This is a genomic window from Pseudarthrobacter sp. fls2-241-R2A-168 (assembly GCF_030209335.1).
Taxonomy (GTDB): domain Bacteria; phylum Actinomycetota; class Actinomycetes; order Actinomycetales; family Micrococcaceae; genus Arthrobacter.
Window position 1 is genome coordinate 1 of record NZ_JARVSG010000007.1, and the last position, 196,545, is coordinate 196,545.

201 protein-coding genes and 1 riboswitch are annotated in these 196,545 nt (G+C 64.1%); of the genes, 137 read left to right on the forward strand and 64 right to left on the reverse strand.

Annotated features, from left to right (window positions below; all coding sequences use genetic code 11):
* On the reverse strand, positions 1–1,282 hold a 1,282-nt coding region (locus QRN11_RS05195; protein WP_285250157.1), incomplete at its 3' end, for a DUF222 domain-containing protein.
* A gap of 188 nt (positions 1,283–1,470) precedes the next feature.
* Here QRN11_RS05195 and QRN11_RS05200 point away from each other — a divergent pair.
* Positions 1,471–2,736, forward strand: coding sequence for a hypothetical protein (locus QRN11_RS05200; RefSeq protein ID WP_142062404.1), 1,266 nt, complete (start codon positions 1,471–1,473; stop codon positions 2,734–2,736).
* Here QRN11_RS05200 and QRN11_RS05205 read toward each other — a convergent pair.
* A complete protein-coding gene (locus QRN11_RS05205) occupies positions 2,733–4,598 on the reverse strand; it encodes a vWA domain-containing protein (protein WP_285250158.1) in 1,866 nt (621 codons plus the stop codon). The genes QRN11_RS05200 and QRN11_RS05205 overlap by 4 nt on opposite strands.
* Positions 4,599–4,897: 299 nt before the next feature.
* Between QRN11_RS05205 and QRN11_RS05210 the strand changes: the two genes are divergently transcribed.
* Together QRN11_RS05210 and QRN11_RS05215 are read left to right on the forward strand one after the other, a co-directional pair.
* On the forward strand, positions 4,898–5,170 hold the full coding sequence (locus QRN11_RS05210) for a hypothetical protein (protein ID WP_091419761.1): 273 nt from the start codon (positions 4,898–4,900) through the stop codon (positions 5,168–5,170).
* 110 nt (positions 5,171–5,280) lie between these two features.
* The gene (locus QRN11_RS05215) at positions 5,281–6,039 is read left to right on the forward strand and encodes a PKD domain-containing protein (protein ID WP_285250159.1); all 759 of its coding nucleotides are present in this window, start codon (positions 5,281–5,283) and stop codon (positions 6,037–6,039) included.
* A gap of 68 nt (positions 6,040–6,107) precedes the next feature.
* On the opposite strand, the gene QRN11_RS05220 is transcribed toward QRN11_RS05215, so the two are convergent.
* The 8 genes from QRN11_RS05220 to QRN11_RS05255 form a co-directional block, all read right to left on the reverse strand.
* Positions 6,108–7,655 carry a glycoside hydrolase family 32 protein gene (locus QRN11_RS05220; protein ID WP_285250160.1) on the reverse strand — a complete coding sequence of 516 codons (1,548 nt, stop codon included), beginning with the start codon at positions 7,653–7,655 and terminating at the stop codon, positions 6,108–6,110.
* 2 nt (positions 7,656–7,657) lie between these two features.
* On the reverse strand, positions 7,658–8,536 hold the full coding sequence (locus QRN11_RS05225) for a carbohydrate ABC transporter permease (RefSeq protein ID WP_091419766.1): 879 nt from the start codon (positions 8,534–8,536) through the stop codon (positions 7,658–7,660).
* 1 nt (position 8,537) lies between these two features.
* Positions 8,538–9,506 carry a carbohydrate ABC transporter permease gene (locus tag QRN11_RS05230; RefSeq protein WP_285250161.1) on the reverse strand — a complete coding sequence of 323 codons (969 nt, stop codon included), beginning with the start codon at positions 9,504–9,506 and terminating at the stop codon, positions 8,538–8,540.
* Positions 9,507–9,583: 77 nt separating this feature from the next.
* Entirely contained in the window at positions 9,584–10,879 is a 1,296-nt protein-coding gene (locus QRN11_RS05235) for an extracellular solute-binding protein (protein ID WP_142058294.1), read from the reverse strand.
* Positions 10,880–11,007: 128 nt separating this feature from the next.
* On the reverse strand, positions 11,008–12,030 hold the full coding sequence (locus tag QRN11_RS05240) for a LacI family DNA-binding transcriptional regulator (RefSeq protein ID WP_285250162.1): 1,023 nt from the start codon (positions 12,028–12,030) through the stop codon (positions 11,008–11,010).
* A 120-nt stretch (positions 12,031–12,150) separates the two neighbouring features.
* Positions 12,151–12,684, reverse strand: coding sequence for a DUF2087 domain-containing protein (locus QRN11_RS05245; RefSeq protein WP_285250163.1), 534 nt, complete (start codon positions 12,682–12,684; stop codon positions 12,151–12,153).
* A gap of 10 nt (positions 12,685–12,694) precedes the next feature.
* Positions 12,695–13,579, reverse strand: a complete 885-nt coding sequence (locus tag QRN11_RS05250) for an HNH endonuclease (protein WP_285250164.1) — start codon at positions 13,577–13,579, stop codon at positions 12,695–12,697.
* An 80-nt stretch (positions 13,580–13,659) separates the two neighbouring features.
* The gene (locus QRN11_RS05255; protein WP_350223970.1) at positions 13,660–14,592 is read right to left on the reverse strand and encodes a universal stress protein; all 933 of its coding nucleotides are present in this window, start codon (positions 14,590–14,592) and stop codon (positions 13,660–13,662) included.
* Positions 14,593–14,816: 224 nt separating this feature from the next.
* Here QRN11_RS05255 and QRN11_RS05260 point away from each other — a divergent pair, with 224 nt between their 5' ends.
* A complete protein-coding gene (locus QRN11_RS05260; RefSeq protein WP_142058286.1) occupies positions 14,817–16,019 on the forward strand; it encodes a sensor histidine kinase in 1,203 nt (400 codons plus the stop codon).
* Between the two features lie 46 nt (positions 16,020–16,065).
* Here the strand turns inward: QRN11_RS05260 and QRN11_RS05265 are convergent, their stop codons facing one another.
* The gene (locus QRN11_RS05265) at positions 16,066–16,746 is read right to left on the reverse strand and encodes a response regulator (RefSeq protein WP_091419777.1); all 681 of its coding nucleotides are present in this window, start codon (positions 16,744–16,746) and stop codon (positions 16,066–16,068) included.
* Between the two features lie 73 nt (positions 16,747–16,819).
* On the reverse strand, positions 16,820–18,409 hold the full coding sequence (locus tag QRN11_RS05270) for a DUF4389 domain-containing protein (RefSeq protein WP_285250165.1): 1,590 nt from the start codon (positions 18,407–18,409) through the stop codon (positions 16,820–16,822).
* Positions 18,410–18,674: 265 nt separating this feature from the next.
* Between QRN11_RS05270 and QRN11_RS05275 the strand changes: the two genes are divergently transcribed.
* From QRN11_RS05275 to QRN11_RS05295, 5 genes are all read left to right on the forward strand, one after another.
* The gene (locus QRN11_RS05275; protein WP_255470712.1) at positions 18,675–18,893 is read left to right on the forward strand and encodes a hypothetical protein; all 219 of its coding nucleotides are present in this window, start codon (positions 18,675–18,677) and stop codon (positions 18,891–18,893) included.
* 92 nt (positions 18,894–18,985) lie between these two features.
* A complete protein-coding gene (locus tag QRN11_RS05280; protein ID WP_285250166.1) occupies positions 18,986–19,417 on the forward strand; it encodes a hypothetical protein in 432 nt (143 codons plus the stop codon).
* 129 nt (positions 19,418–19,546) lie between these two features.
* Positions 19,547–19,729 carry a hypothetical protein gene (locus tag QRN11_RS05285; RefSeq protein ID WP_285250167.1) on the forward strand — a complete coding sequence of 61 codons (183 nt, stop codon included), beginning with the start codon at positions 19,547–19,549 and terminating at the stop codon, positions 19,727–19,729.
* Positions 19,730–19,811: 82 nt separating this feature from the next.
* Entirely contained in the window at positions 19,812–20,762 is a 951-nt protein-coding gene (locus QRN11_RS05290) for a ribonuclease Z (protein ID WP_285250168.1), read from the forward strand.
* A gap of 72 nt (positions 20,763–20,834) precedes the next feature.
* Positions 20,835–22,310, forward strand: a complete 1,476-nt coding sequence (locus tag QRN11_RS05295) for a protein adenylyltransferase SelO (RefSeq protein WP_285250169.1) — start codon at positions 20,835–20,837, stop codon at positions 22,308–22,310.
* A gap of 77 nt (positions 22,311–22,387) precedes the next feature.
* On the opposite strand, the gene QRN11_RS05300 is transcribed toward QRN11_RS05295, so the two are convergent.
* Positions 22,388–23,227 (reverse strand): C40 family peptidase, encoded by an 840-nt coding sequence (locus QRN11_RS05300; protein WP_285250170.1) that lies wholly within the window; start codon positions 23,225–23,227, stop codon positions 22,388–22,390.
* Between the two features lie 3 nt (positions 23,228–23,230).
* Positions 23,231–23,395, reverse strand: a riboswitch (cyclic di-AMP (ydaO/yuaA leader).
* A gap of 401 nt (positions 23,396–23,796) precedes the next feature.
* On the opposite strand from QRN11_RS05300, the gene QRN11_RS05305 reads away from it, so the two are divergent.
* From QRN11_RS05305 to QRN11_RS05320, 4 genes are read left to right on the forward strand one after another with little or no spacing between them, the layout of a single operon-like run.
* Positions 23,797–25,161, forward strand: a complete 1,365-nt coding sequence (locus QRN11_RS05305) for a coiled-coil domain-containing protein (RefSeq protein WP_285250171.1) — start codon at positions 23,797–23,799, stop codon at positions 25,159–25,161.
* Between the two features lie 21 nt (positions 25,162–25,182).
* Complete coding sequence (locus tag QRN11_RS05310; RefSeq protein WP_285250172.1) at positions 25,183–25,542, forward strand: TraR/DksA family transcriptional regulator; 360 nt, start codon at positions 25,183–25,185, stop codon at positions 25,540–25,542.
* On the forward strand, positions 25,539–26,105 hold the full coding sequence (locus tag QRN11_RS05315; protein ID WP_285250173.1) for a DNA alkylation repair protein: 567 nt from the start codon (positions 25,539–25,541) through the stop codon (positions 26,103–26,105). The genes QRN11_RS05310 and QRN11_RS05315 overlap by 4 nt, the downstream gene beginning before the upstream one ends.
* Positions 26,089–26,532 (forward strand): DUF1810 domain-containing protein, encoded by a 444-nt coding sequence (locus tag QRN11_RS05320; RefSeq protein WP_285250174.1) that lies wholly within the window; start codon positions 26,089–26,091, stop codon positions 26,530–26,532. Before QRN11_RS05315 ends, QRN11_RS05320 begins: the two co-directional genes overlap by 17 nt.
* A gap of 64 nt (positions 26,533–26,596) precedes the next feature.
* Here QRN11_RS05320 and QRN11_RS05325 read toward each other — a convergent pair whose 3' ends face one another.
* Positions 26,597–27,490 (reverse strand): glucose 1-dehydrogenase, encoded by an 894-nt coding sequence (locus QRN11_RS05325; protein WP_285250175.1) that lies wholly within the window; start codon positions 27,488–27,490, stop codon positions 26,597–26,599.
* 97 nt (positions 27,491–27,587) lie between these two features.
* On the reverse strand, positions 27,588–28,100 hold the full coding sequence (locus QRN11_RS05330) for a metallophosphoesterase family protein (RefSeq protein ID WP_091419796.1): 513 nt from the start codon (positions 28,098–28,100) through the stop codon (positions 27,588–27,590).
* 83 nt (positions 28,101–28,183) lie between these two features.
* On the opposite strand from QRN11_RS05330, the gene QRN11_RS05335 reads away from it, so the two are divergent.
* Positions 28,184–28,375, forward strand: a complete 192-nt coding sequence (locus QRN11_RS05335) for a DUF1918 domain-containing protein (protein ID WP_091419798.1) — start codon at positions 28,184–28,186, stop codon at positions 28,373–28,375.
* 50 nt (positions 28,376–28,425) lie between these two features.
* Positions 28,426–28,935, forward strand: coding sequence for an NUDIX domain-containing protein (locus QRN11_RS05340; RefSeq protein WP_285250176.1), 510 nt, complete (start codon positions 28,426–28,428; stop codon positions 28,933–28,935).
* Between the two features lie 51 nt (positions 28,936–28,986).
* Here QRN11_RS05340 and QRN11_RS05345 read toward each other — a convergent pair whose 3' ends face one another.
* Positions 28,987–29,664, reverse strand: coding sequence for an endonuclease/exonuclease/phosphatase family protein (locus QRN11_RS05345; protein WP_142064524.1), 678 nt, complete (start codon positions 29,662–29,664; stop codon positions 28,987–28,989).
* A gap of 167 nt (positions 29,665–29,831) precedes the next feature.
* Here QRN11_RS05345 and QRN11_RS05350 point away from each other — a divergent pair, with 167 nt between their 5' ends.
* The 4 genes from QRN11_RS05350 to QRN11_RS05365 all read left to right on the forward strand — a co-directional run bounded on the left by QRN11_RS05350 (position 29,832) and on the right by QRN11_RS05365 (position 33,905).
* Positions 29,832–30,635, forward strand: a complete 804-nt coding sequence (locus QRN11_RS05350) for a thioesterase family protein (protein WP_285250177.1) — start codon at positions 29,832–29,834, stop codon at positions 30,633–30,635.
* Positions 30,636–30,705: 70 nt separating this feature from the next.
* Complete coding sequence (locus QRN11_RS05355; RefSeq protein ID WP_285250178.1) at positions 30,706–31,242, forward strand: PadR family transcriptional regulator; 537 nt, start codon at positions 30,706–30,708, stop codon at positions 31,240–31,242.
* Between the two features lie 5 nt (positions 31,243–31,247).
* On the forward strand, positions 31,248–32,978 hold the full coding sequence (locus tag QRN11_RS05360) for an ABC1 kinase family protein (RefSeq protein ID WP_285250179.1): 1,731 nt from the start codon (positions 31,248–31,250) through the stop codon (positions 32,976–32,978).
* A 180-nt stretch (positions 32,979–33,158) separates the two neighbouring features.
* Positions 33,159–33,905 (forward strand): lipoate--protein ligase family protein, encoded by a 747-nt coding sequence (locus tag QRN11_RS05365; RefSeq protein WP_285250278.1) that lies wholly within the window; start codon positions 33,159–33,161, stop codon positions 33,903–33,905.
* A 94-nt stretch (positions 33,906–33,999) separates the two neighbouring features.
* On the opposite strand, the gene QRN11_RS05370 is transcribed toward QRN11_RS05365, so the two are convergent.
* On the reverse strand, positions 34,000–34,257 hold the full coding sequence (locus tag QRN11_RS05370) for a mycoredoxin (RefSeq protein ID WP_050054887.1): 258 nt from the start codon (positions 34,255–34,257) through the stop codon (positions 34,000–34,002).
* Positions 34,258–34,376: 119 nt separating this feature from the next.
* On the opposite strand from QRN11_RS05370, the gene QRN11_RS05375 reads away from it, so the two are divergent.
* Positions 34,377–35,138: an SOS response-associated peptidase gene (locus tag QRN11_RS05375; protein WP_285250180.1), complete on the forward strand. Its 762-nt coding sequence runs from the start codon at positions 34,377–34,379 to the stop codon at positions 35,136–35,138.
* Between the two features lie 25 nt (positions 35,139–35,163).
* Here the strand turns inward: QRN11_RS05375 and QRN11_RS05380 are convergent, their stop codons facing one another.
* Complete coding sequence (locus tag QRN11_RS05380; protein WP_285250181.1) at positions 35,164–35,586, reverse strand: VOC family protein; 423 nt, start codon at positions 35,584–35,586, stop codon at positions 35,164–35,166.
* Positions 35,587–35,605: 19 nt separating this feature from the next.
* Here QRN11_RS05380 and QRN11_RS05385 point away from each other — a divergent pair, with 19 nt between their 5' ends.
* Entirely contained in the window at positions 35,606–35,926 is a 321-nt protein-coding gene (locus QRN11_RS05385; RefSeq protein ID WP_091419810.1) for a chorismate mutase, read from the forward strand.
* 17 nt (positions 35,927–35,943) lie between these two features.
* Here QRN11_RS05385 and QRN11_RS05390 read toward each other — a convergent pair whose 3' ends face one another.
* Positions 35,944–36,333: a hypothetical protein gene (locus QRN11_RS05390; protein WP_285250182.1), complete on the reverse strand. Its 390-nt coding sequence runs from the start codon at positions 36,331–36,333 to the stop codon at positions 35,944–35,946.
* A gap of 208 nt (positions 36,334–36,541) precedes the next feature.
* On the opposite strand from QRN11_RS05390, the gene QRN11_RS05395 reads away from it, so the two are divergent.
* The 6 genes from QRN11_RS05395 (at position 36,542) to pdxS (ending at position 44,778) form a co-directional block, all read left to right on the forward strand.
* On the forward strand, positions 36,542–36,877 hold the full coding sequence (locus QRN11_RS05395; protein ID WP_285250183.1) for a DUF6504 family protein: 336 nt from the start codon (positions 36,542–36,544) through the stop codon (positions 36,875–36,877).
* Complete coding sequence (locus QRN11_RS05400; protein ID WP_285250184.1) at positions 36,874–40,362, forward strand: DNA polymerase III subunit alpha; 3,489 nt, start codon at positions 36,874–36,876, stop codon at positions 40,360–40,362. Before QRN11_RS05395 ends, QRN11_RS05400 begins: the two co-directional genes overlap by 4 nt.
* 116 nt (positions 40,363–40,478) lie before the next feature.
* Positions 40,479–42,488 (forward strand): threonine--tRNA ligase, encoded by a 2,010-nt coding sequence (thrS, locus tag QRN11_RS05405; protein ID WP_285250185.1) that lies wholly within the window; start codon positions 40,479–40,481, stop codon positions 42,486–42,488.
* 17 nt (positions 42,489–42,505) lie between these two features.
* Entirely contained in the window at positions 42,506–43,093 is a 588-nt protein-coding gene (locus QRN11_RS05410) for an HIT family protein (RefSeq protein WP_091419818.1), read from the forward strand.
* Positions 43,083–43,706, forward strand: coding sequence for a phosphatidylinositol phosphate synthase (gene pgsA / locus QRN11_RS05415; protein ID WP_091419820.1), 624 nt, complete (start codon positions 43,083–43,085; stop codon positions 43,704–43,706). Before QRN11_RS05410 ends, pgsA begins: the two co-directional genes overlap by 11 nt.
* Positions 43,707–43,851: 145 nt before the next feature.
* Positions 43,852–44,778 (forward strand): pyridoxal 5'-phosphate synthase lyase subunit PdxS, encoded by a 927-nt coding sequence (gene pdxS, locus QRN11_RS05420; RefSeq protein WP_091419821.1) that lies wholly within the window; start codon positions 43,852–43,854, stop codon positions 44,776–44,778.
* 239 nt (positions 44,779–45,017) lie between these two features.
* On the opposite strand, the gene QRN11_RS05425 is transcribed toward pdxS, so the two are convergent.
* Entirely contained in the window at positions 45,018–47,030 is a 2,013-nt protein-coding gene (locus QRN11_RS05425) for a M3 family metallopeptidase (protein ID WP_285250186.1), read from the reverse strand.
* An 85-nt stretch (positions 47,031–47,115) separates the two neighbouring features.
* Between QRN11_RS05425 and QRN11_RS05430 the strand changes: the two genes are divergently transcribed.
* Positions 47,116–48,381 (forward strand): CapA family protein, encoded by a 1,266-nt coding sequence (locus QRN11_RS05430; RefSeq protein ID WP_502935013.1) that lies wholly within the window; start codon positions 47,116–47,118, stop codon positions 48,379–48,381.
* Between the two features lie 50 nt (positions 48,382–48,431).
* Here the strand turns inward: QRN11_RS05430 and QRN11_RS05435 are convergent, their stop codons facing one another.
* Both QRN11_RS05435 and QRN11_RS05440 read right to left on the reverse strand, forming a co-directional pair.
* Complete coding sequence (locus QRN11_RS05435) at positions 48,432–49,184, reverse strand: type 1 glutamine amidotransferase (protein ID WP_285250188.1); 753 nt, start codon at positions 49,182–49,184, stop codon at positions 48,432–48,434.
* Positions 49,181–50,473, reverse strand: a complete 1,293-nt coding sequence (locus tag QRN11_RS05440) for a Mur ligase family protein (RefSeq protein WP_285250189.1) — start codon at positions 50,471–50,473, stop codon at positions 49,181–49,183. The genes QRN11_RS05435 and QRN11_RS05440 overlap by 4 nt, the downstream gene beginning before the upstream one ends.
* Positions 50,474–50,563: 90 nt before the next feature.
* Between QRN11_RS05440 and pdxT the strand changes: the two genes are divergently transcribed.
* The 9 genes from pdxT (at position 50,564) to QRN11_RS05485 (ending at position 60,495) form a co-directional block, all read left to right on the forward strand.
* Positions 50,564–51,274, forward strand: a complete 711-nt coding sequence (pdxT, locus tag QRN11_RS05445; RefSeq protein WP_285250190.1) for a pyridoxal 5'-phosphate synthase glutaminase subunit PdxT — start codon at positions 50,564–50,566, stop codon at positions 51,272–51,274.
* A 3-nt stretch (positions 51,275–51,277) separates the two neighbouring features.
* A complete protein-coding gene (locus QRN11_RS05450; protein ID WP_091419830.1) occupies positions 51,278–52,033 on the forward strand; it encodes a YebC/PmpR family DNA-binding transcriptional regulator in 756 nt (251 codons plus the stop codon).
* A gap of 32 nt (positions 52,034–52,065) precedes the next feature.
* A complete protein-coding gene (gene ruvC, locus QRN11_RS05455; protein ID WP_091419831.1) occupies positions 52,066–52,644 on the forward strand; it encodes a crossover junction endodeoxyribonuclease RuvC in 579 nt (192 codons plus the stop codon).
* 99 nt (positions 52,645–52,743) lie between these two features.
* On the forward strand, positions 52,744–53,388 hold the full coding sequence (gene ruvA, locus QRN11_RS05460) for a Holliday junction branch migration protein RuvA (protein ID WP_285250191.1): 645 nt from the start codon (positions 52,744–52,746) through the stop codon (positions 53,386–53,388).
* On the forward strand, positions 53,381–54,472 hold the full coding sequence (gene ruvB / locus QRN11_RS05465) for a Holliday junction branch migration DNA helicase RuvB (protein ID WP_091419835.1): 1,092 nt from the start codon (positions 53,381–53,383) through the stop codon (positions 54,470–54,472). Before ruvA ends, ruvB begins: the two co-directional genes overlap by 8 nt.
* Positions 54,473–54,681: 209 nt before the next feature.
* A complete protein-coding gene (yajC, locus tag QRN11_RS05470) occupies positions 54,682–55,092 on the forward strand; it encodes a preprotein translocase subunit YajC (RefSeq protein ID WP_091419836.1) in 411 nt (136 codons plus the stop codon).
* A gap of 104 nt (positions 55,093–55,196) precedes the next feature.
* Positions 55,197–56,957, forward strand: a complete 1,761-nt coding sequence (gene secD / locus QRN11_RS05475) for a protein translocase subunit SecD (protein ID WP_091419838.1) — start codon at positions 55,197–55,199, stop codon at positions 56,955–56,957.
* The gene (gene secF / locus QRN11_RS05480; protein ID WP_091419839.1) at positions 56,957–57,973 is read left to right on the forward strand and encodes a protein translocase subunit SecF; all 1,017 of its coding nucleotides are present in this window, start codon (positions 56,957–56,959) and stop codon (positions 57,971–57,973) included. The genes secD and secF overlap by 1 nt, the downstream gene beginning before the upstream one ends.
* Positions 57,974–58,104: 131 nt before the next feature.
* On the forward strand, positions 58,105–60,495 hold the full coding sequence (locus tag QRN11_RS05485; protein WP_142059349.1) for a RelA/SpoT family protein: 2,391 nt from the start codon (positions 58,105–58,107) through the stop codon (positions 60,493–60,495).
* On the opposite strand, the gene QRN11_RS05490 is transcribed toward QRN11_RS05485, so the two are convergent.
* The 3 genes from QRN11_RS05490 to QRN11_RS05500 all read right to left on the reverse strand — a co-directional run bounded on the left by QRN11_RS05490 (position 60,376) and on the right by QRN11_RS05500 (position 63,632).
* Complete coding sequence (locus QRN11_RS05490) at positions 60,376–61,113, reverse strand: type IV toxin-antitoxin system AbiEi family antitoxin (protein WP_181762576.1); 738 nt, start codon at positions 61,111–61,113, stop codon at positions 60,376–60,378. The two genes, QRN11_RS05485 and QRN11_RS05490, sit on opposite strands and share 120 nt — an antisense overlap.
* 103 nt (positions 61,114–61,216) lie before the next feature.
* Positions 61,217–62,758, reverse strand: coding sequence for a DUF349 domain-containing protein (locus QRN11_RS05495; RefSeq protein ID WP_142059347.1), 1,542 nt, complete (start codon positions 62,756–62,758; stop codon positions 61,217–61,219).
* A 67-nt stretch (positions 62,759–62,825) separates the two neighbouring features.
* Positions 62,826–63,632 (reverse strand): peptidylprolyl isomerase, encoded by an 807-nt coding sequence (locus QRN11_RS05500; RefSeq protein ID WP_142059345.1) that lies wholly within the window; start codon positions 63,630–63,632, stop codon positions 62,826–62,828.
* A 225-nt stretch (positions 63,633–63,857) separates the two neighbouring features.
* On the opposite strand from QRN11_RS05500, the gene hisS reads away from it, so the two are divergent.
* Entirely contained in the window at positions 63,858–65,228 is a 1,371-nt protein-coding gene (gene hisS, locus QRN11_RS05505) for a histidine--tRNA ligase (protein ID WP_142059343.1), read from the forward strand.
* A gap of 45 nt (positions 65,229–65,273) precedes the next feature.
* Here hisS and QRN11_RS05510 read toward each other — a convergent pair whose 3' ends face one another.
* A complete protein-coding gene (locus QRN11_RS05510; RefSeq protein WP_502935014.1) occupies positions 65,274–66,866 on the reverse strand; it encodes an HNH endonuclease in 1,593 nt (530 codons plus the stop codon).
* Positions 66,867–67,014: 148 nt separating this feature from the next.
* Positions 67,015–68,256, reverse strand: a complete 1,242-nt coding sequence (locus QRN11_RS05515; protein ID WP_142059339.1) for an APC family permease — start codon at positions 68,254–68,256, stop codon at positions 67,015–67,017.
* A gap of 109 nt (positions 68,257–68,365) precedes the next feature.
* Here QRN11_RS05515 and aspS point away from each other — a divergent pair, with 109 nt between their 5' ends.
* Complete coding sequence (gene aspS, locus QRN11_RS05520; protein WP_142059337.1) at positions 68,366–70,144, forward strand: aspartate--tRNA ligase; 1,779 nt, start codon at positions 68,366–68,368, stop codon at positions 70,142–70,144.
* A gap of 73 nt (positions 70,145–70,217) precedes the next feature.
* The gene (locus QRN11_RS05525; RefSeq protein ID WP_285250192.1) at positions 70,218–70,997 is read left to right on the forward strand and encodes a GNAT family N-acetyltransferase; all 780 of its coding nucleotides are present in this window, start codon (positions 70,218–70,220) and stop codon (positions 70,995–70,997) included.
* 8 nt (positions 70,998–71,005) lie between these two features.
* Here QRN11_RS05525 and QRN11_RS05530 read toward each other — a convergent pair whose 3' ends face one another.
* A complete protein-coding gene (locus QRN11_RS05530) occupies positions 71,006–71,683 on the reverse strand; it encodes an acVLRF1 family peptidyl-tRNA hydrolase (protein ID WP_142059333.1) in 678 nt (225 codons plus the stop codon).
* 66 nt (positions 71,684–71,749) lie between these two features.
* Between QRN11_RS05530 and QRN11_RS05535 the strand changes: the two genes are divergently transcribed.
* From QRN11_RS05535 to QRN11_RS05640, 22 genes are all read left to right on the forward strand, one after another.
* A complete protein-coding gene (locus tag QRN11_RS05535; RefSeq protein WP_142059331.1) occupies positions 71,750–73,171 on the forward strand; it encodes a replication-associated recombination protein A in 1,422 nt (473 codons plus the stop codon).
* A gap of 169 nt (positions 73,172–73,340) precedes the next feature.
* The gene (gene rpsD, locus QRN11_RS05540; protein WP_015937210.1) at positions 73,341–73,967 is read left to right on the forward strand and encodes a 30S ribosomal protein S4; all 627 of its coding nucleotides are present in this window, start codon (positions 73,341–73,343) and stop codon (positions 73,965–73,967) included.
* A 146-nt stretch (positions 73,968–74,113) separates the two neighbouring features.
* Positions 74,114–74,488 (forward strand): DUF948 domain-containing protein, encoded by a 375-nt coding sequence (locus QRN11_RS05545; protein ID WP_050054932.1) that lies wholly within the window; start codon positions 74,114–74,116, stop codon positions 74,486–74,488.
* A gap of 18 nt (positions 74,489–74,506) precedes the next feature.
* Positions 74,507–74,749 carry a hypothetical protein gene (locus QRN11_RS05550; protein WP_181762575.1) on the forward strand — a complete coding sequence of 81 codons (243 nt, stop codon included), beginning with the start codon at positions 74,507–74,509 and terminating at the stop codon, positions 74,747–74,749.
* Between the two features lie 134 nt (positions 74,750–74,883).
* Positions 74,884–77,562 carry an alanine--tRNA ligase gene (alaS, locus tag QRN11_RS05555; protein ID WP_285250193.1) on the forward strand — a complete coding sequence of 893 codons (2,679 nt, stop codon included), beginning with the start codon at positions 74,884–74,886 and terminating at the stop codon, positions 77,560–77,562.
* Positions 77,563–77,569: 7 nt separating this feature from the next.
* Positions 77,570–78,169, forward strand: coding sequence for a Holliday junction resolvase RuvX (gene ruvX, locus QRN11_RS05560; protein WP_091419860.1), 600 nt, complete (start codon positions 77,570–77,572; stop codon positions 78,167–78,169).
* Complete coding sequence (gene mltG / locus QRN11_RS05565; protein ID WP_091419862.1) at positions 78,166–79,884, forward strand: endolytic transglycosylase MltG; 1,719 nt, start codon at positions 78,166–78,168, stop codon at positions 79,882–79,884. The genes ruvX and mltG overlap by 4 nt, the downstream gene beginning before the upstream one ends.
* Positions 79,881–80,741: a shikimate dehydrogenase gene (locus QRN11_RS05570; RefSeq protein ID WP_091420021.1), complete on the forward strand. Its 861-nt coding sequence runs from the start codon at positions 79,881–79,883 to the stop codon at positions 80,739–80,741. The genes mltG and QRN11_RS05570 overlap by 4 nt, the downstream gene beginning before the upstream one ends.
* Positions 80,742–80,767: 26 nt before the next feature.
* Complete coding sequence (aroC, locus tag QRN11_RS05575; RefSeq protein ID WP_142059327.1) at positions 80,768–81,967, forward strand: chorismate synthase; 1,200 nt, start codon at positions 80,768–80,770, stop codon at positions 81,965–81,967.
* 57 nt (positions 81,968–82,024) lie between these two features.
* Positions 82,025–82,534: a shikimate kinase gene (locus QRN11_RS05580; RefSeq protein WP_370455834.1), complete on the forward strand. Its 510-nt coding sequence runs from the start codon at positions 82,025–82,027 to the stop codon at positions 82,532–82,534.
* Positions 82,531–83,622, forward strand: a complete 1,092-nt coding sequence (aroB, locus tag QRN11_RS05585) for a 3-dehydroquinate synthase (protein ID WP_285250194.1) — start codon at positions 82,531–82,533, stop codon at positions 83,620–83,622. Before QRN11_RS05580 ends, aroB begins: the two co-directional genes overlap by 4 nt.
* Positions 83,622–84,140 (forward strand): tetratricopeptide repeat protein, encoded by a 519-nt coding sequence (locus QRN11_RS05590; RefSeq protein WP_142059323.1) that lies wholly within the window; start codon positions 83,622–83,624, stop codon positions 84,138–84,140. The genes aroB and QRN11_RS05590 overlap by 1 nt, the downstream gene beginning before the upstream one ends.
* 182 nt (positions 84,141–84,322) lie before the next feature.
* A complete protein-coding gene (gene efp / locus QRN11_RS05595) occupies positions 84,323–84,886 on the forward strand; it encodes an elongation factor P (RefSeq protein ID WP_050054941.1) in 564 nt (187 codons plus the stop codon).
* A complete protein-coding gene (gene nusB / locus QRN11_RS05600; RefSeq protein WP_142059321.1) occupies positions 84,886–85,296 on the forward strand; it encodes a transcription antitermination factor NusB in 411 nt (136 codons plus the stop codon). The genes efp and nusB overlap by 1 nt, the downstream gene beginning before the upstream one ends.
* A 107-nt stretch (positions 85,297–85,403) precedes the next feature.
* Positions 85,404–86,120, forward strand: a complete 717-nt coding sequence (locus QRN11_RS05605; RefSeq protein WP_142059319.1) for a GntR family transcriptional regulator — start codon at positions 85,404–85,406, stop codon at positions 86,118–86,120.
* 128 nt (positions 86,121–86,248) lie between these two features.
* Positions 86,249–87,253, forward strand: coding sequence for a sugar phosphate isomerase/epimerase family protein (locus tag QRN11_RS05610; RefSeq protein WP_142059317.1), 1,005 nt, complete (start codon positions 86,249–86,251; stop codon positions 87,251–87,253).
* 57 nt (positions 87,254–87,310) lie between these two features.
* Positions 87,311–89,077, forward strand: a complete 1,767-nt coding sequence (locus QRN11_RS05615) for a dihydroxyacetone kinase family protein (protein ID WP_142059315.1) — start codon at positions 87,311–87,313, stop codon at positions 89,075–89,077.
* On the forward strand, positions 89,074–89,568 hold the full coding sequence (locus tag QRN11_RS05620; RefSeq protein WP_142059313.1) for a ribose-5-phosphate isomerase: 495 nt from the start codon (positions 89,074–89,076) through the stop codon (positions 89,566–89,568). Before QRN11_RS05615 ends, QRN11_RS05620 begins: the two co-directional genes overlap by 4 nt.
* A 2-nt stretch (positions 89,569–89,570) precedes the next feature.
* Positions 89,571–90,563: a 3-hydroxyacyl-CoA dehydrogenase family protein gene (locus QRN11_RS05625; RefSeq protein ID WP_142059311.1), complete on the forward strand. Its 993-nt coding sequence runs from the start codon at positions 89,571–89,573 to the stop codon at positions 90,561–90,563.
* Between the two features lie 27 nt (positions 90,564–90,590).
* Positions 90,591–91,358 carry an SDR family NAD(P)-dependent oxidoreductase gene (locus tag QRN11_RS05630; RefSeq protein ID WP_142059309.1) on the forward strand — a complete coding sequence of 256 codons (768 nt, stop codon included), beginning with the start codon at positions 90,591–90,593 and terminating at the stop codon, positions 91,356–91,358.
* 208 nt (positions 91,359–91,566) lie between these two features.
* On the forward strand, positions 91,567–92,919 hold the full coding sequence (locus QRN11_RS05635) for an MFS transporter (protein WP_285250195.1): 1,353 nt from the start codon (positions 91,567–91,569) through the stop codon (positions 92,917–92,919).
* 9 nt (positions 92,920–92,928) lie between these two features.
* On the forward strand, positions 92,929–93,789 hold the full coding sequence (locus tag QRN11_RS05640) for a triose-phosphate isomerase family protein (protein WP_142059304.1): 861 nt from the start codon (positions 92,929–92,931) through the stop codon (positions 93,787–93,789).
* Here QRN11_RS05640 and QRN11_RS05645 read toward each other — a convergent pair.
* Positions 93,786–95,057 (reverse strand): PrsW family intramembrane metalloprotease, encoded by a 1,272-nt coding sequence (locus QRN11_RS05645; RefSeq protein ID WP_142059302.1) that lies wholly within the window; start codon positions 95,055–95,057, stop codon positions 93,786–93,788. The genes QRN11_RS05640 and QRN11_RS05645 overlap by 4 nt on opposite strands.
* A gap of 179 nt (positions 95,058–95,236) precedes the next feature.
* Here QRN11_RS05645 and pyrR point away from each other — a divergent pair, with 179 nt between their 5' ends.
* The 13 genes from pyrR to QRN11_RS05710 all read left to right on the forward strand — a co-directional run bounded on the left by pyrR (position 95,237) and on the right by QRN11_RS05710 (position 110,370).
* Complete coding sequence (gene pyrR, locus QRN11_RS05650) at positions 95,237–95,824, forward strand: bifunctional pyr operon transcriptional regulator/uracil phosphoribosyltransferase PyrR (protein WP_091419886.1); 588 nt, start codon at positions 95,237–95,239, stop codon at positions 95,822–95,824.
* Positions 95,821–96,843 carry an aspartate carbamoyltransferase catalytic subunit gene (locus tag QRN11_RS05655; RefSeq protein WP_091419888.1) on the forward strand — a complete coding sequence of 341 codons (1,023 nt, stop codon included), beginning with the start codon at positions 95,821–95,823 and terminating at the stop codon, positions 96,841–96,843. Before pyrR ends, QRN11_RS05655 begins: the two co-directional genes overlap by 4 nt.
* Positions 96,843–98,189 carry a dihydroorotase gene (locus QRN11_RS05660; RefSeq protein ID WP_285250196.1) on the forward strand — a complete coding sequence of 449 codons (1,347 nt, stop codon included), beginning with the start codon at positions 96,843–96,845 and terminating at the stop codon, positions 98,187–98,189. Before QRN11_RS05655 ends, QRN11_RS05660 begins: the two co-directional genes overlap by 1 nt.
* Positions 98,189–98,710 (forward strand): PH-like domain-containing protein, encoded by a 522-nt coding sequence (locus QRN11_RS05665; RefSeq protein ID WP_285250197.1) that lies wholly within the window; start codon positions 98,189–98,191, stop codon positions 98,708–98,710. Before QRN11_RS05660 ends, QRN11_RS05665 begins: the two co-directional genes overlap by 1 nt.
* On the forward strand, positions 98,691–99,983 hold the full coding sequence (gene carA / locus QRN11_RS05670) for a glutamine-hydrolyzing carbamoyl-phosphate synthase small subunit (protein ID WP_285250198.1): 1,293 nt from the start codon (positions 98,691–98,693) through the stop codon (positions 99,981–99,983). Before QRN11_RS05665 ends, carA begins: the two co-directional genes overlap by 20 nt.
* The gene (carB, locus tag QRN11_RS05675; protein ID WP_285250199.1) at positions 99,983–103,297 is read left to right on the forward strand and encodes a carbamoyl-phosphate synthase large subunit; all 3,315 of its coding nucleotides are present in this window, start codon (positions 99,983–99,985) and stop codon (positions 103,295–103,297) included. The genes carA and carB overlap by 1 nt, the downstream gene beginning before the upstream one ends.
* Positions 103,290–104,168, forward strand: a complete 879-nt coding sequence (pyrF, locus tag QRN11_RS05680; RefSeq protein WP_142059294.1) for an orotidine-5'-phosphate decarboxylase — start codon at positions 103,290–103,292, stop codon at positions 104,166–104,168. The genes carB and pyrF overlap by 8 nt, the downstream gene beginning before the upstream one ends.
* Before the next feature lie 112 nt (positions 104,169–104,280).
* Positions 104,281–104,598: an integration host factor, actinobacterial type gene (gene mihF / locus QRN11_RS05685; protein WP_170850801.1), complete on the forward strand. Its 318-nt coding sequence runs from the start codon at positions 104,281–104,283 to the stop codon at positions 104,596–104,598.
* Positions 104,599–104,643: 45 nt separating this feature from the next.
* Positions 104,644–105,240, forward strand: coding sequence for a guanylate kinase (gene gmk, locus QRN11_RS05690; protein ID WP_142059293.1), 597 nt, complete (start codon positions 104,644–104,646; stop codon positions 105,238–105,240).
* Between the two features lie 15 nt (positions 105,241–105,255).
* On the forward strand, positions 105,256–105,516 hold the full coding sequence (rpoZ, locus tag QRN11_RS05695; RefSeq protein WP_003800778.1) for a DNA-directed RNA polymerase subunit omega: 261 nt from the start codon (positions 105,256–105,258) through the stop codon (positions 105,514–105,516).
* Positions 105,517–105,550: 34 nt separating this feature from the next.
* Entirely contained in the window at positions 105,551–106,792 is a 1,242-nt protein-coding gene (gene coaBC / locus QRN11_RS05700; RefSeq protein ID WP_142059291.1) for a bifunctional phosphopantothenoylcysteine decarboxylase/phosphopantothenate--cysteine ligase CoaBC, read from the forward strand.
* A gap of 87 nt (positions 106,793–106,879) precedes the next feature.
* Positions 106,880–108,115, forward strand: a complete 1,236-nt coding sequence (metK, locus tag QRN11_RS05705) for a methionine adenosyltransferase (RefSeq protein ID WP_050054961.1) — start codon at positions 106,880–106,882, stop codon at positions 108,113–108,115.
* 107 nt (positions 108,116–108,222) lie between these two features.
* Positions 108,223–110,370, forward strand: coding sequence for a primosomal protein N' (locus tag QRN11_RS05710; RefSeq protein WP_285250200.1), 2,148 nt, complete (start codon positions 108,223–108,225; stop codon positions 110,368–110,370).
* A 95-nt stretch (positions 110,371–110,465) separates the two neighbouring features.
* On the opposite strand, the gene QRN11_RS05715 is transcribed toward QRN11_RS05710, so the two are convergent.
* The 4 genes from QRN11_RS05715 to QRN11_RS05730 are packed head-to-tail and all read right to left on the reverse strand — an operon-like array spanning position 110,466 to position 114,294.
* Positions 110,466–111,548 carry a glycosyltransferase family 4 protein gene (locus QRN11_RS05715; protein WP_285250201.1) on the reverse strand — a complete coding sequence of 361 codons (1,083 nt, stop codon included), beginning with the start codon at positions 111,546–111,548 and terminating at the stop codon, positions 110,466–110,468.
* Positions 111,545–112,474: an alpha/beta fold hydrolase gene (locus QRN11_RS05720; RefSeq protein WP_285250202.1), complete on the reverse strand. Its 930-nt coding sequence runs from the start codon at positions 112,472–112,474 to the stop codon at positions 111,545–111,547. Before QRN11_RS05720 ends, QRN11_RS05715 begins: the two co-directional genes overlap by 4 nt.
* Before the next feature lie 7 nt (positions 112,475–112,481).
* Entirely contained in the window at positions 112,482–113,351 is an 870-nt protein-coding gene (locus QRN11_RS05725) for an aldo/keto reductase (RefSeq protein WP_285250203.1), read from the reverse strand.
* Positions 113,352–113,361: 10 nt separating this feature from the next.
* Positions 113,362–114,294 (reverse strand): sugar-binding transcriptional regulator, encoded by a 933-nt coding sequence (locus QRN11_RS05730; protein ID WP_370455829.1) that lies wholly within the window; start codon positions 114,292–114,294, stop codon positions 113,362–113,364.
* Positions 114,295–114,461: 167 nt separating this feature from the next.
* Here QRN11_RS05730 and QRN11_RS05735 point away from each other — a divergent pair, with 167 nt between their 5' ends.
* The 3 genes from QRN11_RS05735 (at position 114,462) to glpK (ending at position 118,676) form a co-directional block, all read left to right on the forward strand.
* Complete coding sequence (locus tag QRN11_RS05735) at positions 114,462–116,279, forward strand: glycerol-3-phosphate dehydrogenase/oxidase (RefSeq protein ID WP_285250204.1); 1,818 nt, start codon at positions 114,462–114,464, stop codon at positions 116,277–116,279.
* Between the two features lie 91 nt (positions 116,280–116,370).
* The gene (locus QRN11_RS05740) at positions 116,371–117,117 is read left to right on the forward strand and encodes an MIP/aquaporin family protein (RefSeq protein ID WP_285250205.1); all 747 of its coding nucleotides are present in this window, start codon (positions 116,371–116,373) and stop codon (positions 117,115–117,117) included.
* 44 nt (positions 117,118–117,161) lie between these two features.
* Positions 117,162–118,676 (forward strand): glycerol kinase GlpK, encoded by a 1,515-nt coding sequence (gene glpK / locus QRN11_RS05745; protein ID WP_285250206.1) that lies wholly within the window; start codon positions 117,162–117,164, stop codon positions 118,674–118,676.
* A gap of 116 nt (positions 118,677–118,792) precedes the next feature.
* On the opposite strand, the gene QRN11_RS05750 is transcribed toward glpK, so the two are convergent.
* Positions 118,793–120,334 (reverse strand): FAD-dependent oxidoreductase, encoded by a 1,542-nt coding sequence (locus QRN11_RS05750; RefSeq protein WP_285250207.1) that lies wholly within the window; start codon positions 120,332–120,334, stop codon positions 118,793–118,795.
* Positions 120,335–120,621: 287 nt separating this feature from the next.
* On the opposite strand from QRN11_RS05750, the gene leuS reads away from it, so the two are divergent.
* The 13 genes from leuS (at position 120,622) to QRN11_RS05815 (ending at position 131,605) form a co-directional block, all read left to right on the forward strand.
* Entirely contained in the window at positions 120,622–123,147 is a 2,526-nt protein-coding gene (gene leuS, locus QRN11_RS05755; protein ID WP_285250208.1) for a leucine--tRNA ligase, read from the forward strand.
* A 55-nt stretch (positions 123,148–123,202) separates the two neighbouring features.
* Positions 123,203–124,198, forward strand: coding sequence for a DegV family protein (locus QRN11_RS05760; protein WP_285250209.1), 996 nt, complete (start codon positions 123,203–123,205; stop codon positions 124,196–124,198).
* 80 nt (positions 124,199–124,278) lie between these two features.
* Complete coding sequence (locus tag QRN11_RS05765; protein ID WP_285250210.1) at positions 124,279–125,136, forward strand: ComEA family DNA-binding protein; 858 nt, start codon at positions 124,279–124,281, stop codon at positions 125,134–125,136.
* A 385-nt stretch (positions 125,137–125,521) separates the two neighbouring features.
* Positions 125,522–125,836 carry a hypothetical protein gene (locus QRN11_RS05770; RefSeq protein WP_285250211.1) on the forward strand — a complete coding sequence of 105 codons (315 nt, stop codon included), beginning with the start codon at positions 125,522–125,524 and terminating at the stop codon, positions 125,834–125,836.
* Positions 125,837–126,079: 243 nt separating this feature from the next.
* Positions 126,080–126,400, forward strand: a complete 321-nt coding sequence (locus tag QRN11_RS05775; protein ID WP_285250212.1) for a hypothetical protein — start codon at positions 126,080–126,082, stop codon at positions 126,398–126,400.
* Positions 126,400–126,669 carry a hypothetical protein gene (locus QRN11_RS05780; RefSeq protein ID WP_285250213.1) on the forward strand — a complete coding sequence of 90 codons (270 nt, stop codon included), beginning with the start codon at positions 126,400–126,402 and terminating at the stop codon, positions 126,667–126,669. The genes QRN11_RS05775 and QRN11_RS05780 overlap by 1 nt, the downstream gene beginning before the upstream one ends.
* Entirely contained in the window at positions 126,666–126,833 is a 168-nt protein-coding gene (locus tag QRN11_RS05785; RefSeq protein WP_285250214.1) for a hypothetical protein, read from the forward strand. Before QRN11_RS05780 ends, QRN11_RS05785 begins: the two co-directional genes overlap by 4 nt.
* 193 nt (positions 126,834–127,026) lie before the next feature.
* The gene (locus tag QRN11_RS05790; protein WP_285250215.1) at positions 127,027–127,914 is read left to right on the forward strand and encodes a hypothetical protein; all 888 of its coding nucleotides are present in this window, start codon (positions 127,027–127,029) and stop codon (positions 127,912–127,914) included.
* Positions 127,904–128,380, forward strand: a complete 477-nt coding sequence (locus QRN11_RS05795; protein ID WP_285250216.1) for a type IV secretory system conjugative DNA transfer family protein — start codon at positions 127,904–127,906, stop codon at positions 128,378–128,380. Before QRN11_RS05790 ends, QRN11_RS05795 begins: the two co-directional genes overlap by 11 nt.
* Positions 128,381–128,471: 91 nt before the next feature.
* Positions 128,472–129,308 carry a type IV secretory system conjugative DNA transfer family protein gene (locus QRN11_RS05800; protein ID WP_285250217.1) on the forward strand — a complete coding sequence of 279 codons (837 nt, stop codon included), beginning with the start codon at positions 128,472–128,474 and terminating at the stop codon, positions 129,306–129,308.
* A complete protein-coding gene (locus QRN11_RS05805) occupies positions 129,309–130,019 on the forward strand; it encodes a replication-relaxation family protein (protein ID WP_285250218.1) in 711 nt (236 codons plus the stop codon).
* Entirely contained in the window at positions 130,006–130,212 is a 207-nt protein-coding gene (locus tag QRN11_RS05810; protein ID WP_285250219.1) for a hypothetical protein, read from the forward strand. Before QRN11_RS05805 ends, QRN11_RS05810 begins: the two co-directional genes overlap by 14 nt.
* Before the next feature lie 1,168 nt (positions 130,213–131,380).
* Positions 131,381–131,605: a hypothetical protein gene (locus tag QRN11_RS05815; protein WP_285250220.1), complete on the forward strand. Its 225-nt coding sequence runs from the start codon at positions 131,381–131,383 to the stop codon at positions 131,603–131,605.
* Positions 131,606–131,610: 5 nt separating this feature from the next.
* Here the strand turns inward: QRN11_RS05815 and QRN11_RS05820 are convergent, their stop codons facing one another.
* The 5 genes from QRN11_RS05820 to QRN11_RS05840 form a co-directional block, all read right to left on the reverse strand.
* Positions 131,611–132,261 carry a hypothetical protein gene (locus QRN11_RS05820; protein WP_285250221.1) on the reverse strand — a complete coding sequence of 217 codons (651 nt, stop codon included), beginning with the start codon at positions 132,259–132,261 and terminating at the stop codon, positions 131,611–131,613.
* A 9-nt stretch (positions 132,262–132,270) separates the two neighbouring features.
* Positions 132,271–132,741 carry a hypothetical protein gene (locus QRN11_RS05825; RefSeq protein ID WP_285250222.1) on the reverse strand — a complete coding sequence of 157 codons (471 nt, stop codon included), beginning with the start codon at positions 132,739–132,741 and terminating at the stop codon, positions 132,271–132,273.
* A 34-nt stretch (positions 132,742–132,775) separates the two neighbouring features.
* Positions 132,776–133,267, reverse strand: coding sequence for a hypothetical protein (locus tag QRN11_RS05830; protein WP_285250223.1), 492 nt, complete (start codon positions 133,265–133,267; stop codon positions 132,776–132,778).
* 125 nt (positions 133,268–133,392) lie between these two features.
* The gene (locus QRN11_RS05835) at positions 133,393–133,638 is read right to left on the reverse strand and encodes a hypothetical protein (RefSeq protein ID WP_285250224.1); all 246 of its coding nucleotides are present in this window, start codon (positions 133,636–133,638) and stop codon (positions 133,393–133,395) included.
* Complete coding sequence (locus tag QRN11_RS05840; RefSeq protein WP_285250225.1) at positions 133,635–133,868, reverse strand: hypothetical protein; 234 nt, start codon at positions 133,866–133,868, stop codon at positions 133,635–133,637. The genes QRN11_RS05835 and QRN11_RS05840 overlap by 4 nt, the downstream gene beginning before the upstream one ends.
* Positions 133,869–134,269: 401 nt before the next feature.
* Between QRN11_RS05840 and QRN11_RS05845 the strand changes: the two genes are divergently transcribed.
* From QRN11_RS05845 to QRN11_RS05855, 3 genes are all read left to right on the forward strand, one after another.
* Positions 134,270–134,416: a hypothetical protein gene (locus QRN11_RS05845; RefSeq protein ID WP_285250226.1), complete on the forward strand. Its 147-nt coding sequence runs from the start codon at positions 134,270–134,272 to the stop codon at positions 134,414–134,416.
* A complete protein-coding gene (locus tag QRN11_RS05850) occupies positions 134,409–134,744 on the forward strand; it encodes a hypothetical protein (RefSeq protein WP_285250227.1) in 336 nt (111 codons plus the stop codon). The genes QRN11_RS05845 and QRN11_RS05850 overlap by 8 nt, the downstream gene beginning before the upstream one ends.
* Positions 134,745–134,965: 221 nt before the next feature.
* Positions 134,966–135,922 (forward strand): hypothetical protein, encoded by a 957-nt coding sequence (locus tag QRN11_RS05855; protein ID WP_285250228.1) that lies wholly within the window; start codon positions 134,966–134,968, stop codon positions 135,920–135,922.
* Here the strand turns inward: QRN11_RS05855 and QRN11_RS05860 are convergent.
* The 3 genes from QRN11_RS05860 to QRN11_RS05870 are packed head-to-tail and all read right to left on the reverse strand — an operon-like array spanning position 135,915 to position 137,606.
* Positions 135,915–136,382, reverse strand: coding sequence for a hypothetical protein (locus tag QRN11_RS05860; protein WP_285250229.1), 468 nt, complete (start codon positions 136,380–136,382; stop codon positions 135,915–135,917). The two genes, QRN11_RS05855 and QRN11_RS05860, sit on opposite strands and share 8 nt — an antisense overlap.
* A complete protein-coding gene (locus tag QRN11_RS05865) occupies positions 136,382–136,921 on the reverse strand; it encodes a hypothetical protein (RefSeq protein ID WP_285250230.1) in 540 nt (179 codons plus the stop codon). The genes QRN11_RS05860 and QRN11_RS05865 overlap by 1 nt, the downstream gene beginning before the upstream one ends.
* A gap of 13 nt (positions 136,922–136,934) precedes the next feature.
* Positions 136,935–137,606 carry a hypothetical protein gene (locus QRN11_RS05870; RefSeq protein WP_285250231.1) on the reverse strand — a complete coding sequence of 224 codons (672 nt, stop codon included), beginning with the start codon at positions 137,604–137,606 and terminating at the stop codon, positions 136,935–136,937.
* A 504-nt stretch (positions 137,607–138,110) separates the two neighbouring features.
* On the opposite strand from QRN11_RS05870, the gene QRN11_RS05875 reads away from it, so the two are divergent.
* From QRN11_RS05875 to QRN11_RS05885, 3 genes are all read left to right on the forward strand, one after another.
* A complete protein-coding gene (locus tag QRN11_RS05875) occupies positions 138,111–138,266 on the forward strand; it encodes a hypothetical protein (protein WP_285250232.1) in 156 nt (51 codons plus the stop codon).
* A complete protein-coding gene (locus QRN11_RS05880; RefSeq protein WP_285250233.1) occupies positions 138,263–138,637 on the forward strand; it encodes a hypothetical protein in 375 nt (124 codons plus the stop codon). The genes QRN11_RS05875 and QRN11_RS05880 overlap by 4 nt, the downstream gene beginning before the upstream one ends.
* 274 nt (positions 138,638–138,911) lie before the next feature.
* Positions 138,912–139,142, forward strand: a complete 231-nt coding sequence (locus tag QRN11_RS05885; protein WP_285250234.1) for a hypothetical protein — start codon at positions 138,912–138,914, stop codon at positions 139,140–139,142.
* A gap of 472 nt (positions 139,143–139,614) precedes the next feature.
* On the opposite strand, the gene QRN11_RS05890 is transcribed toward QRN11_RS05885, so the two are convergent.
* The 4 genes from QRN11_RS05890 to QRN11_RS05905 form a co-directional block, all read right to left on the reverse strand.
* Entirely contained in the window at positions 139,615–139,977 is a 363-nt protein-coding gene (locus tag QRN11_RS05890) for a hypothetical protein (RefSeq protein ID WP_285250235.1), read from the reverse strand.
* A 121-nt stretch (positions 139,978–140,098) separates the two neighbouring features.
* Complete coding sequence (locus tag QRN11_RS05895) at positions 140,099–140,422, reverse strand: histone-like nucleoid-structuring protein Lsr2 (RefSeq protein ID WP_285250236.1); 324 nt, start codon at positions 140,420–140,422, stop codon at positions 140,099–140,101.
* A 31-nt stretch (positions 140,423–140,453) separates the two neighbouring features.
* Positions 140,454–140,678: a hypothetical protein gene (locus QRN11_RS05900; protein WP_285250237.1), complete on the reverse strand. Its 225-nt coding sequence runs from the start codon at positions 140,676–140,678 to the stop codon at positions 140,454–140,456.
* Between the two features lie 116 nt (positions 140,679–140,794).
* Positions 140,795–141,640 carry a hypothetical protein gene (locus QRN11_RS05905; RefSeq protein ID WP_285250238.1) on the reverse strand — a complete coding sequence of 282 codons (846 nt, stop codon included), beginning with the start codon at positions 141,638–141,640 and terminating at the stop codon, positions 140,795–140,797.
* A 43-nt stretch (positions 141,641–141,683) separates the two neighbouring features.
* Here QRN11_RS05905 and QRN11_RS05910 point away from each other — a divergent pair, with 43 nt between their 5' ends.
* The 9 genes from QRN11_RS05910 (at position 141,684) to QRN11_RS05950 (ending at position 147,183) form a co-directional block, all read left to right on the forward strand.
* Positions 141,684–142,115 (forward strand): hypothetical protein, encoded by a 432-nt coding sequence (locus tag QRN11_RS05910; protein WP_285250239.1) that lies wholly within the window; start codon positions 141,684–141,686, stop codon positions 142,113–142,115.
* 58 nt (positions 142,116–142,173) lie between these two features.
* Positions 142,174–142,596 carry a hypothetical protein gene (locus QRN11_RS05915; RefSeq protein ID WP_285250240.1) on the forward strand — a complete coding sequence of 141 codons (423 nt, stop codon included), beginning with the start codon at positions 142,174–142,176 and terminating at the stop codon, positions 142,594–142,596.
* A complete protein-coding gene (locus tag QRN11_RS05920; RefSeq protein WP_285250241.1) occupies positions 142,580–143,485 on the forward strand; it encodes a hypothetical protein in 906 nt (301 codons plus the stop codon). Before QRN11_RS05915 ends, QRN11_RS05920 begins: the two co-directional genes overlap by 17 nt.
* 36 nt (positions 143,486–143,521) lie before the next feature.
* Positions 143,522–144,244 (forward strand): phage portal protein family protein, encoded by a 723-nt coding sequence (locus QRN11_RS05925; protein WP_285250242.1) that lies wholly within the window; start codon positions 143,522–143,524, stop codon positions 144,242–144,244.
* Between the two features lie 95 nt (positions 144,245–144,339).
* Positions 144,340–144,693, forward strand: a complete 354-nt coding sequence (locus QRN11_RS05930; protein WP_285250243.1) for a hypothetical protein — start codon at positions 144,340–144,342, stop codon at positions 144,691–144,693.
* Between the two features lie 207 nt (positions 144,694–144,900).
* Positions 144,901–145,596: a transposase gene (locus QRN11_RS05935; protein ID WP_285250244.1), complete on the forward strand. Its 696-nt coding sequence runs from the start codon at positions 144,901–144,903 to the stop codon at positions 145,594–145,596.
* A gap of 123 nt (positions 145,597–145,719) precedes the next feature.
* Positions 145,720–146,019 (forward strand): phage portal protein family protein, encoded by a 300-nt coding sequence (locus QRN11_RS05940; protein WP_285250245.1) that lies wholly within the window; start codon positions 145,720–145,722, stop codon positions 146,017–146,019.
* On the forward strand, positions 146,016–146,456 hold the full coding sequence (locus tag QRN11_RS05945) for a hypothetical protein (RefSeq protein WP_285250246.1): 441 nt from the start codon (positions 146,016–146,018) through the stop codon (positions 146,454–146,456). Before QRN11_RS05940 ends, QRN11_RS05945 begins: the two co-directional genes overlap by 4 nt.
* Positions 146,380–147,183: a minor capsid protein gene (locus QRN11_RS05950; protein ID WP_285250247.1), complete on the forward strand. Its 804-nt coding sequence runs from the start codon at positions 146,380–146,382 to the stop codon at positions 147,181–147,183. Before QRN11_RS05945 ends, QRN11_RS05950 begins: the two co-directional genes overlap by 77 nt.
* Here QRN11_RS05950 and QRN11_RS05955 read toward each other — a convergent pair.
* The gene (locus QRN11_RS05955; protein ID WP_285250248.1) at positions 147,180–147,578 is read right to left on the reverse strand and encodes a hypothetical protein; all 399 of its coding nucleotides are present in this window, start codon (positions 147,576–147,578) and stop codon (positions 147,180–147,182) included. The two genes, QRN11_RS05950 and QRN11_RS05955, sit on opposite strands and share 4 nt — an antisense overlap.
* Positions 147,579–147,722: 144 nt before the next feature.
* Here QRN11_RS05955 and QRN11_RS05960 point away from each other — a divergent pair, with 144 nt between their 5' ends.
* From QRN11_RS05960 to QRN11_RS05990, 7 genes are all read left to right on the forward strand, one after another.
* Positions 147,723–148,952 (forward strand): phage protease, encoded by a 1,230-nt coding sequence (locus QRN11_RS05960; protein ID WP_285250249.1) that lies wholly within the window; start codon positions 147,723–147,725, stop codon positions 148,950–148,952.
* On the forward strand, positions 148,952–149,362 hold the full coding sequence (locus QRN11_RS05965) for a hypothetical protein (protein ID WP_285250250.1): 411 nt from the start codon (positions 148,952–148,954) through the stop codon (positions 149,360–149,362). The genes QRN11_RS05960 and QRN11_RS05965 overlap by 1 nt, the downstream gene beginning before the upstream one ends.
* Positions 149,363–149,374: 12 nt before the next feature.
* Positions 149,375–149,842 carry a Mu-like prophage major head subunit gpT family protein gene (locus QRN11_RS05970; RefSeq protein WP_285250251.1) on the forward strand — a complete coding sequence of 156 codons (468 nt, stop codon included), beginning with the start codon at positions 149,375–149,377 and terminating at the stop codon, positions 149,840–149,842.
* 160 nt (positions 149,843–150,002) lie between these two features.
* Positions 150,003–150,920: a ComEA family DNA-binding protein gene (locus QRN11_RS05975; RefSeq protein ID WP_285250252.1), complete on the forward strand. Its 918-nt coding sequence runs from the start codon at positions 150,003–150,005 to the stop codon at positions 150,918–150,920.
* A gap of 198 nt (positions 150,921–151,118) precedes the next feature.
* Positions 151,119–153,068 carry a ComEC/Rec2 family competence protein gene (locus QRN11_RS05980; protein ID WP_285250253.1) on the forward strand — a complete coding sequence of 650 codons (1,950 nt, stop codon included), beginning with the start codon at positions 151,119–151,121 and terminating at the stop codon, positions 153,066–153,068.
* A complete protein-coding gene (holA, locus tag QRN11_RS05985) occupies positions 153,002–154,018 on the forward strand; it encodes a DNA polymerase III subunit delta (protein WP_285250254.1) in 1,017 nt (338 codons plus the stop codon). Before QRN11_RS05980 ends, holA begins: the two co-directional genes overlap by 67 nt.
* Positions 154,019–154,083: 65 nt before the next feature.
* Positions 154,084–154,821, forward strand: coding sequence for a VOC family protein (locus QRN11_RS05990; RefSeq protein WP_285250255.1), 738 nt, complete (start codon positions 154,084–154,086; stop codon positions 154,819–154,821).
* A gap of 107 nt (positions 154,822–154,928) precedes the next feature.
* On the opposite strand, the gene rpsT is transcribed toward QRN11_RS05990, so the two are convergent.
* Together rpsT and QRN11_RS06000 are read right to left on the reverse strand one after the other, a co-directional pair.
* The gene (gene rpsT / locus QRN11_RS05995) at positions 154,929–155,189 is read right to left on the reverse strand and encodes a 30S ribosomal protein S20 (RefSeq protein ID WP_091419918.1); all 261 of its coding nucleotides are present in this window, start codon (positions 155,187–155,189) and stop codon (positions 154,929–154,931) included.
* A 212-nt stretch (positions 155,190–155,401) separates the two neighbouring features.
* Positions 155,402–155,929: a type II toxin-antitoxin system PemK/MazF family toxin gene (locus QRN11_RS06000; protein WP_350223971.1), complete on the reverse strand. Its 528-nt coding sequence runs from the start codon at positions 155,927–155,929 to the stop codon at positions 155,402–155,404.
* Positions 155,930–156,106: 177 nt separating this feature from the next.
* On the opposite strand from QRN11_RS06000, the gene lepA reads away from it, so the two are divergent.
* Positions 156,107–157,960 carry a translation elongation factor 4 gene (gene lepA / locus QRN11_RS06005; RefSeq protein ID WP_170850802.1) on the forward strand — a complete coding sequence of 618 codons (1,854 nt, stop codon included), beginning with the start codon at positions 156,107–156,109 and terminating at the stop codon, positions 157,958–157,960.
* Positions 157,961–157,996: 36 nt separating this feature from the next.
* Positions 157,997–159,226, forward strand: a complete 1,230-nt coding sequence (gene hemW, locus QRN11_RS06010; protein ID WP_285250256.1) for a radical SAM family heme chaperone HemW — start codon at positions 157,997–157,999, stop codon at positions 159,224–159,226.
* Between the two features lie 83 nt (positions 159,227–159,309).
* Here the strand turns inward: hemW and QRN11_RS06015 are convergent, their stop codons facing one another.
* The gene (locus QRN11_RS06015; protein WP_091419925.1) at positions 159,310–159,729 is read right to left on the reverse strand and encodes a DUF4870 domain-containing protein; all 420 of its coding nucleotides are present in this window, start codon (positions 159,727–159,729) and stop codon (positions 159,310–159,312) included.
* 140 nt (positions 159,730–159,869) lie between these two features.
* Positions 159,870–160,724, reverse strand: a complete 855-nt coding sequence (locus tag QRN11_RS06020) for a DUF3097 domain-containing protein (protein WP_285250257.1) — start codon at positions 160,722–160,724, stop codon at positions 159,870–159,872.
* 175 nt (positions 160,725–160,899) lie between these two features.
* On the opposite strand from QRN11_RS06020, the gene hrcA reads away from it, so the two are divergent.
* The 3 genes from hrcA (at position 160,900) to QRN11_RS06035 (ending at position 163,908) form a co-directional block, all read left to right on the forward strand.
* Positions 160,900–161,913, forward strand: coding sequence for a heat-inducible transcriptional repressor HrcA (gene hrcA, locus QRN11_RS06025; protein ID WP_091419928.1), 1,014 nt, complete (start codon positions 160,900–160,902; stop codon positions 161,911–161,913).
* An 82-nt stretch (positions 161,914–161,995) separates the two neighbouring features.
* On the forward strand, positions 161,996–163,123 hold the full coding sequence (gene dnaJ / locus QRN11_RS06030) for a molecular chaperone DnaJ (protein ID WP_285250258.1): 1,128 nt from the start codon (positions 161,996–161,998) through the stop codon (positions 163,121–163,123).
* Positions 163,124–163,125: 2 nt separating this feature from the next.
* Complete coding sequence (locus QRN11_RS06035; RefSeq protein WP_285250259.1) at positions 163,126–163,908, forward strand: 16S rRNA (uracil(1498)-N(3))-methyltransferase; 783 nt, start codon at positions 163,126–163,128, stop codon at positions 163,906–163,908.
* Between the two features lie 11 nt (positions 163,909–163,919).
* On the opposite strand, the gene QRN11_RS06040 is transcribed toward QRN11_RS06035, so the two are convergent.
* Positions 163,920–164,879, reverse strand: a complete 960-nt coding sequence (locus tag QRN11_RS06040) for a GerMN domain-containing protein (RefSeq protein ID WP_285250260.1) — start codon at positions 164,877–164,879, stop codon at positions 163,920–163,922.
* A gap of 376 nt (positions 164,880–165,255) precedes the next feature.
* Between QRN11_RS06040 and QRN11_RS06045 the strand changes: the two genes are divergently transcribed.
* The 5 genes from QRN11_RS06045 to QRN11_RS06065 all read left to right on the forward strand — a co-directional run bounded on the left by QRN11_RS06045 (position 165,256) and on the right by QRN11_RS06065 (position 170,749).
* Entirely contained in the window at positions 165,256–166,344 is a 1,089-nt protein-coding gene (locus QRN11_RS06045; RefSeq protein WP_285250261.1) for a PhoH family protein, read from the forward strand.
* The gene (ybeY, locus tag QRN11_RS06050; RefSeq protein WP_091419937.1) at positions 166,341–166,814 is read left to right on the forward strand and encodes an rRNA maturation RNase YbeY; all 474 of its coding nucleotides are present in this window, start codon (positions 166,341–166,343) and stop codon (positions 166,812–166,814) included. Before QRN11_RS06045 ends, ybeY begins: the two co-directional genes overlap by 4 nt.
* The gene (locus QRN11_RS06055) at positions 166,811–168,142 is read left to right on the forward strand and encodes a hemolysin family protein (protein WP_285250262.1); all 1,332 of its coding nucleotides are present in this window, start codon (positions 166,811–166,813) and stop codon (positions 168,140–168,142) included. The genes ybeY and QRN11_RS06055 overlap by 4 nt, the downstream gene beginning before the upstream one ends.
* Positions 168,126–169,085, forward strand: a complete 960-nt coding sequence (gene era / locus QRN11_RS06060; protein ID WP_091419940.1) for a GTPase Era — start codon at positions 168,126–168,128, stop codon at positions 169,083–169,085. Before QRN11_RS06055 ends, era begins: the two co-directional genes overlap by 17 nt.
* 215 nt (positions 169,086–169,300) lie before the next feature.
* Entirely contained in the window at positions 169,301–170,749 is a 1,449-nt protein-coding gene (locus QRN11_RS06065; protein ID WP_285250280.1) for an LCP family protein, read from the forward strand.
* A gap of 77 nt (positions 170,750–170,826) precedes the next feature.
* Here the strand turns inward: QRN11_RS06065 and QRN11_RS06070 are convergent, their stop codons facing one another.
* Positions 170,827–172,779, reverse strand: a complete 1,953-nt coding sequence (locus tag QRN11_RS06070; protein ID WP_285250263.1) for a M13 family metallopeptidase — start codon at positions 172,777–172,779, stop codon at positions 170,827–170,829.
* 252 nt (positions 172,780–173,031) lie between these two features.
* Between QRN11_RS06070 and leuA the strand changes: the two genes are divergently transcribed.
* The 3 genes from leuA to QRN11_RS06085 all read left to right on the forward strand — a co-directional run bounded on the left by leuA (position 173,032) and on the right by QRN11_RS06085 (position 176,485).
* Complete coding sequence (gene leuA / locus QRN11_RS06075; RefSeq protein ID WP_285250264.1) at positions 173,032–174,771, forward strand: 2-isopropylmalate synthase; 1,740 nt, start codon at positions 173,032–173,034, stop codon at positions 174,769–174,771.
* A 122-nt stretch (positions 174,772–174,893) separates the two neighbouring features.
* Positions 174,894–175,646, forward strand: a complete 753-nt coding sequence (gene recO / locus QRN11_RS06080) for a DNA repair protein RecO (RefSeq protein ID WP_285250265.1) — start codon at positions 174,894–174,896, stop codon at positions 175,644–175,646.
* Positions 175,647–175,648: 2 nt separating this feature from the next.
* Positions 175,649–176,485: an isoprenyl transferase gene (locus QRN11_RS06085; RefSeq protein WP_091419949.1), complete on the forward strand. Its 837-nt coding sequence runs from the start codon at positions 175,649–175,651 to the stop codon at positions 176,483–176,485.
* Between the two features lie 30 nt (positions 176,486–176,515).
* Here the strand turns inward: QRN11_RS06085 and QRN11_RS06090 are convergent, their stop codons facing one another.
* The gene (locus tag QRN11_RS06090; protein ID WP_285250266.1) at positions 176,516–177,514 is read right to left on the reverse strand and encodes an alpha/beta hydrolase; all 999 of its coding nucleotides are present in this window, start codon (positions 177,512–177,514) and stop codon (positions 176,516–176,518) included.
* Between the two features lie 122 nt (positions 177,515–177,636).
* Between QRN11_RS06090 and QRN11_RS06095 the strand changes: the two genes are divergently transcribed.
* Positions 177,637–178,719, forward strand: a complete 1,083-nt coding sequence (locus QRN11_RS06095) for a quinone-dependent dihydroorotate dehydrogenase (protein WP_285250267.1) — start codon at positions 177,637–177,639, stop codon at positions 178,717–178,719.
* A gap of 77 nt (positions 178,720–178,796) precedes the next feature.
* Here the strand turns inward: QRN11_RS06095 and QRN11_RS06100 are convergent, their stop codons facing one another.
* Positions 178,797–179,399 carry a DUF3043 domain-containing protein gene (locus tag QRN11_RS06100; protein WP_091419954.1) on the reverse strand — a complete coding sequence of 201 codons (603 nt, stop codon included), beginning with the start codon at positions 179,397–179,399 and terminating at the stop codon, positions 178,797–178,799.
* Between the two features lie 91 nt (positions 179,400–179,490).
* Here QRN11_RS06100 and QRN11_RS06105 point away from each other — a divergent pair, with 91 nt between their 5' ends.
* The 5 genes from QRN11_RS06105 to QRN11_RS06125 all read left to right on the forward strand — a co-directional run bounded on the left by QRN11_RS06105 (position 179,491) and on the right by QRN11_RS06125 (position 184,695).
* Positions 179,491–180,942, forward strand: a complete 1,452-nt coding sequence (locus QRN11_RS06105) for a dipeptidase (RefSeq protein ID WP_285250268.1) — start codon at positions 179,491–179,493, stop codon at positions 180,940–180,942.
* Between the two features lie 167 nt (positions 180,943–181,109).
* Positions 181,110–181,499, forward strand: coding sequence for a HesB/IscA family protein (locus tag QRN11_RS06110; protein ID WP_050055216.1), 390 nt, complete (start codon positions 181,110–181,112; stop codon positions 181,497–181,499).
* 187 nt (positions 181,500–181,686) lie between these two features.
* Positions 181,687–182,559 carry an aa3-type cytochrome oxidase subunit II gene (gene ctaC / locus QRN11_RS06115; RefSeq protein ID WP_091419957.1) on the forward strand — a complete coding sequence of 291 codons (873 nt, stop codon included), beginning with the start codon at positions 181,687–181,689 and terminating at the stop codon, positions 182,557–182,559.
* A 10-nt stretch (positions 182,560–182,569) separates the two neighbouring features.
* Positions 182,570–184,297: an aa3-type cytochrome oxidase subunit I gene (gene ctaD, locus QRN11_RS06120; protein ID WP_050055218.1), complete on the forward strand. Its 1,728-nt coding sequence runs from the start codon at positions 182,570–182,572 to the stop codon at positions 184,295–184,297.
* Positions 184,294–184,695 carry a cytochrome c oxidase subunit 4 gene (locus tag QRN11_RS06125; protein ID WP_091419959.1) on the forward strand — a complete coding sequence of 134 codons (402 nt, stop codon included), beginning with the start codon at positions 184,294–184,296 and terminating at the stop codon, positions 184,693–184,695. Before ctaD ends, QRN11_RS06125 begins: the two co-directional genes overlap by 4 nt.
* Positions 184,696–184,824: 129 nt before the next feature.
* Here QRN11_RS06125 and QRN11_RS06130 read toward each other — a convergent pair whose 3' ends face one another.
* A complete protein-coding gene (locus QRN11_RS06130) occupies positions 184,825–185,118 on the reverse strand; it encodes an HPr family phosphocarrier protein (protein ID WP_285250269.1) in 294 nt (97 codons plus the stop codon).
* A gap of 166 nt (positions 185,119–185,284) precedes the next feature.
* Here QRN11_RS06130 and QRN11_RS06135 point away from each other — a divergent pair, with 166 nt between their 5' ends.
* Positions 185,285–186,055 carry a GntR family transcriptional regulator gene (locus QRN11_RS06135; RefSeq protein WP_050055221.1) on the forward strand — a complete coding sequence of 257 codons (771 nt, stop codon included), beginning with the start codon at positions 185,285–185,287 and terminating at the stop codon, positions 186,053–186,055.
* A 122-nt stretch (positions 186,056–186,177) separates the two neighbouring features.
* Here QRN11_RS06135 and qcrB read toward each other — a convergent pair whose 3' ends face one another.
* The 4 genes from qcrB to ctaE all read right to left on the reverse strand — a co-directional run bounded on the left by qcrB (position 186,178) and on the right by ctaE (position 190,509).
* Positions 186,178–187,848, reverse strand: coding sequence for a cytochrome bc1 complex cytochrome b subunit (gene qcrB, locus QRN11_RS06140; RefSeq protein WP_285250270.1), 1,671 nt, complete (start codon positions 187,846–187,848; stop codon positions 186,178–186,180).
* Positions 187,826–188,899, reverse strand: coding sequence for a cytochrome bc1 complex Rieske iron-sulfur subunit (gene qcrA / locus QRN11_RS06145; RefSeq protein ID WP_285250271.1), 1,074 nt, complete (start codon positions 188,897–188,899; stop codon positions 187,826–187,828). The genes qcrB and qcrA overlap by 23 nt, the downstream gene beginning before the upstream one ends.
* A 96-nt stretch (positions 188,900–188,995) precedes the next feature.
* Positions 188,996–189,784, reverse strand: coding sequence for a cytochrome bc1 complex diheme cytochrome c subunit (qcrC, locus tag QRN11_RS06150; RefSeq protein ID WP_091419969.1), 789 nt, complete (start codon positions 189,782–189,784; stop codon positions 188,996–188,998).
* Between the two features lie 86 nt (positions 189,785–189,870).
* Complete coding sequence (ctaE, locus tag QRN11_RS06155; RefSeq protein ID WP_181762574.1) at positions 189,871–190,509, reverse strand: aa3-type cytochrome oxidase subunit III; 639 nt, start codon at positions 190,507–190,509, stop codon at positions 189,871–189,873.
* Positions 190,510–190,657: 148 nt separating this feature from the next.
* On the opposite strand from ctaE, the gene trpD reads away from it, so the two are divergent.
* On the forward strand, positions 190,658–191,716 hold the full coding sequence (gene trpD / locus QRN11_RS06160) for an anthranilate phosphoribosyltransferase (protein WP_285250272.1): 1,059 nt from the start codon (positions 190,658–190,660) through the stop codon (positions 191,714–191,716).
* 13 nt (positions 191,717–191,729) lie between these two features.
* On the opposite strand, the gene QRN11_RS06165 is transcribed toward trpD, so the two are convergent.
* A complete protein-coding gene (locus tag QRN11_RS06165) occupies positions 191,730–192,008 on the reverse strand; it encodes an Lrp/AsnC family transcriptional regulator (protein WP_091419975.1) in 279 nt (92 codons plus the stop codon).
* Between the two features lie 109 nt (positions 192,009–192,117).
* On the reverse strand, positions 192,118–192,519 hold the full coding sequence (locus QRN11_RS06170) for a DUF3054 domain-containing protein (protein WP_285250273.1): 402 nt from the start codon (positions 192,517–192,519) through the stop codon (positions 192,118–192,120).
* Positions 192,520–192,543: 24 nt separating this feature from the next.
* Between QRN11_RS06170 and QRN11_RS06175 the strand changes: the two genes are divergently transcribed.
* The 3 genes from QRN11_RS06175 (at position 192,544) to QRN11_RS06185 (ending at position 193,780) form a co-directional block, all read left to right on the forward strand.
* Positions 192,544–193,032 (forward strand): VOC family protein, encoded by a 489-nt coding sequence (locus QRN11_RS06175; protein ID WP_350223972.1) that lies wholly within the window; start codon positions 192,544–192,546, stop codon positions 193,030–193,032.
* A gap of 55 nt (positions 193,033–193,087) precedes the next feature.
* Entirely contained in the window at positions 193,088–193,558 is a 471-nt protein-coding gene (locus QRN11_RS06180) for a VOC family protein (protein WP_285250274.1), read from the forward strand.
* 72 nt (positions 193,559–193,630) lie between these two features.
* Positions 193,631–193,780 carry a hypothetical protein gene (locus tag QRN11_RS06185; protein ID WP_285250275.1) on the forward strand — a complete coding sequence of 50 codons (150 nt, stop codon included), beginning with the start codon at positions 193,631–193,633 and terminating at the stop codon, positions 193,778–193,780.
* Between the two features lie 58 nt (positions 193,781–193,838).
* On the opposite strand, the gene QRN11_RS06190 is transcribed toward QRN11_RS06185, so the two are convergent.
* On the reverse strand, positions 193,839–194,624 hold the full coding sequence (locus tag QRN11_RS06190; protein ID WP_285250276.1) for a hypothetical protein: 786 nt from the start codon (positions 194,622–194,624) through the stop codon (positions 193,839–193,841).
* A gap of 1 nt (position 194,625) precedes the next feature.
* Positions 194,626–196,344 carry a multicopper oxidase family protein gene (locus QRN11_RS06195; protein ID WP_285250277.1) on the reverse strand — a complete coding sequence of 573 codons (1,719 nt, stop codon included), beginning with the start codon at positions 196,342–196,344 and terminating at the stop codon, positions 194,626–194,628.
* Between the last annotated feature and the right edge of the window lie 201 nt (positions 196,345–196,545).

A 196,545-nucleotide genomic window follows, 5' to 3' on the forward strand; every position in this document is an offset into this window, starting at 1 on the left:
AGGCTTGAAGGTGGTCTGCCTCGTTGTCCAGGGAGGGGTTGTTGCAGCCGGGGAAAGTACATCTTCCGTCCCGAAGCTGCAGGGCTTTTTTCATAGCCTTGGTCAGCCGGTAGCTGGTGCGGCCGATTTCCAACGGCGCCCCGTCCCGCGGATCCACCAGCACACGGTAGAACGAGGTGGCACCGTTGGCGACGAGTGTGCGGGCCATCGACGCGGGGATCGGACCATAGCCGTCCAGGTTTGCCGGTTCGTCCGTGATGCCGAACAGGGCGAGTACCGGGACGGTGACTAGAACGTCCGCCCTGGGTACCGGGACGTCGCCCAAGCCGGCACCTGCGTAGGTTTCACCCGGCCTGCCTGCAGCCGGGTCGCTTTCTCCAGCACCGCTTTGTCCCGTGCTGGCCTGTCCCGCGCTGCTTTCTCCCGTGCTGCTTTGTGCTGTGCTGGTTTCCGGGCCGGGGCGAAGTGCGGTTCCGGCGCCGAGCAGGATGCTGGCGGCGATGTCGGGGCGGAGTTGTGTCATGGTCCGGGGTTCGTCGGGGCCCTGGAGGCCGCGGGCGATGGCGGTGGTGCGGTTCCAGATGGCTGAGCCCTGGTCCGCGGGGACGTAAAGGGAAACGCGGGCCATGCCGTCGCGGTCCGGGGTGTATTCCATCCGCCGGTCGGCGGCGCATTTGGCGTGGCGCTTTTCGATGGATTCCGGGTGGTGGCGTTCCCGCCACTTCCGGGCCTTGGCCCGGAACCGGTACGCCGGCAACTCCCCGACCGGGGCGGCCGTAGAGGGCCTGGGCACGTCCGGGTCCAGGAACTGTGCCTCCAACGCTGCAGCGCCGGCGGGGTCAAGGCCGGCTGTTTCCTCCACCACGACCAGGGCGTGCGGCCAGGTGATCGTCCCGGCCTGCAACGCCGAGAACGCCAGCGGCAACTCCTTAACCACGGTGTGGGACGCGGCCAGGAACGCACCCGCGGCCCGGGGACCAAGGGCCAGGAGGGCGCCGATTTCCGCGGCGACAGCCATTTCCAGCGCCTGCACCGGGGCCTCGGGCCCCGCGATGAGCTGGGCAGTGTCCGAGTACGTCACGGCAGCGCGGGCCTTCAAAGCGGCGAACCCGGCCTCCGCGACCCGCGCCCCGGCGAGGATGTCCAGGCACCCATCTCCCAGCCCGGCCAGCGGATCAGCATCCGAGAAGGGCTCCGAACCGCAGCCCTCCGCCTCCGCGTTGAGCACGGCAAGGGCGGCCTTGATGTCCTCAAACGCCTTCGCCACCGCCGCTGTCCCCATAAACCCATCATGACAATGGGGTCTGACATTTTCCCTCGGCCGGACGCCCAACTGGTGGTCGTCCTGAAAGGGGCGCGGGAAAGTGCCTGAATCTTGAACAGCCTCCTGCACAACAATCCAAAGTGGCATGCCGCCGTCGAAATCAGTAGCGTCGTTCGAGCAACATTTCTCCAGCAGTTAGGTACTCCTTGGGCAAGAACAGTAAGAACCGGCGCGCAAGCAAAACTTCGGCGCAGAAACGACACCAAGCGCCGGTCTCCCTCAGTTCTTTCCGTGCCGGGCGGGCCCTTGACGCCTTAACGCCGGCTTATGTCCAGTGGTTCGACGACGGCACTCCCGGAGCAGGCGCTGCAGCCCTGCAATACCTGAAGCTGATGGAACCCACCATCAGCCGCTACATGGAGATGACGGCTGCGCCCGACATGACAAGCCTCGACCCTGCAACCCTGGCCAACGCGGTCGCGGAGGAAGTCTCGGCCGCCGCGGATGCACAGGCACCCGAGGTCGTGGACGCCGAACAGGTTGCCCTCATCGTTGACTCCGTCCACAGCTACGTCGAGTTCCTCTCGGAAACGGGCCGGTGGACGGGGACAGAGGAGCTACTGGCCGAGGTTCTGGATGTCTTCGACAGCCTTGCCGAGGGCGTTGATGGACAGGAGACCATCGAGATTCCGGACATTCCCGAGGATCAGGCACTGTCAGCCTTTACGGAAATGCCGCTGATCCAGAAGGCAACAGCGTTATTGGTATGGATCGGTGAAGGGAAGCCCGTGACCGGAACGGGCGCCCTCCGCCTGCGGGACATTGAGGAGGCGGCCGCCTGCGTGGGCGTGCAGGCCAAGGGCGGATCCAAGAAGGATGCAGCCGATGATGTCCTTACGGTACGGAGCATGTACGAGGTACCTCTGCTTGCCGAAATTTGGGCCGCGCTCCAGGCCGCCGAGCTGATCAAGGTCAAGCCGACGAAGGTGGTGCCGTTCGAGGATCCCGCACACTTCCTGGACGGCAGCGTTGCCGAGCAGGTGGACGAGTTCACCATATTCACCTCGCTCTTCCTCGAGCAGGCCGTGCTCCGGCTCGATCCTGAAGAGCCGTGGGAGCGCACCATCGCCGCAATACAGGTTTCCGTCCTCCTGGCGGCGGCCGCGGCCGAACCGCTGCTGGTGGAACGCGTCCTGGCGGCGCCCGATCACGCTCCCGAAGAAGAACAGAAGGCCGCCGAATTGCTCACCAAGGTGGCCATGGGCCGCTTGGAGGAGCTTGCGGAACTTGGGCTGCTGACCATCGACACCCATTTCCGCGTGCCCCCGGCGATTATCCGCTGTGTTGCCGATGCATTCGACGATCCATCGCTGCTGGCAGTGCTGGGCCTGGGTGAATCGCCGCTCGAAGAAGGATACGACGACGAACTTGCGGAGGCGGCCAAGGTTCTGACCGCGGGCAACCCTTCCTAGAAGCTGGTCACCAATTCGCCGAGCACCTCATCAAGCCTGGTCGGATCGGTGGCGTCGTAGTAGTGCGCGCCGCTGGCCCGGGCAATGTCCCGGAGCGTGGGGACATCAGCGTCCGGTCCGTAGGCGAGGGTAAAGACGAGCACCGGCGTCGAGTGGTACTGATGGCTCAACTGTTCTGAGAGCCCGCCCAGGTCTCCCGGGTGGCGGGTATCGTTCTTGCCGTCGCTCAAAAGCACGATGGTGTTGATGAACGTGTCCTTGTAGTCCTTGGCCAGATCGCCCGCGAAACGGCTCACCGCTTCGAACAGAGGCGTAGCCTCCACGGCCTGGAGTTCATTGAGCTTGGCGGCGATGTCGCCCTTATTGGTCTTGAAAGGGGCCACCGGGCTGACGATGCCCGGCTGTAGCGGACCGTCGCCCTCATGGGAGAACGCGGCCAGCCCAACTTCGTCCTCACCCGTGAAATGGTCCAGAGCCTTGAGAACCGCGTCCTTGGCCCGTTGCAGCTTGGTGACTCCGGGCTCCTGCACCATGGAATCCGAGACATCCAGCAGGAACAAAGCCCTGGCCCGTCTGCGGACCTCGGGGAAGCTCTCCTGAATGGAAATCAGTGCCTCCGCCTTGGGCAGCGGCAGGGGCTGGAGTGTCTCGGCGTAGCGGCCGGTTTTCGCCACCCCGGAATCCAGTTTGCCCTGGACGCTCCGGTACCCGGACGCCTCAACAACACGTTGGCCCTGTTCCGTCGCTGCGAACGCGAGGAAATCCTGTCCCGCCAGGCGCTGCTGGTTCCCCACCCAATCGCCGTCAAGGATGACGGCCGGGTTGTCCGCCACGTGGACTCCGTCGGTGGGGTAGATGGCCCGAAGGGGCTCCTTGGGGGCGGGACCGGACGTCTTCGTTGTTCCGTCCTCGCTGACCACTCCGCGGTTGTAGTCCCAAACAGACTTTTCATCCACGATTACGGCGGAGAGGAATTCCGAAACCTTCCCGGCGTCGTCGGCTTCCCTCGCGTGCCAGAGGAAATGCTCGGGCGTGGCCATGTAGTGGCTGGTGCCCAATTCCACGGCGCGCACCTTCTCCACCAGCGACGATGCTTCCAGATCCATGCCGTCCAAACCGCCAGGGCTGCCGCCGGCGGCACCGTAGGAAGCAGCAAGGGCCATCAAGCCCGACGTCGAGACGAGGGGACTGGCCTTGCCGAACTTGAATTTCCCCCAGTCGCCATGGCCGAGGCGCTCCCAGACGTCCTGCTCGCCGGCCATCTTGAACACCTCAGACCACGACGGCGGTTGCCTGTCCCAGCCGAGGGCAGTCACCATTGTTTCCGGCATCGCCACAACGATGGCACTCCGGGCCACGCTGGTTCCCTCCTGGGGGATGCGGTTTGCGCCGGCACCTTCCCCGGCAATGCGTAACCACGCGGAGGAGTCCGGCAGCCAGACAGTGGGCCTCTCCCCGGCCGGAACGCCGGGAAACTGTGCCGCGGCCCTGCCGGCGGCCACTCCTGATCTTTCCTGGGAGACGGCCGGTGCCACGCATTTGCCGTCAACGTTGCGAGGCTTGGACATGTACTCGGCTGCAAGGGCCCGGACCATCTCCGCGTTTTCCAGCGACGTGAGGATGTTCAGGGGGATACAGGGAGAGGCACCGGCGACGGCGGGAGGAGCGTCCTGCGCCAGGGGTTCGCCTGCAGGGGGTGGATTGCCATTTCCTGCGGCTCCGCCGTCACCTGAATCGGCGGGAAAGATCAGCGTCCGGAGCACCAGTGCGCCGCCCACAATAAGAAGCGCCACGGTAGCCGCCGCGGCGATCCAGATCCAGCGTGGATAGATCGGGTCAGTTGCTGCGCGACGACGGCCCATGTTCGTTTCCTTTGAAATCCGCCCGGGTTTCCCCGGTGTGAATGCAAATGATGAAACTGGCCCGCGGCTGTCACACCGCGGGTGCGCCTAGCCCCCCGCCCGGATGCCCCCGCAACTGGATACGCATTTTGAGGATAACCCGGGCGGGCCGGATGTGAGTGTGGTGATTCAGATCTTTTTCGCGCCCGAATACAGTCCCCAGCAGCTGCAGCTGGCTCTGGATGAAGCGGCGCGCCAGGTCTAGATTGGGTCTTGGCTTATGCAGCGGGCCCACTCACACCAAATCCAGGAGGGGGACCATGAGCCCCACACCGAAACAACCGATCACCGATGACAGCATCCAGGTCCGGCAGGTCAACCATTACCAATTCAGCTGGGTGGCCGGAGACGCCGGAAAGCCGGGCACCTGGACTCTCCAGCTGGTCCTGGACCAAGGGGCCTGGGAAGAAGTGCTCACGCTGGATGCTGAGGATGCCGAGGTTCTCCAAGGCCTCCTGAAACGTTCGGCCACCGTCTTCTACGACGTCCGGCGGCGGACCCTGATGTTCGGGACCACGCCGGCCGGGCAGTAGCTCCGGCAGCAGCCAGAACTTCTTTCCGGAATCTTGCGTCTGCCACAGTATCGGAAACCCCAGGTATCTGCGCATGCTGATGCGTGGGGGCAACGATCGAGGGGGAGATCATGACACGGAGCGCCGCAAAACTGGCCACCGCAGGCTTGGTACTCGTGCTGGCTGCCGGATGTGCCGAAGTGGCGGGCATTCCGTCAGCTCCGCTGAACACAGGGATTCCTTCTCCGTTGGCCACCATCCATCAGCCCGGCCCCACGCCCTCAGGCCAGCAGACCGGATCGCCGGTGCAGGTCACCGTCATCCCGCTCGGCAGGAACAACGGTGTTGAGGCCAGGCTGCCGATCAACGGCTATTTCGCTGCGCCCGGCATGGAGATCCGATTCGATGCCTCATCGTCCATCGGCGCAGTGAACCAGTACGAATGGGACCTCGACGGCGACGGCGACTACGATGTGACCTCCAGCGAACCCGTCCTCAAGCACACCTATGCGCATGAGTTCGAGGGGGAGATGATCCTGCGGGTGTCGAACATGGTTGGAAGCAGCCACGTCCTGAAGACCCCTATCCATGTCAGCACCATCCCGATGCCTCAGCCGTTGGCGGCACCACGAAACGTCCAGGTGGAGGTCCTGTCCACGGTGGACGGGGTCAGCGAGATCCGGGTGACGTGGGAATCGGAGGACCCTGCTGCCTATTCCTGGGCTGTGGCCATCAACGGGTTCCCGGCGGGCCGCGTTGAAAGGTCCGCCCGCTCGGTCAACGTCACCGACATCCGCCGTGAAGCGGACGTCCTGGTGGAGATTCTTGGAGTTACCCAGGACATGGCCCTCGGGCTGCGTGCCGGGACCACGCTGCCGGCGGCGAAGTAGCCGGTTAAAAGGACGCTGAAGAGCCCTGCACGGACCGCCGTGTGCAGGGCTCTTACTGAGTCAGCCCATCAGCACCCGACGACGGCGAGCGCCGCCAAGTGCGCACCCTCACCTTCGGCGAAGACCGCCAGAGCTGTGCTCGCCTCCGAGGGGAACACCAGATCCGTGAGGGTGGCGAGCCCGTCCTGGGCGAAGACCTCCACGGAGCACCGGTCAAGGTAGATCCGGAGCCGGAGGAAGCCGTCCTGCAGCGGTACGGCAACGGCTTCGACGGACGGAAAGGCCCCATGGAAATTCACAAGCCCGGACTCGCGACGGTCCAGGCTGAGCATTCCCTCCGCCACGTCATAGCCGACAACCGTGCGTTCGGCGTCGCCGGCCCTGATCACAAGCCCCACCCTGCTTGCCGTACCCGGCTGAAAGTCAACGTCGATCCGTGTGACTGCAGCGGTGACGGGGAGGTCCAGAACCCCGGATGCCAAGGGCCTGGAGCCCAGCCGGAACTGCGCCGATTCCAGTCCGGAAATGGGATCGATGGCCTCCTGCCGGAGTACCACGCGTCCGTCCACCCGGGTCAGCGACACGTCCCGAGGCAGGGACATTGCACTCCGCCAGCTCCCGGTGGGCGTGGATCCGGCATAGTCCCAGTTGTTCATCCAACCGATCATGATCCGGCGGCCGTCAGGTACGTTGCTGAACGAAACTGCGGCATAGTAGTCGCGCCCCCAGTCCAGCCAGTTGTAGTCCCGCATCCGGCTGTCATCCTGCTGGAGGCCGGCGGTGACGGTCGTTTCAGACCGGAACGTCACGCCGTCGAACTCTCCCAGGAAGTACTGCCCGGCTGAGCCGCCGGCCACCCCTCCGGGGTTGAGGTTCACGATGAGGACCCACTTCGTGTCGTCCTGATCCCCGTCTACGGGCAACTCGAAGAGGTCCGGGCACTCCCACACTCCACCGGTGGCATTGGCGGGCCCGAAAGTGCTCAGGTGCTCCCAGACCAAAAGGTCCGCGGACTTGTACAGCACCACCTGGCGGTGCACTGCTTCTACGGCGACCATTACCCAGTAACTGCCGGCTCCGCCGTCGTACCAAAAAACCTTGGGATCGCGGAAGTCCGCGGACGCCCGGTCCAGGACCGGGTTGCCCTGGTACTTCTTCCACGTCATTCCCTCGTCCAGGCTGTAGGCCAGGGACTGGGCCTGCCGTCCCGAGAGCGCTGAGGCGGCGCTGTACGCGCTGGTGTAGATGGCCACCAGCGGGGGAGTGTCCGCCGTGCCAAGACCGCTGGTGTTGTGCTTATCAAATACTGCGGAGCCGGAGAAAATCGCCTCGGACTCGTCGCAGGGGATGGCCACGGGCTGCTCTTCCCAGTGGCAAAGGTCCCGGGAGGTGGCGTGGCCCCAGGACATGTTGCCCCAGTCCGGGCCGAAAGGGTTGTGCTGGTAGAAGAGGTGGTAGGTGCCGTTGAGGTACACCAGGCCGTTAGGGTCGTTGAGCCAGTTGCGTTCGGAAGTGTAGTGCCACTCCGGGCGGAACGGGTCCGTAACGGGAACGGCCACGGCATCGGGCGCCGGAACCGCGGCGGGCGCGGCAGCCGTCGTCGTCAGGAATGTCATGGTCAGCCTTTCACGCCGCTGGAGGCGATGCTGTTGATGAACGACTTCTGGAAGGCAATGAAGAGGATCACCACGGGGACGGTGATGAGTGAGGCGTAGGCCATCACCTCGCCCCAGGAGACATTGAGCTGGAAGAAGTACTGGATGCCGATCATCACGGGCCGCAGTTCCTCGGACTGGACCACCATGAGCGGCCACAGGTAGGAGTTCCAGGCAGGCAGGAAGGTCAGGATGGCCACTGTGGCTGTGGCCGGGCCTGCCAAGGGCATGACTACCTGCCGGTAGATCTTGAACCAGCCCGCACCGTCGATCCGGGCCGCTTCATCCAGTTCCTTGGGGATGGACTCAAAGTACTGGTGGTACAGGTAGATGGAGAACGCGTTGGCAAGGAACGGAATGATCTGGACCTGGTAGGTGTCCAGCCAGCCCTTTGAGAACTCCAGGCTGAAGCCGTCGAGCTCAAAGTAGGGCAGCTGGTTGACCCACCACACCAGCGGCAGGGCCAGGGTCTGGAACGGGACAATCAGGGTGGCCAGGATGGCGCTGAAGACGATCCGCTTGCCGCGGACCTCCATGCGGGAGAGCGCGAAGGCGCACAAGCTGTTGATGAAGATGCCCAGCACCACCGTCACGGCGGAGACCCCGATGGAGTTGATCATGAACCGGGCGGCGGGGACGCGGTCGAACACTGCCGCGTAGTTATCGAATGAGATGTTCCCGATGGGCAGGAACGCCGCCACGGAGGACATGTCGCCGAAGATCTGCTGGTCCGGCTTGAGGGAGGAAATCAGCATAAAAACGATGGGGAAGGCGGCCACGACGGCGAAGAGGATGCGCACCAGCATGGTGCCGGCGCTCCTCAGGAGCAGTTGGTTGTTCATGTCAGTCTTTCTCCCGGGTGAGGTAGCGCTGCACCGCGGAGACGAGCAGGACGAGGACGAAGAATACGAGCGAGATGGCCGAGGCGTAGGAAGTTTCCTGCTGCTTGAATCCGGACCGGACTGCCTCGTAGATGATGGTGGTGGTGGAATCCAGGGGGCCGCCCTGGGTCATGACGCTGACCTGGTCAAAGAGTCCCAGCGCCTGGATGGTGATGGTGACCAGCACCAGGCTGCGGGTATGCTTCAGGCCGGGCCACGTGACATAGCGGAACTGGTGCCAGCGGCTGGCGCCGTCCAGCTGCGCGGCTTCGTACAGTTCACCGGAAATGCTCTGCAGTCCGGCCAGCCAGATGATCATGTGGAACCCGGCTGCCTGCCAGATGGACAGGGCGATGATGGCCGGCATGGCGGTGGCGGGGTCATTGAGCCAGTCAGCACCCTGGATGAGCCCGAAGCTGAACGTGGAGAGGAGCTCGTTGATGAGGCCTTCGCGGCGGTACATAAACATCCAGAGCAGGGACACCACCACCATGGACGTGACCACGGGCAGGAAGTAGATGGTGCGGAAGAAGTTGACGCCGCGGAACTTCTTGTTGATGAGCAAGGCCATGGCTAGGGCAAGGGCGGACTGCACCGGCACCACGACCACCGCAAAGTACGTCACGTTCAGCAGGGCACGCCAGAACGTGGGATCGGTGAAGAGCCGGGCAAAGTTGTCTGTCCCCACAAACTCCACAGGCCGCGGCGAGATCAGGCGGGCGTTGGTGAAGGCAAGGCCGAAGCCCAGGATCGCTGGCAGGAACACAAACAGCAGCAGCAGAACGGCGGCCGGGGCGATCATGCCCCAACCGCTGATCTGTTCGCGGAGGAAACCGGGGCGGGGGCGGCGGTGCCGGGTGGGGCTGCTGCTTTGCTTTGCTGCGGCCGCGACGGCCTCTGGAGGACGGGTGGGAAGCGGGCTGAGGGTCATGGGAGTCTCCTTGACAGGACCTGGGGTACGACGACGGCGGCACTTGCCGGCCGTCGTCGTACCTCCGGATCTGCCGGCTATTTCTGGTAGCCGCCGTTGGATTTGATGTTGGCATCAATCGCCTTGGCAGCCTTGTCCAGCGCACCCTGCGGGTCGGCTCCGGCAAGGATGTCCTGGGTGGCCTTGCCGAATTCGGTGGCAATGAACGGGTAAGCGGGGGTCTCCGGCCGCATCACGGCGTAGTTGCGGGAGAACTCCATGAAGACCCGGTTTGCGCCGCCTTCGGCGAAAGCGGGAATCAAGGCGGCGGCTTCATCAGTGGCAGGGATGCCTCCCGTTGCCTTGATCACGGAAGCCACGTTTTCCGGCTTCAGGGAATAGGACAGATAGTCCATCGCGGCTTCCGTATTGTTGCAGCCGCTGGTGACGCCCCACTGCCAGGAAGCTCCGCCGATCTTGGGACCCTTGCCCAGGTCCACCGAGGGCATGACCGCCAGGTCATCTCCCAGGGCCTCCCGGGTTTTGTCCCCTGCCCAGGAACCGGTGTAGAGCAGGCCGCTCTTGTTGTTCAGGAAGTCCTGGGTGGAATCTTTCCCGCTCTTGGTCGCCATGAAGCCCTGATCCGCCAGACCGCGGAACCACTTGGCCCATTCCACAGCCTTGTCGCCATTAAGGGCTCCGTCAGCCGACTGGTAATCCTTGCGGTCGATCAGGTCTCCGCCGAAGGACTGCAGGAACGGTGAGTACGCATAGGGCAGCCATTCGCCCGTTCCGGCAGTACCCATGTCCAACGGGTAGTCCCACTTACCCAGCGCCTTGAGTTTGGTCAGGGCGTCCTGGAACTCGTCCTTCGTCCATGGCTTCTCGATGGTGGCCACACGGACGCCTGCCGCGGCGAGGTCAGATTTGCGGGCAAACATGGACAAAGCGACGTCGCCGTACCCAACCGCATAGGTCTCGCCCTGCCACTTGGCAACGGTGCTGGGGAGGTTCTTGGTAAGGTCCGCAGACAGTTTCAGGGGCGTGAGGTATTGCGCCCAGGCCCAGTTGGGAACGTTGGGCCCGTCAATGTCCACGATGCACGGGAGGTTGCCGGCCGACGCGGCCCCAACAACGGAATCGTTGTAGGACTCCTGCGGGAAAGCCTGCACCTTGATCTGCGCCTTGGCGCCGCTGCTCTTGTTATAGGAGTCCACGATCGACTGCGTGGCGGCCAGTTCCGCCGGGTTTCCGGCGGCGTGGGTCCACATGGTGATCTCTGTGGAGCTTTCGGTGGTGGACGAGGAACTGCCCTTGCCGCAGCCGGCGAGGGTGGCAGTGAGGGCGGCTGCGGCTATGCTGGTCGCCAGGATCTTCGTGAACTTCTTGTTCATGGGTCAGTCTTTCTGCTTGGACAGGGTGATTGATGTCGGTCCTGCTGGGAACGCGGCCGCTGCAACGGCTGCGTTCCCGTTTTTTTGGGAAAAGTCCTGGCTGTGCCCGGGTGGGGTACAGCCCTGGCTCAGTTTTTGGGTGGAGCGACCGAATCCCGCTCAACAAGCGGGCAGGCCACCTTTTCGTGCACCCGCGGTGCCTTGGGGTTCTCGAGCTCGTCGAGGAGTTTCAGGACAGCCCACCGGCCCATCTCATAGTGGGGGAGGGCCATGGTGGACAGGCCCGGCCAGAGGCCGTCTGCAATGAGCTCCAGGTTGTCCACGCCCACAATGGAGACGTCGGACGGAATCTTCAGGCCAAGGTGGCCGGCCGCCTGGTAGGCGCCCATGGCCATTTGGTCACTGAAGCAGAACAGGGCGGTGGGCCGGTCTGCAGCGGCCAGCAGCTCCAGTGCCGCTTCCCGCCCACCCGCGGTGCTGGGCCGGCTGCTTACCAGGCAGTCCACGGGCAACTGCATGCCGTGCCGGGCCAGCCCGGCACGGAAACCATCGAGGCGTCCGTGGGCGGCCGGGATATCGTCCTCGTTGTTGATCATGGCGATCCGGCGGTGGCCGGCCGCGACCAGGAGTTCGGCGGCGGATTGGCCGGCGCCGAACTCATCCGGCACCACTGAGGACAGCCCCGGGTTGTCCGAGGTGGCGTCCAACACGATGGCGGGCATTCCCTCCAGCTCCGCGGGAACGGATACCCGCTGGTTGTACATGCGGGCGTAGATGACGCCGTCCACCTGGTGCTGCTGCAGTGCACGGATTTCCTGGCGCTCGAGTTCGTTGTCGAGGCCGGAGTTAACCACCATGAGCAGATGGCCGTGCTCGGAAGCGGCGTCCTGTGCGCCCTGGATCATGGCGCCGGCAAAAGGGGTGGTAGTGATCTCGTCGCTGACCAGGCCCAGGATCTGGGAGCGCTGGTTGCGCAGCCCGCTTGCCAGCCGGTTCGGCGCGTAGCCGAGGTTCCCGGCTACCGCTTTGATGTGCTCCACGGTCTGGGCGTTGACCCTGGAGTTGTGTGTTTCGCTGAGTGCGTGCGACACGGTGGTCACAGAGACGCCTGCTGCCTTCGCTACGTCCCGGATGTTCACCTTCGTCGCCATCGACTTCGCTTCCTTTGCAAAACGTTTTGTATGTTGCTTGTATCACTATATGCAAAACGTTTTGCAGCAGTCAAGAGGCAGCGTTCAAGGAGCAGTTTCACCAGTACGGGGGCGGCCGTTCTACCCGGCCGGTGTATCCTCCGGCCGGAAGTAGGCGGAGCCTGACGCTGTACGTTGCAGCATGCCAAAATCCACCAGATAGCGGCGCAGCAGGACAACATCGTCGGTATAACTGAGGAGCCGCTCGTTGACCTGTTTTTCCGTCAGGTTTTCGCCGGACCGGATGGCATCGCCGGCAATCCATGCCAGGAGTTCCCGCCGCTCGGCCACGTTCGCCGGATACCGCTCGATCCTCCCAAGCCGCAGGAAGCGGTCCACTCCGGTTTTCGCCTGCCGCCGCGGTTGTTGGGCAAGCAGGTCGCGGTAAATCGCTTCCGGTGCCGCCAGTCCGCCGGAGGCTGTTCGTTCCACGAGCCCCGACTCAATCAGTATGGCCAGGGCCCGGTCCCGCCGGTGATCCTTCAATCCGGCAAGAACGTCCGGCCTGCCCGCACCGAGAACTATTTGCGCGTAAGCGGTCCGGGCGTCACTGTTGGCGAGGGCAGCCAGCACCCTCCGCCAGTGCGGACCGCCGTATGCCCTTCCCCTGGTCATGCCGAGCGCCTCAGCCCGAGCCTTTTATGTCGCGGGGCCCCTCAAGGATCCGCCGGGCATCATCCTGTGCTTCGAGGGCAAGCTCGCTGACCACTTCGCCCCGCAGATGCCCGGCGGCGGCGATGATGGTCCGCAATTCCGAAACCGTCCTGGGCGGGGCCACGCCGAGATGCGCCATCGCGTGGCAGTTGGGGCAGAGCGGAACAAGGTCAGCCACCGGGTCCAGTTTGTATCCGCCCCCCAGCATCGCCGGCGGAACTACGTGGTGCACCTCGATAAAGCCTGTGCCGGCGTCGCCATAGAAAGCCTCAAAGGAGAAGCCGCAGGCAGCACAGGAGGCCCCGTGGAATGCCAGGCAGACCCTGCTTGCGTCAGCGTCCCGCTCGTAACGGTTCACGTCGATCGTCGCGACAGCCTCCGGCGGGAAGGTTCCGGGAACCAGTTCGGCGTGGCTGGCGGCCACTGGCCCCTGCTCCCGCCAGAGCCTGCGGAGTTCAGGCTCCGCAGCCTGCGGGACAGGAACCGGCCCCGCGATGCCCTCCCCCCACATCGGGCCCGAAATTCCTGCCTTGAGGACGTCGGGACGTATCTGTTCTCCGATGGGGAGCAGCGCGTCGAACTCAATGCTGGAGTACCCGTCCCCGGCGTCACCTTCCTCACGTCCAACGGGTTCCGCGGAGGCTGACATGGCCATCCCATGGCCGATCAGGCCGCGACCTGCATCGCTGCTGCCCTGCAGCAGCAACCAGACCTCTGTCCCTGGCAGGATGTTCCGGGAGCCGCCAACGTTCCACCGGGCGAGGATCCGCCCGGATTCCGTCACCCGTTCGACGGCGGCGCGGTAGTCCCAGCGGTTCACTCCCTTTGGGTTCCACCCCAGAATTACTGCAGCCACCACTCACCCTGTCCAGCCCATGCTCTGTATTGGTTCAGCCTACGTTCCGGGGATCCGAGGGTGCCATACCGGCAGCAGCCTCATCTGCTGTTGTCGGGGACATGGCGCGAAACCAGGACAGGCCCGCGCGCGTGGTGAAGGACGGCGTGGGCTGTTGAACCGATCGTTTCCTTGACCAGACCACGGCCCTTGCTGCCCAATACCACCATCGCGGCATCCCCGGAAACGTCGAGGATGCCGTGGGCAATGGATGAATCGGTGAGGAGGGTTCCTTCCACCCGGACCCCAGGGGCGTGGATGCGGGCAGAATTGACGGCGGTCCGGAGGACTTCCTCAGCGGCGGCGAGCGCCTCAGGGTTGTCACGGAAGCGGCGGTATCCGGCAGGTGTGTGGCGGACATGGACCACCGCGAGGTCCGCACGGGATGCCGACGCCAGCGTGCAGGCATCCTTCAGCGCAGTTGGTGAGCCACTTTCATCGACTGCCACCACCACTGGTCCATCCGGATGGAGATCAGAACGGATGACGGCTACGGGACAGGAAGCAGCGGCCGCCAGTTCCAGGCTGACGGAGCCCACCACCAGGCCCAGGAATCCGCCCAGCCCCCGGCTCCCGACAACAAGCATCTCCTGCCGGGCCGATATCCCGACGAGGTGCGGGGCAGGCAGGCCGTGCAGCAAGGTTGATTCAACATCCCCTCCTGGCGCCGCAGCCTTCGCGTGGGCAAGTCCCTCTTCAAGGATTGACTCGGCTGACCTCTCCAATCCGCTGTCCGAGACGCCCGGGACAGGGCCAAGGTGCCTGGTCAACAGCGGCCAGATGGAACAATGCACCACATGCACGGCCAGGCCGCGACGGTGCGCGTGGCGTGCCGCCCAGCGGACCGCTTCCGCAGCTTCAGCCGAGCCGTCGTAGCCGGCAACTATGGACCTTGGCTCCTGCATGGCTTCACCGCGCTCCTGGACAGTTCGGCTTTCAGCCCAATAGTGGCTTTCCGCGCCACGATTGTCCATGCTGCTGCCTTGAGCCTGCCCTCGGAAATCAGGTGCCGAAAACCGGAAGTACCTAATCTCGCACCAACCGGTTTCCCGCCTGGGCGAGGGCTCTTAGACTTGTGGCTAACATCCCTTTGTGCTCAGGCGAAGGCGACGGCTGCGGGGTGGAGACCAACGCTCCCTGACACTGGTTAGGCGCTGACGCCCGCAATGACGCGGGCAGTCGTCGCAGGAGGTTGGAGATGGGCACTGAGCCGTGGCGCCCACCCCTGAAACAAAGGGTTGGAAATCTCCTGCGCGAGGTGGTTGCCCGCGCCGACGAGCTCCTGCATACGCAGGAACACGGCACTATGCGCCGCCAGGACTGGCTGGAGGCGGGGATGGCGTTGAGTGACCGCCTCATCCTGCCGGCTCAAACGGAGGATCTGGACAGCTTTGCCCTGGTTGCCGAGACTGCCCTTCGGGTTTCGGAATCGGCGATGGCTCTCATAGCTGTTCCGGCCGGTGATGGCGTTTTCCGCTGCCAGTCATCTGTGGGGGTGCAAGGGCTGCAGGCAGGGCGGGAACTGCCCGCTTCCGAAATGGTTTCCGCGGTTCTTGCAACAGGCGAGTCGCGTTCGGCCCGCAATGCCGGGCAGGTGTTCGACCATGAGGTGGCAGAAAAGCTGGGCTGCGTGCTGGTCTGTGCGCTCGGGCGCGGCGGCAGTGACAGGCCCGTGCTGCTGCTCGCACGGCCACGCGGGTCAACGGCCTACAGCCAGTCCGACCTGGAGTCCAGCTCCCTCTTTGGCCGCTGGATTGGTTTGGCCCTTGACCTGGCCCGTGTCCATGCCCTCCGTGAACAAAATCTTCTGTTCAGGGACCGGGAACGGATCGCACGTGATGTGCATGACCTCGTCATCCAGCGCCTGTTCGCAGCGGGTTTGGGCATTCAGAGCCTGCGCCGCTTCATCCGGGATCCAGTAACCATTGAGCGCATCGATGCAGTGACGGCTGAACTTGACGGTTCCATCAGGACCCTTCGGGACACCATCTATTCGCTCCGGACCGGGGACAACGAACGGGAACCGCTGACCAGCCGCGTCATGAAGGTGGTGCGGGAAAGCTCCCGCAGCTATTCCCTGCTGCCGCAAGTGAACTTTTCCGGGCCGGTGGATGGCACGGTCCCCGATCATGTTGCCGGCCACCTGCTCTCGGTCCTCTCTGAAGGGTTGAGCAACGCGATGCGGCACTCGGGGGCCGACGACATACAGGTCACCTTGTCGGCCGGGCGGAAGCAGGTGGAACTTCGCATAGCCGACAACGGCAGAGGTTTCCATGAACCGCTTGAAGCCAGTGGCCTCGCCAACATGCGGGACCGGGCCGGGCTGCTCGGCGGTACCTGTACCATCCACAGTGCGCCAGGTAAGGGGACCCGGATTGAGTGGTCCGCCTGTTGCCAATGACCGAAGTGGTGAAGCGCGCAGTTGAGGGTACCGGCCGCCGTCGCCCTTACTGGGGGTCCGCACCCTGCCGGATGACAAACACAGCGGCCTGGGTTCGTCTTTCGAAGCCCAGTTTCGCCAGGATGGATGAGACATAGTTCTTGACGGTTTTCTCGGCGAGGAAGAGTTCGGCGCCGATCTGGCGGTTGGTCATTCCTTCTCCGATCAGCGAGAGGACCTTCTTCTCCTGCGCGCTCAGCGCCTCCATCCTCGGGTCAGTGGCCGCTTTGGACAGGCCGGCAATGATCCGTAGCTCAGCTCCGGGCTCGAAGAGTGATTCACCCGCGGCCGCCCTGCGGATGCCCGCGAGGAGGTCATCGTTCCTGATCTGTTTCAAAACGTAACCGGAGGCTCCTGCCAGAACCGCGCCGCGCAGGGCCTGCTCGTCGTCATAACTAGTAAGGATCAGGCACCGCAGGCGGGGGTTGAGCGAGCGGACATCCCGGCACACTTCGATTCCGGTGCCGTCCGGGAGCCGGCCATCCAGGATCGCGACGTCGGGCCGGAGAGCAGGGATCCTTCGTGTCGCTTCGGCTGCCGACCCGCTCTCACCGACCACAAGGAAGCCCTCGCCCTCGAGCAGGTCCTTCAGTCCCTGCCGGACAAGCTCATGATCATCAAGAATAAAGACGCGGACCGGATCCGGAGGATCTGATGCTCCATCCGGTCCGGGCTCCTCCCTTTTCACTCAAGCGCTCCCATTGTCTCCACGACCGGCCCGCGCCGATGGAGGGCAGCCCGTGCCGGCTTGAATCCATTCTTCACTGCGGGCGGCCCGGCTGGAAGGGCGGCCCGGTGGCCGGGGCAGCGGTTTCACGGGGGCCCTGGTCCAGGCGGAACGGCGGGTACTCGTCGCGCATCAGCGCCGTGTAGGCCAACACGCGGTAGATCCAACGGTTGATGCCCAGAATCAGATCGAACAGCGGACGCAGGTACCGGCCAGTAAAGAGCAGGGCCACTGCCGCGATAAAGACCAGCAACCCCAGCAGGGACAGGCCCCTTCCCCTTTCATAGCTCGTCCCGAAATCGCCCGTTCCTGAGCCCCAGGTCCACGTGGCGCCGGCCAGCAAGGCGACAACGATCAGATGCGGGATTGCCAGGAGCCACCACTTGATGAGGACCAGTCCGCGGGAGAGCCGCTCCGGATAGTCCACTTCGAAGTCGGCGGGATAGTTCGTGCGGGCCAGGGTGAAGGGCGGGTACAGGTCGGTGCCCACAGCAGCGTAGGAGTAGAAGGCAACCCGCCAGTTCCACCGCAAAACGCCGACGTTGAAATCGAACAGGGCCCGGGGGTATCGGCCGGTGAACAAAATGGCGAAGCCGGCAACAACCGTGGTGACGGCGAACGCAAACCACAAAAAGAACAGGATGATGAAGTGCGGAATGGCCAGGAACCACTTCACCAGCCACATCCACCGCGAAAGCGCGGGGTCAATCTCGCCGGAGAGCCGGGCAGGGTATGGGGCCCAGTCGGCTTCTGCTGCGGGCACCTCCCGGTACGGAGACTGAACCACGGGAGGCTGACTCCCGGAAGGCGGGCTTCCTGCCGGGGGTGCCCATCCCGCAGGTGCCGCCCCGGCGGCAGGCCCACCCGGGATTGCCGGCGATTCCCGGCCGCCTGGGGGCACCGGGCCGCCCGCTGGTCCGGCCCCGTAAGCGGACCCGGAGGAACGCGGCGCGGCATGCCGCCCCAGGCCGGCAGCGCCGAAAGTCAGCAACGGGATCCCAATCACCAGGGCGATAATTCCGCCCACAAGCAGCCCGGTGGCTGCCGGCCGGATCAGGTCGGACCGGAACCCGGGCTGCACCTGGACGTCAATTCCCGGACTGGCGTCCGCGTTCATCACCACTATGGCCCAACTCCCGGCGGTGATGTTCCAGGTCAGCTCCTGCTCCCCGGGGCCTGACGCCGAAGCCTGCCAGAAGGCCTCGCCAGCCGGAGGCGCAGGCGCAGTGGAGCCGGGAATGTCACGGTACTCGGCACGGAAAGGTGAACGGTCAACGTCGAGCAGCTCGGAGCGATGGACCCCCGAAAGGTACCTGTCGACGTCGGACTGCGGGGCGATGCCGATAAAAACAGCCTTGCCGGGATCGGCGGAAGCTACGCGCAGCCGGAGCGTGCCGACGTCGAACGGCACACGCCCGGGAATATCCTCGCCCATGGCGCCCAACCGGGGTGAGGTCAAGGCGGCGGAAGCCACGGAAAGCCGGGCTGTGCCGGCAGTGAGGTATCCATCACGCTGTGCGGATCCTACGGCCAGGGCCACGATGCCGCCGGCTGCGGCAGCAAGGCCAGCGAGGGACAGGAGGATCCCCAGGATCAGCATTATGACTGCAACGGTCTTTTTCATGGGATTTGGACCTGGATTGAGGAAGTGGACAGGCGTGGGACGAAGCGAATACCTGGCGCGGGGACACCTACAAGACTGACACCCGCACGGCGGGAGCTGTAGGGCCAAAGGTCATGCCCATGGCACTGCGTGGTGCAGCTTCTTCCGGCGGAAGCGGCGGGGGAGTAGGCTTAAACAACCGTTAGGAAGTAAGCGGCCACGTATTTCAACTGGGTGGTATTCAGGCTGGGTGTTGACCTCCCCGGCGATCCCGAAGGGATGCACAGTGGCATTGGACGCTTCGGCGGTTCTGGAGCTTCTTGGCGGCTATATTGCAACCGCAGTGGGAGTTTTTCTCCTTTATTCACCAGTCATTGTCCTGATCATCAGCCTGTTGTTGACCGCAGGCCTGCTGCAGTTGCTGGCCTGGCCCTTTATTGTGCTGATCCGCAAACTGCGCCGGAAGCCCAAACATCCCGATGACAGCTCCTGGCTCCTGCACTGAACCGCATCCGCAGGTGCCGGGTTCCCACCGCACCCCATTCGTCAGTATGCTTACTATTGTTGGCAAAGCCGGTCACGAGAAAGGGCATCATCATGACGGAACAGAACTTGCCTGACGACGAGCTTGAGGTTGTCGAGGAAAACGACGTGCTCCTGGACGAAACTCCCGGTGCGGCCTCTTCCCTGGAGCTTGATCCAGTCACCAGCGGCCAGCCGGACAGCTATCCCGGTGCCGCGGAGAATAACCCGGACCGCTGGCAGGAGGATCCGCTGCTCCAGGAGGAAGTCTCCGGCGAGGAGGAGGATTTCCTGAGTGATCAAACGCTGCGGGACGACATGGCGGCAACCCGCGACGGCGCCGGCAACGAGCAGGTGCCGGCGGCTACTCCCACCCTGGGAGAAGCGGTGGCTGACGTGGATTTCGGCGAAGATCCCACGGGCCGGGAAGCCGACGCCAGCGACGACCAGGAAAACTTCGGCGGGTCGCCACTCAGTGAGTTTGAGCCTGACGACCTTGAACGCTGAGGGAGCCGGTATACCCCCCACCTGATGAATAGGGGCTCCTGCCTCTGGCCCGGGGATAAAACGGGGTTAAACTAATAAGCCCACTGATGAATATCAGTTTCGGCAGGATCAAGACTGAAGGAGTTTCGCATGAACTTGGGAAGCAGGATCAGGAACGCCGCTGAACGATTCGCAGGCAGGAGCGGCACGGGCGGGACGGTCCGGGGCCGCGGGATGAACACCACCGGACGGACGCCCAACTCCGCCGGTGCCATGGGCGCCAGGTCCGGTGGCATGGCCCATCGCATCATGGGAATGTTCAGGCGGCACTGAGCCACCAGCATGAACGCTACGAGCATGAGCCAAAAGCAGGTCCCGGGCCTTCCCGGAACCTGCTTTTGGTTTGTCAAACGCCATGCGTGAACTCGTTGTCCTGGGCACTGCATCGCAGGTTCCCACCCGGACCCGGAACCATAACGGCTACCTGCTGCGCTGGGACGGTGACGGGCTGCTCTTCGATCCCGGCGAGGGAACCCAGCGCCAGATGATTTATGCCGGCGTCCCAGCCTCCTCGATCACCCGCATCTGCCTCACCCACGTCCACGGTGACCATTGCTACGGCCTGCCCGGCGTGCTTTCCCGCATGGCATTGGACGGCGTGGCGCACCCGGTCCATCTCCACTATCCCGCATCCGGCGAGGACGTGGTCCGCGCCCTCGTGTCAGTCAGTTCGCCCGGCATCGACCTGCGCCTCCACCCCCATGCCGGAAGCGCAACTGTGGCCGACGGGCTGGAGATCCAGCCGCTGAAGCACCGCATCGAAACTTATGGCTACCGGCTCACAGAGCCCGACGGCCGCACGCTGCTTCCGGACCGCCTCGCCGCTGCCGGTATCCGGGGCCCGGACGTGGGCCGGCTGCAGCGCAACGGCAGCCTGACCGGCGTCCGCCTCAGCGATGTGAGCGTTCCCCGGCGCGGCCAACGCTTTGCCTTCGTGATGGACACCGCGCCCTGTGAGGGGGCAGAAGACCTGGCCGACGGCGCGGACCTCCTCGTCGCCGAGTCAACCTTCAGCGACGACGACGCCGCGCTCGCCGGCCAATACCGCCACCTCACCGCCGGACAGGCCGGGGAATTGGCCGGCCGCGCCGGGGCCGGCACCCTGGTGCTGACCCACTTTTCGTCACGGTACGACGACGTCACCCTGCTCGCTGCGCAGGCAAACGCACGTGCCGCGCAGGTGAGGGTGGTAGCTGCCCACGACCTGCAGCGGGTACCTCTTCCCGAACGGCGGCGCTGGCCTGACCCGGCGCCGCGGACACGGGAAGGGCCCGGGAGCTCATTGCCAAACAAAACCATGGGGTAGAAAGTGAATTATCGGGTGTTCTTCACGTGATTCGACGCCGCGGAAAACACACCACGAGGGAAGGCTTGAAGAATGACAGCTGCTGCTGAATCAACGATCACTTTTGACGGGCGGTTTGCCCGGGAATTGTCGGAACTGGCTGTTCCCTGGCAGGCAGAGGAAGCGCCGGACCCCAAGCTTCTTGTCCTTAATGAGCAACTGGCCGCTGAACTTGGGCTGGACGCTGAATACCTCCGGTCATCGGAGGGCGTCAAGCTCCTCCTGGGAAACCACATCCCGGACGGGGCCACGCCGGTGGCACAGGCCTACGCCGGCCACCAGTTTGGCGGATACTCACCCCTGCTGGGCGACGGCCGGGCGCTCCTGCTCGGCGAGGTGACGGATGTGCACGGCCGGCTCCGCGATATCCACCTGAAAGGTTCCGGCCGTACGCCCTTCGCCCGGGCAGGCGACGGGCGTGCCGTCGTCGGGCCCATGCTGCGGGAGTACCTGGTGAGCGAGGCGATGTACGCCTTGGGCATCCCCACCACAAGGTCCCTTGCCGTCACGGCCACCGGCCGCCCGGTCCGCCGCGACACCATGCTTCCCGGAGCAGTCCTGGCGAGGGTGGCCAGCAGCCATCTGCGGGTGGGAAGCTTCCAGTACGCGCGGGCCACCGACAATATGGACCTTTTACGCCGCCTCGCCGATCATGCCATCAGCCGGCATTACCCCGCCGCTGCCCGGGCCGACAACCCCTACCTCGCCCTCTTCGAAGGGGTGGTGGCTGCGCAGGCCACACTGCTGGCCCAATGGATGCTGGTGGGCTTCGTCCATGGCGTGATGAATACAGACAACATGACCATTTCCGGGGAAACCATCGACTACGGGCCGTGCGCGTTTATGGATGCCTTCAACCCGGCCGCGGTCTACAGCTCCATCGACGTTGGCGGCCGTTACGCCTACGCCAACCAGCCCGTTATGGCTGAATGGAACCTCGCCCGCCTCGCCGAGGCAATGCTGCCGCTCATCAATGAAGACCAGGAACAGGCCGTAGCCCCCGCAGTGGAGGCATTGGGCGGGTTCCGCCGCCAGTACAGCGACGCCTGGTTCGCCGGTATGAAAACAAAGCTGGGAATCAGGGAAAGTCCTGCGGGGAGCCCTGAGGCGGAAGAAGCCTCGGAGCTCGTGGACGGTGTGATCGCCATCCTCAAGGACGGGCCGGTGGACTACACACGGTTCTTCCGGAACCTCGGGCACGCAGCGCGGGGAAACTCCCGCCCCGCCCGAAGCATGGTCCTGGATCTCGCCGCCTTCGACGCCTGGGCAGAACGGTGGCTGGCCCTGAAACCCGACGCCGGCCTGATGGACCGGGTCAATCCTGTCTACATTCCGCGCAACCACTTAGTTGAAGAAGCGCTCGCCGCGGCAACGGACGGCGATGTTGGTCCCTTCAACCGGCTCGTGGAGGTGGTCCGTGACCCGTACCGGGAACGGTCGGGGCTGGAGCGTTACGCCGAGGGAGCGCCGGAGGACTTCGGCAGCTACCAGACGTTCTGCGGCACCTGAGGACGGCGGACCCGGCAAAAACGAAACAGGGGCGGCAGGTGGGTAACCGCCTGCCGCCCCTGTCCGGGTGGTGTCGCCTAAGCTACGCGGACGAAGGAAGCGCCCGGGAGCCAGCTGATGGAGTGGACCTCGGTCTTGAAACCGTCCACGCCGCCGCTGACAACCTGGCCGTTGCCGGCGTACACACCAACGTGGCCGGCAGTGATCACAAGGTCACCGGCAGCGGGGGAGCCCACCACGGAGCCGTACTGGTAGAACTGGCCGGGAGCCAGGTCGCCAACAGACTTGCCCACGCTGCGCAGGGCCTTCTCCACCATGGCGGTGCAGTCCTGCTGGATGCCAACCTGGCCGTAGGCCGATGCCAGGATCGAAGCGCCGGCGCCCGAACCCGTGGCAGCTGCCGGAGCTGAAGCGTACGAAACATTCACTCCGGTGTTGGCCGGAGCCGCGGCAACGGCAGTCTGGACGGGGGCAGGAGCAGCGGCCGCCTGGACGGGGGCCGGAGCAGCTGCAACATAGCCGGCGCCCGGAATCTGGATCTGGTCGCCGGGGAAGATGATCGTGGAGATCGCCAGGCCGTTGGCGGCCAGTACATCGTTGAGGCTGACGCCGTAGGCGGCGGAGATGCCGCCCAGGGTGTCACCCGAAACCACGGTGTGGACGTTGGCGGCAGCTGCTGCCGGTGCAGCCACGGCAGCTGCGGGTGCCACGGACGCCTGGGTGTTAGTGGTCCCGGTGGTGTCCGGTCCGGTTACGCCTGCGTGGGCCGGGGCGCCCACACCGAAGGCAATGCCGGAAGCTGCTGCTACGGCCAGGGCCGGGCGGCCAAGCGACTTGGCGGATACAGCCAAGCCCTGGAGCGCGATTGAGCGGGCCGGAGTCGCGCGGTGACGGGCGGTGATGGAATTTTTTGACACGTTTGATCGCCTCTCCCATGCCTGCGGGGTGAGCTGTCGGGTTCGGGTTGGAGATACCCGGCCGGTAGCGGCTCCGGACGGAACGGAAGGCGCTATCGACTTAACCCCAAGGCCTCGCATGAGGCCGCGGAAAGGTGGTTCCCCCGTCCCTGCCAGCTGGAAACGATTGAATCCCGGGTCAGCGGCAGGGCTCGGCATGCTGAGGGGAATGTCCCGTCTGGGAGGGACACCTGAAGACCATAACCTGCCAGCCTGCCGATTGTCACATTTGAATAACATACGAGCGGCTTCTCTCGTATTCCGCAAATGACTGGAGGTTCTTTGCATAGCGGGCTGACCACGGAAGATAGGCGCGCCGGCGCGGAGTGCATGAGGTTCGTCACAAAGTAATAAAACGTGCTGCTGGCACCAGCCGAAGCGGCGCTCGTGGGCAGCACACGGCAGAGCTTTGGGCCGGCTGCGCGTGTGTGGCGTTCGATCTCTGGGTAGGGGTTCACCATTCCAGATTGCATAACGATGTCAGCACGCCAGCCTTCAACTGAAGGTTGAGAGCTGTATGCTTCCGAACTATGTCTCGGTTCGTTATCAAAGCCCGCCTGCCCCTGCCTGCGGCGCTGCTGGCCCTTGCCCTTGCGGGTACGGTTTGGCTCGGTCCGGCCGGGGCGGCGGACCAGGATCCGGCGGGTGATTACCCCTCCTGGGAGGACGTCCAGCAGGCAAAGCTGACGGAATCCGGCACCGCAGAGGAAATCAACAGGATCAGTGGCCTGCTGGCTGGCCTGCAGGCCCAATCCGAGTCCCTGGGGACAGCGGCCGTCCAGTCAGCGGCGGAGTATGCCGTCACCGATTCTGCGCTTCAGGCGGCCAGCGCAAAAGTGGAGACCCTCACCGCCCAGGTTTCCCAAGCAAACACCGAGCTGTCCCGGCACCGGAAGGACCTGGGCGCCCTCGCGGCCCAGTCCTATAAAACCGGCGGCACCACCATGGGATTCTTTGTTGCCCTCGATGCGATCCAGACCAACAGCGTCCAGGGTCTGAACGTGGTGCGCATCGTGGGTGACAAGACGGCAGCGCTGGTGGCCAGGGCCGAATCCGCCGGCAGGGTGGCGTCCTCGTTGGCTGCCCAGGAGAGCGCCGCCAAAGCCGAACGTGAGCGGCTGTCCCTGCAAGCCAAAGCGAAGCTGGACGCCGCCCGGTCCGCGCAGGAGGCGATGGCGCGCCAAGTGGCCGAAAGCCAGAAGCGCAGCGAGGAGCTGACAGCGCAACTTGCCTCCCTCAAGGGCACGACGGCGGCAGTTGAGGGCGCGTACCGGCAGGGCCAGGCGGCGCAGGCTGCCTACGAGGCAGCGCAGGCGGCAAAACGCGCCGCAGCCGCTGAACAGGCCCGCCTGCAGGCAGAGGCGGCAGCCAGGGCGGCCGCCGCGGCTGCCGCCCGCCCGCAGGCTCCAGCCGTCCCGGCGCCGGCAAATCCAGCACCCCCGAACCCCGCACCACCCGCAAATCCAGCACCCGCGAACCCCGCACCCGCCAACCCGGCGCCGGCGAATCCTGCTCCCGCACCCCAACTGCCGGTCGCACCCGTCCCGCCGCCCGTCGTCGTGCCGTCAGTTCCAGGCGGTGCCGTCAATGACCCCGCAGGGGCCAAAAGCTACGCCTCGGGGCGGCTGGGCGCGTACGGCTGGGGCCAGGACCAGTTCCTGTGCCTCGCCCAGCTCTGGACCAAGGAATCGAACTGGCTGACAACGGCCACCAACCCCTACTCCGGTGCTTATGGAATAGCCCAGGCGCTGCCGCCCGGCAAATACTCCAGCGCCGGCAGCGACTGGCTCACCAGCTACCGCACCCAGGTCGATTGGGGCCTGGGCTACATCCGCGGCCGGTACGGCTCGCCGTGCGGGGCCCGGAACCATTCGGTGGCCAACAACTGGTACTGACCGGCGCGCTAGGCTTTTCCCATGCCTGACTTCGAACGGTTCCGGATCCTGCTCGAGGAGGAGCGGGCGCGGAAAGTGGCGCTGCTTCCGGCCCTCCGCGCCGACATCGCTTCGGCCAACTCCGCCCGCCAGGATTCCAACGTGGACGACGAACATGATCCCGAAGGCTCCACCATCGCCTTCGAACTCTCCCAGGCGTCGGCGCTTCTCAAGCAGAGCAGCGCCGGGCTGGACCAGGTTGACGCCGCCCTGGCCAGGATCGCCGACGGCACCTACGGGACCTGCGCCGTCTGCGGCGAAGCCATCGCCGAAGGAAGGCTGGAGGCCCGCCCCTGGACGCCGTTCTGCATCAGGCACGCGTCGGCAGGCCGCACCCGATGAGTGCGGGGGATCTGGTGGCTGCTGCTGCCGGGTTTGTTGACCGCACCCTGCAGAATGAGGGTGCCTGGTACCGGGCGGACGACGTCGAGGGCAGGCTGGGCGGGGAGCTCGCCTCGTACGGGTCTTCCGTCGGCGCCGTCCGCGGAACCATCCGGGATGCGCTGCGCAAGTACAAGGACCTCGACCACGACTCCGTGGTGCAGCTGGCGTCCGCGCTGTGGGGCCAGCCAGGGCCCGGCTCCCGCGCAGTCTATGAGCGCAGGCTCGCCGCAGTGGTGCTGCTGCAAACCAAAGCGGCGCTGCTGCGCCATTCCGACCTGACCCGGATCGAGGGCTTTATTCGGTCCGCCGGAACAAGGGAACTGGTTGACCCGCTGCTCGCGGACGTGGTGGCCCCCTTCCTGGCGCGGCTCAACGGCCGTGACCGCCAGCGGGCCGCCGTTGTTCTGGCCCGGTGGCGGACAGACCCGGATCCGCAGTTACGCCACGCGGCCGCATTCCTCGAGCAACAGTCCGCACCCCAAGCCCCACCACAAGGAGACACCCGTGAACGATCCCTATGACCTGGAACGCTTTGTTGCCGCACAAAACAGCGGTGGAACCTACGACCAGGCACTCGCCGAACTGCAGGTGGGCAACAAGACCGGACACTGGATGTGGTTCGTTTTTCCCCAGGTGGCGGGGCTGGGGCACAGCGACACTTCCCGCCGGTACGCCATCAGCTCCCTTGAGGAGGCCCGGGACTACCTTGACCACCCGGTATTGGGCCCGCGGCTGCTCGAATGCGCCCAGGTGCTCAGCACCCATAAAGACCGCGTTGCCGAGGAGATTCTTGGCAGCGTGGACGCCCGGAAACTGCGCTCATCCATGACGCTGTTCCTCCGCGCAGCTCCCGGGGAAACCGTCTTCAAAACCGTCCTCGCGCAGTTCTTCGACGGCCAGCCGGACCCCGCAACCGACGATCTCCTCGCCGCCCGCGACGAAGACTGACGCCGACGGCGGTGCCTTGCCCGTCTTGCGCAAGGCACCGCCGTCGTCCCTGCTGTGTGGGGCGCTACGGCGTGGGGCTGCCGCCGTTGACGTTCAACGTTTCCCCCAGCACGAAACTGGATTCAGGGGAGGCCAGGAAAACGTAGGCCGGTGCGAGTTCGGCGGGCTGGCCGGCGCGGCCGAGGGGCGTGGACTGGCCGAACTCCGGCAGTTCCTCCTTGGGCTGGCCGCTGCTGACCTGCAGCGGCGTCCAGATGGGCCCGGGCGCCACCGCGTTCACGCGGATGCCCTTGGGCGCGAGCTGCTGCGCCAGGCCCTTGGTGAAGTTGTTGATGCTCGCCTTGGTGGTGGCGTAGTCCAGCAGCGTGGGGGACGGGTTGTACGCCTGGATGGACGTGGTGTTGATGATGGTGGACCCGGCCGGCATGTGCGGAACCGCGGCCTTGGTCACCCGGAACATCGCATAGACGTTGGTCTTCTGGGTGTGGTCGAACTGTTCGTCCGTGATCTGGGCGATGTCCTCCTGCGCCACCTGTTTTCCGGCGTTGTTGACCAGGATGTCCACGCCGCCCAGAACGGCCACTGCAGTATCTACCAGCTCCTGGCAGGTGGCGGGGTCCTTCAGGTCACCGGGAACCTTGACGGCCTTCCGTCCTGCGGCTTCGATGATGCCGGCGATGCGGGCCGCGTCCTCTTCCTCCTCGGGCAGGTAGGAAAGGACAACGTCGGCCCCTTCGCGGGCAAAAGCAATGGCCGTGGCCGCGCCGATCCCGGAATCTGCTCCCGTGACGATCGCCTTCCGGCCCTCCAGCCGTCCAGTGCCGCGGTAGGTGTCCTCGCCCAGATCCGCTTTCGGCGCCAGGTCCGCGTCCAGGCCGGGCTCGCGCTGGTGCTGCTCCGGCGGCGAGATCTTTTCGTAGGCGGTGACGGGATTGCGGAAGGTGTACTGGTCAGTCATGGTGGTCCTCCTGGTGCTAAGGCGACACTAAAAGCTAAGTATGCTTACCGTTCAAGCCTAGGCAATGATGCGCGCCGCTGCCAACCCGCTTTCGCCCTCAACTCCGGTCCCGGCGGACTTCCACCAGGCGGACATCCTTGAGGGCGCCGGCGTCCACCACGGCGGTCATGTAGGTGCAGGCGGGCTGGCGGCGCCGGTCGGTAGGGGAGCCCGGGTTGATCAGCCGCAGCCCGCCTTCGGTGGTAGTGTCCCAAGGGATGTGGCTGTGCCCGAAAACCAGTACGTCGGCATCAGGGAACAGCGCACCGCACCGCGCTTCCCGGCCTTTCGCCGGCCCGGTCTCGTGCACCATGGCAAACCGGACGCCGTCCAGCGTGACTGCGGCCGTTTCGGGCAGCCGCGACCGCAGGTCGGGGCCGTCGTTGTTTCCGTAGACCCCCACCAGGGAGCGGCTTCGCTGCTCAAGTTCGTCGAGCAGATCCGCCGTCACCCAGTCGCCGGCGTGGAAGACCACATCGGCGCTTTCGACGGCGGTCCATACCTGCGCAGGGAGCGCGCGGGCACGCTTGGGCACATGGGTGTCGGCGAGCAGGAGGAGGTTCAGGGGCATACCGAAATCCTGCCACGTCCACTTTGCGCCGGCCCTTTCCGCTCCCCGTCCGGAGTCGTAATCTGGGGCTGGAGGTGATTGCCATGGAGGCAACCCAGGGCGACCGGATCATTGTGCACGGCAGGACGGTAGGGTCCACGGACCGGCACGGAGTGATTCTCGAGGTCCGCGGCCAAGGCGGAACGCCGCCCTACCTGGTCCGTTTTGATGACGGACACGAAACCATCATGTATCCCGGCGGTGATTTCGCCGTCGAGCGCGGCAACGGGCACTAGTACCGGCAGGGTGGGTGCGCCCGTCCCCGGGCACCTGTCAGACTGGACCGATGGATCATTCTTTGGCGTCCGCCGCGTCCTCCACCCCGCCTGTCCGTACCGGTCCCCGTGATCCCGGTGATGCCTGGGTCGAGGGTAGCCGCGGCCGCTTCTGGGGCAGGTATGGTGCCGCCGGCGTCCTCGCCTACGATCCTGCCAAGGGTGTGCTCCTGCAGCATCGGGCCGTCTGGAGCCATAACGGCGGAACGTGGGGCCTTCCGGGAGGAGCGCTGCACGAGGGCGAGGACGCCGTGGCGGGAGCGTTGCGCGAAGCCTGGGAGGAGGCCGCCGTGCCCGCCGGGAACGTCGAGGTGCTTTTCACCTCCGTGCTGGAGCTGGACTACTGGTCCTACACCACCGTGGTGGTGCAGGTGAGGGAACCGTTCGATCCCGTCATCAGCGACCCCGAAAGCATTGAGTTGTTGTGGATACCGTTGGCTGAGGTGGACAGCAAGGAACTGCACCCCGGTTTTGCCGCTGCCTGGCCGGACCTGCGGGAACGGATTGACGCCCCGGCATAGGATTCCTCCCTGCCGTATCCCGCTCCAGTCCTGCTCAGCAGACGTGCCTGCTTAATAATCCCTGCCGTATTCCGCGTGGACCAGGATGGGCAGGTGGTCTGAGTTTCCGCGGGGCAGCGTCTCCACGCTCTCGATGTCCAGACCCAGCGACGTGGCGAAGTCGAAGTGGCCCTTGAAGACCTTGTAGCGGGTGTAGGTCCGCCGGTTGCTGAGCGAGAGCGCGTAGCCAGAGTTCTTCATATGGACGTGGAGGTTCTTGGTGAAGAACGGGTAGTTGAAGTCGCCCACCATCAGTGTCATGAGTCCCTGGCCCATGCTGAGCAGTTCGGCGTGGGCGGCGTGGATCTGCTTGCGCCGCAGGGAGTTCGAGGCCGTGAGGGGCGCTGCGTGGAAGGAGCCGATCACGAGTTCATGCTGGGTCTCGTTGTCCACCACCCTGGTTCCGATGAGCCGCTCGTGGGCCGGGGCCAGGACCCTGTCGTGAACCGACTTCTTCAGGGCGAAGGACTGGGTGTCCAGCGCCGTGAAGCGGCTGGTGCGGTAGTAGATGGCCAGCCCGAGCCGGTTTCCCTTGGTGGCGTCAGCGAGGTGCAGCGGGCCCAGGGTCTCGGGGAGGTCGCTGGCGTCCACCTCCTGGAGGCAGAGTGCATCGATGTCATGGTTCCGTGCCAGGGCGAGGAGTTCGCCGCTTGCTTTGTGCTTGCGGAGGTTGTAGCTGATAACGCGCATGGAACACCTCTTCCGAGGGTTGCTGACAGGACCGATCAAGAGTCTAGTCCGCAGACCGCCGTCAGGGTCCAACATTTCACCGAGTCCTCCAACAACCTATGCCGGTTGCCTGCCGCCGCAACGATAGAGTTAGTCCGAATTCACTGAAATCTCCGGGAAGGCCACCGTTGACCACCGATCTGCCTGAACTGGCCGAGGGAAACTACTACTACCAGTCACTGGGCGGGGGACGCTTCCGCTCCACGATCCACGCGCAGGGTGCCTGGAATGTCCACGAGCAGCATATGGCCCCCGCATCAGGCCTCATGGCGGATTCCCTGGAGCGGCACCAGCCGCGGGAGGGGTTGCGGATGGCGCGGCTCAGCTACGAAATCCTGGGGCTGATTCCCGGTGGCGGGTTCCATATCGAGACCACCACGCTCCGCCCGGGAAAAACCATCGAACTGCTGCAGGCCGAATTGATTGCAGGCGGCCGCACCGCCATTCGGGCCACCGCCTGGCGGATGGTCACCAGCGATACCTCAGCCGTGGCGGCCGTGGAGGACACCACCATTCCCGGCCCGGAGGAATGCAAGCCCTATGATGGCGCATCAGTGTGGCCCGGCGGCTACATCCGCTCCCTTGAAATGCGCGTGGCGGAAGGCCACCGGCCGGGGGCCGGCAAGGTGTGGCTGCGCACGGACCATCCCCTGACGGACAAGGCAGACAGCGGCGACCTCGCCCGCCTGATGGGACTGGTGGACACCGCCAACGGGATTGCCGCAAGGGTGCCGCCGGGCAAGGACAGCTACGCCTTCCCCAACGTTGACCTCCAGATCCACATGTACCGGCGCCCCGAAGGGGAGTGGCTGGGCCTGGACAACGCCGTCTCCTTTGGCCGGGACGGGATTGGCCTCACCTCAACAGTTCTGCACGATCTGCAGGGCCCTTTCGGGCGCGCGGAGCAGATTTTGACCCTCCGCAAAAGCTGACCCCGCCAGCGCGCCCGGATGTATCGTTAAGTGTCGTTGTATATCGTTGGCGATTTACAGAGGAGACCCAGTGCGCGATTCGTACCCGGCAGGCGGCTTCGGCGGACACAGTATCGACGGCCTCTGGCAGGCTGTTGAGGAGTTTCGTTCGCGGTTCGAAAGGCGTGGTGGAACCCGCGCCGGCAAGGGCGAGGTGCGGGCAGCCGTGCTTGCCCTGCTCGCGGAGCGCCCCATGCATGGCTACCAGATCATCCGTGAGATCGAGGAGCGCAGCGGCGGCAGCTGGAAACCAAGCGCCGGCTCTGTCTACCCCACCCTTCAACTGTTGGCCGACGAAGGTGTCATCAGCGTCGAGGAATCCAACGGCCGCAAAATCTATTCTTTGACCGAAGCCGGCCGTGAGGAGGCCGCAGGCGTCCATGAGTCAGCGCCGTGGGGCGCCGCAGGACCGGCGGCCGGGTTTGGTTCCCTGCCCAAGGCTGGAATTGAACTGGCGCAGGCCGCGGCGCAGGTTGGCCGCACGGGCACGCCTGACCAGGTGCAGCAGGCCGTGGCCGTGCTAGAAGAGGCCCGCCGCCGGATGTATTCCATCCTCGCCCAGGGCTGACCCGGGTGGCTTCGGTCCGCCGCAACCGTGCAGATCCGGTGGACGATCCTGGCGCCGGAAATATCCGCGCCCGGTACCGCCGCATACTCCGCTTCGCGGCCTGGAACCTGGCAGTGACCTGGTGGTTTGAGCTGCTGCTCCCGCGGATCGGGCTTGGGCTGGTGGCCGAGCGGACGCGGCCGGCCAGGATGCAGCGCTTCGCGCGGCGCTTCCACGTGCTCGCGGTGGACCTCGGGGGCCTGATGATCAAGGTGGGCCAGTTCCTCTCGTCCAGGCTTGACGTGCTTCCCCCGGAAATCACCACCGAACTCGCGGGACTGCAGGACGAGGTGCCGCCGGTCCCGTTTCCAGCCATCCGGGCCCTGGCCGAGAAGGAACTGGGAGTCCCGCTCGAGCGGGCCTTCGCCTGGGTTGAGGAGACCACCATCGCCGCTGCCTCGCTGGGGCAGGCACACCGTGCACGGCTTCTTCCTGCTGATGCTGCCGAGACGGGCCTCAAGGATGTCGTGATCAAAGTGCAGCGCCCGGGCATCGACGCAATTGTCGACGTCGACCTGGCAGCACTGCGGAAGGTGGGCGGATGGCTGAGCCGCTTCCGCGTGGTGTCCAGCCGCGCCGACGTCCCGGCCCTGGTAATGGAATTCGCCCAGACCAGCTTCGAGGAAATCGACTACCTCCATGAAGCCGCCAACTCCGAGCGTTTCGGGGTGGACTTCGCTGACGATGACAGGGTGGCGGTGCCCCGGGTCGCCTGGGAGCGGTGCACCCGCCGCGTGCTGACGCTCGAGGACGTCACGGCCATCAAGATTACGGATGTCGCGGCGCTCAAGGCGGCAGGCATCGATCCCGTCCAGGTGGCGCCGGTGTTCGCGTCCGTGATGTTCGACCAGCTGTTCACCAACGGGTTTTTCCATGCGGACCCGCACCCGGGCAATATTTTCGTCACCCCGGCTCCTGCCGGCGCCGGCGGCCTCCCGTGGAAACTGACCTTTATCGACTTCGGCATGATGGGTGAGGTTCCGGCCTCGACCCGCAGCGGCCTGCGCAAGCTTTTGATCGCCGCCGCCTCGCGCGACGGCAAGGGGCTGGTCGCAGCCATCGGCGATGTAGGCGTCCTGATGCCGTCAGCTGACGTGGCGGGGCTGGAACGCGCCATGACGCAGCTCTTTGGCCGCTTCGGCGGAATGGGATTCGCCGAGTTGCGCGAGGTGGATCCGCGGGAGTTCCGTGACTTCGCAGTGGAATTCGGCGACGTGGTCCGCTCCCTGCCGTTCCAGCTGCCGGAGAACTTCCTGCTCATCATCCGTGCGATGTCGCTGACGTCCGGAGTGTGCAGTTCCCTGGATCCCCGGTTCAACCTGTGGGACTCGGTGGAGCCCTACGCCGCGCAGTTGCTCCGGGACGAGCGAGGCAACCTCCTGCAGGACGCTGCCCAGCAGGCGCTTGAGGCCGCAGGACTCGCGCTCCGCCTGCCCGGGCGGCTCGACGCACTCATCGCCAGGATCGAGGAAGGCAACCTTACCGCTGCCAACCCCCGCCTGGAGCGGCGGGCGGCCCGGCTGGACCGGACGGTGCGGCGCGCGGCGTCGGCCCTGGTATTCGGCGCCGTGTTGATTGCAGGGGCTGTGGTGCGTGCGGACGATCCCGCCCTCGGCAGCGCGCTTATGCTTGCGTCCGCCCTCCCGCTGCTGCACGGCATGTGGGTGGGGCGGCGCGGCCGGAATCCGAGGCTGTGAGCCGGCTGCCGCCGTCGAACGCCGGACGAAGGGCAACAAACACAATCCCGGCGATGTCAATGGCGTAGAAGGCCACGGCGTAACCTAGGTTTGGCCTGTCTGCCCGCACGTCGCGCGAAGCACTGCGACCGCGGCAGCACAACAAGGAATTGCACGATGACCACAGGGGAGCTTAGCAACATGCACCATGCCGATCCGGGGACCCGCACACTGACAGTGGTGCGCCAGGAGGTTTCGCTGGGCGCCGGACGGGACCTGGAATTTGGCCTGGAGCTCCTGGGCAGGGCGAGGACCGGGGACATCGGCCCCACGCTGCGGCTGTACCGGCCGGCCCCCACGGTGGCATTCGGCCAGCGGGACACCCGGTTGCCCGGTTTCGAAGCAGCGGAGCAGGCCTGCCGCGACAACGGTTTTGAGCCGCTGGTCCGCCGCGCCGGGGGCCGGGCGGCGGCCTACCACGAAGGGACGCTGGTGGTGGACCACATCGAACCGGACGCGGATGCCATCGCCGGATCAAAAAGCCGGTTCGGGTACTTCGGTGAGCTGTTTGCGGATGCCCTGCGCAGCCTTGGGGTGCACGCAGCGGTAGGTGAGATTCCCGGCGAGTACTGCCCCGGGGAATTCAGTGTGCACGGCAGCGGCCCCGGTAATCCCGGCCAGGTGAAGCTGGTGGGTACCGCCCAGCGCGTGGTGGCCGGCGGCTGGCTGTTCAGCTCCGTCATCGTGGTGGAAAACTCCGCGCCCATCCGCAAGGTCCTGACCGATACCTATGCTGCCCTGGGGCTGGACTGGGATCCTGCCACGGCCGGGGCAGTGGACGATCTTGTTCCCGGCGTGGACGTCGCAGCGGTGGAGGCGGCGCTGCTGGCAATCTATGCCGGACACACCGCCCTCGAGATGGCACCCTTCAGCGGCCTGGGGGCATAGGACTGCAACAAAAACGGGACCAACAATGGCGTTGGTCCCGTTTCGCCTGTCCGGGGTGCCTGTGGGCTGCCCCGGTGCTGTGGCCTCCTGGCGCTTAGGCTGCGAGTCGGGTCTTGACCTCAGCAGCGGACGGGTTGGTGGCCGCGGTGCCGTCCGGGAAGAGGACGGTGGGCACTGTGCGGTTGCCGCCGTTAAGCTGCTCCACGAGCTCAGCGGTACCTTCCACTTCCTCGATGTTGATCTCGTTATAGCCGATGCCCTGCGCGTCCAGCTGCTTCTTCAGCCGGTTGCAGTAGCCGCACCACGTGGTGGAGAACATGGTGATGGTGCCGGATTCGGGAGTGAAGTCCATAAGTGTCTCCTATGTGTCGATCAGAGGTTCCTTACCTTCAACGGTAGCGTGCAGGCCCATATTCCCCGGTTCCCGGCGCTTCACATGACAGGTCATCAGGCCGGTGGCATGCTGGAGCCATGTGTGGACGTTATGTGATGGCACGTGCTGTAGGGGACCTGCTGGCTGAGTTCGACGCCGAACTTGAGGAGGAAGTGCACCTTCCGCCGTCCTGGAATGTGGCGCCCACCGATGCCGTGCCCATCGTCCTGGAGCGGCTGGTTGACGAGGGGCCTGCGCCGAAGCAGGTGCGCCAGCTCCACGTGGCGCGGTGGGGGCTTGTTCCGTCCTGGGCGAAGGACCCCGGCATCGGTTCCCGGATGATCAATGCCCGGAGCGAATCCGTGCTGGAGAAACCGGCCTTCCGAAAAGCCGTCCGGTCACGCCGGTGCGCTGTCCCCGCGGACGGCTACTACGAATGGAAGCAGGGACCCGGGAAGTCGAAGCAGCCCTACTACGTGCATCCGGGAGAGGGCCGCGGCCTGGTTTTCGCCGGGCTGTACGAGTGGTGGAAGGATCCGGCGTGGCCGGCGGGGGAGCCGGGCGGCTGGGTGTTATCCACGTCCATCCTCACCACTGACACGCCGCCGCCCGGAAGCGAAGAGACGGTGTTCGGCAAGCTGACGGCACTGCACGACCGGGTTCCGCTGCCGATGGACAAATCCACCATGGAAGCGTGGCTGGACCCGCAGGCGGACGATGCAGCCGGGCTGGTGGACCTGGTCCGGTCCGGGGTCAAGGATGTGGCGTCGGATTGGCACGTTGACTCAGTAGGCAAGGACGTGGGGAATGTGCGCAACAACGGGCCGGAGCTGATCCGCCCGGTGGAAGCACTCTTCTAGCAGCCCCACCCGCGGGGGACGGGAGTTAAACGGTGACCGTACCGTCGTCGTCCACTGTCCAAGTGGGGTTGTACGCCACTTCCCAGCGGAAGCCGTCAGGGTCTGCGAAGTAGCCGGTGTACCCGCCCCAAGGCTGGGTAATCGGCTCGGCAATGATTTCGGCGCCCGCCGCCGCGGCTTCTGCCATGACCCGGTCCACGTCCTCAGTGCCGGGAAGGTTGTGGCTCAGTGTGATGCGGGGGACGGGACCGGGGGCACTGACGCCGGCATCGGCCTGCATCTGGCGGACGTCCCAGAGCGACAGCATCAGGCCGCGGTTCACCTGGATGAACACCACTTCCCCCGGAACCTCACGGTGGACCGGCCAGCCCAGGCCGTCAACATAGAACGCGCGGGACGCCGGAACGCTGCGGACCCCCAGGGAAATGAAGTCGACTCTTGGCTGCATGGTTCGATACTGTCAGAGGATGGCGACAATTCAAGGGAACGATAGAGACGCTTTGGCCGACAAGGAACAGCTCGCTGCCGTCCGGATTGCCGTGGACGAAGTGGATGAGCAGATTGTCACCCTGATCGCCCGCCGCGAGCGCCTGATCCGGATCGCCGGAACGCTCAAGGGCGATGACGCAGAGGTGCGCGCTCCGGGGCGGGTGGAACGGATCATTGAACACGTCCGGTCCGCAGCCGAGAAGAAGGACATCGACCCGGACATCGTCGAGTCCACCTACCGGGCCATGATCTCCGGTTTCATCGAACTCGAACTCCGGGTCCACAAAGAAAACAGCTGAGCCGCCCGGCCCAGCTGTTACAGGTTCTCCTCCACGGGAACACCTGACTGGAATTCCCGGCCGTCAGCCTCACTGAAGCCGGTCATCACGTGCCCCTCGCCGAGGCCATTGATCGCTGCCATGGGGAAGTGGCCGGTGATGGTGCTGCCCGAGTGGCTGACGCCTGAGAGATCGTAGTTTTCCTCGCAACTCTGATCATGGTTGAACGAGAAAAAGGAAATTGGTTTCCCGTTCATGAACTCGATGCCCAGGCGCCGCTGGGACGAGTAGTCCGGACTGGCAGCCACAAGCCCCACCACGTAGGCACCGGAACCGGGGATGCTGCCGTCCAGATCGAATGTTGCCACAAGGGTGGAGTCCTGGGCCTTGATGCTGACCTGCTTGAGGAGTGCGTCATGGGTGCTCATGGCACAATCCTGCTCCCTGCCGTTCGGTCCGTCCACCCCTGAAGGCTGACGGAAATGGAAGCCGAAGACGCATCCGGGGCATTCCCCTTCCCCCTGGACCTGCGCCCCGTCCTTTGTCTATGCGGGGGCTTCAGGGAGGCGTAGACTGGTTCTGTTCGAATATATATTCGAAGGGTTTCTGTTCTAACTTTTGCATCCGGGAGGCGCCATGGGCTTGTTCAGCGAATCCGTGGACGTCTCCTGCACCCCTGAGGGCCATCCGGTTGCTGTTGTCTGGGCCGGACGGTCCTATTCGGTCTGTGCCGAGCCTGTGCGCTGGTACGAGCGCAGGCAATGGTGGGCAGAAGAAACCCGTGCACCGCTGGGCAGCGGCCCCGGCCTGGTGGACCACGAAATCTGGCGGGTTCAGGTGCTGCCTTCAGCTCCAGGCTCCGGCTTGGCTGAACAGGGAGAGCCGCTCACCCTTGACCTGACCCGCCATATCCGCAGCGGCCGCTGGCGCATCCTGCGGATCCATGACGCACTCCGACCCAGAACAGCATGAGCTTCACGCACCTTCACGTCTCCACCGCATTCAGCGCCCATTATGGAGTGTCCTGGCCAGAGGAACTGGCGCAAGTGGCTGCCGCTGACGGTGCCCCCGCGCTCGCCTGCACTGACCGGGACGGCCTGTACGGGACCATCAAGCACCTCAAGGCGTGTATGGCCGCCGGCATTGACCCCATCGTGGGGGTGGACCTTGCGGTCTATGACGACGACGGCGATCACCGCACGCAGCTGGCAGGCCGTGTGGTGGTGCTCGCCCGCGGCAACAACAACGGTGCCGGCTACCGCGCGCTGTGCAGGCTGGTATCCGACGCCCATGCCCGCACTTCGGGAAAATCCGGGGGAGTTGTACCGGTTGCCGTGACCCGTGCGGAACTTGCCTCCCGCACCCTGGATCCCCAAACCCTTAAACCCGTGCTGATGGTGCTGATAGGCCCGGATTCCGACGTCGGCCGGGCCATGGGCGGGCGGCGTTACCTGCGCCCGCGCACCCTTTTCAAGCAGTGGCTGGACGCCATGCCCGCTGGAACTGTGGTGGCCGAGATCGTGTCCCAGCTCAGCGCCCCGGGATCCCCCCTGAGCACGGCACACGCCGTCCGGATGCTCAAACTCGCCGAAGAACACAGCATCCCGGCAATCCTCACCAATGCGGTCCGGTATTGCGCGGAGGACGGAGCGGCAACCGCAGACGTCCTGGATTCAGCCCGGACCCTGAAATCCCTTCCGGAACTGGCCCAGGAACCACTGCTGCAACCCAACGGCCAGGCCTGGCTGAAATCCGCGCGGCAAATGCTTCAGCTGGGGAAGGAAATCATCTCCGCTGCAGGCTACGGGGCAGAAGACCTCAACAGGCTCATGGCACAGACAGAGGCGCTCGCCGATGTGTGCAGGATCGATCCCGTCACCGACATGGGATGGAAGCAGCCTGTAGTGCCGGAAGCGGCGGTCATCGGGATCAGCCAGGATCCGCATGTGGAACTGGTGCAGCGCTGCCAGGCCGGGATCGGCAGAAGGTTCCCCGGAATTGCCGGCCCCAGCGAAAAGGAAATGCTCCAACGTCTTGAGCATGAGCTGGGCATCATCCAGAACCTGGGGTTCTCCTCCTACTTCCTCACCGTGGCGGAGGTTTCGAGGATGATCCAGGACATGGGGGTGCGGGCAGCCGCCAGGGGCTCCGGAGCCTCCAGCCTGGTCAACTACCTCATAGACGTCAGCCAGGTAAACCCGCTGCAGCACGATCTCATCTTCGAACGGTTCCTCTCCCAGGACCGGGCCACCTTGCCGGATATTGATATCGACGTCGAGAGCGCCGAACGGCATAACGTGTACCACCGGATTTTCGAGCGCTTTGGCAAAGAACGCGTCACGCTGATGAGCATGCAGAACGGCTACCGGGCACGAGGTGCCGTCCGGGACGCGGGCCTTGCCCTGGGGATGGATGAGGGGGACGTGGGGGACATCGCCAAGCAATTGTGGCGGTTCTCCGCTTCGAAGTTCCGTGAGGCGCTGCAGGAGAAGCCCGAGTTGAGGGAATTTGCCGGCCGGGTGGAACAGCGCGATTCCCATGGCAACCAGCAGCTTGACCTGCTGGTGGACCTGACCGAACGCCTGGACCGGTTGCCCCGGCACATCTCCATGCATCCGTGCGGGGTGATCCTGGGGGATGCCACCCTGCTGGACCGCACCCCTGTCCAGCCCAGCGGGCTTGGACTGCCCATGAGCCAGTTCGACAAGCACGACATGGACCCCATGGGCATGCTCAAGCTCGACGTCCTGGGGGTCAGGATGCAAAGCGCCATGGCCTTTGCCGTTCGGGAAATCATCCGCATCCATCCCTCCAAAAAGGAAGTGGTGGCTGCCGGCGGCCATCCCACCGGAACGGACGGGGCCGGGCCTGATTTCATTGCAGAGAACGGGCACATCGACCTGAACGCCATCCCCTTGGATGATGAGCCAACCTTTGAACTCATCCGAAGCACCCACACCCTGGGCTGCTTCCAGATCGAGTCCCCCGGGCAGCGTGAGCTGATCGGCAAGATGGCGCCACGGGAGTTTAATGACCTCATCATCGATATTTCCCTGTTCCGTCCCGGGCCCATGAAATCGGACATGGTGCGGCCCTTCCTGGAGCACCGGCACGGGTTTGCACCCGAGGTTTATCCGCATCCCCTCCTGAAGCCGGTTCTTCAGGAAACCCACGGCGTGACGGTGTTCCACGAACAAATCCTGCGCACTCTCGATGTCATGACCGGGTGCGGGCTTGCGAAGGCCGATGAATTCCGCCGTGCCCTCAGCAGCGAAGTTGGGGAATTCCGGGTGGAGGAGTACTTCCGGAAGCACGCCAGGGAAAAGAACTTCTCGCCCGACATCGTAGACAAGGTCTGGCAGACCCTGAAGTCCTTTGCCAGCTTCGGTTTCTGCAAAGCCCACGGCGCGGCCTTCGCCGTGCCCACGTACCAGTCAGCCTGGCTGAAGGCGCACCACCCGGAGGCGTTCCTTGCCGGCCTGTGGGAGCACGATCCCGGCATGTACCCCAAGCGGCTTCTCGTGGCGGAGGCAAGAAGGCTCGGCATCCCCATCCTTCCGCTGGACATCAACCGCAGCAAGGGGGAGTACCGGGTGGAGCGCATCCTGCACGGACCTGATGCCGGGAAGCTCGGAATCCGGCTGAGCCTGAACGGGATCTACGGGCTGTCCGGCACCGAACTGAAAAGGATAGTTGCCGGCCAGCCCTACGACTCCCTCGCAGACCTCCGTGCGCGCTCGCGGCTGAGCAAGCCAAGCATCAAACGGCTGGCCCAGCTGGGTGCGTTTGATTCCCTCCACCGGGAGGCAGGCGGAATGGCCAACCGGGCTGACCTGGTCCAGCACCTGCAAAGGCTGCAAAATGCAGGCACCGGGCGGAAGGGCATCGAACTGGTCGAGGGGCAGCTGTCCCTTCCCTTGGGCGATGTGGAGCTGCGGAACGTAAAACCCGGATTGCCCGCACCCACCCTCGTAGAGAATGTCCGGGCAGAACTGGACCTGATGGCCGTTGATGTCAGCAGCCACCTGATGGAAAGCCACCGCCCCACCCTGGAACGGCTGGGCGTCACAACGGCGGACAAGCTCCTTGGCCTGCGCAATGGGACTGAAGTGCTGGTGGCCGGAGTGCGTGTTGCCACCCAGACACCTCCCATGCGGGGCGGCAGGAGGGTGGTTTTCATCAGCATTGACGACGGCACCGGTTGCGTCGATTCGGTCTTCTTCCATGAAGCCCAGGAAAACGCTGGGCTGCTCCTGTTCGGAACAAGGTTGCTGCTTATCCGCGGCACCACCAGGAGGACGGGGCCGAGGGGTATCAGCATCAGTGCAAGCATGGCCTGGGACCTCAGCCGCACGGAGACTTTGCCCTTCCCAACGCAGGCAGACCAGCCTGCCGACGTCCCGCATCCCCTGGACGGGATCAGCAGGACCCTGGCGATTACCGGTTTTAGCGGGTGAGGATGCAGTGTGCCGCTTTGGTCGGCCCTTCGCCGAACCGATAGCATTGACGGTGGCTGGCTGTGGTCCCCGTATGCCACAAGCTATGAAGCCTTAACTTTGAATAGGAGACACCCGTGTCAGATGCCCAGCAGATCACCCTTCTCGTCGATGGCGAAGAGACCAAGGTGACTACCGGGACAACCGGTGCGGAACTCTTCTTTGAGCGCCGTGATGTTGTTGTGGCCCGCGTCAATGGCGAGCTGAAGGACCTGGACCAGGAACTGCCCGAAGGCGCCGAGGTTGAGGGTGTCACCATCGATTCCCCGGACGGGCTTAACGTGCTCCGCCACTCCACCGCCCACGTGATGGCACAGGCAGTCCAGCAGCTGCGCCCAGACGCCAAGCTGGGCATCGGCCCGTACATTACCGACGGCTTCTACTTCGACTTCGACGTCGCTGAGCCCTTCACCCCCGAGGACCTCAAAACCCTCGAGAAGATGATGCTCAAGATCGTCAACCAGAACCAGAAGTTCGTCCGCCGCGTCGTCTCCGAGGAGGAGGCCCGCGAGGCGATGAAGAACGAGCCCTACAAGCTCGAACTCCTGGGCAAGAAAAACGAGGCCGCCGAAGCCGGTGAGGGCGTCAACGTCGAGGTCGGTGCCGGCGACATCACCATCTACGACAACGTTGAGCGCAAGGAAGGCACCACGGTCTGGTGCGACCTCTGCCGCGGCCCGCACCTGCCCAACACCAAGATGATCTCCAACGCCTTCGCCCTCACCCGTTCGTCGTCGGCCTACTGGCTGGGAAACCAGAAGAACCAGCAGCTGCAGCGGATTTACGGCACGGCCTGGCCCACCAAGGACGCCCTCAAGGCGTACCAGGAACGCCTTGCCGAGGCCGAGCGCCGCGACCACCGCAAGCTCGGCTCCGAACTGGACCTGTTCTCCTTCCCCGACGAACTCGGCTCCGGCCTGCCCGTCTTCCACCCCAAGGGCGGCATCATCCGCAAGGAGATGGAGGACTACTCCCGGCAGCGCCACGTCGAGGCCGGCTATGAGTTCGTGTATACCCCGCACATCACCAAGGGCCACCTCTACGAAGTCTCGGGCCACCTTGACTGGTACAAGGAGGGCATGTTCCCGGCAATGCACGTGGACGCCGAGCTCAATGAGGACGGCACCGTGCGCAAGCCCGGCCAGGACTACTACCTGAAGCCGATGAACTGCCCCATGCACAACCTCATCTTCCGGTCCCGCGGGCGCTCCTACCGGGAGCTGCCGCTGCGCCTCTTCGAATTCGGCTCGGTCTACCGCTACGAGAAGTCCGGCGTGGTGCATGGCCTCACCCGTGTGCGCGGCATGACACAGGACGACGCCCACATCTACTGCACCCGCGAACAGATGAAGGACGAACTCACCAAGACCCTGACCTTCGTCCTGGACCTGCTCAAGGACTACGGGCTCAACGACTTTTACCTGGAACTGTCCACCAAGGACCCTGAAAAGTACGTCGGTGAGGACGCCGCCTGGGAGGAAGCCACCAGGACCCTCGCCGAGGTCGCGCAGGAATCCGGACTGGAGCTCGTGCCGGATCCGGGCGGGGCAGCCTTCTACGGCCCCAAGATCTCCGTCCAGGCCAAGGACGCGCTGGGCCGCACCTGGCAGATGTCCACCATCCAGCTGGACTTCAACCTGCCTGAACGCTTCGAGCTGGAATTCCAGGCCGCCGACGGCACCCGCCAGCGTCCCGTGATGATCCACCGTGCGCTTTTCGGTTCAGTGGAGCGGTTCATGGGTGTGCTCACCGAGCACTACGCCGGCGCGTTCCCGGCGTGGCTCGCACCTGTCCAGGTGGTGGGCATTCCGGTGGCGGAGACGTTCAACGAGTACATGTTCGACGTCGTCGACCAGCTGAAGGCCGCGGGTATCCGTGCCGAGGTGGACACCTCCTCGGACCGGTTCCCCAAGAAGATCCGCACCGCCAGCAAGGACAAGATCCCGTTTGTGCTCATCGCCGGCGGTGATGACGCCGAGGCGGGTGCTGTCTCCTTCCGGTTCCGGGATGGCAGCCAGGACAACGGCGTGCCAGTGTCCGAGGCAGTCAAGCGGATCACGGAAGCCGTCCGGAACCGGACGAGCTAGCGGAACGGAAGAGTACGGTGCAGGAGAACACAGGCGCAGGATATCCGGGGGATGCCGGCGTTACCGACGACTTTGACCTCGCCGGTGTCCCGGACGCTTTCCAGCGCCTGTGGACTCCGCACCGCATGGCCTACATCAAAGGCGGCCAGCACCAGTTCAAGAACGAAAACGACTGCCCGTTCTGCGTTGGGCCTGCACGTACCGATGAGGAAGCACTGATCGTCTACCGGGGAAAGACCTGCTACGTGGTGCTGAACCTGTTTCCGTATAACCCCGGGCACCTGTTGGTCTGCCCGTACCGCCACGTCCCGGACTACACGGACCTGACGGTGGAGGAGACAGCCGAGTTCGCCGAGCTGACCCAGACCGCCATGCGGGTGCTGCGGAAGGTTTCGAATCCGGGCGGTTTCAACCTGGGCATGAACCAGGGCGTGGTGGGCGGGGCCGGCATCGCCGCGCACCTGCACCAGCACATTGTTCCCCGGTGGGGCGGCGACGGGAACTTCTTTCCCATCATCGCCCAGACCAAGGCGATCACGCAGACCCTTGATGAGGTCCGCCAGCAGGTTGCCGACGCCTGGCCCGGGGAGACGGATGCTGAATAAGCATGCGCGCGGGTTCTTCACTGCGCTGTTCACCCCGTTTGCCCGCTGGCTCCTGCGCATTGGCGTTTCACCCGACGCCGTCACGATCATCGGCACGGCCGGTGTGGTGGTGGGAGCCCTCGTCTTCTACCCCCTGGGCCAGCTCTGGTGGGGAACGCTGTTCATCACAGCGTTTATCTTCTCCGACGTCCTTGACGGCATCATGGCCAGGATGCAGGCGGTGGGCGGCCGGTGGGGCAACTTCCTCGACTCCACCCTGGACAGGATCGCCGACGGTGCCCTGTTCGCGGGCCTCGCCGTATGGTTCTTCACCGGCGGAGCCAATGTTCCCATCGCGATGATGGCCACCGTCTGCCTTGTCCTGGGCATGGTGGTGTCCTATGCCAGGGCAAAAGCGGAGTCCCTTGGCTTCACCGCGAACGTCGGCATCGCCGAACGGGCGGAGCGCCTGGTTTCGGTTCTGGTGGTCACCGGATTTACCGGTTTGGGGCTTCCGAGTGTGGTGTTGCTGGTGACACTTTCGCTGCTTGCCCTCGCCAGCTTCATCACGGTGGTCCAGCGTGTGGTTTCGGTCCGCCGCCAGGCTCTTGCGGAACCGTCCCCGGCGGATTAACACGAATTGAGCCGGCCGGCCGCGGTGAGACTAGTATTAGGACTGCCCGGTCAATGGATCCGGCAACCCGGTGTGTGTAAACATGGCATCTCCTTGCCGCCCTGCACGCCCGGCGAATGTCATCTATCTACCCATAGGGGTTTTTGTGTCTACACCTGATGTAAGCAACGAGGCCGGTTCGTCCGCGAACAGCGTCACGGGCAGCAGCCGCGTGAAGCGGGGCATGGCTGAGATGCTCAAGGGCGGCGTCATCATGGACGTCGTCAACGTCGAACAGGCCCGCATCGCCGAAGATGCCGGTGCTGTTGCTGTGATGGCGCTGGAACGCGTTCCGGCCGATATCCGCGCCCAGGGCGGCGTGTCCCGCATGTCCGATCCCGACATGATCGACCAGATCATCGACGCCGTGTCCATCCCGGTCATGGCCAAGGCCCGCATCGGCCACTTCGTCGAGGCCCAGATCCTGCAGTCCCTGGGCGTGGACTACATCGACGAGTCCGAGGTCCTGACCCCGGCCGACTACGTCAACCACATCGACAAGTGGAACTTCAAGGTTCCCTTCGTCTGCGGTGCCACCAACCTCGGTGAGGCACTGCGCCGCATCAACGAGGGCGCTGCGATGATCCGCTCCAAGGGCGAGGCCGGCACCGGCGACGTCTCCAACGCCACCGGGCACATGCGCCAGATCCGCTCCGAGATCGCCAAGCTCGCCGCCCTGCCCGAGGACGAACTCTACGTCGCGGCCAAGGAACTGCAGGCCCCGTACGAACTGGTCAAGGAAGTCGCCGCTGCCGGCAAGCTTCCGGTGGTGCTGTTCACCGCCGGCGGCATCGCCACCCCGGCCGACGCCGCTATGATGATGCAGCTCGGCGCTGACGGCGTATTCGTCGGCTCCGGCATCTTCAAGTCCGGCAACCCCGCCCAGCGCGCGGCCGCCGTCGTGAAGGCCACCACCTTCTATGATGACCCCGACGTCATCGCCAAGGCCTCCCGCGGCCTCGGCGAAGCCATGGTGGGCATCAACGTCGACGAGATCCCCCAGCCGCACCGCCTCGCCGAGCGCGGCTGGTAGTCCTCTTCTCTGGCGCCTTTCGGGGCCCCGGGCGGCGTCATCCTCTGCGTGCTATTCCCCGCGCCCTCCTGGCAGCTTTCGTAGCTGGTTGGGGCGCGGGGGCCCTTTTACGCACGCTGCCGGATAACGCCGTCCGTCGCTAAGTGGTCGCCTTGCGTCTTTATGTACGACGCCGGTTCCTCACCTTTTCTTGGTGGGGGACCGGCGTCGTACTTCTTTAAGCGGTGTGGGGAGTGGGGTTACTCGAGGCCGCGGCGCTTTAGGAGGGGGTCCAGCCTTGCTTCGCGGCCTCGGAGGGTTCGGAAGGACTCCAGGGGATCCCTGCTGTTTCCGCGGGACAACAGCTCCTGCCGGAAGCGTTCGCCGTTGGCGCGGGTGAGCCCGCCGTTCTCGGTGAACCAGTCCACCGTTTCGGCGTCCAGCACCTCGCTCCAGATGTAGGAGTAATATCCGGCGGCGTACCCGGCGCCGGCGAAGACGTGCTGGAAGTATCCCGTGCGGTAGCGCGGCGGGATCAGGGCATGGGCGATGCCGGCGGCCGCAAGTGCCTTGTCCTCGAAAGCCACTGCGTCCTCAGGCACATCGTCGGCGCCCAGGACATGCCAGGCCAGGTCGAGCAGGGCCGCCCCCAAGTACTCCGTCGTGGCAAAGCCCTCGCCCCACAGCTGTGATTCCTGAAGTTTGTCCACAATGTCCTGGGCGAGCGGCTCCCCGGATTTGTAGTGTTTGGCGTAGTTCGCCAGCACCTCCGGCCACATGATCCACATCTCGTTGACCTGGGACGGGTACTCGACAAAATCCCGGGGGACAGCGGTGCCGGAGAACCTCGGATAGGTCACGTCCGAGAACAACCCGTGGAGTGCATGGCCGAATTCGTGGAACATGGTCCGCAGTTCGTCGAGGGTCAGCATTGTGGCTTCGCCCGCCGGCGGCTTGGAGATGTTCAGGTTGTTGATGACAACTGGTCTTGTTCCCAGCAGCTCCGACTGTTCCACCAGCGAATTCATCCAGGCACCCCCGCGCTTGGATTCCCGCGTGTAGTAGTCGCCCAGGAACAGGCCCAAAGCGCTGCCGTCCTCGTTCCGGACCTCCCAGACACGGACATCCGGGTGGTAGCCGGCCAGGTCCGTCCGTTCCTGGAAGGCTATGCCGTAAAGGGATGTTGCGGCGAAAAAGACACCGTCAGTGAGGACCCGCTCCAGCTCGAAGTATGGACGAAGTGCCTGCTCGTCCACCTCGTATTTCTCCCGCCGGACCTTTGCAGAGTAGAAGGCCCAATCCCAGGCCTCCAGGGGGTGTCCGGCTGACTCGGCAAGGGCGGCGGCTTCGCGGTCGGCATTGCGGACTGCCGCCGGTGCCATACGGTTCAGCATCGACTGGACCGAGTCAAAATCGGGCGCGGTCTGGCGGTCCACCACCAGTTCTGCGTAGTTGGCGAAGCCCAGCAAAGCCGCCTTTTCGGCACGGAGTCCCGCCATGGACCGGGCCAACTCCAGGACGTCGAGGTTCCCGCCGCTGCTCCCGCGGGCCACCGAGGCCTCAAAGAGCCGACGACGGATGTCCCGGTTCTCAAGGACGGCGAGGGCGGGCTGGTTGGTGGGCTGGATCAGCGTCAGGAGGAACTTCCCAGGGTGCCCCGCAGCACGGGCAGCTTCCGCGGCCCGTGCCACGTCGTCGGCAGGCATCCCGGCCAGGTCCGCGGCGTCTTCAAGCAGGAGGGCTGCCGACTTCATCCCTTCCTTAACCCGCTGGCCGAACTCTGTGCCCAACCGGGAGAGTTCTGCGTTGAGCTCCCTGAGCCGCGCCTGCCCGGCCGCGTCCAGCTGGATGCCGGACTGCCGGAATTCCTTCAGATACTCTTCCACCAGGCGCCCGGACTCGGCATCGAGGCCGGAAGTATCGAGGGCAGCAAAGCGCTCGTACAGCGCCCGGTTCAGGAAAATCTCGTCCTGGTGGGCTGAAAAGCGGGGCGAGAGTTCCGTTTCAAGATCCCGGATGTCATCTGTAGCATCCGCGGACACCAGGGTGAAGAAGGCGGCAGAAGCCCTTTGCAGCAACTGGCCGGACCGCTCCATCGCCACCGCCGTGTTCTCAAAGGTGGCCGGTTCGGGGTTCTCCGCAATGGCCTGGATTTCGGCCAGGTGCCCCGCGAACCCGGCCTCTGCGGCCTCCGCATAATGCGAGGTTTGGAGGTCAGCAAAGGGAGGCAGGCCGAACGGAAGCGGACTGGGATGGAGCAGGGGGTTTGTCATGACGTAAATCTTCCACACGGGCCACGCCTTCTCAACGGCCTCCAAATGCCCGTGGCGGCCGGCCACAATACCTACAATGACGGCTATGGGGATTAGTTGGGGTGGTGCCGCCGCGCGCGCCGGCGCCACCGTCTGCGCATTGTTCGCAGCTGCTGCACTGGCCGGCTGCGGGTTGGTGGCTGAGCAGAACGGGCAGACCCCCAGGCCCGCAGTTTCCAGTTCCGAAGCAGCCGGTTCGGGGACACCAGCCTCAACTCCGGCCCCCAGCCCCACCCCGACGCCTGCTCCCACCCCTGGCAAGGGCCCGGCCTGCCCGCTGCTGCGGTGCACATCGGTCCTGGTCACCGGCGACATGCTGGTCCACACCCAGCTCTGGCAGCAGGCGCAGCAGGATGCGGCCGCAGCGGGGAAGCCCGGCTACGATTTCGGGCCGCTGCTGGAAGGGCAACGCCGGTACATCAACGGCAGCGACCTTGCCATCTGCCACCAGGAAACACCCGTGGCCGGTCCGGAAGGCCCGTTCTCGGCGTACCCGTCCTTCAACGTCCCGCCGCAGATCATCACAGCATCCAAGAATGTGGGGTATCAGGCATGCACCACCGCCAGCAACCACACCATCGACCGTGGCACGGACGGACTGCTGCGCACCCTTGATGCCCTCGATGCCGCCGGCCTTAAACACACTGGTTCCTACCGGACCGAAAATGAGTCCCAAGGGATCCTCATCATGCAGACACCGGCCGCGAAGGTAGCGGTCATCGAGGCCGCCTACGGGCTCAACGGGCTGGTCCCCGACTACCCGTGGCAAGTGGACATGCTGGACGCCCCGGCCATGATTGCCAAGGCCGTGAAGGCGCGGGAACTCGGGGCCGACATCGTCCTGGGAGCGATGCATGCCGGGGAGGAGTATGCCAGCGAACCGAACGCCCAGCAGCAGGAGGTGGCGCATGCGCTGGTGGACAGCGGGCAGTTCAACCTGGTCTACGGGCACCACACCCACTCGGTGCTGCCCATCGAAAACTACAAGGGCACCTGGATTGTGTACGGCCTCGGCAACGGCATCACCGAGCTGTCACCGTGGTACGTGGTCAACAATGAGGGCCTGCTGGTCAGGGTGCAGTTTGGCCAGGACGCCGCCGGGAAGTGGTCAGCCACCGATATGGCCTGGGCTCCATCGGTGATGGTCCGGGACCCCTACCGCTGGTGCCCGGTAGCGGCCGACGCTCCGCAGGGGCCCTGCGCCGGCCCGGAAGCGGACGCCGCGACCAGGCAGCGGACCACCAGCGTGGTGGAATCCCGTGGAGCCGCAGCGGCGGGGGCCCACGAACTCCTGATCACCCGCGAGCCGTAAACCGGCGCCAACGAAAGTGCCGGCGTCCGGCCGTTGAAACAAAAACGGAATCAGCGCGGGCGGCGCGCCGCGTGCTCCCTGGCGAGTTCGGCGAACCGGTCATCGGGCTGGCCCGGCTCGAACGTCCCGAATTTCCGCTCGGCAGCCGTCCGGATCAGGAAATCGGCAATCGCCGGGTTCTTCGGCAACAGCGATCCGTGCAGGTAACTCGCCACAACATTGCGGTACCGGGCGCCCTCATGGCCGTCGCTGCTGTTGTTCCCGGTGCCCTTGGCAACGGAGCCGAGGGGCCGCACCCCACTGCCGAGCCTGGTCTGACCGCTGTGGTTCTCGTAACCCAGGACTTCGCCGAACTCGGGCGTGGACACCTTGACATTCCCGATCAGGCGCTCGTCCGTGCCGTGGGTTTCCACGTCCAGAACACCGATGCCGGGGATGACGGCTCCGGTGCGCGTCTTGAAGAAGTGTCCGAAAAGCTGGTACAGCCCGCAGATGACCAGCATCGGGGCGCCGTCCTCAGCGAGGTCCTTCAGCGTTGCCGCGCGGGCCTGCAGGTCGTCCTGGATGACCAGTTGACCGCTGTCCTGGCCGCCGCCGCCCACGATGATATCCACTGCGTCCGGGAAGGGATCGCCGACGTTGTATTCGAGCAGTTCCGGGGTGTAGCCGTGCCAGCGGAGCCGCTGCTGCATGACCAGGGCGTTACCCCAGTCGCCGTAGATGTTCATGTCCCGCGGATACAGCTGCACCACCCGGATGATGCCCTTGCTTCCGTTGACGGGATCCACGCCTGCCTGGCTCATGAGACAACCTCCACGGTGGTGATTTTGGACAGCTCGCGGCGGATCGCCAGCATGGCGGTGTAGGTGCAGAAAACGCGCTTGGGCTTGCCTTGGGCCTCCCTGATGAAGGCCGCGAGGGCGGGGGCGATCTCGGTGTCCACGGCGCCGATCCGGACGTCGTCGTACTGCAGGCGCAGGGCCATGTCGTAGGCGCGGGACCCGGTCACCTGGTCCACTCCGCCCGCGCGCAGGGAATCGAATTCCACATCCCACAGCCAGGACATGTCCCGGCCGTCGGCGTAGTTGTCATTGATGGCGATCATCGTGGCGTAGCCGCCGGCGGGAAAGGACTTCAGCCCCAGCCGGAAGCCGCTCGGGTTCTTCACGAGGACGAGGTCCAGCGGCTGCCCGTCCACGGTAAGGCTCTCACCCCGGCCAAACGCCGGCTCCACCTTGGACAGCGCCTCCAGCAAGGTGGCATGGTCCGCGGTGGCTGCGCCGCCGCCGCAAATACTGCGCGCAAGCGTCAGCGCCGCCGCGGCATTAAAGATGTTGTACACCCCGCGCAGTTTCATGCCGGTGGTGACAGTGCCGCCGTCGTACTCAAATTCAGCACTGTCCGCGCCTACCTTGCGGAGTACGACGTCGGCTGCGGGCTTCTCCGGCAGGGCCGCCGGGGCGGGACTTCCGGGAGCGGCCCGCATGTCGTCGTCGTTGGGGAAGGTTCCCAGCAGGGAGTCATCGAGGCCGAAGTACTTGACCTCCTGCCCGGTCAGCGTTGCGGCGATCCGGGCAACGCGGGGATCCTCGCGGTTCAGTACCACTGTGCCCGTGGTTTTCGCGGCGATGTGCTGGAGCAGCTGGGCTGTTTTGTCGATCTCGCCGAACCGGTCCAGCTGGTCGCGCAGGACGTTCAGGAGGAGGCAGTAGCGCGGGGGCACGCTGTTGACGAAATGAACGGCGTGGGCCTCGTCCAGTTCCAGGACCGCGACGTCGGCGTCGAGCCGGCCGCGCCAGTCCACTTCGCCGAGCAGGGCCGCAGCCACGCCGCGGGTGAAGTTGCTGCCGGTGCGGTTGGTGAAAACCTTCAGGCCTTGGCTTTCCAGCAGTTCCACCACCATCTTGGTGGTGGTGGTTTTGCCGTTGGTGCCGCTGACGACGGCGACGCCGTGGGGGAGAGTGGTGAGTGTCCGCCGCATAAAGCCGGGATCGATTTTTTCGACCACCAGCCCCGGAAAGGCAGACCCGCCACCCCGGAGCCGGGAGGCGCGACGGACCAGCTTGCCGAGCGGAACACTGAAGGAGAACATAGTTCGAATATATCCCAGCAACGGCATACAGCTGCCGCTGGGGACGGCCCTGCGGACTGCGGGAAAGCGACTGCGCCGTATGCTGGATGGATGACAAATTCCCTTTCAGCGGCTTCCGCACGCGTTGGATCCGGTCTGCGGATCGGCGTGCTGGCGCTCCAAGGTGACTTCCGCGAACACCTCCGGGCCATCGAAGCGACCGGTGCGGAGGCGGTGGGAATCCGCCGCCCCAAGGAACTCGACGGCCTGGACGGCCTGGTTATTCCAGGGGGCGAATCCACCGCCATCGATAAGCTGGCCCGCGCCTTCGACCTGGCCGGGCCGCTCAAGGAACGCATCGCCGACGGCCTGCCGGTGTACGGGTCCTGCGCCGGCATGATCCTGCTGGCCGCTGACATCGCCGATCCGGCCACCGACCTCTCCGGAGCACCGCAGCAGACGTTCGGCGGACTGGACATCACAGTGCGCCGCAACGCGTTCGGCCGGCAGCGCGAGTCATTCGAGACGGACCTCGATTTCAAAGGGCTGGACTTCAGCGCCACGGAATCCGGGGTTCCGCCCGTCCACGCCGTCTTTATCCGCGGACCGTGGGTGGAGCGTGTGGGACCGGACGTCGAAATCCTGGCGCAGGTGGAGCCGGCCGATCCTGAACACGCGTCCCACGCGGTCCCGCTGCCCGGGACGGCTAGAATTGTTGCAGTGCGTTCAGGCCGGCTGCTGGCCACCTCCTTCCACCCGGAAGTGACGGGGGAGAAACGCGTACACGAACTTTTTATCCGCATGATCAGAGGAGAAGCGTAAAGCATGTCAGGCCACTCCAAATGGGCGACGACCAAGCACAAGAAGGCGATCATTGACAGCCGCCGCGCAAAGTCGTTCGCCAAGCTGATCAAGAACATCGAAGTTGCCGCGCGCATGGGCGGCCCGGACCTCGCCGGCAACCCCGGCCTGGAACTGGCCGTGACCAAGGCGAAGAAGACCTCGGTTCCCAACGACAACATCGACCGTGCCATCAAGCGCGGCGCCGGCCTCACCGGTGAAGTGGTGGACTACACCGAAATCATGTACGAAGCCCGCGGCCCGCAGGGCTCCGCACTGCTGGTCGAGTGCCTTACGGACAACAAGAACCGTGCTGCTTCCGAGGTGCGTCTGGCCATTTCGCGCAACGGCGGCACCATCGCTGATCCCGGTTCCGTAAGCTACCTCTTCGCCCGCAAGGGTGTTGTAACGCTGCCGAAGAACGGCCTCAGCGAGGACGACGTCCTGATGGCAGTGCTGGACGCCGGCGCCGAGGAGGTCAAGGACAACGGCGAGACGTTCGAGATCCACTCCGAGCCCGGTGACCTGCAGGCCATCCGCGACGCCCTCAAGGAAGCCGGCATCGAGTACGACACCGACGAAGTGGAGTTCGTCCCCTCCATGCAGGTGGAGCTCGACGTCGACGGTGCGCGCAAGTTCCTCAAGCTTGCCGATGCACTCGAGGACCTCGACGACGTCCAGAACGTTTACAGCAACGCCGACCTCAGCGACGAAGTCCAGGCTGCCCTGGAATCAGAGTGACGTCCCGCGGTGCCTGCTGAACCCCCGCGCCTGTGACGCTGCGTGTACTCGGCGTAGACCCGGGGCTGACCCGCTGCGGCATCGGCGTGGTGGACGTTGAGCGGAACAGGCGGGCCACCATGGTCGCCGTGGGCGTGGTGGGCACCTCGCCCGAGGAGACGCTGGACCAGCGCCTCCTGGTGATCGCCCTGGCCATCGACGAATGGCTGGACCGCTACGAGCCCCAGGTGCTCGCCGTCGAACGCGTCTTTTCCCAGCTCAACGTCAGCACGGTGATGGGCGTGGCCCAGGCGTCCGGCGTGGTGATCGCCGCCGCCGCGCGCCGCGGAATCCCGGTGGCGCTGCATACGCCGTCGGAAGTAAAAGCGGCCGTGACCGGCAGCGGCTCCTCCAACAAGGACGCGGTGACCAAGCTCGTCACCAAGATCCTCCGGCTCGATGCCCCGCCCCGGCCGGCTGACGCAGCAGACGCCCTGGCCCTGGCCATCACCCATGCGTGGCGTGCCGGCAGCGGCGCGGCAATTGCCACTACCGGCCCCGGCAGTTCTTCGCTGACTCCGGCCCAACGCGCATGGGCCGAGGCCGAGGCGAAAGTGCGGCGTGCCCGCTGATTGTCCTGGCTCCTTGCTAGGGTATTCGTAGATATGTTCGGATAGCCGGGCCCGCCTTCTTTCCAGATGGCGGCACGGCGGTACACCAGGAGCCCGGCCTTGATCAGTTTCCTTCGCGGAACCGTAGCGCACGTAGGCCTGTCCACGGCCGTGATCGATCTCAACGGTGCGGGCATGAGCGTTAACGCCACGCCGCAGACCCTCAGTAAGCTCCGCACGGGGGAGGAGGGCCAGCTGTTCACATCCCTCATTGTGCGTGAGGACTCGCTCACGCTTTTTGGCTTCGCGTCCGACGACGAGCGGGAAGTTTTCGACATCCTGCTCAGTGTCAGCGGGGTGGGCCCCCGGCTGGCGCTGGCAGTTCTTGCGGTCCATGATCCGGAGGCGATCCGGGTGGCGGCTCACACCGGCGACAGCAAAACCTTCACCAAAGTGCCAGGCATCGGTCCCAAGGTGGCCGGCAGGATCGTTTTGGAGCTCGCCGGAAAGCTCGTGCCGCACGGCACTGCGGCTGCAGCGGGCGCGCCTACCGCTGCGGAGGCCGCCTGGAAACCCCAGGTGGTGGCTGCGCTGACAAGCCTTGGCTGGTCGGAAAAGGACGCCTCCGCCAGCATCGACAAGGCACTGGCGGACGATCCCGAGGTTTCCTTCCGCGGCAACGTGCCGGAAATCCTGCGGACCACGCTCCGCTGGCTCGGCCAGGACGGGGCGCGTGCCGGCAACCGCGTAACCAGCCGTGGCTGAACCGTCACTGGTGGCCGCGGGGGAGGAGCCGGAAGAGCGGGCCATCGAGGCCGCCCTCCGGCCCAAGAACCTCGATGACTTTGTGGGCCAGCACCGGGTGCGGAAACAGTTGTCGCTGGTGCTGCAGGCCTCACGCATGCGGGGCCGGAGCGCTGACCACGTGCTTTTTTCGGGCCCGCCCGGGCTCGGCAAAACCACACTGGCCATGATTGTGGCATCCGAGATGAACGCGCCGCTGCGGATCAGCAGCGGCCCCGCCATCCAGCACGCAGGAGACCTGGCCGCCATCCTGTCCTCCCTGTCCGAGGGTGAGGTCCTGTTCCTGGACGAAATCCACCGGATGTCCCGGCCGGCCGAAGAAATGCTCTACATGGCCATGGAGGACTTCCGGGTGGACATCGTGGTGGGCAAGGGCGCCGGTGCCACTGCCATTCCGCTCGAACTGCCGCCGTTCACCCTCGTCGGTGCCACCACCCGTGCGGGCCTCCTGCCGGGGCCGCTGCGTGACCGGTTCGGCTTCACCGGGCACCTGGAGTTCTATTCCGTTGCCGAACTTGAGCTTGTCCTGCGGCGTTCCGCCGGGCTGCTGGACCTGAAGGTCAACTCCGCCGGATTCAGCGAGATCGCCGGCCGCTCCCGCGGTACACCGCGTATCGCCAACAGGCTGCTGCGCCGGGTCCGTGACTGGGCTCTGGTGCACGGCATCGAACAGATTGATGCTCGGGCGGCCTCCGCGGCCCTGGATATGTATGAAGTCGATAAGAAGGGGCTCGACCGGCTGGACCGGTCCGTCCTGGAAGCGCTGATTACCAAGTTCGGCGGCGGCCCCGTGGGCCTGTCCACCCTGGCCATCGCCGTCGGCGAAGAAACTGAGACCGTCGAGACGGTGGCCGAGCCCTTCCTGGTGCGCGAGGGGCTGCTGGGCCGTACGCCGCGGGGAAGGATCGCCATGGCCCCCGCCTGGACCCACCTCGGCTATGCCATCCCGTCCGGCGTTTTCGGGCAGGAGCCGCTGGACCTTTTCGATACGGCTGCGCAAGATGAGTCCGACGGCACCGACAACTGGGCCCCGCAAAGCCAGTAGCAGTCTCCCTTCAGCTTTTCCCTTTAGACTGGTATGACGCTCGGCACGTTCGGGTCTTTGTTTCGCAGGCTGCACACGCTGCCTGCGTCGCTGGGGAAGGAACCCGTCAGGCCTCTGCCTGCCTGACTGTTCTGCCCCGGCCGGAGCGAAGCCGATGTTGCTGGAAAATCAGCTAGGCAAATAAAAGGACGGAATTCCCCTTGGATCCAATGTCAATTCTCCTGTTCGTCATGCTCGGCGTGTTCATCTTCATGATGTTCCGCCGCAACAAGAAGACGCAGCAGCAGCAGGCGGAACTCCAGTCGAAGTTCGGCCCGGGCGTCGACGTGATGACCAGCTTCGGCCTCTACGGCCGGATCGTGGACATCGACGAAGCCGAGAACAAGGTCACCCTTGAACTTTCCCCCGGCAATCTCGCCACCGTACACCGCCAGGCCGTCACCAAGATTGTTGAGCCCGCTGCTGTGCCCGAGGCCGCCGCGCCGGCCGTCCCGGATGATGCCTCCTCCATCACAGGGCAGGAAATCCCCGCAGCGGAAACGGGAACCCCGGCCCAGCCGGCCGAGACTCCCGACGAGACCCTGAAGCGCCTCAATGACGAGGGCAAGAAGGACAACTAGTCCCCTGTTAGCGCTTTTCAACACCTCTACGGCTGCGGAATACCGCCAGTGCCGGTAAAACCAGGCACCGGCGGTTCCTGACGTGAATAAGAGAAAGATCAACAATGGCACGAACTGGCCCTAAGAAACCAGGCCTCAGGGTCCTGGTCTGGCTCGGCGTCATCATCGTCGCGCTGACTGCTGTCCTGGCGGGCGGCACCCTGGCCGGGAAGGCAAGCTGGGCGCCCAAGCTGGCCCTGGACCTCGAAGGCGGCACCCAGATGATCCTGGCGCCCAAGGTTGAGGGCGGTTCGGACATCAACGAAGAACAGCTCAACCAGGCTGTGGCGATCATCCGCCAGCGCGTGGACGGCTCCGGTGTTGCCGAAGCCGAGATCAGCACCCAGTCCGGGCGCAATGTTGTGGTCAGCCTTCCGGGCACCCCTTCAAGCCAGACGCGCGACCTCATCCAGGCCTCCGCGGACATGAACTTCCGTCCCGTCCTGCTTAACGGGGCAGGCGCGGCCGTCCCGGAGGAGTCGCGGGCACCGGAAGACCAGCTGCCGAAGCCGACGGCGGAACCCGCCAACAGCAGCGACACGAACTGGATCACGCCGGAAATCTACCGCCAGTTCGAAGCCCTCGACTGCGACAACCCCTCCCAGGACAAGCAGGAACGCTCAGACCCGGCCAAGCCGCTGGTCACCTGTGAGCCTGCATCCGGGAACAACCCCGCGATCAAGTACATCCTGGGTCCGGTAGAGGTCAAGGGCAGCAACATCGTCACCTCCTCCTTCCAGCTCCAGCAGGGTGCGCAGGGTGCCGTTACGAACGAATGGGCAGTCAACATCCAGTTCGACGGCGAAGGCACCAGTAAGTTCAAAGAGGTCACCGAACGCCTGAACCAGTTCTACGTGGCTGCCGGCGGGCAATCGGGCAACGACCCCAAGGCGCAGTTTGCCATCGTGCTCGATGACCAGGTCATTTCCGCTCCCCGTTCGCTTGCCGTCATCACCGACGGCCGCCCCCAGATCACTGGCGGCTTCACCGAACAGACGGCCAAGGCGCTCTCGGACCAGCTCCGGTTCGGTGCCCTCCCCATCAGCTTCGAGATTCAAAGCGAGCAGCAGATTTCCGCCACCCTCGGTGGTGAACAGCTGCGCATGGGCCTCCTCGCGGGCCTGATCGGCCTGCTCCTGGTGGTGGTCTACTCGCTGTTCCAGTACCGGGCCCTTGGTTTCGTGACCATCGCCTCGCTGGTGGTCGCCGGCATCCTGACCTACCTGGCTATCGCCATCCTGGGCTGGACGGAAAACTACCGGCTGTCCCTGGCAGGCGTAGCGGGCATCATCGTTGCCATCGGCCAGACTGCGGACTCGTTCATCGTCTACTTCGAACGCATCCGCGATGAGCTCCGTGAAGGGCGCGGGCTGGTGTCCGCCGTCGAAAACGGCTGGAAGCGTGCCAAGCGGACCGTCCTGGCCTCGAAGGCTGTCAACCTGCTTGCGGCACTGGTCCTGTACTTCGTGGCCGTCGGCAACGTGCGCGGCTTCGCCTTCACCTTGGGCTTGACCGCGATCGCTGACCTCATCGTGGTGTTTATGTTCACCCACCCGACGCTGCAACTGCTGGCCCGCACCCGGTTCTTCGGTGAAGGACACAGGTTCTCCGGCCTCGACCCCAAGCGCCTCGGCGCAGTTCCGCTGTACCGCGGCGCGGGCCGCCTCCGCACACCCGAAGACCGGCCCGCCGTTGCAGTCAGAGCCAAGAATGCAGGCGCCACGGCCGAGGCCGAACGCCGAATGACCATTGCCGAGCGCCGACTGGCGCAGAAGCAGGCGGAGCTGGCCGGCTCCTCGAAGTCTGCTGCGAAGGAGAACAAGTAATGCCAAGCTTCGCGACTTTCGGTAATGAGCTCTACACCGGCAAGCGCTCCTACAACTTCGTAGGGGCCAAGAAGATCTGGTTCATCATCGCGGCCGTGGCCGTTGCCCTGTCCATCCTCATCCCGGTGGCCAAGGGCGGCTTCAACCTCGGTATTGAATTCCGGGGCGGATCCGAGTTCACGGTCTCGAACGTCAAGAGTACGGACGCCACGGTAGGCGAGGAGGCCGTCACCAGTGTGGTGGCCGGCAGCGTGCCACGCGTCGCCAATGTGGCCGGGACCACCATGCGGATCCAGACCGACAAACTCACCGACGATGAAACCCTTCGCATCAAAGAGGGCCTGACCACGGCTTACGGAGTCACGGACAACGAGGTGACCTCGACCTTTGTGGGACCCACCTGGGGTGCTGACGTCACCAAGCAGGCGCTGCTCGGCCTGGTGATTTTTGTGCTCCTTGCCGCGGTGCTGATGGCGTTGTACTTCCGCACCTGGAAGATGTCGCTCTCGGCCATTGCGGGCATGGTGGTGACCATGTTCGTAACAGCCGGAGTGTACGCGCTCAGCGACTTCGAAGTGACCCCGTCAGCGATTATCGGGTTCCTCACCGTCCTGAGCTACTCGCTCTATGACACGGTGGTGGTGTTCGACAAGATCCGTGAGAATACGGCTGAGCTTGACGCATCAACACGGCGCACTTTCGCGGAGGAAGTCAACCTGGCCGTGAACCAGACCCTGGTCCGTTCGATCAACACCATGATGGTGGCCATCCTTCCGGTCGGCGCCATCTTGTTCATCGGTGCCGGACTCCTGGGCGCGGGAACGCTGCGCGACCTCTCGCTTGCCCTGTTCGTTGGCATCCTGATCGGCACTGCGGCCACCATTTTCGTTGCCGCTCCGATGTATGCCTGGCTGCGGCAGAACGAGCCGGACCTCGTCAGGCAGGCCAAGCGAGTCGAGCAGCGCCGTGCTAGTGCTGAGCGTTCCGCGGCTCCGGCGGAGCCCGCCCAGGCCTAGGTTTTTCGCAGGGGCCGGACGGTGTCAGAATCCTGACGCCGTCCGGCCCTGGCTGTTTTAAGAGCCGGTTATAAAACTCCTTCGGGTGAGGAATAGACTGGGGTAATTAAACGGTCATGAGGGGTGCTTCATTGGAAGAACGTTCTGCGTCGCTGCCGACGGCACAAGGAGATCAGGGTCCGGCCGGTGTGCAGACCGGCCAGGCTGCTTCCGCGCGCGCAGGTTCGTTGGTCCCGGTGGACAACTCCGGTTCCCGCCCCACTTTTCCCGGCCGCCGGGAACGCACCAGGTCACGGCTCGCCCGGCTGACAGGCCGGAGTGCCGCAAACTATTCACCCATCCTCGAACCACTGCTGAGGACGGTCCGGGCCAACAATCCCAAAGAGGATTTTGACCTCATCCAGCGCGCGTTCGACGTCGCGGAACGGAGCCATCGCGGGCAGAAACGCAAGAGCGGTGACCCCTACATCACCCACCCGGTGGCTGTGGCCACCATCCTCGCCGAGCTGGGACTCAGTGGAACCACCCTGGCAGCGGCTCTGCTGCATGACACCGTCGAGGACACGCCGTACACACTCGCTGACCTGAAGCGTGACTTCGGTCCGGAAGTGGCGATGCTCGTTGACGGTGTGACCAAGCTGGACAAAGTCAGCTTCGGCGAAGCGGCACAGTCCGAGACAGTCCGCAAGATGGTTGTGGCCATGGCCAAGGACATCCGGGTGCTGATGATCAAACTCGCCGACCGGCTCCACAACGCCCGCACGTGGCGCTTCGTTTCAGCCGAATCTTCGGCACGAAAAGCGCGCGAAACCCTCGAAATCTTTGCCCCGCTGGCGCACCGGCTGGGCATGAACACCATCAAATGGGAACTGGAAGACCTGTCCTTCGCGGCGCTCTACCCCAAGGTGTACGAAGAGATCGTCCGGATGGTGGGGGACCGGACTCCGGAGCGCGAGAAGAGCCTGGGCGTCATCCGGGACCAGATTACTGAAGACCTCCGCACGGCCAAGATCAAGGCAACCATCACCGGCCGGCCCAAGCACTACTACTCGATTTACCAGAAGATGATTGTCCGCGACAAGGACTTCGACGACATCAATGACCTCATGGGTGTCCGTGTCCTGGTGGACTCCGTCCGGGACTGTTACGCAGCCCTCGGCACCATGCACTCGCGCTGGAACCCGCTGCCCGGCAGGTTCAAGGACTACATCGCGATGCCCAAATTCAACATGTACCAGTCCCTGCACACCACGGTGATCGGTCCTGGCGGCAAGCCGGTGGAAATCCAGATCCGGACGCATGAGATGCACCGACGCGCCGAGTACGGTGTCGCCGCGCACTGGAAGTACAAGGACCAGCCCAACCGTACCGCGGTCGGCCCCGGAAGCCCGCGCGACGGCGACATGGGCTGGCTGCGGTCCCTGGTGGACTGGCAGCAGGAAACCTCCGACCCGGGGGAGTTCCTCGATTCCCTGCGGTTCGAGATCAACGCGCGGGAAGTTTTCGTCTTCACCCCCAAGGGCGAAGTCATGGCCCTGCCGGCCGGATCCACCCCTGTGGACTTCGCCTACGCTGTCCATACCGAGGTGGGTCACCGGACCATCGGCGCCCGGGTTAATGGAAAGCTCGTTCCGCTCAACAGCGAGTTGAACCACGGCGACTGGGTGGAGATCTTCACCTCCAAGGCTGAAGGAGCAGGGCCCAGCCAGGACTGGCAGCACTTCGTCAAGAGCGCCCGGGCCCGCAACAAGATCCGGCAGTGGTTCAGCAAGGAACGCCGTGAAGAGGCGATCGACCGCGGCAAGGAACTCCTGACCCGTGCCATGCGGAAACAGAACCTGCCCCTGCAGCGCCTGATGACGCATGAGGCGCTGGCCGCAGTGGCAGAGGACTTCAAGTACGTTGACATCTCCGGGTTGTACGCGGGAGTGGGGGACGGGCATACCTCCGCCCAGGCGGTCATGGAGAAGCTCGTCGAGAGCCTTGGCGGGAACGAAAGTACCGACGACGACATCACCGAAGTCAGCATCCCCACGCAGGTTACGAAGGCAAAGTTCTCCGACTCCGGTGTTGTGGTCCGTGGCGTGGGCGACGTCTGGGTGAAGCTGGCCCGCTGCTGTACGCCTGTTCCTCCGGACCCGATCCTCGGGTTTGTGACGAGAGGCTCGGGCGTGTCCGTGCACCGGACGGACTGCACCAACATCTCCGACCTGAAGGACCAGCCGGACCGGATCGTTGATGTGGATTGGGCGCCCACGCAGTCCAGTGTGTTCCTGGTGGAGATCCAGGTGGAGGCGCTGGACCGCAAATCGCTGCTCTCCGACGTCACACGCGTGCTCTCCGAGAACCACGTCAACATCCTGGCAGCCAGCGTCCATACCTCCAGCGACCGCGTTGCCATTTCAAAGTTCGCCTTCGAGATGGGTGACCCCAAGTACCTGCACCACGTCCTGAGTGCTGTCCGCCGGATTGACGGTGTTTTCGACGTCTACCGCACCACGGGGAACAAGCGCCGGAACTAGCTGCGCCAGCTTTTCCAGTGCCGCCCTTTTGTGGGGGACCCGGGGGCTGGCCTCGATGGCCAGGATCAGCAACCGCAGGCGCACATCGTTCTGCGGGCGCGCCAGCAAACTTTCGAGGGTGGGGATGGCCCGCTCCGCCTCTACATGCAGGGCTACGTCAAGCGCAGTGCGCAGCGGACTGGAGACCATCAAACCGCCCAGGCTGACAACATCGAACGGCCCGAGCTTCACTTCGTGCAGGCTGCAGCCCCGGGTGTTGCGCAGGCTCGAAACACGGCGCTTGGCATCAACCAGCAGTGCCAACCGGTCTGGTTCGGCCGCGCAGCCATAGATCCAGGCCGCCGTCATCCGCCCGGCCACTACCCGTTGGCGCACGGCTGCCGGAACCGCTCCAGCGGCTGCCCGTGCCCGGAGTTGCGGGGTGGCCGTGCTTCCAGGCAGCGCGTAACCGTGCTGATGGAACCGGGTCAGCAGGCCGTCGGCGGCCAGCGCCTGAAGCTCCGGGAAGGCAAACGGCATGCCCGGAGCATAAAGCTCGGGGAAGCGCGGCAGTGGTTCCGGGCTGGAGGAGGAATCCGCGCCGTGGGCGGCGGCGGGAGGTGCCGTGGGTGTCGCCATCCACCCATCCTGCCCCGATGGCGTTAACCGGCACAGGCCCGGTTCCGGTTATGTGGATAACCGGAACCGGGCCTGCATTGACAAACAGCCGGCGCGAAAAGGGCTAGGACAATTCGCTGGCAGACCGCTGGATCTGGTCCAGCCAGGCCTGGCGTGCTTCCAGGGCTTCCTGGGCTGCCTTGATCTTGCGCTGGTCACCGGTCTTTTCGGCCGTCGCGAGGTCTTCCTGGAGCCCCGCGATGGCGGATTCCAGCTGTGACAGGGCGCTGTTGGTGCGTGCCTTCCGCTCCGGGTTGGACCGCTGCCACTGTTCTTCCTCGGCGTGGCGGACTGCGTCCTCCACCTTCCGCAGCCCGGCCTCAACGCGTCCCATGTCCGCGCGCGGGACCTTGCCGGCCTCTTCCCAGCGGTCCCGGATCGACTGCAGGGCCTTCTTGGCAGCAGTCAGGTCCTTCACCGGGAGAATGCCGTTGGCTTCGGTCAGGAGCGCTTCCTTGACCGTGAGGTTGGAGGCATATTCCTGGTCGATCTCATCATTTGCGGCCTGGCGCGCCGTGAAGAAGGCATCCTGGGCGGCGCGGAACCGGGCCCAGAGGGCGTCGTCGTCCTTGCGGCTGGCCCGCGGGGAGGCCTTCCACTGATCCATCAGGCGCCGGTACTCGCCGGCGGCGAATCCCCAGTCGGTGGAGGTGGACAAGGCTTCGGCCTCGGCGATCAGCTTTTCCTTGGCTGACTTGGCAGCAGAGTTGTTACTGTCCAGCTGCGAGAAGTAGGCGCGGCGGTGACGGTCAAAAACAGTGCGGGCGGCACGGAACCGCTTCCACAGGGCGTCCTCGTTGCTTCGGCCCAGGCGGACTCCGCTCTTCTGGGCAGTCTTCCAGCTCTCGAACAGCTCGTTCATCCGGGCGCTGGAGGTCTTCCACTGCGTTTGGGTGGGATCCTGGCCGGAGATTTCCTCGGCTTCGGCAACGATGGCCTCGCGGGCAGCGAGCTCGGAGGCGCGGACGGCGTCATGCTCGGCCTTCTCCGCCTTTTCGAGTTCAGCGATCTGCGTGGACAACGCATCGAGCCGTGCCTCGGCAGACCTAAGGTCTCCCACCATGTTGCGCTCGGCGAGCTGCTCACGCAGGTGCGTGACGGTCTTTTGCATGTCGGTGCTGGGGGCCTTTGAGCTGACGCGCTGTTCGAGCAGCACGATCTGGGCCACCACATCGTCATATTTCCGCGCGAAGTACGCCAGCGCCTCGTCGTCACTGACCCCCGGGTACTGGCCCACGGGGTGTTCCGCGCCGTCGATGGTCAAAAAGACGTGTCCATCGCCCTCTACGCGGCCCCACTTCGACGCTTCTGCCAGCGACGTTGCCGGCGCTGCGGGAACCGCTGCTGCAGCAGGTGCAGCGGCAGGCTTGGGGCGGGACGCGAAGGCGGCCGGAGAAGGTGCCGGGCGGGGTGCCGGTGCCGGGGAAGTGCTTTCCGGGGCATTGCTTTCCTCGGCTGGGCCCTCACTGGCGCCGCTTTCCGGGGCATTCTCCACGGGAGCTTCCGTTACGGGATCGCTGGCTGCAGGTGCAACTTCCTCGGCGGCGGGTGCCGCCGTCCCGGTCAGGTCTGTTGCTGTTTCGTCGGATTTCTGACTGTCTGTCACCGCTAAAAGTCTTTCGCTTGGAGGAAAATACTCAGGTCCTGCACCGCAGCCTCAGGGGCCGGGCTTCCTACTTCAGAGAAAACGAGTCTATCGTGACTGGTTCCACAGGTGCGCCGTCTGTGTCGCTGCTGCCCGGTGTAATCCCGGCTGCAGCTATATTCGACACCACATCAAGCCCGGAAGTCACTCTTCCCACCACGGTGTAGCCCCCTGCGCTGTCCGCCGGGATGACCGTGTCCTTGTACACGATGAAGAACTGTTTCCCGTTTCCGAAGGCGTTGTTTCCGGTGCGTGCCACGGCGATGGTTCCGGCCGGATAGGTATTGTCGGCGGGCGTGTTTTCGAGGGGACCCCAGGTGTAGGTTGGATCCCCCTCCCCGTTGGGTCCGGATGCGCCGCATTGAAGCAGCCCGAAGGTATCGCCGGTGGTGAGGCGGTGGCAGGTTTTGGCATTGAAGTAGCCTTCGTCGCTGAGCGATTTGAAAACAGCGGCAGCCTGCGGTGCTTTCGTCCCGTCCAGCTCCACTGCAAGGGAGCTCCCGTTCAGGACCAGGTCGCCGGTGAAGGTCTTTCCGTCGGCCGTTTCCGCAGCAGGAATGTTGGGACTGTTGGTCGCCGGCGCGGACGGGCTTGTGGAGGCAGACGGGCTGGAGAGCCCTGCCTCGGCGGCGGCGAACTCCTCCTCGGTGGGATTACCGGCGAAAGCGGTCAGCTGAAGGACGACGGCGAGCACCACGGCGGCGGTTCCGGCACCGGCGGCGATCAAGTTGTCGCGCCTGCGCCGCTTCTCCTGTTCCCGGCGCAGCTCGCGCTTGGCTTCCATCTGCTGAATGCGCCGCCTTGCTTCGCGGGCACTGCGTGAACTGGCCGCCAAGGGTCCTCCTTATTGTCGGGCTGCTGCGCCCCGCGGCACGGGCCCCGGGCGCAGGTGTCTGACGGCCAAGCCCTGACGCGTCCGCTGCATTAGAGATGCTGGCGGATGACGCATAAACTGACTGCCGCACATAGTTTATGCATGACTGGCTGGACTGCCGCCGTTCCAGGCCCGTTTCGGGCCGCGCAAGTCCCAGGCACCCTTATCAAGAGGAGAAAATCCACCATGGCACGCACCGCCTCCCTGTCCGGATTCCCCGAGTGGCTTCCCGAGGAGCGGCTGGTGGAGCTGCACGTGCTGGATACGCTGCGCCGGGTTTTCGAGCTGCACGGCTTCGCTTCCATTGAAACGCGGGCGGTTGAAACCGTGGGGCAGTTGCTGCGCAAGGGCGAAATCGATAAGGAAGTGTACGGTCTCAGCCGGCTCCAGGAGGACGAGAGCGAGAACCCCGTTAAAGGCGGCAAAGCCGATCCACAAGCGCTTGCACTCCACTTTGACCTGACCGTTCCGTTCGCCCGCTATGTGGTGGAGAACGCCGGCTACCTCGCCTTCCCGTTCCGCCGTTACCAGATCCAGAAGGTCTGGCGCGGTGAGCGCCCGCAGGAGGGCCGCGCCCGTGAATTCACGCAGGCGGACATCGACGTGGTGGGGGACGGCGACCTGCCGTTCCGCTATGACGTCGAAATCGCGCTGGTCATTGCAGAGGCCCTCAGCGCCCTTCCCATCCCTGACTTCCGGCTCCGGATCAACAACCGCAAACTCGCAGAGGGCTTCTACCGCGGCATCGGCCTGGACGATACGGCCGGCGTGCTGCGCAGCATTGACAAACTCGAGAAGGTCGGTCCCGCAAAGGTCGCCGAACTGCTGAAAGCTGAACTGGGTGCAACCGACGAGCAGGCGCAGAAGGCTCTGGAGCTGGCCGGAATACGTACCGAGGACACGTCCTTCGTGGAACAGGTGCGCGCCTTGGGCGTCAGCAATGAGCTGCTTGAAGAAGGCCTGAATGAGTTGGAGCAGGTCATCGAGGCTGCTGTCCAGCGGGCCCCCGGCAAGGTGCTGGCCGATCTCAGTATCGCCCGTGGCCTGGACTACTACACCGGCACAGTGGTGGAAACGGTGCTGGTGGGCCATGAACAGCTCGGCTCCATCTGCTCGGGCGGCCGCTACGACGCACTGGCCTCCAAGGGCAACCGGAAGTTCCCCGGGGTAGGTCTTTCAATCGGCGTTACACGGTTGGTATCACGCATCCTCAGCCAGGACCTGGCCAAGGCGTCGCGCTCAGTTCCCACCGCCGTGCTCGTCTCCCTGACCAATGACGGGAGCTGGAGTGCCGCGCAGGACGTCGCGGCACAGCTCCGCAGCCGTGGAATTCCCACGGAGGTGGCAGCCAAGGCGGAGAAATTCGGCAAGCAGATCAAGTTCGCCGACCGCCGCGGCATCCCCTTCGTCTGGTTCACCGACGACGACGGCACGCACCAGGTCAAGGACATCCGCACCGGCGAGCAGGTAGTGGCATTCCCCGAGACCTGGACCCCGCCGGCGGAGGATTTGGCTGTCCAGGTTGCGTCGACGGCTGCGGTGGCTTCCGCAGTCTAGGACAGTTCCCAGCCGCTGAAGCTTTCGTCTTAGCAGCCGTTCTCATCACACCGGTGATTCGAGCTGGGCGCGTTTGGGCGCTCTCCCGCGCCCTTGCTCAGCACCGCGTCGTCCTGGCCAAATCCCTGCTGCGGTTGGGAGGCCAACCCCGGCCGTTGAAAGCGGAGGACTTTCGGTGACCCGCGTTCCCGGGAGCGGCGGCGCTGTTGAGGGGTAGGTGTGGCCGGTGGGTGTCCTTGTTTCAACTGAATGCCTTTGACCTGGCCGGGTGATTGTCTTTGCGGCCCAGCCTGGTGTTTCTTTGGTGTGGTTGCAGGTTTCGCAGAGGCCTTGGCCGTTGGTGCTGGTGGTTGGCCCGTCGTGGTGCCAGGGGATGATGTGGTCCAGGTGCCGGATGGGCGCGTCGCAGTAAGGGGCGCGGCAGGTGTCATCCCTGACCTGGATGAACCGGCGTAGTCCCGGCGGGAAGAGCCGGGCTTTGGAGTCCATCCCGACGAGCTCCCCGTGCGTCGGCGCTGTGTAGAGCCGGCGAAGCCAGACATTCAACTCTCTACCTTCCGGAGTGCCGACCGAAGGCGGCCTGCTTGGGCGGCCAAAACCAACGTCTCCGGTGCCCGCGTTAACACCGCCATCTGATCCCTGCCCTGCTGGTGCTGGGCCATCCGGCGCGAGCTCCGCAGATCCTTGGACGGCTGCTCCACCGCCGGTTGATCCCGCGTCTGACATCAGCTCGCCACGGATGGCCTTTCGAGCCCATTCACCCGGGACGATGCCGTAGCCGGTGAGTCGTGCGGGTTCGCTGTCGCCTTGGAAGAGGGTGCGATCGGTCATGACGAGCTGGAGGTCGATGCCTGTGTAGCCGCCCGGGGTGCCGGTGACGCGTTCGACCAATTCGTCGGCCATAATCGCGCCCTTCGGGCGCTCCTCCCCGGAAGACTTAAGCGCGTCGGCGTGGCGGGTCAGCGCCGCGTACATGGCCACGCCCTCGGCCACGGGCAGGAGGGCGGTCAGCCGGGTCATCGTGTCCGGAGCCGGACGCAGCGTGACCGTCCGCTCATTCACAGCCTGGCTGGCCCGCCGGGCAACCGACTGCGGGTCCCGCCGGTACGCAGCAGACCGGACCGCCGCGATGATGGACCGGTCCCCACAGCCGGCCAAGGTCCCGGTGTCGGCGGCGAGTTCCTCGTCTACCGCGGCCCGGTCCTCGACCGCCAGGCAGGCTGTTTCCTTCACCATCAGGGTGGCCCGCCACTCGTTCAACTGGCCCGATTCCAGCGCCGCGAACGTGTGGGGCATCTCAACCAGGGCTTTCCCCAAACCCAGCAACCGGGCGCCACGGGACGGCGACTCCCGACGCGCCAACGCGATTTCCGCGCCCACCCCGGCGCCGAGTTCATGAGCATGGACTCCCGCGGCAGCCTGTTCCTGCCGGGCGGCAAGTTCGTAGGCTACCGCGATCCGTGCCTGCTTCGCGGCAGCAGCGGACTTCACATCCTCCAACTCCCGCAGCTGGTCAATCTTTCCCGGCCCGTCCATAGCGACTGGGACAGCAGCCAGCAATTCAAGGACATCAGCAACAGAAGGAACAGCACGGTTTTGCACTGCGGCCGCCCCTGCCAAACCTCGAATCGCTTCCATAACCAAAGTCTTCCAGCGGCCCCAGCCAACGGCACGAACCCCACCGGCCCTATGTGGATAACCCGGGACATCAGCGTCAGGGCCCTCAGGAAGGCGCGCTTTCCGCTATAAGCGGCCAAGCCGCCGTCGGACACGCCCGCCCGCAGCGCTAACGCCGGAAGCGCAGAACCAGCCAGCGGCCCGCCACACCTAAGGCCAGGACAGCTGTCATGGTCAGCACGGATGCGGCAGGCAGGGTGAAGGCCAGCAGCAGGCAGCCCAGGAAGCCGGCGGCGTTCAACCACTTCGGCGCGTACCCGGGATGGTTCCGCAGGGTGAAGGCGGAGGCGTTGGCCACCGCGTAGTACAGCAGCACGCCGAAACTGGAAAAGCCCACCACCGTCATGACGTCGGCGGTCAGCAGGAGCAGGATTACGACGGCGGCCACTGCCAGTTCTGCAACGTACGGGACGGTGTGTTTGCCGCCGATCCTGGCCAGCGGGCGGGGAAGGTCGCGCTCCCGGGCCATGGCCAGCGTGGTGCGTCCCACTCCGGTGATGAGGGCGAGGAGCGCACCCAGGCAGGCTGCCGCCGCACCCGCCTGCACTGCCGGCGCGCCCGCCGCGAACTGGGACCGCAGGACGGCCTCCAACAGCGGCGTCTTCGTGGCCGCAAGCTGCCCACCGGGCAGGTGGTTGAGGAGCAGCAACGCCAGGGCCAGGTAGATGGCGAAGGCCGAAGCCAGGGCACCAAGGATGGCCCGGGGGATTGAATGGGCCGGGTCCTTCACTTCCTCGCCCAGGGTGGCGATCCTGGCATACCCTGCGAAGGCGAAAAACAGCAGGCCGGCGGCGGGCAGCACGCCAACCAGCCCGCCGGCGGACGCCGTACCCGGGGCCGCCACAGGATGGGGCCCGACCAGCGCGGCTACCGCAACGAACACCAGGGTTGCCAGTACCACGCACAGCAGGATCCGCGTCAGCAGCGCGGTCCGGGTGATTCCCAGCAGGTTCACCACGGTCAGCGCCACCACTGCCGCCACGGCCACCGGCACTGCATAAGCCGGCGCAACATAGCTCCCAAACGTCAGCGCCATGGCAGCACACGAGGCAGTCTTCCCGGTCACAAATCCCCAGCCGGCCAGGAAGCCGGGCCACTCGCCAAGCTGCTTCCGGCCATAGACGTAGGTGCCGCCGCTGGTGGGATATTTTGCTGCCAGTGCTGCGGACGCCACCGCATTGCAGTACGCCACGGCCCCCGCGATGACCACCGACACCGCCAGCAGGTTTCCGGCCAGCGCAGCGGCGGGCGCGAACACCACAAACACGCCCGCGCCCAGCATGGAGCCGAGGCCGATGGTGGTGGCGTCAAAGGTGCCAAGCCTGCGTTGCAGCTGCTGGTGTTCGCTCATGCGGCGGCGGTCCCTGGGTAGCGGGTAAACTCGAACGGGATCGTTCCCGGATCGATCCTATTTAACTTCGCTGTTATCTCCCCGTTGTTACCCCGCAGAAAGGCGTGCTGTGCTGCGCACACATGACCTCGGATCCCTTCGTTCCGAGCACATTGGACAGACCGTAACCCTCGCTGGCTGGGTGGGCCGCCGTCGTGATCACGGTGGCGTGGCCTTCGTTGACCTGCGTGATGCGTCCGGCGTGGCCCAGGTAGTGGTCCGCGAGGAAGAAGTCTTCCACGGCCTGCGCAACGAGTACGTCCTGCAAATCACCGGCACAGTCTCCAAGCGGCCCGAGGGCAACGAGAACCCTGCCCTGGCCACCGGCGAAATTGAGGTCATGGCGGACAAGGTGATCATCCTCAACACCTCCGAGCCGCTCCCGTTCCAGATCGACGAGCACGTTGAGGTGGGCGAGGAAGCACGCCTGAAGCACCGCTACCTGGACCTTCGCCGCCCCGGCCCCGCCCGCAACCTCCGGCTCCGCTCGGAAGCAAACCGCGTGGCCCGCGAGCTGCTGCACCAGGACGGCTTCGTCGAGGTGGAAACCCCCACACTGACGCGTTCGACGCCGGAAGGCGCCCGCGACTTCGTGGTCCCCGCCCGCCTGGCCCCCGGTTCCTGGTACGCCCTGCCGCAGTCCCCGCAGCTGTTCAAGCAGCTCCTGCAGGTGGGCGGCTTCGAGAAGTACTACCAGATCGCCCGCTGCTACCGCGATGAGGACTTCCGCGCCGACCGCCAGCCGGAGTTCACCCAGCTGGACATCGAAGCCAGCTTCGTGGACCAGGACGACATCATTGCCCTGGGCGAGAACATCGTCAAGGCACTATGGAAGCTGATCGACGTCGAGATCCCCACGCCGATCCAGCGCATCACTTACGCGGACGCCATGGCCCGCTACGGCTCGGACAAGCCCGACCTGCGCTTCGGCGTGGAGCTGACCGAGCTGACGGAATTCTTCAAGGACACCAACTTTGGTGTGTTCAAGGCGCCGTATGTGGGCGCCGTGGTGATGCCCGGCGGTGCCTCCCAGCCGCGCCGTACCCTGGACGGCTGGCAGGAATTCGCCAAGCAGCGCGGCCACAAGGGCCTCGCCTATGTCCTGTTCAAGGAGGACGGCGAACTCGCCGGCCCCGTGGCAAAGAACCTGACAGACGCGGAACGCGCCGGCCTGGCTGACGCCGTTGGCGCGAAGCCCGGCGACTGCATCTTCTTCGCTGCCGGCGAGAAGACTGCCGCGCGCGCCCTGCTCGGTGCTGCCCGCGTTGAAATCGGCCACCGCACCGGCCTCATCGACCCCAACGCCTGGGCCTTCTGCTGGGTGGTGGACGCCCCGATGTTCGAGCCCGCAGCAGCGGCCGTTGCCTCAGGCGATGTGGCCGTAGGTGCCGGCAAATGGACCGCTGTCCACCACGCTTTCACCTCGCCCAAGCCCGAGTTCCTCGACACCTTCGATAAGGATCCGGAATCAGCGTTGTCATACGCCTACGACATCGTCTGCAACGGCAACGAAATCGGCGGCGGGTCCATCCGTATCCACGAACGCGACGTCCAGGAACGCGTCTTTGAACTGATGGGCCTCGACCGGGAAGACGCCCAGACCAAGTTCGGCTTCCTGCTGGAAGGCTTCAAGTACGGTGCCCCTCCGCACGGCGGCATCGCCTTCGGCTGGGACCGGGTGGTGGCACTGCTCGCTGGCGTCGAGTCCATCCGCGACGTTATTGCCTTCCCCAAGACCGGCAACGGTTACGACCCCCTGACTGCGGCCCCGGCCCCCATCACACCGCAGCAGCGCAAGGAAGCCGGCGTTGACTTCAAGCCGGAAGCCAAGCCCACCGACGGTAAGTAGAGCATCAACCCGTTTGACCTGAAGGCCCTCCCGCAAAGGAGGGCCTTCAGGCTTATCGCACACAGGAGTCCACATGGGCTACGGCCTCCCGGGTCTGCATGATTTTGAAACGCTGATGGATGCTGCCTGGCCTTCCATAGAGCGGCACGACACGGGGGAGTGGGTCCTCCGCGCCGCGGAAGGTGTCACCCAACGGGCCAATTCTGTGTGGCCGCGGACCAGTGCCCAAGCGCCCGGCGATGCGCTCCGCGAAGCGGCGCAGTGGTACCGGGAACGGCGGCTTCCCCTGATCTTCCAGGTCACGGACGCACCCGCCAACGGCGCGTTGAACGACGTCCTGGACGGACACGGCTTCACACGCCAGTCGGAGACACTCATCATGGTTCGGAGCGCGGCGGCCGCACGCGTGCCCGCACGGGGTGCCGTTCCGGTGGAGATAACTGACCGGCCCGACGACGAATGGCTGGCTCTGTGGTGGAGCGTGGACGGCCGCGGCGGCGGGGCAGAGCTGGAGACAGCGCGTGCCATCCTCACCGGCTGCCCCTCGCTGTATGCCTTGGTGAGGGACGACGACGGCCGGCCCGCCGCCGTCGGGCGCCTCGCCCTGGTGGATGAAACCGGCGGGATTTACTGCATGGCCACCTCCCCGTCGCACCGCCGGCGTGGATACGCTTCCGAAGTGCTGCAGGCACTCCTGTCCGAGGGAAACACGCGTGGGATCAAGAGTTTCTGGTTGCTCGTCACCGCCGCCAACGAGGCTGCACAGCAGTTGTACGCCCGGGCGGGATTTACGGAATCCGGCCGCTACCTCTACCGTCAGCAGCGGCCGCGCCGGGCGCTGACGGGCTGCTGAGCCGGGCCTCAGCCGACCGGGGCGTCGGAAACCTGGACGCGAACTGAGCATACGTCAGCGGCGGCTTTCCGCAGCACTGCTGCTTTGGGATCCGGGACATCCAGGTAGGCCAGCCGGGGGAGCGCGGCATAGTCCTTCAGAGCCGGGTGCTGGAGCACAAGCCCCGCCAACGCCCGGTCACCACCGGGAACCACGTATTCAAACTGCCCGCTGGTGAATATCCGCAACGCCTGTTCTGCAACAGTCTGAACCAGCGCGTCCGCCTGGTTGGACCGGCGCCGTGCGAACCGCTGCTGCGACTGGCCGCCTGCCGCAGTCCGGGACTGCACATACGTCGAACCCACCTTCGAGGCCAACAGTGTTCCTTCACTCACTAGTGCCACACCGTATCCACCCCGGCGCACCAGCAACAGCCCAAGACGGCGCGGCTGCGATGCCAGGGAGGCGAGCCTTTCGAGTTCGTCCGCGCCGCGTCCCGGGCGGCCGTCCGCGGGCCAGGGAGCCTGCAGGAGCGCTTCGGCGCCGTCGGACGCCAGCAGGTGCAGCCCGTCGTCGTCATCCTTTACCTGGAACCCGCCGTGCGCCGCCCCGAACCTCTCCGCCCAGCCAGCCAGCCGGCTGCCGGCGATGAAGGCAGTGCGGACGGAGTGTCCGCGCTGTCCTCCTGCGGCGGTACGTGCGGGCATCAGGGCATCCTTGGCTGGGCGGCGGCTTCGGCGGGAAAGCCGACGGACTGGAAGTAGCCTATCTATGTGGATGATCTCTTCGGGCACGGGCCAGGCAATGATGACGACGACGACGCTCCCGTTGCCGCCGTCGGCCGGACTGCCGGGGGAGGAGGCAATGCCTCCCCGCGCGGTCCGCTCGCCGTCCGGATGCGCCCCCGCACCCTGGATGAGGTGGTGGGGCAGCAACATCTCCTGGGCCAAGGGTCACCATTGCGCCAGTTGGCTGCCGGGGCCGGAGCGGACACCTCCGGACCCGCGGGGCCTACGTCGCTGATCCTGTGGGGTCCCCCGGGGACCGGCAAAACAACCCTCGCGCACGTGATCGCCCGCGGACCGGGCCGGAAGTTCGTGGAACTTTCCGCCATCACCGCCGGCGTCAAGGACGTACGGCGCGTCATGGACGACGCCCTCACCGCGCGCGACCTGTACAAAACAACCACCGTCCTGTTCCTGGACGAGATCCACCGCTTCAACAAGGCCCAGCAGGATGCCCTGTTGCCGGGCGTGGAAAACCGGTGGGTGGTACTGGTTGCGGCCACCACGGAGAACCCCTCGTTTTCGGTGGTTTCACCGCTGCTGTCCCGTTCACTCCTGCTGACGCTCCGTCCGCTGACAGATGCGGATATTGAAGGACTATTGCAGCGCGCCGTGACCGATCCCCGCGGCCTGGGCGGGAAAGTGAACCTCACTGCCGAAGCACTCGACCACCTGGTCAGGCTTTCGGGCGGTGACGCCCGCCGTGCCCTGACCGCCCTGGAGGCGGCCGCCGGCGTCGCGTTCGGGGACGCAGATGATGCCGAAGACGGGCCGGTCGCCGTCGATCTGAAGCACACGGAACGCGCGCTGGACGTAGCGGCAGTGCGGTACGACCGTGCCGGAGACCAGCACTACGACGTCATCAGTGCCTTCATCAAGTCCATCCGCGGCTCCGACGTGGACGCCGCCCTCCACTACCTGGCCCGGATGCTCGAAGCGGGGGAGGACCCGCGTTTCGTGGCCCGGAGGATCATGATCTCGGCCGCCGAGGATGTGGGGATGGCTGACCCCACCGCACTTCAGACTGCTGTGGCGGCGGCGCAGGCGGTGCAGCTGATCGGGATGCCGGAGGGGCGCATCATTCTCGCCGAGGCCGTGGTGCACCTGGCCACGGCGCCGAAATCCAACGCCGCGTACATGGGCATTAACAAGGCCACCGCCGACGTCCGGGCGGGCTTGGGGATCGGCATTCCCGCGCATCTGAGGGACGCACACTACCCGGGTTCCAAGCAGCTGGGCCACGGCGTTGGGTACAAATACGCCCACGATGCCCCGCACGGGGTGGCCGCCCAGCAGTACCCGCCGGATGACCTGGTGGGGAAGGACTACTACCAGCCCACCGCCAACGGCGCGGAACGGGACATCGCGGTGCGGCTGGAGCGGCTGCGGAAGATTGTCCGGGGCAAGTAACCCCGTGGTAGGATGGATGTTTGTCTGGCAAGGCGCGGACGCACAATCTCCCCAATTTCACGTTGAGAAGGTTATGCCTGCGCCCAGTAGCAAAAGGCAGCGGTTGGCCGATGCTCTCCATCGTGGAGGCCAGTAACACTGACACACCGCAGATATTGGAAGGACACAAGTGGCTAACAACACTCGTGCTCGCCGTCAGGCCCGCCTCTCGCGGTCCCTCGGCATCGCTCTGACCCCCAAGGCCGCCAAGTACATGGAGCGCCGCCCGTACGGCCCCGGTGAGCATGGCCGTGCCCGCAAGAAGCAGGACTCCGACTACGCCGTACGTCTGCGCGAAAAGCAGCGCCTGCGCGCCCAGTACGGCATCCGCGAAGCACAGATGACCCGTGCCTTCGAAGAGGCCCGCCGCACCAAGGGCCTGACCGGTGAAAACCTCATCGAACTGCTCGAAATGCGCCTTGACGCCCTGGTCCTGCGTGCCGGCTTCGCCCGCACCATCGCCCAGGCCCGCCAGCTGGTTGTGCACCGCCACATCCTGGTTGACGGCATCCGCGTTGACCGCCCGTCGTTCCGCGTCGGCGAAGGCCAGCTGGTCCACGTCCACAGCCGCAGCGAAACCATGGTTCCGCTCCAGGTCGCAGCAGCAGGCGCCCACCGCGACGTCCTGCCCGCCGTTCCGGCTTACCTGGACGTCAAGCTGGAAGCCCTCCAGGCACGCCTGGTCCGCCGCCCCAAGCGGTCCGAGATCCCGGTGACCTGCGAAGAGCAGCTCGTCGTCGAATTCTACGCACGCTAAATCCCAGCAGCGTATCCAAAGAAGCCCGTGGCAAGCGCCGCGGGCTTCTTTGTATGTAAGGTACTTGGGGGACATCTGCGGAAGCGCGCTTTGCGAAGCACCCGCCGATGGCATGAACCACAGAATTTCGAGGAGATGAAACGTCTATGTCTGGTGGCGATATTGCCGGCCTGATCGCTGCCGGAGTGTTCGCGCTCCTGGTGCTGCTGCTGGCAGTGCCCATCCTGAAGCTGGGCAAAGTCCTGGACGAGGTGCGCACATCCATCCGGTCACTGAGCGACGGCGCGACGCCTTTGATGGACGAGGTCACCGCTACCGTGTCCACCACCAACCAGCAGCTGAAGAAGGTGGATGGCATTTCGTCCAACGTCTCGGATGCCTCGGCCAACCTTTCCGCGTTGTCCTCCCTGGTTGCCGCCACCGTCGGCTCGCCGCTGATCAAGGTGGCGGCGTTCAGCTACGGCGTCCGCACCGCGCTGGCCAACCGCAAGAAACCCGCTGCCGGCCGCCGCAGCCGCTGACCTTTCGGAGAACCTGAAATGAAACGACTTGTCTGGATGGGAATCGGCGTGGCCATCGGTGTCATCGCATTCCGCAAAGTGACTGAGGCGCAGGCCAGCATGCAGTCCACCCTCGGTCCGCAGGGCCTGAACCGGGCAGTGGGCCGGCTCACTGATGGAATTTACGACTTTGCCGATGCCCTCCGGGACGGCATGCGCGAACGGGAAACTGACCTCCGCGCCGCCCTCGGAGTGGCCTCGGACGAACTGGTCCGCCGCTGACCCCGGCATCCACCCCAGGCAGCGGCCCGGCCGCAGCACTTTAGAACCAACCGGCAGCAACCGTGCCAACGGAACTGCCACGTGAACGAATTTCCGCGCAGCCGCGCGGACCAAGAAGGGTAAGTAAACAGCTCATGAAGTCGCAGGAGATCACAAAGCGCTGGGTGGACTTTTTTGTCAGCAAGGGCCACACGGCGGTTCCCTCCGCATCGCTGGTCTCCAGCGACCCCTCGCTGCTGTTCACGGTTGCCGGCATGGTTCCGTTCATTCCCTACCTCACGGCCCGCGAGGTGCCGCCCTACTCCCGCGCCACCAGCGTGCAGAAATGCATCCGCACCGGCGACATCGAGGAAGTGGGCAAGACCGCGCGGCACGGCACCTTCTTCCAGATGTGCGGCAACTTCTCCTTCGGCGACTACTTCAAGGAAGACGCCATCAAGTTCGCCTGGGAACTGCTCACCACGAGCGTTGCCGACGGCGGCTACGGCCTTGCGCCCGAACTGCTGTGGGTGACCGTCTACGAAGAGGACGACGAAGCCAAGGACCTCTGGCTGAAGAACACCGGCGTCCCGGCCGAGCGCATCCAGAAGATGGGCAAGTCTGACAACTACTGGCACACCGGCCAGCCCGGTCCCGCCGGTCCCTGCTCCGAGATCTACTATGACCGCGGCCCGGCGTACGGTGTGGAGGGCGGTCCGCTGGCGGACGAGACCCGCTACATCGAGATCTGGAACCTCGTGTTTATGCAGTACCAGATCGAAAACGTCCGTACCAAGGAAGACTTCGATGTGGTGGGCGAGCTGCCCAAGCGCAACATCGACACCGGCCTGGGCATGGAGCGCCTGGCCATGATCCTGCAGGGCGTCGAGAACATGTACGAGACCGACCAGGTCCGTCCCGTCATTGACAAAGCCGCTGAACTTTCCGGCAGGGAATACACCTCCGCCGAGACCCCGGACGATCCCCACCACACGGACGACGTCCGCATGCGTGTGGTGGCCGACCACATCCGCTCGGCCCTGATGCTCATTTCCGACGGCGTCACCCCCTCCAACGAAGGCCGCGGCTACGTTTTGCGCCGCCTCATCCGCCGTGCCGTGCGCTCCATGCGGCTCCTCGGCGTCGAACAGGCCTGCCTGCCCGATCTGCTGCCCGCCTCCCGGGACGCCATGAAGGGCGTCTACCCGGTGGTGGACACAGACTTCGCCCGGATCAGCCGCATTGCCTACGCCGAAGAGAAGGCCTTCCTGCGCACCATCGCCTCCGGCACTGCCCGCCTTGAGGACGCCGTCAGGGAATCCAAAGCTGCCGATAAGCCGCTCTCGGGCGCCGACGCTTTCGCCCTGCACGACACCTACGGGTTCCCGATCGACCTCACGCTGGAAATGGCTGAGGAAGCGGGGCTCAAGGTGGATGAAGCAGCCTTCCGCAGCCTCATGCAGGAGCAGCGCCAGCGTGCCCAGGCCGACGCCAAGGGCAAAAAGGGCGGCCACGCCGACCTCACCGTGTTCCAGGAACTCCTCGGCCAGGGCGAGACCGTTTTCACCGGATACACGGAGCTCGACGGCGAATCACGCGTCCGCGGCATCCTCACTGGAGGGCGGCCGGTACAGCAGGCCTCCACCGGCGACGAAATCGAGCTGGTCCTCGCCGAAACCCCGTTCTATGCCGAAGCCGGCGGCCAGGCCGCCGATACCGGCCTCATCACCGGCGACGGCTTCGTGGTCGAAGTCCTCGATGTCCAGCGCCCGCTGAAGGGCCTGAGTGTGCACAAGGCGATTGTCCGCGAAGGCGAGATCGGCGCCGACTCACTGGTCCGGGCCGCCGTCGACCGGGAACGCCGGCACGCCGCCGAGCAGGCGCACACGGGCACGCACATCGTGCACGCGGCGCTGCACCAGATCCTCGGGCCGGAAGCCACCCAGCGGGGGTCCTTCAACAAGGCAGGCTACCTCCGCTTCGACTTCGCCTGGGGTGAAGGGCTGAGCACCGCAACCCGTTCCGAAATCGAAGAAGTGTCCAACCTTGCCATCCGCAACAACTACTCGGTGGAAACCAAGGTGATGGGACTCGCCGAAGCCAAGGCCCTGGGCGCCATGGCCCTCTTCGGCGAGAACTACGGCAGCGAGGTGCGTGTTGTTGAAATCGACGGCGCGTGGTCCCGCGAACTCTGCGGCGGAACGCACGTGGCCAACACCTCACTGATCGGCAGCCTTTCGCTGTTGGGCGAACAGTCCGTTGGCTCCGGGAACCGCCGCGTGGAGGCCTTCGTGGGCATGGACGCTTTCCGCCATCTTGCCGCCGAGCGCGCCCTCGTGACCGAACTGACGGACATGCTCAAGGTTCCGTCCGGCCAATTGGCCGACAGGATCGCCGCCACCCTCGCTAAGCTCAAGGCCACCGAGAAGGAGCTGGACCGCCTCCGCAAGGAACAGCTGGCTGCTTCGGCCGCCCAGCTGGTGAACAGCGCCAAGGACGCCTCGGGCGTCAGTGTCATTGCGCACGACGCCGGCCAGGTCAGCGGGGCGGACGACCTCCGCGGACTCGCACTCGACCTTCGAAACCGCCTGGGCTCGGCTGCGGCAACCGTGGCCGTGGCCGGTGTTGCCAATGACCGGCCCATGATCCTGGTGGCCACCAACGAGGCAGCGCGGGACGCCGGGGTCAAGGCAGGCGCTCTGGTCCGCGTTGCCGCAGGCATCCTCGGCGGTGGCGGCGGCGGCAAGGACGATGTTGCCCAGGGCGGCGGAACGGACGCAGCCAAGGTAGCTCCAGCCCTGGCAGCCGTTGTGGACGCCATCGCACGGCGATAAAGCACCCATGACCAATCCAACAGCTGCCGGCGGCAGCCCCCAGGGCGTCAAACTGGGGATCGACGTCGGCACCGTCCGGGTCGGTGTGGCCATCTGCGACCGGGACTCGATCCTGGCCACGCCGTACAAGACCCTGGACCGGAATCCGAAGAAAAACTCCGATATCCGGGTCATCGCCAACCTGGTGCAGGAACTCGGCGCGGTACAGGTCATTGTGGGCCTGCCCCGCACCATGAAGGGTGAAGAGCACGCCTCTGCGAAAATGGCCACGGAGTACGCCGGGCTGCTGGCAGCAGAGCTGGCAGCGCGGGATCTGGCCGTCCCGGTAAACCTGGTGGATGAGCGGCTGAGCAGCGTGACTGCGCACCGGAACCTGCATGAAGCTGGCATGAGCAGCAGGGACCACCGTAAAGTAGTTGATCAGGTCGCGGCGGCAGGCATCCTTCAGCACGCCCTCGACATGCAGAAAGCCAGGGGAGCGGATGTGGGCCGACGCGTCGCAGCGCCCTCCCTTTTCGTGGATCCGGGGACAAACGGCGCGGATGAGTCTGTCCGCGCCGCCCCGGAGGCCACAGACCGATCTTCAGATAATGGAAGGCAACAGTGAGCCCTGCCAACATTGACGACGCAACCGGTCCCTGGGACGCCGGGGCAGCGAGGCCGCTGACCCGCAAGGAGCTCCGGGCGCGCGAGAAGACCACCACAGCGCTCCAGGGCACAGTGCCGGAGCAGGCCTACGAAACAGGACATGAGGTGCCGCCAGTGCCTGCCGATCCACCTGCCGTGGCGGCGTCTTCCGCTGCTTCGGTTCCCAACCATCCGGTTCCTGAAGAGCAGCCCGTTCCGGCCGCTCCGGCCGCACCCCCGTCCATCCAGGATCTGCAACAGGAAGAGCCGCAGCCCGAGGCCGCCCCCGAGGCGCACCCCGCTGCGCAGCCCGGCGTCCATCACGCGGCCACCCACGAGCCGGACGCGCCGGCGACCGAGATCCACAACGTCGTTCACCAGGACGATGTCCACGCTTCCTACGAGCCGGCCCTTGCCGGCCACCAGCATGCAGCCGACGGGCATTACGACGGCGACGTGCACTATGCGGAGGGCCACGGCTACCAGGACGCCCTGCACCATGACGGGCCCCTTCATGATGATGGGCACTACGAGCAGGGACACTACGACGATGCGCAGTACGATGACGGGCACCATGATGACGGGCGCCACGACTTCCTGCCCGGCCCTGCCGCAGCAGCCGTAGTGGCCAAGCCATCCAAAAAAGTCCGCCGCCGCCGCAGGTTGCTGGCACTGTTCCTCACCCTTGCTGTTTTTGTCACCGCGGTCGCCGTCGGCGCACAGTTCCTCAAGCCGCTGCTGGGCAACGACAAGCCCAGCGATTTCCCCGGCCCGGGATCGGGCGAGGTTGTGGTGACTGTCCAGAACGGCGAAGGCACGCGTTCCGTGGCCAGCGCCCTGGAGAGCCAGCGGGTGGTGGCGAACGCTGACACCTTCCTGGCCGCATTCACAGCCTCAGGAGGGACCCTGGCGCCGGGCGATTACACGTTCAAGACGGAGATGAAGAACAGCGACGCCGTGAATGTGCTGCTCGGCCAGGACAAAACCAAGGTTATCTACTTTGCGCTCAGTGCCGGGCTTCGCATCGGCGAGTCCCTGCAGGCCATTTCGGAAGGGTCCGGAGTGTCCATCCAGGACCTGAAGGCCCTCAGCGACCAGCCGGCCCAGTTCGGACTGCCCGCCAGTGCGAAGAACCTGGAGGGCTTCCTGGCACCGGGGGAGCACCGCTACCCGCTCGGCACCTCCGCGAAGGACATCCTCCAGTCCCTGGTGAAGACCACCGTGGACGAGCTTGTCTCGCAGGGCATTACCGATCCGGCGAAACAGTACGAAGCTGTGATCGTCGCCAGCATCGTCCAGGCCGAGGGTGGCCAGGCGGACTACGGTGACGTGGCCGGCGCCATCTATAACCGGCTCAAGCCCAATGACCAGACCGGCGGGTTCCTGCAGGTGGATTCAGCCGTGACCTACGGGCTGGGCACCAGGAGCTTCAACTTCACCGACGAGCAGCGGCAGGACAAGTCGAACCCGTACAACACCTACGCCAATCCGGGCCTGCCTCCCGGGCCGATCGGTTCTCCGGGCAAGACGGCCATCGACGCTGCCGCCAAACCGAAGACCAACGATTTCCTGTACTGGGTGACGATCAACCTTGACACCAAGGAGACCAAGTTCTCCCGCACCCTGGCGGAGCACAACGGCTACGTTGAGCAGTACAACGCGTGGTGCACGGCAAACGCCGGCCGCTGCACATGAGCCTCCGGGCAGCCGTCCTGGGCCACCCGATCAGCCACTCCAAATCACCGGCGCTGCACCATGCGGCGTACGGCAGGCTGGGCATCGGCATCAGCTATACGGCCATTGACGTCACAGAGGAGCTGTTGCCCTCGTTGATGCGCCAGGTCCGTGACCAGCCGGGCTGGCGCGGGCTGTCCGTCACCATGCCCTTGAAGGCGGCCATGGTGGGCGAAGTGGATGAGGTCCGCGGCGTGGCCCGGACCCTGGGCGTGGTGAACACTGTGTCCTTCGAGCAGTACGGCGGCGGCTTGCGCACCATCGGTTCGAACACGGATGTGGCAGGAATCGTCAACGCGGTCCGCCACGCTGGCGCCCGCACGCCGTCCGCGCCGGTTGTCCTGGGCGGGGGAGGAACAGCGGCAGCTGCCGTGGCGGCATTGAAAGAACTCGGCGCCGGTTCTGCCCGGATCTTCGTTCGGGACCCTGCGCGCACAGCCGACGTCCGAAGCGCGGCGGACAGCCTTGGCCTGGCTTTGGACGTCCAGCCACTGGCCGAGGCTGCGGCACCCACGGCCGCTGCCGACGTCGTAATATCCACCCTGCCGCCGCGGGCGGCGGACGGACTGGCGGCCGAAATCGCCGCCCTGAAAAGCCCCACACCCGGTGTTTTGCTCGATGTTGCCTACGATCCCTGGCCCAGCCTGATCGCGTCCGTATGGAAGACGGGCGGTGGCGCTGTGGTGCCCGGCCTTGAAATGTTGCTCTACCAGGCCGTGGAGCAGGTACGCCTGTTCAGCCGGCTTGAAGACGAAGTTAATGCATCCGTCATAGATGTGATGTGTGACGCAGTCGGCCTTCCCCGACGGGCGTTGTGACCGCCATACGTGGCAGGATGGAAAATATGTTGCGTTGGTTGACTGCCGGTGAATCCCATGGTCCGGCTCTGATGGGAATTATTGAAGGCGTCCCCGCCGGTGTTGAAATCACCAGCGGGCACATCGCCGATTCACTGGCCCGCCGCCGCCTGGGTTACGGGCGCGGCGCACGTATGAAGTTTGAACAGGACGTGGTGACCATCCTCGGCGGTGTCCGGCACGGCGTCACCCAGGGCGGTCCCGTGGCTATCCAGGTGGGCAACACGGAGTGGCCCAAATGGGAACAGATCATGGCTTCGGACCCGGTTGACCCGGAACTTCTTGCCGACCAGGCCCGCAACGCCCCCCTGACGCGTCCCCGCCCCGGCCACGCTGACTTCACCGGAATGCAGAAGTACGGCTTCGATGAGGCCCGCCCCGTCCTGGAACGCGCCAGTGCCCGTGAAACCGCCACCCGCGTAGCACTTGGTACGGTCGCAGCACAGTTCCTGAAGCACCTGGGGATTGAACTCGTCAGCCACACCGTGTCCATCGCCAGTGTCACGGTCCCGGAGGGGCGGCCGTTGCCCCTGCCTGCCGACGTGCTGGCCCTGGACGCAGACCCGCTGCGCTGCTTCGACCGCGAAACGTCGGACGCGATGGTGGCCGAGGTGGACGCCGCCCACAAGGAGGGCGAAACCTTGGGCGGCGTTGTTGAAGTCCTTGCCTACGGTCTCCCGCCGGGACTGGGAAGCTATGTCCACTGGGACCGCAGGCTCGATGGCAGGCTTGCTGCTGCCCTGATGGGCATCCAGGCAATCAAGGGCGTGGAAGTAGGCGATGGATTCCTCACCGCTGCCCGCCGCGGCTCCGCCGCCCACGACGAAATCGTCAAGGACACTGACGGCCGGATCACCCGGACCAGCAACCGTGCCGGCGGCATTGAGGGCGGCATGAGCATCGGCGACGTGCTCCGCGTCCGCGCGGCCATGAAGCCCATCGCCACCGTCCCCCGCGCCCTGAAGACCATCGACGTCAGCACCGGCGAACCGGCCAAGGCCCACCACCAGCGCTCCGACGTCTGTGCCGTGCCGGCCGCCGGCGTTGTTGCCGAAGCCATGGTGGCGCTGGTCCTGGCCGAAGCTGTCAGCGAAAAGTTCGGCGGCGACTCCGTGGCGGAAACCGCACGCAACATCAAGGGTTACCTGGACAACATTCCGGCGTCCCTGGACTCGATCGGCCGGTAAGTGCCCCACCGCAACAAACCCCTGGCCGTCGGCCGTCCCGTGGTCCTCATCGGGCCCATGGCAGTCGGCAAATCCGCCATCGGCCACCAGCTCGCCCAGCAGCTTGGTGTCCCGTTCGTGGATACCGACGCCGTCATCGTGGCCGCCCACGGGTCCATCGCGGATATCTTCGCAGGGCGTGGCGAGCACGCCTTCCGCGAAATTGAGGCACGGACGGTGGCCGACGTCGTCGAAGCGGCAGAAGGCACCACCACCGTCGTCTCCCTTGGCGGCGGCGCGGTACTTGACTCGGGAACGCAGCAGCTCATTGGCCGCTGCACCGTGGTGTACCTCGAGTGCGATGCCGATACCGTTGCCGGCCGCATCGCCCGGAACTCCGGACGGCCCCTGCTCGCAGGGGATGCGATGGGCCGCTGGACAGCCATGTTCGCCACCCGCAAGCCGGTTTACGAGCGGCTGGCAGATATCACCCTGGACGTGCGCCACGGCTCGGTTTCCGAGCTGGGACGCCGACTGGAAGCAGCACTGCGGGACTACGCAGCTGCCAAACAGGAAGTTGAAAAGTGAGCGCCGAATCAACAATCATCAAGGTCACCGGCGAGTCCGCCGCCAACAACTACGACGTAGTGGTGGGGCGGGGGCTGCTCGGAGACCTTCCCGGCCTGCTCGGTGAGCGGGTCCGGCGGGTCCTGGTCATCCATCCGCGCGCCCTCCGGCTCACCGGCGATACAGTCCGGGACGAGCTGGCCGCGGCTGGTTTCACCTCGCTGACGGCTGAAATTCCCGACGCCGAAGAAGGCAAGCACATCCAGGTGGCCGCCTTCTGCTGGCAGGTCCTCGGGCAAAACGACTTCACACGCTCCGACGCGATTGTCGCCGTCGGGGGAGGGGCCGTCACGGACCTTGCCGGCTTCGTGGCTGCCACCTGGCTGCGCGGCGTCAAGGTCATCCACATGCCCACCAGCCTGCTGGGCATGGTGGACGCCTCCGTGGGCGGAAAAACCGGCATCAACACCGCCGAAGGCAAGAACCTGGTGGGTGCCTTCCACCCGCCGGCCGCCGTCCTGGCCGATCTTGACACGCTGAACACGCTGCCCAAAAACGAGATCATCTCCGGCATGGCGGAAGTCATCAAGTGCGGGTTTATCGCAGATCCCGCCATCCTTGACCTCGTTGAAAAGGACCCGGACGCTGTGGTTGATCCGCAATCAGCCGCCCTCCGCGAGCTCATTGAGCGGGCCATCGCCGTAAAAGCGAAGGTGGTTTCCGAGGACCTCAAGGAGTCCGGCCTGCGCGAGATCCTGAACTACGGCCACACCCTGGGCCACGCGATCGAACTGGTGGAGCGGTACTCCTGGCGCCACGGGGCCGCCGTCTCCGTAGGCATGATGTTCGCCGCCGAGCTCGCCCGCAGCGTGGGCCGGCTCAGCGATACCGACGCCGACAGGCACCGCAGCATCCTGGACGGACTGGGGCTTCCGGTCACCTACCGGAAGGACCGCTGGCAGGGCCTGCTCGACGGAATGCGGCGGGACAAGAAGTCCCGCGGCGACCTGCTGCGGTTCGTGGTCCTCGACGGCGTGGCCAAGCCCGGGATCCTCGATGTGCCGGACACGTCGCTGCTCTTCGCCGCCTACCAGGAAATTGCTTCCTGATGCACGGCGACAGGGAAGGCACAACGGACTGGCCGGAGGCCGGATTCCCGGGTATCCGCATCAACCCGGAATCACTGCTCCCGGAAATTGTCAATGAAGACGCCTGCCGGGAAGCCCTCGCGGTCTCCACCGACCCGGCCGACCACATTTTTGTCCTGCTGGTGGAAGGGCATGCTGCCGAGGCTGCCGAACTGCTGGCAGAAGCCCGCTTCAAGGATCCCGAATCTTTCCGGCTCCGGGCCTTCGAGGCCGAAGTGCTCCGGGTGTCCAACCGCCTGGACAGGGCGGTGGAACTGTTCCGCCAACTGCTTGCGGAAGTACAGGGGACGCCCCGTGAGGCGCTGGTCCTGCAGTTCCTGGGCAAAACACAGTACACGGCAGGCCAGACCTCCGCTGCCGTTGAATCCTTTGCCCGCGCGCTGGATCTGCGGGTGGCCGAGTCGGCGGATGCAGCCTTGATCTACTCCTCCACGGTGGCTCTCCAGCGCGCCCGGGACGTGCTGGACCTGGCCTGCTGACGCCGGACAGCGCACCGTCACGGGAGGCCGTACCGGGGGCACCCCCGATTTACCGGTAGAATGGTATTTGAATTTTTTCGAACTCCGATTTTTGACAAATACGAGCTGGCACGCCGCCTGGCCTGCCTGCCCGGCATACAGCGCCTGACAACGCGACCAGACAGAGAAACCAGAGGATACCAGTGGCAACCACTAACGACATCAAGAACGGAACGGTCCTGAAGCTTGAGGGCCAGCTCTGGAACATTATCGAATTCCAGCACGTCAAGCCGGGCAAGGGCGGCGCCTTTGTGCGGACCAAGATGCGCAACGTGATGTCCGGCAAGGTTGTGGACAAGACGTTCAACGCCGGACTCAAGATCGAAACCGCCACCGTGGACCGCCGCGACTACCAGTACCTGTACCAGGATGGCGCTGACTTCGTGTTCATGGACACCTCCGACTACGACCAGATCACGGTCTCCGGAGCCACCGTTGGCGACGCCACCAACTTCATGCTCGAGAACCAGATGGTCAACATCGCCATCCACGAGGGCACCCCGCTTTACATCGAACTGCCGCCGAGCGTCGTCCTCGAGATCACCTACACGGAGCCGGGCCTGCAGGGCGACCGCTCCTCCGCCGGCACCAAGCCCGCCACCCTGGAAACCGGCTACGAGATCCAGGTCCCGCTGTTCATCGAGAACAACACCAAGGTGAAGGTGGACACCCGCGACGGCAGCTACCTTGGCCGGGTCACCGAGTAGTGAGCGCCCGCGGTAAAGCCCGTAACAGGGCCCTGGATGTACTTTTCGAAGCCGAGCAACGCTCGGTTTCGGCTTTCGACGTGCTCCGGGCACGCCGGGAGAAGACTGACCAGATCATCAACCCCTACACCCTTGAAATCGTTGAAGGCGTGCTCTCGCAGCAAGTCGCCATCGACGAATTCCTCGAAACCTACTCGCAGGGCTGGAGCCTTGAGCGCATGCCGTCGGTTGACCGCATCATCCTCCGCATCGGCACCTGGGAGCTCCTGTACAACGACGACGTCCCTGACGGCGTGGCGGTGAGTGAAGCCGTGGCGCTGGCCAAGACTCTCTCCACCGACGAGTCGCCGCAGTTCATCAACGGCCTCCTCGGCCGCCTGCAGCAGCTGAAGCCTTCTCTGCTGGCATAAGCGCAGCATTTAAAGAGCCCCGACCAGGTCAGCCTGGCCGGGGCTCTTTTGCATCCCCTTAGGTCACGTCACCAGTGCGGGCCGAGGCAGCCCTATAGGATTTACACATGCAGAATGCCCTGGACAGCACCGATGCAGTGCCGCCCGCCCGCCGTTCCGGACGCGCAGTCAGCCGCCAGGTGCTTGCCGACCACGTCTACACCGAACTCCTGACGTCCCTCATGGACGGCCGGCTGGCTCCGGGATCTGTGGTGAGCATTGACGGAACCGCCCGGGATCTTGACGTTTCCCCCACTCCCGTCCGGGAAGCGCTGGCGCGGCTGGAGCACACCGGAATGGTACGCCGCGTGGCACTGAAGGGCTATAGGGTGGCGCCCGTCTTCACCCAAGAGGATTTTGCCGAGTTGATGGAAGCCCGGCTGGCGATCGAACCGGTCAACGCGCGGCTCGCGTGTGAACGCATGGACCAGGGGGGCCTGACCGAGTTGAAGCAGGCGGTGGAGGACCTGAAGTCTGCTCCCCGCGGACCGGCCTTCGCCGAGTTCAAGGAGTACCTTGAGGCGGACGAGCGGTTTCACCAGTTGATCGCGCGGCAGACCGGAAACCAGTTCATGGAGGCCGCCTACTCGGCCCTCGGCGGTCAGATCCAGCGTTTCCGCCTTTTTGGGGGAGTGGGCATTACCGACGCGGAATCCGCCATAGCCGAGCACCAGGCTGTCCTGGACGCTTTTTCGACCGGCGATCCTGGTAAAGCCGAAGCGGCCATGGCTGCCCACATCCAGCAGGTCCGGTCAAGGGCCATCGCTGCAGCACCCGAAAGCTAGTCCCGGCTCGACGGGATCGCATAACCCCTGGCGCCTCTAGCCCGCCGGTTTTCCTGAAAGTGATCTTGACAACATTCCTTGCGATAGTAAATCCTATAGGAAACACGATCTAGGAAAGTGAGACCCGCGTGGTTTACACGGCAGAGAACTGGCCCATCACAGCAGCGTTGCTGCAGTTTCCCGCGACCGATGCCGCAGGAGTGCACATCAACGATGCGGAAGCTTCGGTGTGGGCCGACGTTCTGACGGAAGTGAAAGAGGCCGGCTTCGCGAACGCGGACCTTACCGACAGCTGGGTACGCCCCGGCGACCTGGGCACGAAGCGGCTTGCTGAGTTCAAGCAGACAGCAGAAGAGGTGGGCATCGGCATCCCGGTTATCTCCGCCATCCGCCGCAGCGTCATCGAGGAAGGCAGCTGGGAAGCGAACCTCGCCTACAGCCACCGCACCATAGACGCCGCTGCCGAACTCGGCTGTGAGGTTGTCTCATTCGGGCTGCACCAGGCCATTACCCCCGAGCAGCAGAAGCAGCTGTGGTTCTGGACGGTGGAGGGCTACAAAGACCCCGCGGGTGACGCGGAAGCGTGGAACAACGCGGTGACCCGGCTTCGTGAACTTGGCCGGCACGCAGCCGAAGTTGGTGTGCTGCTCTCGCTCGAGATGTACGAGGACACCTACCTTGGCACTGCCGATTCCTCCGTCCGGCTGGTCCAGGACATCGGCCTGGCCAATGTTGGCCTCAACCCCGATCTCGGGAACCTGATCCGGCTCCACCGGCCCATCGAGGACTGGCGGGACATGGTGGCTAAAACCCTGCCCTACTCCAACTACTGGCACATGAAGAACTACATCCGCGACGAGGACCGTGCCCGCGACATGTACGTCACCATGCCGGCGCCAATGGAAAGCGGCCTGATCAACTACCGCGAGGCTTTCAAAGTGGCACTCTCCGTGGGTTTCCAGGGCATCCTCTGTACCGAGCACTACGGCGGCGACGGGCTGAGCGTGACGGCCAGCAACCAGGACTACCTCCGCCGCCACGTCCTCCCCAAGACCGACGGGTACACACTCGGCAGCAGCCAGGTGGCCCAGGGGCGGCAACAGCCCAGCGCGGCTGAACTCACCAGCGTGTGATCGCTGCCGGCCTTCGAACCGGATAAGAAATTGTCACCAAGGATTCAATGAGGAACCATGACGCAGATTTTTGACAACCCCGCCAACTTTGCAGATGAGGCATTGGACGGCTTTGTGGCAGCCAACCGGGGGTACGTTGCCCGGGTCGACGGCGGCGTTGTCCGCTCCACGGAGGTGCCCGCCGGCCAGGTGGCCCTGGTGGTGGGCGGCGGCTCCGGCCACTACCCGGCCTTCGCCGGCCTGGTGGGACCGGGCCTGGCAGCCGGCTCCGCCTGCGGCAACATGTTTGCATCCCCTTCGGCCGGCCAGGTGTACCGGGTGGCCAAAGCGGCCAACGCCGGCGGGGGTGTGCTGTTGAGCTACGGCAACTACGCCGGCGACGTTCTCCACTTCGGCCAGGCTGAGCTGCGGCTCAAGGCGGAAGGCATCGACACAAGGACCGTCCTGGTCACTGATGACATCGCCAGCGCCCCCATCGACCAGATCGGGAAACGCCGCGGCATCGCGGGCGATCTGACTGTTTTCAAGATTGCCGGTGCCGCCGCCGAAGCGGGCCTGGACCTGGACGCGGTCGAGCAGCTGGCCCGCCGTACGAACTACCGCACCCGTTCCCTGGGCGTGGCCTTTGACGGGTGCACGCTGCCGGGAGCCGGGGAGCCGCTGTTCCACGTGCCGGCCGGCCAGATGTCGCTGGGACTGGGAATCCACGGCGAGCCGGGCATCTCCGAGCATCCGTTGCCCACGGCCTCTGAACTTGCGGAGCTCCTGGTTGCCAGGCTCCTTGAGGACAAGCCAGATGATGCCGGGCACCGTGTGGTGGCCATCGTCAATGGCCTGGGGACCGTCAAGTACGACGAACTGTTCCTGCTTTTCGGCAAAGTCGAGAAGCTCCTCACCGCCGCCGGCCTCACTGTTGTGGAACCCGAGTGCGGCGAACTGGTCACCAGCCTGGACATGTCCGGACTCTCCCTGACCCTGCTGTGGCTGGACGAGGAACTCGAGCGCTACTGGGCAGCTCCGGCGGACACCCCCGCTTTCCGCAAGGGAAACCTGGCACCACGTGCCCGCCGGGAACTGGCCGGGCAGGAGGATGCCGTGGCCGGCGACGAGGAGCTCACGACGGCGGCAGCAGCGTCCTTGGGACGGCTGGCAGCCGTCGTGCTCGCCCAGGTGCGGGACGTCGTCGTCGAACACGAAACGGAACTGGGGAGGCTGGATGCGGTTGCGGGCGACGGCGACCACGGCATCGGCATGCGCCGGGGCGTGGATGCCGCAGCGGCAGCCGCCCTGGACGCAGCGGCGGCGGGAGCTTCCGTACAGCGGGTGCTGATGGCGGCAGGGGAGGCATGGAGTGAACGCGCCGGAGGAACGTCCGGGGCGCTCTGGGGCTCCGCTGTGCTGGCTGCCGGAATGAGTCTCGGCAACAAGGAGTCCTACCGCGACGGGGATGCACCCTCCGCGGTGACCGCGTTCGTAGACGCCATCACCAGCCTTGGCAAGGCAGAACCGGGCGATAAGACCATGGTGGACGCCCTGCTTCCCTTCCGGGACGCCTTCCTGGCCTCCTCCAGCAGCGGTGCTACGGCAGCTGCGGCCTTGGCCGCCGCGGCAGGCGCCGCCCGGAAGGCCGCGGAGGACACAGCATCCCTGCGGCCGCTCAAGGGGCGGGCGCGTCCACTGGCCGAGAAAAGCCTCGGACATCCGGACCCGGGCGCAGTTTCCTTCGGACTGATCGCGGCCCGCGTCTCCGATTACTTCAATTCTGAACTGTCTGACTATTCACTGCTGGCCGGCTCAACGGCCGGAAAAGGGGCACAAGCATGAGCGCACACGAACGTGTCGCAACAGGCTGGCGCATCGTCATCGGAAATGATGAAGCCGGCGTCGAATACAAGGAGGCGCTGAAGGCGCTGCTCGAAGCGGACAGCCGCGTGGCATCTGTACAGGATGTAGGTGTCGGTGCGAACGACGCCACGGCGTACCCGCACGTCGCCGTCGACGCCGCCCGCAAAGTGGCCGGCGGCGAAGCGGACCGTGCCCTGTTGATCTGCGGCACCGGCCTCGGCGTCGCCATCGCAGCCAACAAGGTACCGGGCATCCGCGCCGTCACCGCCCATGACGGCTATTCCGTGGAGCGTTCCGTCCTGAGCAACAACGCCCAGGTCCTCACCATGGGCCAACGGGTCATCGGCCTGGAACTGGCCAAGAAACTGGTGGGCGAATGGCTCGACTACCGCTTCGACGAGACCTCGGCCTCCGCCACCAAAGTGGACGCAATCTGCTCCTACGAACCCGATTACACGAAGGCATTCTGATCATGACCGAAACAGCAAGCACCTCAACCGCGACGGACGCGAACAGCCCCCGGAAGATCGCCGTCGTCGGCTCCGGCTACATGGGTGGAGGGATCGCCCAGGTCCTGGCGCTTGGCGGTGCCCGGGTGGCACTCGCGGACGTGTCCGCGGAGGTGGCACAAAACAACTACGAACGCCTCCTCACCGAGTCGGACCAGTTCGTGGCCGACGGCCTGTTCCCGGAGGGTTCCACCGAAATCCTGAAGCAGAACCTGTGGGCAGCCAAGGACATCGAAGAAGCCGTGGCGGATGCGGACTTTATTGAGGAAGCAGTCCCCGAAGTGATCGCCATCAAGCACCAGACGCTGGCCCGCATCAGCGCCGCCGCCAGGCCGGATGCCATCATCGGCTCCAACACCTCCACCATCTCCATCGCCGAACTGTCAGAGCCGGTTACCAACCCGGACCGGTTCCTGGGCGTGCACTTCTCCAACCCGTCGCCCTTCATCCCCGGCGTGGAAATCATCCCGCACGCCGGCACCGCTGCGGCTGCCGTGGGGGCTGTCCGCGAGCTGGTGCACGCGGCGGGCAAGCAGACCGCAGTGGTTAAGGACGTCACCGGCTTCGTGCTCAACCGCCTGCAGTACGCGCTGTTCCACGAAGCCGCGCAGCTGGTGGAGCAGGGCATAGCGACGGCGGACGATGTGGACACCCTTGTCCGCACCACCTTCGGCTTCCGGCTGCCGTTCTTCGGACCTTTCGCCATAGCGGACATGGCCGGTTTGGACGTCTACAACTTCTGCTACAAGTCCCTGCAAACCGACTTCCCGGAGCGCTTCGCCACCCCGAAAATCCTGAGCGACCTGGTGGACGCCGGAAAGCTGGGCACCAAGACCGGTGCCGGGTTCCTCAATGTCCCGGCCGAGCGTACGCCCGAGCTGATCGCTTACCGCAACAAAGCGTATGTGGCCATGCAGAAGCTCCTCGAAGACCTCGGCCCCGCACCCATCAGCTGATCCAGTCCGCCTTACCCAGGAGCAACCATGAGCAGTTTTCCCGCTGAACGCACCGCCATAATCACCGGAGCCGTCTCGGAACGCGGCATTGGCCGGGCCACCGCCAACTACCTTGCCGCCCAGGGCTGGAACGTCGGCATCATCGACCTCGACGATGCCCTGTGCAAAGCCGCGGCCAAGGAACTCGCTTCCCAGTACGGCATCCGCGCGCACGGCGCGGGCGCCAACGTGGCAGACGAAGCATCAGTCCGGGCCGCCATCGACTCCATCGAGGCGGAACTGCCCCAAATCGTGGCCCTTGCCAACGTGGCGGGCGTCAGTTCCCCCGTTCCATACCTCGAGTTGGACGCGGGGGAATGGGACCGCGTCCTCAATATCAACCTCAATGGCGTCCACTACGCCACCCGCCGGGTGGCCGAGTCCATGGTGAAAAACCGGATCGGACGGATCGTCAACATTTCCTCCGTTTCAGCCCAGCGCGGGGGCGGCACCTACTCCAAGACGCCGTACTCCGTGGCGAAGGCCGGCGTCATCGGACTGACGCGCTCCACCGCCAGGGAATTGGGGGAGTACGACATTACGGTCAACGCCATTTCCCCGGGCCCGATCGATACGGACATCATGGGCGGCACCCTCAGCCAGGAACGCAAGGACGAACTGACCAAGGACCTGGTAGTCAACCGGGTCGGGTCCACGCGGGACATCGCAGCAGCCATCGCCTTCCTCATCAGCGAAGATGCCGGATACATCTCCGGCCAGACGCTGAATGTGGACGGCGGACTCTACATGCATTAAGGAAGGCCGGCAATGGCGCAGAAGAACAAGGCCGCGGTACGGCCAACACCCGCAGCAAGACCACAAGCCGCCGGGCTGGGCTCCTGGACCCGGGCGCGCACCATCTACCTGGCCGCGGGCATCCTCGCCTGCGTCGCAGGGGTCGTGATGATCGTGGCCTCCCGCTGGAACCCCAGCCTGTCTTCAAAGTACTCAAAGAGGAGTTTTGATGTCTTTAGCAGCAACATCCACCAGGGAGCTCCTGGACTCGCCGGTCCTGAAATCGGCGATCTCCAAGGCCTCCCGCCGGCTGATGCCGATGCTCGTCATCCTGTACATCGTGGCGTTCCTTGACCGTACCAATGTGGGCTTTTCCGAAGCCGCGCTGGGCGTGGACAAGGGCATCAGCGCAGGAGCCTTCGCCCTCGGCGCCGGTATCTTCTTTATCGGCTACGCCCTGTTCGAGATCCCCAGCAACCTGCTTCTGACCAGGTTCGGGGCAAAGGTCTGGCTGGCCCGCATTGCCGTCACCTGGGGCATCGTGTCCGCCTGCTTCGCGTTTGTGCAGGGCGAGGCGTCCTTCATCATCCTGCGTTTCCTGCTCGGCGTCACCGAAGCCGGCCTGTTCCCGGGCGTCATCATGTTCCTGGCAGCCTGGTTCCCCAACAAGGTCCGGGTAAAGATGTTCGCCATCTTCTACCTGGCCCAGCCGTTCTCGCAAATGATGGGCGCACCGCTGTCCGGCTGGTTGATCAACATCGGCGACCAGGTGCCCGGCGTCCAGGGCTGGCAGGTGATGTTTTTCGTCGAAGGGATGCTGGCAGTCGTCGCCGGCGTCGCGGCCTACTTCTTCCTGATCAACAGCCCGCAGGACGCCAAGTTCCTGAACGCCGGTGAAAAGAAGGCGCTCCTGGACGTTATGTCACTGGAGGATTCGGTCAAGGAAGAAACAGGCCCGCGCGGCGTCCTTGCGGCCATGAAGAACGGCAAGGTCTGGTACTTCACCGTGATCTACTTCTGCCTGCAGATCGCCGTTTACGGGGTCACCTTCTACCTGCCGCAGCAGGTAGCCCAGCTGACCGGCCAAAAGGTGGGGCTCGCCGTCGGCCTGATGGCAGCCATCCCGTGGTTCTTCGGCATTTTCGCCTGCTACCTCATCGGTAAGGCCGCCAATACGCTGGTCCGCCGCCGGGTGTGGGGGACCGGGCTGTTTGTCTCCACTGGCCTGTGCATCTTCGGCTCGGCTTGGGCCGGCACGAACCACCTCCCGGCGCTTGGCATCGTCTTCATCACCCTGGCCGTGTGCAGCTTCCTCGCCATCGGACCCATCGCCTGGTCCTACCCGACGGCGTTCCTCACCGGAACGGCCGCAGCCGCCGGCATCGGCCTGATCAACTCGCTGGGAAACCTCGGCGGCTTTGTTGCGCCCATCCTGCGCACCACGGTTAACGGGATCGCGGCCGACTCCACCGGCTCCGCAGGCGTCTTCGCCCTGGGCGTGCTCCCTTTCCTGGCAGCCATCATGATGTACGCCACCAAGCGGTTCCGCAACAAGGCAGATGACCTGCTCAAGACCAAGTGATCGGTTGCCATGCCTGAAACCAGCACCGGAAGGGATTCGGACGTGACCGGCACCGTGTACGTCGGGGTCAGCACCAAGATGTACCTGGGTTACCGCGATTCGCTGGCTTGGCTGAAGCAGGTACGCAATGAAGTGGACTCCCGTCCGGCCCTGGCGGCCGGGCGGGTAGTCCCGTTTGTGGTTCCCACCTTCCCGATACTTCCGGCAGCCGCCTCAATCCTGGCCGGATCACCGGTACGCCTCGGTGCCCAAAACTGTGGATGGGCCGATGGGCCCTGGACAGGCGAGATTTCACCCTCGCTCCTCGCGGAGCTCGAGGTCAGCCTCGTGGAGATTGGGCACGCCGAACGCCGCCGGTATTTCGGCGAAGACAGTGTGCAGATCGCACGAAAGGTCCAGGCAGCGGATGCTGCCGGAGTTACACCGCTGCTGTGCGTGGGTGAGGAAACCTGCACTTCAGGAACTGAAGACGGGGTAACAGCTGCTGCTGCGTTCGTTTTCAGGCAAGTCGCCGACGCGGTGGACGGCGACTGGGCACTGGCATCGCGGCTCATCCTTGCCTACGAGCCTGTCTGGGCAATCGGGGCAGCAGAACCGGCCGGTGCAGCCTACGTTTCCGCTGTAGTCCATGTACTGCGGGCCTTGCTCGACGTCCGCAGCGCGGAGGCAGGCGCAGCGCTGGGGAACCTGCCGATCATCTACGGCGGCTCGGCAAAGCCAGGGCTCCTGCCCACGCTCGACGGCGTGTCCGGGCTCTTCCTAGGCAGGTTTGCCCATGACGCCGCGAACTTCGGCAAAGTGCTGGATGAGGCACTCGAGCTGGCAGATGCCGGTCTTTCTGCAACTCCCTTACGGGGGCAACGCGCTTAACGCGCGACGGCGGCGCGCAGTGCCAGGATGCGCTGCAGCTGCTCCCGCTCCTCGGCCTGGTGGAGCTGGACATCGCGGCCGGTGAGGATCCGCTGGCGGGTGTTGGCCAGTTGGGTGGCGGCTTTCATGAATTCCTTCATGTGCCGCTTCCGGCCGTAGCTGCCGGCCCAGTTCAACGCGGTCCGGCGGCCTCCGAAAGTGGCGAGCAGCTCCACTTCGGCCGGAGTGAACCAGCCTGCGGCGGAGTATTCGAGCAGGCGCTGGCGGGTCAGCCGTTTCTCCGCCACCCGCAGGAGGATGATGCCGCCCACGGCAAGGAAGAAGATGGGAACCTGCACCAGGATGTAGTCGAGCAGGAATCCCTGCCCCATGCTGTTCCACCGGTTGTGCAGGAACATGGCCGGCAGGAGCCCCAGGACAAAGGCTGCCACCGCGACGCCGGTGCCTCCGCGGCGGGCGGCGAACCCCATGACCAGCCCGGTGGTGCCGGTGAAGATCGCATGGGCGAAGGGGGACATCACGCCGCGCAGGAAAAACACCTGGGCGAAATCGCTGGCAGGGTTGGCCGATTCCGCGATGGCCCTGCCGAAGTACAGGATGTTCTCGGTAAAGGCGAAGCCGCCTGCGATCGTGAATGCGAACACCACTCCGTCAACCGGCCCGTCAAAATGCCTTCTGGCCAGTATCAGCAGGAGCAGCAGTCCCAGGGATTTGGCGAACTCCTCCACGATGGGTGCCTGGACCGTGGCCATAAAGGTCTGCAGGTCCGCTTCATCGGAAAACTGGAATCCCAGCACAAAAAACGGTTGGATCAGCAAGGTGACCGCGATGGATACTGCCGCGCCCCACGTAAAGGCAAAGTACAGGAGCCGCTTTGGCTCGGGTTCCCATTTGTCGATGACATAGACCGCCAGGAGGACTGCGGACAGGGGGATCAGGGAGGCCAGGAAACCAATCAGGAACCCCGGCGCACCCGTATTCGACAACAGGAACGGCACCACCAGGAACAGGCTGAGGAAGGCGAGGGCGCTGCCGCCGATGGACAGGGCAACGAGGCTCCCGCCCCGGGCCCGGCCCGCCCGCATCACCGACTCCTGCGGCGGGACCAGGCCCTGCACCGGACGGCCCTGATGGCCCGGTGCCGATTGATAGTTTCCGGGCTGGACCTGGCCCATCCAGGTGGGATTTGCTTCGCGGGGGAGCGGTGTGCCGCCGCTGACGGGATCTTCGGGCGGTCCGGACGCCGGGAAGCGGGGATGCATCGACATATCCGAAAGCCTAGGTGCCTCCCGCCGCACCTCCAAGGATGCAGCCCGGGAGCGGCGGGGAGTGTGACCAGCACCGCCTCCTTCCGGCACGGGTGCCGCCATGCCCGTGTGGTAATTTTGAGACGCACATGATCCTTTTTTAATTCCGTCCTGTGAGGCGGGGAAAGGGGAGACGAGCGTTGACTTCTGTCACCAGCGCACCGGTTCCAGCCAGGGTTGTCCTCAGCCAGGCGGACATTGACCGGGCCCTCACTCGTATCGCCCATGAGATCCTCGAGGCCAACAAGGGCTCCCAGGACCTGGTCCTGCTCGGCATTCCACGCCGTGGTTACCCGCTGGCCGCCCGGCTCGCCCAAAAGATCGCCGCTGCGGATCCCTCCGTGGACGCCGCAGCTATCACCGGCCAGCTCGATGTCACCATGTTCCGTGACGACCTCTCGCACCAGGGCACCCGCCCGCCGTACCCCACCAAGCTGCCGCGCACGGGCATCGACAACAAAGTAGTAGTCCTCATTGACGACGTCCTGTACTCCGGCCGCACCATCCGTGCCGCCCTGGACGCCCTGGTGGACCTGGGCCGGCCCCGCATCGTGCGGCTCGCCGTGCTTATTGACCGCGGCCACCGCGAGCTCCCCATCCGGGCAGACCACGTAGGCAAAAACCTGCCCACCTCCTCCGCGGAGAAAGTCCGCGTCCGGCTCGAGGAAACGGACACGGCCCCCGGCGGCACCCCCGTCAATGAAGTAGTGATCGAGGGCCGCTCGTGAAGCATCTTCTCTCCACCGAAGACCTGAGCCTGGCCAACGCCATCCGCATCCTCGACACCGCCGAGGAAATGGCTGCCGTGGGCGACCGCGAAGTGAAGAAACTGCCTGCACTGCGCGGCCGCACCGTGGTGAACCTCTTCTTCGAGGACTCCACCCGCACGCGCATCTCCTTCGAAGCCGCCGCCAAGCGGCTCTCGGCGGACGTCATCAACTTCGCCGCGAAGGGCTCCTCAGTCTCCAAGGGGGAGTCCCTCAAGGACACAGCCCAGACGCTGTCCGCGATGGGCGCGGACGCCGTCGTCATCCGGCACTGGGCCTCCGGGGCGCCGCACCGGCTGGCCTCAACGGACTGGATCGATGCCGCCGTCATCAACGCCGGCGACGGCACCCACGAACACCCCACCCAGGCGCTGCTCGATGCGTTCACCATGCGCCGGCACTGGGCCCGCCTGGCCGGCACCGGCTCGGAAGGTGCAGACCTCAAGGGAATGCGCGTTGCGATCGCCGGCGACGTCCTGCACTCCCGCGTGGCCCGTTCCAACGTCTGGCTCCTGCGCACCCTCGGCGCCGAGGTCACCCTCGTGGCCCCGCCCACCCTGCTGCCTATCGGCGTCGAAAAATGGCCCTGCAGGGTCAGCTACAACATGGACGAAACCCTCGAGCAAGGCGTCGACGCCGTGATGATGCTCCGCGTGCAGGGCGAACGAATGAACGCCTCCTTCTTCCCCAGCACCCGGGAATACTCGCGCCGGTGGGGCTTCGACGACAACCGGCTTCACGCGCTGGACACCCTGGGCATGAAGGACACCATCATCATGCACCCAGGCCCCATGAACCGGGGCCTGGAAATATCCGCGGCCGCCGCCGATTCCCCCCGCTCCACCGTCCTGGCCCAGGTCCGCAACGGCGTGTCCGTGCGGATGGCCGCCCTGTACCTGCTGCTCTCCGGGGACACCCGCGAACCAGCGGCCCCCGCCCTGGCATATGCCGGCACCCATTCCACCAAGGAGAGCAACTGATGGCAGGCAATACCGGAACCTATCTGATCCGCGGCGCCTCGCTCCTGGGCGGCGAGCCGGCGGACGTCCTGATCCGCGACGGCGTCATCGCCGAAACGGGCACCGGCCTGTCTGCCGAAGGCAGGGACACAGGTGCCACCGTCATCGACGCCGCCGGCCTGGTGGCGCTGCCGGGCATGGTGGACGTGCACACCCACCTCCGCGAGCCCGGCCGCGAGGACGCCGAGACCGTTGAAACCGGAACCCGGGCCGCCGCGCTCGGCGGATACACCGCCGTCCATGCCATGGCCAACAGCACTCCGGTGGCGGATACCGCCGGAGTTGTGGAGCAGGTCTACAGCCTGGGACAGGCAGCCGGCTGGGTGGACGTCCGCCCGGTGGGCGCTGTAACGGTGGGCCTCGCCGGCGAGCAGCTCGCCGAACTGGGAGCTATGGCCGATTCCCGCGCCCGGGTCCGGATGTTCTCCGACGACGGCATCTGTGTCCACGATCCCGTGCTGATGCGCCGTGCGCTGGAGTACGTCAAGGCATTCGACGGCGTGGTGGCCCAGCACGCCCAGGAACCGCGCCTCACGGCCGGTGCCCAGATGAACGAAGGCGAAGTCTCCGCCGTCCTGGGACTCACCGGCTGGCCCGCAGTGGCCGAGGAAAGCATCATCGCCCGCGACGTGCTCCTGGCCCAGCACGTCGGCTCCCGGCTCCACGTCTGCCACGTCTCCACCGCGGGTTCAGTGGAAATCATCCGGTGGGCCAAGCAGCGCGGCATCAACGTCACGGCAGAGGTCACCCCGCACCACCTGCTGCTGACCGATGACCTGGTCCGCAGCTACGACCCCGTGTACAAGGTCAACCCGCCGCTGCGCACCGACGCCGACGTCCAGGCCCTGCGCGCCGGCCTCGCAGACGGAACCATCGACGTCGTCGGTACCGACCACGCACCCCACCCCAGCGAGCACAAGGAATGCGAGTGGGCCCAGGCCGCCATGGGCATGACCGGGCTGGAAACAGCGCTGTCCGTAGTGCAGCACACCATGATCGAAACGGGCCTGATGAGCTGGGCGGACTTCGCCCGGGTCACCTCTGCAGCTGCCGCGAAGATCGGCCGGCTCGAGGACCAGGGCAGGCCGCTGGAAGCGGGGGAGCCCGCCAACATCATCCTGGTGGATCCCGCCGCGCGCTGGACGGTGGAGCCCGCAAAGATGGCCACCATGGGGCGGAACTCCCCGTTCAAGGGCATGGAGCTGCCCGGCAAGGTGGTGGCCACCTTCTTCAAGGGCCACCCCACCGTGCTGGACGGCAAGCTCAACACCCCGTACCCGCACGCCGCGTCCGTGGGCGCCGCCTGATGGACACCCAGCTGCTTTCGCTGGTTATCACGCTGGCCCTCATCGCCGTCGCCTTCGTCCTCATCGGCCTGGGCTGGCGGAACCGCCTAAGGCGCCAGGCCGACGTCGAACAGTTGCCGTTGGTGCCCGAAGCGCCGGGGGAGCCGATCGTCAGTGCCGAGGGGCAGTACGTCGCATCCACCACCGGCGGTGACTGGCTGGACCGGATCGCCGTGCACGGGCTCGGCATCCGGACCAACGCCACGCTGGAGGTCTACCCGCACGGCGTCCTCTTTGACCGGGCAGGGGCGCCGGCGCTGTACATTCCCGCGGCAACCCTCACCGGGGTGCGGCTGGACAGCGGCATGGCCGGCAAGTTCGTGGAGAAGGACGGCCTCCTGGTCCTGGCGTGGAGGCACGGGAGCCACGAGCTGGACACCGGCTTCCGGACCCGCCGCGCAGAGGACAGGAACGTGCTTTTCGCAGCACTTCAGGAATTGATTTCTTCGGCCCCCGCGGCTGATGCCAATAGTGGAAAGTAAGCAAGTGACAACAAACACCGCAGTATCCGCCCCAGTTTCCGCTCCTGCTGCGCTCGTCCTCGAAGACGGCCGCATCTTCCGCGGAAGCAGCTACGGCGCCACCGGCACCGCCCTGGGCGAGGCAGTCTTCGCCACCGGCATGACCGGCTACCAGGAAACCATCACTGACCCCTCCTACGCCCGCCAGCTGGTAGTGCAGACCGCACCGCACATCGGCAACACCGGCGTGAACAATGACGACGCCGAGTCCCGCCGCATCTGGGTGGCCGGCTACATCGTCCGCGACGCCGCCCGCCGCCCGTCCAACTGGCGCTCCGAGCGCTCCCTGGACGAAGAACTCGTGGCCCAGGGCATCGTGGGCATCCAGGGCGTGGACACCCGCGCCATCACCCGCCATCTGCGCGAGCACAAGACCATGCGCGCCGGAATCTTCTCCGGCGAAGCCGCGCAGGCCACGGACAAGGAGCTGCTCGACGCCGTGCTGGCCAGCGCCCCGATGGAAGGCTCCCGCCTGGCCGAGGAAGTCAGCGTGGACGAGGCCTACGTCGTGGAACCGAAGGACCACGGCTGGGACAGCGAACCCCGGTTCAGCATCGCCGCCATCGACCTCGGCATCAAGGCCATGACCCCCGTACGGTTCGCAGAGCGCGGCGTCCGCGTCCATGTGCTCCCCGCCACCGCCACCCTCGAGGACGTCAAGGCCGTCAACCCGGACGGCTTCTTTATGTCCAACGGCCCCGGCGACCCCGCCACCGCCGACACCCAGGTCAAGCTCCTCCGCTCCGTCCTGGACGAAAAGCTGCCGTACTTCGGCATCTGCTTCGGCAACCAGATCCTGGGCCGCGCCCTGGGCTTTGGCACCTACAAGCTGCGCTACGGCCACCGCGGCATCAACCAGCCCGTCATGGACCGCCGCACCGGCAAGGTGGAGATCACCTCGCAGAACCACGGCTTCGCCGTGGACGCACCGCTCGACGGCGCCACCCAGGCTCCCGAGGCACGCTACGGGCGCGTCGAGGTCAGCCACGTCAGCCTGAACGACGACGTCGTGGAAGGCCTGGCCTGCCTGGACATCCCCGCCTTCTCGGTGCAGTACCACCCGGAGGCCGCGGCCGGACCGCACGACGCCGCCTACCTGTTCGACCGCTTCATCGACCTGATGGAGGGCACCCGGGACGGTAAAACCGCCAACCTGTCCAAGGACCCGGTGGACTCCGCACATTCAGCCGGCGCTGAACACAAAAACGACAACAAGACTGAGGACAAGAAGTAATGCCGAAACGTACAGATCTCAAGAGCGTCCTCGTCATTGGTTCCGGCCCGATCGTCATCGGCCAGGCCGCCGAATTCGACTACTCCGGCACGCAGGCGCTGCGCGTCCTCAAGGAGGAAGGCCTGCGGGTCATCCTGGTCAACTCCAACCCGGCCACCATCATGACCGACCCTGAGTTCGCCGACGCCACCTACGTTGAGCCCATCACCCCCGAGGTCGTGGAGAAGATCATCGCCAAGGAGCGCCCGGACGCCGTGCTGCCCACCCTGGGCGGCCAGACGGCCCTGAACACCGCCATCGCGCTGGACAAGAACGGTGTGCTCGAGAAGTACAACGTGGAGCTCATCGGCGCCAACATCGCCGCCATTGAACTCGGTGAGGACCGCGAAAAGTTCAAGGGCGTGGTGGAACGCTGCGGTGCCGAATCCGCCCGCAGCCACATCATCCACAGCATGGACGAGGCCCTCAAGGCCGCCGACGACCTCGGCTACCCCATGGTGGTCCGCCCGTCCTTCACCATGGGCGGCCTCGGCTCAGGCCTTGCCTACAACGAGGACGACCTCCGCCGCATCGTGGGCCAGGGCCTGCAGTACAGCCCCACGTCCGAGGTGCTGCTCGAAGAGAGCATCCTGGGCTGGAAAGAGTACGAGCTCGAGATGATGCGCGACAAGAACGACAACGTCGTGGTGGTCTGCTCCATCGAGAACTTCGATCCCGTTGGCGTCCACACCGGCGACTCCATCACCGTGGCACCCGCCCTCACCCTGACCGACCGCGAATACCAGCGGCTGCGCGACATCTCCATCGCCGTGATCCGGGAAGTGGGCGTGGACACCGGCGGCTGCAACATCCAGTTCGCCATCGACCCCGCCACCGGCCGGGTGGTGGTCATCGAGATGAACCCCCGGGTGTCCCGTTCCTCGGCGTTGGCGTCCAAGGCCACCGGTTTCGCCATCGCCAAGATCGCCACCAAGCTCTCCTTGGGCTACACGCTGGACGAGATCCCCAACGACATCACGCAGAAGACCCCCGCGTCCTTCGAACCCACCCTCGACTACGTGGTGGTGAAGGTTCCCCGCTTCGCGTTCGAGAAGTTCCCGGCAGCGGACAACACCCTCACCACCACCATGAAGTCCGTGGGCGAAGCCATGGCCATGGGCCGCAACTTCACCGAAGCCCTGCAGAAGGCCCTGCGCTCCCTGGAGCAGAAGGGCTCGCAGCTGGACTTCAGCAGCGTTCCCGAGTGGGAAGTCGCCGAGCTGATCGAAAAGGCCAAGCGTCCCACCACCGAGCGCCTGCACCAGGTCCAGCGCGCGCTCCTCGGCGGTGCCTCGGTGGAGGAACTCTTCGAGGCCACCAAGATTGACCCGTGGTTCCTGGACCAGCTCCAGCTCCTCAACGAGATCTCCCGCGAAATCCGCCAGGCCGGCGCGCTCACGGCTGAGATGCTCAAGCGCGCCAAGCGGCACGGCTTCTCGGACGAGCAGATCGGTGCGCTCACGCACAACTCCGAGGCCGTGGTCCGCGGCGTCCGCCAGGCACTGGGCATCCGCCCCGTCTACAAGACCGTGGACACCTGCGCCGCGGAATTCGCCGCGTACACCCCGTACCACTACTCGGCTTATGACGAGGAGGACGAGGTAGCGCTGCACGCCAAGCCCTCGATCCTGATCCTCGGCTCCGGCCCCAACCGCATCGGCCAGGGCATCGAGTTCGACTACTCCTGCGTCCACGCCTCCATGGCACTGCGCAAGGCCGGCTACGAGACGGTCATGGTCAACTGCAACCCCGAGACCGTGTCCACTGACTACGACGTCTCCACCCGCCTGTACTTCGAGCCGCTGACGCTCGAGGACGTGCTGGAGGTCATCGCGGCCGAAGAGCGCACCGGCGGCGTGATGGGCGTTTTCGTCCAGCTCGGCGGCCAGACACCGCTCAAGCTCGCCCAGCAGCTCGCCGACGCCGGTGTGCCCATCCTGGGAACGTCCCCGGAAGCCATCGATCTCGCCGAGCACCGCGGCATGTTCTCCCGGGTCCTGGACAAGGCAGGGCTGGTCTCGCCGAAGAACGGCACGGCCGTCTCCTTCGAGGATGCCAAGAAGATCGCGGACGAGATCGGCTACCCGGTCCTGGTCCGCCCCTCCTACGTTCTGGGCGGACGCGGCATGGAGATTGTCTACGACGAGCCCAACCTGTCCCGCTACATCGCCAACGCCACGGAAATCACCCCGGACCACCCGGTGCTGATCGACCGCTTCCTGGAGGACGCCGTCGAAATCGACGTCGACGCCCTCTTCGACGGCACCGACATGTACCTTGGCGGCATCATGGAGCACATCGAGGAAGCCGGCATCCACTCCGGCGACTCCGCCTGCGTCCTGCCGCCCATCACCCTGGGCGCCAACGTCCTGGAGCGGGTACGCACTGCAACCCGGGCCATCGCCGAAGGCGTGGGCGTCCGCGGCCTCATCAACATCCAGTTCGCCCTGGCCTCGGACGTGCTCTACGTCCTCGAAGCCAACCCGCGCGCATCCCGGACCGTGCCGTTCGTCTCCAAGGCCACCGGCGTGCAGATGGCCAAGGCCGCGGCCCTGATCGGCACCGGCGTGACCATCAACCAGCTCCGCAGCGCCTACAAGATGCTGCCGGAGGTGGGCGACGGCTCCACCCTGCCCCTGGACGCTCCGGTGTCCGTCAAGGAGGCAGTCCTGCCGTTCAGCCGCTTCCGCACCCTCGAAGGCAAGGTGGTGGACTCCCTGCTTGGCCCCGAGATGCGCTCCACCGGCGAGGTCATGGGCATCGACAAGCACTTCGACACCGCGTTTGCCAAGAGCCAGGCCGCGGCCAACAACGCGCTGCCCACCGAAGGCAAGATCTTCGTCTCCGTGGCCAACCGCGACAAGCGCTCAGTGATCATGGGCGTCAAGCGGCTCTCGGACCTCGGCTTCGAGATCGTCTCCACCGGCGGCACGGCGGACGTCCTGCGCCGCAACGGCATCCAGGCCACCCCGGTCCGCAAGGTCGCTGAAGGCAGCAGCGCCGAAGGCGAAGGCACCATCGCGGACCTCGTCATCGCCGGCGAGATCGACATGGTCTTCAACACCCCTTCCGGCGGCGAAGCCCGCAGCGACGGCTACGAACTTCGCGCCGCCGCCACCTCCATCGGCATCCCCTGCATCACCACGGTGGCCGAATTCAACGCCGCCGTCCAGGCGATCGAGGCCATGCGTACCTACGAGTGGTCCGTCACCAGCCTGCAGGAGCACGCGGCAGCCCTCGCCGAGTCCCAGAAGGCGGCCCTGCAGCATGCCTGAGCAGGCAGCAGGCAACAGCCCGGTATCCGCCGCCGGCCGGGAGTCCTTCGGCTCCCGGCTCGGCGCCGCCATGGCCGCCCGCGGCCCGCTGTGCGTTGGAATTGATCCGCACCCGTCCCTGCTGTCCGCCTGGGGGCTGAAGGACGACGTCGACGGCCTCCGTGCGTTTTCCCTGACGGTCCTGGAAGCGGTGGCTTCCCTCGCTGCCGCGGTCAAGCCGCAGGTGGCGCTCTACGAGCGCCATGGATCCGCCGGGATTGCCGTCCTGGAGGAAGTCCTTGCCGTTGCCCGGGATGAGTCCGTGCTGACCATCGCCGACGCCAAGCGGGGCGACATCGGATCCACCATGGCTGCCTACGCCGACGCCTGGCTCCGGGATGGTTCCCCGCTGGCCGCCGACTCGGTAACCCTGAGCCCCTATTTGGGCTTCGAATCATTGCGTCCGGCCCTGGACCTCGCGGCCGAAACCGGCCGCGGCGTGTTTGTCCTGGCTCTGACCTCCAACCCCGAAGGGCCGTCGGTCCAGCACGTCGGGGGAGCGGATTCGGTGGCCCGCCGCATTGCCCAGGCAGCCGGCGGGGAAAACCGCCGTTACCCCGGCGATCTGGGTTCTGTGGGACTGGTTGTCGGCGCGACGGTAGGCTCCGCCCTGGCGGACCTTGACGTGGACCTCGCGGCCATGCGTGGACCCATCCTGGCGCCGGGCCTCGGCGCACAGGGCGCCACGCCGGCCCATCTGCGCGCCACCTTCGGCAACGCCTATGGCCAGGTATTGGGAACGTCCAGCCGGGAGATCCTCTCGGCCGGCCCCAAACGGCAGGAACTGCGGGACGCCGCCCAGCGGACCCTCGACGGATTGCGCGGCGAATAGGGGAGCCGTTTCCCCTGATCCATTGATTCGAGCAGCACCAAAGGGTAGTTTCAGGACAAGTCCAAGGGCGGCCGCCCCTGGACGTAACCGCCGAGATCCGGGGGTGCCACCCATGGTGCTTCGACCCTTATCCGCGTCCGAGCGTACAGACGCCCTGAACAAAGCGGCGGCAGCCAGGGCCACCCGCGCGGCGGCCAAGGAAAGCCTGAAGAACCGCGAGCGGTCCGCGGCCGAGATCATCAACTCGGCCATGGAAGACGAAGCCATGGCGCGGATGAAGGTCTCGGAGTTGCTGGAGGCTTTGCCCGGCATCGGCAAAGTCCGGGCCGCCGCCATCATGAAGCAACTGGGCATTGCGGCTTCCCGCAGGCTCCGCGGCCTCGGCATCCACCAGCGCCGGGCGCTGGTAGATTTTATAGACGAGAACTAGGGCTGGCTCCGGCCGCCTTCCCTGAAATCCGGCATAAAGGAATACGTGAGCAAAAAACCTGGACTGACAGTCCTCGCAGGTCCGACGGCTGTTGGCAAAGGCACCGTGTCCACCTTCATCCGGGACAACTACCCGGAGGTTTGGTTGTCCGTATCAGCCACCACCCGGGCCCCCCGGCCGGGCGAAATCGACGGTGTCCACTACTTCTTCAAATCCAAAGAGGAGTTCGAGCGGCTCGTGGCGGACGGCGAGCTCCTGGAGTGGGCAGTGGTCCATGGCCAGAACACATACGGCACCCTGAAAAGCACCGTGAACCAGGCCATCGCCGAGGGACGCTCCGTGCTGCTGGAGATCGACCTGCAGGGTGCGCGCCAGGTCAAGGCCGCCGTTCCGGACGCCCAGTTCGTTTTCCTCGCGCCCCCCACATGGGACGAAATGGTCCGCCGGCTGGTGGGCCGCGGCACCGAAACCCCCGAGGAACAGCAGCGCCGGCTGGAAACCGCTAAACTGGAGCTTGCTGCTGAACCGGAGTTCGACCATACCGTCATCAATGACGACGTTCGCCGGGCGGCGGACGAGCTTGTTTCACTCATGGGGCTGACCCCGCATCCGCATGGAGCGCGGGAAGCGTCAGCCCGCTAGGAATTTGGAGAATTCGTGTCCACGAACCTTGAAGGCATCATCAACCCGCCGATCGACTCGCTGCTCGAGGCAGCCGATTCCAAGTACGGCCTGGTGATCTTCGGTGCCAAGCGTGCTCGTCAGATCAACGCCTACTACGCCCAGCTGCACGAGGGCCTCTTCGAGTACGTCGGCCCGCTGGTTGACACCAAGCTGAACGAAAAGTCGCTGTCGATCGCCCTGCGCGAGATCAACGAAGGCAAGCTGGTTTCCACGCCGATCGAAGCCGCGGAGTAATTCTGCCGCCTGAGGTGCTGTTGACGGAGGTCACGTGCGCATAGTCCTCGGAGTCGGGGGAGGGATTGCCGCCTACAAGGTGGCATCACTCCTCCGGCTTTTTACTGAAGCCGGCCATCACGTCACGGTGATTCCCACGGAGGCTGCCACCCGCTTTGTGGGCACCGCCACCTGGGAGGCGTTGTCCGGGAACCCTGTGAGCAACAGTGTTTTCGACGACGTCCACCAGGTCAACCATGTCCGTCTGGGCCATGAAGCCGATCTGGTGGTCATCGCCCCGGCAACTGCCGACCTCCTGGCCAAAGCGGCGACCGGCCAGGCCGGCGACCTCCTGACCAACACCCTGCTGATGGCCCACGGGCCAGTGCTGTTCGCTCCTGCCATGCACACCGAGATGTGGCAGCACGCGGCCACCCGCGCCAATGTGGAAACACTGCGCAGCCGCGGCGTTGCGGTCCTCGAACCGGCTACCGGCCGGCTGACAGGATCCGACTCCGGACCGGGCAGGCTGCCCGAACCCGAAGTGATATTCGACGCCGCCATGGCCCTGGTCGAGGGGCAGTCGGACTACCAGTTGCCGCTGGCAGGCAAGACCGTGACCATCAGTGCCGGGGGAACCCGCGAACCCCTGGATCCTGTCCGGTTCCTCGGCAACCGTTCTTCCGGCAAGCAGGGTGTCGCGCTGGCCGTCGCCGCCCGGAACGCCGGGGCAACGGTCCGGCTGCTCGCGGCCCACATGGAAGTCCCGCCCCCGGCCGGGGTGGAAGTGGTCCAGGTGGAGACTGCCCTGCAATTGCGGGAGGCCGCGCTGGCAGCCGCTGCCGATTCCGACGTCGTGATTATGTCCGCCGCGGTGGCCGACTTCCGTCCGGCAGAGGTCTCCAGCACCAAAATCAAAAAACGCGACGACACCGCCGATCCCGTGATCACGCTGGTCCGCAATCCTGACATCCTGCACGAACTCGTGGAGCGCCGGAACAGCTCCGGATCCGCGGAAGGCGAGCAACTGATCGTAGGATTTGCCGCGGAAACCGGGGACAGCCACGGCGATGTGCTGGCCTACGCGGAAGCCAAGCTGCAGCGCAAGGGCTGCGACCTGTTGGTGGTCAACCACGTCGGCGCGGACAAAGTCTTCGGCCAGGACACCAACTCCGTGGTCATCCTGGCCCGCTCCGGCTCCGAACCACAGGAGGCGTCCGGAACCAAGACCCAGGTTTCGGCCGCCATCATCAGCCGGATCGGCTTCGAACTGAACCACGTATCGCCCCGCACCTGACCGTTCCGCGGGCAGGCCCGCTGAACAGAGTGACATCGCATGACGTCCCGTCGGGGCAGTCCGGATTCCAACAAGTAAGGTAATTGAGTGACTTTACCGCTGCACCTTCCCCAGTCCCATGGGGCCACGCCCTCCGCCCTCCGGCTCTTCACCTCCGAGTCCGTCACCGAGGGCCATCCGGACAAGATCTGCGACCAGATCAGCGACGCCATCCTGGACGCACTGCTCGCAGCCGACCCCGAATCGCGGGTAGCCGTGGAGACCATGGCCACCACCGGCCTGGTCCACGTGGCCGGCGAAGTCACCACCGACGCCTACGTCGAAATCCCGCAGATTGTCCGCGAAACCATTCTGGGCATCGGCTACGACTCCTCAGCCAACGGGTTCGACGGCGCCCGCTGCGGGGTCTCCGTATCCATCGGTCAGCAGTCAAACGACATCGCCGGGGGAGTCTTCAACTCCCTCGAAGCCCGCGAAGGACGCCAGGAAGACGACTACGACCTCCAGGGCGCCGGCGACCAAGGCCTGATGTTCGGCTACGCCAGCGACGAGACCCCGTCCTACATGCCCACACCCATCTGGCTGGCGCACCGGCTGTCCGAGCGGCTCACCGAAGTCCGCAAGTCAGGCCAGCTGCCCTACCTCCGCCCGGACGGCAAGACGCAGGTGACCGTAGGCTACGACAAGGACCTGCCCGTCTCCGTCGAAACCGTTGTGATCTCCAGCCAGCACGCCGAAGGCGCCAGCCTGGCGCAGCTCCGCGCGGACCTCGCCTCCATCGTCATCGAGCCCGTCCTCGCCGGCGCCAACCTGGACATCTCCCGTGCTGCCAACATCCTGAATCCGGCCGGCGAATTCGTCATCGGCGGACCTGTCGGCGACGCCGGCCTCACCGGCCGGAAAATCATCGTCGACACCTACGGCGGCATGGCCCGCCACGGCGGCGGCGCCTTCTCCGGCAAGGACCCCTCCAAGGTTGACCGCTCGGCCGCCTACGCCATGCGCTGGGTCGCGAAGAACGTGGTGGCAGCAGGACTGGCCAAACGTGCCGAGATCCAGATTGCCTACGCCATCGGCCAGGCCCGCCCCGTGGGAACCTACGTTGAAACCTTCGGCACCGAAACGGTTGATCCCGCCCGTATCAGTGCCGCCATCGCGGAGATCTTCGACCTTCGTCCCCGCGCCATCATCGACGCCCTGGACCTTAAGCGGCCCATCTACGCCAAGACCGCAGCGCACGGCCACTTCGGTCGCGACGATCCGGACTTCACCTGGGAGCGCCTGGACCGCGTGGATGACCTGAAGGCGTTCTTCAACGCCTAGCAGAACCGGTGTGCCCTGCCGGCGGCGATGCCGATGCGCCGGAATGTCTGTGCCTGGTGGTTTGCTGGCTCTGTCCACATAGGTGATGCTGAACGGAGGTGGCCGCAGTGGTTGCTGATGATGCGGCGCAACCGTTGCTGGACCTGCCGGCAGCCGTGCAGCCGTCCCTGCTGCAGGGGTTCCCGGACCGGAAACAGCAGTCCGGGCCGAAGTTCGCAGGCTACCTGCCCGTGGCCCGCGTCCTGGTGGAGTCGTCCCTGCCCCATCTGGACAGGCCGTTTGATTACGGGGTCCCGGCAAGCCTCGACAATGAGGCGCAGCCCGGGGTCCGGGTCAAGGTCAAGTTCAACGGCCAGGACCTCAGCGGCTTCATCATCGAGCGGGTGGCGGAATCCGACGCCGGCCACAGCCTCCTGCCGCTGGCCAAGGTGGTTTCCCCGGTTCCCGTCCTCACGCCGGAAATACGGGACCTCGCCACCGCTGTTGCTGCGCGTTATGCCGGAACGGTATCTGATGTCCTGCGTGTCGCAGTCCCGCCCCGGGTCGCCCGGCTGGAGAAGACCTTTCCTGCCGCTGGGGAATCCGGAGGCGCCCAGGAACCAGCGGCTGAGGCGGCCGTGCGCCAGCCAGGTAACACCCGTGCAGACGTTACCGGCCACTCCGCCTGGGCTGACTACCGCAACGGCCCGGCATTCCTGCGCCACCTGAGTGAAGGTGGTGCGCCCCGGGCTGTATTGAATCCGCTCCGGGGCTTCGGCACCTCCGGCTGGCCCCACTTGCTGGCCCAGGCCGTAGCCGCAGCCTTTGAATCCGGCCGGGGCGCCCTGGTAGTGGTGCCGGACAACCGCGACCTTGACCTGCTGGAGGACGCGGTGAAGGGCCTGCTGCCCGAAGATGCCGTAGCCCGCCTGACGGCAGAGGACGGACCCACGCCCCGCTACCAGAATTTCCTTCACCTCCTTGCCGGTACGGCCCGCGTGGCCATCGGCACCAGGTCGGCTGCCTATGCGCCGGTAAAGGACCTGGGGCTCGTTGTCTGCTGGGACGACGGCGACGACCTCCATATCGAGCAACGCGCACCCTATGCCCATGCCCGTGAAGTCCTGCTCCTGCGCGCCGAGCAGGCAGGTGCGGCGTGCCTCCTGGCCGGCCATACCCGGAGCACTGAAGTCCAGCGGCTGGTGGAAACGGGCTGGGTGCTTCCTGTCGAGGCTGACCGGAACGTTGTCCGCCGGACGGTCCCAAGGGTTGTGAACACCGCGGACAGCTTCGAACAGGAACGGGACCCGCTGGCAAGGATTGCCCGGCTGCCGGGCGCTGCCTGGCGCGCGGCCAAGGAAGGACTCGAACGCGGGCCTGTCCTGGTCCAGGTGGCCCGTGCAGGCTACGTGCCCTCGCTCGTGTGCGAAACCTGCCGGGAGCCCGCCCGTTGCGGAACCTGCCAAGGGCCGCTGGCCCTTGCCGCCGGCAGTTCAGCGGTGCCGCAGTGCCGCTGGTGCTCCACCCCGGCACTGGAGTGGGGCTGCTCCCATTGCGGTGGGCGGAGGCTGCGCAAGGGTGCTACCGGTGTGATGCGGACGGCCGAGGAACTGGGCCGCGGTTTCCCTGGTAAAACGGTGATCACGTCCTCCGGGGACCACGTCAAGGCAAGCGTAGGCCCGGGTAAGTCCCTGGTAGTGGCTACCGTGGGCGCCGAGCCGGTAGCCGAGGGAGGGTACGCGGCCGCTCTGCTTTTGGACGGCGACTCGCTGCTGCGGCGGGAAAACCTGCGCGCCGGTGAGGACACGGTGCGCCGCTGGTTCAACGCCGCAGCCCTGGTACGGCCTGCGTCCGATCACGGCCTCGTGGTCATCACGGCCACGGAGACCTCCGCGGTGGGTGCCCTGCTCCGGTGGGATCCTCCTGGTTACGCCGGGCGGGAGCTGTCCCTTCGCACGGAACTCCAACTGCCGCCCGCGGTGCGGATCGCCTCGGTCACCGGCCCCCGGGCCGCCGTCGAACACTTCACCGCTGCGGCGTCGGCGCACCTGCAACCTGCGGGAATCAGCCTGCGCACCGCCGGACCTGCCCCTGTGCTCCTTAGCGGTCCCCCCTCGTCACGCCGGGTGGGGGAGGACGTGCGCACCCTGCTGTTTTTCCCGTACGCCCAGGCAGCAGCCGTAACGCGCGTCCTGCGTGCAACCAGGGCAGCGACGGCCGCAAAGCGGAGCGCGGAACCTGTCCAGCTTCGACTCGACGGCGTGGACGTGCTGTAGCAGCGGCGCTGCTACTTCCCGCGGTGGCGTCGTTACTTTCCGCCGCGGCGCTGTTAGTTCTTGCCGCGGCGCAGTTACATTTTGCCGCGGCGCAATTACATCTTGCCGCGGCGCTGGGCGACGATGTCGTGGGCCACGTCCACCAGCTGGCGGGCAGAGGCGTCCCACGTGAACTCTGCCGCACGGGCCAGGGAGCGCCGCGAGGCTTCCTCCCACCGTTCCCGGTCCCGCAGTCCCATGACCGCCGCCGCGAACTGCTCCGGCGAGGCCGGATCAACATAGCTGGCGGCGTCACCGCCAACTTCCCGGAAAATGGGGATGTCACTGGCGATGACGGGTGTGCCCAGGGCCATGGCTTCTACCAGCGGCAGGCCGTACCCCTCAGCCCGGGAGAGGCTCACCAGCGCAGTGGCAGTGGACAGGAACTTCGCGTATTCCTCGTCCGTCACACCGTTGTGGAACACCACGTCTGCCCCGGCCGGAACGAGCTTTTCCAACTCACCGCGGCGTTGCGGGGTGATCCGGCTGAGCAGGTGAAGAGTGTAGCCGGGAAGGGCAGCCATCCCGGCCACCATGGTCTCCACATTTTTGTAGGGCATAAACGACCCCATGTAGACAATTGACGGTTCGGCGCCCGCTTCCGGTGCGCGTGGTTCCGCGGCCGGCTGCGGTGCGTTGCCGATGATCCTGACCGGACGCCGCGTCAGCCGGTATTTGGCCATCAGGGCTTCGGTGGTCCGGCTGACGGTGGCCACTGCATCGGCCCGGTTGAGGAGGAGCCGCTGCGGCCAGAAGGCCTTGTGGTAGAGCCGCCACAGCACCCGGACCGGGGCGGGCAGGAAACCCGGCGGTGCAGGGTGCTCATAGTAGATGAGGTCATGCAGCGTCAGGACCAGCCCATATTTCCGGCCCCACGTGCCCATTGTCTGCATCGGGCAGACCACAACGTCCGCGCCCAGCGGGTTCACCTTGCGGGCCACAAACAGTTCGGCGGGGGAGAGCGGACTGTTGATCAGCGTGTAGGGAACATCCGGCAGGAGGGCGAGCTGCCGGAGGTCAGAGACCAGCATGGAAACGTCCGCGATTTTGGCCGTCGCCTCAATCAGGCTGGCGCCGTAGCGGCTGATGCCGTCGTGGTGGTCGGTCCTGGTGAAACGAGCATCAATGAGTATCTTCACGCGGGATGGTCCTTCAGGAAGCTGCGGATGTACCGGGCGGCGGGCTCCGGCGTTTCGTAGTGGATCAGATGGCCGACCCCCGCGATGACCTCAAGTTTGCCGCTGGGCAGCAGCTCAAGAAGCCGGTGCTGGTCAGGAAGTGTTGCAATTTCATCTTTTTCACCGGCGATGAGAAGCACGGGAAGCTGCAGGCGGGAGGCTACCTCCGCCACATGGCTGCTGACCGATGCCGTGAAAGACTCCAGGAGGCTGTCCCGGCTGGCGAACGCGCTGAAGTACGCGTGGTGCTGGCCGTGGATAAACCGCCGCAGTTCCCGGTCCCTCGTCTTGGCCATGGCCTCACTCATCACCCGGACAATCACCGGACTGCGCAGCAGGGCCTGCCCCAACGGGCGGGGAAGCCGGGCGGCGAGCTTGTAGTACAGCACGGCCAGCCTGGTCATGATGCCTTTTGGACCCTCAAGGGCCGGGGCGGCAATCGGATTGATGAGGATCAGGGGATGGACTGCGTTGGGATGGGCTGCGACGAAGTGCGCTGTGATGATGGATCCGAAAGAGTGGCCCAGGAGCACGGTGTCCGGTCCCAGGCCCAGGGCGGCCATAAACTCCTTGATGAACGCCCCATAGCCGGCTACGGTGTGGCCGCCCGGCCCAAAGGCCTCTGAGCTGCCGAAACCGGGCAGGTCCGGCATGATGATGCGCATATCGGGCAGCAGGTCGGCCACTCGCAGGAGTCCGTGGTGGTCACCGCGGAACCCGTGGATCACCAGGATGGTCCGGGTGTCCGGCAGCTCCTGTACGGGTTCATACGTCCAGAAAGCCACTTTCCCGCCGGCCAGCTGCACGGACGAGGCGCGGGTGCGTCCGGCCAGATGCGGGCTGAAGTAGGCGGGCGCGGCGGACTGCCCTGAGTGTGTTGTTTTCATGCAGGTCCTAGTTGACGTTGTCCGGGTGGGAGCCGGTGCGCTGTCCCCGGTCGAGGCCGGCGAGCGCTTCCATGTCCCGATCCGAAAGCTCAAAGCGGAAGATGTCCAGGTTCTCGCGGATGCGCGCCTCTGAACTGGCTTTGGGGATTGCGATGTTGCCCAGCTGGATGTGCCAGCGGAGGATCACCTGGGCGGCTGTCCGGTCATGTTCAGCGGCGCAGGCCTGGACCACGGGGTCGGCAAGCACATGGCCGCGCCCCAACGGGCTCCACGCTTCGGTCCGGATGCCCAGGTCGTCGTGGATTTTCCGGAGCTCCTGCTGCTGAAGCCAGGGGTGAAGCTCGATCTGGTTGACTGCGGGGGTTACTTCCGCCGTCTGCATCAGCCGGTCAAGGTGGGAAGGCTGGAAATTGCTGACGCCGATGGCCCGGACCTTTCCTTCCCGGTAGAGCGTCTCAAGTGCCCGGTATGTTTCCGGAAACAGTCCGCGCCTGGGGCAGGGCCAGTGGATGAGGTACATGTCCACGTAGTCCAGGCCCAGGTTGACCATTGAGTCATCGAAGGCCCGGAGGGCCGCATCGTAGCCGTGGTGGTCGTTCCACACCTTGGTGGTGACGAAGAGGTCTTCCCTGGCGGGGGCGGGAAAGAGCTCCCCGGAGCCGCCGCTGCCCGCCGACGCACCCAACAGGGAGCTGAGGCCGCGGGCCACACCGGATTCGTTGCCGTACATGGCGGCCGTGTCGAAATGCCTGTAGCCGGCATCGAGGGCCGTCGCTACGAGTCCCGCGGCGTCTGACGGCGGCACCTTATACAAGCCAAAGCCCAGCTGGTCGATCAGCACGCCGTTGTTCAGGCTGATCCGCGGTGAGGTCCTCATAACCTTGACTCTACCTACTCGACGTCGCCATGCCCTCCAGGTCCACGAGGCGGCGCGCGGTTGCCTCATCGAGGATCAGGTCCGTCGCGAGGCCGGCTGCGAGGGCGCCTTTGAGGCCATTGATTTTGGACACCCCTGAAACCACGCAGATCCTGCGCCGGACCTGCCGGAGTTCGGAAAGGGCAGGCCCCGTAGACCGCTCATTCAGGACAATGCCGTCTGATGAACCGTCGCTGCGGAAGAAGACCGTGGCCACATCGCCCACCACATCGGAACCGGCCAGGATCTTGAGGTCGTTCTCGTCCAGGTAGCCGCCGGCGTAGACGTGGCTCGGGTAGTCCGCGTCAACCGAGCCCACGCCGAAGATCGCGATGCTCATCTTGGCCTGGAGTTCGAGGATGCGCTGCACGCTGCGTTCATTCCACATCGCGGTTTTTGTGGCCGCGTGGTCAAAGAAGGCGGGAACCGGAAACTGTTCCACCCGGGCTCCGTAGGCGCTGCCGAACCGGCGCATGATGTCGCTGGCATAGGTGATGCCCGTCGTGTGCATATTGCCTGCGCCGTTCAGCTGCACAATCACGCTGTCGTGCGTGATCTTCCTGGTCAGGTGCCGGCTCACGGCGCTGAGCGTGGAGCCCCAGGCGACACCGATGATCGCGTTGGAATCCACCAGGGGCCCGAACGTCCGCGCGGCCTGCATCGCCACGCGGTCCAGGGTTTCGGCTTCATTGAGGGTTTCCACCACCGGGACAACGTGCACGTCAACCCCGTACCGGCGGCGGATCAAGCCTTCCAGTTCCGGCGCAGTGTCCAGCGGATTGCGGATCTGGACCTGGACCAGGCCCGAATCCCGGGCCGAGGACAACAGCCGGGAAACCGTGGACCGGGAGGTCCGCAGCTCCCGGGCGATGGCGTCCATCGTGAGGTCCTGCAGGTAATACATTTGTGCAGCCCGCAAAGCGTCCGCATGCCGGGAAGGATCCACCCCGACCTCCCTTCTGCACGTTTGTGCATAGTGCTTGACTCCATTTTCCATTACTCCAAACAATAGATGAGAACGGCGGCGCACCCAGGGGTGGCCGCGACACACAAAGCCCCAAGGGAGTTGTTTTGGGACCCAAGGATTCACCTGTCCATCCCTCCGCGTCGAAGCCTGGCAGCGAACGCGCATCGGTTCACAACCTGAGGCGGCGGCCCCACGCAAAAGTGCTGGTGGTAGGCGGCGGGATCAACGGCGTCGGAACTTTCCGGGACCTCGCACTGCAGGGCGTGGACGTGGCACTCGTGGAGCGCGGGGACTACTGCCAGGGGGCCAGCGGGGCGTCCTCACACATGATCCATGGCGGCATCCGCTACCTGGAAAACGGTGAATTCCGGCTGGTGCGGGAATCTGTCGTGGAGCGCAACCGTCTGCTTCGGATCGCCCCCCACTACGTCAAGCCGCTGCAGACCACCATCCCCATCCTCAGCACCTTCTCCGGAATCCTCGCTGCTCCGCTGCGGTTCCTGACCCACAAGCAGCAAGGCAAGCCCAAGGAACGCGGTGCATTCCTGATCAAGGTTGGCCTCAGCCTCTACGACTCCTTCTCCCGGGACGGCGGTTCCGTGCCGCGGCACCAGTTCCGGGGCCGCAAACGCGCCCTGGCCGAACTGCCCGCCCTGCGCCCGGACCTTAAGTACGCGGCAACGTACTTTGATGCCTCGGTGCACAACCCGGAACGGCTCACCCTTGACGTCCTGCAGGATGGCGAGAAAGCAGGGCAGGTGCCCGGGGCCTCCATGACCCAGGGCAGCACCGCCCGGGCCAGCAACTACCTTTCGCTGAAGTCCATGACCAGTGAGCCCAACCGCGGCACCGGCACAGGCGGCACCGTCCGGCTGCGCGATGAGCTGACAGGTGAGGAGTTCGACTTCACTGCTGATGTCATTGTCAACACCACGGGAGCGTGGGTGGATCTGACCAACGAGGCCATGGGAACCGCCTCTGCCTTTATGGGCGGCACGAAGGGATCGCACATTGTCCTGGACCATCCAGTACTCCTGGACGCCTGCCGTGGACGCGAAATCTTCTTCGAGCACACCGATGGCCGGATCGTCCTCATTTACCCGATGGGGGACCGCGTCCTGGTCGGAACCACCGACGTGGATGCGGACATGCGCCAGGACGCCGTCTGCACCGATGAAGAGATCGAATACTTCTTCGAACTGATCGGCCACGTGTTTCCGGACATTCCCGTCAGCCATGAACAGATCGTCTACACCTTCTCAGGTGTGCGGCCCCTGCCCCGGCACGATGCGACCCAGCCCGGGTTCGTTTCGCGGGACTACCGGATTGAGCGCCGCGGCGCGGCCGGGCCGGAATCCGGTGCGGGCGCCGTCGTGCTCAGTCTCGTGGGTGGAAAATGGACCACCTTCCGGGCCCTCGCGGAGCACCTGACCAACGATGTCCTCGCCGAGCTCGGCATGCAGCGCAAGGTATCGACGGTGCAACTGGCCATCGGCGGCGGCGCAGGCTTCCCCGCTGACGACGCCGGCGTGCAGACGTGGATCAAGCAGCACATGGTTCCCGGCCGGGATGCAGACCGCACGGCCGGCCTGCTGACCCGCTACGGGACCCGGGCCGAAGAAGTGATCGCCTACCTCGACGCCGAACCTGACCACGCGCTGCGATCCACGCGGGAACTCAGCGTCCGCGAACTGGAATTCATGGCGGCCCATGAGCAGGTGGGGCACCTGGTGGACGTCCTGATCCGGCGTACCTCCCTGGCCTTCCGCGGGCTGGTTACCGGAGAACTTCTCAATGAAGTGGCGGAAGTTCTGTCCGTCCCGCTCAAGTGGGACGCCACAGCCCGCGCCGCCGAGATACGGCACGCGCAGGACGTGCTGCAGCGGTTCCACCGAGTGGAAATCAACAGCCTGGTCGCTTAAGGCCCGGCGTCCGGCCGGGGCCATAACCCGCCCCGGCAAACGGTCCTTCAACCCGCGAAGGACTGACAACAGAAAATAAGGAGAGTCAAAGATGTCTCTTGGAATTGTTTTCCTTTCCGAAGTATTCGGAACGGCGATGCTCACCCTGCTCGGTTGCGGTGTCGTGGCCAACGTCGCCCTGCGGGGCACCAAAGGCAATAGCGGCGGGTTCCTGATGGTCACGTGGGGATGGGGTGTTGCTGTCTTCGCGGGCGTCTATGTGGCCGCGAAGTCCGGGGCACACCTGAACCCCGCCGTGACACTCGGCTTCCTGGCCAAGGGCAACACGGAATACGCGAAGGGCGTCCCCGTTGATATCGTCTCAACCCTGACCTATTTTGGCGGTGAAATGCTCGGCGCCTTCCTCGGCGCAGTGCTCTGCTGGCTGGCCTACAAGCAGCACTTCGACGCCGAAGAGGCAGTGGCTGCCAAGCTGGGCGTCTTCTCCACCGGCCCGGCCATCCGGTCCAGTTCCTGGAATCTGGTCACTGAGATCATCGGCACCTTTGTCCTGGTGTTCGTCATCCTGGCCTTCGGAGGGACCCCTTCGGGCCTGGGCCCACTCGCTGTGGCACTCCTGGTCGTCGGCATCGGCGTATCCCTGGGCGGCCCCACCGGCTACGCCATCAACCCTGCCCGCGACCTCGGCCCGCGCATCGCCCACGCCCTGCTTCCCATCAAGGGCAAAGGCTCCAGCGACTGGGGCTACTCGTGGATCCCCGTGGTGGGACCGCTCGTCGGCGGCGCTCTGGGCGGGCTCGTCGCCCGGCTGGTCCCGATCATCGCCGCAGCCGCCTGACCCATTACCCAGCCACCCACCCAACTCAAGACAAGGACGTCACCATGAACCAGTACGTAATCGCCATCGACCAGGGAACCACCAGTACCCGCGCCATCATTTTCAACCACAGCGGCGCCATCGTCTCGTCCGGACAGATGGAGCACGAACAGATCTTCCCGAAGGCCGGGTGGGTGGAGCACAACCCGGCCGAAATCTGGAACAACACCCGTGAGGTCATCGCCTCCGCCCTCTCCAAGGCGAACCTGACACGGCACGATATTGCCGCCGTCGGAATCACCAACCAGCGCGAAACCGCCGTGGTGTGGGACAAAACCACCGGCGAGGCTGTGTACAACGCCATCGTCTGGCAGGACACGCGGACCCAGGACATCGTGGACGAGCTGGCCAGGGACGGCGGCGCGGACCGCTTCAAGCAGAAAGTGGGCCTGCCGCTGGCAACCTATTTCTCGGGAACCAAGATCAAGTGGATCCTGGACAACGTGGACGGCGCCAGGGAGAAAGCCGAAGCGGGGAACCTGGTGTTCGGCAACACCGACGCCTGGGTCCTCTGGAACCTCACCGGCGGCGTGGACGGCGGCGTCCACGTCACCGATGTCACCAATGCCTCCCGCACCCTGTTTATGGATCTGGAGACCCTCCAGTGGGATGACGAAATATTGGGGATCTTCGGCGTTCCGCGGTCCATGATGCCGGACATCAGGTCCTCCTCGGAGGTCTACGGCACGGTCCACACCTCGCAGCTGCTGCGCGAGGTCCCCGTGGCCGGCATCCTCGGCGACCAGCAGGCAGCAACCTTCGGCCAGGCGGCATTTCAAACCGGCGAAGCGAAGAACACCTACGGGACGGGCTGCTTCCTGATCTTCAACACCGGCGAGGAGATCGTGCACTCGAAGAACGGGCTGCTGACAACGGTCGGCTACAAGCTCGGCGATGCTGCACCGCACTACGCCCTGGAAGGCTCCATCGCCGTCACCGGCTCGCTGATCCAATGGCTGCGCGACAACCTGGGCATGATCAGCAGCGCGCCCGAAGTCGAAACCCTTGCCGCATCCGTGAAGGACAACGGCGGCGTGTATATCGTCCCGGCCTTCTCCGGGCTCTTCGCGCCGTACTGGCGATCGGACGCCCGGGGTGCCATCGTGGGCCTCACCCGGTTCGTCAACAAGAACCACATCGCCCGGGCCGCGCTCGAAGCCACCGCCTTCCAGACCCGGGAGGTGCTTGACGCCGTCAACGCAGACTCCGGAGTTCCGCTCTCCGAGTTGAAGGTCGACGGCGGCATGGTGGCCAACGACGCCCTCATGCAGTTCCAGGCGGACATCCTTGGCGTCCCGGTGATCCGGCCGAAGGTGGTCGAAACCACCGCCCTCGGCGCCGCCTACGCTGCCGGCCTTGCCGTGGGCTTCTGGAAGGACCTCGGCGAGCTGTCGGCCAACTGGTCCGAGGACAAGCGCTGGGAGCCACAGATGGACCAGGCTGAGCAGGACCGCCAGATGCGGCTCTGGAAGAAAGCAGTGACCAAGTCCATGGACTGGGTGGACGCGGACGTGCGGTAATCTCCATCCGTCGCGGGCCGCCCTGCCAATCCGGCAGGGCGGCCCATGCCGTCTCCAGCCCATGCCCGGCAAGGCGCCGGGCGTCCCAGGTTCCTGGTGTCCCGGATGCACAGGGGTCAGGAGGTGGGCCGTGGCGGCAGATCCTCTGTGGCCGGTCCCTGGATGACCTTGCCAGACGCGTCGAACCGGGATCCGTGGCAGGGGCAATCCCAGGTGCGCTCTCCCCGGTTGAAAGCAACGGTGCAGCCCAGATGGGTGCAGATCGCGGACACGGCGTGGATTTCTCCTGCTTGATCCCGGTAATACGCCGTGCTGGTCCCGGCGGATTCAATCACCGTGCCGTCACCGGGAGCGAGATCCGCTACCTGCCCTGCAGCGCCCTCAGTGCGATTCTCCGCCCGGTCCACAGAACCCGCCGGCGTCGATTCCGTGGGTCCTTCTGACCTGCTCCCCATCCGTGCGGGCGCCCGGTTGCTGTCAAACAAGGGCGCCCAGCCGTTGGGTGTGCCATTGAGCAGGTTTGCCAGCATCAGGGCGGCGGCAGTCCCATTCGTCAATCCCCATTTCCGCAGGCCCGTGATGACGAAGGCGTGCCGGCTGTCCGGATTCAGCGGCCCGGCGTACGGCAGCCCGTCCAGGGGCATCGCATCCTGGGTGGACCAGCGGTACGCGACGGGCCCGGCGCCGAAATGGCTGCGCGCATACGCGGCCAGGCTGGCATGGCGCGACGCCGAATCCACCCGTTCCGCGGCAGGGTGGCCCTCCCCGCCCGCCAGCAGGTAAGTCATCCCGTTGAGCCGGACCGTCAACACCGACCGCATGGGCTCATCCGCGCTGATAAAAGTGGCGTCCAGGGGAGGTGTATCCACCGTCGCGGCAACGATGTAGGAGCGGTGCGGCGGGCACAATGCTTCAAACCGGCCATGGTCTCCGAAGGGAACATTCGTGGCCACTATGGCGTCAGCGGCCAGCACTGTACCGTTCCGGCCGGCTACTTTCACCGGCGTCCCCTCCTGCAGTTCAGTCGCGCGGGTGCCCTCGAACACGAAACTTCCGTCCCCCTCCACCCTGGCAGCCAGTCCCTGGAGGTACTGCACGGAGTGAATCTGGGCCTGCCCGTCGAACCGGACGGCGCCCGCCACAGGGAACGGCAGGGGTACCTCGGCCGTGAATGTGGCCGGAAGACCCAGCTTGGAAGCGAGTTCGGCTTCTGCACGCAGCTGCGGCAGGGTGTCCCCACTTACGGCGAAGGTGTAGTTTGCAACGCAGCGGAAACCGCAGGTGATGTTTTCCGCGGCCACCACGTGCGCGATGTGTTCCACGGCAGCCTGGTTGGCGAGCCCGTAGGTTCCGGCGGCGCTGCTGCCGTGAGTCCGGGCGAGATCCGTGTAGGCCAGGCGGTGCAGCGACGTCACCTTGCCGGTGGTGTGGCCGGTAACACCTGTGCCGATCCGGGCCGCCTCAAGGACGGCCACCGAGCGGCCCGAACGTTTCAGGGCCAGTGCTGCCGTCAGCCCGGCGACGCCGCCGCCGATGATGGCCACGTCCACTTCCACCGTGCCGCGCAGCTCCGGGAAGGAGGTGGCGCCGGCGGTTGCAAGCCACAGGGAAAGGGGCTCACCCTCAGCGGACCCGGCGGTGGTTGAATCCGGCATCATGCTCACCCCTCCCAACGTCGTGGGATGATCATGTCCCCTCACACCGGGTAATGCAACGAACCGCATCCTGGCTGCGGCAGCCTGCGTGCCGGTGCGCTAAAGTAGATCCATGCGTGCGATCCTTCTGCTTAGTTAGCCGCCCGGCGTCCGGAACAACGGATATCGGTGCGGCAGCCCCTCCCTGGCGAGGGGCTTTTGTGTGTCCGGGCGTGTTTGCCGGGCCGGCAGCAGGAGGATCAGGCCGTTATGGCAGCACAGATGCCGTAACAGAACAGAAGAGGGCAGCAGTGGGCGTTCAGCCGGAGACAGAGACCGGAACAGCAACAACAGTATCGGCGGAGCCTGAAGAGGGCACCTACAGTTTCACCGCCATGGAGGCCAAATGGCCCCAGGTGTGGGAGGACCTCAAGGTCTTCACCCCGGTGGATGACGGGTCCCGGGAGCGCCGCTACGTGCTGGACATGTTCCCGTACCCATCCGGCGACCTGCACATGGGCCACGCAGAGGCGTTCGCCATGGGCGACGTGGTGGCACGCTACCTGCGCCAGAAGGGGTACGACGTCCTGCACCCCATCGGTTGGGACTCCTTTGGCCTGCCCGCGGAAAACGCCGCGATCAAGCGCAACGCCCACCCCAGCGAGTGGACCTACGCCAACATCGACACCCAGGCAGCGTCCTTCAAGCGGTACGCCATTTCCGCTGACTGGTCGCGCCGCCTGCACACCTCGGACCCCGAGTACTACCGCTGGACCCAGTGGCTGTTCAAGCGCTTCTACGAGCGCGGCCTGGCCTACCGGAAGAACTCCCCGGTCAACTGGTGCCCCAAGGACCAGACTGTCCTGGCGAATGAGCAGGTAGTCAACGGTGCCTGCGAGCGCTGCGGCACCACCGTCACCAAGAAGTCCCTCAACCAGTGGTACTTCAAGATCACCGAATACGCCGACCGGCTGCTGGACGATATGGAGCAGCTGCGCGGCCACTGGCCCGAGCGTGTCCTGGCGATGCAGAAGAATTGGATCGGACGGTCCGAGGGCGCACACGTCAACTTTGTGATCGAGGCCGACGGCGGCAAGCCCGCCAAAGAGGTCACCGTCTTCACCACCCGCCCCGACACCCTGTACGGCGCAACGTTCTTTGTGGTGGCAGCGGACGCGCCGCTCGCCGTCGAACTCGTCACCGAGGAGCACACCACTGCCCTGGACGAATACCGCGAGCAGGTCAAAGCACTCTCGGAAATCGAACGGCAGTCCACCGAGCGTGAGAAGACCGGTGTCTTCACCGGCCGGTACGCGATCAACCCGCTGAACGGGGAGAAGCTGCCGGTCTGGGCCGCGGACTACGTCCTGGCCGATTACGGCACCGGCGCGATCATGGCCGTCCCCGCCCACGACCAGCGGGACCTGGACTTCGCCCGCACCTTCGACCTTCCCGTCCGGGCTGTCCTGGACACGGGCGAGGAAGACCCTGCAGTGTCCGGCACCGCAACCGCGGGGGAGGGGACACTGATCAACTCCGGCGACCTGGATGGCCTGCCCAAGGCCGAAGCCATCCCCGCTGCAATCGCCATCCTGGAGCGCCAGGGCACCGGTGAGAAGTTTGTGAACTTCCGCCTGCGTGACTGGCTGCTCAGCCGCCAGCGCTTCTGGGGCACTCCCATCCCGATCATCCACTGCCCGTCCTGCGGCGAGGTTCCCGTTCCTGACGAGCAGCTGCCCGTCACGCTGCCCTCCGACCTGCGCGGCGAGGACCTCTCGCCGAAGGGCACCTCGCCGCTGGCTGCGGCCGAAGCCTGGGTCAACGTCGAATGCCCCTCCTGCCACGGTCCGGCCAAGCGGGACACGGACACCATGGACACGTTCGTGGACTCGTCCTGGTACTTTCTGCGGTTCGTCTCGCCGCAGTACACCCAAGGCCCGTTCGACCCCGAAAAGATCAACGACTGGATGCCCGTGGGCCAGTACGTGGGCGGCGTTGAGCACGCCATCCTGCACCTGCTGTACGCCCGGTTCTTCACCAAGGTCATCAACGACCTCGGCATGATCGAGGCCAACGAGCCCTTCAGCGCGCTCCTGAACCAGGGCCAGGTGCTCAATGGCGGCAAGGCCATGAGCAAGTCGCTGGGCAATGGCGTGGACCTCGGCGAGCAGCTGGACAAGTACGGCGTGGACGCGGTCCGGCTGACCATGATCTTCGCCTCCCCGCCCGAGGACGACGTCGACTGGGCAGACGTCTCGCCCTCCGGCTCGGCGAAGTTCCTGGCCCGCGCCTGGCGCCTCGCCCAGGACGTGTCCAGTGCGCCGGGCGTGGACGTCACCACCGGAGACCGCGCCCTGCGGTCAGTCACGCACCGGACTATCGCTGACGCGGCTGAACTGCTGGACGCCAACAAGTTCAACGTGGTGGTGGCCAAGCTGATGGAGCTGGTGAACGCCACCCGGAAGGCCATCGACTCCGGCGCCGGCGGTGCCGACCCGGCAGTCCGGGAAGCCGCAGAAGCTGTTGCCGTCATCCTGAGCCTCTTTGCCCCTTACACGGCCGAGGACATGTGGAACGTCCTGGGACACCCGGCCTCGGTGGCCAACGCCGGCTGGCCTGCCCACGACGCTTCACTCCTGGTGCAGGACACCGTCACGGCTGTCGTCCAGGTCCAGGGCAAGGTGCGGGACCGGCTAGAGGTCTCCCCGGATGTTTCCGAGGACCAGTTGCGGGAACTGGCGCTGGCCTCGGACAACGTCCAGCGCGCCCTCGACGGCCGGGGCATCCGCACGGTCATCGTCCGCGCCCCTAAACTGGTCAACATCGTCCCGGCTTAGGCTGGACCGGGCCGCCGGAAACCTCCGGCGGCCTGCTTGACCCCAGGAGGCCACCTTGCCCCACCGCGACGCTGCCGCCTGGCCCTGGCTCCGGGCGCGCGTAGCCGCCATGCGCGCAAAGCAGGACGACGCCCGGCGGGGCAGCGCCGCAACCCGGCCGGACGCCGTCGTACGGACTGCCGTGGTGACTGATTCCGCGTCTGCTTTGCCCGCTGACTGGTCAGCAGATCTCACTGGTGACGGACGCCTGACCATCATCCCCATGCCTGTGATGGTGGGTGAGGAGATCTACGGCGAGGGTGAGGACGACATTTCGGAGACCATCGCGCTGGCACTGGCCAGCGGCACCTCCGTAAAAACCTCGCGGCCCTCGCCCGGACAGTTCGAACAGGCGTACCTTGCCGCGCAGCGCCGCGGCTACGAGGCAGTGGTCTCCGTGCATATTTCCGGCGGCCTGTCCGGGACGGCGGACGCGGCGCGCCTGGCGGCGGCCCGCGTGGGCATCCCCGTAGAAGTGGTCGATTCAGCAACAGTGGGCATGGCCCTCGGCATGGCTGTGCAGGCAAGTGTCCGCACGGCGGCGGAAGGCGCAGAAGCCGGGACGGTGGCCGCTGCTGCGGCGGACCAGGCAGCCAGAACCAAGGTCTATTTCTACGTTCCCAGCCTGGAGCAGCTCCGCCGCGGCGGGCGGATCGGAGCGGCAGCTTCGCTCTGGGGCACCATGCTGGCCATCAAACCCATCCTGGCAGTCGACGACGGCAGGATCGTACCGCTGGAAAAAGTCCGGTCCGCTGCCAAGGCGGTCGCGCGCCTCGAGGAAATTGTCGCCGCCGACGCGGCCGCACGGCCGGACGGGGTGCGGTTGGCCGTCCACCACTTCGGAAACCCGGCAGAGGCCCAGAGCCTGGCGGCACGGCTTGAAGCGGCGTTGCCGCAGTGCCCCCCTGCCCAGATCAGTTCCCTTCCCGCCGTACTCGCGGCTCATGCGGGCCTTGGTGTCCTGGCCGTCATTGTGGGCAGCGGCAGCGGTGCGGGTGAGGGCAGCGCTTAAGGTGCCGGCTACGGGCACCCTTTCCACATAGCAGGGCCTTGCCCTGTCGCGGGGTGCGGCATGTCCCTAGCGTGGGGTGCATGTCACGCCGGGATGCTGGAGCCGCAGGTCAGCAGGCGCGTCATGCCAGGAACCGGCTGGAGGCCACGCTGGGCACCAGTACCCGCGGGCTCCTCGTTGAGGAGGACGGGCATGCCTTCGAATACCGGGGCGCGCCTGGTCCCGATGCCGGCGCTGACACCGTCGGCGGTGCACGTCATACCCAGGCCCACGACGTCGGACCGGCCATCCGCTGGCGCCTTGGCCTGCGGCTTGCCGTGCTCCTGGGCATCCTTGCCGTGGCCGGAGGTGCCTGGTTCTGGTGGCAGGCGGCGTCGGGGCGGCCCGAGATCCTTCCCCTGAGCGGGGTTGGTCCGGAGACCACAGCCAAAACTGGTGAGGACGCCCCATCAGGCGAGGACGGCGGTGGCGGGAGCCGGGCCGGTCCATCGCCCGGAGCGACTGCCGGTGCGCTGCCGGGAGCGCAGGAAAGCGCCCCGGCCGGCACCGTAGTGGTCCACGTTGCCGGGGCCGTGGTGCGGCCCGGGGTGGTGCAGTTGCCGGCAGGGAGCCGCGTGCACGATGCCGTCGCGGCGGCCGGAGGAGGAAGTCCCGGCGCCGACCTGGACCGCCTGAACCTTGCCGCAGTGGTGGAGGACGGACAAAAGATCCATGTCCCGCGGCAGGGTGAAGTGGTGCCCGGCAGTGCCGGGGTAGCCGGACCGCCGGATGCTGGAGACTCCCCGGACGGACGCGCAGCGCCGGGTTCAAAGGTGAACCTGAATACGGCCGGAATGGAGGAACTGGACGGTCTGCCGAAGGTCGGCCCCGTGCTTGCCCAGCGCATCGTGGACTGGACGATTATTTCGAAAACGTCCCTTAGCATCTTTACCCATTAGAGACCAACGACGGGTACCGGTACTCGGCCGACTCCTGCAAACTAAGAATCCGCCCCGAGAAAGGAGGCCAGCTTGGTAACCGTTCCTCAAGCCCCGACCTGAGCCCAGCCCACTCAAAGTGAGAGCGAAAACCCCCACCATGAACACACCCAGCGGAAGATGGACGAACTTACACAGCGAGTCCAAGCTAACTGATGAACTCAAACTACTAATCGGAGACGGAGCAAGACCAGAACAACTAGTAGCCCGGAGGCCCCTCAAGAAGGACGAGCATGGCCAACCGATAATTCCGGACGGCTCGCGACCATACAAATACCCGACACTGCGGCTCTTGTACGCACCGGCTCCCGAATCTGGACTAAGCCGGATCGGTGAAGGCGAATATATGCAGTGGAGGCTCCTCGAAGAGCTCAAGAAGGTAGCGACGCCCGGTCCCATCTGGCCAGGTTTTTCAACCCCCAATATTCTGAGCTTCACCGGCATTCTGCTGAAGCTCTTCAACATCGCCCCCGATATAGACGGGGGGAACGCCTTGAGGCGACGCCAGGAAGTGATTGACCACTTCGGCGGTGGATGGTTGGTGGATGGTTGGCGCAAGCCCAACGGCGATGAACGAAAGCTTTGCCGATACGTAGCGCGACGCCTGTTAGAGCAGGCAGAAAGCGACGCAGCGGCAGACGAAGAAGGCAAGGCAGCCTGACAAAGCAAGCAGCTGAGGCCCGCCGTTATAAGAAGATATGTACCCGACTCTCCTCGTCAGCTAAAACGCCGGCGAGGAGTTTCCAATTAAATTCCAATCTAAATCAAAAATAGAACAAACTTCAGCCACATCTCCCACTTCCTCTGGACAAATGAAAAACTGACAACGAATAACTGCGCCTCTCAGACTTAGTTGTATCAACACCGGAATCACACTCCGGTGAACACCAAAGGGAGAGCGGCAATGAGCAACGAAGATTATGACCTCGGCATCGAGCACAAGACCAACGGGCTGGCCCGTCAGCGGAGCTTCCCGGCCGAAATCATCCCCACCTCGACAAGCGCAACCTACGAGCTGAACAGGGCCTGGATCGCCCAGTTCCGGCAGCGGCACGCCCTCAACGTCGCCGTTGAAGGCCTGGAAACCATCGCAGAGTTCGACCGCAAGGTGGAAGAAGCCGTAATGGGCCGGCCGCGGATCGAGCAGGCTGCGCTCCTCATCGAATCCACCCTTATGAGCAACTCAGGTCAGATTTTGGACCGGTACATGAAGGGCTACAGCTGATGTCGGTCATCCCGCTGCTGGCAGTCTTCGCCGTCATCACGCTGGCCGAACGGATGAGCCAGCACATGAACATCGTCGTGCTGATTGCGGTACTGGTCGGGGCGGCCATATTCATGGGGCCGGTGGTGGAGATAGTCGTGGACAAGTACTCGATGCGCTGGGACGAGTACCAGAACCTACGGCGGGCTCGCCGTGAGCTGCGGGAGGCAAGGGAAGAGGCCGAAGCAGCCTTGAAGCTGGTGGTGGATAGCGAGCGTGGTCGAAGGTGAAGTATCTGCGGGAGGTGCGGTCAGCCCTGATAACGGCGGTGCTGGTGTTCGTGGCCATGCAGTTCCTAGTTGCGGCCATGCAGCCCTACCTCCCGCTGGTGCTCATCGGAATCGTGGCGATAACTGTCGGCTGGATGCTCTATGCGAGGGCGACGAGGCTTTGACGGGCTAGTAAGGGACGACCCGGAGGCCAGTAGCATTTACGTCTCTTCAAGACCGCGTGGATTTTTGCTACCGAGACGACTACCCCTTATCAGCCAATCAAATTACTAGCTCATGTGGCGCGGCTTCTATTCGCTGATCTTCGATAGAAGTAGGTCACGCCACAAAAGCAAACAATAAGTTCATAATGCGCTTATGGAAGTTATTTATCCAGTCCAAATCACTTTTACCGATATAGCTATTTCCTTTGCCCAACTCGCAGTCGCCGGGCTTGGCCTGGTAGGAGGTATTGCCCTCATCATGAATGCCGCCCAAAAGCTCGCTGACCGCCAGCGCCGCACTTACGAGCTGTTTTTCCCCTCGACAATGGGCCATGAGCAAGTGATGGCCTTCATCCGGATCATGTCGGGACTGCCCAAGCCCAAGTTCATGCAGCCCATCTACGCGGTCAGCTTCGAGCGCTACGCCGACGAGAAGGGGGAGGGCTACTTCCTCCACACGCCTGGGCGCATAGCCGCTCGCCTGGACGAACTCTTCTACGAGCACATCGACGGCTCCATGGAGAAGGTCGACGACGTAGACGACCCCATAGCCACCATGAGGTGGCAGGCCGCCACGGAGCTGGCCATGCCGGGCACCAGCCTTCTGAAGTCCCTCCGCATCCTGGACATCCAGGGCACCTCGCACAGCATGAACGCCCAATTCAAAAGCCTGAATCCAGGCGAAGCTACCGTCCTACAGTGGTGCATCTTTCCTCAGCGTCCTAGAGCCTCTGAGAGCGCAGATAAGGACAAACTGGCCGACCATACCTTTTCAGCCATTGCGAGGCTTGGAGCGGCCGGAGAATACGCACCAGGCATGGTCAAAGACTTGTCGTCGGTGTTCAAATCGGTAGAAGCTCCGCAAGCTAGATTCATTAAGCGACTCATGCCGAATGTGGGGGAGCGCATCAATCTCCGGGCCAGCACCGGGGGATTCCCTATCCTCATCAACGCCAAAGAGTTCAGCGCTCTCATGGGCTGGCCCTTGAACGGTAGCGGCTCCAAACGCGCCAAGCGCATCGCCCCCCACCGTGGTGCATGATTCCGACGGCATTGTCATTGGCACGAGCAACACCCCGAAGATGCAGAACCGCCGGGTGGCGATACCGGAGAAAGCTCTCACCGTTCATTCTTGGTTGCTCGGGCCGTCAGGTACTGGCAAAAGTACTTTGCTTCACAACATGGCGGCGCAAGTTATAGATCGCAATATGGGGTTGGTTCTCATAGAGCCTGAAACCGATCTTTGCCGAGACGTTTTGAGCTCGCTCCCGCTTCATCGTCTGCATGATGTCATTTGGTTTGACCCATTAGACACCGATAGGCCTATAGGACTGAATGTATTAGGCGGCGGAGACCCAGAACGCACCACCAGTCATGTGGTCGGCCTATTCAAGAACCTTAGTGGTGATACTTGGTCAGCCCAGCTGCAACGTGTGTTGAGTAATGCTGTCATGACCGCCGCCCTGAACAAGCTCACCCTCTACGACGTGAAGCAGCTCCTGGTGTAAGGAGTACCGCAACGCCCAAGTCCGCCGGCTGAACCGCAACACCCATCCGGACACCATCCAGGAATGGCGCTGGCTGGACGACAAAGCGGATATGACAGTGGACAGCGCCGTGAACCGCCTCGATGCTTTCTTGGGCTCCCGCATGATTCGCAACATCGTCAGCCAGAAGGACGGGCTCGACTTTGATGAGATAGTCCGCAAGCGCAAGATTCTCCTAGTGCCGCTGAGCGAGGCCCACATGGGCCAGACAAACGCCTCGGCCTTGGGACAGCTGATATTCGATATGGTCTGGGATGCGACCCTACGACGGCCGCCAGAACATCGTGAGCCCAATGTCCTCATGATTGATGAGGCACAGATGTTCGTGGAGACCTTGAACACGACTAAGGCCGACCCCTTCGCCCTCGCCCGGTCCTACGGACTGGGCCTGATGGTGGCCAACCAATACGCCGACCAACTGCCCAAAGCGGTGCAGCAGACCTTGAGTAAGAACGCCCAGTCGCAGATCGTCTTCCGCCTGGCGAGTGACGACGCCAAGTCGATGCAGTCCACCTTCGGCCCGCTGACCGCCGACGACCTGGCGAACCTCCCGCGCTACACCGTGGCGGCCAAGCTGATGAGCAGCAGCGGCAACGCCCCGGTGGTCACCTTGAAGACTTCACCACCACCGGAAGCAACTGGTGCGGCCGACGAAGCCAAAGCCTATTCAAGAGAGAAATATGGCCGTCCGGTTATGGAAGTGGAAGCAGACCTCTTGACGAGACACAAGGCCCCCGGAGCAGAAGCAACGTCCCAAGATTGGGAGCCTGGAATGACCCCGAACAATCTATTGATTCGTCAGTTTATGGGGGCGTTGATTCAGGTCACACTTGAACACCTTATTTGTGCAGGTCAGTGGCCTAATCACGCGGCGGGCGGTACTTTCTAAATGAATAGTTTTTCTGCTCTATCTCTTACCCAGCGGTCCGTCCTCCAAACCGTCAGGCACTTTCGCCAGCTCACCACCTCCCAACTCCGGCGTATCCACTATCGTTCTGGTACCCCTGACGGCCAGCGTGTCCGCTCTTGTAGGCACCTGAAGCGTCTTACTGAACTGGGCTACCTGAAACGTATGTGGGGGGCTTACAACGGCTCTGCGGAGTACGTCTACCAGCTCGCCTCCACCAAGGCCCGGACTCCCGAACCTCACACCTTGGACATCGCCGAGCTGTACGTGCAGCTTTCACTATCTGACCAAAGTGAAAATCTGGGGGAGCCAGGTTCTCATGCCCGACAACCGCTGACCTTCCTGACCGAGCCCTGGTGCCACACCCGCGTCGGACACGTCCAGCTCAAGCCTGATGCGGCAATCGAAATTGGCGCAGTTTCCTACTGGGTCGAAGTAGATCGCGGTGCCGAGTGGGAGAGCCAGCTGACGGCCAAGATGCGCCGCTACGTCCAGGCGATTGATTCTGGAGCCTGGCCGGCCGACCGTGCGTTCCCACTGGTGCTGTGGCTGGTTCCCGACGAAGCCCGCAAGCGCTACCTGGAAGACATCATTCACAAGCTGGGGGAATCCGAATTATTCGCCGTCGTGCTTTTTGACGATGCAGCACGATTACTCACAGAAAGGAAAGCGGTGACAGATGCCCATGTTTGAGTTCGTCATAGCCGTGACTCCGCCAGGGGGACACACCAAGCGCTATCACCGTGGAACCGTCTACTGCCACACTAACGATGAAGCGGCTGCCGCTGAGAAGGCCATCCAGCTTGCTTCCGAGCGCTTCGGTTTCAACCTGAATCAGAGATACAACTGCGTGATGCTCAAGGTTTCAGAATACGAAGAGTCCTGAAATGGATAGCTACATGGATAGCTACTGCTACGAAGCTGTAGCCTATGACCACGAGATGCAACCTACGCCGACTTCGATGGCGTCTTCAGTATGGAGTCTCGGCGTTCCGTGCGGAATGTATGAAGCGGGCGACCAGCGACGCACGGGAACTTGCTGAAGCGTATGGGTTAGACCCGGACACCGTTACTTGCGTCTCAAGGCGGCCGGTTTCTATTCTTCTTCCACGACGCCCTCAATAATCCTATAGATATATATAGACTTTATTCTCCTTATGCCTTTGTTGCAATAGTCATAAGAAGCTCTGGCTATTGGTCTGAGAATTTGTCACTATAACCGTATCGACAATCGCATCGACGTACCTACCCTCAAAAGAGACAGCACTCGTGCCTCCACCCGGCACAGACATACTCAGCTCCTGAAACGCGATGTCGGAGCTACACCGGTCACCTCCCAGTAGCAGAAAGCAGCCTCACGCTCAATGGCCATTTCTGTTGTCAGGTATTGTCCACCAGTAAAAGGCACCGGCACCGACCGAGGTAGCGTACATTTATAGGTTGACCAGCGGGGTTAGCGGACTGTGAGCCGATAGAGCGTAATGATGGCTGCGCTAGAGATAGCGTGAATGACATAACCGTGAAATGCCATACTGCAAGTCAAACCTTGCCCCCGCTTTGCTGGCCAGTCGATAAACACAAGCGCGTAACGGATAGCACCAGGCTGGACTCCATGCCTACTGCCGCTCGATCCAAGAGAGTCAGATTCACTTGGACGAGTACCGTGCGAACACTAGAGAGTAGCCAACAAGGGGGCGCTGAAGCATAGCTTTCAGCCAGGGAAATATGTATCTTGAGAGCCCCCTAAGCGAAGCGCTTATAGGGGTAAGGGGTCGTTCAAAGGAGAGTTGGCATGGCCAAGTTTGCAACCGTTTCTGCAGATTCCCCTAATGCTCTGTGCGATCAAGTGAGCCAGCTGATCAGATACCACCAGTCCAGCGCTACGAACGTCCAGGTGATCCCCTTGGTGGTAGCAGACCCAAACAGTCCTACCGGCTCCCGAATCGTCTACCAAGCTTTTGTTACTCATCCATAGGTGAACGGAATGCAGTTCAAGGACGTAGCATAGGGCCATCCATAGGCGGCTGGGGCGTCTACCTATAGGAAGAACAGCCATGGAATTCAAGCCACCACTGAAGATTCGACGTATCGCCGCGCCCAATCCGGTTCACGAGGATGTCCAAGCTTTCATCCATGGGATGAGCCCCGATAACACGTTCTGGAGGACCCGCCAGCAGTTCGATAGCGTCCAGTTTCTGACGACCGTCATTCCAGACCCAAAAAACCCTAGCAAGCAAATGCTTATGTACGAGGCCTACGTCCTGTACCACGAGGGCTAGTCCAGTCATTCACCCTGCGCTGGACTCCGCCGCTGCTCCCTCTTCTCCCGCAGTTTGCGGTTATGTTCCTCGTAGGCGGCAAGAGGGGTTTCCACTATGTCGAAGCCCTCGGGCTCCGGTCCAAGCTCGATCAGCTTGCCCTTGGACCAGCGCTCCCAGCGCACGCCAGCGCTGTCGGTAAATGTCGCTCTGGCTTGATGCAGCGGCAACGCCTCATCCAGATACTGGCCGAACCGGTCCGTGACGACGTGCTTCCTGAAGACTTCCAGTACGTCACCCTCGGAGCCGATACAGACTAGCTCCATGTTGTATATCGGGAGCTTGCTACCCGTAGTGATTTCTACCGTGTGGTTGTCGTCGATACCGGCTTTGATTCCGACGTGAACAGTTACTGTCGCTGCTTGGGCACGATGCTGATCGTTGACCTGCCGCGTGAAGGTGATGGCTCCCAGCCAGAGCGCACCCGCCGTACCGAGTGCACCGATGGCACCGGCGATGGCTCCCCAAAATGTTGAGATTGCACTGAGCCATTCTGCGGCGTTAGGGGGATTTGCATCTGTGGGTCCTTGCAGCAGCGATGAGCCCCAAAGAACTATCGCCGCAACTCCTAGGACGATGGCGAGAGTGGCCGTTACAAGCCGCCAGTGCTTGAGCAAATCTCTTCCTTATTTTGGATTGTGTGTGAATAGGACCAGGTACAACCGCCGGAAGAGATTTGGCTTCTTCGGGGTGATTTCCTTCAGCGGGCCGGTGAAATCTCGAACCCAGCGTTTCCCTGAGCTGTCGTAAAACGTAGCGCGGCAACCCATGAAATGAGTGTCCCTGAGAGTGAAACTGGTGATCTTACCTGGTGGCAAGGTAGCAACGAACTCGTTTTGGAAATCTTTTCCGTGGTCAGTTGCGATAAGCACGACTTCAAAGACGGGGAACGGGCTATCGTTTTGTACGCTGAAAACGAGTAGCTCATTGTCGTACTTCCCTTTTTGAACTGCCACCGTGACGGCTGCCGCTTGCTGCCGGTGCTGATCGTTCACTTGGCGGCGAAGTGTCACCGCCCCGACCCAGAGAGCGCCGACGGTTCCAACAGCTGCCGCCACATCCGCACTGGCGCTGATCCAGTCAGTTACCTCAGACATCGCGTTCGTCCACTCCTGACGCTTCCCTTACTTATCAGGTTCCGGGAATCTTGTTGCCGAGTCCGTCATTGCTCAGGAAGACCGTCCAGCTCGTGCCGCTGCCCTTCTTCGACGAGCACTTGAACTGCATCGGGATGGTATTTCCTGCGGGAGCGTCGGTGTAAGCGCCGGTGGTGTCGAAGCTGCCATCGGATGCCTTGTAGGTCGATTTGGTTTTGCCGGCCTGGACAGTGGCTGTCGGGTGTACCTTCAGCAGCCGCTGTTCGCAGACGTAGTTGGCGTCTTTGGCATCCTCGGCCAACTGGTCGTCGATGACTTTTTGAGCGGCATCGGCGGCCTTGAGCATCGCCGCCGCGCTGGCCTCAGCCTTGGCCTTGGCCTCGGCTTCCTGGCCGGCTCGGATTGCCTGGGATGACACGGCGATGGCGATGATAACCAGGAGCACGACGATGGCTCCGCCGATGATGATGAGCAGTTTGTTGCGGTTCGCCGGCGGCTTTACTTCAGGCGTGACTTCAGCAGACATGGTGCTTCTTTCGGGTGCGGGCTGAGTGTCAGGAGCCCAGCTAGCTTCCCCCAGCAGCGCACCTTTGGTTGAAGGTTATACGACCGGCGTCTGTGGAAGGTAGTTCGTTTCTTCGCCCGAGGCTTTTAGGCAGCCTTCGCTCCGACCAAGCCCACAAGTGATCCAAAGCCCATTTTCCATAGGGTGGACATCGTGGCCATCACGTCCTTTTGAGGATCGGTAGGAGTAGGAATGCCCAAGGCCATCCACAGGTTCCCAACACCACAGGCGACAGTGACAAAGAAGATGATAATCACGATCATCTTGAAGTTGGCGGACACCGTCTCGCCGAGCGTATTTGCGACGGGGGGATTATCCCCTTTACCACTCACAGCGTGTCATCCTCGGGCCAGCGGTTACTGCCCTTGCGGCCCATCTTGGGTAGGGCGGCCACGTCGATAACTTCAACTTCCCCATCGGGCCGGTGAATCACCACGCTGTCCTGCTTGGGGCGGCGGAAGATGGAACTAACAACCGCTCGGATGCCCCGACTGCCTATAAGGCCCGTTGCCGCGCTAACCGCAGCCACGATGGCAGCAATTGCGTCTATGTCCATGACCATGGCTCGCTTTGTATCGGAAGTGCAGGATGGATTACTACTATAGCCGACTGCCCACTTCTAGTCATGACACAAAAAACCACCCGACGAAGATAGGCGATCAAACCAACTTTGCCGGGTGGTTTTCTTTACTTTAGCATATTCGGCTTTATTGGAGAATCGCCAGTGCATAAGTGGTCGGCATATCTGGGAAATAAAAGTATTGACGGCTCATAGCGCTTGGCTCATAATGAGGACACTAAATAAGGCGATCAACCAATGTCCAAATTCCCCCCCTATATAAATTCCCCTTCTTGGCGCTCTGCCCGAAATGAGCTAATCGCCACTCTGGCGGGATTCACTTTACTGGCTCTGTTCCTCATCGGCCTCACTTGGCTGGCATTGGAACTGACGGGAGGTGCCCGATGAACCTCGTAGATATGGTCTGGACGGTCAAGCTCAAGTATCGAATCGGGCAGCTCAGCTATGACCAATTCATCGGCATCCTAGGAGCGTTTTACATAGAAGCCAGGGCGCAGGAGGTGTTGCGCACCGAGGTGAGCAATGGCTAACCAGCGCGAGAAGATACTCAAGATGCTCGAAGCCGCCGGCGAGCAGGGCGTTACCAATATCCAGATGAACAAGACTGCCTACAGGTACGGCGGACGATTGTTTGAGCTTCGCCAGGACGGCTACAGAATCCGCTCCGGCCACGTCAAAGGTTCAGTCTGGCGCTTCACCCTGCTGCCCCAGGACAAGGCCAACCCCGGCTCCATGCAAGTAGCGGCGGAGCTGGATGAACCGCAGTACCAGGACTTCCTGGAACTGCTGCGGCCCAGCCCATGCTGCTGGGAGATAGCCGTGGACGGCATGTGTGGAGGCTGCCGTGAACATATCTAGAGTCCGCTGCTGCTACTGCGGTCAGCCTCGCGACTTTTCAACCGGCTGGCATGACTGCGATCAGGCGCAAGAGGCTAAGGCCCGCTTAGAAAGCTTGGTCGACAACATCAAGACCATGCATGAGGCAGCAACCGCCGTAAGTCTTGTACGCCTCAAGCGCAAGCGCGAGATAGCTCAGAACATCAAAGCAATTGGAGGTGGCGTGAAGCCACAGATCTGTAATGGCAACAATTGACCCAAAAGACATCTGGTCTGAATTACGAAAGCCCTTCCCCGCGGGTACTGTCGGCAAGCTGCCTAAACCCTTCAAAAAGGACAGTCCCAAAGGTAATTGCTCGGAGTGCGGAAAGTACCACGGCCTACCCGCCGCCCATCTGGATTACGTAGGTCATGCAGCCGTAACTGACCGGCTCAACACTGTAGACCCAACTTGGACATGGGAGCCCGTGGCGCTCAACGAGCAAGGACTACCCGCCTATGACCAGGCCGGCGGCCTCTGGATACGCCTGACAGTCGGGGGAGTGACACGCCTAGGATACGGCGATGGTCCCGATCCGAAGGAACGTGTTGGTGACGCTCTCCGCAACGCCGCCATGCGTTTCGGTGTGGCCCTCGACCTGTGGAGCAAGGATGAGCTGGAAAGTAACACCGGAACTGTCGAAACCCCCGGCGTCTCGCTCAAGGGCGAAACACCGGAGCGAGAACGGTTCAGTACTACCCCCGCCCCTAGCGGAGAACCGAAAGACTGGATACCAGAATTTAAAAAGCGGCTAAGGTTTGGTGGTCTGCGAGGTGTCCTTGATGAGATTTATCCTCACAAGCCCCGGTGTCAGAAGCAAATGGAACTATACGACCGTGGGTGTGAGTGCGGAACCTTGGAGCGCCATGTAAAAATTCTGCTGGCTGCTGACTACGACATGGCAGCGAAAGCCCCCGCCCAACCCCTACCCAGTGAAGAACCGAAAATGCTACGGCCGTGTCCAAATCCCCACCATGTAAATTGTGTCGGTACTGGGCTAGAACACTCTTATAAGCCAGAGGAACCGCTGCCAACCTCACCCAGTGAAGCCGGGGAGTACGAAGTTCAACCTACCGACAAAATCGTCCTCACTGGTAAGGAATACCTAGAAGCCCTGGCCACCGAATATGAACGCAGCAAGCGCGAGGGGGTTACTTAGAGGTAGGTTGCTTTCTGAATCCGAACGCCGGCCACCCCGCCCTTAGCTTGCCACTTTTGTCCTTATTCCAACGGTTGCCGTCCGCATCTCGGAAGGCAAGGCACGGCATGTTGGCGTGGTTCCAGTCCCCGGTACGGATGGTCCACTCATCACCAGGCAGCAAAGCTACATCGCTCTTCATTTTTCGATCTTCAATGTTGACCGGATGATAGAGAAAGACGCTGTAGATTGCATTATCGCTGTAATTGTGAACGCTATAAATATAGTCATCGCGGGGGTTATCTCGCAGGCTGGCGGGGTCCGCTATCTGGACGTAGTACGATATACGGCTCGCTTGGTCCCGCCGCCGGCGTTTGATGTCTCCGCCAATAACGAAAGCAGTGATTGCAAAGGCAGCGGCTGTGCCTAGACCACCAACCCAATCGGCGACGGTGCCCCAGGTGTCAGGATTGAAGTCCATTAGGCGGCCCAGTCGATTCCCAAGTCCTGAGTGATGCGCAGCTCCATCAGTGCCATGTGCTCCTGGAAATCATCGAGGGCTTCGCTGTACTTCTTTTGTGCTTCGGGCTTCGCCTCCAGGATGTCCCCGAGCACCGCCGTTATTGCGTGGAGGGATTTGGTCACTTCCATCGCTGACTGATTCAGCAGTCGGGGACAGAGCACCCGGACCGAGTGAGCAAGTTTGGCGAGTCGCCGAATCATTTCAAAAATTGGCTTCACGTCAGTCTGCACACCTACCTTCACCTCTCCCAGCGAGTCTCGGACGTTGTGCGCTAGTTCCACGTATTCGGTGTACAGCTCCACCTTCCGATCACGCAGCCAGCGCTCGTGCTCCATGTCCCGGTCGGCTTCCCGCTGGGTCTCTGCAGCGAGTCTTGCTGCCTCTATGCCCGCTATAGTGTTCCGGCTGTTGAAAGCCCCAGCAACTATCTGAGCGAACAGTGCGGCTGCTATTGTCCCCAAGGCCACGACGACAAGCCGTGTAGTTTCCCCATCCATTAGGCAATCGTACTTAAGGATGAGTCGTCCACACGCCGTTTTCGAGGCTCTTAAAAAACGCATAGATGGTGAAGCCGCAAGCGATGCCAAATATGAGCCAGCCCCAGAATCCCCACCGGGACAGCTCCTCCGGTATGCCCGTAAGAACGATGCCGGAGACAATGGGCCGCAGCCCGTTGCCATCTATCTGTACGGTTTCGCGCTCTTTGTTGTCTAGCTGGCGCTGCAGATCTGCAATGGTCTGGAAAACTCGATTGCTTAGGTCTCGGAGCTCGGACCTCAGCCCGCCTATCACTTTCTCGTTGTTCTCAAACTGGCCGACGAAGCGATCTTCTACACGCCGCAGCTCCCCTCGTATCCAGTCGTGTTGCTCCTCTGTTGAACCGTTTGCTGGCCAGGCGGAGGTGGTAGTGACCGTTGGGGGGTGGCCCATAGCAAACGCCGAGCCAATACCGCTCAACTCGACGTTTGCAGATTTGGTCCGCCCCAACTTACTTGCCACGGCTTGCCAGGTCTTCCTAGCAACGGTCACGACAGGATGCAGAAGATGGCGGACTGCCTGGGGTACGGCCAGCAATGCGCCGATGATGGCCATGCTGACGCCGCCCCATTTGTTGAAGGCTTCGAGCATTGCCGCATCATTCCAAAGGTTGTCGAGGAGCAACTGCCCGACAGTCATGCTCATGTGTACCGCCCCGAATGTTCGGTTTCTGCTGTTTCGACACCATGCCAAGGACGGTCCGCCGTGTCAAGGTTTTACGGCGAAATTATGTTCTAATATGCATTGCATAATTATGGCCGCCAAAATCTCGTCAAGGGTTAGGTTCGGTACCGGCGCAGGACTACGCCGCCAAATCAACATTTTACGACCCGAACAAAAGACCATGGTCAATCACTGCAAGATAATTCTGTCAACTACCAGGGGTGTTGATAAAGAGAGGCTTGCATTTCTATAGCGCTTGGCTCATAATACGGGCAAGTAAATAGGCGATCAATAAATGAATAACTTTGAAGACAAAATTTTAGATGCGATAGTTCGCCAGTGGTTTGACTCGACTGTGCAGGTCGACCAGTACGGAAACACGATACACACGCCCGACCCGCTACAATTGTTGCCGCTGAGCTGCTGCGCTCGAAGGAAAGTGAAATCGCCAAAGCGATTGTCGCCAAGCTTGATATGGACAAGTTGGTGAAGGAAGCAGCCGACATCTTCTTCAAGAGGACTGTCAACCCAGAACGCTGGGACATGACGCATGCCGATACGTTCCAGAAACTTGTATCTGAAAAAGTAGCAACAATGATGGCTGAGAAAATTATGGCCAAGCAGGAGGAGGCGAAGCAATGAAACGCTCCCTCCTAATCTCCGGCGTCCTGGCCACCGTCGTCACCGCCTTCGGCCTCTCCGGCGTCAGCTCCAGTGAGCTAGACCTTCCCGGCCTGAACCAGCGCATCGACAACATCGACGCGCGCACCACCAATAATGAGCAGGACATCCAGGCGCTCCAGCAGTCCACCGGTACAGCTCCGGCCGATCACGTCGTCGTGCCAGCCCCAGTGACCGTCAAGGTAGTCCCGCCGCCGGCAGACCCCACGCCTGCACCAGCTTTCGTTGAGCCAACCCCGGCAACTCCTGCTCCCACGCCTACCCCTTGCATCGTGCCGGTGGTATCTAACGCACCAGGTACGAGCATCGTAGTGATCGGGGGATGCCGGTAATGGAACACAATTGGATTCCATTGTGCAGCGATATAAACGTCAGTTGGTACGACGCAGTCAAGTGGTGGCGATGCTCCAACTGCCGACATGAGACCACCCATACCAAAAAGGACCAAGCAAAGCCGCCCATCGAAGGTTGTACAGCGAAGGAGGCGGGCAGCATCTTCCCGATGGCATCAATATGAATGTTGGTTCTCTAGAACTATGCAAAGAGTTGTATGAGCTAAGTGGGTGGGACGACACAGGCTTTTGGCATGACGATGCAGGTCTATTCATGAGCACGAAGCGACCTTTCCCTGCGGTCCCCGCCTATGACCTCGGCTATCTGCTGCGGAAGCTGCCAGACGGTCAGAGGATTATCAAGGCAAGCCCCGACTACTACGTGGTCAACAATATCGATGGCGTAACCGACGTAAATGAAGACGGCAAGACCCCAGAGGACGCCTTATGCAGCTTTGCAATTTACCTATTTAAGCAGGGCCTGATGAAACGGTGGGCAAAGTAGTGGGCAAGAACCTACCGACGCACACGCTCAATCAAATGAAGCAGATACTGGCTGATTACGAGCCCATCCGACTCCTACCCGGCCAAGTGGTCTACAACCACCCTGACGGCCAGGCAGAAAAAGAGGAGCGACGTAAGCGGCTGGCTACTCCACATACTTGGCAACGAGTGGATTCACTGTTCGACTTGCCAGGCTTCAAGGCGGTGAAGCGATGAGCAAAGTCACGGTAGATGTGAGCGGCTATAGCCTGACCATTTTTGGCCGAGTTCTTGTCATAGCTTTTGGTTCCACCAAAGTCCCGAGTTCTACCGTCGAACTGCCCCGGTCACCACAGCAATCAGACCCACCGCAATCAGCACGCAAATCATAGATAGCACGAAGGCCCACACCGGAGTCTGAGAGCTGGCTGCCACTCCGGATGAAGCAATCAGACCCACTATCAGGCCGATCAGGATGCCACGCCTACGGTCCATCACGCACACCTCATCGGGAAGTTGAAGAGCAAGCTCAGGTAGATTCTCAGTCTATTCGGACAGTAGCCGTTGGTCGCTATGTAGAACGCCGCACCAGTCAGGATGAAAGCCGAGAATGGGCAGACCCAGCCGGCGGTGTGGAGGCAGATCGTCCCGGCGATCGCCGCCGCATAACCGGAAGCCACCGCCCCTTGGTCAGTCCGGTCCAGGTCGACGTAACCGCCGAGCCACCAGTAGTCGTAATCAAGCCCGCCGACGGAGACAGCGGGGACGGCTTGAGGAACGGCAGCCTGGGCGACAGCAGCGGTGCCGGCCGTCAGACCCAAGGCGAGTAACAGCACCAAAAGTATCTTCTTCACCATGAATTGAGCGTGGCACTGGGGGAGATACGAGGGCAAAAAAGAAATCAGGGCCAGAACTTAATTCAGTTCCAACCCTGGTTCTTTATTTGTCCCCAGATAATCCACAGCTAACAGTGGAAAACTAGTGAGCGGCCTGGTACTTCTCCAGGATGTCCTGCTGGATACGACCACGAGTGTTCACTTTGAAGCCGTTGTCGAGAGCCCAAAGGCGGACAGCCTTGGTATCTACACCGCTGCCGCTAGATTTGCGACCGGCCGGGCGACCGCGGCCACCAGATACCTTACGGCCCGCATTGGTAAAGCGCTCCAGAGCGCTGCGGAGTTCATTCGCGTGGTCGTTATTCAAATCGATTTCGTATTCAGCGCCGTCGAGGGAAAAAGATACCGACTCGCTCGCCTCCGAGCCGTCAAGGTCATCTTCGAGGATTGTTACTGTGCGTTTCATAGTAAGCAAGCTTACGCTATTTGCCCGCAGTTTATGACTTCGAGAAGTCAATGGGAACGAAAATCAGGATGGTCAGGATCAGAAAGGCTGCAGAGCAAGCTATACCAGCAATGCGGTTTGATCGTTTGTCCCAGCTTGCCTGGCCCGCCTGCACCAGGAAGTAGATGCCCGCAATCAGGAACAGCAAGTCGAACAGTACGATGGTGGCAGTGAAGGGAAATAAGCTCTGGTTCGTCAGAAGGCCGGTTCTAATCATGACGTGCCCCGTCCGGTAAGGCGACTCCCCAGCCGTTTCGCGGTGTCCCTCAACGCTAAGGGACAGCCGCAGGGTGTTTCCAGCCGATTTTGGTCAAAGTTTGGTTGATAACTTTTTCAGCGATAGTTCAAAGCAGCCTGCATCACCTCTTCAACGAAGGCCGCGCTGAGTCGGTATCCTTCAGCCTTCTTAGCCAAGAACTTAGTAACAGCGTCTCGCATTTTGGCCTGGTTGCTGGCGGTACGCCATTCCGGGCGGGCCAGGAGCTCGGCAGCCAATTCCCGAATCTGAGGTCGAAGCCGTTGTTCGTGCTCCAAGACGTTGCGATCGACTAATGCACCCGCTTCTCGCAGAATCCGTGAGAAGTCGCCACTGCCAGTAACGTCGCCAGCAATTTTGACTGCCATGGTTTCGGCTATGGCCCGTCGGCTTCTAGGCTTGGCGAATCTGAACTCCTGGGACCCGGCCAGCCGGTCCGCAAGCTCCTTCATCTGAGCTAATTGCATCGCCCACTCGTCGTGGACCTCTTGATGCTCTTGAAGGTCGACCATTGCCTTGGCGTGGGCAAGTGTCTCCCAAAAGCCGGGATGCCAGTCGGCGAAAGCCGACCATTCGAAAATCATGCCTTGGGCAGTCCAGTGAATTGTCACTTCCTCGACTTCGCCCTCATGGAGTCGGGCGGCTGAAATGACACTCGCCAGCTCTTCGGGTATGTGGCCGTCTTCATCCTTTAGCTCATCGGCCAACTGCTCACCGTCGAACTTTTCCACCTGAAGCGAAACAAAAGGGGCCTGGACAGCAATGGCTAAGGCGGTATCAAGAGTGACTGTTTCACCGCTGAACACTACGTCCGGTTCTCTATTGAATTCTGCTTCCTCGATGAACAGCAGTCCGCTGGCACGGGCTTTGGCGGGCAGCTGCTCCACCATGGATGCTAGTTCGTCCGAAGTGTAAGTCGTCATGATGAGGACTATATGGGAAAGCTGGGACAAACTGTCTGGCACGATGACAGATATGAACAATGTGCCCATCATGTTTTTCCAGGTCTCCGCCACAGCGATACCGACACTCTTGATCGCAGTAGCAGTAGGTATCAAACAGGGGCAAACCTTCGCCGGATTTTACGAACGGGCGGTGACTGGACGGCACAAGCGTGTACTGCTGGTGATGACCATCGTCTTGCCGCTGATAATCATTCTGGGTGAACTGTGCGCCCTTCGAGCTGTGCTGCGTGGCGCGGGTAACGAGCTTGAATTGCTCCTGGTGTGGGGCGCTTACTTCAACTGCCTACTGCTCATATTCTTAGAGTTCATCGTTCCCATCGGGTACAAATTGAAGTTCAAGGGCTTCGGCAAACTGATGAACGGCGTTTCCATTGGCGGGGGAATGCTCGGCCTATATATGCTCCTGATTGCAGCGGGCGTGATACCGCTCTAGCTATTCACAGCGCTTGCGCTTTAGTTCATAATGCCAGTAATAACTGGGACACCAATCAATGGAGAGCGAATTACAAGCAACCGATAGCCTGGCCGTCGGTATTGGCCGTGGGTTAGAGGAGGGGCTGAAGTTCCTCACCAATATGCACCTAGTACTGCGGGACAAAGACGGCAACATCAAGCAGGAAGAGCGGGTTCACAACACCGTCACCACCGCCGGTAAGAATGGCATCGCCGATCAAATCCTGGCCTCACCTTCCTTGGTAAAGATGGGCTGGATGGCCGTTGGAACCGGTAGCCCCGCCGCCACCCTCCTGGGAACTGAGACTGCCCGCGTCGCCTTTACTTCCAAGACCCGTTCCACCAACGTCATCACAGTCGTAGGCGACTTCCCGGCTGGAACGGCCACTGGCCTTCTCGGACTTCTCGACGTAGCCGTGTTTGGAAGCCAGAAGAAGCTTGGCGATGACGGGCACTTGTAACCCGGCGGATAACTGGGTCAAGGACACGTTCTACACGCCATGGATAAAAGGCACGCTGCCAGCCGACTTCGCATTCATTCCTTCACTGCCAAAAGACAATCCCCACAACTCCCAGGACTATCAGGACGCCCTGGACAGGATGCCGCCGCAATTCAAGAAGCGTTACGTCGAAGGCAACTGGGACTACGTCGACGATTCCAATGCCCTGTTCCCGAACCACGTCATCGACCGGATGCTGGTTGAGAATCTGCCGAAGTCCGGCCTGAAGACTATCGGCGTGGACGTGAGCCGTGAGGGCTCGGATAAGACCGTGTTCAGCCTGTTTATCGGCGATACCTTGAGCGACCTGCTTGAGCCCGACGTGGACCGCACCGACAAGGCCCCTATCTCAGACCTCATAGCAGACGAGCTCATTCTGTACATGAAGAAGAACGAGGTGGGCTATCAGCAGGTCTGGATTGATGCCGTCGGCAACGGCGGGGGAGTAGTGGACTCCATGCGCCGCCGCGGCTACTACGTGAACAGCTTCAAGTCCGGCGAGAAGACCACCGACCTGCACGAGGACGGCACACCGAAGTACGACATGCTGCGGAGTGAGCGCTACTACAAGATGGCCCAGGCCGGCCAGCAGGGGACGCTGAAGATATGGAAGCACGTTCCGTTCCTGGAAGACCTGCGCCGCGACCTATTGGCCCACACCTACGAGGTGACGGATAAGCAATTCATCGTGGAATCTAAATCCAAGATGAAGAAGCGCTTGGGTCGCAGTCCTGACTTCTCTGATGCCGTGGTAATGGGTTGGCGCGGAGCTGTACCAGAAGGTGCAAACGAAATCAGTACCGGCGGTAGTTGGGATGACCTTTATAAAGACAGTGACGAAGACTTCTAAAACATATACAGTAAAGCTAAACAGGAATTCACCTCATTGGGTTTATTTGGCCTTACTAGAAAATCCGTCAATTTATCAACAACCGGCATTCCGTCTGGCGGTGCTGCTGAAGTCGGAGTAACCGGCGAATCGATAATGGGCGGATATGCGGACACCGAAGTCCGCGTCGACAAACTAGAGGTCAAGGACTACGTCGCCGCCCGTCAGAATGATGACACTCTGGCATCGCTGTACAACATCCTCACCCTGCCTATATTGGCGAGTGGTTCTGAGATTGAAGCTGACGAAGCAGATACCGATGGCGAGCAAGCTGATTTCATCAAGAAAGCCCTACTTAGCCCTGTCCACAAAGGTGGCATGGAAATACCCATGCCCATCATCCTGGCCGACATGCTCCGTGGTGTTCTTGAGGGCTTCCGGCTCTTTGAGAAGGTCTACAAAATCAATCAAGACGGCCGCATCATCTACAAGAAACTGGCCAGCCGCGATTCGCAGACCATCATGCTCAAGCGGGGTAAGGATGGGGGCTACGACGGGGCTCAACAACGCACCAACTACCAGGGTGATTCCATTGATGTAGTGATACCGGCCTGGAAGACATTCCTCTACACCTACGGCAAAGACAAGAACTTCCTTTACGGTGAATCAGCTTTTAAGCCGGCCATGTATCACTACAACATGGTTCACAAGCTCTACTACCTCGCGAACCTGTCGGCTCAGACGGGAGCCGTGCCCCCGAAAGTGGCTCTTCGCGGTTGATGGGGAATGAGTTCGTGTCGTTGAAGACAAGGGGGCCCGTGGCCCTGCTGGGATGAGTGTGTCTAGCATTCAACCTGGAACAGGACCACGAGCCCTTGAACGAGCCTACCGGGGTCGCAGCCGACGCTGCCACCATCCTCTTCAACCTGCCCGACTACCACGTCATCTCCACCGCCATCGCTGCCGGCCGGCGGCAGGTCATCATCGAAACCGACCAGCCGCCGGCTGCCGAAGCTGCGGAGTCATCGCATCCCGGCGGAAGGAACGACGCTTCCAACGGCTCAAAGACGTTCCTGTGGCCGGGCCGGTGGAGGTGCTCTGGTCCAAGTACCGCTGGTACTGCGAAGAGATCGCATGCGACCGGCTATCGTTCTTCGAATCCACCCCGCGGGTCCGGCGCCGGGCCCGCTCCACAAGCCGGCTCCGGGACCAGCTCGTGGACGCCGTGATCCGGTCAGGCAGGGCCGTCTCTGAGACAGCCCTCGTCTTCGCCGTGTCCTGGTGGATGGTCCGCGCCGCCGTCACCGAAGCGTACCTGCTGAAGCTGCCCGATGTGGACGAGCTCAGCCCGCGGATGCTGGGCATTGATGAGCACCGGTTCCGGTCCGTGCGCTACTTCCAGGACCCGGGAACGAAGACCTGGACCCGGTTCCTGAATGACCACCATCGTCGATCTGGACACCGGGCAGGTCCTTGGCGTGGTCGACGGGCGAGACCACAAGGGCGTCGGGGACTGGCTATTCGCCCGGCCCTTGGAGTGGCGGCTGGCCGTGCAGGTCGTGGCGATCGACCCCTCCGCGGCATTCAGAAAAGCCTTGCGGATGTGGCTTCCCCGCACCGCGGTCGCTGTCGATCACTTCCACCTGATCTCGCTGGCCAACCAGGCCATGACTGAGACCCGGCAGAACCTCTCCCAGCAGGTCAAGGGCCGCCGCGGCCGTGCCATCGACAAGGCCTGGGCGCACCGGATGCTCCTGCTGCGCGGCGGCGACACACTCAGCTGCCGGGCGGCGCTCCGGCTCGAGGAAGTCTTCGCCGTCGACGATCCAACCGGCACCTTCCAGGCGGTCTGGCAGGTCAAAGAACAGCTCAGGGCATTGCTCCGCACCGGCTCCCTGGAAGACGCCGCAGCAGCGAAAACAAAGCTCGAAGAACTCGTGAAGAAAGCAGCACGGCCCGAGACCAACAGGCTCTACCGAACAGTCTGCCGGTGGTGGGAAGAGATCGAGGTGCTGATCATCACCGGCGCCACGACAGGCAAGGTCGAGGCCAACAACACCGCGATAAAAAATATCAAACGCACCGCCCGCGGCTACCGCAACCCTGCCAATTACAAATCGTTATTCTCTTGAGAAGTGCCGTCCGGACGGCGGCATGATACTTATCTCAGGGACCCGTTTCCCCACGAACCGCGAAGAGCCCCGAAAGTCCTGTCCGGCCCGGCGGACTACGGCAAGGCGGAGAAGAGTGCCGCCATGAAGGCCATCAACCTGTTGAGCGGTATCCGCACGACGGCCTACATTCCCGACAAGCTAACGCTGACCCCTTACGACAGCTCGACCGGCCGCATCGACCCGCTGCCCCTTATCGAGCATCACAAGATTGAGATGGCCCGGTCAGTCCTGGCGCAGAGCCTCATGCTCGGCGGCACAGGTGCGTCGAAGGGCGGCAGCTACGCCCTGAGCAAGGACCACACCGACATCCTCATGATTGCCATCGAAGGTGTGAAGCGGGGAATTGAAGACCACATCAACCACTACTTGATTCCGATTTGATTGACCTCAACTTCGCCAATCCCGCCTACCCAGAGTGGCACTTCGAAGACATGTCATCGGACGCCAAAGACCTGGTCACCACCGCCTTTACGCAGCTGGTTACCAGCGGCGCAATTGACCCTGCTATCCAGCGCGGCATCGAAGACCGGGTGGCCGAAACCCTGGACATCGACCGCGAGGCCATCCAGAAAGAGCTCGATAAGGAAACAGCTAAGAAGGTGGCTGATGCGAAAGCCGCTGGCGTGGAAGTAGACGCCCAGGGCAACCCGCTGCCACCGAAGCCAGTAGTTACTGACAAGCCCAAGCCTCAGCTATCGGACCGGGGTTCCGACTCCGACCCAAAAGGCTCAGCGACAGTCAGTGGCACCGAGCACGCCGGCAGAAAAGCGAGTCAATTTTGCGGGACTACAGCGTCGGATCAATCATCTAGAAGCTGAGTTCGTTTCCCAGACCGGCGCGATCTACGACAAGGTCAAAGCTGGTGCTGTTGCCCGCCTGACCAAGATTCTGGAAGCCCACGACATCAAGGCACTCAACGAGTTCACCCTGAACTTCGGCAACGAGTACCGGGCCATCATCGCCGCCCAAATGCGCCAAGCGTACGACTTCGCCAAGAACGGCGCGGCGGACGAGCTGAAGGTACCGGCCCCCTCGACCAACCGCGACACCACCGCTCTCATCAACCAGAGCGCCCAGGCCGTGGTCGATGAGCAGTTCGGCGACCTGTTGTTCATTATCAAGTCCGAGGTGCTGAAGGAGTTGCGCAAGAACGCCCTGTCGGAAACCAACCTGGGACTGTCGGACATCCTGGGAGCTATCGGGGACGCCTTCAATTCGTTCTTCGATTCAAAGCTCAGCCTGACTGGAGCGATCGTTGTCTCCCAGGCCGTGAATAGAGGCCGCCAGGGCGTGTTTGAGAACTATCGGGCAAAGATATCGGTTTACCAGTACAGCGCGATTCTGGACGACCGTACGTGCCCTATATGCGAAGACCTAGATGGGGCTGCAGTGGACTACGCCAGCTACCGGGCCAGCAAGTGGGAGCCGCCGGTACATGGGAACTGCCGCTGCCTATGGATGGGCGTGGGGTCGGAACAGACCGAACAGCCGGACGTTACTGGCTTCCCGCAAGCGCCTGGTGGAATCAGTAATCCCCAGCTTTAAGTCATCAGCCACAAGAAAGCACCAGCCGGAAAGAGCATCATAAATAATATTGCGATGAAGATCAGGAACCGGTTCCACATACGAGGTGGGTGATTCTTTCTTAGAGGAGGGAACACAACAGCAGCACATAGAACCATAAGTTGAAATACAATGACGGCTCCGATGAAGATGGCATAGTTGAGTTCAGTTTCGTTCGTGGCGAGAACCGCTAAAGACACCATCTCGGCAGTGGCGCAGGCACCCACAAAAACTGTGGCAAAACCGATTTCTAAGGGACCGTACTTGCCGAACAGCTCATCGTAGTCAGAATTTATTCCGCGAGAAGTAAAAGCCATGGCAATGAATAGTGTAGGAATCGCTGTGGCCGTGGCTTGGAAGAAATGTATATCAACCATTATTCCTCCAAAACATTGACGCTTCACTTGAAGCTATTCATAGTGAAAGCATGAGTGAATTTATCACCAATCCAAATTCGATGGGCGACTTGATTGCACATACTACAGGCGACCTGAAAGAAGCTGTAGGGCGGACGCGAGTTAGTGGTCGATAAAGTCGTCTACCAGCTCCCCTCCGAGGGCGGCTTCCACGTCGTAGAGTTGGACGATGGTCGCCGCTACCGCAAGCAGCTGGTGAAGTTCGGTGCCTGGGTAAACCCGCACGATCCCCGCAAGAAGATGGTGCTGGATAAGTCCTGGGCGGCCCAAGTCGTGCAGAACTTCAAAGACAAGGTGCTGAACAAAGTCCCCGTAGTTGAGGGCCACCCCAAGAGCAGCGGCGACCTCCTGGCTGCGACCCGCGGCTGGCTGGGCGGCCTGTCCATCGAGGATGACGGCCTTTATGGCGAGTTGGACATCACCGCCTGGGACACGACGCAGAAAATCGACGACGGTCTCTACGATGACGTTTCCATTTCTTTCGACCCTGATTATTTGGACAAGCTCAAAGGTGACAAGGTCGGCCCGGCTCTATTGCATGTCGGCATTGTGAATGACCCTTACATAAAAGGCATGAAACCATTTATGGCATTGGCGGATAAGACTAAAGTAATTATGCTAAGTGAAAGCAAGGAGTTAGAAGTGTCGAAAGTAAAGAATGACTGTGAGGTCCCGATAGAAGTGAAATTCACCGAAGAAGGTGAAGAGAAAACCGCCACCATTGCCGCTGGCGAGGAAATCGAAGTTCCCGAAGATGCAGCTGAGGCCGTGACCGGCCAAATCAAGGAAGCTACCGCTCCTGAGAAGACCGACGACGAGAAGGCCGCCGAAGAAGCCGCCGCTAAGGAAGCGGCAGACAAAGAGGCTGCTGATAAGGAAGCCGCTGAGAAAGAGGCCGCTGACAAAGCTGCTGCCGAAAAGGCTGAGGCTGAGAAGTCCGAGCTTGAGAAGACCAAGGAAGCCTTGGCCGACGCCAAGAAGCAGATTGCTCTGGGCGAAGCCGAAGCGAACTACAAGGCGCTGATGGCCGAAGGCAAGATCGTTCCCGCCCAGAAGGACGCCTTCATTTCCCTATCCACCGCCCCAGACTCAACCATTTCCCTGGCGGATGGAGCTACTACGTCATTGTCCGACCTGCTGACAGACCTATTCAAAGCTGCCCCCAAGCGCATCAGCTTTGGCGAGGAAGGCGCAAGTGGCGATGATGCCGAAAAGACCCCGTACGACGAGTTGAGCGATGAGGCAAAGAAGGGCAACGAACTTCTAGGAGTCTCACGAGACGAGTACAACGAGGTCAACGGCGGTAAATCAACCAAGAAAGAGGAGGCCAAATAATGGCTAACTTAACTGCAGACCGCAATGCTCTGCGCCAGGATGGCGTACTCATCTCGATGCCTCTTGCGGCCGTAAAGGTCTTCAAGGGCTCGCTGCTCGCTAACAACACTTCCGGCTACGTCACCAAGGCCGCCGACACCGCTAACTTCACGCTGGCCGGCATCGCTTACGAGCAGGTCGATAACAGCGCTGGCGCAGCCGGCGACAAGTCCGTCCGCGTCGAGCGCAAGGGTGTGTTCGAACTGAACTTCAGTGGCACCGCCACCCAGGCCACCGTTGGCTTGCCGGTCTGCATGGTCGACGACAACACTGTCGCCCTGGCCGCTACCACCACTAACGATGTGCTCGTCGGTCGCGTCGCTTCTTTTGTCACAGCAACTAAAGTGCGCGTCGAACTCTCGGCCGTCTAAGGAAACCTATAGATGGGACAAATTGTCACCTCAGATATAGCTCGTAACCTCGCACCGGGATTGAAGACCATCTTCATGAACGGCTGGAAGGGCGTTGAGCTGCCTTTCAAAGAATTAGTAACTGAAGTCGATTCCACTCTGCATAGCGAAACCTACGGCTGGTTGGGTCAGCTGCCGGCAGTCCGTGAATGGACTGACGAGCGGATTCCGAAGGGCCTGTCGGAGTACGGCTACACGATCCGCAACAAGAAGTGGGAGGTAAGCGTCAAGGTTGATGCTGAAACTCTCGAAGATGAGCAGTACGGACAGGTCAAGCAGCGCGTCGCCGCTAGGCTTGGTCAAGTCGCTAAGCACCAGAACAAGCTCGTCTTCGCGCAGTTTGAGGCTGGTAACAGCACCGCCTGCTACGACGGGGCCAACTTTCGCTCTCACGAATGTAATGACCGTTATGTACATGTATCAGCGGGCTTTGGAAGGTAACTTCTTGAGTTGATACCGGAGGCGGCATCTTGGCCGTCATTGTGGGCAGCGGCAGCGGTGCGGGTGAGGACAGCGCTTAAGGTGCCGGCTACGGGCACCCTTTCCACATAGCAGGGCCCCGCCCTGTTGCGGGGTGCGGCATGTCCCTAGCGTGGGGTGCATGTCACCCCGGGATGCTGGAGCCGCAGGTCAGCAGGCGCGCCATGCCAGGAACCGGCTGGAGGCCGCGCTGGGCACCAGTACCCGCGGGCTCCTCCTTGAGGAGGACGGGCATGCCTTCGAATACCGGGGCACACCTGGTCCCGATGCCGGCGCTGACACCGTCGGCGGTGCACGTCATACCCAAGCCCACGACGCCGGACCGGCCATCCGCTGGCGCCTTGGCCTGCGGCTTGCCGTGCTCCTGGGCATCCTCGCCGTAGCCGGAGGTGCCTGGTTCTGGTGGCAGGCGGCGTCGGGGCGGCCCGAGATCCTTCCCCTGAGCGGGGTTGGTCCAGAGACCACAGCCAAAAATGGTGAGGACGCCGCATCAGGCGAGGACGGCGGTGGCGGGAGCCGGGCCGGTCCATCGCCCGGAGCCCCTGCCGGCGCGCTGCCGGGAGCGCAGGAAAGCGCCCCGGCCGGCACGGCACTGGTCCACGTTGCTGGGGCCGTGGTGCGGCCCGGGGTGGTGCAGTTGCCGGCAGGGAGCCGCGTGCATGATGCCGTCGCGGCGGCAGGAGGAGGAAGTCCCGGCGCCGACCTGGACCGCCTGAACCTTGCTGCAGTGGTGGAGGACGGACAAAAGATCCATGTCCCGCGGCAGGGCGAAGTGGTGCCCGGCAGTGCCGGGGAAGCCGGAGCGCCGGATGCGGGAGACTCCCCGGAGGGACGCACGGCCGCGGGTTCAAAGGTGAACCTGAATACGGCCGGAGTGGAGGAACTGGACGGTCTGCCGAAGGTCGGCCCCGTGCTGGCCCAGCGCATCGTGGACTGGCGCAAGGAACACGGGCCCTTCAAAGCAGTGGAGGAACTTGATGCCATTGACGGCGTCGGCCCAAAGATGCTTGAGGCCCTGCTCCCGCTGGTGAGCATATGAGGCGAAGGGAAGATGCGGTGACGACGTCGATGGCCTGCCGCTGTTATGGGTAACCGGACGCCGGGGACGGGGTCCAGCCCGTGGAGCCGGTATGTGGAGTCAGCCGTCCGGGGGTATGCGACGCCACCGGATGGTGATGGGCGCCCGGGACCGGGGGAGGCCGCGCATGAAGCCCGCGGGGCTACGGGACAGGAGCCCATGGCGGCGGGCAGGCCGGGCTTCCGGACGTTGCCTCGGGGCCGGGGCCCCACCGGATTTATACGGAAATACTGGACCGCGCAGTCCGCCCGGTTTGCCGCCGGCAACAAGAAGGCGGCCCAGGACGCGGATTCGGTGGAGGAAGCACCCCGACGGCGGACCGACGTGCGGCTGGCACTGCCTGCGGCCTTCGTCTGGGCCGCGTCGATTGCGGGGCTCTGGCTGCCGCCCGGTGCACTGGCGGGCCTCTGCTGCATATTGCTGCTGCTTTCGGCCATGCTGCTGCAGAAGACCTGGCGTGTCCGCAGGATGAGGCCGGTCACTGGCGGCCCGCGGAAACCCGCTGGGCGGAGTTTCCTGACCACCACAGCGATTGCGCTCCTGCTGGCCGCCACCGCGGCAGCGCACTCGGCGGTGGCGTCCACCCAGCGTCATGAAGGCCCGCTGGCAGCTGCGGTTTCGTCAGGCAGGTCGGTGGTGGCGGTCGTGGAAGTGGCAGGAACGCCGCGGGCCTTGAACCCGCCGAACCAGGCAGGTACGCCCTCGCGCTGGTCGGTCGCTGTATGGACCCGGGACGTCAGTACGGGAGGCGTGCTGCTGCGCACCCGGGCCCAACTCTTGATAACAGGCGGCGGCGCCTGGGGAAACGTGGTGCCCGGACAACTGGTCCGCGCAACGGGGAAGCTCCGGCCCCCGGATCCCGGACGGGAGGAAGCCGGCATGCTGACGGCGTCCTCGGGACCGGGAAAGCCCACCGGTTCGCCGTTCCTGCAGGAATCCGCGAAGGAATTGAGGGAACGCTTTGTCTCGGCGGCCTCGTTCCTCGCCCCGGATCCACAGGGCCTGCTTCCCGGGATGGTCACCGGGGACACCAGCGCCCTGGATGAGGGCCTGGAGACCGCAATGAAGACCGTGGGTATGACCCACCTGACCGCTGTCAGCGGGGCCAACTGCAGCCTGGTGCTCGGCGCCCTGCTGCTGGCCTGCCGGCGGCTCCGCCTGCCCCGGGTGCCTGCGGCGGCACTCGCTGTGGCAGGCCTTGGACTGTTTGTCCTGCTGGTGGGTCCGGACGCAAGTGTCCTGCGGGCAGCCCTGATGGGAGCTGTTGCAGTGGCTTCCCTGGCGGGTGGACGTACCGGCCGGGGGCTGAGCTTCCTGTGCTTGGCCGTGATCGGCCTGTTGCTGGCGGACCCGGGGCTGGGGTCGAGTTTCGGCTTCCTCCTGTCGGTGCTGGCAACGCTCGGGATCATCATCCTGGGCCGGCACATCATGGACTGGATCCCGGCACTGATACCGCGCTGGGCAGCAGCGGCGGTTGCTGTTCCCTTGTCCGCGCAACTGCTGTGCGGGCCGGTGACCGTGGTGCTTCAGCCGCAGTTTTCAACGTACTCGCTGCTGGCCAACGTCCTGGCCGCACCATTGGTAGCGCCGGTGACACTGCTGGGAACCGCTGCCGTTCCCCTGGTGGTGCTGGTCCCGTGGGCGGGTACTGCGCTGATCGCGGTGGCAGGCACCTTCAGTGCGGGAGTAGCAGCCACAGCGAGGTTTGCGGCGCAGCTTCCGGGGGCGGCCCTGCCGTGGCCCGAAGGCGCTCCCGGACTGCTGACCATGCTGTTCCTGTCCGTGTTGACCTACGGGGCTTTGTGGGCGGCAGCCCGCCCACACCGGCTCCGCCGCGGAGTCAGTGCTGCCCACGCGCAGACCGTTACCCTGATTGAACGGCTGGAGGGATACGCGGCCCGGACACTGCGAAAAACCCACGGCAGGCCGCTGCCCGGGCCTGGACGGGGATCACGGCAGGTGCGCCGCGGGGCCGGCTTGGACCGGGCCGCGGGACATGGCAGGCTGGGATACTCCACCAAAATTTCCGGAAGGAAGCCCCGATGGCCGCTGCGCAAAAGCGTGCAACCCGTTCCCCGGCACCGAACGGCCCCACCTGGCGGGATGTAACTCCAGCCGGCGTAGTCCTGGTGGGCGGCCCGGAAGAGTACTTGGGCATCAGGGCCATGGACCGGGTCCGCGCCCAGGTGCGGGCAGCTACCCCTGATGTCGAAGTGAGCCGCATCAATGCCTCGTCGTACGAGGCCGGGACCTTGCTGATGCAGGTCAGCCCCTCCCTCTTCGGCGAAAGCAAACTCATCGAGGTCGAAGCCGTTGAAGCGATGAATGACGCTTTCCTGGCGGATGCGCTGGCCTACCTCGCCCACCCGGAGCCCGATGCTGTCCTGGTGCTGCGCCACGGCGGAGGGGCCCGGGGCAAGAAACTGCTCGACGCCATCAAAAAGGGCGGGTGGCCGGTAGTGGATTGCCAGCCCCTGAAAAAGGACGCGGACAAGGTGGCGTTCGTGGCGGCCGAGTTCAAGGCCGGGGGACGGCGGATCGAACCGGACGCGGTGCAGGCGCTGGTTAACGCCGTCGGGGCGAATCTCTCCGAGCTGGCCGCCGCCTGCAGCCAGCTCATCGCCGACGCCGCCACCACGGTCACCACTGACGTCGTGGACCGTTACTACGGCGGCCGGATCGAGGCAACGGCCTTCAAGGTGGCAGATGCCGCCATGGCAGGAAACGGGCCTCTGGCACTGTCCACCCTCCGCCACGCACTGGCCACGGGAGCAGATCCCGTTCCGCTGGTCGCCGCCCTGGCGGCCAAGCTCCGGACCGTGGCCCGCGTGGCCGGCGCTTCCGGTTCGTCAGCGCAGATCGCGGCAGAACTCGGAATGCAGCCATGGCTGGTGGAACAGGCACAGCGCGATGTCCGGCGATGGACCCCGGAAGGCCTGGTGCGCTCCATCCAGGCGACTGCTGAGGCCGACGCCCAAGTCAAGGGATTGGCCAGGGACCCCGTGTATGCGGTGGAAAATGCGGTGCGGATCATTGCGATGTCAGTCCAGGGCAGGTAGGCCGCCGGTACCTCGCCGGGCCGGAACTCCCGGAGCGGTCGGCATTCAGGTATAGGGTCGGCGTTATGGCGTTGCGACTTGTTCAAGTGAACTTCAAAGCGGGGGACGACTCAGCGCTCGGCCGGTTCTGGGCGGACGCGCTCGGCTGGGGCGTATCGAGCGAAGGGCCCGGCGTGACCAACGTGGAACCGCTGGACTTCGTCTGGCCGGACCCCGTGGCCGTCTGCGTCGATGTGGTCAGCGTCCCTGACCCGGAGACGGTGAAGTACAACGCGCACCTGGATCTGAACAGCACCTCCGCAGCCCATCAAGCCGAACTGGTGGCGCACCTGCTGCAACTCGGGGCGACGCCCGCGGGCGTGGGCCAGTCCGATGTGCCCTGGACCTTGCTGGCAGATCCGGAGGGCAACCTCTTCCGCGTCCTGGAACCCCGCCCGGTCTACCGGGACGCCGGACCGATCGCCGCCGTGGTGGTCAGCTGCAGGGATCCGCAGGAGATGGTCCGGTTCTGGGGTGGAGCAATGGACTGGACCCTGCATGAGTCAACCGCCCACTATGCCAGGCTTCGTTCATCCAGGGGCGTGGGGCCGTATCTTGAGTTTCATCGCCAGCCGGCAGGAGAGCCCGGATGGGGCCGGGTCCACCTGGACCTGATGCCGTACCCCGGCGATGATCAGGCGGTGGAGGTGGGCCGGCTGCGAACGCTGGGTGCCACCCATGTGGACCTGGGCCAGGGCGACGTGCCGTGGGTCTGCCTCGCCGACCCGGAAGGCAACGATTTCTGCGTCCTTACCCCGGGCTGATTCAGTGGCGGGCGCGAGCCCTCCCGCAAAATGGATTCTTGTTAAAGATGTGTGGCCGGTACCAAGCGGTACCGGCCACAACCATCAGTTCAAGCGAACTGGAAACCTTACAGTGCGTTGACCTTCTTGGAGATCGCCGACTTGCGGTTCGCTGCGTTGTTCTTGTGCAGAACACCCTTGCTAACAGCCTTGTCCAGCTTGCGGCTGGCAGCAACCAGGGCCGTAGCAGCGGCATCCTTGTCCGAGGACTCAACGGCGGTGTTGACGGCGCGGATGGCCGTCTTCAGCTCGGACTTGACTGCGTTGTTACGCAGGCGTGCCTTCTCGTTGGTGAGGATGCGCTTCTTCTGGGACTTGATATTCGCCACGTGTGAACTCTCTTTTTAATGCGGAAATGGTCTAGAGGGCTTTCAGATTGGCCATTGACTGAGCGGCGTGGGGATACCTATGGCGGCCAACCATCAGTGGCCGTCGACCTGCACGGACACACAGCTATAAAGAATAGCAGGTCAGGCGGGGGGCTGGCCATTTTGCCGCCTAGTCCCAGCCGTGTCGCCGCCGGAGTGCTGCTGCCACCTTTTCAAAACGCTTCCGGTCCAGCACTGAGCCTTCCCTGCGGATGCTGTCCTGCCGCAACTGCACCGATGCGGTCCACCCGAGCCTCACTGGGGCGTCCCTGCCGGTCCCAGGCGCCAGGTCCAAGGTCCACGTAGTCCTTTGATGCTGTCGACGCCGGGACGTGGTCTTTGCTGGTCAGCATCAGTCCCAGCAGGTAGCCGCCGCTTCTGCCCACCACGAGCACCGGCCGGTCCTTGCCCCGGTTGAAGTCCTCCTCATACGGGACCCAGGCCCACACCACTTCGCCCGGATCGGGTGCACCATCGGGTTGGGGCGCGTACCGGACAGAAATGCTGCCCCGATAATCGCCCGGATACAGGGTGTCGAACCGCGCTCCGCCCTGGTCCTTCGCGGGGATGGAGTTGCTCCGGCCGGGCATGCCGCTCCGGGCCGGGCGGTCCACGCCTGCAGGTCTGCCTCTGCCTGCGTTTCGAAGGATGCGCAGGCCGGCTTTGACGGCGCTTGCAAGGGAATGGAGGTTGATGGCCATCCGGCAACCCTATCCGCGGCAGCCTCCCCGCCGGCGGAACGTCAACGGGACCGGGGAATGCGGTGACACGGGCGTGGACGTGGGACACTGGAGGTTCCAAGATGTGCGGCTGACCGCTGGGGCCTTCGTTGTGCCCTGCCGGCGGAACCGCGTGAATGCCAACAGTAAGGACCCTGCGTGTCTCCCATGGCCCGCACCGCCCCGGTGCCCGCCGCGACAGATCCGGCTATTATTCGGAACTTCTGCATCATCGCGCACATTGACCACGGCAAGTCCACCCTGGCGGACCGCATGCTGCAGTTCACCGGGGTCGTCCAAAGCCGCGACATGAAGGCCCAGTACCTGGACCGCATGGACATCGAACGCGAGCGGGGCATCACCATCAAGTCCCAGGCTGTCCGTATGCCCTGGGAACTCGACGGCACCAGCTACGCGCTGAATATGATCGACACCCCAGGCCACGTGGACTTCACCTACGAGGTCTCCCGCTCCCTCGCGGCCTGCGAAGGCGCAATCCTGCTGGTTGACGCAGCGCAGGGCATTGAGGCCCAGACACTCGCCAACCTTTACCTGGCGATGGAAAACAACCTCACCATCATTCCGGTCCTGAACAAGATCGACCTCCCGGCGGCCCAGCCCGAGAAGTACGCGGCAGAACTTGCCAGCCTGATCGGCGGCGACCCCGAGGACGTGCTCCGCGTTTCGGGGAAGACCGGAATGGGCGTTGAGGCGCTGCTGGACAAGATCGTCCGCGACCTGCCCGCCCCCGAGGGCGACGCAAATGCTCCTGCCCGAGCCATGATCTTCGACTCCGTCTATGACACGTACCGCGGCGTGGTCACCTACGTCCGCGTCGTGGACGGCATGCTGCACCCGCGCGAACGCATCCAGATGATGTCCACCCGGGCCACGCACGAACTCCTGGAGATCGGGGTAAGCTCCCCGGAGCCCACCCCCTCCAAGGGCCTGGGCGTCGGTGAAGTGGGCTACCTCATCACGGGTGTTAAGGATGTCAGGCTGTCCAAGGTCGGTGATACCGTCACCAACCTTGCCAAACCGGCCGCTGACTCGCTGCCCGGCTATGCCGATGCCAAGCCGATGGTCTTCTCCGGACTGTATCCCCTGGACGGCACTGACTACCCCGTGCTTCGCGACGCACTGGAGAAACTGATGCTCAACGATGCCGCGCTCGTATATGAGCCGGAAACGTCTGCTGCACTGGGCTTCGGTTTCCGCGTGGGCTTCCTCGGGCTGCTCCACCTGGAGATCACGCGTGAACGGCTCGAACGCGAATACAACCTGGACCTCATCTCCACCGCTCCCAACGTGGAATACGAGGTAACGCTGGAAGACAAAAAGGTGGTCCACGTGACCAATCCCAGCGAGTATCCTTCCGGCAAAATCTCCGAGGTCCGCGAGCCGATGGTGTCCGCCACCATCCTGGCGCCGAATGAATTCGTCGGCGCCATTATGGAACTGTGCCAGAGCCGCCGCGGTGTTATGGGCGGCATGGACTACCTGTCCGAGGACAGGGTGGAGATCCGGTACCGGCTGCCGCTGGCCGAGATCGTCTTCGACTTCTTCGACATCCTGAAGTCCAAGACCCGCGGCTACGGCTCGCTGGACTGGAAGGCCGACGGCGACCAGGTGGCCGACCTCGTCAAGGTGGACATCATGCTCCAGGGCGAGCAGGTGGATGCCTTCTCCGCCATCACCCACCGCGACAAGGCGTACTCCTACGGCGTCATGATGACCACCAAACTGCGCGAGCTCATTCCGCGCCAGCAGTTCGAGGTGCCCATCCAGGCTGCCATCGGCTCCAGGATCATCGCCCGCGAAAGCATCCGCGCCATCCGCAAGGACGTCCTGGCCAAATGCTACGGCGGCGACATCTCCCGCAAGCGCAAGCTGCTGGAGAAGCAGAAGGAAGGCAAGAAGCGCATGAAGATGGTGGGCCGCGTGGAGGTCCCCCAGGAAGCGTTTATTGCCGCCCTCACCACTGACGAATCCAAGGACAAGGCCAAGAAGTAGTGAACACCGCGTCCGGCAACACCGGAGGCCCCCGCAATGCCTAGTACTCTTCCCCTCGGCGACCCGGCGCCGTCGGACGGCCTGCTGCCTGCCCAGGCAGCGGACGGTGCGGCGGAGCGGGCGTTCGGGCTGTACGTCCACATACCGTTCTGTGCGGTGCGCTGCGGCTATTGCGACTTCAACACCTACACCGCAACGGAACTGGGCGGCGGCGCCTCCCAGGATGCATACGCCCAGACTGCCGCCTCGGAGGTGACGCTGGCAGCGAAGGTCCTCTCGGCGTCGGGCCTGCCTCCGCGCAAGCTGGGCACGGTGTTCTTCGGCGGCGGCACTCCCACGCTGCTGCCCGCCGCAGACCTGGCCCTGATCCTCCGCGGGGCCATCGACCAGTGGGGCATCGAAGAGGGCGCCGAGGTCACGACTGAGGCCAATCCGGACTCGGTAACGCCGGAATCCCTCGCGGTCCTGAAAGAGGCAGGGTTCACCAGGGTCTCCTTCGGCATGCAGTCCGCCGTCCCGCACGTCCTGAAGGTTCTGGACCGGACGCACACCCCAAGCCGCGTTCCACAGGTGGTGCAATGGGCACGCGAAGCGGGACTTGCAGTGAGCCTGGACCTGATTTACGGGACGCCGGGGGAGTCGCTCGCCGACTGGCGCCACTCCCTGGAAACCGCGCTGTCCTACGAGCCCGACCACATCAGCGCCTACGCGCTGATCGTTGAGGACGGGACCAAGCTTGCGGCCCAGATCCGCCGTGGCGAAGTTCCAGGTATTGACGACGACGATCACGCCGACAAGTATGAGCTGGCCGATCAGCTGATCACCGAAGCCGGCCTGGGCTGGTATGAAGTCAGCAACTGGGCCCGCACGCCGGAGCAGGCCTGCCGCCACAACCTCGCCTACTGGCGCGGGGATGACTGGTGGGGGATCGGGCCGGGTGCGCACTCCCACGTGGGCGGCGTCCGCTGGTGGAACGTCAAACACCCCACGGCCTACGCAGGCCGCATGGTCCAGGGCCTCTCGCCTGCCGCCGGCCGGGAAACCCTGGACCCGGAAACCCGGAACGTGGAGCGGGTGATGCTTGAGGCACGGCTGCAGTCAGGGCTGGCTGTCTCCACCCTCGGTGCAGACGGCAGGCACGAAGTGGCCGGCCTGATCGCGGACGGCCTGGTGGAGCCGGCGGCAGCCTTCCGGGGCCGGCTGGTCCTCACTCTCAAGGGCAGGCTCCTGGCCGATGCGGTGGTGCGCCGGGTCCTCCCGGACTAGATCCGCCAACAGCAACACGGGGTCACTCGCTGCCCAAAAACGCCTGGTTATTGGGCAGGGAGTGACCCCGTGTTGCTGGAACGCTACTTGATCCAGCGGAGGTTGTACTGGTAGCGGTGCGGCTGGCCACGGTTCACGTGGATTCCGGCCGCCACCGAGAAACACGTCAGGGCAATCCAGATCAGGGTGGCGATGACGGCGAAGATGTTGCCCACGACCGGCACAAACACCAGGATGTTGGCAAGCACGGCGGCGATGGTTGGGGGCAGGCTGAAGTTCAGCGCCTCCTTGGACTCCTGCGCGGTGAAGGGACCCCGGTCACGGAAGATCAGGTAGATCAGGAGTGCAGGGACGCAGCCCAGGATCCCGCCGAAATGCGAGAGCGTAGCCCACTGCCTGTCTTCGCTGGCCGTCAGGGGCAGCGCATTCGCGGGGACGCCATGGTACTCCGAACGGCCCTCGCCGCCCTGGCTGTCCCTGTGATCTTGTGCGTTTTCTGCCACAGTCTGTTCCTTCGAAAGTGCAATGGTGCTTGGTAAGAATGCCAATATCTGCTGAGGTAATGCCAGAAGCAGACACCGCAATACCAAGAATACTTGGTGAAGCCGCCCGCTCAGACGTCCTGCCGCTGGATCCTGTCAGTTCAGGGGACAGTGAGGAAGTCAATTACTTCCTCCACCCTGCCCAGCAGGGATGCTTCCAGGTCCGCGTAGGTGCGCACTGCGCCCAGCAGTTTCTGCCAGCCCAGCCCGATGTCCTCCTTGGTGGCGTGCGGCCGCCCGAACGCCTTGAGGATGCCGGTCTTCCAGTCCTGCCCGCGCGGCACTTCGGGCCACTTTTCAATGCCCAGGACGGACGGGCGGATCGCCTGCCAGACGTCGACATAGGGGTGGCCAACGATCAGCACGTTGCCGGCGGCTCCGGGGGAGGCCATGACCGCATCCGCGATCCGTGACTCCTTCGAATCGGGCACCAAATGGTCCACGAGCACGCCCAGGCGCCGACCGGGACCGGGCCTGAAACCGGCAACCGCCGCCGCCAGGTCATCAATGCCGTGCAGGGGTTCGACGACGATGCCCTCCACCCGGAGGTCGTCGCCCCATACTTTCTCCACCAGTTCGGCGTCGTGCTTTCCTTCCACCCAGATGCGGCTCGCCTTGGCCACCTGTGCCCGTTGGCCCGCCACCCGCACCGAACCGGATGCTGTCCGGCCGCCGGCCGGGCCCCCGGCCGGGGTTTGCTTGGGTACCGGTGGCATCAGCCGGATGGGCTGGCCTTCCAGGAGGAAACCGAAACCCAGCCGGAAGGACCTGGACTTGCCCCGGCGGTCCTCCAGGGCCACCACGTGCATGCCGCCTGATTTTTCCACCCGCGTCACTGCGCCTACCCAGCCGGACTGGACCTCCTCCAGTACCATGCCGCGCTCCACCGGCACTTCAAGCAGTTGCGATCTTGCAGGTGCCGTCAGGTCCTGGGCTCCCCAGTTCTGGTATTGCATGGATGAACTCCGCTTCGTGCTGGATCCGGGCCCGGAATTTCGCCCGGAGCGGTACCAATGCTAACAACGGGGCGAATCATAATAGACTGTTAGCACTTAGGCATGTCGAGTGCTAACCCCTGTGAGGTACGGTGCGGGCGGAACGGCTGCCCTGATCCCTGGATGGAGGTGGAGTGTGAGCGAACCGCGCAAGCTTGAAGTACTGCGGGCCATCGTGGAGGACTATGTCCACTCGCGCGAGCCCGTCGGGTCCAAGGCCCTGGTGGAACGGCACCATCTTGGTGTCTCCAGCGCCACCATTCGCAATGATATGGCCGCACTTGAGGACGAAGGGCTGATCACAGCCCCGCACACAAGCGCAGGCCGCATTCCCACGGACAAGGGCTACCGGCTCTTTGTGGACCAAATTTCTGCGGTCAAGCCGCTGTCGCAGGCCGAACGCCGGGCCATTCAGTCCCTGCTGGAAGGGGCAGACGACCTCGACGACGTCCTGGAGCGCACCGTCCGGCTGCTGTCCCAGCTGACCAACCAGGTGGCAGTGGTCCAATATCCGCACCTCAACCGCGCCCTGGTCCGGCATATCGAATTCGTCCTCCTGGCACCGCGGAAGGTGCTGGTGGTGCTGATCGCCAACAGCGGCAAGGTGGAGCAGCGGGTCATCGACGTCGGGCAGGACCTTGGCGACGACGTCCTCGGTACTTTACGCACGCATTTCCTGGCATCCCTTGGCGGGACTGCCCTGAGCCAGCTGACGCAGTCGCTGCCCGCAGTGGTGTCCGGCGTCGCCCCCGCACAGCGGCAGGCAGCCCAGGCATTGGCGCACGGGCTGGAAGCCCTGGCCCACAGCAGCCGGGAGGACCGCATGGTGATGGCCGGGACAGCCAACCTTGCCCGTTCCAACGTGGATTTTCCGCTCAGCATCGGCCCCGTGCTGGAGGCGCTGGAGGAACAGGTGGTGATGCTGCGGCTCCTGAGCGAGATGGCGCAGGACCACCGTGGGGTGGCCGTCAGCATCGGCCGCGAGAACCCGTACGACGGCCTGGCGGAGGCATCGGTGGTGGCCACCGGGTACGGGCCGGACAGTGTCGCGAAGATTGGCATCCTGGGCCCCACGAGGATGGACTACCCCACCACCATGGCCGCGGTCAGGGCCGTCGCCCGGTACCTGTCACGGATTTTAGGTCCCTGACCCGAACCGTCCGGCGGCCAGGCACGAACAGTAGCGCCCGCAGTACAACTGCAGGCAAAACAACAAGGAAGAGATACGAACTTTGAGCAGCCACTACGAAGTCCTTGGAGTCTCACCGGATGCAACCGGGGAAGAGATCAAGAAGGCCTACCGCAAGCTGGCCCGCACCCTTCACCCGGACGTTAACCCCGGCGAAGATGTGGCAGACCGCTTCAAGGCCGTGACCCACGCCTACGAAGTTCTCTCCGATCCCCAGAAACGCCGGGTGTACGACACCACCGGCAACGAGAACGGCACGGACAACGGGTTCGGCGGGGGAGCCTACGCCGGCCAGGGCTTCGCCTTCCAGGACATCTTCGATACGTTCTTTGGCGCCGGCGGTTCCTCCGGGCCCGCATCGCGTGTCCGGCGCGGCCAGGACGCCCTCATCAGCGTCCGGATCGAACTTCGCGACGCCGTTTTCGGCGTCAACAGGAAGCTCGAAGTGGATACGGCAGTGGTCTGCCCAACGTGCGAAGGCTCGTGCTGCCGGCCGGGCACCCACCCGGAGCGCTGCGACATCTGCGGCGGCAGCGGCCAGGTCCAGCGGGCGGTCCGGTCCATCCTGGGCCAGGTCATGACCGCAGCTCCGTGCGGCACCTGCGAAGGCTTCGGCACCGTCATCAAGGACCCCTGCAACGAGTGCAGCGGGCAGGGCCGCATCCGCAGCCGGCGTTCGCTGACCATCAAGGTTCCCGCCGGCGTTGCCACAGGCACCCGCATCCAGCTCTCCGGCCAGGGCGAGGCCGGTCCTGCCGGCGGCCCCGCCGGAGACCTGTACGTTGAAATCCGCGTCAACAACGACGCCACCTATGTCCGGGAGGGCGACGACCTCCACGCCACCCTGAACATCCCCATGACCGCAGCCGCGCTGGGAACAGACGTCACCCTGGAAACCTTTGACGGTCCCCAGGAGATCGATGTGAAGGCAGGAACGCAGTCCGGCGAGATCATCACCTTGCGCGGGCTGGGTGTCACGCACCTGCGCGGATACGGCCGGGGTGACTTGAAGGTCCATCTGCAGGTGGAGACGCCGGCGAGACTGGACGCGGCGCAGGAGGACCTGCTGCGTCAGCTCGCCAAGTTGCGCGGCGAACAGATCACGGAGGGCAAGCTGGCCGCCAGCGGCGGTATGTTCGCCAAGCTCCGGGACCGGTTCGGTAACCTGTAGCGGTGAGCAACCCCGTCTTTTTCACGGCGTCCGGGTCCTTGGACCAGATGGCACCCGAAGGGCGTTTTGTCCTGGCGGGACCCGAGGCCCGGCATGCGGTGACCGTCAAACGCCTGGCTCCCGGCGAGCCCGTGGACATCGTTGACGGCGCCGGCACCCGGATGAGCGGGAAAGTGCTGGCAGCCTCCCCGGCCGGGCTCGAGGTCGAATGCACCTCCGTGGTGGTCGAGGACCGGCCTGGGGTCAGGCTGGTGCTGGTCCAGGCCCTTGCCAAAGGCGACCGGGATGAGCTGGCCATCGAAACCGCCACCGAACTGGGGATCGACGCCGTTATACCGTGGCAGTCCGAACGGTCCATCGTGCGCTGGAAGGGGGACCGGGCGGCCAAGGCCCATGCAAAGTGGCAGTCTGTAGTTACCGCCGCTGCCAAGCAGGCCCGGCGGGCCTGGATCCCGGAGGTGCGTGCCGCCGTCGACACTGCCGGTCTCGCTGCTGCTGCCGGGGCGGCCGACCTCGCCGTTATCCTGCACGAGGACGCCGTGCGTCCACTGCGGTTGGTCCTGGAATCGTGGCTCTCGAATGATGCTGTAGAAGGGCCGCGGGAAATATTCCTGATTGTCGGCCCCGAAGGGGGCATCAGCCAGCGCGAGGTGACGAAACTGTGCGGCCAGGGAGCCGTGACTGCCCTGCTGGGACACCATGTGCTGCGTTCATCAACCGCCGGTCCCGCCGCCGTCGTGCTTGCCAGCGATGTCCTGGGCCGCTGGGCGGCGCCCGCAGCCTGAACGGCCACGGCTTACCGTACTTTGAATCCCCGGGTATCTTCGGTGCCGTTTTGCTGGCTATCGGGGTTGGACGTTTGCCCGACCCGGAGCTCGTAGTCGCCGGCGGGCAGGGTCAGGGCCAGCGTAAAGACTCCCGCCTGGGCAGGGTCCGCCGCGGCGGTGGTCTCGCCGGTCAGGAATGGTGTCTTGTTCCCGTTCTCCTCCGACCGTAGGATCTGCCAGCGGAGCTTGCCGCCCGCGGCCGTGCTCCGGCCGGTGATCTTGACGCTGCCGTCCGCCACCTCAACGTTTTCCTGCGGGTCGATGATCCACACCGGAGCCACGAGCCCGGCCGTGCGGGCCATGAGGGACCCCAGTTGCACGTGGTTGAACGCCACGTAATCTGTGTGCCCGTCCACCAGGATGCGCACGCGGATCTGCTGGCCGGAGTCAATCAGGCCGGAACTCGCCGCAGCCGCGGTGGCCGTATAGACCAGCTGCTGGATGGCCCGGGCCGCCATATCGGCGTCCAGGTTGCTGTTGAAGGCGTCCTCCGACACGTCAACGGTGATGATGTCCTTGCCGGAAATCGAGGTTGCCAGCTGTTTGGGGTTCTGCCAGGGGGTGAAGAAGTCCGGATCCAGGGGCTTTTCGGACATCATGGCGCGCAGGGCCCGCGTCACTGGATTTTCCTGCTCGGGAACATCCCTGAACTCGCGGTACAGGAATACGTTGCTGTTGCTGCGGCCAATCCAGTAAACCGGGGCCTTGTTGGAGGACTGCGTGGTTTCCAGGGGTGCGCTGGTGGCGGGCGCACCAGAGACACTGCCGGTGGCGGCGGGACTCGAGGCCAGGAGGCCCGTGGGTGACGGGCCCGGTTCGGCGATGCAGCCGGTCAGGGCAGGGATGGCAACCAGCAGCCCGGCAAGAACCATTGAACGGGCGCCGTTCAGTGTTCTTCCGGCCCGGTGGGGCCCTGCGGTTTCCGGCACCGTAATTGCCTGTCCTTCCCTGGTTGGATTGGCCGATCCCCGGTCAGCCTGGGCGCTTCCGTAGCACCCTGGATTTCCAGCATTACACAGCGCCGGCGGGCAAAAGCCGCCGGATGCGCCCAGCGGCCCAACTGCAACGTGAACGATATGAGGCCGATATGAAGTTGATACCTAATGACGGACAGCCGGAACCGGAACAGTATCGGCGGCCAGGGCCAAGCACCCCGCGCCCGTACCGGGGCGGGCATCGGGCCAGGGCTGCCCTCTGGCGTAAGATGGAAGGTACCGCTGAGACGCAACGGGGACAGCCCGCCGCCGATCAGCCAGCAGCCACTTTTTCGAGATCGAGGGGATCACGGGCCCGCGGGCCAACACCATGACTGAATCAGCTAACGGAAAGCGCAGGCTTGTCACCGGCGAAGGCGCCGCGGGGGAATTTCCCCACACACTCCCTGGCGTCCGCACCGAAGTGGTCCTCTTCGACAGCTCCGACCAGATGGTTCAATCCCTCGGCAGCCATGATGAAGCGTTGCGGTTCATTGAAGAGCAGTTCCCTGACGTGAACTTCCACGTCCGCGGCAACGAGCTTTCCATTAGCGGACCGGCTACGGACGTGCCGCGGATCATGCGGCTCCTCCACGAGGTCCGGGGACTGGTGGCACGCGGAACCGTCATCAGCCCGGCCGTGCTGCAGCAACTCGTTGCCCTGCTCCGTACCCAGTCCCTGCAGAACCCGGTGGATGTGCTGACCCATGACATCCTGTCCAGCCGCGGCAAAACGATCCGCCCCAAGACGCTGAACCAGAAGAACTACGTTGACGCCATTGACGCCAACACCGTCATTTTCGGGATCGGTCCGGCCGGTACCGGCAAGACCTACCTCGCCATGGCCAAGGCCGTCCAGGCCCTGCAGCAAAAAGAGGTCAGCCGCATCATCCTGACCCGCCCGGCAGTGGAAGCAGGGGAGCGGCTTGGCTTCCTCCCCGGCACCTTGAGCGACAAAATCGATCCGTACCTGCGTCCGCTGTATGACGCCCTGCACGACATGATGGACCCGGAGTCGATTCCGAGGCTCATGGCAGCAGGAACCATTGAGGTGGCGCCGCTGGCCTACATGCGCGGCCGCACCCTCAATGACGCCTTCATCATCCTCGACGAGGCCCAAAACACCACGCCGGAGCAGATGAAGATGTTCCTCACCAGGCTGGGATTCGGGTCCAAGATGGTGGTCACGGGCGATATCACCCAGGTGGACCTGCCGTTCGGCACGCGCTCGGGGCTGCGGATCGTGGAGGAAATCCTGCATGGCATTGACGATGTGAACTTCTCCGTCCTGGATGCCGCAGACGTGGTCCGGCACCGGCTGGTGGGTGACATCGTTAACGCCTACAGCATCTGGGACGACGCCCAGCGGAACAGGGTGAAGCATTCGGCAAGCCGGGAAAAACGGGGGGAACGCGCGTGAGTATCGAGGTGAACAACGAGTCCGGCGTCCAGGTGGACGAATCTGAACTCGTTGCCCTGTCCAGGTACATCTTCGAGCAGCTGTACATCCACCCGCAGGCCGAACTGTCCATCCTCCTGGTGGACGAGCCGGCCATGGAGAAGCTTCACATCGAACTGATGGACGAGCCCGGCGCCACGGACGTCCTGTCAGTGCCCATGGATGAACTGACCCCGGGGACCCCGGACCGGCCCACGCCGCAGGGCATGCTTGGGGACATCGCCGTTTGCCCGCAGGTGGCCGTTGTCCAGGCCAAGAATGCCGGCCACTCGCTGCAGGATGAAATGCTGTTGCTGACCACGCACGGCATCCTGCACCTGTTGGGCTATGACCATGCCGAACCTGAGGAGAAGGCCGAGATGTTCGGCCTCCAGCGCGAACTCCTGTCCGGCTTCACCGGTAAAGAAGCGCCCGCCGAGACTACCCAGTGACGCCTTTGCTCCTGGTCGCGATGGCCCTGGCTTTCCTGGGTATCGCGGCAGTACTGACCGCGGCCGAAGCCGCCTTCAATTTCCTCCCGCGCCACGATGCGGAAGAAGCGCTCCTGAAAAGCCGCGGCACTGCCATGCGGCGGATCCTGGCCCAGCCGGTGGCCCATATCCGGGCCCTGCGGTTCTGGCGTATCTGGTTCGAGATGGCCTCGGCGGTTGCCGTCGCCGTCCTCCTCTACAGCCTGCTGGACAATATATGGTTTGCGGGCCTGGCTGCCACAGGCATTATGGCCCTGCTGGGATTTGTGATTGTGGGCGTATCACCACGCCAGCTCGGCAGGCTGCATTCGGCTGCGGTGGTGCGGTTCACCGCGCCCATGATCCGCTTCCTCACCTGGGTCCTGGGGCCCATCCCGGGCTGGCTCGTGGCGGTGGGAAGCGCGGCGGCCCCCGGGGCGCCCACCGGTGATGAGGCGTTCTTCAGCGAGCAGGAATTCCGCGAGCTGGTGGACCGGGCCAGCGAATCGGACATGATCGAGGACACCGAGGCGGAGATGATCCAGTCCGTCTTCGACTTCGGCGACACCCTGGTCCGGGCCGTTATGGTGCCCCGGACCGACATCCTCAGCGTTGAAGCAGGCTCCAGCCTCCGCCGGGCCATGTCACTCTTCCTCCGTTCGGGTTACTCCAGGATGCCGGTGATCGGCGAAGACAGCGACCACATCCTGGGCATTGTCTACCTCAAGGACGTGGCGGCCGTCCTCCATGAGCTGGCACCGGATGAGGAACCGCCCCTGGTGGACTCCCTGGTCCGTGAAGTCCGGTATGTCCCCGAATCAAAGCCGGTCAGCGACCTGCTCCGGGAACTGCAGAAAGAATCCACGCACGTTGCCATTGTGATCGATGAATACGGCGGCACCGCGGGGCTCGTCACCCTCGAGGACCTGATTGAGGAAATCGTGGGCGAAATCGTGGACGAGTACGACACCGAAAGTGCCGAGGCCGTGGAGCTCGGCGACGGCTCCTACCGCGTCAGCGCCCGCATGAGCATCGACGACCTCGGTGAGCTTTTTGACATCGAGCTCGACGACGACGAAGTGGACACCGTGGGCGGCCTGCTGGCCAAAGCGCTGGGCCGCGTTCCCATCGTCGGCAGCCATGTGGAAGTGGACGGGGTGTCGCTGCGCGCCGACCGGCTCGAAGGACGCCGGAACCGTGTCAGCCACATCATTGCGGCGCCCGTTCCAAAAGTAGACACTGACCTTGAAGACCTCTTCCAAGAGGCGGAAGCAACCCAGCAGGGAGTTCCACGTGAGCAAGAAAAATAAGGCCGCCGGCGAAGAAGATTTCGGCGGTTTCCGCGCAGGGTTTTCGGTCCTGGTGGGCCGTCCCAATGCAGGAAAATCCACCCTGACCAACGCGCTGGTGGGCAAGAAGGTGGCCATTACCTCCGCCAAGCCGCAAACCACCCGCCACACCATCCGCGGCATCGTCCACCGGGAGGACGCGCAGCTGATCCTGGTGGACACTCCCGGCCTGCACCGGCCCCGCACCCTGCTCGGCAAGCGCCTGAACGATCTTGTGGCCGACACCCTGGCCGAGGTGGATGCCATCGGCTTCTGCCTTCCCGCCAACGAAAAAATCGGCCCGGGCGACAAATTCATCGCGGCGCAGCTCGCCGCCGTCGGCCGCAAGCCCGTCATCGCCATCGTCACCAAGGCGGACCTGGTGGACAGGCAGGCCCTGACGGAACAGCTCCTGGCCGTGGCCGCGCTCGGACGCGAAGTGCTGGGGGAGGAAGGCTGGAAGGATATCGTCCCTGTGTCCGCCACGGACGGCTTCCAGGTGGAAACCGTAGCCGATGTGCTGATCAGCCACATGCCGCCGTCGCCCCCGCTCTACCCGGATGGGGAGCTGACCGATGAACCGGAAGCCGTGATGGTCGCCGAGCTCATCCGGGAAGCGGCGCTGGAAGGGGTCCGGGACGAGCTGCCGCACTCGCTCGCGGTGGTTGTGGAAGAGATCGTTCCACGGGAGGACCGTCCAGACGATAACCCCCTCCTGGACGTGCGCGTGAACCTCTATGTGGAGCGGCCGTCACAGAAGGCCATCATCATTGGCAAGGGCGGCAGCCGGCTGCGCGAAGTGGGCACCAACGCACGCAAGGGCATCGAGGCGCTCCTGGGGACGCGCATCTACCTGGACCTGCATGTCAAAGTTGCCAAGGACTGGCAGCGGGACCCGAAACAGCTGGTCAAGCTGGGCTTCTGAGCCCGCCTGCCGGTGCCGCAAAGGGCAGCCCGGCAATTTCCCAGACTGGGCCACTAAAATGGACCGGATTCAGAATCTAGAGGAAGGTTCATTACGTGGGGCGAGGCCGCGAAAAGCGCGATAACGGAGCTGACGTGTCAGCCGGGGGACCAAGGTCCAGGCACGCGGAAGCCGGCACCGTTGGAGCCGCGCGCCACCTGGGCCCCGAGCGGGGAATGCCGGTGTGGTTGAAGATCGTCACCGGTATCCTGTCGCTGGTGATGATCGGCGCCCTTGCGTTCGCCGGATTTTGGTTCGTGCGGCTGCAAAGCAACATCTCCAAGGCCCCGCTGAACGCCGGCGGGGGCGGCACTGACGCTCCAGTGAGTGACGCCACCGGGCGGATGCAGATCCTGATCCTGGGCTCGGACACCCGCGACGGCCTGAACGGCGAGTACGGAACTTCTGATGATTCAAAGGGCTATGGCAAGTCCGACGTCATGATGCTGATGGATATTTCCGAGGACAACAAGCGCGTCAGCGTGATCAGCTTTCCGCGCGACCTCCTGGTTGATATTCCGGAGTGCAAGGACGAGAAGACCAAGCAGACCTTCCCTGCCCGCAGTGGTGTGATGATCAACGAGGCCATGGGTGAGGCGGGCATCGGCTGCGCCGTGGATACCGTCAACAAGTTGACCGGGTTGACGGTGGACCACTTCATGATGGCGGACTTCAACGCGGTGAAGGAACTGTCCAATGCCGTGGGAGGCGTGGACGTCTGCATCAGCGACGCCGTCTACGACCCCGATTCACGGCTTCGGCTGCCCAAGGGGACCTCCGCCGTCCAGGGTGAAATGGCCCTCGCCTTCCTGCGCACCCGCCATGCATTTGCCGACGGCGGCGACCTCGGCCGCATCAAGGCGCAGCAGGGCTTCCTTTCCTCGCTTACCCGGAAAATCAAGGATGAAGGAACGTTGTCCGATCCCGGCAGGATGCTGAGGATCGCCGACGTCGTCACCCAGAACCTGACCGTGGACGAGGGACTCGCTTCCGTTCCCAGTCTGCTGACCATCGGCAACCGGCTCAAGGACATCGACATCAGCAAGGTCGCCTTCGTGGCGGTTCCCACCACCCCGGCGCTTGTTGATCCGAACAGGCTACAGATCGCGGAACCGGCCGGCCCGCAGCTCTTCTCCGCCCTGCAACGGGACATCGACCTGACTGACCCGACGGCGCCCACCACACCTGCGCCCAGTGAGACGCCCTCAGCAGCTCCAACCGAGACGGCCACCCCGCTCCCGCCCTATGACAAGGCTGTCCAGCCTGTCACTGTGGCCAACGGAAGCGGCCTTCCCGGCCGCTCCCAGGAGATCGTGCAGGCCCTGGTCTCAGGCGGGTTCACCCAGACCGGACGGTTCGAGGCAGTGGCTGTGGACCAGTCCGTGGTCTACTACGGGACCGGCTTCCAGGACGTAGCCGCCGACGTCGCCGCCCAACTGGGGATACCCGCAGCACAGATCCTCACGGCTCCGGCAGTATCGGGTGTCCAGGTTTACCTCGGCACCGACTTCACCTCGGGGACCACCTACGGTGCGAAGGTCGCGTTGCCCGATGACATTGTCAACCAGACCGCCGGCGACGCCACCTGCCAGCAGGCCAATCCGGAGCTGATCGTCAACAACTAGCCGGCATTGGCTGCAGGCCACACCAACCAGCACTAAAAAATCGGGGCCCGCAATGGCGGGCCCCGATTTTTTATTTGCTACCAGATGCTGACGCGCTCCCCGGGGGCCATCCACATGCCGTCCTGGTCAGTGACGTCGAACGCTTCGTGGAACGCGTCCAGGTTCTTCGCAATGGCGTTGGTCCGGAACTCGTTGGGGGAGTGCGGGTCCGTGGCGAGCCGGCGGATTGCCTCCTCACTCCGGATGACCTGCCGCCAGCCCGCTGCCCAGGAAGCAAAGAAGCGTTGCTGCCCCGTGAGGCCGTCAAGGACCTCGGGCTCCTTGCCGTCCAGGCTGATCAGGTAGGCCTTGTAGGCAATGGCCAGGCCGGCGAGGTCGCCGATGTTCTCGCCAAGCGTGAGCCGGCCATTGACGTTATGCCCCGGTGCTGCATAGGGGGAAAGGGCATCATACTGGGCCACCAGTTTCGCAGTCAGCTGCTCGAAGGCCTGGCGGTCCTCGTCGGTCCACCAGTTCCGAAGCGCCCCGCCGCCGTCGAACTGGGACCCCTGGTCATCGAATCCGTGGCCGATCTCGTGACCGATGACCGCCCCGATCCCGCCGTAGTTCACGGCATCGTCAGCGTCGGCGGTGAAGAACGGCGGCTGCAGGATCGCCGCCGGGAACACAATCTCGTTCATCATCGGGTGGTAGTAGGCGTTCACGGTCTGCGGGGTCATCAGCCACTTGTTGCGGTCCACCGGCTTGCCCACCTCGTCCAGGTGCCGGTCGACGTCGGCATTGTGGGCCCGTTCGACGTTGCCCAGGAGATCAGCAGGGTCGATCTCCACGGCGGAGTAGTCAATCCATTCCTCCGGGTAGCCGATCTTCGCGCGGAACCCTTCCAGTTTCCGCAGCGCCTCCGCCTTGGTGGCCTCACCCATCCAGCCCACGGCGGTGATGCTCTGCCGGTAGGCCTCAATCAGGTTGCCAACAAGTGTCTGCATCCGCGCCTTGTGGGTTTCCGGGAAGTGCCGGGCAACATAGATCTGCCCAACGGCTTCGCCGAGGGCTCCCTCCACCACGCCCACGCCGCGCTTCCAGCGGTCCTTGTTCCGCGGCGTTCCGCTGATGGTGGTGCCGTAAAACGCAAAGTTGGCGTCGACGAAAGCCGAGGACAGGTAGGGCGCCGCGGCACTGACCACACGCATGGCAAGCCATTCCTGCCAATGGGCCAAAGGCTCGGACTCGAGGAGCCCGGCGGTGCCGTCGAAGAATGGCGGGGTGCTCACCACAATCTCCTGCCGCTTGGCCTCATCGATGCCGGCGGCTTCGAACCAGGCTGACAGCAGAGGGAACAGTGCCGAGGCCTCGTCCGCTGTCTTCAGGTTGTAGGTCTTCTGCGGATCCCGCAGCGTGACGTTGTCCCAGTGATGTGATGCCAGCTTTGTTTCCAGCTCCACCACCCGTGCGGCGGCGGCACCGGCATCCGGCACCTCCGCCAGATCCAGCATCCTGCGTACATGTGCCTCGTAGGCGGTGACCATCGCCGAGAACTTTTCTTCCCGATAGTAGGACTCGTCCGGCAGCCCGAGGCCGCCCTGTCCCGTGTAAAGGAGGACGCGGTCCGGGTTCCCTGCATCCGGTGCCGGGTAGATGTAGAAAAGTCCGCCAACATCGGCGCGGAACAGCCGGCCCGCCAGGGACACAAGGTCCGCCACGGACGTGGTCGCAAAAACGTCGGCCAGGCGCTGGCGGATCGGTTCCATCCCCTTGGCCTCCGCAGCTGCTTCGTCCATGAAGCTGCTGTAGAGCCCACCCACTTTCCGCTCGATGCCGCTGGCGTCCGCGCCCTTCGCGGCCGCTTCCTCGATAATGTCGCGGACGGCGATTTCCGATCCGTCGCGCAGCGCGGTGAACGTGCCTTCGAGGGGCCGGTCATCGGGAATCTCGGTGGCCTTGAGCCAGGCCCCGTTCACATGCTGGTAGAGGTCATCCTGCGGCCGGACAGTGTTATCAAAGGTGGACAGGTCGATCCCCGAAATGGGCACGGAAGCTCCTTCTGACGAAGAGCCGCGGCCAGCTGGATACCGGGCGGCGTCTGCATGGTGGACGTAACGGACGGTAGTGCCCTTTCATCTTACGCATGCGTGCTACCCTCAAAAGGTGCGTGCAGAGCTTCTTCTTCTTAGCTGCCGCGGCGAGGCCTCAGACGCGATCTAGCGCAAGGCCACCCTCGCTGCGGAGTTTGTGTTGCCCGGCCACCCTTTCAAAGAAGAACCACAGAAAAGGCCCCGATAGTAATGCGAAACGCACAGAAGCCCTCCGGAATGCCCGCCCACCGTTACACGCCGTTCCAGGACCAGATCAAAGTTGAGCTGCCGGACCGCACCTGGCCGGACAAGATCATCACCAAGGCTCCGCGCTGGTGTGCTGTGGACCTGCGCGACGGCAACCAGGCCCTGATCGATCCGATGAGCCCGGCCCGCAAGATGAAGATGTTCGACCTGCTGGTCCGGATGGGCTACAAAGAGATCGAAGTCGGCTTCCCCTCGGCCTCCCAGACGGACTTCGACTTCGTCCGCCAGCTGATTGAGGGCAACCACATCCCGGACGACGTCACCATCCAGGTCCTGACCCAGGCCCGCGAGCACCTGATCGAACGGACCTATGAGTCGCTGGTCGGGGCCAAGCAGGCCATTGTCCACCTCTACAACTCCACGTCAGTGCTGCAGCGCCGGGTGGTGTTCAACCAGGACGAGGACGGAATCCTGGACATCGCGCTCCAGGGCGCACGCCTGTGCAAGAAGTACGAGGAGACCCTCGCGGACACACACGTGACCTACGAGTACTCCCCGGAATCGTTCACCGGCACCGAGCTGGAATATGCCGTTCGCGTCTGCAACGCTGTCGCCGATGTGTTTGAAGCCTCCGCTGACCGCCAGGTCATCATCAACCTGCCCGCCACCGTGGAAATGGCCACCCCCAACGTTTACGCCGATTCGATCGAGTGGATGAGCCGCCACCTGCACCCGCGGGAGGGCATCATCCTCTCCCTGCACCCGCACAACGACCGCGGGACGGGCGTCGCGGCCGCGGAACTGGGTTACATGGCCGGTGCGGACCGGATTGAAGGCTGCCTCTTCGGCAACGGTGAGCGGACCGGCAACGTGGACCTGGTCACCCTGGGCCTGAACCTCTTTGTCCAGGGCATCGACCCCATGATCGACTTCTCCAACATCGACGACGTCCGCCGGACCGTCGAGTACTGCAACCAGCTGCCCGTCCCGGAGCGTTCCCCCTACGGCGGCGACCTCGTGTTCACCGCGTTCTCGGGATCGCACCAGGACGCCATCAAGAAGGGCTTCGAGGCCCTGGAGCGCGACGCAGCCGCCGCCGGCAAGGACGTGGCCGACTTCACCTGGCAGGTTCCGTACCTGCCCGTGGATCCCAAGGACCTGGGCCGCAGCTACGAAGCAGTGATCAGGGTCAACTCGCAGTCGGGCAAGGGCGGCGTGGCCTACCTGCTCAAGAACGAGCATAGCCTGGACCTGCCGCGGCGCGCCCAGATCGAATTCTCCGGCGTCATCCAGAAGCGCACGGACACCGTGGGCGGCGAAGTCAGCGGAGCCCAGCTGTGGCAGGTCTTCCAGGACGAGTACCTGCCGTCCGGGAAAGCTGACGGGCAGTGGGGACGCTACTCCCTGGGCGGGGTCAAGACAGAAACAGATGCCGACGGCGGCATGACGCTGCACGCCTCCCTCACCGTGGACGGCGTTGAGGTCCAGCGCACAGGGACCGGCAACGGTCCCATCGCCGCACTGCTGAGCATCCTGGGCGAGGACGGCGTGGACGTCCGGGTGCTGGACTACAGCGAGCACGCCCTCTCTGAAGGCGGAAGCGCCATGGCCGCCGCCTACGTCGAATGCGCCGTGGGGGAACGCGTGCTGTGGGGCGTGGGTATCGACGCCAACACCAGCATGTCCTCCCTCAAAGCCGTGATCTCAGCAGTCAACCGCGCCATCCGGGACGCCCAGGGCTGATGCCGGATATTGTGCCGCCGGGCAATGCCCGGCGGCACAATGGCAGGGGCGTCACTCCTGTCCGGGGGCGGCTGTCCGGGAGCGGCGCGAGGCCGCACCGCAAAGAAATGGGAAGATAAGGCGTGGCCCAACACTCTTTCGCCTCCCGCGCGTACCGGGACGACGCCGTCGTCCTCCGTACCCACAAACTGGGTGAGGCGGACCGCATCATCACGCTCCTGACCAAACACCATGGCCAGGTCCGTGCCGTCGCCAAGGGCGTCCGGCGGACCAGCAGCCGGTTCGGCGCCCGCCTCGAGCCCTTTATGGTGGCGGACCTGCAGCTTGTGTCCGGGAAGAGCCTGGATATCGTCACCCAGGCAGTGGCCAAAGGGGCCTATGGCGGCAGCATCGCCGCAGACTATGGCCGGTATACGGTTGCCGCCGCCATGACGGAGACAGCCGAAAAACTCACGGACGTCGATGGCGAATCGGGAACCGCACAGTACAACCTGCTGGTCGGGGCACTTGCTTCGCTGAGCCGGGACGAACATGCCGCGGGGCTGATTTTGGACTCCTACCTGCTCCGGGCCCTCGCCACCGGCGGCTGGGCGCCGAGCTTCACGGACTGTGCCCGCTGCGGACAGGCTGGGCCCCACAACGCCTTTTCGGCGCCTTTGGGCGGGATGGTCTGCGCCGGATGCAGGCCGCCGGGATCACCGGCGCCCGCACCGGAAACGGTGGTGTTGCTGGCCGCGCTCCTGACCGGGGACTGGGCAACGGCAGACGCCTCACTACCGGTACACCGCAAGGAAGCAGGCGGCCTGGTGGCCGCATACCTGCAATGGCATCTTGAACGAGTACTGAAGTCCCTCAAACATGTGGAGCGCAGCTGACAGTGGCCCTGGGAAAAAAGAACAACGCAGCCCCGAAGCGGAGCCACCCCGTGGTTGCGCCCTACCCGCATCCCTCCGGCGCCGTGGCGCCGTCCATCCCGTCAGAGTTCATTCCGCGCCACGTGGCCATTGTGATGGACGGCAATGGCCGCTGGGCCAACCAGCGGGGGCTGCCCCGAATCGAAGGGCACAAGGCCGGCGAGCCGGCACTGCTGGATGTGATGGCCGGGGCCATCGAGCTGGGGATTGAGTACGTGAGCGTCTACGCCTTCTCCACCGAAAACTGGCGGCGTTCCCCTGAGGAGGTGCGCTTCCTGATGGGATTTAACAAGGACGTGCTGCGGCGGCAGCGGAACCAGCTCGACGAATGGGGCGTCCGGGTCCGCTGGTCCGGCCGCCGGCCGCGGCTGTGGGGCTCAGTCATCCGCGAACTCGAAGAGGCAGAAGAGTTCACGGCCGGCAACAGTACGTGCACGTTAACCATGTGTGTTAATTACGGCGGCCGGGCGGAAATCACGGACGCTGTCTCCGCCATCGCCGCGGACGTTGCAGCTGGAAGGCTCAAGCCCGGCGCCATCACCGAGCGCACTATCCAGAAATACCTTGACGAGCCCGACCTCCCGGACGTGGACCTTTTCCTGCGGAGCTCCGGAGAGCAGAGGCTGTCCAACTTCATGCTCTGGCAGTCCGCCTACGCCGAGTTTGTGTTTATGGACACCCTGTGGCCCGACGTCGACCGCCGCACCCTGTGGACTGCAGTGGAAGAGTACGCCCGCCGGGACCGCCGGTACGGCGGTGCCGTTGACGCTGCCGGCCCGGCAAGAGACGCCGCACAGTAGGGCCATCCGGGGCAGGTCACGCTTCCACCTTCACGCCGTCCCGCCATAGGCAACGAGCCAGCGCGCCAGCCTCTCGTAGGCGTCGGCGCGGACGGCAGCTTGGGAGAGGAACACATCGTGCAGGGCACCGTCGATCCTTTCAACCGTGACCGTGCGGCCCAGGGTGAGGGCCCGGGCGGCAATAACGTTGACGTCAAGCACGGCGTCGGTCCGCCGCATCTCCTCCGACCAGAAGAGGCCATTGGCGCTTCCGCGGGACAACAGCACCAACACCGGGACCTCGAGGTTGAGGCCGCGTGCCACCCTTGCGTGGCCGGCGAGTACGGCGGTGAGCCAGCCCGCCCGGACCGGAAACGCCATGGGCGGACGGTACTGGTCATCCAGGGCCCATTCGCCCTCCGCCGCGCTGCTGATGGTGCGCCAGTAGAAGCCGCGCGGCGGCAGGCGCAGCACCGCCTCCGGACGGAAACGTGCTACCGGCCCCACCATGCCGTAGGCCGCGCGCCGGACCAGGGCGCTCCCATGCATCTCCAGCCACGGACTGTTGAGGATCAGCTGCGACACGGCCCCGGGGTGCCTGCTTGCCCACAATGCCGCAACCAGCCCGCCCGTCGAATGGCCCATCAGGGTCAGCGGGGCGGCAGCGCCCTCCTGGCCGATGAGCCGGTATGCCGTCTCAATTTCAGCGTCATAGTCGGCCAGATCGGACACATATCCGCCTGGGGATCCGGGGCGCAGGCTGCGTCCGTGGTTGTGCATATCCAGGGCGTAAAAGTCGTAGCCTGCGGACGACCAGAAACGGGCCAGGTCAACATTGAAGAAGTAGTCGCTCCAGCCGTGCAGGAAGAGGACGGCCCTCCGGGGCTTCGTGGATGCAACTGGCTCCTGGCTGGACTCCCGCTGCCCTGATTCCTGGTGGGCCGGCCGGAACCGGACCAGCGTGGCCGTCCGCTCCACCGCGTCGTCCCCGACGGCGGAAAAGGCATAGGATTCGAATTCCTCGCCCAGGATGTCCCGCTGCCATTCCATGGCTTTATGCTAATCCGCCTTCCAGTTCCTTTGCCTCGTCCGGCCCGGTCCGTGGAGGTCCCGGTTCGTCTCGTGGCCGCTCCGTTTTGGTGTGGCGCCAACAAGACGGAAAACTAGGATGCATGCGCGTTTACCCCACATTCTTCAGGCTGGCCTTTTCATGGATGGACGCCGAGCGCGCCCACAAGATCGGATTCAAGGGCATCAGGCTCGCGCACCGCTCGGGAGCAGGGAAAGTCCTGGCGAAACTGACAGCGCCGGCACCATCTCTGCAGACAACGGCGTTCGGGATTACCTTTCCCTCGCCCTTTGGCCTTGCCGCGGGCTTCGACAAGGAAGGCCACGGCATTGAAGCCCTCACTGAGCTCGGCTTCGGCCATGTCGAGGTGGGAACCATCACCGGCCAGGCCCAGCCCGGCAACGAAAAGCCGCGCCTGTTCCGCCTGATTGAAGACCGGGCCGTGATTAACCGGATGGGATTCAACAACGACGGCGCCACTGCCGTGGCCCCGCGGCTGAAGGCTGCCAGGGCTGCCCTTCAACGCAGGCACCCTTCTGTTCGCCCCGTCATCGGCGTCAACATCGGCAAGACCAAGGTGGTGGAACTGGCAGACGCCGTGGAGGACTACCTGGTCAGTGCCCGCAGCCTCGCCCCCGCCGCGGACTACCTGGTGGTCAACGTCAGCTCGCCCAACACGCCCGGGCTGCGGCTCCTGCAGGATGTTCAGAGCCTCCGGCCGCTGCTCACGGCAGTGGGAGAAGAAGCAGACCGTGCTGCCGGCCACCACGTTCCCCTGCTGGTGAAAATCGCGCCCGACCTGAGCGATGAGGATATCGACGACGTTGCCCGCCTTGCGCTGGACCTGAAGCTGGACGGCATCATCGCCACCAACACCACCATTGCCCGCACCGGTCTGGCCAGCCCCGCGGAGCAAGTGGAAAAATGCGGTGCAGGCGGCCTTTCCGGCGCACCGCTGAAACAACGCTCCCTGGACGTGCTGCGGCGTCTTAAGGAAATTACTGGCGATTCGCTGACCCTGGTGGCGGTTGGCGGCGTGGAGACTGCCCAGGATGTCCAGGACAGGCTCGACGCCGGAGCAACCCTGGTGCAGGGCTACACGGCCTTCCTGTATGAAGGACCCTTCTGGGCTGCCCGCATCAACAAGCAGTTGGCGAAGAGCCGCGCGGCCCAGCCGGCTTTGTAGTCTTAACGGGGCAACCCCGGCGGGTCATCCCGCCGGGGTTGTTTTTGCTCTGTGGGGCGCGGGCGCCGCCGCACTGGTCAGGCCGGGTACTGCCCGCGCTTGACCTGGGGCTTGGGCAGCCGGAGCTTGCGGAACTGCAGTGAGCGCATGGAGCCGTACCAAACGGTGCCGCGCTCCACCTCGCCGAACTTTTCGGCCAGCCGCTTGCGGAGCTTGCGGGAGAGGATGAACACGTCCACGAAGACGGCCAGGAACATTACCCAGAAACCACCCAGCACATAGATCATCATGTCGCTGGACGCCGGCACCACCAAGGACACCAGGACAAATACCAAGGCGCCGAACATCAGGTATTCGCCGAGGCTGAACCGTGCATCCACGTAGTCACGGGCGAACCTCTTCTGCGGCCCCTTGTCCCGGAGCGGGAGGAACTTCTCGTCCCCGGTATCCAGCGCCTGGCGCATCTTGAGGCGCTGGTCCTGGACGGCCTGCCGCTCGGCAGCCTTCGAGGCTTTGCGGTCCTCGGGCACCAGCGGGCGCCTGCGGGCCGCTTCCTGAGCCTTGCGCGTTGGGGTGGGGGCGCCCTTGCCGGCAACGCCGCCCTGCCGCGCCGCAGCATCCGCAGCCTGCTGGTCAATTAATTCCTGCGCCGAGGGCGCTTCCTTTTTACGTCCGAACACCTGAACAGAATACCTTGCGGGAGGGCGCCGGATTCCTGTCTGTACGCATGCCTGCGGCAACGCCCAATGTGACGGGGGTAATGTTTTTTCCATGACTTCACCCTCACCGGAAACCCCGGTCAGTTTCGTCGGTGCCCAAACGGCCGGTTCCGGCTCCGCCGCGGCTACGCAAGACCTCCGGGCCGCCATAGACCGTTCCTTTGACCAGACCCTCACGCGCCTCAAGGACCTCGTGGCGATTCCCGGTATCGCCTGGCCCAGTTTTGACAGGTCGCCCCTTGAGCGGAGCGCGGAAGCCGTAGCAGTGCTGCTGCGGGATTCCGGTCTCGAAGACGTTCAAATCCTCGGCTGTGACAAACCGGACGGCACTCCCGGCGGCCCCGCCGTCGTCGCCCGCCGTCCCGCCGCGGAAGGCAAGCCCACCATCCTGCTGTACGCGCACCATGACGTCCAGCCAGCAGGCGACAAAGCACTGTGGGAAACAGAACCTTTCGCCGCCGTCGAGAAGAACGGCCGCCTGTATGGCCGTGGCGCTGCGGACGACAAGGCCGGCATCATGGCGCACATCGCCGCTTATGCAGCAGTTTCCGAGGTCCTCGGTGCGGAGCTTGGCCTGGGGGTCACCTTCTTTATCGAGGGTGAAGAGGAAGCCGGCTCACCCACGTTCAGGCCTTTCCTGGAGGCGAACAGGGAACTCCTCCGCGCCGACGTGATCGTCGTCGCGGATTCCAGCAACTGGAAGGTGGGCATACCCGCCCTCACAACAAGCCTCCGGGGACTGGTGGACGGAACCATCGAAGTCCAGGTCCTGGAGCACGCGGTGCACTCAGGGATGTTCGGCGGCCCTGTGCTTGATGCCCCCACGCTGCTGGCGCGCCTGATTGCCACCCTCCATGACGACGACGGCAACGTCGCCATCCCGGGGCTCGTCGCCACTGACAACGCCTCAGTGGATTTCCCCGAGGCCGACTACCGGGCCGACGCTTCAGTGCTCGACGGCGTCCGCCTCGCCGGCACGGGCAGCATCGCCTCACGGCTCTGGACCAAACCCGCCCTGTCAATCATCGGCTTTGATGCGCCGGCCGTGGATGTGGCATCCAATACGCTGCTGCCCAGGGCGCGGGCGAAGTTCAGCCTGCGCCTGGCGCCCGGGCAGTCGCCGGAAGAAGCCATGGCGGCAGTCCGCAAGCACGTCGAGTCCAACGCCCCCTTTGGCGCGAAGGTCACTTTTACGCCGGGGGAGAGCGGCAACCCGTTCCGGACGGACACATCCTCGGCTGCCGCAGCCTTGGCCATGTGGGCGCTGGGGGAGGCGTGGGGCGTGCCGGCGGTGGAGACCGGAATCGGCGGTTCCATCCCGTTCATCGCCGACCTCACGGAGCTCTACCCCGACGTCCAGATCCTGGTGACGGGGGTGGAGGACCCGGACTCGCGCGCCCACAGCGCCAACGAGTCGCTGCATCTCGGGGATTTCCGGAAAGCCATCCTTGCCGAAGCGCTGCTGCTCGCGCGGATGGACAGCGGCGGGCTCCAGGAAGCCTGAGGTCCTGGCCAGGCTCCGCGGGAACAAGAGCGGCCCCTGCATGGTTACGTCAGGAGTTAGAGCTACACGTGCGCCCCGCGTAGCATGTAGCTATAGCCCATACCGTATCCGTAGGGGCAGGCCACCGTTAGCGCGGGGCCGCCAGACCGTCCTAAGAAGGTAGGCCAATGAGCACCGCAACCAATGAGAACAGCACCGAGACCACCAGCGCTGCTACTGATGAGCTGCCCGTCCACGAGGTCAACCTGACCGACGTCGCCGCAGGCAAGGTCCGCAGTCTCCTTGAGCAGGAAGGCCGCACGGACCTCCGCCTCCGTGTCGCCGTGCAGCCCGGCGGCTGCTCAGGGCTGATTTACCAGCTCTACTTCGACGAGCGCCTCCTTGACGGAGATGCCGTCCGCGACTACGACGGCGTTGAAGTAGTGGTGGACAAGATGAGCGTTCCGTACCTCAGCGGCGCCAGCATCGACTTCGAAGACACCATTTCGAAGCAGGGCTTCACCATCGACAACCCGAACGCCGGCGGCTCCTGCGCCTGTGGAGATTCGTTCCACTAGAACCGGTTGTTTCGCCTGGTGCCGGCGCCGTGGCCTCCCGCAATCAACACTGCGGGAGCCACGGCGCCGACATGTGGGCGAAACGCCCGGGGGAGCGGTAAGCTCTACACCGAGTAGTAAAACTTTTAGTGTGCCCGCGGCGCCGATGGGCTGCCCGGACAACAGCAACAAGTAGGAAGGGCCGTCTGTGAGTTCGCAGAACCGAACCGGCAGCCGACGCAAAACGATCACCACGATCTCAAGCTTGGCAATTGCCGGCGCGTTGGTTTTGACCGGATGTTCGCCAGAGGTAGAGAAGGGGTGGCTGCCCACAGAACGTGGCACCACCAACAACAGCGACCGCATCATGGACCTCTGGGTCAACTCATGGATTGCCGCCCTTGCTGTGGGCATCATTACCTGGGGCTTGATCGTCTGGTGCCTGGTCGCCTACCGGCGCCGCAAGGGCACCGTGGGATTCCCGCGGCAGACCAGCTTCAACCTTCCCCTGGAAGTCTTTTACCTGACCATCCCCCTGTTTATGGTCCTGGTGTTCTTCTACTTCACTGACCGTGACCAGCAGGCCATTGATGACCGCTCCAAGCCCGCCGACGTCGTTGTTGATGTCCGCGGCAAGCAGTGGGCCTGGGACTTCAACTACAAGTCCGGCGACGTCATCGAAGAAGACCTCCACGAGGCCGGCGTCCAGGCGCACCTCACGGGTAACACGATCGACAAGGAACAGCTCCCCACGCTGTACCTGCCCGTCAACAAGTCCGTTGACCTCGAACTCAACGCACGCGACGTGATCCACTCCTTCTGGGTTCCCGCCTTCCTGCAGAAGCGCGACATGATCCCCGGCAAGACCAACTACATCCGGTTTACCCCCACTAAAGAGGGCACCTACGACGGCAAGTGCGCCGAACTCTGCGGCGAGTACCACTCCGAAATGCTGTTCCGCGTCAAGGTGGTGTCGGAAGCTGAATTCCAGGCCCACATGGAAGAGCTCAAGGCCGCCGGTAACACGGGCCTCCTTGGTGTGGAGTACGACCGCAACCCGAACCTGAACGAAATTAAGTAAGGGGAGCGACGTGGCTACGTACACTCAATCCGCACCCACCGGAGTCCTCACGGCTCCCGTGGTTCCCAAATCCAAGGGGCGCATCGTCGTCAACTGGATCACCTCCACTGACCACAAAACCATCGGGTACATGTACCTGATCGCTTCGTTTGTGTTCTTCTGCCTCGGCGGCGTGATGGCACTGCTGATCCGCGCCGAACTGTTCGAGCCCGGTATGCAGATCCTGCAGACCAAGGAGCAGTACAACCAGCTGTTCACCATGCACGGCACCGTGATGCTGCTGATGTTCGCCACCCCGCTTTTCGCCGGCTTCGCGAACGTCATCATGCCCCTTCAGATCGGCGCACCCGATGTCGCGTTCCCGCGGCTGAACGCACTGGCCTTCTGGTTCTTCCTCTTCGGCTCCACCATCGCGGTGTCCGGCTTCATCACCCCGCAGGGTGCCGCTTCCTTCGGCTGGTTCGCCTACGCGCCGCTGTCCAACACCACATTCAGCCCCGGCATCGGTGGCGACCTGTGGGTGTTCGGCCTGGCACTGTCCGGCTTCGGCACCATCCTTGGTGCGGTCAACTTCATCACCACCATCATCTGCATGCGCGCACCGGGCATGACCATGTGGCGGATGCCGATCTTCACGTGGAACACCCTGGTCACCGCCATTCTGGTACTCATGGCGTTCCCGCCGCTGGCCGCCGCGCTGTTCGCACTCGGTGCCGACCGCCGTTTCGGTGCCCACATCTTCGATCCCGAAAACGGCGGTGCCGTCCTCTGGCAGCACTTGTTCTGGTTCTTCGGCCACCCCGAGGTGTACATCATCGCGCTGCCGTTCTTCGGCATCGTTTCCGAGATCTTCCCGGTCTTCAGCCGCAAGCCGATCTTCGGCTACAAGGGCCTGGTGTACGCAACGATCGCCATCGCTGCCCTGTCCGTGACCGTGTGGGCCCACCACATGTACGTCACCGGCGCCGTGCTGCTGCCGTTCTTCGCCTTCATGACCATGCTGATCGCGGTGCCCACGGGCGTGAAGTTCTTCAACTGGATCGGCACCATGTGGCGCGGATCGCTGACCTTCGAAACACCGATGCTCTGGAGCATCGGCTTCCTGATCACCTTCCTCTTCGGCGGCCTCACCGGCATCATCCTGGCATCCCCGCCGCTGGACTTCCACGTCTCCGACTCCTACTTCGTGGTGGCGCACTTCCACTACGTGGTGTTCGGCACCGTGGTGTTCGCGATGTTCGCAGGCTTCTACTTCTGGTGGCCCAAGTGGACCGGCAAGATGCTCAACGAACGCCTGGGCAAGATCCACTTCTGGCTCCTGTTCCTCGGCTTCCACGGCACCTTCCTCATCCAGCACTGGCTGGGCGTCGAGGGCATGCCCCGCCGTTACGCGGACTACCTGGTGGAGGACAACTTCACCTGGATGAACCAGTTCTCCACCGTGGCCTCGTTTGTCCTGGGCGCATCGCTGATCCCGTTCTTCTGGAACGTCTACATCACGTGGCGCAGTGCCGAAAAGGTACAGGTGGACGATCCCTGGGGCTTCGGCGCCTCGCTCGAGTGGGCCACGTCCTGCCCGCCGCCGCGGCACAACTTCACGTCGCTGCCCCGGATCCGCTCCGAGCGTCCCGCCCTTGACCTGCACCACCCCGAGCTTCGACAGGTCCACACCGCCGAGTCGCCGGCTCCCGCAGCCCAGGTACTCGGTAACGCCGACCAGAAGGACACTGCACAGTGAAAATCGAATCATGGATCTTTGGTTCCGGAGTCTTCTTCTTCGTACCGGTTTCGCTGGTCTACGGGTTCCTCACCAACTGGGGTGAGTGGGTCGGTATCCTCGGCATCCTCCTGGTCGGCGGCCTCGCCGGCATGATCGGCGGATACCTCGGCTTCACCGGCAAGCGTGTTGGCATGCGTCCCGAGGACCGCACTGACGCCGAGATCCACGAGGGCGCCGGCGAACAGGGCCACTTCAGCCCGTGGAGCTGGTGGCCCCTGGTCCTGGGCATCGCCTGCGCCACAGGGTTCCTTGGCCTGGCAGTCGGCTTCTGGATCGTTTTCATCGCCGCCGGCCTCGCCGTGGTAGCGCTCATTGGCTGGGTCTACGAATACAGCCGCGGCGACCACGCCCACTAGGCACAAAGAAATAAACAACGACGGCGGGCCTCACCTGAAAGGTGAGGCCCGCCGTCGTTGTTGTATCACTTGGTTGAGCCGTTCCCGGAGCACCTGCAGGGCAATCCAGGAACAGTCGCGGCAGGGGCGCTACCCGGCTCCCTGCGACTCCAGGAGCCTGCCAAGGGTTTGGAGGACATCCTGTGCTTCTTCGCGTCCCAGTGGACCGTCGAGGGCTGCATCAGGGATGTTGAGCTCCACCTCGCAACCGTGATGGAAGTCAGCCGTCATCACCTGCAGCAGGGACCGTGCATCAACGTCTGCGGTACCCGCCTTGGAGATGGTCACTGGCAGCCCGGTTTCGGTGACCGCGCGGACAAATACGGCGGCCGGACGCGCATGCAGTCCGATTGAGGCTGTGACCACGGCCTTCTGAGTTGGCAACGGGACTCCTTCTTTATGACGGCCCCATCCGTCTGGTATCGAAATTTTCCTGTCCAATATAGCGGCACCCTCCCGTGATCAGCGAAATGCTCCTGTACTGTGGCGCACACTGGTCTAGACCTGTCCTAAAATGGCTGGGTGATCCTCAACCAAACGGCAAAGTCCCGTGGCTGGTAGCGCGGCAGCCATCGCCGGCGAGATTGACCGGACCAGCGGTACGGCCATCTATGTTCAGCTGCGTGAAATCCTCCGGACCTATATCGTCGAATCGTGCCGGCCCGGATCGGCGCTGCCCTCGGAACGCGACCTGGCGGAGCGCTTCGGCCTCGCCAGGATGACCGTGCGGCAGGCGATTGATGCCCTGGTGGGCGAAGAAGTGATCGAGCGGGTGGTAGGGCTGGGCACGTTTGTGCGCAGGCCGAAGCTGGACCTGCAGGTCAAGCTCACCTCGTACAGCGAAGAGATGCAGCGCCGCGGCATGGTCCCGGCCGCCAAAGTCCTCAGCTTCGAACAGATCGGGGCCAGCGCATTCCTGGCACGCGAGCTCCAGCTGGACGAGGGCACCCCACTGGTCCGTTTCCGGCGCCTTCTGCTGGCAGACGGCGAGCCGATGAGCGTCGACGAGAACTTCATCCCGGCCCACCGGGTTCCCGGCCTGCTCGATGGAGAGCCACCCACCTCGCTGTACAACGTGCTCAGCGAACAGTATGGCCTGGTAATGGAGTGGGGGGAGGACATGATTGAGGCCACGGCTGCTTCGCCCTCCACAGCACGCTTGCTCAATGTCGAGGTCGGTGCACCCTTGCTGAAGATCCAGCGCCATGCGTTCGTGGCCCGCACCATGGTGGACTATTCGGTCTCGTACTACCGGGCCGACCGTTACAAGCTGTGGGTTCCGTTGCAGCGCCCGGGTGCACGTCGGTCCCGCAGCCACTGACGTTGCTCCGCGGCTGATATCAGGCGCCGCGCGGGGCCTTACAGCTAAGCACACAGTGGAACTGCACACAGAGAAGGCCCGGTCCTCATGGACCGGGCCTTCTCTGTGCTGAATGACTGGGCCTAGTGGCTCAGGCTCTTGGCTTCCTCGGGTGCTTCGACTGCCGCATGGCCATGGCCGTGGGCAGCTTCCAGCTCAGCCGGGGTGGCCGGGGCAACACGGTCCTCGAAGAACCAGCGGGAGAGGAACGCGCGGCGCTTCTCCTTGCGCGTCACCACACCGTGTTCGTTGGGAACAGCGGGCAGGACCTCGGGGGATTCGAAGCCCACCAGCTTGTAACGCTTGTACTCGTCCAGCGGCGCGTGTACCTCGATGAACTCGCCGTGCGGGAGGCGGACAATACGTCCGGTCTCCCGGCCGTGGAGGGCGATCTCGCGGTCCTTGCGCTGCAGGGCCAGGGCCACGCGCTTGGCGACGACGAAACCGATGATCGGCCCGATGAAGAACAGTGCACGCAGCCAGTACGTCACGTCGTTGAGCGATACATGGAAGTGAGTGGCGATGAGGTCAGAACCGGCCGCAGCCCACATCACGCAGTACCAGATGAAGCCGGCAACACCGATTGCAGTACGGGTCGGTGCGTTGCGCGGGCGGTCCAGCACGTGGTGCTCGCGGTCGTCCTTGGTGATCCACCGCTCAATCCACGGGTACATAAACATCACCGTGAACAGGATCCCGGCCGGCACAAGGGCCGGAAGCAGGACATTGAAGGTGAATACGAAGCCGAACCAGTTCTGCTCTACGTGCCAGTTACCCAAAGTGCCGGGCATCAGGCGCAGCGCGCCGTCAACAAATCCGATGTACCAGTCGGGCTGGGTACCGGCGGACACCGGGGAGGGGTCGTACGGACCGTAGTTCCAGATCGGGTTGATCGTGAAGAAACCGGCCATCAGGGCGAGCACGCCGAAGACGATGAAGAAGAATCCGCCGGCCTTCGCTGCGTAGACCGGGCCCAGGGGATAGCCCACAACGTTATTGTCGTTGCGTCCCGGGCCGGGGTACTGGGTGTGCTTGTGGACGACCACCATAAACAGGTGCAGGACGATCATCAGCAGGATCAGTGCCGGGACAAGCAGGATGTGCAGCATGTACAGGCGGCCGATGATGGCCGTGCCCGGGAATTCCCCGCCGAAGAGGAAGAACGAGATGTAGGTTCCCACGACCGGGATGGACTTGATCACGCCGTCGATGATGCGCAGGCCGTTTCCGGACAGCAGGTCATCGGGGAGGGAGTAGCCGGTGAAGCCGGCAGCCATGGCCAGGATGAGCAATACGCTGCCCACCACCCAGTTCATCTCGCGGGGCCTGCGGAAGGCTCCGGTAAAGAAGACGCGGAGCATATGCACGGCGATGGAGGCTACGAACAGCAGCGCTGCCCAGTGGTGGACCTGGCGCATGAACAGGCCGCCGCGGACGTCGAAGGAGATGTCCAGGGATGAGCTGTAGGCCACTGACATCTCAACGCCCTTGAGGGGCACGTACGAGCCGTCGTAGTGCGTCTCTGCCATGGACGGATCGAAGAAGAATGTCAGGAACGTGCCGGACAGCAGCAGGATGACAAAGGAGTACAGGGCCACTTCGCCGAACATAAAGGACCAGTGGTCGGGGAAGACCTTGCGGCCGAATTCGCGGAGGATTCCGGAACCGCCAACACGTGAATCGACGAAGTCGGTGAACCGGCCTGTCTTGGTTTTGGCGACGAAAGCGGGCTCAGCTGTTGATGCTGCGCTCATGCATATCACGCTCCCAGTAACTTGGTCCTACAGGTTCTTTGAAGTCGCTGGTGGCGACCAGGTAGCCTTCGTCGTCAACTGCGATGGGCAGTTGGGGGAGAGGCCGGCTGGCGGGGCCGAAGATCACCTTGCACTCCTGAGTGAGGTCAAAGGTGGACTGGTGGCACGGGCACAGCAGGTGGTGCGTCTGCTGCTCGTACAGAGCAACCGGGCAACCGACGTGGGTGCAGATCTTGGAGTAGGCAACGATGCCGTTGTAACCCCAGTCCTCGCGGCCCTCGGAAGGGTTCAGGGAAGCGGGATCCAGGCGCATGAGCAGCACAACGGCCTTGGCCTTTTCGTTGAGCTTGCCCTCGTGGAGTTCGTTGAGGCCTTCCGGAATGACGTGGAAGGCTGAGCCGATGGTGACATCGGATGCCTTGATCGGGGTCCCGTCGGGGTCCCGGGCGAGGCGCTTGAGCTTTCCGTCCGCGGGGGCCCACATGGTGTGTGCGAGCTTGTTGTCGGGACGCGGACCCAGGTCACCGAAAAGGGCAACTGCGGGCAGCGGAGCCAACGCAACGGCACCAAGCAGGGTGTTGCGGATCAGCGGGCGACGCTTGATGCCCGTCTCTTCCACGATGTCGTCAACGATCCGGACAGCGGCCTGGCGGTCCTCCTCGTAACGGATCGCGTGACGCTCTTCGGAGACTTCGTGGTCCGGCATCAGGGCCTTGGCCCAGTGCACGATGCCGGTTCCGATGCCCAGCATCGCGAACGCGGTACCGATACCCAGCAGCATGTTCTGGAGCCGGATGCTTTCAATCGTTGATTCACCGGCCCCCAGATCGATGGCGAAGTACGCCACCAGGAAGATCAGGGTGCCAACAACAGAAATGCCAAATAGTAAGGCGACCTGCCGTTCTGCCCGCTTTGCGGCCTTCGGGTCCGTGTCAGCCAGGCGCAAACGGTGCGGAGGAATTCCAGGATCCTGAAACTTCTCCACCTCATTCTGACCAGCCGTAGCTACGGTGCCCGAGTGGTTCGGACTGCCGTCACTATGGTTGCCCATAATTCGCCTCATCCTTCTCTCGTCCCGGCGGATGCCGGGTTAGTTTCTAATATCAAACTGCTGACTCGTCAGCAGAAGTTTGGTGTTCCGGAAGTGCTAAGACGTCCGGGAGGTCAGCCAGATGGTGAAAGCAATGATGACGCCGAGGCCTGCAACCCAGACGAACAGGCCTTCAGCCACGGGGCCGAGGGATCCCAGGTCAGCGCCGCCGGGGGAGCCGTTGGTTTCAATCTGCTTGAGGAAGGTGATGACATCGCGCTTGCCCTCAGGGGTGATGTTGGAATCACTGAAGACCGGCATGTTCTGCGGACCGGTGACCATTGCCTCGTAGATGTGCTTGCCCGAAACATCGGCCAGGGCGGGAGCGAACTTGCCGCGGGTGAGCGCACCGCCGGCCGCAGCAGCGTTGTGGCACATGGCGCAGTTGGTGCGGAAGAGTTCGCCACCGGCAGCCGCGTCACCCTTTTCGTCCAACAGGCTTTCCTCAGGAAGAGCCGGGCCGGCGCCCAGGGAGGCGACATAGGCTGCAAGCTGGTGGGTCTGTTCGTCGTTGAACTGAACAGGCTTCTTCAGCGCCTGGGGGCCGTTCATCTGCATGGGCATGCGGCCGGTACCAACCTGGAAGTCGACGGCAGCAGCGCCGACACCCACGAGCGACGGACCATCCTTGGAACCGCTGGCGCCCATGCCGTGGCAGGTGGCGCAGTTGGCGGCGAAAAGCTTCCCGCCTTCCTCGACGTCACTTGTGCTGTACGTGGTGGTGGAAGCCTTGGCCTCGTTGACGGTGGTGGCCACGGCATACAGCCCGCCAGTGATGAGGAGGCCCATCAGTAGGAGGGCAATGACTGCCAGTGGGTGTCGCCGCTTTTGCGAGAGTGCCTTCACGTGGTGGTTCCTTTATTCGATCCTGGGCGGGCTCCGGGAGCCGCTACCTGAAATTCTGCCTCTTGTAGAAAAAGAATCAAAGCTGGCTACTTGAGGACGTAGATGACCAGGAAGAGGCCGATCCAGACGACATCCACAAAGTGCCAGTAGTACGAGGTGACGATCGCTGACGTGGCTTCGAAGTGCCCGAACTTCTTCGCGGCGAAGGAACGGCCCATGATCAGAAGGAAGGCAACAAGCCCGCCGATCACGTGGAGGCCGTGGAAGCCGGTGGTCATGTAGAAGGCCGAACCGTAGGCGTTGGAGGAGAGCGAAACGTGCTCGGAAACCAGCATCGCGTATTCAGTGGCCTGGCCGGCGACGAAGAACGCACCCATCAGGAATGTGAGGGTGAACCATTCGTTCATACCCCAGCGGGCGAACTGGAAAGCCCCGCCTGTTTTGCGCGGCTGCAGCCTCTCGGCGGCGAAGACGCCCATCTGGCAAGTAAAGGAACTGGCCACGAGGACGATCGTGTTGACGAGCGCAAAGGGGAAGTTGAGCTTGGCTGTCTCTTCGGCCCACATCTCGCCGCTGGTGGAGCGGAGCGTGAAGTACATGGCGAAGAGACCGGCGAAGAACATCAACTCGCTGGAGAGCCACACTACGGTTCCAACGGAAACCATATTGGGGCGGTTCAGCGTGGGGTGCGCCGGGGTACTGGGGGCATGGGTCGCAGATGTCACATAGACATTATGTCTGTAAAACTCCGTGCTGCCCAACGCAAACCGGCTTTTCGGAGGACTTTTTCTACAAAGACGCGAAATCGCCCGGAAAAGTTCCCTTGACGGTTCACATTGGTCAGCCGCTGCTATCCCTCGATAGCATCAGTAAGTGACTTCACAGGCATCTGCGGCATTGGCGGACAACACGTGGCCCCGGCTGATTTCGGCCCTGATCAACGGCAAGGACCTCACCGCGGACAGCACCGCGTGGGCCATGGATACCATCATGTCCGGGGAGGCGACACCGGCCCAGATCGCGGGATTCCTGGTTGCCCTCAGTGCCAAGGGCGAAACCGTCGAAGAGCTCTCAGGCCTCGTGGATGCCATGCTGGCCCACGCGAATCCGGTCTCGATTTCCGGCGAAAAGCTGGACATCGTCGGTACCGGCGGTGACCAACTCAACACCGTTAATATTTCCACCATGGCCGCCCTGGTTGCTGCCGGGGCCGGCGCCAAAGTGGTCAAGCACGGCAACCGCGCGGCGTCGTCGTCGTCCGGGTCAGCGGATGTGCTGGAGGCTTTGGGAGTCCGGCTGGACCTGTCCATCGACCAGGTGGCCCGCAACGCCGAGGTGGCGGGAATCACCTTCTGTTTCGCGCAGGTGTTCCATCCGTCTTTCCGTCACACGGCCGTGCCGCGGAAGGAACTGGCGATTCCTACTGCCTTCAATTTCCTGGGACCGCTGACCAACCCTGCCAGGGTTCAGGCGTCGGCGGTCGGCGTCGCCAACGCGCGGATGGCGCCGCTGGTGGCCGGTGTCCTGGCCCAGCGGGGGAGCCGGGGCCTGGTGTTCCGCGGCAATGACGGCCTGGACGAGCTCACTACCACCGGCCCCTCGACCGTCTGGGAAATCCGGAACGGCACCGTGGTGGAGCAGGTGTTCTCCCCTGAGGACCTCGGCATCCAACGTGCAACGGTGGACCAGCTTCGGGGCGGAGATGCCCGCGCCAACGCTGCTGTTGTCCGCGATGTCCTCGCGGGCAAGGAGGGCCCGGCCCGGGACGCCGTCCTCCTCAACGCAGCAGCCGGACTGGTAGCTTTTGACGCCGCCGCGGAAGGTCCATTGCTCGAACGCATGCGGACTGCCTATGCGCGGGCAGCAGAATCCATCGGGTCCGGGGCTGCTGCCGCGGTGCTCGAGAAATGGGTGTCGCTCAGCCGTTCCTGACGGGTGCGGCCTGCTACTCGAAACCGAGGGCGAAGGCTGCGTCCAGATCGTGCTGGGAGTAGGCGCGGAATGCGATATGCGTGGTGGTGTGGACCACTGCGGGCACCTTGGAAAGCCGGTCGGCAATGACATCGGCAAGGTCCTCGTGCTGCCGTACCCGTGCCACCGCGATCAGGTCCCATTCACCCGTCACTGAATAAACCTCGCTGATGCCCTCGATTGCTGAGATCTCTTCGGCAGTTTCAGGAATGCGGGCAGCGTCGGTCTTGATCAGAACGAAAGCGGTGATCACGTTTAATCCTTTCGGATCTGTTGCGCCGTAGCAGGGCCCGGCAGGCTTCTGGGTGCTGCCAGCCTATTACATTCCGGTCCGGACCCCGCGGGATCATCCGCGCCCTGCGTCAGTTATTCCGGAGCCGGCGTGCTCCTGCCCACACCAGGCGCCAGCCGACCAGCAGCAGGCCCAGGCTCAGCAAGGCGACGATGATGAACGGCAGTACGACGGTTTGGCTGGTGAGGAGCCGGAGCACCATGCCGCCGGCCAAGGCTCCGAGCCAGACTGCCAGGCCGGTCCGGCGCACGGCCAGCGGGTTACGCCAGGCTTTGGAGGCCAGCCAGCCCAGGGCCGCTCCGGCCAGGAACGGCCACGCTGTCAGGAACACGCCGGCCACCACATCGCCACGCTGGTGTGCGTCCCGGCCCACGGCAGCAAACACCAGGATCAGGACGGCGTCCGTGACGGCTGCGGCTGCAATGGTTCCCTTGGAAAGAACATGCACGGGCCGCTGGATTGGAGGAGTCATGGATTCGAGCCTAGCAATGTCAACATGCTGCCGGTTGCCGTCCGCCGCCACCCCTTGTACCTGCCCCCGCAACTGGGCAGGATGGACAAATCCGGGCATCGGGAAGGGCAGGACATGCGGTTGATCCAGGTAGCGCAGTACGCAGGCGACCTCGGGCGGGCGGCGGACTTCTATTCGGAACTCCTCGACGTCCAGCCCACAGCCGTATTCGACCCGCCCGGCCTGGTATTCTTCGACCTCGACGGCCTGCGGCTGTTGCTGGAGCGGGAAGCCCCGCGGGCGCTGCTCTACCTCGAGGTTCCCGATGTGAGGACGGCTGTGGCCGGGCTTAGGGGCAGGGGAGTCGAAGTCGTTACAGATGCGCACATCATCTTCAGCCACAGTGACGGGCTGCTGGGGCCGGCCGGCACGGATGAGTGGATGGCCTTCATCAGGGACAGCGAGGGCAATACTGTGGGGCTCGTCAGCCAGCTTCCCGCGCCGGGGGCAGCACAGGACCCGGACGGCGCCTGAGACCGTTGTGCCTTTCGAATGCCGCCACTAGGCTCAAGCCGGAAGGGAGCAACCTATGCCACGCACCATCGGAACCTGTCTGTGGTTCGAGAACGAGGCGGAACAGGCAGCCCAGTTCTACACCTCGGTTTTTGACAATTCCAGGATCCTGAACGTCTCACGTCTCGAAGGAGCGCCGGGCCCCGAAAAACAAGTCGTCGCCGTCGAATTCGAGCTCGAAGGCCGCCCCTTCACCGCGCTGAACGGTGCGCGCGGCGCCATGTTCACCGAAGCTGTTTCGTTTATGGTCGACTGCGAGGACCAGGATACGGTGGACCGCTATTGGTCAGCCCTGACCGACGGCGGCAGCGAAAGCCAGTGCGGCTGGCTCAAGGACCGCTTCGGTGTTTCCTGGCAGGTCATCCCGTCCGTGCTCACCTCACTGATCGCCGGGACCGATCCGCTCGGTTCCCAGCGGGCGATGCAGGCGATGCTGGGGATGCGGAAGCTGGACATCGCGGAGCTGCAGAAGGCTTACGACGGCTGAGGCCCCGGAAGGCCGGCGTTCCCCGCCCTGCATCCGTGGTGAAACGCAGGGCGGCGGGTAGCATCGGTGCCGATGAACAAACCTCTGTGGATCTGCTGCCTTGTGGGCGCCGCCGTCGGAATAGCCATGGGCCTGGCTGTCTTTGACAGCCCGTTCATTGGTTTCGCGCTGGGACTGGGCCTCGGTGCTGTGGTGGGCGCCGGCATCGGGAAGCGCCACTGACCCGCCATCGTTGGCCGGTGGGGGTCAGTGGCCGCAAGCTTCCTGGTTCCGGCTTCAGTCAGCCGTGGGAAGAGCTGTGCGCCTCCTGGGTTGTTTCAGGCTGCCAAGGCGGTTCCGATGCCATGTCCACTCCGGTGCCGTCTGTGGAGGCCGGTTCCACGGTGACTGCCGAAGCCGCAGCGTGTGCCTGGCGGGCAATGCCGGACCGCACGCTTTCGACTACCTCGTCGCCGAGCAGCGGTCCGGTGTAGCTGATATCGAGGCTGCCGTTGACGGCTGTGGTCCGGTAGTTCCCGAGGGCGTCAGCGAGTATTCCCTCCCTGTCGACAGCCAACGCCAGGGCGCCGGGGTCGGGGGTGGGAATGCTGAAGCGCAGATCGTGGATCAAGGCCTGGAGGACGTGGAAATGCTCAGCGCCGAGCCGTTCCGTGTCCGGACCGGACACCTGGGTAACCAGGGACCGGCCGTCATCAAGCGTGGCCGAGGCCGGCAGCGCCACCAGGACCTCGGGCATAACATGCTCGAGGATGGCCGGTTCCAGTACGTCAGGTGACATGTCGGCCAGGGTCAGGCCCTGCTGCTCGGCCGCCGATTCCAGCTTCATGCGCAGGCCGGCCAGATCTGCGTCCATTGCGGAGTGGACGGCGACCACCACACGCCGTCGTACCATGAGCCCGTCGTAACCGACCGTGGGCCGGCTGTTCCCGACGTCCTGGCCTTCCTCCGCTTGTGGTGCTGCCGCGTTGGGCGTCGCGGGGAGTGTTGAGCTGACCGGCTGGCCGGTACAGCCAGCCAGCGCTATGGAGAGGACGACGGCGAGCGGGAGCAGAAACTTCACGTTCACGTCAGGTGCCGGCCGGATAGGAGGGCTTGTAGGTGGAGGCAAATGCCCCTTCGGGGGTGTTTTCCACGACGGGCGCGTCGGAGGTGATGGGATCGTTGTTTTCCAGGTCACCGACCGCGAACTGGACCATCATGTCGTGATCCTCGTGCACGAGGTTATGGCAGTGGACCATGTAGCGGCCGCCCTCGTGCTTGCCGGTATCGAACTGCATGAGCACGGTGACAGCCTCGTTTTCGCCGGCGTAAAAGACGTCCTTCGGCCCGTTTTCCCAGGCAAAGGGTTTGCCGCCGTTAGTGTTGCGGCCAATGATTTTCCCATCGATCAAATGGATGTGGACAGGATGGAACCATCCGCCGGATTCATTGACGATGGTCCACTCTTCAACCTGGTTGCGCTGCGGATTTGCGAAGCACTTCCTGAATCCTGATTTCTCGACGTCGTCCCACGTATCGCCGTTGATGGTCCATTCGCCGCCCTCACGCCGAACACGCAAGGTTCTCCTGGCCACGGCCATGTCCGGGGTCAGCGACATCGTGTCCAGTCCGCCCTCGGCTTTTGTGGGATGCTCACCGGGATCCAGTGTGGTGGGAATGGAGGTGATCGATCGTGACTCCGGCCGTGGAGACGGAGCATCGGCAACAACTTCGAACTTCATGACCTTGCCGGTGTTGGCGAAGTTCACGTTGTTCTTGTTGCTGAGATTCCGCAACTCGACGCTTTGGCCCGGCTTGTACTTGCGGAAGTCGATCAGGACCTCGTAGCGCTCCGCCGTCCCCTGCCGCCACGAGGAAACTGCCTGAACGGTGGGCGTCATTCCGGCATCGGTTCCTACCACGTAGAACGGATCGCCGGTGGAGAGCGAGAACCGGTAGGACCTGGTGATGGAGCCAACCAGGAACCGGAACCGGTAGATCCGCGGTTTGACCTTCATAGTGGGCCAAGGCACACCGTTCACCATGATGATGTCACCCCAAAGTCCGGCGTGGCCGTTGTCGTTGTAACCGAGCGATCCGTCGGCATTCAGCATTACGTCGGACACCAGGATCGGCACGTCGAATTCGCCTTGGGGGAGTTGCTCCCGTTCGAGGGAGTTGGTGATCGTGTACAAAGCGGCAAGGCCCGAGTACACGCCCTGTGCGGTGAGCATGTGGTTGTGATCGTGGTACCAAAGAGTGCGGGCGGCCTGCCAGTTCGGGTAGTGGTAGTTTTTGATGCGCCCGGGCGCTGTACGGTCGTTGGCATAGCCGTCGTACTGGGGGAGCGAGGCGGAGCCGTGAAGGTGGGTCACCGTGTTGAATGGGTCGCTATACAGGAGGCCCTGGGCCGGCAATCTGTTGCTGATCCGCACCTCCGTGCGCGTACCTTGTTGAACCTGAATTGACGGACCGGGAAATATCCCGTTGTAGCCGGCCAGAGTGGTTGACGGGCCGCTAGCGATCTGGGCCTGCCCCAACCGCTGCGAAAGCGAGTACCTGGCGAAGGGCTGGCCGTCCGGATCAAGGCCTGTTTCGTAGGGGACAAGTTCCGGGGGACGCTTAAACACCGCCCGGTAGGGTACGGGCATGTTGTTGGCTGCCAGCGTGCTGGGGCTTGCCGGGGCCGGTCCCTCCGCGCCTTCCGCATGCACTCCTCCAACCAGTCCCGCTCCCTGCTGCAACCCGGTGACGGCGACAACGCCGCCCAGCAGGCCCAGCTTCAAAGCTTCTCGACGTGATTTCATGACTCCTCCACATCTGTGGTTGAGACCGGCTTTGTACTGTCGCCCCACGAAATAGTGCGGCCCGTACGTTGGGAAAAACTTGGGGGTACCTTACGGGGAAGGGGTTACCCGCCGGATCCTGGTCGCGATCCTGCTGCCGATTCCGGCTACTGGCACCCCTGCGTATCCAATGTGTGCGTATTGTCGATGAATGGCCCGCTG

Bases quoted from the DNA above. Each gene is read 5' to 3' on its own strand.
- QRN11_RS06045 (WP_285250261.1), top strand. From the start codon at position 165,256: ATGACTGAATCAGCTAACGGAAAGCGCAGGCTTGTCACCGGCGAAGGC.
- QRN11_RS05780 (WP_285250213.1), top strand. From the start codon at position 126,400: ATGTCGGTCATCCCGCTGCTGGCAGTCTTCGCCGTCATCACGCTGGCC.
- QRN11_RS05205 (WP_285250158.1), bottom strand. From the start codon at position 4,598: ATGGGCCGTCGTCGCGCAGCAACTGACCCGATCTATCCACGCTGGATC.
- QRN11_RS05515 (WP_142059339.1), bottom strand. From the start codon at position 68,256: ATGAGCGAACACCAGCAGCTGCAACGCAGGCTTGGCACCTTTGACGCC.
- QRN11_RS06175 (WP_350223972.1), top strand. From the start codon at position 192,544: ATGCTGCCGGTTGCCGTCCGCCGCCACCCCTTGTACCTGCCCCCGCAA.
- QRN11_RS06105 (WP_285250268.1), top strand. From the start codon at position 179,491: ATGACTTCACCCTCACCGGAAACCCCGGTCAGTTTCGTCGGTGCCCAA.
- QRN11_RS06065 (WP_285250280.1), top strand. From the start codon at position 169,301: ATGCCGGTGTGGTTGAAGATCGTCACCGGTATCCTGTCGCTGGTGATG.
- QRN11_RS05605 (WP_142059319.1), top strand. From the start codon at position 85,404: ATGCAGAATGCCCTGGACAGCACCGATGCAGTGCCGCCCGCCCGCCGT.
- QRN11_RS05815 (WP_285250220.1), top strand. From the start codon at position 131,381: ATGGAATTCAAGCCACCACTGAAGATTCGACGTATCGCCGCGCCCAAT.
- QRN11_RS05725 (WP_285250203.1), bottom strand. From the start codon at position 113,351: ATGAGGACCTCACCGCGGATCAGCCTGAACAACGGCGTGCTGATCGAC.
- QRN11_RS05280 (WP_285250166.1), top strand. From the start codon at position 18,986: ATGACGGAACAGAACTTGCCTGACGACGAGCTTGAGGTTGTCGAGGAA.
- pdxT (WP_285250190.1), top strand. From the start codon at position 50,564: ATGACAAATTCCCTTTCAGCGGCTTCCGCACGCGTTGGATCCGGTCTG.
- QRN11_RS05545 (WP_050054932.1), top strand. From the start codon at position 74,114: ATGTCTGGTGGCGATATTGCCGGCCTGATCGCTGCCGGAGTGTTCGCG.
- QRN11_RS05890 (WP_285250235.1), bottom strand. From the start codon at position 139,977: ATGGTGAAGAAGATACTTTTGGTGCTGTTACTCGCCTTGGGTCTGACG.
- QRN11_RS05435 (WP_285250188.1), bottom strand. From the start codon at position 49,184: ATGAGCCAGGCAGGCGTGGATCCCGTCAACGGAAGCAAGGGCATCATC.
- ruvX (WP_091419860.1), top strand. From the start codon at position 77,570: ATGACCAATCCAACAGCTGCCGGCGGCAGCCCCCAGGGCGTCAAACTG.
- QRN11_RS05550 (WP_181762575.1), top strand. From the start codon at position 74,507: ATGAAACGACTTGTCTGGATGGGAATCGGCGTGGCCATCGGTGTCATC.
- QRN11_RS05880 (WP_285250233.1), top strand. From the start codon at position 138,263: ATGAAACGCTCCCTCCTAATCTCCGGCGTCCTGGCCACCGTCGTCACC.
- QRN11_RS05645 (WP_142059302.1), bottom strand. From the start codon at position 95,057: ATGTCGATGCATCCCCGCTTCCCGGCGTCCGGACCGCCCGAAGATCCC.
- QRN11_RS05390 (WP_285250182.1), bottom strand. From the start codon at position 36,333: ATGAGCACCCATGACGCACTCCTCAAGCAGGTCAGCATCAAGGCCCAG.
- QRN11_RS05920 (WP_285250241.1), top strand. From the start codon at position 142,580: ATGACGGGCACTTGTAACCCGGCGGATAACTGGGTCAAGGACACGTTC.
- QRN11_RS06170 (WP_285250273.1), bottom strand. From the start codon at position 192,519: ATGACTCCTCCAATCCAGCGGCCCGTGCATGTTCTTTCCAAGGGAACC.
- QRN11_RS05805 (WP_285250218.1), top strand. From the start codon at position 129,309: ATGAATAGTTTTTCTGCTCTATCTCTTACCCAGCGGTCCGTCCTCCAA.
- QRN11_RS05270 (WP_285250165.1), bottom strand. From the start codon at position 18,409: ATGAAAAAGACCGTTGCAGTCATAATGCTGATCCTGGGGATCCTCCTG.
- QRN11_RS05425 (WP_285250186.1), bottom strand. From the start codon at position 47,030: ATGACAAACCCCCTGCTCCATCCCAGTCCGCTTCCGTTCGGCCTGCCT.
- QRN11_RS05570 (WP_091420021.1), top strand. From the start codon at position 79,881: ATGAGCCTCCGGGCAGCCGTCCTGGGCCACCCGATCAGCCACTCCAAA.
- QRN11_RS05955 (WP_285250248.1), bottom strand. From the start codon at position 147,578: ATGGTTGATATACATTTCTTCCAAGCCACGGCCACAGCGATTCCTACA.
- QRN11_RS05860 (WP_285250229.1), bottom strand. From the start codon at position 136,382: ATGGACTTCAATCCTGACACCTGGGGCACCGTCGCCGATTGGGTTGGT.
- QRN11_RS05630 (WP_142059309.1), top strand. From the start codon at position 90,591: ATGAGCAGTTTTCCCGCTGAACGCACCGCCATAATCACCGGAGCCGTC.
- secF (WP_091419839.1), top strand. From the start codon at position 56,957: ATGCCAAGCTTCGCGACTTTCGGTAATGAGCTCTACACCGGCAAGCGC.
- QRN11_RS05400 (WP_285250184.1), top strand. From the start codon at position 36,874: ATGAGCTTCACGCACCTTCACGTCTCCACCGCATTCAGCGCCCATTAT.
- QRN11_RS05840 (WP_285250225.1), bottom strand. From the start codon at position 133,868: ATGGTCATGGACATAGACGCAATTGCTGCCATCGTGGCTGCGGTTAGC.
- QRN11_RS05810 (WP_285250219.1), top strand. From the start codon at position 130,006: ATGCCCATGTTTGAGTTCGTCATAGCCGTGACTCCGCCAGGGGGACAC.
- QRN11_RS05980 (WP_285250253.1), top strand. From the start codon at position 151,119: ATGGCGGCGGGCAGGCCGGGCTTCCGGACGTTGCCTCGGGGCCGGGGC.
- QRN11_RS05305 (WP_285250171.1), top strand. From the start codon at position 23,797: ATGTCTCGGTTCGTTATCAAAGCCCGCCTGCCCCTGCCTGCGGCGCTG.
- QRN11_RS05230 (WP_285250161.1), bottom strand. From the start codon at position 9,506: ATGACCCTCAGCCCGCTTCCCACCCGTCCTCCAGAGGCCGTCGCGGCC.
- yajC (WP_091419836.1), top strand. From the start codon at position 54,682: ATGTCAATTCTCCTGTTCGTCATGCTCGGCGTGTTCATCTTCATGATG.
- QRN11_RS05330 (WP_091419796.1), bottom strand. From the start codon at position 28,100: ATGCCCCTGAACCTCCTCCTGCTCGCCGACACCCATGTGCCCAAGCGT.
- QRN11_RS05215 (WP_285250159.1), top strand. From the start codon at position 5,281: ATGACACGGAGCGCCGCAAAACTGGCCACCGCAGGCTTGGTACTCGTG.
- QRN11_RS05720 (WP_285250202.1), bottom strand. From the start codon at position 112,474: ATGAAAACAACACACTCAGGGCAGTCCGCCGCGCCCGCCTACTTCAGC.
- QRN11_RS05800 (WP_285250217.1), top strand. From the start codon at position 128,472: ATGACAGTGGACAGCGCCGTGAACCGCCTCGATGCTTTCTTGGGCTCC.
- pyrF (WP_142059294.1), top strand. From the start codon at position 103,290: ATGCCTGAGCAGGCAGCAGGCAACAGCCCGGTATCCGCCGCCGGCCGG.
- pgsA (WP_091419820.1), top strand. From the start codon at position 43,083: ATGCTGAATAAGCATGCGCGCGGGTTCTTCACTGCGCTGTTCACCCCG.
- QRN11_RS05625 (WP_142059311.1), top strand. From the start codon at position 89,571: ATGACCGAAACAGCAAGCACCTCAACCGCGACGGACGCGAACAGCCCC.
- QRN11_RS05345 (WP_142064524.1), bottom strand. From the start codon at position 29,664: ATGCGCGTTATCAGCTACAACCTCCGCAAGCACAAAGCAAGCGGCGAA.
- QRN11_RS05740 (WP_285250205.1), top strand. From the start codon at position 116,371: ATGTCTCTTGGAATTGTTTTCCTTTCCGAAGTATTCGGAACGGCGATG.
- QRN11_RS06095 (WP_285250267.1), top strand. From the start codon at position 177,637: ATGCGCGTTTACCCCACATTCTTCAGGCTGGCCTTTTCATGGATGGAC.
- QRN11_RS05635 (WP_285250195.1), top strand. From the start codon at position 91,567: ATGTCTTTAGCAGCAACATCCACCAGGGAGCTCCTGGACTCGCCGGTC.
- QRN11_RS05310 (WP_285250172.1), top strand. From the start codon at position 25,183: ATGCCTGACTTCGAACGGTTCCGGATCCTGCTCGAGGAGGAGCGGGCG.
- QRN11_RS05335 (WP_091419798.1), top strand. From the start codon at position 28,184: ATGGAGGCAACCCAGGGCGACCGGATCATTGTGCACGGCAGGACGGTA.
- QRN11_RS05830 (WP_285250223.1), bottom strand. From the start codon at position 133,267: ATGTCTGCTGAAGTCACGCCTGAAGTAAAGCCGCCGGCGAACCGCAAC.
- QRN11_RS05905 (WP_285250238.1), bottom strand. From the start codon at position 141,640: ATGACGACTTACACTTCGGACGAACTAGCATCCATGGTGGAGCAGCTG.
- QRN11_RS05510 (WP_502935014.1), bottom strand. From the start codon at position 66,866: ATGGAAGCGATTCGAGGTTTGGCAGGGGCGGCCGCAGTGCAAAACCGT.
- QRN11_RS05370 (WP_050054887.1), bottom strand. From the start codon at position 34,257: ATGGACTTCACTCCCGAATCCGGCACCATCACCATGTTCTCCACCACG.
- QRN11_RS06185 (WP_285250275.1), top strand. From the start codon at position 193,631: ATGAACAAACCTCTGTGGATCTGCTGCCTTGTGGGCGCCGCCGTCGGA.
- QRN11_RS05580 (WP_370455834.1), top strand. From the start codon at position 82,025: ATGGCAGTCGGCAAATCCGCCATCGGCCACCAGCTCGCCCAGCAGCTT.
- QRN11_RS05285 (WP_285250167.1), top strand. From the start codon at position 19,547: ATGAACTTGGGAAGCAGGATCAGGAACGCCGCTGAACGATTCGCAGGC.
- QRN11_RS05915 (WP_285250240.1), top strand. From the start codon at position 142,174: ATGGAGAGCGAATTACAAGCAACCGATAGCCTGGCCGTCGGTATTGGC.
- QRN11_RS05975 (WP_285250252.1), top strand. From the start codon at position 150,003: ATGTCACCCCGGGATGCTGGAGCCGCAGGTCAGCAGGCGCGCCATGCC.
- QRN11_RS05380 (WP_285250181.1), bottom strand. From the start codon at position 35,586: ATGCAGCCAAGAGTCGACTTCATTTCCCTGGGGGTCCGCAGCGTTCCG.
- QRN11_RS05260 (WP_142058286.1), top strand. From the start codon at position 14,817: ATGGGCACTGAGCCGTGGCGCCCACCCCTGAAACAAAGGGTTGGAAAT.
- QRN11_RS05970 (WP_285250251.1), top strand. From the start codon at position 149,375: ATGGGACAAATTGTCACCTCAGATATAGCTCGTAACCTCGCACCGGGA.
- QRN11_RS05750 (WP_285250207.1), bottom strand. From the start codon at position 120,334: ATGATGCCGGATTCAACCACCGCCGGGTCCGCTGAGGGTGAGCCCCTT.
- secD (WP_091419838.1), top strand. From the start codon at position 55,197: ATGGCACGAACTGGCCCTAAGAAACCAGGCCTCAGGGTCCTGGTCTGG.
- QRN11_RS05660 (WP_285250196.1), top strand. From the start codon at position 96,843: ATGGCAGGCAATACCGGAACCTATCTGATCCGCGGCGCCTCGCTCCTG.
- QRN11_RS05365 (WP_285250278.1), top strand. From the start codon at position 33,159: ATGCACCATGCCGATCCGGGGACCCGCACACTGACAGTGGTGCGCCAG.
- QRN11_RS06020 (WP_285250257.1), bottom strand. From the start codon at position 160,724: ATGCAATACCAGAACTGGGGAGCCCAGGACCTGACGGCACCTGCAAGA.
- qcrB (WP_285250270.1), bottom strand. From the start codon at position 187,848: ATGAGCGCAGCATCAACAGCTGAGCCCGCTTTCGTCGCCAAAACCAAG.
- QRN11_RS06110 (WP_050055216.1), top strand. From the start codon at position 181,110: ATGAGCACCGCAACCAATGAGAACAGCACCGAGACCACCAGCGCTGCT.
- leuA (WP_285250264.1), top strand. From the start codon at position 173,032: ATGCGAAACGCACAGAAGCCCTCCGGAATGCCCGCCCACCGTTACACG.
- glpK (WP_285250206.1), top strand. From the start codon at position 117,162: ATGAACCAGTACGTAATCGCCATCGACCAGGGAACCACCAGTACCCGC.
- qcrA (WP_285250271.1), bottom strand. From the start codon at position 188,899: ATGGGCAACCATAGTGACGGCAGTCCGAACCACTCGGGCACCGTAGCT.
- QRN11_RS05210 (WP_091419761.1), top strand. From the start codon at position 4,898: ATGAGCCCCACACCGAAACAACCGATCACCGATGACAGCATCCAGGTC.
- QRN11_RS05450 (WP_091419830.1), top strand. From the start codon at position 51,278: ATGTCAGGCCACTCCAAATGGGCGACGACCAAGCACAAGAAGGCGATC.
- QRN11_RS05590 (WP_142059323.1), top strand. From the start codon at position 83,622: ATGCACGGCGACAGGGAAGGCACAACGGACTGGCCGGAGGCCGGATTC.
- QRN11_RS05990 (WP_285250255.1), top strand. From the start codon at position 154,084: ATGGCGTTGCGACTTGTTCAAGTGAACTTCAAAGCGGGGGACGACTCA.
- QRN11_RS05220 (WP_285250160.1), bottom strand. From the start codon at position 7,655: ATGACATTCCTGACGACGACGGCTGCCGCGCCCGCCGCGGTTCCGGCG.
- QRN11_RS05895 (WP_285250236.1), bottom strand. From the start codon at position 140,422: ATGAAACGCACAGTAACAATCCTCGAAGATGACCTTGACGGCTCGGAG.
- QRN11_RS05730 (WP_370455829.1), bottom strand. From the start codon at position 114,294: ATGTATTACCTGCAGGACCTCACGATGGACGCCATCGCCCGGGAGCTG.
- QRN11_RS05325 (WP_285250175.1), bottom strand. From the start codon at position 27,490: ATGACTGACCAGTACACCTTCCGCAATCCCGTCACCGCCTACGAAAAG.
- alaS (WP_285250193.1), top strand. From the start codon at position 74,884: ATGAAGTCGCAGGAGATCACAAAGCGCTGGGTGGACTTTTTTGTCAGC.
- carB (WP_285250199.1), top strand. From the start codon at position 99,983: ATGCCGAAACGTACAGATCTCAAGAGCGTCCTCGTCATTGGTTCCGGC.
- mihF (WP_170850801.1), top strand. From the start codon at position 104,281: ATGGTGCTTCGACCCTTATCCGCGTCCGAGCGTACAGACGCCCTGAAC.
- carA (WP_285250198.1), top strand. From the start codon at position 98,691: ATGCCAATAGTGGAAAGTAAGCAAGTGACAACAAACACCGCAGTATCC.
- QRN11_RS05290 (WP_285250168.1), top strand. From the start codon at position 19,812: ATGCGTGAACTCGTTGTCCTGGGCACTGCATCGCAGGTTCCCACCCGG.
- QRN11_RS05885 (WP_285250234.1), top strand. From the start codon at position 138,912: ATGAGCACGAAGCGACCTTTCCCTGCGGTCCCCGCCTATGACCTCGGC.
- QRN11_RS05245 (WP_285250163.1), bottom strand. From the start codon at position 12,684: ATGACCAGGGGAAGGGCATACGGCGGTCCGCACTGGCGGAGGGTGCTG.
- QRN11_RS05900 (WP_285250237.1), bottom strand. From the start codon at position 140,678: ATGATTAGAACCGGCCTTCTGACGAACCAGAGCTTATTTCCCTTCACT.
- QRN11_RS05375 (WP_285250180.1), top strand. From the start codon at position 34,377: ATGTGTGGACGTTATGTGATGGCACGTGCTGTAGGGGACCTGCTGGCT.
- QRN11_RS05850 (WP_285250227.1), top strand. From the start codon at position 134,409: ATGGCTAACCAGCGCGAGAAGATACTCAAGATGCTCGAAGCCGCCGGC.
- QRN11_RS05240 (WP_285250162.1), bottom strand. From the start codon at position 12,030: ATGGCGACGAAGGTGAACATCCGGGACGTAGCGAAGGCAGCAGGCGTC.
- QRN11_RS05870 (WP_285250231.1), bottom strand. From the start codon at position 137,606: ATGAGCATGACTGTCGGGCAGTTGCTCCTCGACAACCTTTGGAATGAT.
- QRN11_RS05525 (WP_285250192.1), top strand. From the start codon at position 70,218: ATGGGCTACGGCCTCCCGGGTCTGCATGATTTTGAAACGCTGATGGAT.
- QRN11_RS05765 (WP_285250210.1), top strand. From the start codon at position 124,279: ATGTCACGCCGGGATGCTGGAGCCGCAGGTCAGCAGGCGCGTCATGCC.
- QRN11_RS05910 (WP_285250239.1), top strand. From the start codon at position 141,684: ATGACAGATATGAACAATGTGCCCATCATGTTTTTCCAGGTCTCCGCC.
- QRN11_RS05965 (WP_285250250.1), top strand. From the start codon at position 148,952: ATGGCTAACTTAACTGCAGACCGCAATGCTCTGCGCCAGGATGGCGTA.
- QRN11_RS05770 (WP_285250211.1), top strand. From the start codon at position 125,522: ATGCAGTGGAGGCTCCTCGAAGAGCTCAAGAAGGTAGCGACGCCCGGT.
- QRN11_RS05490 (WP_181762576.1), bottom strand. From the start codon at position 61,113: ATGGCGACACCCACGGCACCTCCCGCCGCCGCCCACGGCGCGGATTCC.
- hemW (WP_285250256.1), top strand. From the start codon at position 157,997: ATGCCTAGTACTCTTCCCCTCGGCGACCCGGCGCCGTCGGACGGCCTG.
- QRN11_RS05775 (WP_285250212.1), top strand. From the start codon at position 126,080: ATGAGCAACGAAGATTATGACCTCGGCATCGAGCACAAGACCAACGGG.
- QRN11_RS05440 (WP_285250189.1), bottom strand. From the start codon at position 50,473: ATGTTCTCCTTCAGTGTTCCGCTCGGCAAGCTGGTCCGTCGCGCCTCC.
- QRN11_RS06180 (WP_285250274.1), top strand. From the start codon at position 193,088: ATGCCACGCACCATCGGAACCTGTCTGTGGTTCGAGAACGAGGCGGAA.
- QRN11_RS05665 (WP_285250197.1), top strand. From the start codon at position 98,189: ATGGACACCCAGCTGCTTTCGCTGGTTATCACGCTGGCCCTCATCGCC.
- holA (WP_285250254.1), top strand. From the start codon at position 153,002: ATGGCCGCTGCGCAAAAGCGTGCAACCCGTTCCCCGGCACCGAACGGC.
- QRN11_RS05255 (WP_350223970.1), bottom strand. From the start codon at position 14,592: ATGGACAATCGTGGCGCGGAAAGCCACTATTGGGCTGAAAGCCGAACT.
- QRN11_RS05940 (WP_285250245.1), top strand. From the start codon at position 145,720: ATGAAGGCCATCAACCTGTTGAGCGGTATCCGCACGACGGCCTACATT.
- QRN11_RS05615 (WP_142059315.1), top strand. From the start codon at position 87,311: ATGACGCAGATTTTTGACAACCCCGCCAACTTTGCAGATGAGGCATTG.
- QRN11_RS05935 (WP_285250244.1), top strand. From the start codon at position 144,901: ATGACCACCATCGTCGATCTGGACACCGGGCAGGTCCTTGGCGTGGTC.
- QRN11_RS06000 (WP_350223971.1), bottom strand. From the start codon at position 155,929: ATGGCCATCAACCTCCATTCCCTTGCAAGCGCCGTCAAAGCCGGCCTG.
- QRN11_RS05790 (WP_285250215.1), top strand. From the start codon at position 127,027: ATGGAAGTTATTTATCCAGTCCAAATCACTTTTACCGATATAGCTATT.
- aroC (WP_142059327.1), top strand. From the start codon at position 80,768: ATGTTGCGTTGGTTGACTGCCGGTGAATCCCATGGTCCGGCTCTGATG.
- QRN11_RS05855 (WP_285250228.1), top strand. From the start codon at position 134,966: ATGGCAACAATTGACCCAAAAGACATCTGGTCTGAATTACGAAAGCCC.
- QRN11_RS05395 (WP_285250183.1), top strand. From the start codon at position 36,542: ATGGGCTTGTTCAGCGAATCCGTGGACGTCTCCTGCACCCCTGAGGGC.
- QRN11_RS06195 (WP_285250277.1), bottom strand. From the start codon at position 196,344: ATGAAATCACGTCGAGAAGCTTTGAAGCTGGGCCTGCTGGGCGGCGTT.
- QRN11_RS05340 (WP_285250176.1), top strand. From the start codon at position 28,426: ATGGATCATTCTTTGGCGTCCGCCGCGTCCTCCACCCCGCCTGTCCGT.
- QRN11_RS05640 (WP_142059304.1), top strand. From the start codon at position 92,929: ATGCCTGAAACCAGCACCGGAAGGGATTCGGACGTGACCGGCACCGTG.
- QRN11_RS05295 (WP_285250169.1), top strand. From the start codon at position 20,835: ATGACAGCTGCTGCTGAATCAACGATCACTTTTGACGGGCGGTTTGCC.
- QRN11_RS05315 (WP_285250173.1), top strand. From the start codon at position 25,539: ATGAGTGCGGGGGATCTGGTGGCTGCTGCTGCCGGGTTTGTTGACCGC.
- QRN11_RS05865 (WP_285250230.1), bottom strand. From the start codon at position 136,921: ATGGATGGGGAAACTACACGGCTTGTCGTCGTGGCCTTGGGGACAATA.
- QRN11_RS06090 (WP_285250266.1), bottom strand. From the start codon at position 177,514: ATGGAATGGCAGCGGGACATCCTGGGCGAGGAATTCGAATCCTATGCC.
- QRN11_RS05225 (WP_091419766.1), bottom strand. From the start codon at position 8,536: ATGAACAACCAACTGCTCCTGAGGAGCGCCGGCACCATGCTGGTGCGC.
- QRN11_RS05430 (WP_502935013.1), top strand. From the start codon at position 47,116: ATGGGGATTAGTTGGGGTGGTGCCGCCGCGCGCGCCGGCGCCACCGTC.
- QRN11_RS05385 (WP_091419810.1), top strand. From the start codon at position 35,606: ATGGCGACAATTCAAGGGAACGATAGAGACGCTTTGGCCGACAAGGAA.
- QRN11_RS05845 (WP_285250226.1), top strand. From the start codon at position 134,270: ATGAACCTCGTAGATATGGTCTGGACGGTCAAGCTCAAGTATCGAATC.
- QRN11_RS05235 (WP_142058294.1), bottom strand. From the start codon at position 10,879: ATGAACAAGAAGTTCACGAAGATCCTGGCGACCAGCATAGCCGCAGCC.
- QRN11_RS05620 (WP_142059313.1), top strand. From the start codon at position 89,074: ATGAGCGCACACGAACGTGTCGCAACAGGCTGGCGCATCGTCATCGGA.
- QRN11_RS05530 (WP_142059333.1), bottom strand. From the start codon at position 71,683: ATGCCCGCACGTACCGCCGCAGGAGGACAGCGCGGACACTCCGTCCGC.
- QRN11_RS05825 (WP_285250222.1), bottom strand. From the start codon at position 132,741: ATGTCTGAGGTAACTGACTGGATCAGCGCCAGTGCGGATGTGGCGGCA.
- hisS (WP_142059343.1), top strand. From the start codon at position 63,858: ATGGCACGCACCGCCTCCCTGTCCGGATTCCCCGAGTGGCTTCCCGAG.